The 211,955-nt window shown below is 71.1% G+C and carries 193 protein-coding genes and 2 tRNA genes (1 of these 195 cut by a window edge); 114 read left to right on the forward strand and 81 right to left on the reverse strand.

The features are described from left to right. The 4 genes in view from IE262_RS15995 to IE262_RS16010 are tightly spaced (each overlapping or abutting the next) and all read right to left on the reverse strand, a layout consistent with a single transcriptional unit that may run on beyond the window. Positions 1 to 966, reverse strand: partial view of a quinone oxidoreductase family protein gene (locus IE262_RS15995; protein WP_189874322.1) — the 5' portion only. It extends 18 nt beyond the left edge of the window; 966 of the gene's 984 nt are visible here — the first part of the coding sequence; the start codon lies at positions 964 to 966; its stop codon lies beyond the left edge, outside the window. After that, on the reverse strand, positions 963 to 1,784 hold the full coding sequence (locus IE262_RS16000) for an ABC transporter permease (RefSeq protein WP_189874324.1): 822 nt from the start codon (positions 1,782 to 1,784) through the stop codon (positions 963 to 965). The genes IE262_RS15995 and IE262_RS16000 overlap by 4 nt, the downstream gene beginning before the upstream one ends. Continuing rightward, positions 1,781 to 2,632, reverse strand: a complete 852-nt coding sequence (locus IE262_RS16005; RefSeq protein WP_189874326.1) for an ABC transporter ATP-binding protein — start codon at positions 2,630 to 2,632, stop codon at positions 1,781 to 1,783. The genes IE262_RS16000 and IE262_RS16005 overlap by 4 nt, the downstream gene beginning before the upstream one ends. Next, the gene (locus tag IE262_RS16010) at positions 2,632 to 3,639 is read right to left on the reverse strand and encodes an ABC transporter substrate-binding protein (RefSeq protein ID WP_189874328.1); all 1,008 of its coding nucleotides are present in this window, start codon (positions 3,637 to 3,639) and stop codon (positions 2,632 to 2,634) included. The genes IE262_RS16005 and IE262_RS16010 overlap by 1 nt, the downstream gene beginning before the upstream one ends. Positions 3,640 to 3,981: 342 nt before the next feature. Between IE262_RS16010 and IE262_RS16015 the strand changes: the two genes are divergently transcribed. The 7 genes from IE262_RS16015 (at position 3,982) to IE262_RS16045 (ending at position 10,567) form a co-directional block, all read left to right on the forward strand. Continuing rightward, positions 3,982 to 5,265, forward strand: a complete 1,284-nt coding sequence (locus tag IE262_RS16015) for an aromatic ring-hydroxylating oxygenase subunit alpha (RefSeq protein ID WP_229877284.1) — start codon at positions 3,982 to 3,984, stop codon at positions 5,263 to 5,265. A 115-nt stretch (positions 5,266 to 5,380) separates the two neighbouring features. Then, complete coding sequence (locus tag IE262_RS16020) at positions 5,381 to 6,733, forward strand: M20 family metallopeptidase (protein WP_189874330.1); 1,353 nt, start codon at positions 5,381 to 5,383, stop codon at positions 6,731 to 6,733. Continuing rightward, on the forward strand, positions 6,730 to 7,680 hold the full coding sequence (locus IE262_RS16025; protein WP_134037282.1) for a DODA-type extradiol aromatic ring-opening family dioxygenase: 951 nt from the start codon (positions 6,730 to 6,732) through the stop codon (positions 7,678 to 7,680). The genes IE262_RS16020 and IE262_RS16025 overlap by 4 nt, the downstream gene beginning before the upstream one ends. 53 nt (positions 7,681 to 7,733) lie before the next feature. Further along, positions 7,734 to 8,591, forward strand: a complete 858-nt coding sequence (locus IE262_RS16030; protein ID WP_134037285.1) for an alpha/beta fold hydrolase — start codon at positions 7,734 to 7,736, stop codon at positions 8,589 to 8,591. Between the two features lie 250 nt (positions 8,592 to 8,841). Then, entirely contained in the window at positions 8,842 to 9,567 is a 726-nt protein-coding gene (locus IE262_RS16035) for an IclR family transcriptional regulator (protein WP_189874332.1), read from the forward strand. Continuing rightward, positions 9,564 to 10,109: an FAS1-like dehydratase domain-containing protein gene (locus IE262_RS16040; RefSeq protein WP_189874334.1), complete on the forward strand. Its 546-nt coding sequence runs from the start codon at positions 9,564 to 9,566 to the stop codon at positions 10,107 to 10,109. Before IE262_RS16035 ends, IE262_RS16040 begins: the two co-directional genes overlap by 4 nt. Then, a complete protein-coding gene (locus IE262_RS16045; protein ID WP_134037291.1) occupies positions 10,106 to 10,567 on the forward strand; it encodes a hotdog family protein in 462 nt (153 codons plus the stop codon). Before IE262_RS16040 ends, IE262_RS16045 begins: the two co-directional genes overlap by 4 nt. On the opposite strand, the gene IE262_RS16050 is transcribed toward IE262_RS16045, so the two are convergent. Continuing rightward, on the reverse strand, positions 10,503 to 11,510 hold the full coding sequence (locus tag IE262_RS16050) for an ABC transporter substrate-binding protein (protein WP_189874336.1): 1,008 nt from the start codon (positions 11,508 to 11,510) through the stop codon (positions 10,503 to 10,505). The two genes, IE262_RS16045 and IE262_RS16050, sit on opposite strands and share 65 nt — an antisense overlap. Before the next feature lie 147 nt (positions 11,511 to 11,657). Here IE262_RS16050 and IE262_RS16055 point away from each other — a divergent pair, with 147 nt between their 5' ends. From IE262_RS16055 to IE262_RS16085, 7 genes are read left to right on the forward strand one after another with little or no spacing between them, the layout of a single operon-like run. Next, positions 11,658 to 12,683 (forward strand): NAD(P)/FAD-dependent oxidoreductase, encoded by a 1,026-nt coding sequence (locus IE262_RS16055; protein ID WP_189874338.1) that lies wholly within the window; start codon positions 11,658 to 11,660, stop codon positions 12,681 to 12,683. Between the two features lies 1 nt (position 12,684). Continuing rightward, positions 12,685 to 13,011, forward strand: a complete 327-nt coding sequence (gene fdxA, locus IE262_RS16060; RefSeq protein WP_152859486.1) for a ferredoxin — start codon at positions 12,685 to 12,687, stop codon at positions 13,009 to 13,011. Then, entirely contained in the window at positions 13,008 to 13,892 is an 885-nt protein-coding gene (gene mhpD, locus IE262_RS16065) for a 2-keto-4-pentenoate hydratase (RefSeq protein WP_189874340.1), read from the forward strand. Before fdxA ends, mhpD begins: the two co-directional genes overlap by 4 nt. After that, positions 13,889 to 14,833, forward strand: coding sequence for an acetaldehyde dehydrogenase (acetylating) (locus tag IE262_RS16070; RefSeq protein ID WP_134037306.1), 945 nt, complete (start codon positions 13,889 to 13,891; stop codon positions 14,831 to 14,833). Before mhpD ends, IE262_RS16070 begins: the two co-directional genes overlap by 4 nt. Next, positions 14,830 to 15,846, forward strand: a complete 1,017-nt coding sequence (gene dmpG, locus IE262_RS16075; RefSeq protein WP_189874342.1) for a 4-hydroxy-2-oxovalerate aldolase — start codon at positions 14,830 to 14,832, stop codon at positions 15,844 to 15,846. The genes IE262_RS16070 and dmpG overlap by 4 nt, the downstream gene beginning before the upstream one ends. Then, a complete protein-coding gene (locus IE262_RS16080; protein WP_189874344.1) occupies positions 15,843 to 16,937 on the forward strand; it encodes an LLM class flavin-dependent oxidoreductase in 1,095 nt (364 codons plus the stop codon). The genes dmpG and IE262_RS16080 overlap by 4 nt, the downstream gene beginning before the upstream one ends. Continuing rightward, positions 16,934 to 17,734: an alpha/beta fold hydrolase gene (locus IE262_RS16085; RefSeq protein ID WP_189874346.1), complete on the forward strand. Its 801-nt coding sequence runs from the start codon at positions 16,934 to 16,936 to the stop codon at positions 17,732 to 17,734. The genes IE262_RS16080 and IE262_RS16085 overlap by 4 nt, the downstream gene beginning before the upstream one ends. 41 nt (positions 17,735 to 17,775) lie before the next feature. On the opposite strand, the gene IE262_RS16090 is transcribed toward IE262_RS16085, so the two are convergent. Then, positions 17,776 to 19,353: an AbgT family transporter gene (locus IE262_RS16090; protein ID WP_134037318.1), complete on the reverse strand. Its 1,578-nt coding sequence runs from the start codon at positions 19,351 to 19,353 to the stop codon at positions 17,776 to 17,778. Next, a complete protein-coding gene (locus IE262_RS16095; protein WP_134037321.1) occupies positions 19,353 to 20,645 on the reverse strand; it encodes a metal-dependent hydrolase family protein in 1,293 nt (430 codons plus the stop codon). Before IE262_RS16095 ends, IE262_RS16090 begins: the two co-directional genes overlap by 1 nt. Positions 20,646 to 20,802: 157 nt before the next feature. On the opposite strand from IE262_RS16095, the gene IE262_RS16100 reads away from it, so the two are divergent. Then, a complete protein-coding gene (locus IE262_RS16100) occupies positions 20,803 to 21,906 on the forward strand; it encodes an Lrp/AsnC family transcriptional regulator (protein ID WP_134037324.1) in 1,104 nt (367 codons plus the stop codon). A 51-nt stretch (positions 21,907 to 21,957) separates the two neighbouring features. Here the strand turns inward: IE262_RS16100 and IE262_RS16105 are convergent, their stop codons facing one another. From IE262_RS16105 to IE262_RS16115, 3 genes are all read right to left on the reverse strand, one after another. Continuing rightward, positions 21,958 to 22,722 (reverse strand): SDR family NAD(P)-dependent oxidoreductase, encoded by a 765-nt coding sequence (locus tag IE262_RS16105; protein WP_189874348.1) that lies wholly within the window; start codon positions 22,720 to 22,722, stop codon positions 21,958 to 21,960. A 136-nt stretch (positions 22,723 to 22,858) separates the two neighbouring features. Continuing rightward, on the reverse strand, positions 22,859 to 23,386 hold the full coding sequence (locus IE262_RS16110) for an NUDIX hydrolase family protein (protein WP_134037821.1): 528 nt from the start codon (positions 23,384 to 23,386) through the stop codon (positions 22,859 to 22,861). A 147-nt stretch (positions 23,387 to 23,533) separates the two neighbouring features. Further along, on the reverse strand, positions 23,534 to 23,917 hold the full coding sequence (locus IE262_RS16115; RefSeq protein ID WP_189874350.1) for a DUF6223 family protein: 384 nt from the start codon (positions 23,915 to 23,917) through the stop codon (positions 23,534 to 23,536). Positions 23,918 to 24,165: 248 nt separating this feature from the next. On the opposite strand from IE262_RS16115, the gene IE262_RS16120 reads away from it, so the two are divergent. From IE262_RS16120 to IE262_RS16160, 9 genes are all read left to right on the forward strand, one after another. Next, positions 24,166 to 25,281, forward strand: coding sequence for a sensor histidine kinase (locus IE262_RS16120; protein ID WP_134037333.1), 1,116 nt, complete (start codon positions 24,166 to 24,168; stop codon positions 25,279 to 25,281). Beyond that, positions 25,278 to 25,940, forward strand: a complete 663-nt coding sequence (locus IE262_RS16125) for a response regulator (RefSeq protein ID WP_134037336.1) — start codon at positions 25,278 to 25,280, stop codon at positions 25,938 to 25,940. The genes IE262_RS16120 and IE262_RS16125 overlap by 4 nt, the downstream gene beginning before the upstream one ends. Before the next feature lie 114 nt (positions 25,941 to 26,054). Beyond that, positions 26,055 to 26,711, forward strand: a complete 657-nt coding sequence (locus IE262_RS16130) for a helix-turn-helix domain-containing protein (RefSeq protein ID WP_189874352.1) — start codon at positions 26,055 to 26,057, stop codon at positions 26,709 to 26,711. A gap of 44 nt (positions 26,712 to 26,755) precedes the next feature. Then, positions 26,756 to 28,090, forward strand: a complete 1,335-nt coding sequence (locus IE262_RS16135) for a M24 family metallopeptidase (RefSeq protein ID WP_189874354.1) — start codon at positions 26,756 to 26,758, stop codon at positions 28,088 to 28,090. Beyond that, complete coding sequence (locus tag IE262_RS16140; protein ID WP_189874356.1) at positions 28,090 to 29,073, forward strand: thiamine pyrophosphate-dependent dehydrogenase E1 component subunit alpha; 984 nt, start codon at positions 28,090 to 28,092, stop codon at positions 29,071 to 29,073. Before IE262_RS16135 ends, IE262_RS16140 begins: the two co-directional genes overlap by 1 nt. Then, entirely contained in the window at positions 29,061 to 30,071 is a 1,011-nt protein-coding gene (locus IE262_RS16145; protein WP_189874358.1) for an alpha-ketoacid dehydrogenase subunit beta, read from the forward strand. Before IE262_RS16140 ends, IE262_RS16145 begins: the two co-directional genes overlap by 13 nt. A gap of 85 nt (positions 30,072 to 30,156) precedes the next feature. Continuing rightward, complete coding sequence (locus IE262_RS16150) at positions 30,157 to 31,518, forward strand: amidohydrolase family protein (RefSeq protein WP_189874360.1); 1,362 nt, start codon at positions 30,157 to 30,159, stop codon at positions 31,516 to 31,518. Beyond that, entirely contained in the window at positions 31,515 to 32,435 is a 921-nt protein-coding gene (locus IE262_RS16155; RefSeq protein WP_189874362.1) for a cupin domain-containing protein, read from the forward strand. The genes IE262_RS16150 and IE262_RS16155 overlap by 4 nt, the downstream gene beginning before the upstream one ends. Next, complete coding sequence (locus IE262_RS16160; RefSeq protein ID WP_189874364.1) at positions 32,432 to 33,115, forward strand: SDR family NAD(P)-dependent oxidoreductase; 684 nt, start codon at positions 32,432 to 32,434, stop codon at positions 33,113 to 33,115. Before IE262_RS16155 ends, IE262_RS16160 begins: the two co-directional genes overlap by 4 nt. Before the next feature lie 38 nt (positions 33,116 to 33,153). Here the strand turns inward: IE262_RS16160 and IE262_RS16165 are convergent, their stop codons facing one another. From IE262_RS16165 to IE262_RS16180, 4 genes are read right to left on the reverse strand one after another with little or no spacing between them, the layout of a single operon-like run. Beyond that, positions 33,154 to 33,798, reverse strand: a complete 645-nt coding sequence (locus IE262_RS16165) for an endonuclease (RefSeq protein WP_189874366.1) — start codon at positions 33,796 to 33,798, stop codon at positions 33,154 to 33,156. Between the two features lie 31 nt (positions 33,799 to 33,829). Then, positions 33,830 to 34,168 (reverse strand): DUF3140 domain-containing protein, encoded by a 339-nt coding sequence (locus IE262_RS16170; RefSeq protein ID WP_134037363.1) that lies wholly within the window; start codon positions 34,166 to 34,168, stop codon positions 33,830 to 33,832. A 35-nt stretch (positions 34,169 to 34,203) separates the two neighbouring features. After that, positions 34,204 to 34,686 carry a Dps family protein gene (locus tag IE262_RS16175; RefSeq protein ID WP_189874368.1) on the reverse strand — a complete coding sequence of 161 codons (483 nt, stop codon included), beginning with the start codon at positions 34,684 to 34,686 and terminating at the stop codon, positions 34,204 to 34,206. Next, complete coding sequence (locus IE262_RS16180) at positions 34,683 to 34,961, reverse strand: WhiB family transcriptional regulator (RefSeq protein WP_134037369.1); 279 nt, start codon at positions 34,959 to 34,961, stop codon at positions 34,683 to 34,685. The genes IE262_RS16175 and IE262_RS16180 overlap by 4 nt, the downstream gene beginning before the upstream one ends. A gap of 234 nt (positions 34,962 to 35,195) precedes the next feature. Between IE262_RS16180 and IE262_RS16185 the strand changes: the two genes are divergently transcribed. Then, the gene (locus tag IE262_RS16185) at positions 35,196 to 36,302 is read left to right on the forward strand and encodes an NAD(P)/FAD-dependent oxidoreductase (protein WP_189874370.1); all 1,107 of its coding nucleotides are present in this window, start codon (positions 35,196 to 35,198) and stop codon (positions 36,300 to 36,302) included. A 52-nt stretch (positions 36,303 to 36,354) separates the two neighbouring features. Beyond that, the gene (locus IE262_RS16190) at positions 36,355 to 37,104 is read left to right on the forward strand and encodes a YqjF family protein (protein ID WP_189874372.1); all 750 of its coding nucleotides are present in this window, start codon (positions 36,355 to 36,357) and stop codon (positions 37,102 to 37,104) included. Between the two features lie 21 nt (positions 37,105 to 37,125). Here the strand turns inward: IE262_RS16190 and IE262_RS16195 are convergent, their stop codons facing one another. After that, complete coding sequence (locus IE262_RS16195; RefSeq protein ID WP_189874374.1) at positions 37,126 to 37,935, reverse strand: alpha/beta hydrolase; 810 nt, start codon at positions 37,933 to 37,935, stop codon at positions 37,126 to 37,128. Between the two features lie 168 nt (positions 37,936 to 38,103). Here IE262_RS16195 and IE262_RS16200 point away from each other — a divergent pair, with 168 nt between their 5' ends. After that, positions 38,104 to 38,877: a sulfite exporter TauE/SafE family protein gene (locus IE262_RS16200; protein ID WP_134037382.1), complete on the forward strand. Its 774-nt coding sequence runs from the start codon at positions 38,104 to 38,106 to the stop codon at positions 38,875 to 38,877. A gap of 21 nt (positions 38,878 to 38,898) precedes the next feature. Next, positions 38,899 to 39,687: a cobalt-precorrin-6A reductase gene (locus IE262_RS16205; protein ID WP_189874375.1), complete on the forward strand. Its 789-nt coding sequence runs from the start codon at positions 38,899 to 38,901 to the stop codon at positions 39,685 to 39,687. Positions 39,688 to 39,732: 45 nt separating this feature from the next. On the opposite strand, the gene cobF is transcribed toward IE262_RS16205, so the two are convergent. Continuing rightward, entirely contained in the window at positions 39,733 to 40,512 is a 780-nt protein-coding gene (gene cobF / locus IE262_RS16210) for a precorrin-6A synthase (deacetylating) (RefSeq protein WP_189874377.1), read from the reverse strand. Between the two features lie 89 nt (positions 40,513 to 40,601). Then, positions 40,602 to 41,165: a DUF309 domain-containing protein gene (locus IE262_RS16215; RefSeq protein WP_189874379.1), complete on the reverse strand. Its 564-nt coding sequence runs from the start codon at positions 41,163 to 41,165 to the stop codon at positions 40,602 to 40,604. Between the two features lie 100 nt (positions 41,166 to 41,265). On the opposite strand from IE262_RS16215, the gene IE262_RS16220 reads away from it, so the two are divergent. Continuing rightward, a tRNA-Pro gene (locus tag IE262_RS16220) sits at positions 41,266 to 41,339 on the forward strand. Positions 41,340 to 41,457: 118 nt separating this feature from the next. Here IE262_RS16220 and IE262_RS16225 read toward each other — a convergent pair. The 5 genes from IE262_RS16225 to IE262_RS16240 all read right to left on the reverse strand — a co-directional run bounded on the left by IE262_RS16225 (position 41,458) and on the right by IE262_RS16240 (position 47,422). Next, on the reverse strand, positions 41,458 to 42,660 hold the full coding sequence (locus IE262_RS16225) for an MFS transporter (RefSeq protein ID WP_189874381.1): 1,203 nt from the start codon (positions 42,658 to 42,660) through the stop codon (positions 41,458 to 41,460). Further along, positions 42,657 to 44,612, reverse strand: coding sequence for a primary-amine oxidase (locus tag IE262_RS16230; protein WP_189874383.1), 1,956 nt, complete (start codon positions 44,610 to 44,612; stop codon positions 42,657 to 42,659). The genes IE262_RS16225 and IE262_RS16230 overlap by 4 nt, the downstream gene beginning before the upstream one ends. 241 nt (positions 44,613 to 44,853) lie before the next feature. After that, entirely contained in the window at positions 44,854 to 44,979 is a 126-nt protein-coding gene (locus IE262_RS40190) for a hypothetical protein (protein ID WP_268249570.1), read from the reverse strand. Next, on the reverse strand, positions 44,976 to 46,247 hold the full coding sequence (gene speB / locus IE262_RS16235; protein ID WP_189874385.1) for an agmatinase: 1,272 nt from the start codon (positions 46,245 to 46,247) through the stop codon (positions 44,976 to 44,978). Before speB ends, IE262_RS40190 begins: the two co-directional genes overlap by 4 nt. After that, on the reverse strand, positions 46,244 to 47,422 hold the full coding sequence (locus IE262_RS16240; RefSeq protein ID WP_189874387.1) for an agmatinase family protein: 1,179 nt from the start codon (positions 47,420 to 47,422) through the stop codon (positions 46,244 to 46,246). Before IE262_RS16240 ends, speB begins: the two co-directional genes overlap by 4 nt. Positions 47,423 to 48,244: 822 nt before the next feature. On the opposite strand from IE262_RS16240, the gene IE262_RS16245 reads away from it, so the two are divergent. The 11 genes from IE262_RS16245 to fabI all read left to right on the forward strand — a co-directional run bounded on the left by IE262_RS16245 (position 48,245) and on the right by fabI (position 60,014). Next, on the forward strand, positions 48,245 to 50,872 hold the full coding sequence (locus IE262_RS16245) for an aldehyde dehydrogenase family protein (protein WP_229877285.1): 2,628 nt from the start codon (positions 48,245 to 48,247) through the stop codon (positions 50,870 to 50,872). Between the two features lie 38 nt (positions 50,873 to 50,910). Beyond that, positions 50,911 to 52,566: a thiamine pyrophosphate-binding protein gene (locus IE262_RS16250; RefSeq protein WP_268249571.1), complete on the forward strand. Its 1,656-nt coding sequence runs from the start codon at positions 50,911 to 50,913 to the stop codon at positions 52,564 to 52,566. A gap of 14 nt (positions 52,567 to 52,580) precedes the next feature. After that, the gene (fabF, locus tag IE262_RS16255) at positions 52,581 to 53,837 is read left to right on the forward strand and encodes a beta-ketoacyl-ACP synthase II (protein ID WP_134037411.1); all 1,257 of its coding nucleotides are present in this window, start codon (positions 52,581 to 52,583) and stop codon (positions 53,835 to 53,837) included. A gap of 204 nt (positions 53,838 to 54,041) precedes the next feature. Then, entirely contained in the window at positions 54,042 to 54,281 is a 240-nt protein-coding gene (locus IE262_RS16260) for an acyl carrier protein (protein WP_134037414.1), read from the forward strand. A gap of 322 nt (positions 54,282 to 54,603) precedes the next feature. Then, positions 54,604 to 56,112 carry an aminotransferase class I/II-fold pyridoxal phosphate-dependent enzyme gene (locus IE262_RS16265; RefSeq protein ID WP_229877287.1) on the forward strand — a complete coding sequence of 503 codons (1,509 nt, stop codon included), beginning with the start codon at positions 54,604 to 54,606 and terminating at the stop codon, positions 56,110 to 56,112. A gap of 53 nt (positions 56,113 to 56,165) precedes the next feature. Beyond that, positions 56,166 to 56,303 carry a hypothetical protein gene (locus IE262_RS16270; protein WP_189874391.1) on the forward strand — a complete coding sequence of 46 codons (138 nt, stop codon included), beginning with the start codon at positions 56,166 to 56,168 and terminating at the stop codon, positions 56,301 to 56,303. 59 nt (positions 56,304 to 56,362) lie between these two features. Next, positions 56,363 to 56,767, forward strand: coding sequence for a MaoC/PaaZ C-terminal domain-containing protein (locus IE262_RS16275; protein WP_134037828.1), 405 nt, complete (start codon positions 56,363 to 56,365; stop codon positions 56,765 to 56,767). A gap of 32 nt (positions 56,768 to 56,799) precedes the next feature. Next, positions 56,800 to 57,561: an SDR family NAD(P)-dependent oxidoreductase gene (locus IE262_RS16280; RefSeq protein WP_189874393.1), complete on the forward strand. Its 762-nt coding sequence runs from the start codon at positions 56,800 to 56,802 to the stop codon at positions 57,559 to 57,561. A 128-nt stretch (positions 57,562 to 57,689) separates the two neighbouring features. Next, on the forward strand, positions 57,690 to 58,481 hold the full coding sequence (locus IE262_RS16285) for a GNAT family N-acetyltransferase (protein WP_189874395.1): 792 nt from the start codon (positions 57,690 to 57,692) through the stop codon (positions 58,479 to 58,481). Positions 58,482 to 58,515: 34 nt separating this feature from the next. Next, complete coding sequence (gene fabG / locus IE262_RS16290; RefSeq protein ID WP_229877293.1) at positions 58,516 to 59,220, forward strand: beta-ketoacyl-ACP reductase; 705 nt, start codon at positions 58,516 to 58,518, stop codon at positions 59,218 to 59,220. A gap of 26 nt (positions 59,221 to 59,246) precedes the next feature. After that, positions 59,247 to 60,014 (forward strand): enoyl-ACP reductase FabI, encoded by a 768-nt coding sequence (gene fabI, locus IE262_RS16295; protein WP_189874399.1) that lies wholly within the window; start codon positions 59,247 to 59,249, stop codon positions 60,012 to 60,014. A gap of 51 nt (positions 60,015 to 60,065) precedes the next feature. On the opposite strand, the gene IE262_RS16300 is transcribed toward fabI, so the two are convergent. Next, a complete protein-coding gene (locus tag IE262_RS16300) occupies positions 60,066 to 60,746 on the reverse strand; it encodes a sigma-70 family RNA polymerase sigma factor (protein WP_189874401.1) in 681 nt (226 codons plus the stop codon). Between the two features lie 1,367 nt (positions 60,747 to 62,113). Here IE262_RS16300 and IE262_RS16305 point away from each other — a divergent pair. Further along, positions 62,114 to 64,003, forward strand: coding sequence for an AfsR/SARP family transcriptional regulator (locus IE262_RS16305; protein WP_189874403.1), 1,890 nt, complete (start codon positions 62,114 to 62,116; stop codon positions 64,001 to 64,003). Between the two features lie 230 nt (positions 64,004 to 64,233). On the opposite strand, the gene IE262_RS16315 is transcribed toward IE262_RS16305, so the two are convergent. After that, on the reverse strand, positions 64,234 to 64,800 hold the full coding sequence (locus tag IE262_RS16315; protein WP_189874406.1) for a TetR/AcrR family transcriptional regulator: 567 nt from the start codon (positions 64,798 to 64,800) through the stop codon (positions 64,234 to 64,236). Between the two features lie 174 nt (positions 64,801 to 64,974). Between IE262_RS16315 and IE262_RS16320 the strand changes: the two genes are divergently transcribed. Continuing rightward, positions 64,975 to 68,190: an alpha-L-rhamnosidase gene (locus IE262_RS16320; protein ID WP_189874408.1), complete on the forward strand. Its 3,216-nt coding sequence runs from the start codon at positions 64,975 to 64,977 to the stop codon at positions 68,188 to 68,190. A 32-nt stretch (positions 68,191 to 68,222) separates the two neighbouring features. On the opposite strand, the gene IE262_RS16325 is transcribed toward IE262_RS16320, so the two are convergent. Together IE262_RS16325 and IE262_RS16330 are read right to left on the reverse strand one after the other, a co-directional pair. Next, complete coding sequence (locus tag IE262_RS16325; RefSeq protein WP_189874410.1) at positions 68,223 to 70,694, reverse strand: glycoside hydrolase family 95 protein; 2,472 nt, start codon at positions 70,692 to 70,694, stop codon at positions 68,223 to 68,225. Between the two features lie 345 nt (positions 70,695 to 71,039). Beyond that, entirely contained in the window at positions 71,040 to 72,896 is a 1,857-nt protein-coding gene (locus IE262_RS16330; protein ID WP_189874412.1) for a helix-turn-helix domain-containing protein, read from the reverse strand. A 275-nt stretch (positions 72,897 to 73,171) separates the two neighbouring features. On the opposite strand from IE262_RS16330, the gene IE262_RS16335 reads away from it, so the two are divergent. From IE262_RS16335 to IE262_RS16350, 4 genes are all read left to right on the forward strand, one after another. Next, positions 73,172 to 74,929: an FAD-dependent oxidoreductase gene (locus IE262_RS16335; protein ID WP_189874414.1), complete on the forward strand. Its 1,758-nt coding sequence runs from the start codon at positions 73,172 to 73,174 to the stop codon at positions 74,927 to 74,929. A 40-nt stretch (positions 74,930 to 74,969) separates the two neighbouring features. Continuing rightward, a complete protein-coding gene (locus IE262_RS16340; RefSeq protein ID WP_189874416.1) occupies positions 74,970 to 75,851 on the forward strand; it encodes a dioxygenase family protein in 882 nt (293 codons plus the stop codon). Next, positions 75,851 to 76,915, forward strand: coding sequence for a maleylacetate reductase (locus IE262_RS16345; RefSeq protein ID WP_134037834.1), 1,065 nt, complete (start codon positions 75,851 to 75,853; stop codon positions 76,913 to 76,915). Before IE262_RS16340 ends, IE262_RS16345 begins: the two co-directional genes overlap by 1 nt. A 149-nt stretch (positions 76,916 to 77,064) precedes the next feature. Then, positions 77,065 to 77,976, forward strand: a complete 912-nt coding sequence (locus IE262_RS16350) for a YceI family protein (protein WP_134037448.1) — start codon at positions 77,065 to 77,067, stop codon at positions 77,974 to 77,976. A gap of 45 nt (positions 77,977 to 78,021) precedes the next feature. Here the strand turns inward: IE262_RS16350 and IE262_RS16355 are convergent, their stop codons facing one another. Continuing rightward, positions 78,022 to 79,707 carry a CocE/NonD family hydrolase gene (locus IE262_RS16355; protein ID WP_189874418.1) on the reverse strand — a complete coding sequence of 562 codons (1,686 nt, stop codon included), beginning with the start codon at positions 79,705 to 79,707 and terminating at the stop codon, positions 78,022 to 78,024. Positions 79,708 to 79,801: 94 nt separating this feature from the next. Between IE262_RS16355 and IE262_RS16360 the strand changes: the two genes are divergently transcribed. After that, a complete protein-coding gene (locus tag IE262_RS16360) occupies positions 79,802 to 80,518 on the forward strand; it encodes a TetR/AcrR family transcriptional regulator (RefSeq protein WP_189874420.1) in 717 nt (238 codons plus the stop codon). Between the two features lie 22 nt (positions 80,519 to 80,540). Here IE262_RS16360 and IE262_RS16365 read toward each other — a convergent pair whose 3' ends face one another. Continuing rightward, positions 80,541 to 81,779: an amidohydrolase family protein gene (locus tag IE262_RS16365; protein ID WP_189874422.1), complete on the reverse strand. Its 1,239-nt coding sequence runs from the start codon at positions 81,777 to 81,779 to the stop codon at positions 80,541 to 80,543. A gap of 5 nt (positions 81,780 to 81,784) precedes the next feature. After that, positions 81,785 to 83,188, reverse strand: coding sequence for a type I glutamate--ammonia ligase (locus IE262_RS16370; RefSeq protein ID WP_134037460.1), 1,404 nt, complete (start codon positions 83,186 to 83,188; stop codon positions 81,785 to 81,787). Between the two features lie 211 nt (positions 83,189 to 83,399). On the opposite strand from IE262_RS16370, the gene IE262_RS16375 reads away from it, so the two are divergent. The 4 genes from IE262_RS16375 to IE262_RS16390 all read left to right on the forward strand — a co-directional run bounded on the left by IE262_RS16375 (position 83,400) and on the right by IE262_RS16390 (position 88,560). Beyond that, positions 83,400 to 84,206: an NPP1 family protein gene (locus IE262_RS16375; protein ID WP_134037462.1), complete on the forward strand. Its 807-nt coding sequence runs from the start codon at positions 83,400 to 83,402 to the stop codon at positions 84,204 to 84,206. A gap of 85 nt (positions 84,207 to 84,291) precedes the next feature. After that, a tRNA-Pro gene (locus IE262_RS16380) sits at positions 84,292 to 84,365 on the forward strand. A gap of 381 nt (positions 84,366 to 84,746) precedes the next feature. Next, positions 84,747 to 86,282: an acyl-CoA dehydrogenase family protein gene (locus IE262_RS16385; RefSeq protein WP_166681662.1), complete on the forward strand. Its 1,536-nt coding sequence runs from the start codon at positions 84,747 to 84,749 to the stop codon at positions 86,280 to 86,282. A gap of 73 nt (positions 86,283 to 86,355) precedes the next feature. After that, complete coding sequence (locus tag IE262_RS16390) at positions 86,356 to 88,560, forward strand: MMPL family transporter (RefSeq protein WP_189874424.1); 2,205 nt, start codon at positions 86,356 to 86,358, stop codon at positions 88,558 to 88,560. Positions 88,561 to 88,578: 18 nt separating this feature from the next. Here the strand turns inward: IE262_RS16390 and IE262_RS16395 are convergent, their stop codons facing one another. From IE262_RS16395 to IE262_RS16415, 5 genes are all read right to left on the reverse strand, one after another. Beyond that, positions 88,579 to 88,938, reverse strand: coding sequence for a DoxX family protein (locus IE262_RS16395; RefSeq protein WP_189874426.1), 360 nt, complete (start codon positions 88,936 to 88,938; stop codon positions 88,579 to 88,581). Positions 88,939 to 89,070: 132 nt separating this feature from the next. Then, positions 89,071 to 89,712 carry a LuxR C-terminal-related transcriptional regulator gene (locus tag IE262_RS39455; protein WP_208329741.1) on the reverse strand — a complete coding sequence of 214 codons (642 nt, stop codon included), beginning with the start codon at positions 89,710 to 89,712 and terminating at the stop codon, positions 89,071 to 89,073. A gap of 474 nt (positions 89,713 to 90,186) precedes the next feature. Then, positions 90,187 to 92,406: an NADP-dependent isocitrate dehydrogenase gene (locus tag IE262_RS16405; RefSeq protein WP_189874428.1), complete on the reverse strand. Its 2,220-nt coding sequence runs from the start codon at positions 92,404 to 92,406 to the stop codon at positions 90,187 to 90,189. 975 nt (positions 92,407 to 93,381) lie between these two features. After that, the gene (locus IE262_RS16410) at positions 93,382 to 94,470 is read right to left on the reverse strand and encodes a mechanosensitive ion channel family protein (RefSeq protein WP_189874430.1); all 1,089 of its coding nucleotides are present in this window, start codon (positions 94,468 to 94,470) and stop codon (positions 93,382 to 93,384) included. 254 nt (positions 94,471 to 94,724) lie between these two features. Further along, complete coding sequence (locus IE262_RS16415; RefSeq protein WP_189874432.1) at positions 94,725 to 95,738, reverse strand: lysylphosphatidylglycerol synthase transmembrane domain-containing protein; 1,014 nt, start codon at positions 95,736 to 95,738, stop codon at positions 94,725 to 94,727. 141 nt (positions 95,739 to 95,879) lie between these two features. Between IE262_RS16415 and IE262_RS16420 the strand changes: the two genes are divergently transcribed. Then, positions 95,880 to 97,793 carry an ABC transporter ATP-binding protein gene (locus IE262_RS16420; protein WP_229877295.1) on the forward strand — a complete coding sequence of 638 codons (1,914 nt, stop codon included), beginning with the start codon at positions 95,880 to 95,882 and terminating at the stop codon, positions 97,791 to 97,793. A 107-nt stretch (positions 97,794 to 97,900) separates the two neighbouring features. Here the strand turns inward: IE262_RS16420 and ppk2 are convergent, their stop codons facing one another. Further along, positions 97,901 to 98,704, reverse strand: a complete 804-nt coding sequence (ppk2, locus tag IE262_RS16425) for a polyphosphate kinase 2 (protein WP_189874434.1) — start codon at positions 98,702 to 98,704, stop codon at positions 97,901 to 97,903. 181 nt (positions 98,705 to 98,885) lie between these two features. Here ppk2 and IE262_RS16430 point away from each other — a divergent pair, with 181 nt between their 5' ends. Continuing rightward, complete coding sequence (locus tag IE262_RS16430) at positions 98,886 to 99,899, forward strand: 2-hydroxyacid dehydrogenase (RefSeq protein ID WP_134037484.1); 1,014 nt, start codon at positions 98,886 to 98,888, stop codon at positions 99,897 to 99,899. Positions 99,900 to 99,916: 17 nt separating this feature from the next. Here IE262_RS16430 and IE262_RS16435 read toward each other — a convergent pair whose 3' ends face one another. Next, complete coding sequence (locus IE262_RS16435) at positions 99,917 to 100,630, reverse strand: CBS domain-containing protein (protein ID WP_189874585.1); 714 nt, start codon at positions 100,628 to 100,630, stop codon at positions 99,917 to 99,919. Positions 100,631 to 100,671: 41 nt separating this feature from the next. Continuing rightward, entirely contained in the window at positions 100,672 to 101,136 is a 465-nt protein-coding gene (locus IE262_RS16440) for a Crp/Fnr family transcriptional regulator (protein WP_134037487.1), read from the reverse strand. 298 nt (positions 101,137 to 101,434) lie between these two features. Between IE262_RS16440 and IE262_RS16445 the strand changes: the two genes are divergently transcribed. Beyond that, positions 101,435 to 102,292 (forward strand): universal stress protein, encoded by an 858-nt coding sequence (locus IE262_RS16445; RefSeq protein WP_189874436.1) that lies wholly within the window; start codon positions 101,435 to 101,437, stop codon positions 102,290 to 102,292. A 27-nt stretch (positions 102,293 to 102,319) separates the two neighbouring features. Here IE262_RS16445 and IE262_RS16450 read toward each other — a convergent pair whose 3' ends face one another. Beyond that, a complete protein-coding gene (locus IE262_RS16450) occupies positions 102,320 to 102,703 on the reverse strand; it encodes an STAS domain-containing protein (RefSeq protein ID WP_189874438.1) in 384 nt (127 codons plus the stop codon). Between the two features lie 162 nt (positions 102,704 to 102,865). Here IE262_RS16450 and IE262_RS16455 point away from each other — a divergent pair, with 162 nt between their 5' ends. After that, positions 102,866 to 103,936 (forward strand): zinc-dependent alcohol dehydrogenase family protein, encoded by a 1,071-nt coding sequence (locus IE262_RS16455; protein WP_189874440.1) that lies wholly within the window; start codon positions 102,866 to 102,868, stop codon positions 103,934 to 103,936. Between the two features lie 75 nt (positions 103,937 to 104,011). Here the strand turns inward: IE262_RS16455 and IE262_RS16460 are convergent, their stop codons facing one another. Beyond that, positions 104,012 to 104,524 carry a pyridoxamine 5'-phosphate oxidase family protein gene (locus tag IE262_RS16460; RefSeq protein WP_134037500.1) on the reverse strand — a complete coding sequence of 171 codons (513 nt, stop codon included), beginning with the start codon at positions 104,522 to 104,524 and terminating at the stop codon, positions 104,012 to 104,014. A gap of 112 nt (positions 104,525 to 104,636) precedes the next feature. Then, entirely contained in the window at positions 104,637 to 105,440 is an 804-nt protein-coding gene (locus IE262_RS16465) for a CBS domain-containing protein (RefSeq protein ID WP_229877288.1), read from the reverse strand. Between the two features lie 209 nt (positions 105,441 to 105,649). On the opposite strand from IE262_RS16465, the gene IE262_RS16470 reads away from it, so the two are divergent. Both IE262_RS16470 and IE262_RS16475 read left to right on the forward strand, forming a co-directional pair. Further along, entirely contained in the window at positions 105,650 to 106,342 is a 693-nt protein-coding gene (locus tag IE262_RS16470) for a response regulator (protein ID WP_189874442.1), read from the forward strand. Positions 106,343 to 106,454: 112 nt separating this feature from the next. Next, positions 106,455 to 108,179, forward strand: coding sequence for a sensor histidine kinase (locus IE262_RS16475; RefSeq protein WP_134037506.1), 1,725 nt, complete (start codon positions 106,455 to 106,457; stop codon positions 108,177 to 108,179). A 106-nt stretch (positions 108,180 to 108,285) separates the two neighbouring features. On the opposite strand, the gene rraA is transcribed toward IE262_RS16475, so the two are convergent. The 6 genes from rraA to IE262_RS16505 form a co-directional block, all read right to left on the reverse strand. After that, entirely contained in the window at positions 108,286 to 108,786 is a 501-nt protein-coding gene (gene rraA / locus IE262_RS16480; RefSeq protein ID WP_134037511.1) for a ribonuclease E activity regulator RraA, read from the reverse strand. 88 nt (positions 108,787 to 108,874) lie between these two features. Continuing rightward, positions 108,875 to 109,960, reverse strand: a complete 1,086-nt coding sequence (locus IE262_RS16485; RefSeq protein WP_189874444.1) for an isocitrate/isopropylmalate dehydrogenase family protein — start codon at positions 109,958 to 109,960, stop codon at positions 108,875 to 108,877. 75 nt (positions 109,961 to 110,035) lie between these two features. Continuing rightward, positions 110,036 to 110,890 carry a sugar phosphate isomerase/epimerase family protein gene (locus tag IE262_RS16490; RefSeq protein ID WP_229877289.1) on the reverse strand — a complete coding sequence of 285 codons (855 nt, stop codon included), beginning with the start codon at positions 110,888 to 110,890 and terminating at the stop codon, positions 110,036 to 110,038. Then, entirely contained in the window at positions 110,887 to 111,597 is a 711-nt protein-coding gene (locus tag IE262_RS16495; protein ID WP_189874446.1) for an aspartate/glutamate racemase family protein, read from the reverse strand. The genes IE262_RS16490 and IE262_RS16495 overlap by 4 nt, the downstream gene beginning before the upstream one ends. Positions 111,598 to 111,825: 228 nt before the next feature. Continuing rightward, complete coding sequence (locus IE262_RS16500) at positions 111,826 to 112,542, reverse strand: FadR/GntR family transcriptional regulator (RefSeq protein WP_189874448.1); 717 nt, start codon at positions 112,540 to 112,542, stop codon at positions 111,826 to 111,828. 338 nt (positions 112,543 to 112,880) lie between these two features. Then, on the reverse strand, positions 112,881 to 113,951 hold the full coding sequence (locus tag IE262_RS16505) for a PP2C family protein-serine/threonine phosphatase (RefSeq protein WP_308432760.1): 1,071 nt from the start codon (positions 113,949 to 113,951) through the stop codon (positions 112,881 to 112,883). Positions 113,952 to 114,217: 266 nt separating this feature from the next. Here IE262_RS16505 and panD point away from each other — a divergent pair, with 266 nt between their 5' ends. Continuing rightward, positions 114,218 to 114,637 carry an aspartate 1-decarboxylase gene (gene panD / locus IE262_RS16510; RefSeq protein WP_134037526.1) on the forward strand — a complete coding sequence of 140 codons (420 nt, stop codon included), beginning with the start codon at positions 114,218 to 114,220 and terminating at the stop codon, positions 114,635 to 114,637. A gap of 381 nt (positions 114,638 to 115,018) precedes the next feature. Here panD and gnd read toward each other — a convergent pair whose 3' ends face one another. Further along, complete coding sequence (gene gnd, locus IE262_RS16515) at positions 115,019 to 116,458, reverse strand: NADP-dependent phosphogluconate dehydrogenase (RefSeq protein ID WP_189874452.1); 1,440 nt, start codon at positions 116,456 to 116,458, stop codon at positions 115,019 to 115,021. A 310-nt stretch (positions 116,459 to 116,768) separates the two neighbouring features. Between gnd and IE262_RS16520 the strand changes: the two genes are divergently transcribed. Further along, positions 116,769 to 117,980, forward strand: coding sequence for a transglycosylase family protein (locus tag IE262_RS16520; protein WP_189874454.1), 1,212 nt, complete (start codon positions 116,769 to 116,771; stop codon positions 117,978 to 117,980). Positions 117,981 to 118,047: 67 nt separating this feature from the next. Here the strand turns inward: IE262_RS16520 and IE262_RS16525 are convergent, their stop codons facing one another. Then, positions 118,048 to 119,184 (reverse strand): DMT family transporter, encoded by a 1,137-nt coding sequence (locus IE262_RS16525; protein WP_189874456.1) that lies wholly within the window; start codon positions 119,182 to 119,184, stop codon positions 118,048 to 118,050. Between the two features lie 244 nt (positions 119,185 to 119,428). Here IE262_RS16525 and IE262_RS16530 point away from each other — a divergent pair, with 244 nt between their 5' ends. The 7 genes from IE262_RS16530 (at position 119,429) to IE262_RS16560 (ending at position 128,950) form a co-directional block, all read left to right on the forward strand. Then, positions 119,429 to 120,157 (forward strand): (2Fe-2S)-binding protein, encoded by a 729-nt coding sequence (locus IE262_RS16530; protein ID WP_229877290.1) that lies wholly within the window; start codon positions 119,429 to 119,431, stop codon positions 120,155 to 120,157. Positions 120,158 to 120,249: 92 nt separating this feature from the next. Continuing rightward, entirely contained in the window at positions 120,250 to 121,401 is a 1,152-nt protein-coding gene (gene glgA, locus IE262_RS16535) for a glycogen synthase (protein ID WP_189874458.1), read from the forward strand. 71 nt (positions 121,402 to 121,472) lie between these two features. Beyond that, entirely contained in the window at positions 121,473 to 122,693 is a 1,221-nt protein-coding gene (gene glgC / locus IE262_RS16540) for a glucose-1-phosphate adenylyltransferase (RefSeq protein ID WP_189874460.1), read from the forward strand. Between the two features lie 116 nt (positions 122,694 to 122,809). Further along, positions 122,810 to 125,431 carry a PA14 domain-containing protein gene (locus IE262_RS16545; RefSeq protein WP_189874462.1) on the forward strand — a complete coding sequence of 874 codons (2,622 nt, stop codon included), beginning with the start codon at positions 122,810 to 122,812 and terminating at the stop codon, positions 125,429 to 125,431. A 237-nt stretch (positions 125,432 to 125,668) separates the two neighbouring features. Continuing rightward, a complete protein-coding gene (locus IE262_RS16550) occupies positions 125,669 to 127,012 on the forward strand; it encodes a wax ester/triacylglycerol synthase family O-acyltransferase (RefSeq protein ID WP_189874464.1) in 1,344 nt (447 codons plus the stop codon). Positions 127,013 to 127,137: 125 nt separating this feature from the next. Beyond that, positions 127,138 to 128,640 (forward strand): SDR family NAD(P)-dependent oxidoreductase, encoded by a 1,503-nt coding sequence (locus tag IE262_RS16555; RefSeq protein ID WP_134037555.1) that lies wholly within the window; start codon positions 127,138 to 127,140, stop codon positions 128,638 to 128,640. A gap of 76 nt (positions 128,641 to 128,716) precedes the next feature. Further along, a complete protein-coding gene (locus IE262_RS16560) occupies positions 128,717 to 128,950 on the forward strand; it encodes a hypothetical protein (protein ID WP_189874466.1) in 234 nt (77 codons plus the stop codon). A gap of 17 nt (positions 128,951 to 128,967) precedes the next feature. Here IE262_RS16560 and IE262_RS16565 read toward each other — a convergent pair whose 3' ends face one another. Then, on the reverse strand, positions 128,968 to 129,774 hold the full coding sequence (locus tag IE262_RS16565) for an SDR family oxidoreductase (RefSeq protein ID WP_189874468.1): 807 nt from the start codon (positions 129,772 to 129,774) through the stop codon (positions 128,968 to 128,970). 364 nt (positions 129,775 to 130,138) lie between these two features. Between IE262_RS16565 and IE262_RS16570 the strand changes: the two genes are divergently transcribed. Both IE262_RS16570 and IE262_RS16575 read left to right on the forward strand, forming a co-directional pair. Next, positions 130,139 to 130,315, forward strand: a complete 177-nt coding sequence (locus IE262_RS16570) for a hypothetical protein (RefSeq protein WP_166681665.1) — start codon at positions 130,139 to 130,141, stop codon at positions 130,313 to 130,315. Positions 130,316 to 130,369: 54 nt separating this feature from the next. Then, positions 130,370 to 130,852, forward strand: coding sequence for a GNAT family N-acetyltransferase (locus IE262_RS16575; protein WP_134037561.1), 483 nt, complete (start codon positions 130,370 to 130,372; stop codon positions 130,850 to 130,852). 16 nt (positions 130,853 to 130,868) lie between these two features. On the opposite strand, the gene IE262_RS16580 is transcribed toward IE262_RS16575, so the two are convergent. Then, complete coding sequence (locus tag IE262_RS16580; RefSeq protein WP_134037564.1) at positions 130,869 to 132,215, reverse strand: amidase; 1,347 nt, start codon at positions 132,213 to 132,215, stop codon at positions 130,869 to 130,871. A gap of 281 nt (positions 132,216 to 132,496) precedes the next feature. Between IE262_RS16580 and IE262_RS16585 the strand changes: the two genes are divergently transcribed. Beyond that, entirely contained in the window at positions 132,497 to 134,344 is a 1,848-nt protein-coding gene (locus IE262_RS16585) for a glycoside hydrolase family 20 protein (protein WP_189874470.1), read from the forward strand. A 69-nt stretch (positions 134,345 to 134,413) separates the two neighbouring features. Then, complete coding sequence (locus IE262_RS16590; protein WP_189874472.1) at positions 134,414 to 136,036, forward strand: alpha-L-fucosidase; 1,623 nt, start codon at positions 134,414 to 134,416, stop codon at positions 136,034 to 136,036. Here the strand turns inward: IE262_RS16590 and IE262_RS16595 are convergent. Next, the gene (locus tag IE262_RS16595; RefSeq protein ID WP_189874474.1) at positions 136,026 to 136,739 is read right to left on the reverse strand and encodes a FadR/GntR family transcriptional regulator; all 714 of its coding nucleotides are present in this window, start codon (positions 136,737 to 136,739) and stop codon (positions 136,026 to 136,028) included. The two genes, IE262_RS16590 and IE262_RS16595, sit on opposite strands and share 11 nt — an antisense overlap. Positions 136,740 to 136,901: 162 nt before the next feature. Between IE262_RS16595 and IE262_RS16600 the strand changes: the two genes are divergently transcribed. From IE262_RS16600 to IE262_RS16635, 8 genes are all read left to right on the forward strand, one after another. After that, on the forward strand, positions 136,902 to 137,975 hold the full coding sequence (locus IE262_RS16600; protein ID WP_189874476.1) for a sugar ABC transporter substrate-binding protein: 1,074 nt from the start codon (positions 136,902 to 136,904) through the stop codon (positions 137,973 to 137,975). Then, on the forward strand, positions 137,972 to 139,492 hold the full coding sequence (locus IE262_RS16605) for a sugar ABC transporter ATP-binding protein (RefSeq protein ID WP_134037579.1): 1,521 nt from the start codon (positions 137,972 to 137,974) through the stop codon (positions 139,490 to 139,492). Before IE262_RS16600 ends, IE262_RS16605 begins: the two co-directional genes overlap by 4 nt. Further along, positions 139,485 to 140,519: an ABC transporter permease gene (locus IE262_RS16610; protein WP_189874478.1), complete on the forward strand. Its 1,035-nt coding sequence runs from the start codon at positions 139,485 to 139,487 to the stop codon at positions 140,517 to 140,519. The genes IE262_RS16605 and IE262_RS16610 overlap by 8 nt, the downstream gene beginning before the upstream one ends. A 68-nt stretch (positions 140,520 to 140,587) precedes the next feature. After that, positions 140,588 to 141,973 (forward strand): L-fuconate dehydratase, encoded by a 1,386-nt coding sequence (locus tag IE262_RS16615; RefSeq protein ID WP_189874480.1) that lies wholly within the window; start codon positions 140,588 to 140,590, stop codon positions 141,971 to 141,973. Next, complete coding sequence (locus tag IE262_RS16620) at positions 141,970 to 142,734, forward strand: SDR family NAD(P)-dependent oxidoreductase (protein ID WP_134037588.1); 765 nt, start codon at positions 141,970 to 141,972, stop codon at positions 142,732 to 142,734. Before IE262_RS16615 ends, IE262_RS16620 begins: the two co-directional genes overlap by 4 nt. Continuing rightward, the gene (locus tag IE262_RS16625; protein ID WP_189874482.1) at positions 142,731 to 143,759 is read left to right on the forward strand and encodes an aldo/keto reductase; all 1,029 of its coding nucleotides are present in this window, start codon (positions 142,731 to 142,733) and stop codon (positions 143,757 to 143,759) included. Before IE262_RS16620 ends, IE262_RS16625 begins: the two co-directional genes overlap by 4 nt. Further along, entirely contained in the window at positions 143,756 to 144,070 is a 315-nt protein-coding gene (locus IE262_RS16630) for an L-rhamnose mutarotase (RefSeq protein ID WP_189874484.1), read from the forward strand. The genes IE262_RS16625 and IE262_RS16630 overlap by 4 nt, the downstream gene beginning before the upstream one ends. After that, complete coding sequence (locus IE262_RS16635) at positions 144,067 to 144,918, forward strand: amidohydrolase family protein (RefSeq protein WP_189874486.1); 852 nt, start codon at positions 144,067 to 144,069, stop codon at positions 144,916 to 144,918. The genes IE262_RS16630 and IE262_RS16635 overlap by 4 nt, the downstream gene beginning before the upstream one ends. On the opposite strand, the gene IE262_RS16640 is transcribed toward IE262_RS16635, so the two are convergent. Continuing rightward, the gene (locus IE262_RS16640) at positions 144,906 to 146,342 is read right to left on the reverse strand and encodes a lipase maturation factor family protein (RefSeq protein WP_189874488.1); all 1,437 of its coding nucleotides are present in this window, start codon (positions 146,340 to 146,342) and stop codon (positions 144,906 to 144,908) included. The two genes, IE262_RS16635 and IE262_RS16640, sit on opposite strands and share 13 nt — an antisense overlap. 175 nt (positions 146,343 to 146,517) lie before the next feature. Between IE262_RS16640 and IE262_RS16645 the strand changes: the two genes are divergently transcribed. After that, positions 146,518 to 147,378, forward strand: a complete 861-nt coding sequence (locus IE262_RS16645; RefSeq protein WP_189874490.1) for an Fpg/Nei family DNA glycosylase — start codon at positions 146,518 to 146,520, stop codon at positions 147,376 to 147,378. A 37-nt stretch (positions 147,379 to 147,415) separates the two neighbouring features. On the opposite strand, the gene IE262_RS16650 is transcribed toward IE262_RS16645, so the two are convergent. The 3 genes from IE262_RS16650 to IE262_RS16660 all read right to left on the reverse strand — a co-directional run bounded on the left by IE262_RS16650 (position 147,416) and on the right by IE262_RS16660 (position 149,475). Beyond that, positions 147,416 to 148,072, reverse strand: coding sequence for a zf-HC2 domain-containing protein (locus IE262_RS16650; RefSeq protein ID WP_134037606.1), 657 nt, complete (start codon positions 148,070 to 148,072; stop codon positions 147,416 to 147,418). Between the two features lie 145 nt (positions 148,073 to 148,217). Further along, entirely contained in the window at positions 148,218 to 148,733 is a 516-nt protein-coding gene (locus IE262_RS16655) for a hypothetical protein (protein WP_189874492.1), read from the reverse strand. A gap of 196 nt (positions 148,734 to 148,929) precedes the next feature. Further along, positions 148,930 to 149,475, reverse strand: a complete 546-nt coding sequence (locus tag IE262_RS16660; RefSeq protein WP_134037612.1) for a sigma-70 family RNA polymerase sigma factor — start codon at positions 149,473 to 149,475, stop codon at positions 148,930 to 148,932. A gap of 232 nt (positions 149,476 to 149,707) precedes the next feature. Here IE262_RS16660 and IE262_RS16665 point away from each other — a divergent pair, with 232 nt between their 5' ends. After that, positions 149,708 to 150,877 carry a CapA family protein gene (locus tag IE262_RS16665; RefSeq protein WP_189874494.1) on the forward strand — a complete coding sequence of 390 codons (1,170 nt, stop codon included), beginning with the start codon at positions 149,708 to 149,710 and terminating at the stop codon, positions 150,875 to 150,877. A 46-nt stretch (positions 150,878 to 150,923) separates the two neighbouring features. Here IE262_RS16665 and IE262_RS16670 read toward each other — a convergent pair whose 3' ends face one another. Then, positions 150,924 to 151,379 carry a universal stress protein gene (locus IE262_RS16670; RefSeq protein ID WP_134037617.1) on the reverse strand — a complete coding sequence of 152 codons (456 nt, stop codon included), beginning with the start codon at positions 151,377 to 151,379 and terminating at the stop codon, positions 150,924 to 150,926. A 157-nt stretch (positions 151,380 to 151,536) separates the two neighbouring features. Between IE262_RS16670 and IE262_RS16675 the strand changes: the two genes are divergently transcribed. After that, positions 151,537 to 152,394 carry a polysaccharide deacetylase family protein gene (locus IE262_RS16675; RefSeq protein WP_134037620.1) on the forward strand — a complete coding sequence of 286 codons (858 nt, stop codon included), beginning with the start codon at positions 151,537 to 151,539 and terminating at the stop codon, positions 152,392 to 152,394. Between the two features lie 93 nt (positions 152,395 to 152,487). On the opposite strand, the gene IE262_RS16680 is transcribed toward IE262_RS16675, so the two are convergent. Continuing rightward, complete coding sequence (locus tag IE262_RS16680) at positions 152,488 to 153,153, reverse strand: class F sortase (RefSeq protein WP_189874596.1); 666 nt, start codon at positions 153,151 to 153,153, stop codon at positions 152,488 to 152,490. Positions 153,154 to 153,485: 332 nt separating this feature from the next. On the opposite strand from IE262_RS16680, the gene IE262_RS16685 reads away from it, so the two are divergent. Beyond that, on the forward strand, positions 153,486 to 153,974 hold the full coding sequence (locus IE262_RS16685; protein ID WP_134037623.1) for a hypothetical protein: 489 nt from the start codon (positions 153,486 to 153,488) through the stop codon (positions 153,972 to 153,974). Positions 153,975 to 154,183: 209 nt separating this feature from the next. Here IE262_RS16685 and IE262_RS16690 read toward each other — a convergent pair whose 3' ends face one another. Beyond that, complete coding sequence (locus tag IE262_RS16690) at positions 154,184 to 154,948, reverse strand: bestrophin-like domain (RefSeq protein WP_134037626.1); 765 nt, start codon at positions 154,946 to 154,948, stop codon at positions 154,184 to 154,186. A 16-nt stretch (positions 154,949 to 154,964) separates the two neighbouring features. Next, positions 154,965 to 155,573, reverse strand: a complete 609-nt coding sequence (locus IE262_RS16695; protein WP_166681666.1) for a hypothetical protein — start codon at positions 155,571 to 155,573, stop codon at positions 154,965 to 154,967. Between the two features lie 273 nt (positions 155,574 to 155,846). Here IE262_RS16695 and IE262_RS16700 point away from each other — a divergent pair, with 273 nt between their 5' ends. From IE262_RS16700 to IE262_RS16710, 3 genes are all read left to right on the forward strand, one after another. Next, positions 155,847 to 156,851 (forward strand): SCO0930 family lipoprotein, encoded by a 1,005-nt coding sequence (locus IE262_RS16700; RefSeq protein ID WP_189874496.1) that lies wholly within the window; start codon positions 155,847 to 155,849, stop codon positions 156,849 to 156,851. A gap of 473 nt (positions 156,852 to 157,324) precedes the next feature. After that, positions 157,325 to 158,137: an SAM-dependent methyltransferase gene (locus IE262_RS16705; protein ID WP_134037632.1), complete on the forward strand. Its 813-nt coding sequence runs from the start codon at positions 157,325 to 157,327 to the stop codon at positions 158,135 to 158,137. Beyond that, on the forward strand, positions 158,134 to 160,278 hold the full coding sequence (locus IE262_RS16710) for a putative bifunctional diguanylate cyclase/phosphodiesterase (RefSeq protein ID WP_189874498.1): 2,145 nt from the start codon (positions 158,134 to 158,136) through the stop codon (positions 160,276 to 160,278). The genes IE262_RS16705 and IE262_RS16710 overlap by 4 nt, the downstream gene beginning before the upstream one ends. A 169-nt stretch (positions 160,279 to 160,447) precedes the next feature. Here the strand turns inward: IE262_RS16710 and IE262_RS16715 are convergent, their stop codons facing one another. Beyond that, positions 160,448 to 161,344 (reverse strand): LysR family transcriptional regulator, encoded by an 897-nt coding sequence (locus tag IE262_RS16715; RefSeq protein ID WP_134037638.1) that lies wholly within the window; start codon positions 161,342 to 161,344, stop codon positions 160,448 to 160,450. 127 nt (positions 161,345 to 161,471) lie between these two features. On the opposite strand from IE262_RS16715, the gene IE262_RS16720 reads away from it, so the two are divergent. From IE262_RS16720 to IE262_RS16740, 5 genes are all read left to right on the forward strand, one after another. Further along, positions 161,472 to 162,143 carry a succinate dehydrogenase gene (locus IE262_RS16720; RefSeq protein ID WP_134037862.1) on the forward strand — a complete coding sequence of 224 codons (672 nt, stop codon included), beginning with the start codon at positions 161,472 to 161,474 and terminating at the stop codon, positions 162,141 to 162,143. A 2-nt stretch (positions 162,144 to 162,145) separates the two neighbouring features. Further along, positions 162,146 to 164,098, forward strand: coding sequence for a fumarate reductase/succinate dehydrogenase flavoprotein subunit (locus tag IE262_RS16725; RefSeq protein ID WP_134037641.1), 1,953 nt, complete (start codon positions 162,146 to 162,148; stop codon positions 164,096 to 164,098). Then, on the forward strand, positions 164,095 to 164,844 hold the full coding sequence (locus tag IE262_RS16730; RefSeq protein WP_134037643.1) for a succinate dehydrogenase/fumarate reductase iron-sulfur subunit: 750 nt from the start codon (positions 164,095 to 164,097) through the stop codon (positions 164,842 to 164,844). Before IE262_RS16725 ends, IE262_RS16730 begins: the two co-directional genes overlap by 4 nt. A gap of 326 nt (positions 164,845 to 165,170) precedes the next feature. Next, the gene (locus tag IE262_RS16735) at positions 165,171 to 165,938 is read left to right on the forward strand and encodes a GNAT family N-acetyltransferase (RefSeq protein ID WP_189874500.1); all 768 of its coding nucleotides are present in this window, start codon (positions 165,171 to 165,173) and stop codon (positions 165,936 to 165,938) included. Next, positions 165,938 to 166,741 (forward strand): lysophospholipid acyltransferase family protein, encoded by an 804-nt coding sequence (locus IE262_RS16740; RefSeq protein WP_189874502.1) that lies wholly within the window; start codon positions 165,938 to 165,940, stop codon positions 166,739 to 166,741. The genes IE262_RS16735 and IE262_RS16740 overlap by 1 nt, the downstream gene beginning before the upstream one ends. 73 nt (positions 166,742 to 166,814) lie before the next feature. Here the strand turns inward: IE262_RS16740 and IE262_RS16745 are convergent, their stop codons facing one another. Together IE262_RS16745 and IE262_RS16750 are read right to left on the reverse strand one after the other, a co-directional pair. Then, positions 166,815 to 167,189, reverse strand: coding sequence for a cupin domain-containing protein (locus IE262_RS16745; protein WP_134037865.1), 375 nt, complete (start codon positions 167,187 to 167,189; stop codon positions 166,815 to 166,817). A 173-nt stretch (positions 167,190 to 167,362) separates the two neighbouring features. Further along, entirely contained in the window at positions 167,363 to 167,638 is a 276-nt protein-coding gene (locus tag IE262_RS16750) for an Rrf2 family transcriptional regulator (RefSeq protein WP_373305060.1), read from the reverse strand. A 62-nt stretch (positions 167,639 to 167,700) separates the two neighbouring features. On the opposite strand from IE262_RS16750, the gene IE262_RS16755 reads away from it, so the two are divergent. Next, positions 167,701 to 168,432, forward strand: coding sequence for an SDR family oxidoreductase (locus IE262_RS16755; protein ID WP_189874504.1), 732 nt, complete (start codon positions 167,701 to 167,703; stop codon positions 168,430 to 168,432). Here the strand turns inward: IE262_RS16755 and IE262_RS16760 are convergent. The 3 genes from IE262_RS16760 to IE262_RS16770 all read right to left on the reverse strand — a co-directional run bounded on the left by IE262_RS16760 (position 168,411) and on the right by IE262_RS16770 (position 171,388). Then, the gene (locus IE262_RS16760; protein ID WP_134037655.1) at positions 168,411 to 169,430 is read right to left on the reverse strand and encodes an LLM class flavin-dependent oxidoreductase; all 1,020 of its coding nucleotides are present in this window, start codon (positions 169,428 to 169,430) and stop codon (positions 168,411 to 168,413) included. The two genes, IE262_RS16755 and IE262_RS16760, sit on opposite strands and share 22 nt — an antisense overlap. Before the next feature lie 66 nt (positions 169,431 to 169,496). Next, entirely contained in the window at positions 169,497 to 170,522 is a 1,026-nt protein-coding gene (locus tag IE262_RS16765; RefSeq protein WP_134037658.1) for a Gfo/Idh/MocA family oxidoreductase, read from the reverse strand. A gap of 77 nt (positions 170,523 to 170,599) precedes the next feature. Next, positions 170,600 to 171,388, reverse strand: a complete 789-nt coding sequence (locus IE262_RS16770; RefSeq protein WP_229877291.1) for a TIM barrel protein — start codon at positions 171,386 to 171,388, stop codon at positions 170,600 to 170,602. A 241-nt stretch (positions 171,389 to 171,629) separates the two neighbouring features. On the opposite strand from IE262_RS16770, the gene IE262_RS16775 reads away from it, so the two are divergent. Beyond that, a complete protein-coding gene (locus tag IE262_RS16775; RefSeq protein ID WP_189874506.1) occupies positions 171,630 to 172,679 on the forward strand; it encodes a LacI family DNA-binding transcriptional regulator in 1,050 nt (349 codons plus the stop codon). A gap of 15 nt (positions 172,680 to 172,694) precedes the next feature. On the opposite strand, the gene IE262_RS16780 is transcribed toward IE262_RS16775, so the two are convergent. Continuing rightward, positions 172,695 to 175,502 (reverse strand): beta-L-arabinofuranosidase domain-containing protein, encoded by a 2,808-nt coding sequence (locus IE262_RS16780; RefSeq protein WP_189874508.1) that lies wholly within the window; start codon positions 175,500 to 175,502, stop codon positions 172,695 to 172,697. A 315-nt stretch (positions 175,503 to 175,817) separates the two neighbouring features. On the opposite strand from IE262_RS16780, the gene IE262_RS16785 reads away from it, so the two are divergent. The 4 genes from IE262_RS16785 (at position 175,818) to IE262_RS16800 (ending at position 179,334) form a co-directional block, all read left to right on the forward strand. Then, positions 175,818 to 177,038 carry a cytochrome P450 gene (locus tag IE262_RS16785; RefSeq protein ID WP_134037667.1) on the forward strand — a complete coding sequence of 407 codons (1,221 nt, stop codon included), beginning with the start codon at positions 175,818 to 175,820 and terminating at the stop codon, positions 177,036 to 177,038. A 2-nt stretch (positions 177,039 to 177,040) separates the two neighbouring features. After that, positions 177,041 to 177,727, forward strand: coding sequence for a TetR/AcrR family transcriptional regulator (locus IE262_RS16790; RefSeq protein WP_134037670.1), 687 nt, complete (start codon positions 177,041 to 177,043; stop codon positions 177,725 to 177,727). Between the two features lie 64 nt (positions 177,728 to 177,791). Next, on the forward strand, positions 177,792 to 177,992 hold the full coding sequence (locus IE262_RS16795; protein ID WP_134037673.1) for a ferredoxin: 201 nt from the start codon (positions 177,792 to 177,794) through the stop codon (positions 177,990 to 177,992). 109 nt (positions 177,993 to 178,101) lie between these two features. Continuing rightward, a complete protein-coding gene (locus IE262_RS16800; RefSeq protein ID WP_189874511.1) occupies positions 178,102 to 179,334 on the forward strand; it encodes a cytochrome P450 in 1,233 nt (410 codons plus the stop codon). A 60-nt stretch (positions 179,335 to 179,394) separates the two neighbouring features. Here IE262_RS16800 and IE262_RS16805 read toward each other — a convergent pair whose 3' ends face one another. Next, positions 179,395 to 180,162 carry an SDR family NAD(P)-dependent oxidoreductase gene (locus tag IE262_RS16805; RefSeq protein ID WP_134037679.1) on the reverse strand — a complete coding sequence of 256 codons (768 nt, stop codon included), beginning with the start codon at positions 180,160 to 180,162 and terminating at the stop codon, positions 179,395 to 179,397. A gap of 118 nt (positions 180,163 to 180,280) precedes the next feature. Between IE262_RS16805 and IE262_RS16810 the strand changes: the two genes are divergently transcribed. From IE262_RS16810 to IE262_RS16845, 8 genes are all read left to right on the forward strand, one after another. Next, positions 180,281 to 180,793, forward strand: coding sequence for a MarR family winged helix-turn-helix transcriptional regulator (locus IE262_RS16810; RefSeq protein ID WP_189874513.1), 513 nt, complete (start codon positions 180,281 to 180,283; stop codon positions 180,791 to 180,793). A 237-nt stretch (positions 180,794 to 181,030) separates the two neighbouring features. Next, positions 181,031 to 181,753 (forward strand): response regulator transcription factor, encoded by a 723-nt coding sequence (locus IE262_RS16815; RefSeq protein ID WP_134037685.1) that lies wholly within the window; start codon positions 181,031 to 181,033, stop codon positions 181,751 to 181,753. A 375-nt stretch (positions 181,754 to 182,128) separates the two neighbouring features. Then, positions 182,129 to 183,370, forward strand: coding sequence for a cytochrome P450 (locus IE262_RS16820; RefSeq protein ID WP_189874515.1), 1,242 nt, complete (start codon positions 182,129 to 182,131; stop codon positions 183,368 to 183,370). A 60-nt stretch (positions 183,371 to 183,430) separates the two neighbouring features. Next, positions 183,431 to 183,628, forward strand: coding sequence for a ferredoxin (locus IE262_RS16825; RefSeq protein WP_134037874.1), 198 nt, complete (start codon positions 183,431 to 183,433; stop codon positions 183,626 to 183,628). Beyond that, positions 183,625 to 184,809, forward strand: a complete 1,185-nt coding sequence (locus IE262_RS16830) for an NAD(P)/FAD-dependent oxidoreductase (RefSeq protein WP_189874517.1) — start codon at positions 183,625 to 183,627, stop codon at positions 184,807 to 184,809. Before IE262_RS16825 ends, IE262_RS16830 begins: the two co-directional genes overlap by 4 nt. Next, complete coding sequence (locus tag IE262_RS16835; RefSeq protein ID WP_373305061.1) at positions 184,799 to 185,665, forward strand: SDR family oxidoreductase; 867 nt, start codon at positions 184,799 to 184,801, stop codon at positions 185,663 to 185,665. The genes IE262_RS16830 and IE262_RS16835 overlap by 11 nt, the downstream gene beginning before the upstream one ends. A gap of 117 nt (positions 185,666 to 185,782) precedes the next feature. Beyond that, on the forward strand, positions 185,783 to 187,615 hold the full coding sequence (locus IE262_RS16840) for a flavin-containing monooxygenase (protein WP_189874518.1): 1,833 nt from the start codon (positions 185,783 to 185,785) through the stop codon (positions 187,613 to 187,615). Positions 187,616 to 187,635: 20 nt separating this feature from the next. Beyond that, positions 187,636 to 189,357 (forward strand): hypothetical protein, encoded by a 1,722-nt coding sequence (locus IE262_RS16845; RefSeq protein ID WP_189874520.1) that lies wholly within the window; start codon positions 187,636 to 187,638, stop codon positions 189,355 to 189,357. 43 nt (positions 189,358 to 189,400) lie between these two features. On the opposite strand, the gene IE262_RS16850 is transcribed toward IE262_RS16845, so the two are convergent. Continuing rightward, complete coding sequence (locus IE262_RS16850) at positions 189,401 to 190,255, reverse strand: LysR family transcriptional regulator (RefSeq protein ID WP_134037700.1); 855 nt, start codon at positions 190,253 to 190,255, stop codon at positions 189,401 to 189,403. A gap of 68 nt (positions 190,256 to 190,323) precedes the next feature. Here IE262_RS16850 and IE262_RS16855 point away from each other — a divergent pair, with 68 nt between their 5' ends. The 4 genes from IE262_RS16855 (at position 190,324) to IE262_RS16870 (ending at position 194,051) form a co-directional block, all read left to right on the forward strand. Then, positions 190,324 to 191,229 carry an EamA family transporter gene (locus IE262_RS16855; RefSeq protein WP_189874522.1) on the forward strand — a complete coding sequence of 302 codons (906 nt, stop codon included), beginning with the start codon at positions 190,324 to 190,326 and terminating at the stop codon, positions 191,227 to 191,229. 64 nt (positions 191,230 to 191,293) lie between these two features. Beyond that, complete coding sequence (locus tag IE262_RS16860; protein ID WP_189874524.1) at positions 191,294 to 192,028, forward strand: response regulator transcription factor; 735 nt, start codon at positions 191,294 to 191,296, stop codon at positions 192,026 to 192,028. Continuing rightward, entirely contained in the window at positions 192,025 to 193,479 is a 1,455-nt protein-coding gene (locus tag IE262_RS16865; protein ID WP_189874526.1) for a sensor histidine kinase, read from the forward strand. Before IE262_RS16860 ends, IE262_RS16865 begins: the two co-directional genes overlap by 4 nt. Before the next feature lie 53 nt (positions 193,480 to 193,532). Beyond that, positions 193,533 to 194,051 (forward strand): MarR family winged helix-turn-helix transcriptional regulator, encoded by a 519-nt coding sequence (locus tag IE262_RS16870; RefSeq protein ID WP_134037710.1) that lies wholly within the window; start codon positions 193,533 to 193,535, stop codon positions 194,049 to 194,051. Positions 194,052 to 194,129: 78 nt separating this feature from the next. Here IE262_RS16870 and IE262_RS16875 read toward each other — a convergent pair whose 3' ends face one another. The 6 genes from IE262_RS16875 to IE262_RS39465 form a co-directional block, all read right to left on the reverse strand. Beyond that, positions 194,130 to 194,345, reverse strand: a complete 216-nt coding sequence (locus IE262_RS16875; RefSeq protein WP_134037713.1) for a dodecin — start codon at positions 194,343 to 194,345, stop codon at positions 194,130 to 194,132. 275 nt (positions 194,346 to 194,620) lie between these two features. Next, a complete protein-coding gene (egtD, locus tag IE262_RS16880) occupies positions 194,621 to 195,583 on the reverse strand; it encodes an L-histidine N(alpha)-methyltransferase (protein WP_189874528.1) in 963 nt (320 codons plus the stop codon). After that, a complete protein-coding gene (gene egtC, locus IE262_RS16885; RefSeq protein WP_189874530.1) occupies positions 195,580 to 196,455 on the reverse strand; it encodes an ergothioneine biosynthesis protein EgtC in 876 nt (291 codons plus the stop codon). Before egtC ends, egtD begins: the two co-directional genes overlap by 4 nt. Continuing rightward, positions 196,455 to 197,801, reverse strand: a complete 1,347-nt coding sequence (gene egtB, locus IE262_RS16890) for an ergothioneine biosynthesis protein EgtB (RefSeq protein ID WP_189874532.1) — start codon at positions 197,799 to 197,801, stop codon at positions 196,455 to 196,457. Before egtB ends, egtC begins: the two co-directional genes overlap by 1 nt. Next, positions 197,798 to 199,078, reverse strand: coding sequence for an ergothioneine biosynthesis glutamate--cysteine ligase EgtA (egtA, locus tag IE262_RS16895; RefSeq protein WP_134037726.1), 1,281 nt, complete (start codon positions 199,076 to 199,078; stop codon positions 197,798 to 197,800). Before egtA ends, egtB begins: the two co-directional genes overlap by 4 nt. Positions 199,079 to 199,306: 228 nt before the next feature. Further along, positions 199,307 to 199,465 carry a hypothetical protein gene (locus IE262_RS39465; RefSeq protein WP_229877298.1) on the reverse strand — a complete coding sequence of 53 codons (159 nt, stop codon included), beginning with the start codon at positions 199,463 to 199,465 and terminating at the stop codon, positions 199,307 to 199,309. A 60-nt stretch (positions 199,466 to 199,525) separates the two neighbouring features. Here IE262_RS39465 and IE262_RS16900 point away from each other — a divergent pair, with 60 nt between their 5' ends. Next, positions 199,526 to 200,320, forward strand: a complete 795-nt coding sequence (locus IE262_RS16900) for a TIGR02452 family protein (protein WP_229877297.1) — start codon at positions 199,526 to 199,528, stop codon at positions 200,318 to 200,320. On the opposite strand, the gene IE262_RS16905 is transcribed toward IE262_RS16900, so the two are convergent. The 3 genes from IE262_RS16905 to IE262_RS16915 all read right to left on the reverse strand — a co-directional run bounded on the left by IE262_RS16905 (position 200,317) and on the right by IE262_RS16915 (position 202,395). Continuing rightward, positions 200,317 to 200,763 (reverse strand): type II toxin-antitoxin system PemK/MazF family toxin, encoded by a 447-nt coding sequence (locus IE262_RS16905; protein WP_134037732.1) that lies wholly within the window; start codon positions 200,761 to 200,763, stop codon positions 200,317 to 200,319. The two genes, IE262_RS16900 and IE262_RS16905, sit on opposite strands and share 4 nt — an antisense overlap. 308 nt (positions 200,764 to 201,071) lie before the next feature. After that, a complete protein-coding gene (locus IE262_RS16910; RefSeq protein ID WP_189874536.1) occupies positions 201,072 to 202,079 on the reverse strand; it encodes an FkbM family methyltransferase in 1,008 nt (335 codons plus the stop codon). 82 nt (positions 202,080 to 202,161) lie between these two features. After that, entirely contained in the window at positions 202,162 to 202,395 is a 234-nt protein-coding gene (locus IE262_RS16915; RefSeq protein WP_134037738.1) for a hypothetical protein, read from the reverse strand. 115 nt (positions 202,396 to 202,510) lie between these two features. Here IE262_RS16915 and IE262_RS16920 point away from each other — a divergent pair, with 115 nt between their 5' ends. From IE262_RS16920 to IE262_RS16930, 3 genes are all read left to right on the forward strand, one after another. After that, positions 202,511 to 203,416 (forward strand): LysR family transcriptional regulator, encoded by a 906-nt coding sequence (locus IE262_RS16920; protein ID WP_189874538.1) that lies wholly within the window; start codon positions 202,511 to 202,513, stop codon positions 203,414 to 203,416. A 107-nt stretch (positions 203,417 to 203,523) separates the two neighbouring features. Then, positions 203,524 to 204,558: a LacI family DNA-binding transcriptional regulator gene (locus tag IE262_RS16925; RefSeq protein ID WP_189874540.1), complete on the forward strand. Its 1,035-nt coding sequence runs from the start codon at positions 203,524 to 203,526 to the stop codon at positions 204,556 to 204,558. A gap of 158 nt (positions 204,559 to 204,716) precedes the next feature. Next, complete coding sequence (locus IE262_RS16930) at positions 204,717 to 206,153, forward strand: aldehyde dehydrogenase family protein (RefSeq protein ID WP_189874542.1); 1,437 nt, start codon at positions 204,717 to 204,719, stop codon at positions 206,151 to 206,153. A 77-nt stretch (positions 206,154 to 206,230) separates the two neighbouring features. Here IE262_RS16930 and trxA read toward each other — a convergent pair whose 3' ends face one another. Then, positions 206,231 to 206,623 (reverse strand): thioredoxin, encoded by a 393-nt coding sequence (gene trxA / locus IE262_RS16935; protein WP_134037749.1) that lies wholly within the window; start codon positions 206,621 to 206,623, stop codon positions 206,231 to 206,233. Positions 206,624 to 206,751: 128 nt separating this feature from the next. Between trxA and IE262_RS16940 the strand changes: the two genes are divergently transcribed. Continuing rightward, complete coding sequence (locus IE262_RS16940; protein WP_189874544.1) at positions 206,752 to 208,203, forward strand: dihydrolipoyl dehydrogenase family protein; 1,452 nt, start codon at positions 206,752 to 206,754, stop codon at positions 208,201 to 208,203. A 10-nt stretch (positions 208,204 to 208,213) separates the two neighbouring features. Here the strand turns inward: IE262_RS16940 and IE262_RS16945 are convergent, their stop codons facing one another. Then, positions 208,214 to 208,870, reverse strand: coding sequence for a peptide deformylase (locus IE262_RS16945; RefSeq protein WP_134037755.1), 657 nt, complete (start codon positions 208,868 to 208,870; stop codon positions 208,214 to 208,216). A gap of 237 nt (positions 208,871 to 209,107) precedes the next feature. On the opposite strand from IE262_RS16945, the gene IE262_RS16950 reads away from it, so the two are divergent. Further along, a complete protein-coding gene (locus tag IE262_RS16950; protein ID WP_134037758.1) occupies positions 209,108 to 210,493 on the forward strand; it encodes a PepSY-associated TM helix domain-containing protein in 1,386 nt (461 codons plus the stop codon). A gap of 69 nt (positions 210,494 to 210,562) precedes the next feature. Here the strand turns inward: IE262_RS16950 and IE262_RS16955 are convergent, their stop codons facing one another. Together IE262_RS16955 and IE262_RS16960 are read right to left on the reverse strand one after the other, a co-directional pair. Continuing rightward, positions 210,563 to 210,910, reverse strand: coding sequence for a tetratricopeptide repeat protein (locus IE262_RS16955; RefSeq protein ID WP_134037761.1), 348 nt, complete (start codon positions 210,908 to 210,910; stop codon positions 210,563 to 210,565). 81 nt (positions 210,911 to 210,991) lie between these two features. Further along, on the reverse strand, positions 210,992 to 211,955 hold a 964-nt coding region (locus tag IE262_RS16960; protein WP_189874546.1), incomplete at its 5' end, for an ATP-binding SpoIIE family protein phosphatase.

The following is a 211,955-nucleotide window of genomic DNA, read 5'->3' on the forward strand; positions in this document are numbered from 1 at the left end:
TCCGTCCAGGTCCAGCACCACCCTCCCGACCGCCTCCCCGCTCCGCAGCCGGTCCACCGCCTGCCCCAGCCCTTCGATCCCGTGCCGCTCGATCGGCAACGTCAGCTCTCCCGAGGCCAGTTCGGTGAGCAGCCGCTCGGTGTCCGCGGCGACCTCCTTGCCGCGGGACATCAGATTGACGGGCAACAGCGCCACGTCCGCGAGCAGGAAGTCGGCGAGGTCCACGCTGAACTCGCGCCCGGCGGTGTAGCCGACCAGTGCCGCGCGCCCGCGCGGACGGACCAGCGCGAGGGCGTCGCGCAGCACCGGTCCGCCGACGGTGTCGACGATCGCGTCCACCGGCCCGCCCACCGCGTCCGGCGACAACTCCGCCGCCAGGACCGGCTTCGCCGGCGCCGGGACATGGCTCAGCTTGGCCGGGCGGCCCACCACTCCGATCACCTCGGCCCCGGCGCGCGCGGCGACCTGCACGGCCAGCGCGCCGACCGCACCCGAAGCGCCGGTCACCAGGACCCGCTCCCCGGGCCGCACCCCCGCCACCGAGTGCACCGCCAGCCACGCGGTACCTGTGGGGGAGAAATAACTGCACGCCAGCGCGGGATCGGTGCCCTCGGGCACGGGGAGTACGGCGGCGTCGGGCACCACGGCGTGCTCGGCCCAGCCGCCGTCCCGGCGCAGCCCCAGCCCCTTGCCGTTGATCCTCACCAGACTGCCCTCGGCGTGGGTGTCCGAGGCCAGGACCACCCCGCACGCCGACGTGCCCGGCACCGAGGGCAGATCCGGGAGGATGCCGAACTTCCCGTCCACGACGTTCAGATCGAGATGCGCCACCTGCGCCGCCCGCACCCGTACGAGGGTCTGGCCGGGCTCCCGTACCGGCACGGGACGCTCCACCAGCCGGGGAAGCGTGCCGAACCGCTCAAGGACCAGCGCACGGGACGTCCGCCCCTGCACACCACTGCTCATAGTTTGACTCCATAACGTCGCAGCACCCGCGAGGCCACGATGCGCAGCACGCGGTCGAAGACGAACCCGAGAATGCCCAGGGTGATGATGCCGACGAAGACCCAGTCGATGCGCCCGTAGTTGCGCGAGGTCCAGATCAGCGAACCGAGACCGACCTGGGCGGCAACGATCTCGGCGGACACGATGGTCAGGAAGCTGTTGCCCATGGCGAGCCGCGCCCCCGTGACGATGTACGGCACGGTCGACGGCAGCACGACCTGCTGGAGGATCTGCCGGCGTCCCGCGCCCAGGCTGGCGGCGGCCCGCAGCTTCGACTCGTTCACCGCCATCACCCCGGCGCTGGTGTTCAGCGTGACGATGAAGACCGCCGTGTAGAAGATCAGCACGACCTTGGACGACTCGCCGATGCCGAGCCACACCACGGCCAGCGTCACGAAGGCGACCGGCGGGATGAAGCGGAAGAACTCGATGTACGGGTCGAGAAGCCGGCGTACCAGCGGGATCTGCCCGATGAGCAGCCCGACCGGCACACCCACCAGCAGCCCGAGACCCCAGCCGATCAGGATGCGGCGACTGGAGGCGATGATCGAGTTGGTGAGCGTGCCGTCGCGTGCGAGATCGACGGCGGCGGACAGGGTCGCCTGCGGGGAGGCGACCAGGGAGGCGCCGTACGACATCGCCAGCAGCTGCCAGATCCCGACGCCGACGAGGACGGACACCACGGACAGGCCGGCCGTGCGCAGTCCCCGTACGGCGCCGTGCACGGGGCGCCGGTCGATGCGTGGTTCGGCGGTGGGCTTCGCCGTGACGACCGTCATCGCTGCTCCTCCTGGTCGAGCCCCTGCGCCAGCAGGGCCTTGCGGACCTCTTCGCCGATGTCGTCCCGCAGCGCGTGCCGCAGTTCGAGGGCGGCGGGGTCGGACTCGTCGCGCGGCCGGGGAAGGTCCACCGGGTAGACGGACTTGACCGAGGCGGCCGGGCCGGCGGTCATGACGGCGACGCGGTCGGCCAGCAGGATCGCCTCGTCGATGTCATGGGTGACGAAGACGACGGTGCAGCCCGAGGTCTGCCAGATGCGGGCCATCTCCTCCTGCATCACCTGCCGGGTCTGCGCGTCGAGCGCGCCGAACGGCTCGTCCATCAGCACCACGCGCGGTTCGTTCGCCAGCACGCGGGCGATCTGCACGCGCTGGCGCATTCCGCCGGAGAGCTGGCCCGGGAACCGGTCGGCGCAGTGCCGCAGTCCGACCAGGGCGAGGTACTCGTCGGCCAGCTGGTGCTGCTCGGTGCGGGACCTGCCGCGCATCCGGGGGCCGAACGCCACGTTCTGGCGGACGGTGAGCCAGTCGAAGAGGGCCTCGCTGCTCTGGAACACCATGCCGAGTTCGGGGTCGGGACCCGTGACGGGCGCCCCGTCGACGGTGAGGGTGCCCGAGTGCGGGTGCACGAACCCGGCGAGCGCCGACAGCAGGGTGGACTTGCCGCAGCCGCTCGGGCCGAGCAGACAGAGGAATTCACCCGCGGCGATGTCCAGCGAGATGTCGCGCACGGCGTGGAAGGATCCGAACCGGATGTCCACCCCGTCGACGGCGACGGCAGCACCGTGGGCGTCGTTCTCACGCGCCGGACCGGACGGCGGCCGGTCGGCCTCGATGGCCTTGGTCATCAGGATCCCTTCGTCTGCTGGGTGAACCATCCGGGCAGCACCGCCCCGGTCACATCCGCCTGGGACGCGACCTTCCCGGTGTCCACGTAGAACCGGGCGGTCGCGGTGTAACCCCTGAGGTCGGCGGCGGTGATGTCGCGGACGCCGAAGTCGATGTCCTCGATGGCTTGCACGGTCTGGGTGGTGGGGACCTTCGCGGCCTTCTGCGTGGCGGCCGCCGCCGCGTCCGGGTCGGTCTCGGTGGCCTTCGCCGCTTCCCGCAGGGCCTGCGCGACCTTGACCGCCGTGCCCTTGTTGCCGCTCAGCCACTTGTCGTCGGTGATGAGCCAGTGGGCGTACGACAGGCCGTAGTCGCCGGTGGTCTCCAGGACCCGTCCGCCCAGTTCGGCACCCTTGGCGGGCCAAGGCTCCCAGAGAACGTAGGCGTCGACGTCGCCCTTCTGCAAGAGCGCCGGGATCTCCGGCGGATCCGCGGTGACGAAGTCGACCGACTTCTCATCGATGCCCTTGGACTGGAGGAACCGGGTCGCCGCGAGCTCCGACAGCCCCGGTACGACGGCCATCTTCCTGATCTCCGCCGGGTCCTTGACCTTGGGGCCGAGGACCACCTTGAGATAGCGGCCGGACTCCTCGTAGACGAGCAACGACCGCAGGCCGGTGTGCTGCTGGAGCATGCCGATGGTGGTGGTGTCGGAGTTGCCGGCCAACTGCACCTGACCGGCGGCGAGGGCGTCGACGCCCTCGCCGCCCCGCCCGAACTGGACGAGCTGGACGTTCACCCCGTGCTCGGCCCACAGACCCCTGGCGTCGGCGAGGAAGAAGGGCGCGAACGAGGGGTCGATACCGACGGCGATCCGGACCGTGGGGCCGGACGCCGTGTTCTTGCCGGAACCTGCCGCGGAGTCGGTGGTGGCCGCGCGGCACGCGGTCACTGCTGTCGCGGCGATGAGAGCGAGGAGGGCGACGACACCCGCGAGGGGGTGTCTCCTGGTGACCCGTGTCTCCATGGATACCTCGGTGGGTTGACGGGAGACCGCCGGTTTCGGCCGGTCATACGGGGTGCGGCCCGTGGGCTGGCTGGGTTGGCGCGAACCGTAGACCCGGGTGACGGCGACTGGCACGGATCGCGGTCCGCTGAACGGGATGGACACGGGACCGGCCGCACGGCGGGCCGTTCATCGGCCGGGTAGCGGGGTGTGTCACCCGGGTGGGCTTGCGCGGGGACCCCGGCAGTCAGGGCCGAACCGCAGATCCGGTGCGGTCTGCTCAGCGGAACGGGTCCGTAGGCGGATCGGATGCGTCCCCCGATGCTCGGGGCATGTTCCGACGGCAGCAGGAGGTCACGCACCATGACGACGAGTGAGGGCTCGCCCGCCTCCACGAGCACCGGCCGCACCGGCCGCAGACCGGCCGGGCAGCCCGGCCGGCAGGACTGGTCGTCGTGGCCCCACTACGACGGTGCGGCGGCCGGCTTCCGCGGCTACTGGTACCCGGTCACCTGGTCCAGCCACATCACCGGCAAACCCCTCCCGTTCACGATCTGCGGTGAGAAGATCACCCTGATCCGGGACGGCGGCAAGGCGTACGCGCTGCACAACCGCTGCCCGCACCGCGGGGTGCCGCTCTCCGAGGGCAACCAGCAGTTCCCCGGCACGGTCAGCTGCCCCTACCACGGCTGGACGTTCGACCTGCCCACCGGAAAGCTGTGCGCGGTCATCACCGACGGCCCCGGATGTCGGCTCACCGGCAAGGTCGGGGTGAAGACGTACGCCGTCGAGGAGCGCCTCGGCATGGTGTGGGTGTACATCCCCGTCGCCGACGAGGACCCCCACCCGATCGACGAACAACTCCCCGAGGAACTCGTCTCCCACGGCTTCGTCATGGGGGGCCGGATCGAACCCCGCGGTGGCAACTGGCGGTTCGCCTGCGAGAACGGTTTCGACGAGGGGCACGCCAAGTATCTGCACCGCACCGCGCTGTGGCGGCTGTTCAAGCCGATGCCGACGTGGAACATCACCCGGATCGTCCCCCGGGGACGCTGGATCTTCCGGGTCCAGGACGAGGTCCACTGGGAGGCCGAGTTCCCCGGCGTGGGCCGCTGGTCCAACAAGCGCTGGTGGAAACTGCAGCCGCCCAAGGAGACCTTCAACCTCGGCAACACGGGCAAGGCGGACAAGGTCGCCCCGACGATCGAGGCCCAGGAGTTCCCCGGCTTCGCCTCCCTGGCGATGCCGGGCGTGCTGCGCATCGCCTACCCCAAGTTCATCCACTACGAGTTCTACGTCCCGGTCGACGCCGACAACCACCGTTACGTCGGTGTGATGGTCAACTTCACCGAGGGCTGGGAGACGCTCAGGTTCTACGCCAAGTACCTGGGTGCCATCCGCTGGCTGTTCCACGGGCAGTTCTCCGGCCAGGACGCCTGGATGGTCGACGTCACCGACGCCCCTCCGGAGAAGCTCTACCGCCCCGACCTCTCGCTGACCGCCTGGCGGAACCTCAGCGAGGAGGAGTACGCGAAGAAGCTGGCCGCGGCCGGGGCCCGACCCGCTCCTTCCACCGATTCCGCCGATTCCAAGATTTCCACCGCTTCCACCGATTCCGCCAACGCCGGCAACGCGAAGAAGGGCTGACCATGGGCCGCACACTGCTCACCCTGCTGGCCGGGGCCGCCATCGCCGTAGCGCTCCCCCTGGCCAAGAAGCGCTTCGAGCGTACGACGATGACCCAGGTCCACAGGATCAACCAGTGAACGACCACACGGCGTCCGGTCTGACAGGCCTCGACGACCGGCGGAGGGCCTGGGCCGAGGAGGCATGGCGGCACGTCACCGGCGACCGGCTGCGAGAGCTGATCATCGGGCTCGTCGACATCCCGAGCCCGACCGGCGACGAAGGCCCCCTCGCGGCCCATATCGCCGGCACGCTCGCCGCCTCCGGATGCTCCGCCACCGTGCAGCCGCTCGACGACCGGCAGGCCAACGCCTGGGCCCGGCTCGACGGCGACGGAACCGGCCCCGACCTCATGCTCTACGCGCCCATCGACACCCTGACCGTGGGCGAGGAGAACGAGGACCTCCCGTGGATCGGGCCGGAACTGCGGGACGACATGCGGCCGCGGGCCACCGTCTACGACGACCTGGTCACCGGACTCGGCGCCTCCAACCCCAAGGGCCACGCGGCGTGCGTGATGATGGCCGCCGAGGCCATCGCCCTCGCGGGCATCCCGCTCACCGGCGATCTCGTCGCCGCGTTCGGCGCGGGCGGCATGCCCACCAACGCCCGGCCGGGCGGCACCCGGTACAACACCGGCCAGGGCGTGGGCTGTTCGTTCCTGCTGGAGCAGGGCGTGTGGACCGACTACGCGGTGATCGCCAAACCCGGCTGGACGGTCTCCCACGACGAGGTCGGCCTCGTCTGGTTCGAGATCACCGTCCACGGCACCCACACCTACGTCGGCTCGCGGCACCGGCTCCCTTACAACAACGCCATCGCCCGTGCCGGAGAGGTGGCCCGGCACCTGGAGGAGTGGTTCGTCGAGTACGCCGACCGGCACACCGGCGGCACGGTCGCACCCCAGGGCATCGTCTCCTCCGTACACGGCGGCTGGCCCCGCATGGCGGCCGTCACCCCGGCCGTCTGCACCCTGATGGTGGACCTGCGCATCGCGCCCGACACCACACCGATGCAGGCCAGGCGGGAGTTCTCGGCCGCGCTGGACGCCCTGCGCGCCAAGGTGCCAGGCCTCGACGTCACCGCCCGGATGGTGCTGGCCATTCCCGGGACGCGCACCGACCCGCACAGCTGGGTCTGCCGCAGCGCGACAGCGGGCTGGGAGGCCTTCGAAGGGCGCGGGCACGAGGTGATCCGCGGCAACAGCGGTGCCACCGACGCCAACATCCTGCGCGGCCGTGGCATCCCCACCGTCCGGGTCGGGATGCCGAAGGTCGCCGACGCGGAGGCACCGTTCCAGATCGACTTCGCCCGCGGGATGAACACCGTCTCCGTACGGGCCATGGAGCGGCTGACGCGCCATCTGATCCGCACGGCCGTCGACACCGTCACCCGCACGCGCGCCGAGGTGGAGGGAGAGACGTCATGACGTCGACCGAGATCGTCCTGGGCGTGGGTGCCTCGCACAGCACGCTGATGAACACCCACTGGGAGGAGACCCTCCACAAGGACCGCGCCGAGCGTTTCCGCGACGCGCTGAAGGAGGCGCGCGACGAGCTCGCCGCGGCCCGCCCCGACACCGTGATCCTCGTCGGCTCCAACCACTTCCGCGGCTTCTGGCTGGACCTCATCCCCGCCTTCACCCTCGGCGTCGGTGAGTGCGTCGCCAGCGGGGAGTCCGGCACCCCGAAGGGACCGCAGCCCGTGGACGTGCCGCTCGCCCGGCATATCGCGGGCGCCCTCGTGGAGGGCGGCCGCTTCGATCCCGCGTACTCGGCCAGGCTGCAGATCGACCACGGCCAGTCGCACGCCATCCAGTACCTCCTCGACGGCCTCGACGTGGAGATCGTCCCCCTCGTCGTCAACGTGTTCGCCCCTCCGCTGCCCACCCTCGAACGCTGCGAGGAACTGGGCCGTGCGATCCGGGAGGCGGTCCTGGCGTTCCCCGGAGAACGCCGTGTCGCGGTGATCGGCTCCGGAGGGCTCTCGCACCGGCTGCCCTGGCCGGACTGGCGCGATCCGCACGGCGACGACGAGGAGTTCATGGTCGGCGCCTGGCTCAACGGCCGGGACAACTGGCAGGACTACGACGCCCGCCGCCGCGAGATCATCCGCGCCGCCGAGGCCGCGCTCAACCCCGGCTTCGACGACGAGTTCCTCTCCCTCGTCGAGAAGGGCGAGACCCACCGCATCACCCGGTTCACCACCGAGGAGCTGGAGAAGACGGCGGGCAACGGCGCACAGGAAGTACGCACGTGGCTGCTCATGGCGGCCCTGCTCGACCACGTGCCCGGCCGGCGCCTCGCCTACGAGCCGATGCCCGAGTGGCTCACCGGGATGGGCGTCGCCGTCCTGAACCCCGCTGAACCTCGCTGAACCCCGCACAGACGCACAGACGCACAGACGCACACCGGAAGTGAAAGGCAGCCATGAGTATCTGGACCGAACTGATCGGCGTCGACTACCGGCACGCCTACGTGGAGACCGGCGGCTTCCGGACCCGTGCCCTGCAGGCCGGACCCGAGGACGGCGAGCACGTGGTGTTCCTGCACGGTACGACCGGCCATCTGGAGGCCTTCGTACGGAACATCCCGGCGCATGCCGAGCGCTACCGCTGCCACGCCATCGACATGCTGGGCCACGGCTACACCGGCAAGCCGGACCGCCCCGGTGAGATCCCCGCGTACGTCGAGCACCTGATGTCCTATCTGGACGCCGTCGGCGCCGAGCGCGTCCACCTGGTCGGCGAGTCGCTGGGCGGCTGGGTCTCGTCCTGGGCCGCGAGCGAGTACCCGGACCGCGTCGCCTCCCTCCAACTGCTGTGCATGGGCGGCACGAAGATCAACCCGAAGGTGATGGAACGGCTGAAGAACTCGACGCGGGCCGCCGCGCTGGAGGACGACGTGTCCTTCACCCGCGAGCGGCTCAAGCTGCTGTGGGCTCAGTGGGACGAGGACCTCGGCGAGGAGCTGACGCAGGTCCGCTACGGCATCTACCACCACCCCGACTTCCAGGCCAACCTGCACAACCTGCTGGCCCTCCAGGAACCGGAGGCGCGTGAGCGCAATCTGCTCCGGCCGGACCGGATGGCGCGGATCAAGGCGCCGACGCTGGTGGTCTGGGGCAACAAGAACCCGCTCGGCGACGTCCCGGAGGCGGAGGCCATCGCCGCCGCCATTCCCGGCGCCCGCCTGGAGGTCTTCAACGAGTGCGGGCACTGGCCGCAGCACGAGAAGGCCGACCTGTACAACCCGCTGAGCCTGGCGTTCCTCGCCGAGGCACGGTAGCCGGGGGCCGGGCAGTGGCCCGGTCACCCCGGTCACCCCTGTCACTCCGAATTAACAGCACGACGCATGGCCTGATCGAGCCATGCATGGTTCCGTGGAGGGCCAGATTCAGCCACAGACCGCGTTCTGAGGAAGGCAACGGATTGATCGGGAGGTTCTTCACATGAGCGTCACCTCGGTTGGCCGCGCCGACGTTCCACCCCTCGTACCCGACCCACCCGACGACTCCGTCCCCTGCATCGTGTCACCGATGAACTCGGTCCTCGGCAAGGTCAGACCCATTCTGGAGGCGTTCACTCCCGAGGACGACGCTCTCTCCCTCGCCGAGCTGGTGCGCCGCACGGGCGTCGCCAAGGCCACCGTGCACCGGCTCGCGCAGGAACTCGTGGTGTGGGGGCTGCTGGAGCGGTCGGGCTGTGACTACCGGCTCGGGCTGCGGCTGTTCGAGATGGGCCAGCGGGTCCACCGGCAGCGCATCCTGCGTGAGGTGGCCCAGCCGTACATGGAGGACCTTCTGCTCGCCACCCAGGAGACCATCCACTTCGCCATCCACGACAGCCTGGACGTGGTGTACCTGGAGAAGATCTTCCCCCACCGAGGGCTGAACGAGGAGTCCCGGGTGGCGGGCCGGCTGCCGCTGTACTGCACGGCCACCGGCAAGGCGATCCTCGCCTTCTCCCCGAGCACGCTCTTCGTCGACGTGGTCAGGAACGGTCTGAAGCCGTTCACCCGGCACACGGTCACCTCACCGGGCCGGCTGCGGGCCCAGCTGGAACGGATCCGGGCGGAGGGCATCGCGACCGAGGCCGAGGAGATCCGCCTCGGGTACACGAGCATGGCCGTGCCGGTCTTCGGCAGCCGGTCCACACTCGTCGGCGCGCTCTCCATCACGGCGCCCACCTATCGCATGGATCCCACCGGGCACGCCGGCGCGCTGCGCGCCGCCGCCCTCGGGATCAGCCGGTCACTGCGGTGAGCGCGGTCCTTCAGGCGGTGCTCACCCGGGCCCGGAAACTGATCGGGCAGTGGGAGAGCGAGGACTGCGGCGTCCTCGCCGTGAAGGACTTCTGCCGCTACGCAGCGGCCCTGGGCGACCTCGACTACATCCGCACGGCCCGTGCACAGGAGGCGGCCCGGGAACCCGTCGTCGCTCCCGCCCTGTTCCTCGCCGGGACGCTGAGCTGGGAGGACGGCCCGGCTGAGGACGAGCTGAGCCCGGACGGGCTGGCCGCGCGCGACTCGCCCTGCACGGACGGCCTGCCGGTACGGCAGGTGCACGGAGGCCAGTCGGTCCGGCTGGGCCGGTCCCCGGTCTCGGGGATGCGGGTCACCGCGGCCCGGTCGCTCGTCTCGGCCGACCACCGGCACGGCCGGTCGGGTGAGTTCGTGTTGCTCGGCGTCACCACCCGATTCACCTCGCAGGACGGAGCCGAACTGATGGCGGTGGACGAGACGATCGTCGTCCTGGACGGTGTCCCGGACGACACGGTCAAGGAGCCGAAGGGGGCCGGCGTATGACGGCGACCGTCCCCGTCGCAGGGCAGCCCTGCACGCCGCGCACCTACTCCCACAGCAGGGTGCAGCTCTTCCGGTTCAGCGCCGTGTCCTGGAACTCCCACCGCATCCACTACGACGCCGGGTACGCGGCCCTGGAGGGCTTCCCGGACGTGGTGGTGCAGTCCACGCTGCACGGCGAGACCCTCAGCCGGTACGCGCTGGAGTGGGCCGGACCCGGCGCCGCCCTGGAGTCGGTGAGCTGGCGCAACCGGGCCACCGCCGTGGCCGGTGAGCGGCTCACCTGGTCCGCGACGGTGCGCACGGTCGAGCCCTGCGACGGGGGCGCCCGGGTGACGCTGGACGTCGCCGTCCACAAGGACGACGGCGTCCCCTGCGTCACCGGGCACGTCGGACTCACCTGGCGTGCTGCTCGTACCAGCCCCTCAGCAGGGTCGTCCCCAGCTCCGGCGACTTCTTGATCAGCTTCTGCTCGACCAGGAAGCCGGCGATCTTCTCGGACTCGGTGACATCCGTGTCGTCGATGCCGCGGGCGGCGAAGGTGATCTCCGGCAGCACCTTCGCCGTCTGGTCCGCGGGCAGTTTGACCTGCTGTTCGGAGGCCTTCGCCGCGGCGGCGGGATCGTCGGTGACGAGCTTGTCCGCCTCGGCGACCACCTTGAAGACCTTGCCCGCGACGTCTTCGTTGTCCTTCAGCCAGCTCTGGTCGGCCAGCAGCCACTGCACGTACTTCACCCCGAAGTCACCGATGCGCCCCGCGATGTGGCCGCCCGCCGCGTCACCCCGGGCCGCCCACGGCTCGAAGAGGACGTAGGCGTCGATCGAGCCCTGCTCCAGCATGCCCGGGATCTCGGGCGGTGAACTCTCCAGGATCTTCACGGACTTCGGGTCGATGCCGTTGTGTTTCAGGTACTGGTGCGTCGCGTAGAGGCCGAGGCCGCCGATCGACGCCATCGTCCTGATCTGCTGCGGAGAGTCGATGCCGTCGCGCAGGACGACCTTGAGGTAGCGGTCGGAGGACTGGAAGATGCCCAGGGCCCGCAGTCCGGGGTTGGCGACCATCAGTGGCAGCGCTGTGGAGTCGGCGTTGGCCGCGATCTGCGCCGTGCCCGCGGTGACCGCCTGAGAGGCCGCGGGACCGCCCTCGGTCTTCACGAGTTCGACATTGACGCCCGCCTTCTTGAACATGCCGCGCTCCACGGCGAGGTAGAAGGGCGCGTAGGAGGCGTCCACCCCGAGGGCGAGCCGGACGGTCGGCTGCCCCGCGGACGACACACCCGTCGAATCCGTGCTGCCCGCCGTACAGGCCGTGGTGAGGACCAGCGCCGCGCAGGCGGCGGTCAGAGCGAGACTCCTGGTCCCGAGGCCCCTTGTCCTGAGGCGGGACCTGTCGTTTGTGTGCATCTGCATCCTCCCAGGGCGGGGAATGGTGAGCGGGGGGTGCTGGACCGCCGACCCTCCCAGTGCCGGCCCGCCGGGCATAAGCGGAGCGTCCTGCTCACCGGAACGAACTCATTGGGCGGTACCGGAGCCCTCCCTAGCCTCCGGAGCATGAGCGTTCTTTCCGACATGCCGGTGACCGAGGACGAGTCGTCGCGCCGGATCGAGACCGACGTCCTGATCATCGGCGCCGGGCCCGCGGGCCTCTACGGCACCTACTACGCGGGTTTCCGCGGGCTTCGGGTCGCGGTCATGGACGTACTGCCCCAGTGCGGCGGCCAGATCAGCGCGATGTACCCCGAGAAACCCATCTTCGACATCGCCGGGCTCCCCTCGGTGCGCGGCCGTGACCTGGTGGACAACCTGGTCGCGCAGGCCGAACCGTACGGGCCGGTCTACCTCCTCGGCGAGCGTGCGGCCGAACTGTCCCACGACGCGGACGGCCGGCCCGTCGTCCGCAGCGACCAGGGGACCGAGGTCCACGCCGGGGCCGTGGTGATCACTGGGGGAGTGGGCACGTTCACCCCCCGGCCGCTGCCGGCGGGCGAGGCCTTCCTCGGCCGCGGCCAGATCTACTTCGTGGCGCAGCCCGCCGACCACACCGACCGGGACGTGGTGATCGTCGGCGGCGGCGACAGCGCCTTCGACTGGGCGGTGACCCTCGCCCCCGTGGCCCGGTCCGTCACGCTCGTGCACCGCACCGACCGGTTCCGCGCCCACCGCGCCACCGTGGAGAAGGCGCGCGACCTCGGCATCGAGATCCTCGCCGACTCCGAGGTGAGCGCCCTGCACGGCACCTCGCACCTGGAACACGTGGAGATCCGGCACCGGCTCGACCGGACCACCCGCCTGCTGCCCGCACAGACCGTCGTCGCGGCCCTCGGCTTCAAGGCCGACCTCGGCCCGCTCCAGCACTGGGGCCTGACGCTGCGGGCACGCCGTATCGCCGTCGACACCCGGATGGCCACCAACATCCCCCGCGTCTACGCCGCGGGCGACATCACCGACTACCCGGGCAAGGTGCGCCTCATCTCCGTCGGCTTCGGCGAGGTCGCCACCGCGGTCAACAACGCCGCCACCGTCATCGACCCGGAGGCCCAGCTGTTCCCCGGGCACTCCACCGAGAAGGAGAACTGAGATGGCCTACGTCATCGGGTCGGCCTGCGTCGACATCATGGACCGGTCCTGTGTCGAGGAATGCCCGGTCGACTGCATCTACGAAGGTGCCCGCAAGCTCTACATCAACCCCACCGAGTGCATCGACTGCGGCGCCTGCGAGATCGCCTGCCCCGAGCAGGCCATCACGGTCGACCGGAAGGCGGACCCCGGACACCGCGAGGACAACAAGCAGTTCTTCGAGGTGGTCCTGCCCGGCCGGAGCGAGCCGCTCGGGACGCCGGGCGGCGCGAGCGGAGTCGGCCGCGTCGACGCCGACTCCCCGCTGATCGCGAAGGTGGGCGCATGACGGCCCGCGAGGTACCCAGGACCGGTCCCGACGTGGCCAATACCGGTCCCGACGTGGTCAAGGCCGCTCCCGACGTGCTCAAGACCGCTCCCGACGTGGTCAAGGCCGCCGACATCCTGGCCGAGGCCACCCGCACGGGCAGGGCCTGCCCTCCCGTACGCCCCCTGCTCCCCGACGGCGACATCGACGCCGCGTACGCGGTGCAGCGCGTCAACGTCGACCGGGGGCTCGCCGCCGGACGGCGGATCGTCGGCCGCAAGATCGGGCTCACCTCCCCCGCCGTGCAGCGGCAACTCAGCGTGGACCAGCCCGACTTCGGGGCGCTCTTCGCCGACATGGCGGTCCCGGAGTCAGGTGTGGTGGCCGCCGGGCGGCTGCTCCAGCCCAAGGTGGAGGCGGAGATCGCGCTCGTCCTCGGCGCCGATCTGCCGCACGCCGAGTGCACGGTGGCCGACGTGCTGCGGGCGGTCGACTTCGCGCTGCCCGCGCTGGAGATCGTGGACAGCCGGATCGAGGGCTGGGACATCCGCCTCGTCGACACCGTCGCCGACAACGCCTCCAGCGGACTGTTCGTGCTCGGCGGCACGCCCGTGCCCCTGTCGGGCCTGGACCTGCGCGGTGTCCGGATGACGATGACCCGGGGCGGCGAGGCCGTGTCCGAGGGCACCGGCGCCGACTGCCTCGGCAGCCCGCTCAATGCCGCGGCCTGGCTCGCCTCCACGGTGGCCGGCAGGGGCGATCCCCTGCGGGCCGGAGACCTGGTGCTCACGGGGGCGCTCGGGCCCATGGCGGTCGCCGCCCCCGGTGACCGGTTCGAGGCACGGATCAGCCAACTGGGCCGGGTGGCGGTCGAGTTCGCAGCGGAAGGAGAGGGACTGTGAGTACCCGCACCAAGGTGGCCGTCATCGGCTCCGGCAACATCGGCACCGACCTCATGATCAAGGTGCTGCGGCTGTCGAAGAGCCTGGAGATGGCGGCGATGGCCGGGATCGACCCGGACTCCGACGGACTGGCGCGCGCACGGCGCCTGAAGGTCGCCACCACCCACAGGGGCGTCGAAGGGCTCGTCGAGCTGGACGAGTTCGCCGACGTCGGCATCGTCTTCGACGCGACCTCGGCGGGTGCCCACCGTCACCACGAGGAGGTACTGCGCCCGCTGGGCCGCACCCTCGTCGACCTGACCCCGGCCGCCATCGGCCCCTATGTCATCCCCCCGGTCAACGGCGACGCCCACCTGGACGCACCGAACGTCAACATGGTCACGTGCGGCGGGCAGGCCACGATCCCGATCGTCGCCGCCGTCTCGGCGGTGACCCCGGTGCACTACGGCGAGATCGTCGCCTCCATCGCCTCGCGCTCCGCCGGACCCGGCACACGGGCGAACATCGACGAGTTCACCGAGACCACCGCCCGCGCCATCGAGCAGGTCGGCGGTGCCGCCCGGGGCAAGGCGATCATCGTCCTCAACCCGGCCGAACCCCCGCTGATCATGCGGGACACCGTGCACTGCCTGGTCTCGGAGTGCGACGAGGAGGCCGTCACCGCCTCCGTCGAGACCATGGTCGGCCGGGTCCAGGCATACGTGCCCGGCTACCGGCTCAAGCAGAAGGTGCAGTTCGACCGGATCGCGGCCGACGACCCGCTCCGAGCCCTGGTCCCCGCCGCCACCGACGCGTTGAGGGTGTCGGTGTTCCTGGAGGTCGAGGGCGCCGCCCACTACCTGCCCGCCTACGCCGGAAACCTCGACATCATGACCTCGGCCGCGCTGCGTACCGCCGAACGCCTGGCCGCCCACGACACCCGGCAGGGGGCCACCGCATGACCGCCGAACTGTACGTCCAGGACGTCACCCTGCGCGACGGCATGCACGCCATCCGGCACCGCTACACCGTCGAGCAGGCCCGCACCATCGCCGCCGCCCTCGACACCGCAGGCGTCCGCGCCATCGAGATCGCCCACGGCGACGGCCTGTCCGGCTCCAGCATCACCTACGGCGTCGGCGCCCACACCGACTGGGAGTGGATCGAGGCCGTCACCGAGGCCGTGCACCGGGCCACCCCCACCACCCTGCTGCTGCCCGGCATCGGCACCCTGCACGACCTCAAGCAGGCCCACACCCTCGGCATCCGCTCGGTACGCATAGCCACCCACTGCACCGAGGCCGACATCGCCGCCCAGCACATCGCCGCCGCACGGGAGTTGGGCATGGACGTCGCCGGGTTCCTGATGATGTCCCACCTGGCCGAACCCGCCGAACTGGCCCGCCAGGCCCACCTGATGGAGTCCTACGGCGCCCACTGCGTGTACGTCACCGACTCCGGCGGCCGGCTCACCATGGACGGCGTACGCGACCGCTTCCGCGCCTACCGCGACGTCCTGTCCCCCGACACGGAGCTGGGCATCCACGCCCACCACAACCTCGGCCTCGGCGTGGCCAACAGCGTCGTCGCCGTCGAGGAGGGCGTCACCCGCATCGACGCCTCGCTGGCAGGACAGGGCGCGGGGGCGGGGAACTGCCCGCTGGAGGCGTTCGTCGCGGTCGCCGACCTGATGGGCTGGGCGCACGGCTGCGACCTGTTCCCGCTCATGGACGCCGCCGACGACCTCGTACGCCCCCTCCAGGACCGCCCCGTACGCGTCGACCGCGAGACCCTCACCCTCGGCTACGCGGGCGTGTACTCCAGCTTCCTGCGCCACGCCGAGACCGCCGCCGCCCGCTACGGCCTCGACACCCGCACCATCCTCGTCGAGGTTGGCCGGCGCGGCATGGTCGGCGGCCAGGAAGACATGATCACCGACATCGCGCTCGACCTGGTGGGGGAGGGGCGGGCATGACGACGCCAGAGACCACCCCCCTCCGGGTCGGCGTCCGCGTCCCGCCCTGCGACCGCGCGGACCGTGTGGTCGAGACCGTACGGCGAGCGGAGCGGCTCGGCTTCGACGACGTCTGGTTCCCCGATTCCCAACTGCTGTGGCGGGACGTGTTCACCACCCTGACCGCCGCCGCCCTGGGCACCGAGCGGATCGGTCTCGGCACCGCGGTCACCAACCTGGCGACCCGGCACCCGGCCGTCGTCGCCTCGGCCTCCCGCAGTGTGGCGGAACTCGCCCCCGGTCGTTTCACTCTCGGCCTCGGCGTGGGCAACAGCTCCGTCGGACCGATCGGCCTGCGGCAGACCACCTCGGCGGCGATGCGTGAGGGGCTCGGCATGCTGCGCGCCCTGCTCGACGGCCGCGAGTGGGAATTCTCGGTCTCCGAGAACACGGTCCGCTCGCGGCTGCGTGATCCACGCCCCGAGGTTCCGCTGCACCTGGCCGCGAGCGGGCCGAAGAACCTGCGGCTCGCCGGAGAGGTCGCCGACGGTGTGATCCTCCTCAGCGGGGTCTCACCGAGGACCCTTCAAGGAGCGACCGCGCGGGTGCGTGAGGGCGCCGAGGCGGCGGGCCGGAACGCCGGCACCATCCCCCTGACCGTCTCCGCGTACTGCGCGGTGACCGACGACATCGAGGCCGAGGCCCGCCGGATCAAGCCCATCTGCGCGTCGATCGCGCAGAACGGCGGTGCGCCCTTCCTCGCCCTCGCCGGAATCGACGTCCAGGTGCCCGCCACGATCGGCGGGGTCTACCCGGACCTCGTGCACGCGGAGGACTGGGACGCGGCCGTCGACATCTGCTCGGCATGGATCAGCGACGAGGCGGCCGTCCGGTTCGCCGAGGAGTTCTGCCTGTTCGGCACCGCCGAGCACATCACCGAACGGCTGCGCGCCCTGCACACCACCGGCGTCACCGGAGTGTTCCTCCAGCACGTCGGCTCCTACGACCCTCCCACCGACCTGATCGAGGCCGTCGGCACCTTGGTGCTGCCGGCGTTGCCCCGGACCACTGAGTTGTCCCGGACCACTGAAGCGAAGGCGGAGCACCGATGACGGACACCGTGCACAAGGGCTATGCCCCCAGCCCCTTCGGGCAGTTGCACTACGCGGAATGCGGCGGCGCGGGCGACGAGCCCGTGCTCATGCTCCACCAGACCCCGCGCTCGTGGACCGAGTACCTCCAGGTGCTGCCGCGCGTCGGCACCGCACGCCGCGCCATCGCCATGGACACCCTGGGCTTCGGCGCCTCCGCGAAGCCCGACGGACCCCACTCGATCGAGCGTTTCGCCGACGGCGCCGAGGCGCTGGCCGACGCACTCGGACTGGAACGCTTCCACCTCGTCGGCCACCACACGGGCGGCGTGATCGCCGTCGAACTCGCCGCGCGCCTGGGGGACCGGGTGGCGAGCCTCCTGCTCTCCGCCACACCCTTCATCGACGAGGAGAAGCGGCGCACGGCGGGGGAGCGCAAGCAGATCGACCACGTCGACCCGAAGCCCGACGGCTCGCACCTGCTGGAGCTGTGGAACCGGCGCCGCGACTTCTACGCGAGCGGGGAGGAGGCCGCCCTCACCCGGTTCATGGTCGACGCACTGACTGTCCTGGACCGGGTGGAGGAGGGCCATGTGGCGGTGCGGCAGTACGCGATGGACCAGCGGCTGCCCCGCGTCACCGCCCGCACCCTCGCCGTCTGCGCCCCCGGCGACCACTACTCCCTGCCCGCCCTGGAGAGGTTCGCCGCGGCTCTCGGCTGCGAGACCCGCGTCCTGTCCGGGGGCCACGTCCCCGTCCCCGAGCAGCTGCCCGAGGAGTTCGCCGAGGTCGTGCTGGAATGGTCCGCCCAGACCTGAACCGGGCCCGGGCGGACCGACTCCCGTCACATCAGGTTCCGTCACTTCAGGCCGATATGCGCACCGGGCCCGAGCGGCAGATCGAACCCGTAGAAGATCCCCAGGATCGCCAGCCACACCACGAGGAACGGCACCGTGAAGATCGACAGCCGGGCGATGAGCGTGCCCAGCCGCGCCTCCGGCTCATAGCGGCGCAGCAGCGCCAGGAGCAGGAAGACATACGGGTTCATCGGCGTGATGATGCCGGTGGCCGAGTCGCCGATACGGAAGGCTGCCTGGCTGAGGGCCGGGCTCATACCGAGGAGCATGAACGCCGGGACGAACACGGGCCCGACCAGCGACCACAGTGCGGACCCGGACACGATGAACAGGTTCAGACAGGCCGCCAGGAGGACGAACGCCACCAGCGCCCAGAAGCCGGTCAGGCCGATGGAGTCGAGGCCCGCCGCAGCCTTCACGGCGAGCAGGATGCCCACGTTGGACCAGTTGAACAGGGCGATGACCTGCGCGGCGACGAACATGAGGACGATGTAGCCGGCCATGTTCTTCACGGAGTCGGACATGGCCGTGACCACGCCCTCCGAGCCCGACAACGCCTTCACCGTGAAGCCGTAGGTGAGCCCCGCCAGCAGGAACGCTCCGAACAGCACCGGAACGATGCCGGTGAGCAGTGGCGAGGGCACGAGCGCCCCGCCCTCGCCACGCAGCGGGGCGCCCTCGGGCAGCCACAGGGACAGCACGGCGCCCGCGTAGAGGACGACGACGAGGGCCGTGAGCAGCAGTCCGCGGCGCTGGACCGGAGTGAGAGTGAGGTCCTGCTCGGGCTCGTCCTCGGCGGCCGTGGACGCGTCGTACGTGCCCAGGCGCGGTTCGAGGACGCGGCTGATGAGGAAGCCGCCGAGCAGGCCGAGGACGAGGCTGCTGGCCGCGGTGAAGTAGTAGTTGACGAGCAGGTGCAGATCGAGGCCCTGGGCGGCCGGCAGGACCGCGGCCGCCTGCTGGGTGATGCCGATGTACAGGGCGTCCAGCGAACCGATGGTGAACCCTGCCGCATAGCCCGCGCCGACGCACGCGAAACCGCCGATCAGCCCCGCTACGGGATGCCGTCCGGCGCTCTTGAAGACCACGGCGGCCAGCGGCGGCAGCACGATCGCGGCGACATCGCTGATCATGTGCGCCTGGCAGGCGATCACAGCCACCAGGTACGGCAGCACCGCGCGCGGCGCACGGGCCAGCGTGGCCCGCATGACGGTCTCCAGGAGCCCGGCCTTCTCCGCGACACCCACCGCCATGATCATCAGCAGCACGGCGGCGATGGGCGGGAACGTGGCGAAGTTGGTGACCAGGTTCTCCGTCAGCCAGCGCATACCCTCGCCGGTGAACAGCCCGGTGACGGCCTTCGTCTCGTCGGTGCCGGGGACAGTGACGGTCACGTCGGCCAGCGCGAGCGCGGTGGAGATGACCGCCAGGATCACGAACAGGCCGGTGAACAGGACGATCGGGTTGGGCAGTGCGTTGCCCAACCGCTCGATCACCGCGAGCACGCGGTCGATGCCGGTCGGCCGTTCGGAGTCGGGGGACTTTCTGCCGGGAGCTGGGAGGTCGGTCAGTGAGGACATCAGGGCCGCCTTCCGGTCGGTGCCGCTGGGAGCAGAAGGTCTTTCCGGACGACGCCGTCCTGGATGACACAGACGATGTTCGCGGGATCGCCGAGGACGCCGATGTCCGCGAGAGGATCGCCGTCGCAGACGACGAGGTCTCCGGTGCGGCCGGCGGCGAGGGTGCCCAACCGGTCGGCGACACCGAGGAGCTCGGCGGAGGTACGGGTTCCGGCGACGATGGCGGCCATGGGGTCCATGCCGAGGTCTACGAGGTAGCTGAGTTCCATCAGGTTCACGCCGTGCGGGCCGACGGCGGCGTCGGTGCCGAGCGCGATCCGTGCACCGTACTCGATGGCCCGGCCGATGTTCTCCTTGGTGACACCGGACCAGCGGGTCTTCTTCTGGTAGTGGTAGTCCGGCATGGTGTCCTTGTTGATGCCCGCGTACACGGTGGACAGCGTCGGCACGACGAAGGTGCCCTGCTCACCCGCCATGTCCAGGGCCCGCACGTCGAGCCCGTAGCCGTGCTCGATGCTGGTGACGCCGGCGCGGAGGGCGTTGAGGATGCCGGCGTTGCCCTGTGCGTGGGCGGCGACCGGCTTGCCGCCGTGGCGGCGGGCCTCGTCGACGACGGCCCGGATCTCCTCCTCCAGCAGGCCCTCGTCGTCGGGATCGTCGTAAGGGCTGCCCATGCCGCCGGTGGCGCAGACCTTCACCAGGTCGGCGCCGTCGCGCAGCACCCGGCGCACGGCCAGCCGGGCCGCGTCGGTGCTGTCGGCGATCTCCGACATCCCGGCGCTCAGATCGGTGCCGTCGGGCAGACGGACATCGGCATGCCCGCCGGTGTGGCTAAGGATCCGCACGGCCGTGTGCAGCCTCGGCCCCACGACCCGGCCGCTCTCGACGGCCGTACGGAAGCCCGCCGACAGACCCCCCAGGTCACGGGCGGTGGTGATGCCCGCGTCCAGGGTCTGCCGCAGCCGGGCGGCCGTGTCCAGGGTGACCAGGACGGGGTCGAGCTCCGCACGGCGGCTGGGCGGCGAGCCCTGCGCGTAGGCGAGGTGGACATGGCAGTCGAAGAAGCCGGGCAGGACGGTGCGACCGGCGGCGTCGACGACGCGGGTACCGGCCGCGTCCTCGGTCTCCGCGGGCGCCGTCGTGGCGGGACCGGCGTAGGTGATGGTTCCCTGGGCATCGATGGTGACGACAGCGTCGTCGACGGGGGCCGCGCCCGTGCCGTCGATGAGCCGGGCGTTGCGGACCCGCAGAGCGGTCCGGGGGCCCTCCTGCGTCGTGACATGCGTCGTCATGGGGGTCCTGGGGGTCATAGGGGTGCGGTCACTCCTCCGTGTCGGAAAACTCGTTGTCGGCAACAGAGGAAGGGAGTGTGGAATGCGGAAGAAAACCTGGTGTGACAGTGCAGCTTTCTCGCCGGATTCCCTCGACGCGCGCAGAGAAGCGCCGCCCATGAGAGTGCAGGAATGTGCCGCCGGTGGCCGGATCACGGCGGCAGCCGCCGACGAAGCCGCCATGGATCTCGACGAACTCGACCGGGGGATCGTCCACGCCCTGCAGATCCACCCCCGTGCCCCGTGGACGCTCGTGGGCGAGGTGCTCGGCGTCAACCCGGTGACCGCGGCGCGGCGTTGGCACCGGCTTCAGGAGGCGGGCCTGGCGTGGGTGACCGCCTACCCCCAGCTGTCCAACACACGGATCGTGGTGACCGGGGTGGTCGAGGTGGACACCGAGCCCGGCGTCGCCGAGGACGTGGCCGGCGCCCTCGCGGCGAACCCGTCGGTGGCGAACATCAAGCTGACGGCGGGCGGCCGGGACCTGGTGGCCGCCGTACAGGCCCGCAGCCTGGACGAGCTGGCCCGCTTCTCCACGCTGCTGTTCCAGCGGACACCAGGGGTACGGGCGACGCGTACGCACGTGTCGACCGGCGTCCCGACCGAGGGCAGCCGATGGCGGCTGCGCAGCCTGGACGATGCCCAGAGCGCACGTATCGAGGCGGCGGTCCCTCCTGCGTACGAGGCCGCACCCGCGGTGGAGGCCCGCGGGGACACGCTGGACGCGCACCTGCTGGCACTGCTGAGCATGGACGGGCGCATGTCGCTGCGCGACCTGTCGGCGGCGACCGGAGCGAGCCTGACCACGGTGCGCCGCCGACTGCAGTCGATGCTCGCCTCCCGGCTCGTCCTGCGCTGCGACCTGGCCCGCCCGCTCTCGGGCTGGCCCCTGTCCGCCGTGTACTTCGCCTCCGTACCGGGTCAGTACGTGGAGGAGACGAGCCGGGTGCTGTCCGGGGTCCGTGAGGTCCGCTCGTGCGCGATCACGGCGGGCCCGCACAACCTGGTCATCGACGTCTGGCTGCGCGACCTGCGGGACGTGCACGCCTTCGAGGCCCATCTGTCGCGCAAGCTGCCGCGCCTCACCGTCTCCGACCGCTCGGTGGTGCTGCGCACCGTCAAGCACATGGGGCGCCTGCTCGACCACGACGGCCGCTGCGTCGGGGTCGTACCGCTCCGGTATCCGGAGGGACCTCGGCCGGCTGTCGCACCCGTCACCTGAGCGGTCCCCTGCGGGGCGGGCCGGGGCAGGAGCCTCGGCGGCAGATCGGAATCAGACGGCGGACCAGCCGTTGTCGACGGGCAGGACGGCGCCGCTGATGTTGCTCGCGGCCGGGGAGGCGAGGAAGACGATGGCGGCGGCCTGCTCCTCGGGCTCGGCGAAACGGCCGGCGACGGCCTGGTAGGGGCGGAGCGTGGCCGCACCCCGGGTCGAGAGGTCCACGCCGTCGATGATGTGGGTCGCGGTGCCGCCGGGGGCGATGGCGTTGGCCCGTATGCCCTGCTCGCGGTACATGACGGCGAGACTCTTCACCAGGCCGACGACGCCGTGCTTGGAGGCGGTGTACGCGGCACCGGCTGCCCCGCCGCGCAGACCGGCCTCCGAGGCGGTGAACACGATGGAGCCGGCGCCCGCGGCCAGCATGTGCGGCAGGACCGCGCGGGTGAGGAGTACGGGCGCGGTCAGGTTGACGCGCAGGACGCGCTCCCACTCCGCGTCGTCGGTCTCGCCGAGGGTGGACATACGGTCCATGATCCCGGCGTTGTTCACCAGGACGTCCACGCCGCCCAGGGCCTCGACGGCCCGCCCGGCGACCGTGTCCACCACCGCCTGGTCGCTCAGATCGCCGACGACGGCCAGGGCGACGCCCCCGGACTTCCCGATGTCCTCGACGGTCGCCTCGGCACCCTCCCGGTTGAGGTCCGCGACCAGGACCTTCGCACCCTCCTCGGCGAACCTCAGGGCCGTCGCCCGGCCGATGCCGGACGCCGCTCCGGTGACCACGACACCACGTCCTTCAAGTCCCGCGCTGCTCATTGACGCTCCTTCTGCCGAGGGGGCACGACCCCGGTACCGGGGGTACGGACGAAAGGTCAGCGCTTCAGGGTGCGAAGGGGTGCTTCCGGTTGTACAGAGCGGCGTCGGCCATACCGCGTTCGCCGCCCGCCCCGGTTCAGGGCAGGCAGCCCACGTGGGCGAGGGCCTGCTTGAGGAGGACTCCCTGACCGCCCGGCATCTCGTTCTGCACCAAGGGGTCCGCGGCCTCCTGGGGGCTGAACCAGACCAGGTCGAGGGCGTCCTGACGGGGGCGGCAGTCACCGGTCACCGGCACGATGTAGGCGAGCGCCACCGCATGCTGACGGGGATCGTGGAAAGGAGTGATCCCCTGCGTCGGGAAGTACTCGGCGACGGTGAAGGGCTGGAGGGAGGCCGGGACCAGGGGCAGGGCCACCGGGCCGAGGTCCTTCTCCAGGTGGCGCAGCAGGGCGTCGCGGACCCGCTCGTGGTGCAGCACCCGGCCCGAGACGAGGGTACGGCTGACCGTCCCGTCCGGCCCGATGCGGAGCAGCAGTCCGATGCTGGTGACTTCGCCGCTGTCGTCGACTCGTACGGGCACGGCCTCGACGTACAGGATCGGCATCTGGGCGCGGGCCTGTTCGAGGTCGTCGTGGCTCAGCCAACCCGGCGTGGTTTCGGTCATGTCAGACATTGAATGATCGTACTTTCACCGCGTCCCGCTTTTCGCGCACACCGCTCCAGGTCACACATGACCCGCACCGGCTGTGCTATCGCCGTTCGGCGCGGGTTCGACAAGATCGCCCCTTCGTGCGAATCGCGTCCCCTCCGTTCAGCCGGCGCGGCGGGAGCGGGCCAGAGCCAGCGCGCCGAGGACCACGGCGGTCAGCCCCACCACCAGGGCCACGATGGCCCCGCCCAGCCCGTTGCCGGTGCCGATACCGCCGTCGGAGGTGGCCACGACCAGCCCGCCGAGGGCCAGGCCGATCAGCCCCGCCACCAGGGCCACGAGGGCACCCCTCCGCTCGGAGCCGATACCGATACGGCCGGCGGAGCGGGCCAGAACCAGCACACCGACGACCAGGCCGGCCAACCCGGCCAGCGCGGCCACGAGGGCCCCGATCCGGCCGGAGCTCATGGCGTACACGCCGGCGGCGGCCGGCTGGGCCGAGACGTACGCGACCGCCGGTGCGGCAAGCACGGATGCGACTGACATGAGGCGTTCCTTCTTCCTTCTCCCGGGACCGGATGTCCGGACTGGCCGTCCGACTGGACGTCGCCTGATGGTGTCCGCCGGACCCACCGCCGGTCATCCGGCGGGCGCGGTCAATCGTCGCTGCCGCCGCTGCCGCATCCGGCTGCCGCGGCCGCCGCAGGAGCCGCGAAGGTACCGCGTGCGCGGTAGTCGGCCGCTCATCCCCGCGCGGGATCCGCCCGCCGGCGGCATCCGGCTAAGGTGCGCGCATGAGCAGGGGGCGGATCGGTGTCGGAGAGTGGGCGGTCGCCGTCGGTGTGGCGGTGATCCTGCTGGTCACCGGGCTGTCCGGGGAGCGCTCCGCCACGAGCCTCGATCTGCTCGGCTATGCGCTGTTGGCGGTCGGGGGACTGGGGCTGGCCGCGCGCCGCCGGGCTCCGGTGGTGGTCCTGGCCGTCACCGGGCTGTGCGCGGTGGGTTACCAGGCGGCGGGCTTCGACGTGCCTGCCGTCGCCTACCTGTTCGCGGTGTACGCGGCGGTACGGGCGGGACATCGCACCGCCACGGTGGCGGCGAGCGTGACCATGCTGGTCGTTCTCCCCCTCGCCGCCCTGGCCTCGGGCCTGCACGACACGGGTGAGGCGTTCGCGAGGGCCCGAGGCGCCCTCGAACTGGCGTGGCTGATCGCCGCCGGCGCCGCGGGCGAGGCGCTGCGGCAGGCCGAGCGGCGGGCGGACGAAGCCGAGCGCACCCGGGAGGAGACCGCGCGGCGCCGCGCCGACGAGGAACGGCTGCGTATCGCACGGGAGTTGCACGACTCGCTCACCCATCAGATCTCGATCATCAAGGTGCAGTCCGAAGTCGCCGTCCACGTCGCCCGCAGGCGTGGCGAACCGGTGCCGGAGGCCCTGCTGGCGATCCAGGAGGCCGGACGTGAGGCGACCCGGGAGTTGCGCGCGACCCTGGAGGCGCTGCGTGACGACGACACGACGCCGCCGCGTGGGCTCGACCACCTCCCGGAACTGGTCGAACGGGCCCGTGCCGTCGGTCTGGACGCGACGCTGACGATCGAGGGACAACGGCGTCGCGTGCCCGCCGCGGTGGACCGCACCGTCTACCGGATCGTTCAGGAGTCGCTCACCAACATCGCCCGCCACGCGGACGCCGCCACGGCGTCGGTCCGCGTCGACTGCCGTCCGGACGCCCTCGCGATACGCGTCGACGACGACGGCAGGGCGACGCCGGACACCGCCCCGACGCCCGGCGTCGGACTGCTCGGCATGCGCGAACGCGTCACCGCTCTCGGCGGCCGGCTGCGCGCCGAACCGCGCGACGAGGGCGGCTTCACCGTCCAGGCCGAACTCCCCGTGGACCAGACGTCATGATCCGTGTCCTGCTGGTCGACGACCAGCCGCTCCTGCGCAGCGGATTCCGCGCGCTCCTCGACCTCGAAGACGACATCGAGGTGGTCGCCGAGGCCGCCGACGGGAAGGAGGGCCTGGCGCTGGCCAGAGAACACCTGCCCGACATCGCTCTCATCGACATCCAGATGCCGGTCGTCGACGGCATCGAGGCCACCCGCTGCATCGCCGCGGACCCGGCCCTGGCCGGGGTGCGCGTCGTCATCCTGACCAACTACGGTTTCGACGAGTACGTGTTCCACGCGCTGCGGGCCGGAGCCGCCGGGTTCCTCGTCAAGGACATCGTGCCGGAAGACCTCCTCCACGCCGTACGCGTCGCCGCGCGAGGCGACGCCCTGCTCGCGCCGTCGATCACCCGCAAGCTGATCGACAGGTACGTCACGCAGCCGATCGGCACCGGCACCGACACAGGACTTCAAGAGCTGACCAACCGTGAACGGGAGGCCGTCGCCCTGGTCGCGCAGGGCCTGTCCAACGACCAGATCGCCGACCGCATGGTGATCAGCCCGATGACCGCGAAGACCCACATCAACCGGGCCATGACCAAGCTCCGGGCCCGTGACCGCGCCCAACTCGTGGTCCTCGCCTACGAGTCCGGCCTCGTGGTCCCGCGCAACCGCTGACGTCCACGGCCCGGGGGAGCACAGGGGCAGTCACGCAGACCATTCGGTGGGTGCCCCGGCCCGTCCTCGTGTTCAATGGAGCTGTACGGCGTAGGCCTGCCGAGAGGAGTCGCCGTGTCCCCAGCGGTCGTGCCGCACCTCGGGGCGCGCATCCGGCAGGCACGCGTGGAGCGCGGGATGAGCCTGCGGGCGCTGGCCCGCGAGATCGGGGTGTCGGCGAGCCTCGTGTCGCAGATCGAGACCGGCAAGAGCCAGCCGTCGGTCAGCACCCTGTACGCGATCACGACCGCGCTCTCCCTGTCCGTGGAGGCGCTCTTCGACACACGGGACACCGTCCCGGCGGCTCCCCCGGCCCCCACGGCGGCGGCCTCCGCCCTGCCCCCGACCGTGCTCCACGCGCTGGCCGCCTTCGCCGCCGACCCCGGCCGCCGCATCGGGCCGCTGGTCGGAGCAGGAGAGCGGGAGACGCTGGAGCTGGACTCGGGGGTCGTATGGGAACGTCTCGGCCATGTTCCGGGCACGGACGTGGACTTCCTGCTCGTCACCTACCGACCGGGCGGCTCGTCCTCCGGCTCCGGTGGGCTGATGCGGCACGCGGGCACCGAGTACGGCTATCTGACCTCCGGTGAACTCGTCCTCACGCTCGGCTTCGAGGAGTTCACCGTGCGCCCCGGCGACGCGGTCTGCTTCGAGTCGACGACCCCGCACCGCTATCGCAACGACGGTGACGAACCCGCCGTCGGCGTCTGGTTCGTGTTCAGTACCACTTGACACTTCCTCCGTGCGGTCGTTCACTCCGGGTGGGGGTGGTCGCCATGGCGATCCGTACGTTCGGACCCAATGCCGTCGACTGGGAAGAGCGCATCGACCTGAACCGGCTGCGCACGGAGCGCCTGTCCCGGCTGCACAGCGCGCTGAACGACTCCTCGCTCGGAGCCGTGCTCAGCTTCGACTTCGCCAACATCCGCTACATGTCCGCGACCCATATCGGCACCTGGGCCATGGACAAGCTCATCCGCTTCGCACTGCTGGTGCGCGGTGGCCGGCCCATCGTGTGGGACTTCGGCTCCGCCGCCCGCCACCACCAGCTCCACAACCCCTGGCTGGACCACGGCGACGGCACGGAGGGCCCGCCGAGCGGCGCCCGCGCGGGCATCTCCACGCTCCGGGGAGCCTTCCACCCGGACGCCGGCATCGCCGAGGACGTCGCCGCCAAGATCGCCGCCGAGCTGCGCGAACACGGCCTGGCGAACGAGCCGTTGGGCGTCGACCTCGTCGAGATGCCGATCCTCATGGCACTGCGCGCCGAGGGCATCGACGTCGTCGACGGCCAGCAGGTCTTCCTCGCCGCGCGCCGCACCAAGACCCGCGACGAGATCTCCCTGCTCACCCAGGCCTGCGCGATGGTCGACGCCGCCTACGAGGAGCTGTACGGCTTCCTGCGCCCCGGCGTCCGCGAGAACGAGTGCGTCGGGCTGGTCAGCAAGGTTCTGTACGACCTGGGCAGTGAGTACGTGGAAGGGGTCAACGCGATCTCCGGGGAGCGCTGTTCACCGCACCCGCACGTCTACAGCGACCGCCTGATCCGCCCCGGCGACCCCGCCTTCTTCGACATCCTGCACAGCCACCTCGGCTACCGCACCTGCTACTACCGCACGTTCGCCGTCGGCAGCGCCTCCACCGCACAGCGCGACGCGTACGTCCGCTGCCGTGAGTACATGGACCAGGCCCTCGCCCTGGTGCGGCCGGGCGCCACCACCGCCGACATCGTCCAGGTGTGGCCGCGTGCCGAGGAGTTCGGGTTCCCCGACGAGACGGCGGCCTTCGCCCTCCAGTACGGCCACGGGGTGGGCCTGTCGATCTGGGAGAAGCCCGTCTTCAGCCGTCTCGTCTCCCTGGACCATCCCGAAGTCCTCGAAGAGGGCATGGTGTTCGCGCTGGAGACGTACTGGCCCGCCGCCGACGGCTGGTCGGCGGCGCGCATCGAGGAGGAGGTCGTCGTCACCGCCGACGGCTGCGAGGTCATCACCCGGTTCCCGGCGGAGGAACTCCTGGTCGCGGGCCGCAGGTACTGGACGGTCGGCGGCGCGCTCAACACCCGCCGCGAAACCCAGTCCCACCTCAACACCCTGGGCGACGGGGGCACCTGATGAGGACTCAGGTACGGGAACTCCTCGCGCTGTACGAGCAGATGGTCCTGGTGCGGCGGACGGAGAAGGCCGCCCACGACCTGTTCCTGTCCGGACTGGTGAAGGGCACCACGCACCTGGCCGCCGGGCACGAGGCGATCGCGGTCGGGGCGAGCGCGGCCCTGCGCGACGACGACTATGTGTTCGCCACCTACCGGGGCCACCACCACGCCCTCGCCCGCGGCGCGACGCCGCAGGAGTGCCTCGCCGAACTCATGAGCAGGGCCACCGGGCTGTGCCGGGCCAAGGGCGGCTCCATGCACCTCACGAAGGCCGCGACGGGCATGCTCGGCTCGTACGCCATCGTGGGCGCCCACCTCCCGATGGCCGTCGGCGCGGCCTGGTCGGCCCGGCTGCGGGGGACCGGCCAGGTCGCCGTGGCGTTCTTCGGGGACGGCGCCACCAACATCGGCGCCTTCCACGAGGCGCTCAACCTGGCGGCGGTGTGGAAGCTGCCGGTGCTGTTCGTCTGCGAGAACAACCTGTACATGGAGTACACGCCCATCGCCGACGTCACCGCGGTCGCGCGGCCGGCGGCCGACCGGGCGTCCGCCTACGGCATCCCGGGCGAGGTCGTCGACGGCAACGACGTCGTGCTCGTCCGGGAGGCGGTGTTCCGGCTGGCGGAGCGGGCCCGGACAGGAGACGGGCCCGCTCTGCTGGAAGCCGAGACCTACCGCCACTTCGGGCACAGCCGGGCCGACCCCGCGACGTACCGGCCGGCCGAGGAGGTCGAACGGTGGCTGGGGCGCGACCCGCTGGACATCGCACGCGGACGGCTCACCGAGCTGGGGGTGCCCGCGGGGACGCTCGCCGACGCGGACGAACGCGCACGTGACGTCGTACAGCGGGCTGTCGACGCCGCGAAGGCCGCGCCGGGCCCCGATCCGCGTGAGGCGCTGACCGACGTGTGGGCGGACGGAGGAGCGGAATGGCGGACGTGATCGACGGCCGGCCGGTCACCGAGCGGCAGATCACCTACCGGGAGGCGGTCGCCGAGGGCATCGCACGCGAGATGCGGCGGGACCCGGCGGTCGTGTGCCTCGGCGAGGACATCGGAGCCGCGGGCGGGGTGTTCAAGACGACGGTCGGGCTGCGAGAGGAGTTCGGGCCCGAGCGGGTGTGGGACACGCCCATCTCCGAACAGGCGATCGTGGGCGCCGCGATGGGGGCCGCGATGACCGGGATGCGCCCGGTGGCCGAGATCATGTTCTCCGACTTCCTCGCCTGCTGCTGGGACTACCTCGCCAACGAGATCCCCAAGGTGCGCTACATGACCGGTGGCCAGGTCACCGTGCCGCTCGTGGTGCGCACCGCGAACGGCGGCGGGCTCGGCTTCGGCGCCCAGCACTCGCAGGCCACGGAGAACTGGGCGCTCACCATCCCCGGCCTGAAGATCGCCGCACCGTCCACGCCCGCCGACGTGATCGGCATGATGGCCGCGGCGATCCGCAGCGACGACCCGGTGGTCTTCTTCGAGCACAAGGGACTCCTGGCGTCCAAGGGCGCGCCCCCGCCGCCGGAGCACGTCGTCGAGCTGGGCCGCGCCGCCGTGGTCCGCGAAGGCGGTGACGTCACGCTCGTCGCCCTCGCCTCGATGGTGCCGGTCGCGGTGCGGGCCGCCGGCATCCTGGCCGGGGAGGGCATCGAGGCGGAGGTCGTGGACCTGCGCTGTCTGGTGCCCCTGGACATGAGCACCGTACTCGCCTCACTCGCCCGCACCTCGCGGCTCGTCACCGTCGAGGAGAACCCGTACCAGGGCGGCTGGGGCGGCACGCTCGTCTCGGTCGTCGCCGACGAGGGGTTCGGCCTGCTCGACGCGCCGGTCAGGCGGGTGGCGGGGGAGTGCGTCCCGCTGCCGTTCGCCGACGCACTGGAGGAGCGGGTGATCCCCACCGTCGACAAGGTCGTGGCGACCGTCCGCGCTCTGGCAGCGTACTGACCCCCGACCGCTGCCAAGGGGCCCACGCCCCCAAAGCCGTACCCCCCACCCGCACCCCGTACCGCACACCCTGGGAGGAAGGGCGATGACCCACCGGATGCTTCTGCGCTCGGGCCACGTCGTGACGATGGACCCGGCCATCGGGGACCTGCCCCGGGGCGACGTCCTCATCGAGGACGGGAAGATCACGGCGGTCGAGCAGCGCATCGACGCCGACGTGGACGCCGAGGTCCTCGACATGACCGGGAGGATCGTGATCCCCGGCTTCGTCGACACGCACCGCCACACCTGGGAGACACCCATCCGCGGCTGTGCTCCCGACGCCACGCTGGACGACTACTTCGTCGACGTCCTCGACACGTTCGCACCCGTCTACACCCCCGAGGACGTGTACGCGGGCAACCTCGCGGGCACCCTGGAGTGCCTCAACGCGGGTATCACCACGCTCGTCGACTGGTCCCACATCAACAACACGCCCGAACACCCCGACGCCGCCCTCCAGGCCCTCACCGAGACCGGCATCCGCGCCCAGTACGCCTACGGCAGCGCCAACACCTCGCTCTCCGACTACTGGTTCGACAGCGGGATCGTGATGCCGGGCGACGACGTGCGCCGTATCCGCAGCACGTACTTCGCCTCCGACCGCGGCCTGCTGACGATGGCCCTGGCCACGCGCGGCCCCGGCTTCTGCACGAACGACGTCGTCACCGCCGAGTGGGGTCTGGCCCGCGAACTCGGCATCCCCCTCACGGTGCACGTCGCGATGGGACGGCTGGCCGGCCGCTTCGGCATGGTCAAGCAACTCCACGGCCTCGGCCTGCTCGGCCCCGACACGACCTACGTCCACTGCTGCTACCTCAGTGAGGAGGAGTGGCGGATGGTCGCCGACAGCGGCGGCACGGTCTCCGTCTCCCCCCAGGTGGAGACCCAGATGGGACACGGCTGGCCGCCTGTGATGCAGGCGATCGAGCACGGGCTGCGGCCTTCCTTGAGCATCGATGTCGTCACCACCGTGCCCGGCGACATGTTCACCCAGATCCGCGCCGCCTTCGGCGCCGAACGGGCCCGCGTCAACGCCGACTGCTGGCAGGCCAACCTGCCCGTCCCCGACACCATGTTGACGGCACGTCAGATGCTGGAGATCGCCACACTCAACGGCGCGCACGTGGCCGGCCTGGAGGACCGCACCGGCTCGCTCACCCCCGGCAAGCGGGCCGACGTGGTCGCCCTCGACGCCACCGCGCTCAACATGGCTCCGGTGCACGACGCGGCGGCCGCGGTCACCCTCAGCGCGGACGTGTCCAACGTGGACACCGTCATCGTCGACGGCGTGATCCACAAACGCGACGGCCGGCTGCTCGCCGACGTGGGCCGCGCCCGCCGCCTGGTCGAGGAGTCACGCGACCGGCTGGTGGCCGCCACGGAGGCGAGGAAGCGGCAGACATGACCAACCACCTGGTGCGACACGCCGCCGAGGCGCCCCCACTCCCGTACGACAGCGGCGGTTTCCGGCGCTGGGCCGTCATCGGCGAGGAGGACGGCAGCGTCCACACCGGCTTCGGACTGTGCGACCTGCGGCCCGACGGCGCGGTGGGCGCCCACGTCCACTCGTACGAGGAGAGCTTCCACATCCTCTCCGGGTCCGTGGTCCTCGATGTGCCCGACGGCTCGTACCTCCTCGAAGAGGGCGACTACGGGCTGCTCCCGACGGGCGTGCCGCACGCCTGGCGCGGCGCCGGGGACGCCGTCGCCCGCTGGGCCGACATGCTCGCGCCGGTGCCGCGGGCCCGCTACGGGTACGACACCCAGACGGTGCCCGCGCTGCCCGAACGCGAGCCGGTGCGGATCGACGTGCGCGACCCGCGCACCCGCTCGTACGGCCACTTCGAGCCCGCTCAGATGGACCCCGGGAAACAGTCCCAGGATCTCCTCGCCGTGTCCGCGAGCATGCGCACCGCGCTCCTCGTCTACAGCGGGATCACGGTGAAGATGATGGTGGACAGTGACCTGGGGGCGGTGGCCTCGACCATGTTCATGGTGCGGTACGCGCCCGACGGGGTCGCGGGCACGCACGACCATCCCTTCGAGGAGACGTATCTGATCCTGGAAGGGCAGGTCAACGCCATCTTCGACGGTGAGACCTACCGGCTCGGCCCGGGCGACACGGCCTGGGCGGGCGCCGGTTGTGTGCACGGCTTCTCCAACGCCGGTGACACGCCCGTGCGCTGGCTGGAGACGCAGGCGCCGCAGCCTCCGCCGCGGCATGCGTACCGGTTCACCAGGGACTGGGACTACCTGCGGGAGACGTTGGGGAACCCGGGGACGCCGGAAGCGAAGCAGGGCATGCCGGAAGGGAACTCATGAGCAGCGTGGTCGTCATCGGCGGTACGTCCGGGATCGGCCGGGAGATCGCCCGGCACCGTGCCGGGCGCGGCGACGAGGTCGTCCTCACCGGACGCGACGCGCACCGGGCCGACACCGTCGCCAAGGAGGTCGGCGCGGCCCTGGGCCTCGGCCTCGATCTGTCCAGGCCGCACGAGATCGCCGGAGCGCTCACGGAGGTGGGCCGCGTCGACCACCTGGTGCTCGTCGGAGTCTCCCGCGACGACAACCGCGTCACCGAGTACGACATCGACGCGGCCATCCACCTCGTCACCCTCAAGCTGGTCGGCTACACGGAGGTCGTGCACGCGCTGCGGCCACGGCTGCACGACGACAGCGCCATCGTGCTGTTCGGGGGCCAGGCGAAGGAGCGGCCGTACCCGGGCGCCACCACCGTGGCCACGGTCAACGCGGGCGTGACCGGCCTTGTGCACACCCTCGCCACCGAACTCGCCCCGGTCCGCGTCAACGCCGTCCACCCGGGCGTCGTCGGCGACAGCCCCTTCTGGTCGGACAAGCCCCACGAGGCCCTGATCGCCAGGACACCGACGGGCCGGCTGGCCACCATGCGGGACGTGGTCGACGCGGTGGACTTCCTCCTCGGCAACCGCTCGGTCAACGCGGTGAACCTGAGCGTGGACGGGGGCTGGCTGCTGCGCTGACGGCGCCCCCGCGGCGCACCCGTTCGCGCGGAACTTGTTCACTCGGCGCGGTGAAGACAGTCCTCGGCCGCCTTCTTGTCCAGCGCGACCCGCACCAACGCGGCGGCCAGGACGGCCGGTTCGGTGTCACCGGCCTGCCGCACCAGCTTCTCGGGATCGTCGGGGAGGTCCAGCCGGCGGGCGCCGGACAGGGCCTTCTCGTCGAGATACGGGGCCACTTCCGGCCAGACCCGCTGAACCTCCCGCAGGAAGATGGCGACGCCGGCCGGGCCCATGCCGGGCACCTCCCGCAGCAACCGGCCCAGTTCGCCCGTGTCCCCGTCGGCCTCCTTCCGCAGGCGCCGCAGGTCTCCTCCCCAACGCTCCGCCACCAGCTCCGCACCCTCGCCGAGCTGGGTGGCCGTGCGCTCGTCGTACCGCCGGTAGCCGCCACGGCCCAACGCGTCCACCCGTTCCTGCCAGGTGGCGTCCGCCATGTGGCGCGGATCGCGCATCCCGGCGTCGTACAGGGCCCGCGCGGCCTCGACGGCGACCGAGCTGCGGATACGGGCACTCAGCAGACAGGCCAGGACGAGCAGGCGGTACAGCGGCTGCGGGGTGTCCTTGAGCCGGATGCCCGCATCCTCGGCGTACGTGTGGCCCTGCGTGGCGATGAGTTCCTCGACAATCCGGTCCTGGTCCATGGTTCCTCTCCCTTCCACACTGCTGCCGTCGCTACTGCGGCGGCTTGAGCGGGTCGTGGCCCAGGGTCATCAGCCGGTGGCGGCGGTCGGTGTCCTCGGCCTCGGGCTCGCCCTCCTCGTCCTGCTGCGCGGTGACCTCGTCCACCACCTCGTACATCACGCGGATGTCGGCATCGGTGAGGTCCGTGCGCCGCTTCTGCAGGATCGCCAGGACGTGCCGCCCGGTGGGCGTACCCGCCCGTTCCGGCACCGGTTCGGTCTCCTCGTCCGCGTCGCGGACCCGCAGCCAGGCCGCCAGTTCCTGTGAGGTCATGTTCACCACGCGGTGGAACTCGTCCCACAGCGCGTCGAGTTCAAGGGCGTCGGTCATGGGTGCCCCTTTCGTGGCGCGGTCCGGTGCCGGTTTCAGCCCTCGCGCGGCCAGTCCTCGGCCTGGAACATCCAGCGCTGCTTCTCCAACTCGGCGGTGAGGGAGATCAGCAGGTCCTGGGTGACCCGGTCGGAGTGCTCGGTCGTGTCGATCCGGGTGCGCAGCCGCCCGATCGCCGTCTCCAGCGCCTCGACGAGGAGCCGTACGACCTCGGTGTCCCGCAGCCACCCGTCCTTCGGGCTCTGCAGGGCGAACCGCGTCGCGACGGTCTCCGGGCGGCCGTCGGGTGCGACGCCGAGTGCCGCCGCGCGCTCGGCGACCGTGTCGGCGTACGAACGGGCCGTGGCCACCACCTCGTCGAGCTGGAGGTGGATCGAGCGGAACCTCGGGCCCACGATGTTCCAGTGGGCCTGCTTGCCGATGAGTGAGAGCCCCAGCAGGTCCACCAAGGTGTCCTGCAGGGCCTCCCCGGTGGCCCGGAGGGCGGGCTCGGGGAGCGTGCTCGTCACTGCTGTCATGGCGCGTTACTCCTCGTCGTCTCGTACCGGGCGGTGTTCCCGGCGGGCCTGGCGGAACGGAGCAGCGCGGCGCGTTCCTCCTCGCACAGGCCGCCCCACACACCCGCCGTCTGCCCGCTGCTGAGCGCCCAGGTCAGGCACTGGCGGATCACCGGGCAGCGGGAACAGATGTGCTTGGCGGCGGCGATGTCCCTGAGAGCCGGACCCGAGGTGCCCACGGGGAAGAACAGATCGGGGTCCTCTCCTGCGCAGGCCGCACTCCACAACCACTCCATGCGGGCGCGGGTGCCCCGGAGCGGTGGGTGAAAACACGGCATTCGGCAGGGGAATGCCATGACGGTGCGCGCCCTGCCCGAGCGCACACCGGCATCCGCGCCGTCACTTCACAGAACTCACACGGAGCCCCGCCGAACCTTTAAGTCTCAAGCGTTACGCTCACAGGAGTCGAGTGGCCGGGAGCGGCCCACCCGCGGTGCCACTCGTTCCCCCACCAGGCACAGGAGAACGGCGTGCATGACGGCGACGTAGTGGTGATCGGCGGCGGCTATGCCGGCGTCCGGCTGGCGAAACGGCTGGACACAGCGGCGCGGGTCACGCTGGTGGACCGCAAGGAGGTCTTCTTCCACCGGATAGCCTCCCTGCGCGCAGGCGTGCACCGGGCGTGGACGGTGACCCCCTTCATTCCGTACGACCGGCTGCTCAGCAACGGCCGTGTGGTCGTGGGCAAGGCGGTCCGGATCGACACCGCCGCGCGGCAGGTGGTGCTGGCCACGGGGGAGCGGCTCCCGTACGACGTGGTGGTGATCGCGACCGGCGCCGACTACCCCGAACCGGCCCGCTTCGCCGGCGGCACCACCGAGGAGGCGGCCAAGGCGTTCGTCGGGCACCAGCGGAACATCGCGGGCGCCGAGCACGTCCTGGTCGTCGGCGGCGGGCCCTCCGGTGTCGAGCTCAGCGCCGAGATCCGCCTGGCCCGGCCGGACGCCCGGGTCACGCTCGCCCACTCCGGTCCGGCCCTGCTCGACTCCACGGGCAGCGCGCGAGCCGGACGCAAGGCGCGCGCCTGGCTGGAGGCGCACGACGTGGAGGTGCGGCTCGACTCCTTCATGTCCCCCGGCAACGACTTCGGCACCTACCGCGACAGCCGCGGCACCGTCATCAACGCCGACCTCTCCTTCTGGGCGACCGGCACCACCCCCAACACGCTCTGGCTGCGGCTGGCCGGGCACGGCGACTGGCTGAACGCGACCGGGCACGTGAAGGTCGACCGGACGCTCCGGGCAGGAGGGCGGCAGGACGTGTTCGCGGTCGGCGACGTGAACGACGTCAGCGAGCTCAAGCTCACCCCCGTCGCGACCGCCCAGGCGGACCTCGCCGCCTGGAACATCCGTGCCCACCTGCAGGGTTCCGGCAAGCACCGCAAGGAGCCCCGCGCCTACCGGCCGGCCCACCGCACCCCGCTCATCGTGCCCTTCGGCCCGGCCGACGGCGTGACCATGGTGCCCGTGCCCGGCGGCGAGACCGCCGTCCTCGGCGGCCGCACCACCACCGTCGCCAAGGCGAAGACCCTCATGACCCCGTACATGCGACGCCAGCTCGGGTACACCGCGGCCTGACCACGGACTCGGCGAACACCCCGCAGAGGCGGCCGTGCTACAAGGTGAGGCCATGGAGACCGAGCCGATCACTGTGTCCACCCCGCGGCCCGTGCGGCGGCCGACGCTCGTACAGGGCTGGCACGAACTGACCTTCCTGCACTGGCCGGTGGACCCCGACCGGGTGGCGGGGCTGCTGCCGCCCGGCACCCGCCCGGACACCCTCGACGGGGTCACCTACGTCGGCCTGGTCCCCTTCCTGATGCGCGACGTGGGCCTGGGGCCGGGCCCCGGCCTGCCGTACCTCGGAACGTTCTGCGAGACGAACGTACGGCTGTACTCGGTGGACGACCACGGCCGGCGCGGCGTCGTGTTCCGCTCCCTGGACGCGGCCCGGCTCCTGCCCGCCCTGGTGGGCCGGCTCGGCATACGCCTGCCCTACACGTGGTCGAGGATGCGACTGCGCCGCGAGAACGACGTGATCACCTACACCAGCCGTCGACGTCGGTCCACGGGCCGCCGCCCGGGACCGACGAGCCGCACCGTGGTCAGGACGGGCAGGCCCATAGCGCGGCCCACGGCGCTGGAACGCTTCCTCACCGCCCGTTGGGGTCTGCACGTCCCCTGGCACGGCCGGACGGTCCACCTGCCGAACGAGCACGCGCCATGGCCGCTGCACCGGGCCCAACTGCTCGACCTGGACGGGGACCTGCTCACCGCCGCCGGGCTGCCGCCCATGACGGAGCCACCGGTCAGCGTGCTCTACTCGCCGGGCGTCACCGTCCGCTTCGGCACGCCCTCCGCCGTCTCCGCCCACCGGTGACCGGCAGAAAAGCCCCCTGATTCAGCTCCCCACGACCCGATCCACGAACCCGGTCACGTCCGCCAGGACCTCGTCCTTGTTCGTCTCGTTGAACACCTCGTGCCGGGCACCGGGATAGACGCGCTCGGCCCAGTCGGAGCCCCGCAGATCCTCGATGCCCGTACGGCTCCCCGGCAGCGGCACGATCCGGTCGTCGTCGCCGTGCACCCACAGCAGGGGGAGCGGCCCGATGCCGCCGTTCTTGGAGACCGTCTCCAGGGTGCGGACGATCGCCTCCAGCGTCGGCCGCTTGAACGGGCCGTGCCACACCAGCGGATCGGCCGCGTACACGGCACCGACCTCCGGGTCCCGGGACAGCAGACCGGTGTCGATCGGCACGTCCGGCAGCTCGTCGTACGCGAGCAGCGTGCGGGGCAGCTCCCAGGTGCCGAGCACCGGCCCGGACAGCACGAGCCCGGCGAGCCCGGCACCGTACCGCTGGGCGTACCGCGCCGCGATGAGCCCGCCCATGGAGTGGCCGATCAGCACGACCGGCACTCCGGGGTACGTGGCCCGGGCCAGCTCCTCCACCGTGTGCACGTCGGTGACCACGTCCTTGAAGTCCTCGATCAGCACCCTCTCGCCCGCCGACTTCCCGTGCCCCATGTGGTCGGGCCCGAACACGGCGGCACCGTGGGCGGTGAGCACGTCGGCGACGTACTCGTACCGGCCGATGTGCTCCCCGTAGCCGTGCACGAGCAGCGCCACGTACCGCGGCCGTTCGCGTGGCCACTCAACGGCGACGACGCTTCCCCGGGTCCCGGTGAGGGTGTGTTCGCGCGCGTCGGCCATGTCTCCTCCAGCTGCGTCGGTGAAGGTTCCCGGGCGATCTTCCCAGGGAGCCGGGCGGCGGTCCACGGGGCGTGACGGACCGGGCGGCCCGATTCCGCCGCCGGCGCGGGCCATCTGGCGAGACGGTCCTGTCGCGCCGAGATGGGTGGGCATAGCATCGGTCCCCGCATGAACACGATGACGCTCTGGCACATATCCCTGCCCGAATTCGCCGCGCTCGCCTTCGCGGCCCTGCTCGTGGGCTTCTCGAAGACAGCCGTCAGCGGGGCCAACACGGTCAGCCTCGCGATCTTCGCGGCCGTCCTGCCCGCCCGGGCGTCGACCGGCGTCCTGCTGCCGGTCCTGATCGTCGGGGACGTACTCGCCGTGCTGACCTACCGGCGACACGCCCACTGGCCCACCCTCTGGCGGCTGTTCCCCGCCGTCGCCGCGGGTGTCGTCCTCGGCACGGTGTTCCTGCTGTGGGCGGACGACGGGATCGTACGGACCTCGATCGGTGTGATCCTGCTGATGATGGCCGCGGTCACGTGGTGGCGCCGCCGCACCGCCGAGAAGGAGGACGACCCCGACGGGGTGACCACGCGGGCGGGCCGCGTCAAGGCCCGCTCGTACGGTGTCCTCGGCGGCTTCACCACGATGGTCGCCAACGCGGGCGGCCCCGTGATGTCGATGTACCTCCTGTCGGCCGGCTTCCGCAAACTCGGCTTCCTGGGTACGTCCGCCTTCTTCTTCCTCATCGTCAACGTGTCCAAGGTGCCCTTCAGCGTCGGCCTCGGCCTGATCGACGGCCCCTCGCTCCTCCTCGACGCGGCCCTCGCCCTGTTCGTCCTGCCGGGAGCGCTCCTCGGCAAGTGGGCCGTGAACCGCATCAACCAGCGCCTCTTCGAGCAACTCGTCATAGCCGCGACGGTGGTGGGCGGAGCGCAGCTCCTGATCCGCTGACGGACTCGTACGCTCGGCACCATGTCGCTGCGCCCCCATCTCCGCCCGCCCGCCGGGAAGGGCCTCCACGTCCTCGTCCTGGGCGGTACCACCGAGGCACGTGAGCTCGCGGCGTCGCTCGCGACGCGCCCCGGCGTACGCGTGACCACGTCCCTCGCCGGGCGGGTGTCGCGTCCGGGGGCACAGGCCGGTGACGTGCGGATCGGGGGGTTCGGCGGAGCGGAGGGCCTGGCTGCCTGGCTGCGCGAGCACAAGGCCGACGCGGTCGTCGACGCCACGCACCCCTTCGCCGCCGCCATCACCGCGAACGCGGCGCGTGCCGCGGCGGCGACCGGCGTCCCGGCCGTCGTCCTGCGCCGCCCCGGCTGGCGCCCCGGCCCCGGCGACCGCTGGCACCCGGCGGACTCCCTCACCGAGGCCGCCGCGCTCCTGCCGTCCCTCGGCCGCCGTGTCCTCCTCACCACCGGCCGTCTGGGCCTCGCCGCCTTCGCCGGACTGAACGAGGCGCACTTCCTCGTACGGTCCGTGGAGGCCCCCGAACCGCCGCTGCCGGCCCACAGCGAGGTACTGCTGGCGCGCGGCCCGTTCACGGTCGACGGCGAGCGGGCACTGCTGCGTGAGCACCGCATCGACGTCCTCGTCACCAAGGACAGCGGGGGAGAGGCCACGGCCGCGAAGCTCGTGGCCGCCCGCGGTCTCGGCCTGCCGGTCGTCGTCGTACGGCGGCCGCCACTGCCGCCTGGGGTGTCCGCCGTACCGGACGTACCGACGGTTCTGTCCCGTCTGGGCTTCAGGCCCCAGATGTATTGACCTGGAGGCGCTGTCCTGACACGTGAGCCCCGCGGCCCCGTAGCCTCAGCCGCTCTCGCCCCGCGGACGCCTGCGCAGCAGGTACGTGTCCATGATCCAGCCCTTGCGCTCGCGGGCCTCGGCACGGAGGCGCTCGATGCGGGGGGCCGTGGTGGCGAGCGGGCCGGAGGCGAGGATCTCGTCCGGGGTGCCTATGTAGGCGCCCCAGTAGATGTCGATGTCGTCGTCCGCGTACTGCCGGAAGACCTGGTGGGCGTCGAGCATGACCACCACGTCGTCGACCCCCTCGGGGAACCCCTCGGCGAGCCGGCGCCCCGTCGTGATCTGGACGGGCCGGGCCACCCGGTTCAGCCCCGTGCGGTGGCGTGCCACCAGGGCGGACACGCTGCTGATACCGGGCACGACGTCGTACTCGAAGGCCACGGCACCACGGCCCAGGACCTCCTCCAGGATCCCGAGCGTGCTGTCGTACAGCGCGGGGTCGCCCCACACCAGGAACGCACCGCTCTCGTCCTCGCCCAGCTCCTCGGCGATGAGCCGCTCGTAGATTCCGGCGCGGGCACGGCGCCAGTCACTGACGGCGGGTGAGTACGCGGCACCGCCGGCGCTCCGGTCCCGCTCCGGGTCGCGCGCCTCGACCAGCCGGTACCTCCCCTCCGGCAGGTGCGCGTCGAGGATGTCACGGCGCAGCTGGACGAGATCCGACTTCACCTCGCCCTTGTCCAGGACGAAGAACACGTCCGTGCTCCTCAGCGCCTTGACCGCCTGCAGGGTCAGCTGGTCGGGGTCGCCCGCCCCGATGCCGATGACATGAATCTTTCGCACACCCCGAGTCTGCCGCACCCCACTGACAGTCCGGCTCCAAGCCCCCGGAGCGGGCCCCTGCGCCCCCTCCGACAGCACCGCCGATTTCCCTACGCCGCCCCGCCCCCACGCAAGCGCGGCGCCCACGCCCCGGCGTCCACCACCGCCCCGCCACGCTCCACGACCCCGGCCAACTCCCGTGCCCAACCGCCGAGTTCCGACACATCGATCCCGTACGGCCGCGGCTCCCCGGCCACGGCCGCCCACTCCTCAACCGCCCCGGCCCCTCGCCGCAGCAACCGCGCCCCACCCGTCACGTTCCCCCGGGCGGCGTGCGTGAGGCCCACCGCGAGCTGGGCGAGCCCGCGCCACAGGCCCCGTTCACCGTCCGGCCCCGACTTCCAGGCGTCCTCGAAGACCTCGTGCGCATGGAACGGCTTGCCCGCGTCGAGCAGCGCCTGAGCCTCGGCGACGGTGTCCTCGGGGCCGCGCACGACACCCTCCGGCTGGCGCTCCACACCCTCCGCGCCGTACGGCAGGGGCCGCCCCAGCCCGTCCCGCGGCCGAGCGTTCCGCGCCCGCCCCTGCGTGTCCCGGTCACGCCCCTCGACGGAACGGCCCTCTGATGTGCCATTCGTCCGCTCTGCCCCATTCGTGCTTCGCTTCCCGCTCATGAGTCGATTCTCCCGCGCCCACGTCCCCCGTCGGAGGCGGCCCCCGGCGTGCGGTAAAGTTCTCTTCGCGTGATCACGCGGGCCATCCGCGGTAGCGCATCGGGACGTGGCGCAGCTTGGTAGCGCACTTGACTGGGGGTCAAGGGGTCGCAGGTTCAAATCCTGTCGTCCCGACGGTGTGGAGGGTCTCCGCAGGTCAGAGCCTGCGTAGGCCCTCTTTTCGCGCTCCGGTTCCAGGCGTTCGAACGAGTTCCTGTGCCGATGTGGATCCAGGCCCAGCCGTCTTGACGGCTCACCATGCTCGGACGTCTCTGGAACGGCCTGGCGTTGCGTTGGTGGGCTTGTTGCCGAGAGAGTCGGGGGCGGTGATCATGGCCACCGCGATGACGCCGAGGGCGAGCACTGCCGCGGTGGGGGCCAGCCAGAGCGGGCCGGCGTTGGCGAGTACGACGCCTCCGATTCCGGCGCCGATCGCGGCACCTATGTGGTTCATCGCCCCGTTGAGGCTCAGGGCGATCACGGCTACGTCGCCGCCCGCGACGAAGACGCGGTTTTGCTGTGGGACGACCAGTGACAAGCCCACCGTCCCCAGGATGAACAAGGCGGCCAGGGTGGGCAGGAACCAGTGCTGTACGACGGCGAGGAGCCCGGAGCACAGGGCGACGACGCCGAGACCGGTGACGATCACCGCGAGCGAGGCGAAGCGGTCGGCGAACAGGCTGACGAGGCGGTTGCCCACGAAGACCCCTGTGCCGTAGACCGACAGGGCGATCAGAATGGCCGTGGCGTTGCCCGGCGAGCTGACACCGACCACTGCCGAGGCGTACGAGCCGAGGAGGTACTGCGGTGTGAGCACCAGCGCGCTGACCGTGAGCAGCGCAAGGATGCGCGGGTTCACCAGCACCGCGAGCCGGTCACGCATCGTGGTAGCCGGCAGTGTCACCGATGGCACGAACAGGCCGGCCATCACCGCCGTGACCGCGGCCAGAGCGGCGATGGTCCACAAGGTTCCGCGCCATCCCCAGAGTTGGCCGATCAGCAGCCCGAAGGGCAATCCAAGGACAGCGGCGAGGCTGACGCCCGCAGCGATCATGCCGAAGGCCCGGGATCGGCGGTCGGGCGGGGCGAGGACACCCGCGACAGCGAAGGCGTTGGCTTGGAAGGCGGCGGCGCCGAGCGCGGCGACGATCTGTCCGGTCATGACCACGCCGTAGGTGGGCCCGGCGGCTTGCAGCACCATGCCGAGCAGGAACACAACCATGCCCGTACAGATGACGACGCGGCGATCCATGCGCCCGGTGAGGGTCGCGGTGATCGGCGAGCCCACCGCGTAGGCGATACCGAACGCCGTCGTCAGCTGTCCCGCGGCCGCCACGCTCACCGAGAGATCCGAGGAGATCTCAGGCAGCAGACCGGGCAGCACGAACCCGTCGATGCCGAGCACGAACGTGCCCACGGACAGGATCGCCAGTCGCCAGGTCGGAGAAGGGCTCATGAATGCCGGAGCGCCTCGGCGTCGGTGGCGACGCCGGGGGTGTTGTGGCAGATGCTGGTGGTGTCGTGGGGCAGCGGTAGGTCCAGCGCCGGGTTCCGGTCGAAGAACCCCACCGGTCGCAGGTGCATCGAGGCCGTCGTTACCGGCATGACGGGCCAGTCCTCGGGGCGAACGACGTGGTGGGCGATGAAGGTGTGCCAGACCACGATGTCGGTGTTGCGGACGTTCTCGTTGCCGGCCGTGTAGCGGGGCAGCCCCTCACCCGGCCCGCTCTGGAACGGGTAGGCCCCGGCAGCGAACAGCTCGCCTTCCCGGTAGGGCGTCACCCAGAGGTGCTTGGTCGCGAACAGTGCCCGGCCGAGCGCGGGGCTCTCCGGGTGCAGCAGCGGCAGCACTCCGGACTGAGGAACGAGTTGGTAGCCCACCGGTCCCCCGTGGGCGTTGCGGACGCCCTCGTTCTGGACCGTCCAGGTGCGCGCGAGCGTGGCGTCGGCGACGCGTTGGGCCTCAAGCTCGCGCTCCAGGGGGGTGGTGTGCACGGTCCAGGCGTTCCCGACCGGATTGTCCGGGCCGAGGGGGGCGGGCCGGCAGTCGGACTCGACGACGGTGTTGAGGTCGCCGTCCACGGCCATGTCGAGACGCACGTTGAACGCGTGCTGGTGGTGGGGCCCGTAGACCCCGGGCGCGACGACGGTGCCTGAGGCGGGGACCTCGCCGGCGGGCACGCCGCCGGCGGAGATGATGCCGGTGAGCTTGACTTCGAACTCCACGCTGCCGTCAGTGTGGAAGTACCAGAAGAATCCGTAGTCGTAGTTGGACAGGGTCGAGAACGAGGAGACGACCAGGCGGCGGCCGCGGCGGACGTCGGTGGCGAACTGCTCGAAGTTCTCGCCGTGCCCGGTGTGCTTCCAGGCGATACCGGTGTCTTCTTCGTGGATGCAGATCGCGTTCTCGATGACGGTGGGCTTCCCGTCCCAGTCGGCGGTGACACCGTCAAGGTAGCGGATCTCGCCGAGGCAGTCGCAGCCCAGGACCAGCGAGTTCGCGAGCTTGCCCAGCCCGACCTCGCCCTCGTCGAACACCGCCTTGTTGCGGTGCAGGGGAGCGGGATCACCGTAGGGGACCCACATTTCCGAGAGAGAGGCGCGATGGATGACCGAGCGCCGGCGGCCCTGGTCGTTGTAGCTGATCTGGTGGAGTACCAGTCCCTCACGGTCGTTGAAGCCGACACGGATCGACCAGTTCTGCCACTGCAACAGGTAACCGTCCAGGGTGAAACTCGGGCCGTCGGGCTGGGTGATGTCCAGCCGGCGTACGCCCTCGCGGGTGGCCTGCTGCGGGCCGTGGCGCCCGCCGTCGTCGCCGACAGGAACCCGGGTGACGTCCTCGACCCGCAGTACCTCGGCGGTATCGAGATCCGCGGTGACCACCACCCCTTCCACCGGGCGGGCGAACGGGTTGTCGTCCTTGGTGGGGCGCACGAACGTCAGCGCCTTGGCCACGCGGCGGTGCTGGTAGTCGTCGCGCTCGTCGTTGTAACCCGGCGGCCACGGATGGACCTCTATCAGAGCGGGGTCGGTCAGGCCGCGGCGACGCATCGCGGCCAGCCAGTCCGGGTGCTCCTTGATGGCGGGGACGACGGCCTCGAAGTCCGCGCTCTGCACTCTGGGACGTTGCCCGCTCCGTTCGGCGGTGGAGGCCACCGTGTCGCGGGTCAGCGACACCAGCACCTCGCGGACCATGCGGTGCTCGCGGTCGTAGAGCACGACCAGTGCCTCCCGGTCGGGGGCGGCACCGCCGCGGGCGTAGTCCTTGAGCAGCGGCTTGCCCGGCTCGGCCAACGCGATGGACGAGAAGTGCGTCCGGTCGGTGAAGACGGGGTGTGCGCGGACGATCTCGCCGACTCGGGTGATCTCCTTGGCGGTCAGCGGGTCGAGAGGGTGCTGGCTCACGCCGTTACCTTTCCGTGTTCGGCTGCTCCAGCGTGATGACGCTGGTCAGAACGTCGAGAGTCGAGAAACACCTGACGCCCGAGGCGTCGAGCTCGGGGACGATCGGTGCGCGGTGCTGCCGGCGGGCCCGTCGGAGTGAGCGACCAGACCTCGTAGAGGGTGAACGTGATGGCCCAGGGCGGTGTTGTCCAACGGACGTCCGGGGCGGGAGGCCGGTCGATGTCGCCGAGCAGGCCCACCTTCAGGCGCCGTCGGCGGGGATCGGGGCGGGCTTGGTGGTGTTGCCCCCGCCGCAGGCAACCGGGCCCAGCAGGAGCACCGCGAGCACGGCCGTGCGACCGTGGTCCCGGCCCGGGCGGGTGGTCAACGGGGGGTGCCTCCCCGCGACGCCGGGGCCGTGTCGACCGGGCCTGACGTGCCCGGTCCCTGATGCGCCGAGGCCGGCCGAGGCGCCGGGTGCGAGGCGGCGGGCGCCGGCTGATCCGGGCCGGTGACGCCCAGGCGGCGCATCGCGGTCCCGGTCAGTGCTTCGCGGGCGGCACGGTTCGCCAGCAGGCAGGTGATCTCGCTCTTGTCGTCGAAGGGCGGGGACACCTCGACGATGTCCATGCCGACGATGCCGACCTCGGTGCAGAGCCGGCGGACCGCGCGCAGGACCTCGTTGCTGGTCAGCCCGCCCGGTTCCGGGGTGCCGGTGCCCGGGGCGTAGGCGGGGTCGGCGACGTCGATGTCCAGCGACAGGTAGAGGTGGTCGGCCTGGTCGAGGGCCTCGTCGACGGCGCGCTGCAGGACGTGGTCGAACCCGAAGCGCTCGATCTCGGCCATGAAGTGCGTGCGCATGCGCTGTTCCTTCATCCAGGCGAGGGTCTCCGGGTCGGGCCAGTAGCCCCGAAGACCGACCTGTACGAAGTTCGCGCCGGGCACCGCCCCGGACTCGATGAGCTTGCGCATGGGCGTGGCGTGGCTGGCCAGGCTCTGCGGGGCATCGGCGCTGGTGTCGGCGTGGGCGTCGAAGTGGACGATCCCGACCTTGCCGTGACCCCAGTGATCGGCGACCGCGGTGGCGCAGGGCCAGGTGATCGCGTGGTCGCCGCCCAGGATGAGAGGGATCGCGCCGGCATCGACGATGGTGCCGACGAACTTGCGGATGCCCTCGAAGGTGACAGGGGTGTTCCCGACGCTGATCGGCGCGTCGCCGTAGTCGCAGCAGTTGAGCACATCGAACGCGTCCACGCCGGTGTCCAGGCTCAGGTGAGGGCGGCCGTAGCCGCCCTTGTAGTCCGCTGAACGGATCACCCGCGGGCCGTGGTTGGTGCCGCTGCGGCCGCTGGCGGTTGAGTCCCACGGTACCCCGCACACCGCGACGTCGATCTCGCCGGCGCCGAGATCCTCGGGTGTCAGGCAGACCGGCAGCTTGGCGAAGGTCTGGATGCCCGAGTAGCCGCCCTCGTAGCGCCGGTTGACGTGGAGGGGCCCGGGTTTGCGGTCCTTGTTGTAATCGTCGACCGCCCCATGTCCTTCGAGCCCCGCCCCGAGCCGCGGTGGCTGCGCCCAGAACCCTTCGGGCCACATGGTGTGGTGGTGACCGTGCGCGTGGTCGTCGGAGTGGTCGTGGTTGTCGTGTGTGCCGGTCATGATGAGTCTCCGGGACGGTCGGCGAGGCCGTGGTCGAGGGCGTCGGGGTGGATCCAGCCGCGCTCGGTGATACCGAGACGTCGCATGGCCATCCCGGTCAGGGCGTGGTGCAGGGTGCGGTGCGCCAGCAGCGCGGTGATCTGCCCGGCGTTGTCGAACTGAGGGTTGAGCTCGACGAGTTCAATGCCGACGAGGTCGAGTTCGGCGCCGATGCGGCGGATGCTGCGCAGCAGGGCGGTGCTGCGCAGCCCGCCCGGTTCGGGGCTGCTTGTGCCGGGGGCGTACATCGGGTCGGCCACGTCGATGGAGATCGACAGGTAGTAGCCGGTGGGCGCTCCGGGAACGGTGGCCTCGGCGATCAGCTGGTCGATCACGGTCTCGATGCCGCGCTGATCGATCTCGGCGGCCAGGTGGACGCGCACCCCGTTGTCGTTCAACCAGGGCCAGAGGCCCGCGCTGGTGTCGAAGCCGCGGGCGCCGAGCTGGAACACGTGCTCGCCACGGACCACGCCCGATTCGACCGTGCGGCGTAGCGCGCTGCGGGCGCTGCCCATGTCCCAGCCCTCGACCGGCTCCATGGCGGTGTGCGCGCCCAGGTGGATGACTCCGACCGTGCCGTGGCCGAGGTGGTCGGCCACGGCCGTCAGACACGGCCAGGTGATGCCGTGGTCGCCGCCGAGCACCAGCGGGGTGGCTCCGGCCTCAAGGATGGTCGTGACGAACTTGCGTATCTCCTCGAAGGTCTCGGGGGTGTTGCCCGACGCGGTCGGGGAGTCGCCATAGTCCGCGCAGCGCAGCACTTTGAAGGGGTCCACTCGGGTGTGCAGGTCCGGCAGGGGAAACTCGGGCGTGGAGCCCATCCCGGTCGTGCGTAGCGCGACCGGGCCGCGCCGGGCGCCGCTGCGGCCGACGCCGGTGGCGTCCCAGGGGACCCCGCACGCGGCGACATCGATCTCGCCGGCCACGAGGTCCTCAGGGGTCAGGCAGACCGGGAGCCCCATATAGCTCTGCACGCCCGACCGGGCGTATTCGTGAGCCCGCTGCACATACATGGGGCCCGCGGGCCGGTCCTTGTTGTACTGGTCGACCGCGCCGTGTCCCTCGGTGCCCGTGCCGAGGTGCGGTCGGGCCGCCCGCATCGACGCGCCCCACTCGGGCTCACCCGGCTCTGTCATGCCCGGGCCGAACGCAGCTGAGTTCCGGGGCTCGACTCGCCAGAGCGTCGCGTTGCGAGAGTGGATTGCGCAACGGCCACGCCTTCGTGATCGACGCTGTTGCGCTCCGTCCAACGCGCATTGGGTACCTGCTGGCATGGGTGCACGAAGCTTGAATGAAAGTGTGTCACATCATGAACACGCACCGGTGGCAGTGCGCGGTTCATCGAGGTTGCCCCCACCGTCGGTGCCCGACCTACGGGGTCGACCTCAGTGGGCACGTAGATGAATCGTGGTGAAGTCGGCGACCCGCAAAAACTGGTCTCGTGAAGTCGGCGACCCGTAACTGGTCTCGCCGCGAGGCAGACGCGTCGTGGAGTGGCGTGGCTGCTCCATTCCGAGCGCAGATCGGCCGCGTTTCCGGTGCTCGATACCTCACCGAGTGAACCACCGAGGGAGCCGGCGCCGTGTTCTCGGTAGGAGCCGAATCGCGCGCCGACCGGCGCTGCGGCTGACGCCCGGACGCCACGACCAGTCACTTGCTTTCCCCGGGTCTTCGGGGGCCACTATGTCACCCGGGTCTCCGGGGGAAACCTGATCGGCCGACGACACCCATACCGCCGTCGCACCTTCACGTCCACACGGGACAGATATGCGGCACCATCCGGTGGTCGCATATTGATCAGCCGGAGTTCGAATGTTCTGCGGTTAAGAATCCGCTGTTCTGCGGTCAAGAATCCGCCGGTAAGCGCCGAAGGTCACCGGGAACCCCGGCGCCTGTTCGGCGATATCCATGCACAGGCACCCTGGAGGGGTCCAATGCTTCTTTTCAGGCGATTACTCATGCCTGATGGAACCACGTGGGAGACCGGCGAGATCATCACTCGCGTGCGTGCCGAGGCAGATTCTCTTGCCCGTCGGGGAATCGGGCAGGGGTCGCGGGTGATGGTGTGTGGCCCCAATTCGCCAGGCTGGGTCGTGGCGTTGCTGGCCCTGGCCCACCTGGACGCCTCGGTGGTGCTGTGCGACCACCGGGCCACGGCGGCGTACCGAGCGTCGGTCCGGGAACGCGCCCGGGTCGTGCTGGAGATCGACGGCGCGTCGGCGCAGCCCGGTTCGACCCCCGAGCCCCACAGCGTTTCCGACGAGGTGCCGGATCTCACGGCCTGGTCGCGGCGCCGGGACGCAGTCATCTCCTGGTCCTCGGGCACCACCGGCGCGCCGAAGGGCATCGTGCGCTCCGGGCGATCCATCCTGGACAACCTCGCCCGCAGTGCCGAGCGGATGGGCTACCGAACCGACGACGTCCTGCTGCCGGTCCTGCCCTACTCCCATCAGTACGGCATGTCGCTGGTGCTGTGCTGGTGGCTGGGCGGTGGCACGCTCGTGGTCTACGGCCCGTCGACGCGTCTGGACAGCGCGCTGGAGTTCGGCGCCGAGCACGGGCTCTCGATCGTCGACGCCACCCCGCCGACCTATCACAGCCTGCTCAACCTGTTCGACAGCCGGCCCGCGTTCCGGGACGCGCTGAGCGGGGTCCGCGCCTGGTGCGTCGGGGGCGCCCCGCTCGGGCAGTCGCTGGCGGCCCGCTTCCACGCCAGCACCGGCCGGCCCCTGCTCGACGGCTACGGGGCGACCGAGGTCGGCAACATCGCCCTCGCCTCCCCGTCCGACCCCGTCCGGTGCGGTCGGCCGCTGCCCGGCGTGGTCGTCGAGGTCCATGACGAAAACGGCCGGTCGCTGCCGCGCGGCCACCTCGGCGAACTGGTGGTGCGCAGCAGCGGCCTGATGACCGGTCACCTCGGCGACGACGGCGAGATCGTCCCGGTGCCCGGCCCCGTGCACCACACCGGTGACATCGGCCTGCTCGACGACCACGGCCGCGTGATCCCGGTCGGTCGCAAGCGCGCCGTGCACCGCGACGGCCACACCCTCTACCCCGACCATCTCGCCGAGCTGGCCGAGGCTGCCGGGTCCCCGACCCAGGTCGTCGCGCTGGAGGACGAGCGCCGCGGCGTCCGCCTGGTCTTCGTGGTGGCCGACGCGCAAGGCCGCGGGCACGCGCACTGGAAGCAGGCGTTCCGCGCGGTGCTCGCCCGCTACGAGCAGCCCGACCACGTCCTCGTGGTCACTGAGTTCCCTCTGAACAGCACAGGAAAGCCCGACCCCGCCGCTCTGGAGACCCTTGCCATGACAGCACTGTCCACATCCTCCGACACGGTCGATGGCGACACCTCCGCATTCCACCCCACCGAGGAACCCATCCCCATCGCCGGGCGACTCGACGCGTTGCGCGCGGTCCGCCGCTGGGTGCACGACAACGAGAACGCCGTGCTGGAGATCCTCACCGAGGTCTCACCCCACCACACGGCCGTCGCGGAGATACGGTCGTTCCTGTCCACCCTCGACGGGGCGGAGGAGGAGATCCGCCACTTCCGGCCCGGCCGCGTACCCCGCGCAGCGGTGTTCATGCCGTCGAACATCCCGCTGTACGCCTACGCGCTCTATCTGCTGGTGGCGTCCCTCTACACCGACACCGTCACCTTCCGGCCGTCCTCGCAGATCGGGAATCAGGCGCGGCGGCTGCACGCCCTGCTCGCCCCGGTGCACGGCCTGCCGATCGAGCTCTCCGAGCTGTCCCAGCGCAAGTTCGTCAGCGGGCCGGTCCGTGAGGCCGATCTCATCGTGTTCACCGGCAGCTACGCCAACGCCGAGACCGTGCGCGAAGGGCTGGCCGAGGACCAGCTGTTCCTGTTCTTCGGCCAGGGCCTCAACCCGTTCGTCGTCGCGCCCGACGCCGACTTCGAGCACGCCGTCCATGACCTCACCACCATCCGGCTCTACAACTCCGGGCAGGACTGCTACGGCCCCGACGTCGTCTTCGTGCCCCAGCAACGCTCGCGCGAGTTCGTCGACCGGCTCTCGGCCAAACTCTCCTCGCTGCGCTACGGCGCCAACTCCGATCCCGACTGCGACTACGGGCCGATGTACTACGACGCGGCCCTGAGCCAGTGCTCGGAATACCTCGTGCGGCATGCGAACCACATCCGGCACGGCGGCCGGATCGACCTGCGGGCACGGCGGGTCGAACCGACAGTCCTCGAATGGGGGTTCGACGACAAGATGCCCCTCGACGAGATGTTCGCCCCGGTGTTCAACGTCGTCACCTATCCCGACGGAAAGCGGCTGCGCGAGCGGCTGTCGAGCTCGTACGTCGGCGAGCGCGCGCTCGGCGCCATGGTGTACGGGACCGACCCGGAGACGGTCGAGGTGCTGTCCAAGCGGCACCGGGTCTGTGTCGACGAGACGCTGCTGGACGCCGAGAACGGCAACCGGCCCTTCGGGGGCCTCGGGATGATGGCGAACTATCTCTCCTTCGGCGGACAACGGCGCTCCGAACCGCTGCTCATGTCCAAGGCGGCGGCCGAGTACCTGCCCTCGGCCGACCCGGTCGCGGCGGGTCGACCCTGACCGGCGACGGGGCGCGGTACGACGGCGCGTGGTCGGCGATCGTCGACCTGCTCGTGCTGGCCGGTGTGGACACCTGCTTCGGGCTGCCCGGCGACGACATGGAGCTGCTACGCGCCCTCGACGCCGCGGGCGTGGACCTCGTGCCGTGCCGCGACCAGCGCAACGCGGTCTACATGGCGACCGGTTACGCGCTGCAGTCCGGCCGGCCCGCGGTGTGCGCGCTGGGCAAGGGCCCGGCGGTCACCCACGCCGCGACCGGCCTGCTGGAGGCGCGGGAGTCCGGAGCGCCGGTCCTGCTGCTCGCCGCGGGCACACCCGAGCGCAGCCGCGGCAGCGGCGGGTTCCAGGAGCTGGACCAGGTCGCCGCGGTGGCGCCGCTGGTCCGGTGGGCCTATCGAGTGGGCCATCCCGACCGCGTCGTCCCTGCCGCGGCGAAGGCACTCGCCCTGACCGCGGGGCCTCCGCCGGGGCCGGTCTACCTGGAGATGGCCGACGACGTCCGCACGGCGGAGGTCGTGCGGACAGGCCCGTGGCCGAGCATGCCCGAGCCGTTGGTCGACGAGTCCTTCCCCGTCACCAGCGGCCCGGCGGCGGCAGCCGTCCTCGCGAGCCGGCGCCCGGTAGTGCTGGTCGGGGGCGGGATGCGCCACCGCAACGCGAACGGGGCGGTCGAGCGTTTCGCCGAGCGCCTGGACGCGGCCCTGTTCACCACCGCGTCCGGCCGGGGCATCGTCGACGAGCGCCACCCGCTGTTCTGCGGCGTGGCCGGCCTCTACGCCTCGGCGCCCGCACGCGAGCTGTTCTCCACCTGCGACCTCGTGATCTCCCTGGCCAGCCGGCTGGAGGAGACCCTCACCGAGGGCGGCACGCCATGGCCGCCGGTACCGGTCGTGCAGGTCAACATCGACCCGGCCGGCCTGTCGGCCGAGTTCCCGGGCCCGCGCGTGCTCGGCGACGCCCGGCGCGCCGTGCTCGCGTGGTCGCGGGCGCTGGACGAGGCCCACGCGGACGGACACCGAGGACACACCGAGACGTGGGCGCGCGAGATCACCGTCGCCCGCAAGGCCATGGCCGCCGAGGCCGACGACGAGCGGGCCCGCGCGGCGGAACTGCCGGGGGTACGCATCGCCGAGCTGCTGGCCGTACTGGACGCCACGGCGAGCGGGCCCCGGGTGCTGGTGGCTGAGAACGGCCTGCAGGACATGTGGTCCTACTGCTACCCCTTCCACGCCGGCGGCGGCTCGATCGTGCCCTCCGAGCAGACCCCGCTGGGCTTCGGGGCGGCCGCGGCGATCGGGGTCAAGCGCGCCGCCCCGCACCACGAGGTGACCGCGTTCATCGGGGACGGAGCCTTCCTCGCGGCGCGCGCCGACATCGCGGCGGCGGCCGGCTCACACGGCGGTGTCCTCTACGTGGTGCTGTGCAACGGCGGGTACGGATGGCTGGACGCCCAGCGCGCCCGCCTCGGCCTCGACGCGGAACGCTACCCCTTCACGCGTCCCGGTGCGCCGCCGCCCGCGATCGACGAGGCAGGCATCCACCACAGGGTGCTGCGCGACAAGGACGCCCTGACCGACGAGGTGCGCACCGCGCGGCGGGTCTGCGCACAGGGCGGGACGGCCGTGCTCATGGTGCCGGTCGCCCCCGACGACATCCCCCCGCCCATCCTCGACGCGGAGGTGGTCCCGCAATGAACGGTGGTCCCGCAATGAGCGGCGCAGCACGCACGGTGGTCGTCACCGGATACGGCGCGGTGACCCCCCTGGGCCACACCGTCGACGACACCTGGGCCGCGATGCTGGCCGGCCGCAGCGGCATCGACATCCTGGACGGCGTCGACGTGACCGGGCTCGGGGTGCGCATCGGCGGCCAGGTCCGCGGGTTCGACCCGGCCCGCTACATGCCGGCGCCGGTCCGGCGGCGCACCGACCCCTACGCCCAGTACGCCCTCGCGGCGGCGCTGGAGGCGTGCGAGCACGCCAAGCTCGTCGTCGACGAGGAACGGGCCCCGCGGATCGCCGTCGTCATCGGCAGCGGCTACGGCCCGGTCGCGTCGCTCGGCCGCGCCGTGAACACGCTGCGCGACAAGGGCGCGCGGGCGATCAGCCCGTTCACCCCGATCACCACCGCCATCGACAGTGCCGCGGGCGAGATCAGCATGCGCCTGGGCACGCAGGGACCGAGCCGGGCCCAGAGCACGGCGTGCGCGAGCGGCTCCGACGCGGTGGGCGCCGCTGTGCGCATGATCCGCAGCGGGGACGCCGACACGGTCGTGGCCGGCGGGGCCGACGCCTGCGTCACCCCGATCGACCTCGCCGGCAGCGGCAACGCCCGCGCCCTCTCGACGCGCAACGACGACCCGGCCGCGGCCTGCCGTCCGTTCGACGCCGACCGCGACGGGTTCGTCATGAGCGAGGGCGCCGCGGTGCTGGTGCTCGAAGCGGCTGAGACCGCCGCGGCCCGGGGCGCGCCGGTGCTCGCCGAGCTCGCCGGCTACGGCGCGAGCTCCGACGCCCACCACTGGACCGCGCCACACCCGCAGGGCCGGGGCGCGCGCCTGGCGGTCGAGGCCGCGCTCCGCGACGCCGGGGTGGCGCCGGGCGAGGTGGACTACGTCAACGCCCACGGCACCGGGACCGTGCTCAACGACGCCGTCGAGATTGCGGTCCTGCGCCAGGTCCTCGGCGAGCGGGTCACCCGCATCCCGGTCAGCTCCACCAAGTCGGTGACCGGGCACATGATCGGGGCGGCCGGGGCGGTGGAGCTGGTCACCGCGATCCAGGTCCTGCGCACCGGCACCGTGCCCCCCACAGTGAACTGCCACCACCCGATCGACCCAGAGATCAACTTCGTGCCGCACGAGGCGCAGACCCGCGACGGCATGAGGGTGGCCCTGAGCAACTCCTTCGGCTTCGGCGGGCACAACGCGGCCCTCGTTGTCCGTGCGGCTCCCAGCGCGCTGTGACCCCCGACGTCCCGCACGACCGATAGGTCCCGCCCCGTACGTGCACCCGGCCCGACGGCGACACGATCGAGTCGGCGCCCCGGGGCGTGGTGATGGCCCATCACCCCACGGCTACGGCGGGCCGAGCTGTCCTACGCGGCCCAAGTGGCGATCCGTCCGTGACCGCAATTCGCATCCAGTAACTCAGGGAAGGAAACACAGCAGGTGGCGACGAACGAGGAAATCCTGGCCGATCTCGGCGAGATCATCGAGGAGATCGCTGGTGTAGCGGCGGCCGATGTGACCCCGGAGAAGTCCTTCGTGGACGACCTGGACATCGACTCGCTGTCCTTGGTGGAGATCGTGGTCCAGGCCGAGGACAAGTTCGGGGTCAAGATCCCGGACGACGAGATGGCCAACACGGTCAACGACGCGGTCCGCTACATCGCGGCCAACCAGAGCTGACCGGTGGAGCCCCGGCCCGCCCCGGGCACCGGCGCGCTGCGCTCCTGGAGCGACCCCGGCGCCTCGTGCGACACGCTCCACGTCGAGTGCACGCGCGAGGGGGACATGCTCTCCCTCGACGTCGTCGGCGGCGACGACCTCCTCGGCGCAGAACCCGTCTGCGAGCCGGCCCGGGGAATCTGCGCCCCTTGCCCGGTGCCCGAGCACTCGGCCGCGCCCGCCGCCGACTGGTGGCACGCCTCGCACGGGTGGGTCCACCCGGGCCGGCCGGCCCGCCCGCCCGGTACGTGCGGAGCACGTCGCCCCGGAGGTCACCGCACCGGTGCCGCGCACCCCGGCGGAGCACGTCCTCGCCGGGGCGGTCACCTCGGCACTGGCCGTCCCGCCTGCCGCGCCGGTGGCCATGAACGCGAGCCTCGCCGACCACGGAGGAGACCCGCTCGTGGTCCCCCGTGCGCTCGAAGCCCTCGCACGCGCCGGGCTCACCGGCCTCGTCGCCGACGAGTTCGACGGACCGGCCTCACCGGGGCACCTCGCCACGGCGCTGGAGCCCCTCCCCATCCCGTGCCCCCCGCCCAGGAGACAGCACACCATGACCAGTACGCCGCACCTCACCGACCGCCTCGCCCCATGGTCGTTCGCGGAGTTCGTCGACGCGAGCGGTTACGAGATGGTCTCCCGCCCGCCGGTGGTCGACGGCGTCGTCGGGCCCACAATCGTCCGCGACGGCCGCGAGCTGGTGAACTTCGCGAGTATCAATTTTCTCAACCTGGGACGGCGCCTCTCGCTGACCCGCGAGTTCACCGACGCAGCCCACACGTACGGCCTGACCACCGGCGGCTCCCGGATGACCCAGGGCATCTGCCGCCCGCACCAGGCGCTGGAGGAGTCCATCGCCCGGCAAACCGGCAAGGAGCGGGCCATCAGCTTCGCGACCGGGCTGCTGGCCAACGTCGGCTTCGTGCACGCCATGAGCCACTCCGCCCGGTTCGACACCACGCTGCAGGTGCACAACCGCGACACCGTCTTCGTGCTCGACCGGGACTCCCACTGGAGCATCTGGAAAGCCGTCGAGGGCCTCGGGTACGGACGCTCCGTCCACGCGTTCCGGCACAACGACGTCGCTGACCTGGCCCGCGTCCTCGACCGCGTCCGCTCGAACAAGATCGTGGTGATCATCGAGAGCGTCTACTCGGCCGACGGCTCGATGGCGCCGGTGATGGAACTGCTCGACGAGTGCGACCGCCACGGCGCGATCACCATGGTCGACGACGCGAACGGCTTCATGCTCTACGGGCCGCCCCACCGGCCCTTCGCCGCGGAGTACGCCGCGATACGGGAGCGGGCCGACTTCGTCATGGTCTCGCTGTCCAAGGCCGTCGGACTGGAAGGCGGTGCCCTCGCCGGGCCGGCGCACGCCATCGACGCGTTCGAGGTGCTCTCCGGCACCTCGATGTTCACCGCCGCCATCCAGCCACCCACCGCCCACGTCGCCGAGCGCACCATCCACGCCCTGGAGAGTGACCCGTCGATCGTCGACGACTACCTGGCGCGGGCCGACCGGTTGCGCGCCGACATGCACGAGAGGGGCGTGCCGACCACCCCGGCCGAGTCCTACATGCTCTCGGTGCCGATCGGCGACGACGACGCGGCGCTGACGATGCGCGAGTGGTTCGTCGAGGACGGCTACCTCGTGCCGGTCTTCTGCTACCCGGCGGTCCCCCGAAATCAGGCGCTGCTGCGCCTGATCCCGCACGCCGGCCACACCGAGGAGCAGATCGACGGCTTCCTGCACACCCTCGTGACCTACCGCCGGCGCCTGGGCCTCTGACGTTCTCACATCCGACCGCGCCCCCCCGACGACCGAGGATTCCCATGACCGTCATGAGCAGCAGCACCTACACAACCAACACGATCGACAAAACCGAGGCCGGCGCGCGGACCGTGCACGAGCTCGCCCCTCCGCCGGGCTGCTCGTACTGGTGGGCGCGCCCGATGGCCGTCGTTGCCGCGGTCAAGTGAGCCGGGCCGGTCTCCCCCTGGTGCTCACGACCGCGGAGCTGCCCGATCACGTGGGACGGATGCTGGGCACCAGCGAGGACCACCGGATCGACCAGGACCGCGTGGACGCATTCGCCCGGGTCACCGGGGACGACCAGTGGATCCACGTCGACCCCGAACGGGCCGGCCCCGTCGGGGGCACGATCGCCCACGGGCATCTGCTGCTGTCGCTGATCCCGGTCATGTCCACGGAGGCGTTCACCGTCACCGACGCGCTGCGGACGGTGAACCACAGTCTCGACGGCGTGCGCTTCCGCGCGCCGGTGCCCACCGGCGGCGTGGTCCGCGGCCACTTCCGCCTCACCGACGCGCGGCCCCGGGCCCGCGCCTGGTACGAGCTCGTCCTCGGGGTCGAGATCGAGCTGCTCGACGGGCCGGTGGTGTGCCGCGCCAAGCAGACCTACCTGTGCGCGCTGCGCACGTGACCGCTTCCCCGGCGGGGAGCAAGGAGGAAACCATGGACTCGACGGACACCCCGGTGGCCCTCGTCACCGGCGGCACCAGCGGGATCGGTCTGGCCACAGCTCGCCTACTGAGCGAACACGGGCACACCGTCGCGGTGTGCGGGCGTGACCAGCAGCGTCTCGACCGAGCCGCTCGCGAGCTCCCCCGTGCGCACGCCGTACGCGCCGACCTGGCCAAGTGGGAGGCCGCCGCGGCAGCGGTGGCGGAGGTGGTGTCCACCTTCGGTCGGCTCGACGTGCTGGTGAACGCGCACGGTGTGGTCGGCAAGCCCGGACCCGTGGCGGACCTGCCGGCCGCCGAATGGGATGACGTACTCGGCACGAACCTGATGGGGGCGATCGCGACGACCGTCGCCGCGGTCCCCGCGCTGCGGCGTACCCGAGGGGCCGTGGTGCACGTGGCGTCGATCAGCGCGATCCAGGCCGCCCCGCTGACGGCGCCCTACGGAGTGTCGAAGGCGGGCCTGGTCGCGTTCACCAAGCACGCCGCCGCCGACCTCGCCGAGTTCGGCATCCGGGTCAACGCGGTGCTGCCCGGGTGGGTCCGGACCCCGCCGGCAGTGGCGTACTTCGAGGAGATCGGCCGGCCCGAGGGTCCGACGGAAGGGAACTTCCTGGGGCGCGTCGCCGAGCCCGTCGAGATCGCGGAGGTGATCGCCTTCCTGGCCTCTCCGAAGGCCAGCTTCATCACCGGTGAGGCCGTCGTCGCCGACGGCGGGGACTGGATCAAGATGGCCGACGGGGAGTCGGGGTGACCCGGCCGTGAACGCGGAGGCACGCCTGGCCGGCCCTGTGTGCGGGTCGGCAGGCGTCCTTCGGTGCCTCCCCGACCTACCGGCCGCCGCCCTCCGAGACATGCGCAAGACAGCCGCAGGAGGATTGCATGGAAAACTCCAGGATCAGTACGTTACTTGGACTGCATTACGACTTCCTTCTGGGAATGTTCTGCTCCGATCGACACGTGACTCCGCTCGGGCACCTCGTTCTGAGCGATCTCATCGCAGACCCCTACTACAACTTCTTTTGTCCCCATGCCGATTTCGACCTGTCCTCTCTCGGTTCAATGAGTGAAAAATTGCCCGATCGAGGCCGGCAGCCGGCATTGTATGTGACCCCCCTCTCCTCCGTCAGGCAAGGCGAGCTTGCCGACTTCTCTCAGTACGCATGCGACTCTTGGATGCTGCGTGAGGCAAGGCCGCAGGAAAACGCCAATGACGCAACTGGCATCGAGATAGTGAGCATAACCGGCGAAATGCGGGAAGAGTTCTTATCCGCGTTTTCCTCGGCGTACTCCAGCGAAGATGCCGTGGATCTGTACGGGCCGCTGGATGAAAGCTACATCCATGCCTTGAGGCGCAGCTTCGAGGTTACTGGCTCGACGTATGAGAAATTCTATCTACTCGCGAAGGCCGGCGGGAGAGCCGTCGGTGTGACCATCCTGCTGGTGGCTGGCCCTTACGCAGGGGTCTATGCCGTTGGAACGGTGGCCGATGCACGCCGTAAAGGTGTGGGCCGCGCTCTCATGAGTGAGTGCTCACGTCTTGCGTACGCAGCCGGCGCCAAAATCCTTTTTCTTCAGACGGAAGCGGGATCCAAGGCGGAAAAGTGGTACCAAAAGCTGGGCTACAGTCACGAATTCTATGGCACCTGTTATGTATCCGCGGCGCCTCAGTGAATTTCACCGGATGGCGGGACTGGAGGAATCGAAAGTGGCACGGTCGGTATTGGTCACGGGTGGTAACCGTGGCATCGGTCTGGCGATCGCGCGGGCGTTCGCCGATCAGGGAGACAAAGTCGCGGTGACCCACCGCGGCTCGAACGCACCGGACGGAATGCTGGGCGTCACCTGCGACGTGACCGACCCGGAACAGGTCGATGCGGCGTTCGCCGAGGTCGAAGAGGCGCACGGTCCGGTCGAGATCCTGGTGTCCAACGCCGGCATCACCGACGACACTTTGCTGCTGCGGATGAGTGAGGAACAGTTCACCCGCGTGCTCGACGCCAACCTGACCGGCTCGTTCCGCGTCGCCAAGCGTGCCACCCGCTGCATGCTCCGCAAGCGCTGGGGCCGGCTGGTGTTCATCTCGTCGGTCGTGGGCCTGTCGGGCAGCGCCGGTCAGGCGAACTACGCGGCGAGCAAGGCCGGCGTCGTCGGCTTCGCCCGTTCACTCGCCCATGAACTCGGCAGCCGCAACATCACGTCGAACGTGATCAACCCCGGTTTCGTGGCCACCGAGATGACCGCGGTCCTGCCCGACGAACGCAAGCAGGAAACCCTGGGCCAGGTCCCCCTCGGCCGTTACGCGGACACCACGGAGGTCGCGGCGGCCGCCACGTTCCTCGCTTCCGACGCGGCCTCCTATATCACCGGCGCGGTGCTGCCGGTCGACGGCGGCCTTGGAATGGGCCACTGAGCCACTGCTATTCAAAGGGAGAGATTGTGACGGGTCTGCTCGACGGCAAGCGGCTGCTGATCACCGGCGTGCTCACGGGCGCCTCGATCGCCTTCCACGTGGCGCGCATCGCGCAGGAGCAGGGAGCTGAGGTGGTGCTCACCGGATTCGGCAGGCTCAGGCTGGTCGAGCGGATCGCCAAGCGTCTGCCCGCACCCGCCTCGGTGATCGAACTGGATGTCACCAACTCCGAGCACCTTGAGTCACTGTCGGGCAAGGTGTCCGAGCACGTATCCGGTTTGGACGGTGTAGTGCACTCGATCGGGTTCGCTCCGGCTTCTTGCCTCGGTAATCCATTCCTGGAGGCTCCTTGGGAGGATGTCGCCACCACCGTTCACGTTTCTGCCTATTCGTTCATGTCTTTGACGCGCGCTGTTCTTCCGCTGCTCAGTGAAGGGGCTTCGGTGGTGGGGATGGACTTCGACGCACGGCAGGCCTGGCCCGCTTACAACTGGATGGGGGTTGCCAAGGCCGGTCTGGAGTCCGTCACCCGGTACCTGGCCAAGGAGTTGGGGCCCGAGCAGATTCGGGTGAACCTTGTCGCCGCTGGTCCCGTTCGGACTGTGGCCGCCAAGTCCATTCCTGGGTCCGATGACATTGAGGAGCAGTGGGGGTCTCGGGCTCCTCTCGGGTGGAAGGTCGATGACCCTGAACCCGTTGGCAAGTCCGTTTGCGCTCTTCTTTCCGACTGGTTGCCTGCTACAACTGGGTCCATGATCTGGGCGGATGGCGGGTTTCACGCCGTGGGTATGTAGCTTTGCCGTTGGCGCCGCCTACGCCCGACCAGCCCCACGCAGGGCGGGTACCTACGTCGCGAAACCGGACTCGGTGTCGACATGGAGTACCTTCTGGAGTTGCTGAATCGCGTTATGGCATCGAGATTTCACGGTGCCGGGGGGAATGCCCAGCATGGTCGCCACATCATTCACGATGTGGCCCTGGATGTAGACCGCGACGACTGCGGCTCGGTGTTTCGGGGACAGACACGACAACATGTCATTGACGACCGCCTCTGATTCGATGGCCTCGAAGGCCCGGTGGCCATCAAGAGCGGTGTTGACGGTAGCCTGCGGCCCCTCCAGGTCCAGTTCCGTGGCCAAGTTCACCTCGGACGGTCTGGCGCGGACCCGGCGATGTCGATCGACCACGATGTTCCGGGCTACTTTCCGCAGCCATGGCGTCAACGACCGCCCAGGTTTGTGCACCTCAGGGTGCTGCCATAACCGGAGTGTGGTCTCCTGAGCCACGTCTTCCGCCGTGTGGATGTCGCCGTCAAGCAGGTGACTGACGTAATGCACGATCTCGGCGCGATGGATGAGCCATTGTTCGGCCGACAACTCGACGGTGTGCTCCGGATCGGACTCCTGGCCCTGCTCGGCGATCTCGGCTTCCCCCTGGGCATCGCATGATTTCGCAGTGAGACTGTTGCCGGCTTGGTGGTGAACGTCAGAAGACTTCTCTGCCTGTGCTGGTGGGCGCGTCGCCACGATGGCTCTCCCTTGAGTAGTGGATTCCGTGGTTGAAGCCGAGAAGATCGCGATGGTCCCGGAACGGCTGGAACTTGTCGGAAGAAGAGAAGAGCGGGGCGCCACGGAATTCCTTGTGGCCAGCCACGAACTGCCGTAGCGACTCGACCAGAAGATTGCCGAGATGTTCTTGAAGGGATGCCGTCAATGTCGCGTCGGGTCCTCGGGCAAGCTCACGCAGGACGGCGCGGCTCCACAGATGCGTACGCGGCGGTCGCACTGGTGCGAAGCGGCGTGAGGTGCGAGGCGGCGTGAGGTGCGAGGCGGAAACAGGGTAGAGGCGGCCCAGGATGTCCAGCAGCCGGCGCAGCGGCCGTGGCGACCTGCCGGCTGGGTCGTAGTGATACGGACAAGGCGCTGTTCCGCCGTCTCATACGGCAACGAGCGGCGGTTTACCACGACCGGCATACACTGGTGCAGTGGCCGGCAAGCGCGTGATCAGTCGCGTGCGTGCAGATTCTGAGGTTCGTCGGCTTCTCGCCGAACAGTTCGCCGACGTCGAACGGCCGGTTGAGCGGACCCGTGCGGCACCGGGCTGATGTCGATAGCCGGCGACCGGAACCAGGGGCGCATGAGTGCGTTCATCCGGTGTCCTTCCCACGCGGTTTTTTGCTCGGTCATGACCAGCAAGGACAACACTTCGACAATCTCACCCGTGACTTGCCGCCCGTTTGTCGCTCACTTGCCGGACGCTTGCGCGCGGTGCGCACGCCGATCAGAAGGCTGAACGACCAGGCCGGCTGATCGGCCCGCGCCATCGCGGGCGGGATCGCCGGCCGCCCTCGCCTGGCTGGATTCCGCAGGGAGGCCATCGCCCGTCAGTCGCCGCGATGACGATTGACGGGCCGCGTATCGCGTCGACCGCGGCCTGGATGCCTCCGGCGGGCTGCTGTTCGTGCTGGACGGGTCCAAGGCGCTGGAGCGCACCCTGCTCATGACCAATCCCATCGAGTCCATGATCTCTATCGCCCGCGCTACCCAGCGTAACGTCAAGAACTGGAAAGGCGCGGCGATGCCCCGCCGGGCCGCCGTCGGCGTGCGCGTCGCGAGACCAAGTTCCGTCGTATCAAGGGCTACAAGGACCTGCCGCTTCTCGTGGCCGCCCTGGCCCGACACGCCCATCCCATCAAGCCTGAAACCCTCACTACGACCGCATAACATGATCAGCGACCGTCACTCCAAGTTCCACAGCGGAAGGGCCAACTTCAGTACGGGGGGGATTGGAAAGCCGTCTGGTGGTGAAACCCGACTTGCAGGTCGTCATGCTTGGTCCCCTTGTGGTCCGCCAAAGAGGGCAGGAGCTCAGTCTCGGGCCACAGTTGCGGCGCGTGCTGCTTATCCGGCTGCTTCTGGAGAACAGTCGCTCTGTTCCCGTGGACGTACTGTGCGAAGACGTGTGGCAGGGACGGCCGCCGCCCAGCGCGGTGGCGACCTTGCACTCCCATGTGAGCAGACTGCGCGACGTCCTGGAGCCGAAACGCTCACGCCGAGCGGGCCACGAGGTCCTGGCCAGGGACTCGACGGGTTATGCCCTGCGGTTGCCCGAGGAGGTGCGCGACACCGTGCACTTCGAGCGTTTGGTGGTCGGGGCCCGACAGTTGCTGGCCGACGGCCGGGCAGCGGAGGCACGTGCGGAGGTCGACCGTGCGTTGGCGCTGTGGCGCGGCTCGGCGTTCGCGGACGTGGAACACCACCGGTTCGCGATGCGCGAGTCGGCACGGTTGAGCGAACTGCAGTTGCAGGCGGTGGAGTTACGCACGGACGCGCTGCTGAACGAGGGTGAGTACGAGCGCGCCGTTCTGGTCGCCGAAGACCTGACGGCTCGGCATCCACTGCGCGAAAGGGCCTGGAACCTCTTGCTGCGGGCGCTCTACTTATCCGGACGTCCTGCTGACGCGTTGCAGCGCTTTGCTGAAGTGCGCCGGCGTCTCGGTGAGGAGCTCGGCGTCGATCCGGGTCCGGAACTGCAGGACACGCATCAGGCGATCCTGAACCACGACATCCGGTTGCCGCATCCGCCGCCTCGCCGGTCGACTGATGCCCGGCACCAGGGCCTTGGTGAGCCGCTGCGCAAGCGTGAACCGCTGGACCTGATACCGCGGCCCGCGCAACTGCCCGCGGATCTGTCGACATTCGTGGGAAGGCCGGCTCAACTGGCACGGCTCTGGGAATCGGTTGACGAGGAACATCCAGAAACGGCAGCGCGAGCGGTGCTGATCGACGGGGTTGCCGGCAGTGGAAAGACCGCGCTCGCGGTCCACTGGGCCCATCAGGCCGCTGACACCTTTCCGGACGGGCAACTCTTCGTCAACCTGCGCGGCTACGACCAGGCCGGACGGCCACTGAGTCCGGTGGAGGTCCTGGACGACTTCCTGTGTGCGTTCGGCGTGCTGCTGGAACGCGTCCCGGCGGGTCTGGATGCGAAGATCGCCATGTTCCGCAGTCTGCTGGCGGGCCGTCGCGTGCTGGTCGTGCTGGACAACGCGCGCGACGAGAACCAGGTCAGGCCTTTGCTGCCAGGCACGCGTGGTTGCATGGTGCTGGTGACCAGCCGTACGCAGTTGCCCGGTCTGATCGTCACGAACGACGTCCGCCCGATGACGCTGGGCGTGTTCTCGTCGGAAGAAGCTCGTCAGGCAATGTCCCAACGACTCGGCGCAGACCAGATCGAGGCGCATCCCGAAGCGGTGCAGGACATTATCGACCTCTGCGGGCGGCTGCCGCTGGCCTTGGCCATCGTCGCCGCGGTTGCACAGACCCGCCCGAACTGCGTGTTGACCCACGTCGCGGATGAACTCCGCCGGACCAGGGGAATCCTGGACCTCTTCACCGGAGACGATGCCAACACCAACATACGGACGGTTTTCTCGTGGTCCTACCAGGCCCTCAGTGCCGATGCGGCGCGCCTGTTCCGCCTGCTCTCCCTGGCTCGCGGTGCCTGGATCTCCACAGCGGCCGCAGCAAGCCTCGCGGGGGTGACGATATCGACGGTGAAGCCCTTGCTGCGTGAACTGACACGCCAACACCTCCTCAGCGTGCAGTGCCCTGATCGATACGTCCTTTCGGGTCTGATCCGCGCTTATTCATCGGAACTGGCCGACAGTTATGACAGTGCTGTCGACCGCCGCGCAGCGCAGGCTCGGCTCTCCCGCTACCTGAAGACGTTTCCCCCTGTGACCGTACACCCGGAGACCGGAATGAGGTTGCAGAGGAAGTAGTGCCGGGCGGGTGGAACGATGCCTGACTTCATCACCGCCAGAACGCCTTGCCTGCTTCTGAAGTGCGAGCAGCCGTCGAGGAATTCTGCCGAACAGGCACGGGGGTGATCGGAGTGCGTGGGTGCCTCGCCAGGTGGGTGTGCTCCTGCCCGTTGCGCGCTTGGCGAGGTTGCCGACCGAGGCGACGTGGATCACGGCTTCGGAACTGGCGGGCTGCGGTGTGGTGAAAGTCAGTGGGGTTGCTCTGCCCGCCATCGGTGGGTGGAGACGCCGGAGAGCATCAGGTCGGCAACCAGGCGAGTGAAGTCGATGCGCGCGGCTCGGCCGCTTTGCACGGCCCACTGCGCGGCCGCGACCAGGCTGTAGAAAGCCTCGGAAAGCCACGCCACGGGGAGCTCGCTGGTGAACTCCCCGGAGCGTTGACCGCGCCGGAAGAGCCCATGAATCATCTGGTCGATCTCGTCCCAGGTCGGATGCATGGTGGCGGAGTCCGACTCCTGACTCTGGGTGTACAGCAGCGCCAGATAGGGGGCGACGTGCTCGGAGGCCGCTACGAGGCGGCGCACCGCGGAAGCGCAGTCCCCCTCCTCCAGATGCGCTGCCAGAACCGCCGCATGCAGTTGTTCGGCGGCCATTACCTCCAATGCCTGCAGTAGTTCGGCCCGCCCCGCGAAATGGCGGTGGAGGGTCGCCCGGCTTACCCCGACCCCCTTCGCGATCTCGTCCTGGGTGGCGTTCGGCCTCCGGCTCAGGACGTCCGCAGCTGCTCGCAGCATCGCGTCTCGATCCATGGTCATGCGACAAACGTAGCTCGCAGTACGGGAGTTGTCGGTTTGACGGCGGCCACCTGCCTGGACATGTCCGGCATCCGCTGCGCCGTCGGTTGCCCCCGCGCATGTCATTGACGTGCGTCTCATGGGCCCCTACCGTCACCGCGATGAATCGATTCACCTTCTACCCCTGGGGTCGCTGTGATCAGTAGAAGGAACATCCTCGCGGGCGCCGCGGCCACGGTGGGTGCCGTGGCCGCCGGCACCGGGCCGGCCGTGGCCGCGCCCGCAACTGCCGCTGGACATGCCGCGGGACCTGCCGGAAAGAGCGCTTTACGGGTTACCTCTCCGACCGTCGAGTACGTGCAGCGACCGCTGGGCCTCGACGCGGCCCGGCCGCGGCTGAGCTGGCCGCTGGCGGCGGCCGGACCGGGGCAGCGGCAGAGTGCCTACCACGTGCGGGTCGCCTCCAGTGCCGCCGGTCTGTCCCACCCGGATGTGTGGGACAGCGGCAAGGTCGTCTCGGAGGAATCCGTCCTCGTCCCGTACGCCGGCCCTCGACTCCAGCCCCGTACACGCTACTTCTGGTCGGTGCGGGTATGGGATGCCGACGGTGGTGTCTCGGAGTGGAGCGCGCCGTCGTGGTGGGAGACCGGCCTGATGGACGAGTCGCAGTGGTCGGCTGAGTGGATCTCCGCTCCGGCGGCCCTCACGGATGTCCCGTCCCTGGAGGGCAGTTCCTGGATCTGGTACCCGGAGGGCGACCCGGCGAGCAGCGCTCCGGCGGGCACCCGGTGGTTCCGCCGCACCGCCCGCCTGCCCGAGGACATCACCGCGGCCACCCTGGTCATCAGCGCGGACAACGTCTACGCCGTCTCCCTCAACGGCACCGAGCTGGCACGCACCGACCTGGACACGGACAACGAGGGCTGGCGTCGCCCGGCCGTCATCGACGTCCTCGACCACGTACGTCCCGGACCGAACACCCTCGCTGTCTCCGCGGCCAACGCCACGGCCGGGCCCGCCGGACTGATCTGCGTACTGGCCCTGACCACGTCCTCCGGCGAGCAGAGGATCTGCACCGACGCCTCCTGGAAGGCCACGGACCAGGAACCGGGCGGGAACTGGCGCGCACCGGACTTCGACGACAGCGCCTGGCAGGCGGCGAAGCCGGCCGCCGCGTGGGGAGCGGGGCCGTGGGGCCGGGTCGTACCGGTCGCGTTCGCCGCCCACCAGCTGCGCCATGAGTTCCGGCTGCCGGCCAAGAAGGTGAGCCGTGCCCGTCTTTACGCCACGGCGCTCGGGCTCTACGAGGCGCACCTCAACGGCCGGCGCGTGGGACGCGATCGACTCGCCCCGGGCTGGACCGACTACCGCAAGCGTGTGCAGTACCAGACCTACGACGTCACCGGCTCCGTCCGCCCGGGCGCCAACGCGCTCGGCGTCTTCCTGGCCCCCGGCTGGTACGCGGGCAACATCGCGAGTTTCGGTCCGCACCAGTACGGCGAACGCCCGGCGCTCCTGGTCCAGTTGGAGGTCGAGTACGCCGACGGGACGAGTGAACGCATCACCTCGGGGCCTCAGTGGCGGGCCACGGCGGGACCGATCGTCTCCGCCGACCTGTTGTCGGGCGAGACCTACGACGCGCGGAAGGAGACGGCCGGGTGGACCTCGCCCGGCTTCGACGACCGGTCCTGGCTCGCGGTGCGCGGCGCTGACAACGATGTCCCGGAGAAGATCGTCGCACAGGTCGACGGTCCCGTCCGTATCGCGCAGGAGCTCCGCGCCCAGGAGGTCACCGAGCCCAAACCGGGGGTCTTCGTCGTCGACCTGGGCCAGAACATGGTCGGGTCGGTACGGCTGCGCGTATCGGGCGAGGCCGGAACCACGGTGCGGTTGCGGCACGCGGAGGTCCTCAATCCCGACGGCACGATCTACACCGCGAACCTCCGGTCGGCCGCCGCGACGGACACGTACATCCTCAGGGGGCGCGGCGAGGAGATCTACGAGCCGCGTTTCACCTTCCACGGGTTCCGCTACGTCGAAGTGACGGGATTCCCCGGGAAGCCGTCGACGGGGTCCGTGACCGGGCGGGTCATGCACACCTCCGCGCCGTTCACGTTCGAGTTCGAGACCGACGTACCGATGCTCAACCAGCTGCACAGCAACATCGTCTGGGGGCAGCGCGGCAACTTCCTCTCCGTCCCGACGGACACCCCGGCCCGCGACGAAAGGCTCGGCTGGACCGGCGACATCAACGTCTTCGCACCCACCGCCGTGTACACGATGGAGTCGGCCCGCTTCCTCAGCAAGTGGCTGGTCGATCTCCGCGACGCGCAGACCCCGGACGGCGCGTTCACCGACGTGGCGCCCGCCGTCGGAGGCCTCGGCAGCGGCGTGGCGGGCTGGGGGGACGCGGGGGTCACGGTCCCCTGGGCCCTGTACGAGGCGTACGGTGACCGACAGGTGCTCCACGACGCCTGGCCGTCCGTCCGGGCCTGGCTGGGGTATCTGGAGAAGCACAGCGACGGGCTGCTGCGGCCGGCCGCCGGATACGGCGACTGGCTCAACGTGTCGGACGAGACCCCCAAGGACGTGATCGCGACCGCCTACTTCGCGCACAGCGCCGAGCTGGCGTCACGCATCGCGACAGAGCTGGGCGAGGACCCCGCGCCCTACGCCGACCTCCGGGCACGCGTACGTGAGGCGTTCCGGACGGCCTACGTCACGTCCGACGGCAGGGTGAAGGGCGACACACAGACGGCGTATGTACTCGCGCTGTCCATGGACCTGCTGCCGGACGAGCTGCGCAAGGCGGCAGCGGACCGCCTCGTGGCCCTCATCGAGGCGAAGGACTGGCACCTGTCGACCGGTTTCCTCGGCACGCCGAGGCTGCTGCCCGTCCTCACCGACACCGGTCACACCGATGTCGCCTACCGACTGCTGCACCAGCGCACCTTCCCCAGCTGGGGCTACCAGATCGACCGGGGGGCGACCACCATGTGGGAGCGCTGGGACTCCATACAGCCGGACGGCGGCTTCCAGACCCCGGCGATGAACTCCTTCAACCACTACGCCTACGGCTCGGTGGGTGAGTGGATGTACGCCAACATCGCCGGTCTCGCCCCGGGCCGGGCGGGCTACCGACGGATCGTCATCCGTCCCCGCCCGGGCGGCGACGTCACCTCCGCCGGCGCCACGTTCGCCTCCCTCTACGGTCCGGTGTCCACCCGGTGGCAACGGCGGTCCGGACGCTTCGTGCTGTCCTGCGTCGTGCCGCCCAACACCAGCGCCGAGGTGTGGATTCCCACGGACAGCCCCCGGCGCGTCCAGCACACGCGGGGGACGTTCGTGCGCGCCGAGGACGGCTGCGCGGTGTTCGAGGTCGATGCGGGAAGCCACCGCTTCAGCGCCTGACCGCGGAACGTACGAGCATGCCTCCCGCCGGGTCACTCCGAGTGTGCCGGGCGGGAGGCGCTCAGCCGGTACGTCGTCCCGGCCTCCGTACCGAAGACGATCAGCCCCGGCTCCGGTCGGCGTACCCCGACGGGGCGGCCGTGGGCGGTCACCTTCAGGTCGGTCGCGGACCGCACGACCGCCCGGTTGCCGGAGCGGGAAAGCAGGCTGCCGGTCAGCAAGGTGCCCTCGCCCCACTCCAGGTCCACTTCGAAGCCACCGCGCGCCAGCAGCCCCCGTACCCGGCCGTCCGGCAGTGCCGGAGGCAGCGCGGGCAGCAGATGCAGCTCACCCGCGTGGGACTGGAGCAGCCACTCCGAAACCCCCGCCGTCGCACCGAAGTTGCCGTCGATCTGGAAGGGCGGATGCAGATCGAAGAGGTTCGGCGCGGTGCGCTCGGGGGTGAGCAGGTCCGTCAGCAGCTTGTAGGAGCGTGCGCCGTCCTCCAGCCGGGCCCAGAAGTTGATCTTCCAGGCGAGGGACCAGCCGGTGCCCGCGTCACCGCGCTGCTCCAGCGTCCTCAGCGCCGCGGCGAACAGTTCGGGCGTACCCCGCCTGGTGATCTGGTTGCTGGGGTGCAGACCGTACAGGTGAGAGACATGCCGGTGGTTCTGCTCGGGAGCGATCGCGTCCCAGTCCTCCTGCCACTCCTGCAACTGGCCCTGGGCGCCGATCCTCATGGGCGGCAGCTTCCCGCGGGCGGTTCGCGCCTCGGCGCGCATGCCGCCTTGCCCGCCCCCGTCCCCGCCCCCGTCCTCGCCGAGCAGCTCGGATGCCTTGACGAACCCGTCGAGAAGATCACGCAGGATCTGGTTGTCCATGGTCGGCCCGGCGCAGACGGACACGTCCGCGTGATGGGCGTTCTCCGGCGAGACCGCGGGGCAGGTGACGAGGTGTCCGCCGGCCGGATCGGTGACGAGGGTGTCGAGGAAGAACCGCACCGCGCCCCGGAGCACCGGGTAGCGCCGGCGCAGCGCCTCCCTGTCACCCGTGAAGAGATAGTGCTCCCAGATACCGGTCGACAGCCAGGCTCCGCCGGTCTGCCACATGCCCCAGAACGCCCCGTCCACCGGCGCCGTGCCGCGCCAGGCGTCGGTGTTGTGGTGGGTGACCCAGCCGCCCGCCCCGTACTGCACCTCGGCGGTTCGCGCCCCGGCGACCGACAGATCCGCGAGCATGTCGAAGACCGGTTCCCAGCACTCCAGGAGGTTGGTGACGGGTGCCGGCCAGTAGTTCATCTCCGTGTTGATGTTGATGGTGTACTTCGAGTCCCAGGGCGGGCTGAGCGACTCGTTCCAGATGCCCTGGAGGGTGGCGGGCTGGGTTCCGGGCCGTGACGAGGAGATCAGCAGATAGCGCCCGTACTGGAAGTGCAGGGCGACCAGGTGGGGATCGGCGGCGGAGGCGAAGTTCGCGACCCGTTCGTCGGTGGGCAGCGCCGCCGCGCCGGTCGTGCCGAGGTCGAGTTCCACCCGCCGGAACAGGCGCTGGTAGTCGGCGACATGACGTTTCCGGAGCCGTGCGTACGGGACGTCCGAGGCGGCGTTGAGCGGAGCGGTGGCGCGGTGCGCGTGGTCGCCGGTCGGGTTCCGGTAGTCGGTGTAGCTGGTGCCGATGGAGACCAGCAGGGTGACGGAATCGGCACCGGTGACCGTGAGGGTCCCGTTCTCGCTGCTGACCGTTCCGCCGTCGGCCCGGGCACGGGCCAGGGCCCGGAACCGTACCTGCCCCGTGATGCCCTCACGGGTCTGCGACGTTCCGTCGATCGCGACGGTGATCCGGTCGGGCGACGACGCGGTCACCGTCTGGGGGCTGTCGAAGGTCGCGGTGAAGGAGACGGCTCCCGGCGTGTCCGCAGTCAGGCGCATGACAATCACCTGGTCGGGGTGGCTGGCGAAGACCTCCCGGCGGTACGTCACCCCGCCCTGTACGCAGCGGACGGAGGTGACGGCGGAGTCGAGGTCGAGCGTGCGCCGGTAGTCGCGGACCTCGCCTTCGGCGGCGAAGGCCAGGCGCAGGCTGCCGACCGTCTGGTACATCAACTCGCCTTTGGGGGTGCCGAGGAAGTCCGAGTCGATCAGGGACTGTGCCGCGGCCCACTCACCGGCGAACACCAGTCGGCGGATCTCGGGGAGGGCGGCCAGTGCGCTCGGGTTGGCAGGCTCGTACGGCCCGCCCGCCCACACCGTGTCCTCGTTCAACTGGAGTTGTTCGCGGTCGGTTCCGCCGAAGACCATGGCACCCAGCCGTCCGTTGCCGATCGGCAGTGCCTCCAGCCAGGTGGAGGCCGGCCGCGGATACCAGAGGGCGAACTCGCCGGGTTCCGCGGCGGCCCCCGACGTTCCCTCCGGCACCGTCAGGCCGGCGTCCGCCCCGTCGGCGGCCTGCGCGGCCCCGGACGACGCGACGCCCGCCACGCTCGCTCCGGCCGTGGTGGACACTGCGAGGAAATGTCTGCGATCCATGGCCATAGCGTCGACTCATGGGATGTCTTCTGTCGACAGGGGTGACGACTTTCGAAAGTTTCCCACGGCGGACCGGTCCGGCGTGGCCGCTCCATCCGCTCGTGCGGGGGCTCACCCGGAGCGCCGAGAATGTTGCTGTACTGGGTAGCCCCGAAGGGGGGGGCGGCCGCTCCGCCGACTCCGCTCTGCCTGTCCGGGCCGGGACGCTGCGCCCTCCCCGGGGCGGTGAACTGGGTGTGTCGTTTCGGGTCAGGGCAGAAAGATTGGATGAGTCGCGTCAACGCTGGGCAACGTTGCGGTCGTCAGCCGTTCCAGTTCGTCGCGGGCTCGGACTGTCCACCGGGTTCAGCCCCGGTAGCCCCGCAGCTTCCGGTACAGCGTGGCGCGGGCGATGCCCAGGGCAGCCGCCGCTCGGGCCTTGTTGCCGCCGTTGCGGCGGAGGGCCTCCAGGATGGCGGTGCGCTCGGCATGCTCCATCGGGCTGAGATGCCGGGTCGCGGGTCCCTCACGCACGGGGTCCGGCAGCTCGGCCCGTCCGACGGGACCCGTTGCGCGACGGGCCTCGGCCAACGCCCGTACGAGATGGGCGAGTTCGGTGACGTTGCCGGGCCACGGGTACTGCTCCAGGGCGTGCAGCGCGTCCAGTGTCCAGGTGAGAGGGGGCCGTCCCGGTGCGGACGTGGGAGCCAGCACCGGAAGCAACTCCCTTACGTCCTCCGGCCGTTCGCGGAGCGCGGGGAGCGTCACCGAGCGTGCGGCCAGGGTGTCCAGGAGCCGCTGGAGACACGGGCCCGGAGGCGCTCCGGGGGTGTAGGTGGCCAGCAGGGGGACACCTGGACGGGCGTCGAGCAACGAGTTGAGGGCCGCCGTGTCGGGCTGCGCGAGACGCTCGACGTGGCGGATGAGGAGTGGCCGGCCGTCCGCCAGTTCGCCGATCCCGGCGCCGAGTCCGCCTTCCGCCGCGTCCACGATCAATGGCCTCGCGACCAGCTCCCGTGCGAGCGAGGTCTTCCCGGTGCCGCGTTCGCCGACGAGCAGCAGGGGCTCCGGCGTCAGGGCCAACTCCGTCGCACGGCCGACCGCGTGTCGCCACGGCACCGACCGCCCGGCCAGCGACACGACGGCACGCGCGGCCGAGGCCACAGGCGCACGCCCCACCCGCTCAAGCACGGCGACCGCACCGATGACGGAGCCCAGGTGCGGTACGGGCGTGACGGTCGCGGAACAGTCCGCGCCGTCCGGGAGCCGGATGCGGTACGGGGCTGACGGCGCCGAGCCGGCTGACGCTCCGGGCCCGGTGGCGGGACCGGAGGCCGAGGGCGGCTCTGCCTCGTTTCCGGCTTCTGTAGCGGTGGTTGTACCCGACCCCGAGTCGTCCTCGGACTCCGGCTGTGCCGCGCGGTCCGCGGTCCGCAGCAGTGCGACCGTGCTCCGCTCCAGGGCTTCCAGTCCCTCCGGTGACAGCAGGTGCCCCGCCGCCTCGCTGACGAGCCGGTTGCGTCCGTCGAGGGCCACAACCGCACGTCCCCGCTCCCGCATGGCCCGCAGATACGCGTCCAGCAGCACACGCTCCGCCGCCCGCGACCGTGCGAGGAGCTCCGCCTCGACGGCGCTCGCCGCTGCCTCGGCGAGCGGGGCCCCGAGATGCGGTGTGCACTCGCCGCTGAGCCCGGAGGTCACGGTCACCGTGCCCAGCGCCCGACCGGTCTCCGGCGCCAGCACCGGCACACTGACCGCGGAGACGTCCTGCCACAGGTCGAGGAAGTGCTCGGGGCCGTGCACCTCGGCGCGGCGGCGGGTGCGCAGCGCGAGCGCCGCGCTGTTGTGACCGACCTCCTGCTCGGAGAGGTCACGGCGGCACGGGGCGTCCTGAGTGCTGCCGGCCGTCCACAGCACCCGTAGCCGCTCGTCGGTGAGCACGAGCGCCGCCTGCCCGGTGCCGAGCGTCGGGGCGAGGCGTTCGAGCACGGGCAGGGCCGCGGTGAGCAGGGTGGATTCAGCCGGCCGTACCGGATGCCGTGGTGCCTCGGGCGCCGAGTCGGTCACGTCGTGCCGCACGCCGAAGAACCGGGCGCGCTTCCACGCGGCGACGACGTCGTCCGGCACGTCGTCCGGCAGTTGATGCCCCCTCAGGAACAGTTCGCGGGCCCTGCGCAGCGAAGCGAGGGAGGGGCGGACGCCGGGGTGTTCTGTGCTGGTCACAACGACACTCACCGTACCGGCCGCGGTTGAACCAGCAACAACCGCCTGTGGTTACCCGTTCGGTGGTCCACACCCACCGCCCGTGTTTCCCGGTTCGCGCCCCGCACCCACCGCCTTGAACGAGCGCGCCCACCGACCCGTACCCCGTACGTGCACCGTGCCGCCCCCAGCGCCGCACTGTCTCCGACTGTCTCCAATTGAGACACCCATGCTCCCGCGCCCCCCTCCATGATCTTGAACGGTCGGCGCCTGTTCTCTGTCCCTGGAGCGTTCCCGTGCACACCGTCGAGCCCGATGTCGTGACCGACGTGCTGATCGTCGGCAGTGGCCCCGCGGGTGCCTCCGCCGCGCTCGCCCTGAGCACCTACGGCGTACCCCACATCGTCGTCACCCGCCACGCGCGTCTCGCCGACACGCCCCGGGCCCACATCACCAACCAGCGCACCATGGAAGTGCTGCGTGACCTCGGCGTCGAGCAGGAGGTCGTCGCGCAGGCCACACCGCAGCACCTGATGGGCAACACGACCTTCTGCACCAGCCTCGCCGGCGAGGAACTCGGCCGGGTCCGCTCCTGGGGCAACGACCCGCTCGTCCAGGCCGCGCACGAGCTCGCCAGCCCCACCCGCATGTGCGACATGCCCCAGCACCTCATGGAGCCGGTGCTCATGGACGCGGCCGTCGCCCGCGGCACGCGGCTGCGCTTCAGCACCGTGTACAAGTCCTTCGTCCAGGACGACGACGGTGTCACGGTCACCGTCGAGGACCGGCTGCGCGGCGACGAGTACACCATCCGCGCCAAGTACCTCATCGGTGCCGACGGCGGCCGCTCGCGGGTCGCCGAGGACGCCGGACTGCCGATGGGCGGCCAGATGGGCGTGGCCGGCAGCATCAACATCGTCTTCGACGCGGATTTGAGCGAGTACACCGCTCATCGGCCGTCCACCCTCTACTGGGTGCTCGCCCCCGGCGCCACCGTCGGCGGCATCGGCGCGGGCCTGGTGCGCTGCGTCCGGCCCTGGAACGAGTGGCTGATCGTATGGGGGTACGACGTCACCGCGGGCGCCCCCGACCTGACCACCGAGTACGCCGAGTCCGTCGTCCGGGGGCTCATCGGCGACGACGAGATCCCGGTGACCATCAAGTCGTCCTCGGCCTGGACCGTCAACGAGATGTACGCGCAGACGTACGCGAACGGCCGCGTCTTCTGCGCCGGGGACGCCACACACCGCCACCCGCCGTCCAACGGCCTCGGCTCCAATACCTCCATCCAGGACTCCTACAACCTGGCCTGGAAGCTCAGGCTCGTCCTCGACGGCACGGCGTCCCCGAAGCTGCTGGACTCCTACACCGCCGAGCGCGCCCCGATCGGCAAGCAGATCGTCACCCGCGCCAACAAGTCCATCGGCGAGACAGCCCCCGTCTTCGAGGCGCTCGACGGGCTCTCCCCGCAGACCCCCGAGCAGCTGTGGGCCAACATCGCCGCCCGCAAGGAGGACACACCGGCCGCGGAGAAGCAGCGGGCGAAGCTGCGCGAGGCCATAGCGTTCAAGGTGTACGAGTTCAACGCACACGGCGTCGATCTCAACCAGCGGTACGTCTCGGACGCGATCGTCCCCGACGGCACCCCCGACCCCGGCTTCGACCGCGACCCCGAGCTGTACCACCAGCCCACCTCCCGCCCCGGCGCCAAACTCCCGCACGCCTGGATCACCTCGGGCACGCGCACCCTGTCGACGCTCGACACCGTCGGACAGGGCCGCTTCACCCTGGTCACCGGCATCGGCGGCGCGGACTGGGCGCGGGCGGCCGACGCCCAGGACCTGGAGATCGCCACCGTCGTCATCGGGCCCGGTCAGGAGTACGAGGACCCGTACGGCGACTGGGCGCGGCTCAGCGAGGTGTCCGACGGGGGAGCCCTGCTCGTACGCCCGGACGGGTACGTCGCCTTCCGGCACGCGACGGCGGCCGCGTCCCCCGAGGACGCGGAGCGGTTGCTTACGGGCGCGGTGCGGCGGATCCTCGGACATGCCTGACGGGAACGGGCGGGACGAGCCGCGGAACCAGGGGAGCCGTATGAGGACCGCATTCACCAGCGACATCACCGGGGCGGTCGTCGACAGCCTTGAGGGCACGGCCGACCCACGGCTGCGCGAGGTGCTCGGCGCCCTCGTCCGTCATCTCCACGAGTTCGTCCGCGAGACCGAGCTCACCATGGCGGAGTGGGAGAGCGCCATCGGCTTCCTGACGGCGACCGGGCAGACGTGTACCGACACCCGGCAGGAGTTCATCCTCCTGTCGGACGTGCTCGGTGTCTCGATGCTCGTCGAGACACTGGGCGCCGACCGCGGGGTGACCGGAGGGACCGGGGCGACGGAGTCGACGGTTCTCGGTCCGTTCCACCTGACCGAGTCGCCGGTCCGGGAGCTCGGCGCCGACATCGACCTGGTCGGCGGCGGCGAACCGTGCGTGGTCAGCGGCCGGGTACGGTCCGCGGACGGCACCCCGCTGCCGGGCGCCGTCCTCGATGTCTGGCAGGCGAGCGCCGAGGGCTACTACGACGTGCAGCAGCCCGGCGTCCAGCCGCCGGGCAACGGGCGGGGACTGTTCACAGCGGACGCCGAGGGCCGCTTCTGGTTCCGTACCTGTGTGCCGAGCCCGTACCCGATCCCCACCGACGGCCCCGTGGGTGACCTGCTCCGCGCGACCGGACGGCACCCCTACCGTCCCGCTCACATCCACTTCATCGTCTCGGCCGAGGGCCACGCGCCGGTCACCACGCACATCTTCGTGGCGGGCGGCGACCACCTCGACTCGGACGCGGTGTTCGCGGTCAAGGAGAGCCTCGTCCAGGAGTTCGCCGAGAGTGACGACCCTTCCCTGGCACGGGAGTTCGGCGTTCCGAACCCGTTCCGGCACGCACATTTCGACCTTGTCCTGAACGCGGAGCCGTCGTGATGGAGTTCATCCACGAGGCCCGGCCGATGCGGGTCGTGTTCCGGTCCGGAGCCTCGGTGACCGCGGTGCCGGACGAGGCGGGCCGGCTCGGGCTGCGGCGGCTGCTGGTCGTGTGCGGTCCCCGGGGCGCGGCCACCGCACGGGCGGTGGCGGACTCCCTCGGTGACGCCTGCGCCGGGCTGCACCCCCAGGCCCGTATGCATGTGCCCGTGGAGGTGGCCGACCGTGCCGTCGAGGTGGCGCGTGCCGCGGGCGCCGACGGCTGTGTGGCCGTCGGCGGCGGCTCCGCGATCGGCCTCGGCAAGGCGATCGCCCTGCGCACCGGACTGCCCCTGATCGCCGTGCCGTCGACGTACTCCGGTTCCGAGATGACCCCGGTCTGGGGCCTGACCGAACGGGGCGTCAAGCGGACGGGCCGTGATCCGGCCGTGCTGCCCCGCAGTGTGGTGTACGACCCCGACCTCACCCTGTCGCTGCCGGTGGCTCTGTCCGTGACGAGCGGCATCAACGCGGTGGCGCACGCTGCCGAGGCGCTGTACGCGCCGGACGCCTCGCCGCTGGTGGCGCTCATGGCCGAGGAGGGCGCACGGGCGATGACCCACGCCCTTCCCGGACTGGCGGCCGACCCCGGGGACCCCCAGGCACGCGGGCGAGCCCTGTACGGGGCCTGGCTGTGCGGTGCCACGCTGGGCGCCACCACCATGGGCCTGCACCACAAGCTGTGCCATGTCCTCGGCGGTACGTTCGGTCTGCCGCACGCCGAGACGCACACCGTGGTCCTGCCGTACGTCCTGGCCCACAACGCCTCCGCCGCCCCCGAGGCCATGGCCGCCCTGGCCCGCGCCCTGGGCACCGAGGACCCCGCGCTCGCCCTGCGGAACCTCTCCGCCCGGTTCGGCGCACCCCGATCCCTCGCCGAACTCGGTCTGAGTGAGCCCGACTTGGCGGTGGCGGCAGGGCAGGCGGCGGGCCAGACGTACCCCAATCCCCGCAAGGTCACCGTGGACGGCGTGCGCGACCTGCTGAGAGCGGCGTACGAGGGGCGGGCGCCGGAGCCGTCGTGACGGCCACTGCCGCGGCCGGCCGCCCGAGCCCGCCGCCCCCGAGACCGGGACGTCTCACCGACGCTCCGACCACCTAGTCTGAACCTCTCACCGAGGTCCCGCCGATGTCCTGGCGCGACCTGAAAGACGAAAACTGAAAGGTGAACTTCATGGCCCTCGGACTGCTCCGACGGCGACTCCTGGGTGCCTCCGCAGGCGCCGCAGGCCGCACGCTTCCGGTTCCGGCCGGCGCGGGTGCCGTCGTCCGCGAGGTCCTCGACCCCGTGAACCAGCCCATGGGCGCCGCCGAAGTGACGGTGACGGAACTGCGCAGCCACCGGGTCGCGGCACGCGGCGCCACCGACCCGTACGGCTTCTTCACGGCCGTCCTGCCGCCGGGCAGCTACAGCCTGCTGATCGTGGCGGAGGGTCTGGAACCACACCGCGAGACCGTCGAGGTCGTCGCGGACAGCAGCCTGACCCCGGTGCGCGTGTGGCTCCAGACGGCCCGGCAGCTCGAACTCCCGGTCCCCGGCACCTGGCTCTTCGACCCGCCGCACACGGCGATCCGCTTCATCGCCAAGCACGTCGGCATGGCCCATGTGCACGGCCGTTTCGAACGCTTCGACGGCGGCATACAGGTCACCGAGGACGTGTCCCAGTCCCGTGTGCACGTGCGCATCGACGCGTCGAGCATCACCACGGGCAACAACACCCGGGACACGCACCTGCGCTCCGCCGACTTCCTCGATGTCGAGCGCTACCCGTACATCGACTTCACCAGTACCCGCTTCGCCTACCGCGGCGGCAGCAAGTGGACGCTGCACGGCACGCTGACCATGCACGGCGTGAGCCGGTCCGTCGCGCTGGACACGTCGTACCTGGGCATGGTCAACGGCGGATACGGCGAGGAACTGCGCTGCGCGGCCCTGGCCAGGGCGGAGCTGCACCGCGAGGACTACACCCTCAACTGGCGCACGATGCTGGCGCGCGGCATCGCGGTGGTCGGCCCGACGGTCCAACTGGAGCTGGACGTGCAGGCCATGTACCGCACCCACGACACACCGACGCCGCCGGAGTAGGCCCCACGTGGCGACACAGGCCCTGGGGCCACCCGCGTCGTCACCTCACGTGTGCGGCAGGGTCAAGGCGGAGTCCCCGTGCACCGTGATGCGCACCGGTGTGACGTCGACGGCGTCCACCGGTGACTCCCCGGTGCCGGGGTTGCGCGCGTAGCGCGGATGGGCGCCTCCGCTGATCTGCCAGCGTATGCGGTGACCCGCGGCGAACCGGTGGGCGGCGGCGCTCATCGGCACGGTGACCTCGGAGGGGGTCTCGCCGGTCGTGCGCACCGGGGCCGTCCCGTCACAGACGTTGACGGAACGGCCCTGTGCGTCCACGTCGCAGAGGCGGGTGAAGACGTCGGCGTGTCCGGTGTCGGTGGAGATGCTCAGCCGCGCGGAGACCGGGCCGATGACGTCGACGGGCTCGGTCAGCTCAGGGCCGGTGAACGTCAGGACGTCCGCCCGGGCCTCCAGGGGGCCGTTGTCGCGAGGTCCGGCGGTGGGGGAGAGCAGGGGGCCGCCGAGGGACGGGGTAGGGTCCGCCGGGTCGTAGCGGACGGAGGCCACGGGGCCGTGGTCCGTGGGGGCCTGCCGGATGAGGTGTCCGTCCGGAGCCGGAAACCATGCCGTGGTGGCGCCCGGGGGCTGCGGCCAGTCGTCGAGGTCCCGCCAGGTGTCGTCGCCGCCGACGTGCACGCGTACGGGGGTGGGGCGCAGCCCGGAGGGATCGCCGCACAGGTGCGCGCGCAGCCAGGCGAGGCTCTCGGTGAACACATCGGGCCAGCCCTGTTGCAGGGCGGAGGTGTGGGTCCAGGGACCGACGAGCAGGGCGGTCTCGCATCCCGCCTTGCGCAGTCGGCCGTACTGCTCGAAGGTCTGGTCGACCAGCGCGTCGCTCCACCCGGTGATCAGACCGGTGGGCACGCTCAGCCCCTCCGCGGCCTGCCCCAGCGACGCGCCGTGCCAGTAGGGATGTTCGGCGTCCGCATGCGCCATCACCTCGTCCAACCAGGGCACTTCGCCGCCGAGCGCCGACACGTGCGCCCCGCGCAGGGGCCGCGCGGTGGTGATCTCGCGCAGCCGGCGCTTCAGACGCAGTGTGGCTCTCACGAACGGTACGAGACCCCGGTGCTGGTACGTCATACCCGCGGCGACGGCGAGGGCGTTCTCCAACTGGAGCACACCGTTCGTGTGGAACAGGGCGTAGGGATCGTGCAGACCCACCTGCACGACCATCGCCTTCAGCTCGGGTGGCGGGTCCAGGGCCAGCGCCCACTGCACATATCCCAGATAGCTGGGACCGATCGTGCCCAGCGTGCCGGTGAACCAGGGCTGGGAGCGCAGCCAGGAGACCGTGGCCCGGCCGTCGGCGGCCTCGTTGCGCCACAGGTCGAACACACCGCCCGAGCCGCCGGTGCCGCGGCAGCTCTGCAGGACCACGTGGAAGCCCTGCTCGGCGAAGAGCACCCCGTACATCGGGGACCACGGCAGGCGCCTGCCGTAGGGCGAACGCACCAGGAGAGTGGGGAAGTCGCCCTCGGCGCGCGGGAAGTAGTGATCCGTGACCAGCGGGCTGCCGTCGGCGGCCGGAACAGTCAACTCCGGCTCCCAGCCGACCTCGTACCGCCTGGCCGGGAGACCGCGCCAGGTCGCCCGCAACAGCCGTGAGGACAGCGGCGGTTTCCCGGCGGGTGGTGTCCAGGACGGCCTGGACGCGGCGTCAGCGGCGTCGTGCGTGCGTGATGTCATGGCCCCTCCTCTATTTTCGTACACTGTACGAGAATAGAGCATGCTTGGATGACGTCGACAAGGGGCGCAGTGGCGAGGAGAGGACACGAGGACCGTGACCCGTGACGGCGGGCCCGGCGCCACGGGCGTCGACCCTCAACAGCTCTGGCTCGGCCCGGCCCAGCCGCGCAGGGGCCGCAGGCCCGCCTTCAGCCGTGAGGCGATCACGTCGGCCGCCGTCGCCCTGGCGGACGCGGAGGGGCTCGAAGCGGTCACCATGCGACGCGTCGCCGAACGGGTCGGAGCCGGAGTCATGTCGCTCTACAGCTACGCCCCCGACAAGGAGACGCTGCTGGAGCTGATGGTCGACCATGTCAGCGGCGAACTGCCGACGACGCCCGCCCCCACCGGCGACTGGCGCGCCGACCTGCGGGCCATCGCCCAGATCCAGCGTGACCTCATGCTGCGACACCCGTGGCTGCCCGCCGCCCTGTCCACCCGCCGCGTCCCCGGCCCCAACACCCTTGCCTTCCTGGAGCGCGCACTGGCCGCGCTGCGCCCCACCGGCCTCGACGGCACAGCGAGACTGGAGGCGTTCGCCCAGCTCACCGCGTTCGTGGCCGGACACGTCGCCCACGAGATCGCGCAGTCCTCTGCCGCACGCTCACCCGACCGCTCGGCGGCCGAAGCCCGCTACCTGGCCGCTGTCGCCGCGGACGGCCACCACCCGGAACTCGCCGAGGCGCTCTCCGCACCCGGCCGCCCCCTCACCCCGGAAGCCACCTTCAGCCGTTTCCTCAACCGCCTGATCGACGGCCTCGGCACGGACTGATTCCGCTCGAAGCGGAGGTGGGTCAGCCCTCGGTGAGGCCGTCCCGGGGGAGCCCGTAGACGCGGCATGCGTTGCCGCGGCCCGTCCATGTGGCGATCCGGAGCGCATCGGACAGGCCCAGTTCGTCGGCGTCCACGCGGGACTGGAGCAGGTCGGCCAGCCCTCGCCGGAAGGCCAGGGCGCCGAGGTGGAAGAACTCCGCGACGCCGTAGGCGTCCGAGCTGTGCAGCAGCTTGCGGAACGGGGCGATCTCCAGTGCCTCCTCCAGCACCGCCCGCCCGCGGGCCGGGCCGACGTGGTGCAGGGTGAGCCCGACATCGAGGTACACCTGCTCGAAGACCGCCGCCAGGTACGCGGCCTGCCGCTGGTAGGGCCAGCAGTGCAGCAGCAGCACCGGGACGGTGCCGGAGGTCAGGTGCAGCCAGTCGGTCAGGTGGGTGGGGTCCACGCGGTGCATCCGGATGTCGCTGTCCCCGAAGCCGACGTGGAGTTGGAGGGGCAGCCCCAGGTCGACGGCGGTCCACAGCAGGTGGCGCACGAGCACCGGGTCGTCCAGCCGGGGCCGCGGCTCGGGTGCCCTGCCGCCCGTTTCCCCGCCGTCTCTTCCCACGGCGCCCAGCCACCGCGCGGCCGCCGCCGTGACGTCCGCGTCCGACGGGCGGCTCGGGTCCAGGTCGAACCCCGTGCGGTAGGCGGCCACCGACTTCACCGCCACCGCGCCCCGCCGCCGGACGGCGTCCCGAACGGCCGCGGGGAACGCGGTGGCGTACTCGCCCGGCTCCACACCCTGAGCCGCCAGGGCCTCGGCGACGCTCTCCAGCCGTACGATCTCGTACGCGACCGCGTCACCGGCCACCGCCGCGAGTTCCGCCGGTGTCGTGACGCGGTCCGGGGCGTACCCGGTGTCGACGCAGAACACGTCGGTCCCCGCGGCCGTGACGAACCGCCGGTTCACCTCGCGCCAGCCCAGTTCGGCCCGTCGCGCCAGGTACTCCGCGGCGGGCGCGTGCCGTGGCAGGTCCAGTACCGGAGCGCAGTGCCGGCGGATCGCCACGCCGACAGGGGTGTCGAAGGGCGAGATTCCACTGCTGTGCCACGCGGCGCCCTCGGTGATCAGCGACTCGAACCTCTCCGCGCCCGGATCGGCGGTGACCACGCCATGGCAGTGGTGGTCCACGAGCGGCAGCCCGGCGAGGGCCTCGTGGACCGGTCCGGTGGCGGGGGAGGCGGGGGAGGCGGGACCGGTCCGGGTGCGACTCACGCCGGTCAGTACTTCCACCGGTACGCCGCCGCCACGAGTTCGTCGTCCAGTCCGGCCGCAGCCGTGGCCTCCCCCTGACGTACGGCGATCACGGCATCGGCCAGGACCGGCTCCAGGGCGGCGCGCAGCACCTCGTCCCGGCGGAACTCCTCGACGGAAGCATCCAGCGACGTCGGCAGACGGTGCACGCCCCGGGCCGCCGCTTCCTCGGCACCGAGCCGCGCCGGGTCCCCGTTGATCTCCTCGGGCAGGGACGCGGCCGACTCCAGGCCGTCGAGCCCGGCGGCGATCAGGCAACCGAGGGCGAGGTAGGGATTGGCGGCCAGGTCGACCGGCTTGACCTCCAGGTTCGCCTCCAGACTCTGGCGGCCCGTCGTGCCGGTGATGACGCGCACCGCGGTCTCACGGGTCTCGCGTCCCCAGGCGGCGAACACGCCCGCCCACTGCGAGGGCCTGAGCCGCAGATGGCTGGCCGGGGAGGGGGCGGTGACGGCCGTCAGCGCCGGGAGGTGCGCGAGCAGGCCGGCCACGAACGACTCGGCCTCGGCCGTCATGCCGTACCGCCGGTCGCCCCCGGCGTGCAGGTTCACCCCGTCGCGCCACGCGGAAAGGTGAACGTGCCCGCCGTTGCCGACACCGGCGGCGAGGACGGCCGGCGAGAACGACGCCCTGAGCCCGTGACGCCGCGACACCGCCCGGATGGTCTGCCGCACCAGCACACTGCGGTCCGCGGCGGCCACCGGGTCCAGCGCGCCCACGGAGATCTCGAACTGACCGGCCGCGTACTCGGGGTGGATCTGGTACACCTCCACGCCCTGCGCCGCGAACGCCGTCAGCAACTCCATGGTGTAGTCGCTCAGTTCGACCTGCCGGGTGGCGCTGTAGGCCGGGCCGGTGACGCCGGGGACGAACGTGTCACCGGGCGCCGTGGCCTGCCCGACGACCCACTCGACCTCGACGGCCGCCTTGAACTCGATGCCGTGACGCAGGGCCGCGTCCGTGACGATCCGGCGCAGGAAGGTGCGGCTGCACGCCGGGTGCCGCGCCCCCTCCTGAGTGATCCGGTCGACCGGGGCCCACGCCCAGCCGGGCTGGGCGGACAGGGCCACCACCTGGTCGAGATCGGGGTAGAGGCGCAGGTCGCCGTCAGGGGAGCCGAGTACGTCCGTGGACACGATGGAGTCGTTCGCGAGGAACGTGTCGAACACCGGCGACATCCCGACCCCCCAGGCCGACGCCGAGGCGAGCCGCGACACCGGGATCGTCTTCACCCGGCAGATGCCCGCGGTGTCGACGTAGGCGAGAACGACACCGTGCACACCCTTCGTGGACAGGTCCTTGGCCTGTGCCCTGGCCCGCCCCACGTCTTTCGGGCGACCGCCGGGGACTGGATCGGCCAGGGTCGTCATACGTCCTCCTCGCGTGCTCGGTGCTCCGCTCAGGGTTTCACGGCCACCGCCCCGAACTGCGGTACCACGACGGGGGAGCCAAGTCGGCACGCCAGTACGAGCACGACACCCCCGCCCTATTGGCTGACGCTTCATCGCCGTGACACCCGCTGATCTTCGATGCGTCAACGCGGTTCGCCGACACTGTTCTGGGCATGTCAATCCTGCTTGAATGCCCCCACCCCCACGGCTGAACCAGGAGGACGCAGTGAAGACGCGTGCGCGGAGTCTCCGCAGAGCAACCTTCGTTTCCGGCAGCGCTGTCGCGCTGGTGATCACCTTCGCCGGCAGCGCGCTCGCAGCCCCGCCCCGGGCCCTGCCCGCCAACGCGGACACGACCGAGCAGACATGGCAGCCGGCGTACGACTACGACACGGACGGCTGCTACTCCACGCCCGCCATCGGGCCCGACGGAACCGTCAACGGCGGCCTCAACCCGACGGGAGCGCTCAACGGCGAGTGCCGCGACGCCTCGGACCTCGACAACACCAACGGCTACTCCCGCTACAAGTGCAACAACGGCTGGTGCGCCGTCATGTACGGCCTGTACTTCGAGAAGGACCAGGCCGTGGCCGGCAGCAGCATCGGCGGCCACCGCCACGACTGGGAGCACGTCGTGGTGTGGGTGCAGAACAACCAGGCCCAGTACGTCGCCACCTCGGCCCACGGCAGCTTCAACATCTACACCCGCGACCAGATCCGCTGGGACGGCAACCACCCGAAGATCGTGTACCACAAGGACGGCATCAGCACACACGCCTTCCGCCCCGCGAACTCGAACGACGAACCGCCGGAGAACCACAAGGGCACCTGGCAGTACCCGCCGTTGGTCGGCTGGAACGGCTACCCCGCCGGTCTGCGCGACAAGTTGAGCGCGTACAACTTCGGCAGCGCCAACTTCGGCCTGAAGGACGGCAGCTTCAACTCCCACCTCGCGGCGGCCAAGCCGTCCGGCATCGCGTTCGACCCCAACGCCTGACAGCCGGGCAGCGGGACACCGCAGCCCCTTGTCCATGTGAGGTAGGCTCGTCCTGCGTGAACGCGGGAAACCCGCGGCAGCGCATCGGGACGTGGCGCAGCTTGGTAGCGCACTTGACTGGGGGTCAAGGGGTCGCAGGTTCAAATCCTGTCGTCCCGACTTGCACCATGCACGGCAGAGGCTGTTCCTGAGGAGTCAGGAACAGCCTCTTCGTCGTTCGTGGGGACCGGACGGGAACCCTGACCGGCCATGGCCCGGAGTCCAGCCCGCACGCACTCATGGTCCTCCAGGACGAGGTCGCGCGAACGACGCCCCGGTGGCCGGGACTACGCGCATTTCCGTCCGGTGGCGGAAGATTCCCTTTGCCCACGCCGGTAGCTTTTCCGTAAAGCTGCGAAGTCGCTTCAGGGAAACCGAGAAACTACCGGTGGAGAACGAATGACCGTCGAACAGGTGTTACCCCCGTCTCCCCTGAAAGGAGATCACGATTCTCTGCCCGCCGTCGCGGATACGGGCAGCGCCGCACGCGCGGAACGGCTGATGTCGTTCCTGCGTACATACGCCGAGGGGCGCGTCAATTCCGCGCTGATGGACGACCGGCGCAGTGTGACACCGGCCGCGATTCTCGATCTGGGAAAGGCCGGCCTGTTCGGACTCCAGGTCGCTCAGAAGTACGGAGGCCTGGAACTCTCCCACGCCGACGCCTACCGCGTGATAGCGCAGGCGGCGGTCATGGACACCAATCTCGCGCTCATCGCGGGCGTGCACAACGCGATCGGAGTGACGCCGATCCGCGTGTTCGGTGACGACAGGACCAAGGCGGTGGTCCTGCCGGAGATCGCCCGGGGCAGGAGCCTTGCGACCCTCGCGGTCAGCGAACCCGGCGCCGGATCGAATGTACAGGGCATCACGACGACGGCCACCGCGGTGCCCGGCGGCTACGTGGTGAACGGGCGAAAGTGCTGGATCAGCCTCGGCGCCTGGGCCGGCCATGTGAACCTGCTGGCGAAGACCACGGACGAGCAAGGGCGGCCCACGGGACTGTCGGCGTTCCTCGTGGAGGGGCACAGCGACGGTTTCGTGCCCGGCCCGGAAGCCGTCACCCTCGGCATGAAGGCGTTCCCGCAGAACCGCATCGACATCACGAACCTGCGGCTGCCCTCCGAGGCCCTGCTCGGTGCCGAAGGCCAGGGAATGGCCGTGGCCCAGAGCGCGTTCTACGGCGGACGCGGCATGCTCGGCGGGGCGTGCGTCGGTGTCATGAAGCGCTGTCTGCAACTCACCGGCCGGTTCGCCGCGCGCAGGCACGTGGCCACGGGCACGCTGCTCCACAACGGCCGCGTCCAGCAGATCCTCAGTGAGTGTGTGGCGGCGACCCGCGCGGTCGAGATCCTCGTCCACCAGGTCGCCCATGACCTCGACTCCGGTCGAGAGGTCTCGCCGGAGCTCTATTCGGCCTGCAAGATCCTGGCCACCGAGCTGGCGTTCCGGGTCGCGGACTGGTCCGTGCAACTCCTCGGCGGGCGCGGTTACCTCGACACGAACGTCATCGGACAGCTGTTCCGGGACATCAGGCTGCTGCGCATCTTCGAGGGCGCCACGGAGACACTCACGGTCTACATGGGATCCGTCATCTCCAAGGAGCCACGGAATCTCATCGAGCTCGTTTCAGGCCGATACCGAGCCGTGGGGACCATGGAACTGCTCGGAAAGACCTACGACCGCCTGGTGGCCGGACTGCCCGCATCGGACCGGGGACTGCGGGCCGCTCTCCGCGACAAGCACATCCTGGCCAGCGTCACGGGCGAGCTGGCCTGCTGGGGACTGCTGTCCGCCATGACGGAGTACACCGCGCACCGCACCGGTACGGAACTCGACCGGTACACCGCGTTCTGGGCGGGCCGGCAGCTCAATGACCGGGTCCAGCAGGCCGGGGACACGAAGCGGCAGTTCGAGGTGCTCGACGCCGCCTTCCTCTCCGAGCAGATCGCCACGTACGCGACGGAGATCGGCGACGTCCAGCAGAGCCTGGCCGGAGAGGACCGACAGCTCGACGTGCTGCTGAGCCGGCCTTGACGGACCGCCTTTCCTGTCCCCACCTCGGTAGTCCCCAAGTGAGCCGTAGTCCCCATGTGAAAGGTGCGGTGTGATGTTCGCACGGCTGGGCGGCCTGGTCGTCCGAGCGCGCTGGCTGGTGATCGCGTTGGCCGTCGGGGTCCTCACTGTCGGAGGAGTCTGGGGTACACGCGTCGTCGATTCACTGAGCGACGGGGGGTTCTACCCGGAGCACGGTCCGAGCGCCGAGGCGGACCGGCGTATCGAGAAGGAGTTCGGCAGGCAGAACGCCGACGTCGTGGTGGTCTACACCTCCGACCGGTCCACGATCGACGACGCGTCGTTCACCGACCCCGTGCGGAACAAGCTCTCCGACCTCGCGAAGCGCAGCGAGGTCGCCGACGTACGGTCCTACTTCCGCACCGGTTCTCCGGCGTTCGTCTCCCGGGACGAACGCTCCACCTTCGCGGTGATCAGTCTGGTCGGCACGGACGAGGAGACACGTGCCGACCAGTTCGAGAAGGTCAAGCACCTGCTCCCCGTATCCGGAACGACGACGCTCGTCGGCGGCCGGGAGGCGGCGCTCGCGGACTTCAACAAGAAGACGGAAGAGGGAATCCTCACCGCGGAGATCATCGCGACACCGATCCTCACGGTGCTCATGCTGATCATCTTCGGAGGTGTCGTCGCGGCCTCCATGCCGCTCGTCGTGGGTGTGCTCGCGGTTCTCGGCGGCTTCACCATCACCAGGCTGCTGACCTACGTCACCGACATCTCGGTCTTCGCCATCAATGTGATCACCATCATCGGGCTCGGCCTGGCCATCGACTACTCGCTGTTCATCGTCAGCAGATTCCGTGAAGAACTCGCGGCCGGGGTCGACGAACGGACGGCCGTCGTACGCACCATGGCCACGGCGGGACGGACCGTGGTCGTGTCCGGTGCGACGGTGCTCCTGGCCCTCGCCGGACTCCTGATCGTTCCGTTGCCGTTCCTGCACGGCATCGCCCTCGGCGGCGGCGCCGCGATCGGGGTGGCGATCGTCAGCGCGCTGGTCGTGCTGCCGGCCGTCCTGGCCGTCCTCGGCAGGCGCATCGACGCCCTGAGCATCCGCGGCGGCCGAGGACCCCGCCGCCGTGACATGAGCGAGGGCACAACCGAGGGCACGAGCGGTGGCGATGCTCTCGGAATGTGGGCGAGGATCGGCTCCGCCGTGATGCGCAGGCCCACCGCCTGGCTGGTCGGAGTCCTCGCCGTGCTGACCGTGGCGGCCACGCCCTTCCTCCACGCCACCTTCGAGACCGTGGACGAGCGGGTCCTGCCCGCGGGCACGGAAAGCCGTGTGGTCGCGGAGACGCTGAAGTCGGAATTCCCCGGCGGCGCCGACGGGACGCTCCTGCTGATGGTCGACGGAGGCGGGCGTGCCGCGGCGGACACCGTCAGTGGTGCCGTCAGGCGCATGGACCACGTGGTCTCGGTGACCCCGATCGCCACCGAGGGCCGGGCGACCCTGTTGCAGGTGAAGGCATCGGACGGGGAACAGGGGCCCGGAACTCGCGCCCTGGCCCGGGAACTTGACCGACTCGCACCACCCGACGGCACCACACTGCACGTGTCCGGGCTGGCCGCACAGGTCAACGACCAGATGGACGCCATCGCCGACGGGCTGCCCTGGCTGGCGCTCACGGTGGTCGGCGTGACGCTGGTGATGCTCTTCTTCGCCTTCGGGTCGATCCTGATGCCCATCAAGGCCGTCCTGATGAATCTGGTGTCCATCGGTGCCGCGTTCGGCGCGGTGGTGTGGAGCTTCCAGGACGGCCATCTGGCGGGAATCCTCGGGTTCACCGCGCGGCCCGTCGAAGCCAGCAATCTCGTACTGATCCTGGTGCTGCTCTTCGGGCTGGCCACCGACTACGAGGTGTTTCTGCTCTCCCGGGTGCGGGAGGAGTGGGACCTGAGCGGTGACAACACCCGGTCCGTCATGGTCGGAATGCAGCGCACCGGCGGGATCATCACGGCTGCCGCGCTCCTGCTGATCGTGGTGGTCGCGACGTTCACCACCGGAGGGGTGAGCTTCCTCAAACTCATCGGCATCGGCATGACCGTCGCCATCCTCGTGGACGCCACACTCGTCCGGATGGTCCTGGTGCCGGCCACGATGAGGATTCTCGGTGACGCCAACTGGTGGGCGCCGCGCCCCTTGCGCCGCTTCTACGCCACGTACGGGATCAGGGAGAGCGCCGAAGTCCCGGCGGCACGGGGCCAAACCGCCACTGCGTCCCGGACGACCACGGTCTGAGCGGCGAGGAGTCCCTTGTCAGGCCGCCATGTGCGCCACGTACAGCGCTGCCGTCGACGCGACGGAGACCAGTACCGCCGCGTCGACGAGCAGCGTGGGGAACGGCGCACGCGCCCTCAGCCGAGTGGCGAGCGCGCCGATCATCAACGCCAGGAGGCCGATCGACGACGTCAGCCCGAGCGGCGGGGCCAGCAGACCGAGCATCAGGCCGCTGCCACCGGCCAGTTCCAGACCACCGATGACGGGCCACAGGGCGGGCACGAGACCCAACTGGTCGCGGACCTCCAACGACTGCCGGATTCCCAGCACCTTGACGCCGCCGGTCGACAGGAACAGGAGGCCGAGTGCCGGGGCGAGCACGGTCAGCGCGACATTCATCGGTGTCCTTCGGCCGTCTCCGGGGTGTGGTCCGGGAATCATAAGCGGCCACCCCACCCGTGAGGAGCCGATGGCACGGGCCGACGGTGTGATCCCGTCGGCCCTTGGCCTCGGCCTGGGCGCCCCACGCCGTCAGGTCGGTGTCAGGACACGATGCGCGTAGACGATGAGTTGCGTCCGGTCCCGCAGGTCGAGGACGCGCAGCATCGCGGAGACGTGACTCTTCACCGTGGACCTGCTCACGCCCAGGAAACCGGCGATCTCGGAGTTGGACAACCCACGGGCCACCAGCGCCAGTACCTCCCGCTGACGGGAGGTCAGCCCCGTCTGCCCTTCCGTCCTGGCGGAGAACCATGCCGCATCGCTCGGTGCGCCGCCGTCGAGCAGGGTCTGCATCATGCTCTCCGGCAGTGCGGTTCCGCCGTCCGCGACGGTCATGATCTCGCTCACCAGACGGCGTGTGGGGCAGTTCTTGAGGATCACACCCCGAGCACCGGCCCGCAACGCCTCGTAAGCGGAGGGGCCCGTGTCCGCCATGGACATCGCCACCACATACGGAGAGACATCCGCTGCCGCGATCAGGTCGCCGACGAGTGCCGAGGTCTCCGGCGCCGAGAGGTGGTCGATGCACACGGTGATGACGTCCGCCGTGCAGGTCCGGACGGTCCTCACACATTCCTGCCGGTCGAAGAACTGCCCCACCAGCTGGATGCTCGGCTCGTTCTGGAAGAGTGAGGCCAGTCCTGCCAGGGTCAGGAAGTTGGGGTCGTACACGATCACCCGGACGGTGCTCGTGGATACGGTGGCCGCCGCTCCTCGACCCGCTTTACGGTCGAGTTCCCCGAGTCCCACAGGTTTCCTCGGGCGACCGTGAGATAATTTGGAAACCTTTGAAGTCCGGAATACGTCCGTCAACAGAAAATCCCCCGTCTCTCATTGGCCACATCCTCGGCCGTGCCGTGCGGGTCCGGAATGCCCGAGGAGTGCCGGTACCGTGCCCAACCAGGATACTGGTGAGCTGCGACCGGGGTGTTATGGCGTCGTTTCTTGTGATTGCCGTTATGTGTTGTGTCCAATTTGGTTGCTGAATTTGATTGAGTTATGTCGAGGTCGAGTTGATGTCCTGATTTCCCGGTCTGCCGCGCGGTGCGGCAGACAAGACGCCGCCCCGGCCGGAAAAGCTTCCGGCCGGGGCGGCGGGGTGCGGACCATCGGTCCGCCGATGGCGCTGGTGGTGCTGGTGGCGTGTCAGGCGAGCGAGGCCAGCGTCTCGTTCCAGGTCGCCGACGGGCGCATGACGGCCGAGGCCTTGGCCGGGTCGGGCTGGTAGTAGCCGCCGATGTCGGCCGGCCGGCCCTGGGCGGCGATCAGCTCGTCGACGATCTTCCGCTCGTTCGCGGTGAGCGTGTCGGCGAACGGGGCGAAGGCCTTGGCCAGGTCCGCGTCGTCGGTCTGCCTGGCCAGCTCCTGGGCCCAGTACAGGGACAGGTAGAAGTGGCTGCCGCGGTTGTCGATGCCACCGACGCGACGGGTCGGGGACTTGTCCTCGTTGAGGAAGGTCGCCGTGGCGCGGTCGAGGGTGTCGGCGAGGACCTGGGCGCGGGCGTTGCCGGTGAGCTTGGCGTACTGCTCGAAGGACGGTACCAGGGCGAAGAACTCACCCAGCGAGTCCCAGCGCAGGTAGTTCTCCCTGACCAGCTGCTGGACGTGCTTCGGGGCGGAGCCGCCGGCGCCCGTCTCGAAGAGGCCGCCGCCCGCCATCAGCGGGACGACCGACAGCATCTTGGCGCTGGTGCCCAGCTCCAGGATCGGGAACAGGTCGGTCAGGTAGTCGCGCAGCACGTTGCCCGTGACGGAGATGGTGTTCTCGCCGCGGCGGATGCGCTCCACGGACAGCTGGGTCGCCTCGACGGGGGACAGGATCCTGATGTCCAGGCCCTCGGTGTCGTGCTCCCGCAGGTACTGGTTGACCTTGGCGATCAGGTTGGCGTCGTGGGCGCGGGTCGCGTCCAGCCAGAAGACCGCCGGGTCGCCGGTGGCGCGGGCGCGGGTGACGGCCAGCTTCACCCAGTCCTTGATCGGGGCGTCCTTGGTCTGGCAGGCACGGAGGATGTCACCGGCCGAGACGGTCTGCTCGATGACGGCGTTGCCGGACTGGTCGACCAGGCGGACCGTGCCCGTGACCGGGATCTCGAAGGTCTTGTCGTGGCTGCCGTACTCCTCGGCCTTCTGCGCCATCAGGCCCACGTTCGGCACCGAGCCCATGGTGGCCGGGTCGTAGGCGCCGTTCTCACGGCAGTCGTCGATCACGGCCTGGTAGACGCCGGCGTAGCTGCTGTCCGGCAGGACCGCGAGGGTGTCGTGCTCCTCGCCGTCCGGGCCCCACATGTGGCCGGAGGTGCGGATCATGGCCGGCATGGAGGCGTCGACGATGACGTCGGACGGGACGTGCAGGTTGGTGATGCCCTTGTCCGAGTCGACCATCGCGAGCGCCGGGCCCTCGGCGAGTTCGGCGTCGAAGGAGGCCTTGATCTCGGCGCCCTCGGGGAGGGACTCCAGGCCCTTGAAGATGCCGCCGAGGCCGTCGTTGGGGGTCAGGCCGGCTGCGGCGAACACCTGCCCGTACTTGGCGAACGTCTTCGGGAAGAAGGCGCGCACCACGTGACCGAAGACGATCGGGTCGGAGACCTTCATCATCGTGGCCTTGAGGTGCACGGAGAACAGCACGCCCTCGGCCTTGGCCCGGGCCACCTGCGCGGTCAGGAACTCGCGCAGCGAGGCGACGCGCATCACGGAGGCGTCGACGACCTCGCCGGCCAGCACGGGTACGGACTCGCGCAGGACCGTGGTGGAACCGTCGTCACCCTTGAGCTCGATACGCAGGGTGCCGTCCTCGGAGATCACCGTGGACTTCTCGGTGGAGCGGAAGTCGTCCACGCCCATGGTGGCGACGTTCGTCCTGGACTCGGGGGTCCAGGCGCCCATGCGGTGCGGGTGGGTCTTGGCGTAGTTCTTCACCGAGGCCGGGGCGCGGCGGTCGGAGTTGCCCTCGCGCAGGACCGGGTTCACGGCGGAGCCCTTGACCTTGTCGTAGCGGGCGCGGATCTCGCGCTCCTCGTCGGTCTTCGGGTCGTCCGGGTAGTCCGGCAGTGCGTAGCCCTGGCCCTGGAGCTCGGCGACCGCGGCCTTCAGCTGCGGGATCGAGGCCGAGATGTTCGGCAGCTTGATGATGTTCGCCTCGGGGGTCTTGGCGAGCTCGCCCAGCTCCGCGAGGGCGTCCGGGATGCGCTGGCCCTCCTCCAGGTACTCCGGGAACCCGGCGATGATGCGTCCGGCCAGCGAGATGTCACGGGTCTCGACGGTGACCCCGGCCTGTGCGGCGTACGCCTGGATCACCGGCAGGAAGGAATGGGTCGCCAGGGCGGGCGCCTCGTCAGTGTGGGTGTAGATGATGGTCGAGTCAGTCACCGGGTGCTCCGCTCCACGTCTGCAACATTGCTCGACATCAAGATATCTCGTGACCGACCGGGGCTCGACAGGGGTGCGGTATCGGTTTGGGTGGGGGTGGCTGGGGGCGGTATTCGGTGGGGTGCGGGCCCCGGTTTTGTTCCGCCCCCGCCGCCCCTACCCGTCCCGTCCCCAGGGGCTCCGCCCCTTCGACCCCGCCAAGGGGGCTCCGCCCCCTGGACCCCAGCTGGGCCGAGGGGGTGTGGCCCTGGGGCCCCGGGCCGAGGGGCTGTGCCCCCCGGAACTCACCAGCCAAGGGGCTCCGCCCCTTCGACCCCGACTGAGGGGACTGCGTCCCTGCACCCCTACCAGACCGAGGGCCGTGCCCCTGGGAATCCCGGGTCGAGGGGCTGTGACCTCTGGAACTCGCGGCCGAGGGAATTGTGCCCCTTCGACCTCGGCTGCCCCCTCGGAGTCTGGGGTCGAGGGTTGTGTTCCGGGGAATCCCGGGCCCAGAGAGCTGTGGCCTCCTGGAACTCGCGGCCGAGGAGGCACCGCCCCTTCGACCGCGGCCGTGGGGACTGCGTTCCCTGGACCTCTCGGCCGTGGGGACTGCGCTCTCTTCGACCCCGCCGAGGGGACTGCGCTCCCTGGACCCCTCGGCCGAGAGGACAGCGCTCTCTCTTCGACCCCGGCCGAGGGGCTGCACGCCTGGAAGGCCCGGGTCGAGAGGCTGTGCCTCCTGGAAACCCACCAGCCGAGGGGCTGCGCGTGCCTCGGGGCCGGCGTCAGGTCGTGGGTCCGTCCGGCACGAACGCCGCGCCCAGCGGCCCCCGGCTATGGGGCTGCGCCCTGGGCCTCCCTTCGGGGCTGGGCCCCTGCCTCGGTTTTGGGGGGCCTCCGCTCCTCAAACGCCGGAGGGGCTGGCTTGTGCGGGCGGCGCCGGACGGCGTGCGGGGACCCCATCGGCCAATCGGGCCCAACCGGGCTCAACCCCTACGGGACCACCTCGGTCACCTCGGCCGCCATGGCCTCCCGCTGGTGGGGAATCCCCGCCACGCCCGGCTGGAACATGACCGTGCGCCGCGGTGACGGTATGCGGATGCCCTCCGTCTGGTACCGCTTGTGCAGCCGCTTGATGAACTCGTGCTTGATCCGGTACTGGTCGCTGAACTCACCCACGCCCAGGATGACCGTCATGCCGATGCGCGAGTCCCCGAAGGTGTGGAAGCGGACCGCGGGCTCGTGGTCGGGCACCGCCCCGGTGATCTCGGCCATCACCTCGGCCACGACCTCCTCGGTCACCCGCTCCACGTGCTCCAGGTCGCTGTCGTACCCGACACCCACCTGGACGAGGAGGGTCATCTGCTGCTCGGGCCGGTTGAAGTTGGTCATGTTCGTCCCGGCCAGCTGGCCGTTGGGGATGATGACCAGGTTGTTGGAGAGCTCCCTGATCGTCGTCTGACGCCAGTTGATGTCGGTGACATAGCCCTCCTCGCCGCTGCTCAGCCGGATGTAGTCACCGGGCTGCACCGTCTTCGAGGCCAGGATGTGGATACCCGCGAAGAGGTTGGCGAGGGTGTCCTGCAGCGCCAGCGCCACCGCGAGACCGCCGACACCCAGTGCGGTGACCAGCGGGGCTATGGGAATGCCCAGCGTCTGGAGAATCACGAGGAAGCCGATCGCGAGGACCACGACCCGCGTGATGTTGACGAAGATCGTGGCCGATCCCGCGACGCCGGTACGGGACTGGGTGAGGGTGCGCACCAGCCCGGCGATCAGACGACCCGAGGTGATCGTCACCACGAAGATCAGCAGCACGGTCAGGGCCTGGTTGACGTTGTGCCCGACCGTGCTGGTCAGCGGCAGCAGAACCGCCGCGGCGGCCGCACCTCCGACGATCGCACCCCAGGGCACCAGTGTCCGCAGCGCGTCGACGATGACGTCGTCACCGTTCCAGCGCGTGCGTGTCGCGTGCCTGCCGAGCCAGCGCAGCAGCATGCGCAGCACGAACGCCAGCAAGAGGCCCGCGGCCAGGGCCACTGAGGCCATCACGAGATCGTCGAGTGTGAGTTCCCGGTTCATCGGTCGCCTCCCGAAGGACGCTGCGAACGGCCCGCGGGCCGGATGTGATGTCTCGTCACCTTGCCACCTGCTCTGATTCCGGTCTGCACGATCACGCCCGGACGTGTGTACGACGTCGGGCATGACCGCTCATCCTGCCGCATGCGGGTGGCCACCCGTCAGCGGACTTGTCTTAACTCGCCACCGACGTCGTTGAGTTGTATGGGGGCGTTGTACGGTGTCGTGGCCCACGCCCGGCGGGACTCCGCCTCCGCTCAGATCACCTTCAGCCGGACCAGCGCCCCCAGGGTCAGCGCCCCCGGCAGCAGCGGCAGCCACACCGTGATGATCCGGAACGCCAGCACCACCGCCGTCGCCACGGCCGCCGGGCCGCCCGCCGCCACCAGCGCGATCACCAGCGCCGCCTCCACCGAGCCGATGCCACCGGGCGTCGGGATGAGCGCGACCGCGACCGTGGCGGCGAGATACGCGACGACCATGTGGGTCACGGGCACGTCGAGGCCCAACGCCAGCCCCACGGTGGTCAGTACGGCCGCCTGGAGCAGAGGGAACGAGAACGAACCGCCCCACAGGGCGAGCACACGGGCCGGACGGGTGTGCACCGAACGGGCCTCGGTGAGCGCCGTACGCAGGAAGGACAGTGCCGCCGTACGCACCCGCCGTACGGCGGCCAGAACCACCACCGCCACGCCCAGCACCACTCCGGCCGCCAGCATCAGCGGGCCGGCCGCCGTGTCGGGGAGCAGGGCGCCGAGCCGGAGCGCGCCGGGGAACGCGACCAGCAGGGCCAGCAGCAGGCCCACACGGGCGACCGACTCGGCCAGCAGGTACAGCGCGAGCGCGGCGGAGGAACGGGCGAGGGGCACCCCGCACACCGTCATGAAACGCAGGTTGACCGCCGTCGCGCCCAGACCGGTGGGCAACAGGTGGTTGGCCGCGCCCGCCGCGAACTGCGTCGCGAGCAGGCGCCGCACGGGCAGCCGTTCGACGAGCGCCCCCTGCCGGGTGACCGCCGCCGCGACCCAGGTGAGGCAGGTCACGCCGCCGGCCGCCACGAGCCACGGCCACTGGGCGTTGCCCAGGTGCCCGAACCCCTCCAGGAGCACATCGTGGTGGCGCACGGCGACCACCAGGACAAGCGCGAGCGGAACCAGGCAGAGGATCTGGCGGAGGGGGAGGCGGCGGCGAACGGGAATGCGGCGGATGGGGATACGCGAGGCGCGGCCGGAAAGTCCGGAGCGGCCCTGGGGGAGTCGTACCGCGGTCACGTCCGAAGAGGTTTCCCGCCGCGCACCAACGGGCGGTTGCGGGCGCGGGGACGGCGGCTGACGCTCAGGACAAGGAGAGACGGCAGACGCAACCTCCTTGACCTCAAGAATGCTTGAGGTCCTAACCTCTGGTCCATGAGCATGGAGACCACCGCCTGGACCCAACTGCACAGCGTCATGAACGCGCAGGAGCGCAGACCCGTCGCCCGCGCGACGCTGCGCCGCATCGCCGCCTTCGCCCGCCCGCACCGCAAGCGCATCGCACAGTTCGTCCTGCTGAGCGTGGTGACAGCGTTCCTCGCCGTCGCCACGCCGGTGCTCGCGGGGCGCGTCGTGGACGCCATCGTGTCCGGCCACGACGAGGCCGTCGTCGTGCGCCTGGCCGTGCTCATCGCCCTTATCGCGCTCGCCGAAGCCGCCTTCGGCCTGCTCGGCCGCTGGCTGTCGGCGACCCTCGGCGAGAGCCTCATCCTCGATCTTCGGACGGCTGTGTTCGATCATGTGCAGCGCATGCCCGTCGCGTTCTTCACACGCACCCGTACGGGAGCGCTCGTCAGTCGTCTCAACAACGACGTGATCGGTGCGCAACGGGCGTTCAGCAACACCCTGTCCGGAGTGGTGAGCAACCTCGTGACGCTCCTGCTCACCCTCGCCGTGATGCTCACCCTGTCCTGGCAGGTCACACTGCTCTCCCTGGTTCTGCTGCCGGTGTTCGTGGTGCCCGCCCGGCGCATGGGCCGCCGCATGGCCGGACTCCAGCGGGAGGCGGCGAACCTCAACGCGGCCATGGGCACCCGGATGACCGAGCGCTTCTCGGCACCCGGCGCCACCCTCGTCAAGCTCTTCGGGCGCCCCGGCGACGAGTCCGCGGAGTTCGCGGCGCGGGCCCGGCGGGTACGGGACATCGGGGTCCGGACCGCCATGGCGCAGTCGGCGTTCATCACGGCCCTCACCCTGGTGTCGGCCCTGGCGCTCGCCCTGGTGTACGGCCTCGGCGGCTGGCTCGCGCTGCACGACACCCTGGAACCGGGCGCGGTGGTCTCCCTCGCCCTCCTGCTGACCCGCCTCTACGCGCCACTCACCGCGCTCGCCGGGGCGCGCGTCGAGATCATGAGCGCCCTGGTGAGCTTCGAGCGCGTCTTCGAAGTGCTGGACCTGAAGCCGCTCATCGAGGAGAAGCCGGACGCTCGGGCGGTCCCCGACGGCCCGGTGGCCGTGGAGTTCGAGAACGTCCGCTTCGGCTACCCGTCCGCCGACAAGGTCTCCCTCGCCTCGCTGGAGGAGGTCGCCTCCCTCGACACCCGCGGCGGCGCCGAGGTCCTGCACGGAGTCTCCTTCCGCGCCGAACCCGGTCAGACCGTCGCACTCGTCGGCTCGTCCGGCGCGGGCAAGTCGACCATCGCGGGGCTCCTGCCCCGGCTGTACGACACCGACGACGGCACCGTCCGCATCGGCGGCGTGGACGTCCGCGACCTGACCGCCGCATCGCTGCGCCAGACCCTCGGCATGGTCACCCAGGACGGCCACCTGTTCCACGACTCGGTACGCGCCAACCTGCTGCTCGCCCGGCCCGACGCCACGGACGACGAGGTGTGGGACGTCCTGAGCCGTGCCCGCCTCGACACCCTCGTGCGCTCCCTGCCCGACGGCCTGGACACGGTCGTCGGCGAACGCGGCTACCGGCTCTCCGGCGGCGAACGCCAGCGCATGACCATCGCCCGCCTGCTGCTCGCCCGCCAGCGTGTCGTCATCCTCGACGAGGCGACCGCCCACCTCGACAACACCTCCGAAGCGGCCGTCCAGGAAGCCCTCGCCGAAGCCCTGGAGGGCCGGACGGCCGTGGTCATCGCCCACCGCCTGTCGACGGTACGGGCCGCCGACCTGATCCTGGTGGTCGAGGCCGGCCGGATCGTGGAACGCGGCACGCATGAGGAACTCCTGGCCACGGGCGGACGCTACGCGGATTTGTACCGTACGCAGTTCGAGAAGCACGTGGTGGAGGCCGGGGCCGCCGGTGTGACGGGGATCGATCCCGCCGAGGAGCCGGCGGCGTAGGGACAGGGAGGAGCCGGCGGCGTAGGCAGGGACCTCCGGCTCGGCCGTGTCGCCGCGGGCCGCCGGCGCCGCCCCCGCGGTGACCGGGCCACCGCGGGCGACACGGTTCAGAGGGTCGCCGCGTGATCGGGGACGTACGTCTGCAGATCGCGCGGCGTCCGTTCGTAGCCGGTCGACGGTGGGCGCGCCGGCAGGTCCAGCACCGTCGGCGGCACCTCGTGATAGGGCACGGTGCTCAGCAGGTGCGCGATCATGTTCAGCCGGGCCCGCCGCTTGTCGTCGCTCTCCACGACGTACCACGGTGCCTCCGCGATGTCGGTGTGCACCATCATCTCGTCCTTGGCCCGGGAGTACGCCTCCCAGCGGCTGATCGACTCCAGGTCCATGGGCGAGAGCTTCCAGCGCTTCGTCGGATCCTCCAGCCGCCGCCGGAACCGCGCCTCCTGCACGTCGTCACTCACGGAGAACCAGTACTTCCGCAGCAGGATCCCGTCCTCCACCAGCATCCGCTCGAAGATCGGGCACTGGCGCAGGAACAACTGGTGCTCCTCCTTGGTGCAGAAGCCCATCACGTGCTCCACCCCGGCGCGGTTGTACCAGCTGCGGTCGAACAGCACGATCTCGCCGCCGGCGGGCAGCTGCTCGACGTACCGCTGGAAGTACCACTGGGTGCGCTCGCGCTCGGTCGGCTTGGGCAGGGCCACGGTCCGGGCCACCCGCGGGTTGAGGTACTCGGTGACCCGCTTGATCGTGCCGCCCTTGCCCGCCGCGTCCCGTCCCTCGAAGATGACGACGAGCCGGGCTCCCTCCGCCCGTACCCACCCCTGCAGCTTCGCCAACTCCGTCTGCAGGCGTCGCAGTTCCCGCTCGTACACCGTGCGCGGCACCTTCGCCGCCTCTGTGCCGGCCATGCCGCCTCCAAGGTCGAACGCCCCAACAGCACCGTAACCCGGGCACCGGCATGGAGCGCCGTCCCTGGTCGTGGTGCGCACCCCCAGAGGGCCTAATGGTGGGCCCCGTCGCCGCTGTCGCCCTGCCCCTGGCGTCCTACGGTGGAGAGGTGACCACCCGCCCCGAGGGAGGAGAGCGCGCGTGGAGATCGTCGCGTACGGCGTCCTCAAGGACGAGGAACCACTGTTGCGGGCGGTGTTCGACCGGGCGTTCCGGGGCCGTCATGAGCTGCGCTGCCTGGAGCTGTTCCTGAACCGGGACACCGCACCGACCGCCGCCGGACACGAGGTCGTGCTCTGCGGTGCCAACGACACGCTGGACGCGGAGGTCCTGCGCACGCTGGCCGGAGGCGGCACACGGATGCTCGCCCAGCGGGCCACCGGCTTCAACAACATCGACCTGACGGCGGCCGAGGCACTGGGGCTGACGGTGGCCAGGGTGGCGTCCTACTCGCCGTACTCGGTCGCCGAGTTCGCATGGGCCCTGGCGCTCGCCGTCGACCGCCGGATCGTCCGCGCAGCCGGACGGACCCGGGAGTTCGACTTCCGGCTCGACGGACTGATGGGCCGCGACCTGCACGGCCGGACCGCGGGGGTGGTCGGCACCGGCAGGATCGGAACCGCGTTCGCCCGGATCGCCCACGGCTTCGGCATGCGGCTGCTGGGCTGGGACGTCACCGAGAACCCCGACTGCCTGGCCCTCGGCATGCGGTACGTCGAACACGAGTGGCTGCTCGCCGAGGCGGACGTGGTCAGTCTGCACGTCCCGCTCCTGTCGAACACCCACCACCTGGTCGACGCCGAGGCCCTGGCGCTGATGAAGGACGACGCCATCCTGATCAACACCAGCCGCGGCGGCCTGGTCGACACCGACGCCCTGCTGGAGACACTGCGCGCGGGGCGTCTCGGAGGCGTCGGCCTGGACGTGTACGAGGAGGAGGCGGGACTGTTCTTCCTCGACAAGTCCCTGGAGGTCATGACCGACGAACGCCTGGCACGGCTCATGACCTTCAACAACGTGCTGGTCACCTCACACCAGGCGTACTTCACCCGGGACGCCGTCGAGCAGATCGTCGAGACCACCGCCCGCAACGTCGAGGACTACGTCGCGGGCCGCACCGGGGACAACACCCTCGTCCCGCCCCCGCAGAGCTGAGGCGGGCCCCGGCACGCTCAGCCCTCCCGGGTGGTGGCCACCCGGGAGGTGCCCTGCTCCGAGAAGTCGAACTCCACGTCCACGACACCCTCGACGGCCCGGACCAGACGTGCGGCCACCGGGAGGAGGGCTGGGTCACGCACCCGTCCGCTGAGCCTGACGACGCCGTCCTCCACCGTGACGCGAACGGCCGACGCCGGCTCCGGGAAGAGGTACGCCACCACCTCCCGGCGGACCTCCTCGGCGATCTCCTCGCCGTCGCGCAGGAACACCTTGAGCAGGTCGCCGCGGCTGACCACGCCCTGCAGCAGGCCCACGTCGTCGACCACGGGAAGCCGTTTGACCTTGGCGTGCGCCATGGTCCGTGCGGCCTGGGCGAGCGTCGCGTCCGCGTGGACGGTCAGGGCGGGAGAGGTCATCAGCTCCCCGGCGGTCACCGCACCGGCCTTCTCCAGGTCGGCCGGGTGCCGCAGCCGCCCGGCCGGGGTGCGCCCGGCCGGGCGAGACCGGTACCGGGGGAGGTCGAGGTCGCTGTCGCGGAACTCCTCCTTGGGCAGCAGATCGGCCTCGGAGACGACCCCGACGACGCGGCCCTCGCCCTCCAGGACGGGCAGGGCGCTGACCCGCCAGTCCCGCATCATCCGCACGATCTCCTTGAAGCCGGCCTCGCGGCCGATGGCGGCGACGGTGTGGGTCATCACATCGCTGACGATGTGCGGGGTGTCGTGCATCATGCCTCCCTGGACGCTGTCGTTTCCGGCTCGCCGGGTGGTCACAGGTGGCTGCCGCTGCCGTAGGGGGCGTACAGGTCCAGGAGCCGGGTGCGCGCCGAACGCAGACGGTGGGCGAGGATGTCGCCCACCCACCGGGCGACGCTCGCGCCGAGCGCGGGGTCCTCCTCGCACATCAGGCGGACCGCGGTGGCGTCGAACTCGTAGGCGCGCACCGGGGTGGTCGTCTCGGCGCCCAGGTGCCAGGTGTGCGGCCCGAACAGCCAGGACCAGCCGACGAGTTCGTTGTGCCGGAGGTTCTCGATGACGACCGCGCGACGACCGGGCACCCGCATGTCGAGAGCGATGGTGCCCGTACGAATGATCCAGAACCGGTCGGCACGGCCCCCTTCCTCGAAGAGGCGGGCGCCCAGGGGGAACGACACCTCGCGGGCGATGCGCATCAGCCGGTCCCGGTGCTCGGCCGGCAGGGCCTGCAGCATGCCTGGGGTTGCGGGAGCGGTCATGGCCTGCCTCCAGTACGGGCGGACGAACCAACCTGACACGTCCAGCGTCTGCCCTGCCCCGGGCCGGGCCCAAGGGCCACCCGGCCCCATGGCGGGGCCGGGCGGTACCACGGCGGAGCCCTCCCAGCGCGCGGTGCCCCGTGCGGGAGCCGGAGCCGGAGCCGGGCCCCAAGGCCCCAGCGGAAGGGCCTGAACGGCCCCAGCGGAGAAACCCGTCTCCCCACGATGCTCGTACCAGAGGAGCAGGGGAGCAGGAGACCAGAGGAGCGAACAGGGCCGGACGGAGGAGGTACGCAGCATGCTTCGGCAGGTCACCGTGGGAGTCGACGGTTCCGCCGAGAGCCTCGCCGCCGCGCACTGGGCGGCCCGGGAAGCCCTGCGCCGGGGAGCCTCGCTGAGGCTCGTGCACGCGTGGCAGCGGCACCCCCGCCCGGCACCCGTACCCGCGGGCACCAGTGAGCGCGACCGGGCCGAGCAGACCCTCGACCGGGCGGTCGCCAGTGTCCGTGCCGCACATCCCGGGCTGCGGATCGTCGCCGCGCTGGTGCCCGGCTCCGCGGTCGACGCCCTGCTCACGGCGGCCGCCGAGGGGGAACTGCTGGTGCTCGGATCGCGAGGGCTCAGCGGTGGCGCGGGGTTCGCGGTCGGCTCCGTCTCCCAGCGGGTCGTCGCCGGGGCGCCGCACCCCGTGGTGCTCGTCCGCGCGGGCGTGGCGTCCGCCGACGAACACCTTCCGGTGTCCGACGGTGTCTCCCCCGAGGAGATACCCGAGACCCCGTACCGCGATGTCGTCCTCGGACTGGACACCCCGCGCCCCGGCGACGAGCTGATCGAGTTCGCCTTCGAGGCCGCCCGGCACCGCGCTGCCGGACTGCGCGTGGTCCACGCCTTCAGCGTTCCCTCCGCCGAGGGGGCCGGCCCGCGCACGGATCCGCTGCGCCCATGGCGCGAGAAGTTCCCCGGGGTCCCCGTCACCGAGACCGTATCCGGCGAAGGACAGGCGGCCACCGCGCTGATCCGCGCGTCGTCGCGAGCCTCCCTCGTGGTCGTGGGACGCCGGACCCGGGGCAGCCGGCTCGGCACGCGCATCGAGCCCGTCACGCACGCGGTACTGCACCATGCCGGCTGCCCGGTCGCGGTGGTACCGCACGCCTGAACCGGCCGCCCCCTGGCCGGGCTCCGGTCAGGTGGGGAGGGCGGCCTCATCGGTGCGTGAGCCGAGGGCCTCGGACAGGTGGCCGTACACCTCGAAGACACCGCTCAGGTAGGTGCCGCGCAGGATGCGCAGGAAACAGGCGCTGTCCGTGACCAGCCGCAACCGGCCGTCCCGGGCCCTGGTGCGGTTCCGGGCCCGGCACAGGAGACCGACGCCCGTGCAGTCGATGAAGGTCACGGGGCGCAGGTCGAGCACGACGTCCGGGTGCGGACCCGCGGTCAGGGCGTCGAGGCGTGCCGCGACGGCCGGCGCCGTGAGGATGTCGATCTCGCCACGCAGCACCACGACGGTCGTGCCGCCGACGGTGCGCTCGCTCTGGCACGGCGCGTGCCCGGTGTGCTCTTCGGCCATGAGTCCAGGAGATCCGGCGCGGCCGGGAACGCGTAAGGGCCGGTCGGTCCCCGCTGCCCGGGCGTCCGGGACCGACCGGCCCCAGGCGGACGTCCCAGGACCTGGGCACTATGGAGGTGGGGAGCCCACTCATCGCGCCGACCGAGGAAGGTGGGAAGGGTCATGAAGGGCTTCGTCTTCCACGGCCCGGGGCAGTCCGCCTGGCAGGACGTTCCGGATCCCGCCGTCAAGGAGGCCACCGACGCGATCGTGCGCGTCGACGTCGTCACCATCTGCGGAACGGACCTGCACATCCTCAAAGGCAACGTGCCCGAGGTCCGGCCCGGCACGGTGCTGGGGCACGAGGCGGTCGGCGAGGTCGTCGAAACGGGCCGCGACGTGCACACCGTGCAACCGGGGGACCGGGTCCTGGTCTCCTGCATCACCGCCTGCGGTCGCTGCCGCTTCTGCTGGGAGCGGACCTACGGCCAGTGCCGCGGTGGCGGGGGCTGGATCCTCGGCCACGTGATCGACGGGACACAGGCCGAGTACGTCCGCGTCCCGTATGCCGACCTGTCCGTTCACGCACTGTCCGGTGCGGTGGACAGCAAGGACGCCGTGCTGCTCGCGGACATCTTCCCCACCGGCTACGAGGTGGGCGTGCTCAACGGGCGGGTGCACCCCGGAGACACCGTCGCCGTCGTCGGGGCCGGTCCCATCGGGCTCGCGGCCATCGCCACGGGCCAGCTGTACGCCCCGGAACGCATCATCGCCGTGGATCTGGCCCCCGCCCGGCTGGACGCGGCCAAGGGGCTCGGCGCCGACGCCGTGGCCGATGCCCGCGAAGCCCCGGAGCAGCTGGTCGCGGACCTCACCGACGGGCTGGGCGCCGACGTGGTCATCGAGGCGGTCGGCGCGCCGGAGGCCTTCGAGCTGTGCACACGCATGGTGCGGCCCGGCGGGCACGTGGCCAACGTCGGCGTACACGGCAGGCCCGCGAGCCTGCACCTCGAAGACCTGTGGTCCAAGAACGTGACCATCACCACGGGCCTGGTCGACACCTACTCCACGCCCACCCTGCTGCGGATGGCGGCCGCCGGCCGGCTGCCCACCTCGTCGCTGGTCACCCACACCTTCCCGCTGGACCGGATGGAAGAGGCGTACGACGTCTTCGCCCGCGCCGCCGACACCGGCGCCCTCAAGGTGGTGCTCGGCGAGCCGCAGCACGACGTCGTCGCCGTCCGGGCGGCCTGACCGTAACAAGTCCTGATAAGTCCTGACCGTAATGAGCCTGACCGTAACGAGGGGGGAGTTCCGGGCCGCCGTCCGCTACCGGGAGGCGCCACCGGGAAGCGCCGACGGCTGATCGGTCACGGCGAGCCGGATGCCGGTGACGAGGTCGGGGCGGATACGGACGGCGTAGTCCATGGTCTGCTTCACCCAGGGGTGGAGCAGGTCCTGGTAGCGGGCCAGCTCCTGAGGGTCGGTCACCAGGTGGGCGTAGCCGGTGACGACGACGCTCCAGCCGAGGTGGGTGTCCGGGTCGATGGCGTCGGCCTCGTACGCCACGACCACGCCCGGGCCGTCGGTCTGCCGCGCGTACGAGGTCAGGGCGGCGCCCTCGTGGGTGCGGATGACGATGTCGCCGTCGTCCAGGACGTGGTTGACCGGGCGGATGGTCGGCAGCGCGTGCAGGGTGAAGACGATCCTGCCCAGGGACACGCTGCCCAGCAGCCGTAGGGCCTCGTCGCTGTCGAGTTCGATGCTCTGGCGCGGCCCGGCGGCGAAGGGCGGGGCGTTGTCGATGGTCATGGCGGGCTTCCGCGGGGGTTCGTCGCTCATGGTTTCGTGTCACCGGCCGGAACACCGGAGCCGAACGGCCCGGCGCCGTGCACCTCAGGCCATTGGAACGGCACCGGAGCTCCTCGCACCAGGGCCGTTCGGCCCTGGCCCGTCACCGCTCGGGCAGCCAGTAGTGGCCGATCCGGTGCGAGGGGTGCTTCTCGGGCGGGTGGATGTCGTCGACGCGGTAGGTCAGGCTGTTGACCACACCGACGACACCCTCGACCCGCCACGCCGACCGGACCACGACAGGGATGTCGCTACGGCGCTCCAGGCGCCCTTCCAAGGTGACCACGCCGTCCCGGACGCGGACGACGACCGGCCGCGGCGGCAGATTCGGGGGCCCGGCCATGAGGCCCGCCCCGGCCAGGACGTCCTCGGTCACCTGCCGCCGGATCTCCTCGTCCGTGCGGAGGAAGACGCGCAGCAGGTCACGGCGGGTGGCGATGCCGATGAGGCGGTCCTCCTCGTCCACGACGGGAAGGAGTTCGATGCCATGACGCTCCATCATCCGTGCGGCGTCCGGGACGAGCTGCTCCGGATGCACGGTGATCGCGGGCGCCGACATCAGTTCCGCCGCGGTGGTGGCGCCTGCCCGTTCGGCGGTGGCCTGCCCCGACCGCCGCAGGCGCGGCAGCCGGAGCCGGCCGCCCCTGCCCGTGTTGCCCCTGCCCGTGTTGCCCCGGCCGGTGGTGCCCCGGCCGGTGTTGCCCCGGCCCGTGTCGGCGCGGGCCACCTGTCCGTGCACGAGGTCGGTCCCGGAGATCACCCCCACCACCCTGTCGTCGTGATCGACGACCGGCAGCCCGCTGATCCGGTGACGGTCCAGCAGCCGCACCACGTCCTTGAACGGTGTCCCGCACTGCGCCTGGACGACCTCGCTGGTCATCACTTCGCCGATGGTGTGGGTCTTCACGGCGCTTCCTCCTTCACGGGTGCGGACACTTCCGCCCCGAGCACTTCCAGCCTCCCGCCCGACCACCCGAGGCACATGGGCCGGTCCGGGCAAGGAGGGGCCGAACGGCCCTGGCCGTTCGACCCCCGGGCGACAAGGATCGAGGAAGATCGAGAAGGTTCGAGCAGCTGCACACGGCGCACGACACAGCGCACGACAAGGAGCATCCGATGGCGGACGGCGAGCGGCACGGCGGCGACCACCCGATCCGGGTCTTCCTGCTGGACGACCACGAGGTGGTACGGCGCGGGGTGCACGATCTGCTGAACGACGAGCCGGACATCACCGTGGTCGGCGAGGCAGCCACCGTCGAGCAGGCCCTGGTGCGTGTTCCCGCGCTGCGTCCCGACGTGGCGGTGCTCGACGTGCGCCTGCCCGACGGCGACGGAGTCACCGTGTGCCGCGAGCTGCGCTCCCGCATGCCCGACCTGGCCTGTCTGATGCTGACCTCGTTCGACGACGAAGAAGCCCTGCTGGACTCCATCATGGCGGGGGCGTCCGGGTACGTCCTGAAGCAGATCCGGGGCTCGGACCTGGTGTCCGCCGTCCGCACCGTGGCCGCCGGCCAGTCCCTGCTCGACCCCAGCGCCACCACCAGGCTGATGGCACGGTTGCGCGGCGAACAGACCAGGGAACCGGAGCCCGACGGCCTGCCCGGTCTGACGGCGCGGGAGCGGGAGATCCTCGCCCTGATCGGTGAGGGGCTGACCAACCGCCAGATCGGCCGACGCCTCTACCTCGCCGAGAAGACCGTCAAGAACCACATCTCCCGGCTGCTGGCCAAACTCGGCGTGGAGCGGCGCATCCAGGCAGCCGTCATCGCCACCCAGGCCCAGGACCGGCTGCGGCGCGAACGCCACTGAAGCCCCGCCTCGGGGATGATGCGCCGCGCCGCCACCGCGCTGGGCGGTTACCGTGGCACATGACCGCGACGGCCGGTCGTCGTCGGTGTCCGAAGGTCCTGGAGGATCACCGGTGGGAGGCTCCGAGGAGTCCCGCGAGGCCCGCGTACGGCTGCCCCAGCTGAAGCTGGACGAGCTGCTGGAGGAACTGCAGGCCCGTCTCGACGCGGCCCGCGGCACCCGCGACCGGGTGCACAGCCTGCTGGAGGCGGTCCTCTCGGTCGGCCGGGAGCTGGACCTGGAACAGGCGCTGCACAGCATTGTGGAGGCCGCCGCCGTGCTGGTGGACGCCGAGTACGCCGCCCTGGGCGTGATCGGACCGGACGGCAAGCGGCTGTCGGCCTTCCACACGGTCGGTGTCGACGAGGAACAGATCGCCAGGATCGGCCACTACCCGGAGGGCCACGGCATCCTGGGAGAACTGATCCGGCATCCGGAGCCGCTGCGGCTCGTGAAACTCTCCGAGCACCCCTCCTCGTACGGCTTCCCGCCCCACCACCCGCCGATGGACACCTTCCTCGGTGTGCCCATCCGCGTGCGTGACCAGGTCTTCGGCAACCTGTACCTCACCGAGAAACGCGGCGGGGCGCGGTTCGACGAGGAGGACGAGTCGGTGCTGTCGACCCTGGCCGTGGCGGCCGGTGTGGCGATCGACAACGCCCGGCTGTACGAGGAGTCCCGGCTGCGCGAGCGCTGGCTGCGGGCGAGCGCGGAGATCACCCACCGGCTGATGTCCGGCAGCGGCAGCGGCGAGGTGCTGCGGCTGGTCGCCGAGCGTGCCAGGGAGATCACCGCCGCCGAACTCGCCGTGGTCGTGGTGCCGATGGAGAACACCGACGCGCTCACGGTGGAACTGGCCATCGGGGAGGGGGCCACGGCACATCGGGGGCTCGTCCTGCCCGCGGACGACGGCCTGCTGGGCCGGGCCTTCGCCGGGGCCGCCCCCGTCATGAGCTCCGACATCGCCCGGGACGAACGCGCCTCGTCCGGGGCACAGCGCTTCACCGGCCTCGGCCCGGCCGTGGCCGTCCCCATCGGCACGGGCGGCGGCGTACGAGGGATCGTCCTTCTCGTCCGCGAGGCGGGCCAGACGGAGTTCACCGAGAAGGAGACCGAGCCGCTGCAGGGGTTCGCCGCGCAGGCCGCGGTGGCGATGGAGCTGGCGGAACACCGCAAGGACGCCGAGCGGATCGCCGTACTCCAGGACCGTGACCGGATCGCCCGGGACCTCCACGACCTGGCGATCCAACGGCTGTTCGCGGCCGGTATGACGCTGCAGAGCGCGGGCCGCTTCATCGAGCACTCGGAGGCGTCGGAGCGCGTCGCGCGAGCGGTGGACGACCTGGACGAGACCATCAAGATCATCAGGTCGACGATCTTCGGGCTGCGTGCGCGTGAGGGCGCCGCCGGACCGGGTCTTCGGGCGCGCGTGGTGCGTGTGGCCGGTGAGGCCGCGCCGGTACTGGGTTTCGCGCCCAGCCTCCGGATGGAGGGCCTGCTGGACACCCAGGTCACGAAGGAGACCGCCGACCATGTGGTCGCGGTGCTCTCCGAGGCTCTGACCAACGTCGCCCGCCACGCCCACGCCGACCGGGCCGAGGTCGTGCTGGAGACCGATGGCCGGGAGCTGCGTCTGACGGTCTCCGACAACGGTGTGGGCATCCCGCCCGGCGGCCGGCGCAGCGGCCTGCACAACATGGCCGAGCGGGCCGCGCAGCTGGGGGGCCGGCTGGAGCTGACCAGCCCTGCCGGTGGGGGCGGCAGGGTGGTGTGGCGGGTGCCGGTGGGGGAGCGGTAGGTCTGCGCTGCGGGTGTGTCCTGTACAAGGGCGTACTGAGTGAACAGGGGAGTTGCTGATCAGAGTGACCGGTGACCAGAGCGACCGGTGATCAGGGTCGCCGTGGTCAGGGGAGCTCGGTGTGCGGCGGGAGGAGCGCGATGCCGTCGTCGTCGGCGTGGAGGAGGTCACCGGGGCTGAAGGTGATGCCGCCGAAGGTGACCGGGACATCGATGGCGCCGGTGGCGTTCTTGGCGCTCTTGCGGGGGATGGTGCCGAGGGCCTTGATGCCGAGCCGGAGCCCGGCGAGGGCGGCGCTGTCGCGCACGGCCCCGTGCAGGACGAGGCCGGCCCAGCCGTTGTCCTGTGCGGCCGTGGCGATGAGGTCGCCGACCAGGGCGGTGCGCAGGGAGCCCTGTCCGTCCACCACGAGGACGCTGCCGTTTCCGGGCGTGCGCAGCAGGTCGCGGAGCAGACCGTTGTCCTCGTGGCAGGAGACGGTGCGCACCGGCCCGGCGAAGCCGCGGTGTGCGCCGAACTGGCGGAACTGCAGGTCGCAGACGCGCAGATCGGTGCCGTGAAGGTCGACGAGGTCGGCGGTGGGGACGGGGCTGACTGATGCGGTCACGTGAGGTGCCTTTCGCTGAAGGGGTGAGCGAAGCCCAGGGCTCGGGGAGGGCCCGCCCCGGACCCGGTAAGTCAGTTCCGGCGGTGGGTCATTTCTGATCGGCGGCGGTGATGGCCTTGACGACGGCGGCGGTGAACTCGGTGGTGGAGGCGTTGCCTCCGAGGTCGCGGGTGGCGGTGCCACCGGCGATGGCGTCGGCCACACCCGCCTCGATGATCTTCGCGGCGGCGGCCGGCGCCTCGTCGCCGTGTTGGGCACCGAGCCACTCGAACAGCATCGCGCCGGAGAGGATCATGGCGACCGGGTTGGCGGTGTTCTGCCCGGCGATGTCGGGGGCGGAACCGTGGGACGCCTGGGCCATCGCGGTGGTCGCGGAGGCGTTGATGGACGGCGCGGTGCCCAGCGAGCCGGAGATCTCGCCCGCGAGGTCGGAGAGGATGTCGCCGAACATGTTCTCGGTGACGATGACGTCGAAGTCCTGGGCGCGGCGCACCAGGTGCACGGTCATGGCGTCGATGTGGAAGTCGTCCACCATGACGTCGGGATAGTCCTGGGCGACTTCCTGGCACACGGTGCGGAACATGCCGGTGGTGAGCTTGAGGACGTTGGCCTTGTGGACGATGGTGAGCTTCTTGCGGCGTGAGCGAGCCAGGTCGAAGGCGACGCGCGCCACACGGTCGGTGGCCTCGCGGGTGATGATGCCCATCATGATCGCCGTATCGGGGGTGGGCATGAACTCGCCCGTGCCGGCGAAGGTGTTGCGGTCGGCGTAGAAGCCTTCGGTGTTCTCCCGGACGATGACCAGGTCGGCGCTGTCGCAGACGGCCTTCGCACCGGGGAAGCTCTTGGCGGGGCGGATGTTGGCGAACAGCTGGAAGTGCTTGCGCAGGGTGCCCGAGGGGTTGAGGGCGGACCTGTGCGGTTCGGGGTAGCTGACGGAGTCGTGCGGGCCGAGGTACCAGCCGTCCAGGCCGGCCAGGGCCTGCTTGGTCTCGTCGGGAACCGGAGTGCCGTGCGACTCGATCGCGGCGGCGCCCAGAGGCAGGGGCACCCAGTCGACGGAGACACCGGCGGCCCGGGCGGCGACGGCGGCGATCTCGACGGCGGAGGGGACGATCTCGGGGCCGATACCGTCGCCCTCCAGGACGCCGAGGCGGTAGGTGGTGGTGCTCATGGTGCGGGTTCCTCTCTGAAGCACGATCGGTTCTGGAGACCGACTGGGGACCAACCGGTCCCGTGTGGGGGCGGGTCAGGGCGACAGCGGTTGCTGTGCCACGGTGGCGGCGGCATCGGCCAGGGCGGCCCAGGACCGGGCGGCGGCCTTGGGACTGTCGCCGTCCTGGGTGTGTTCGAGCGTCAGCCACCCGGTGAAGCCGCCCCTGCGCAGGGCTCGCAGCAGAGCGGGCAGTCGGTGGTCGCCGACGGTGAGCGGGCCCCGGGTGCCGGGTGCCGCGAGCTGGAGACAGCTGGTCAGGAGAGTGTGGTCCGTGGCGGCCTCGACGGAATCGATGCCTTCGGCTTCGAGGTGATGGGTGTCCAGCACCAGTCCGGCCGGTACACCGAGCGCGGTCATGACGGCGAGGGCTTGCTCGGGCGTGTGCCACAGGGACGTGTTGCCGCGTGACTGCGGCTCGATCAGCAGGCGGCTGCCGACGGAGGCCGCTTCTTCCGCCAGCTGCCGCACAGCGCGTTCGGCCCAGGCCCGCTGGACATCCTCCAGCCCCGGCAGGAAGGTGCCGCGGGTCTGGCCGAGGGTGAGCGGAACACCGAGGGCCCCGGCGAGGCGGGCCGCGCCCCGCAGCCGGTCGAATGCGTGACGCCGTACGTCCGGTGAGGGGTCCGTCAGCGTCAGATGGTCCTGCGCGGCGACGGGACCGGTACCGACACCGAGGATCTCCGTCCCGCTGCTCTCGGCGGTCCGCAGCAGGGCGTCCGCGTCCCGCGCGGTGGTGTCACGGACCTGGACTTCGACACCGTCGTAGCCGAGTTCGGCCAGCTGCCGGACAGCTTCGGCGAAGGGTGCGTCGAAGCCGAGCGGCATGGGCGTGCGGCAGTCGTCGCTGGAGACGGTGTAGGCCAGCGGCCAGGGCCGCGGCGCGGTCACGGCGCGGCCGCCGATACGGGAGCCGTCTGCCCCGCACCGGGGAGGAGCAGCCCGCGCAGCTCACGGGCGGCAGCGCCGGCACCGTCAAACACCGGGACGTCCAGCAGTTCGGCCAGCGCCTCGCGCGCCGGGGCCAGGGAGTACTGAGCCAGCAGCACCGCGTCGGCGTCGGCGGCGCCGCCGGATGTCAGGGCATCGGCCAGGTGACGGGCGGTCACTTCCGGTGTGCCCCCGCCGGCCGCGGCTTCGCTCAGTGCGGTCACGATGTCGACCGGCCGGTCGGGCCTGACCGTCGGGACGAGCGCTTCGAGCTGGGCCTGGGCCGCCGGAGCGGCGGGCGGAGTGGAGGCGACGACGGCGATGCGCTCGAACGGCCCGGCCAGGGCGGCCTTGAACAGCGCCTCGTCGGACTTCAGGACGGGCACGTCCCACAAGCTGCGGGCCGTGTCCACCACTTCCCCGTAGGAAGAGCAGGTCAGCAGCAGGCCGTCGGCACCGCCCTCCATCACGTGACCGATCAGGCGAAGCATGCGCCGGCGCAGCACGTCCGTGAGACCGCCGGCGTCGCGGGCGTCGTCCAGAAGACGGTCGTCCAGCACGTTCCACACCGTGGCCTGTGGGAACTCTCGCGCGAACGCCTCCTGGGCGACGCGGGCTCCGGTCGGCACGGCATGGATCATGGCGACCAGGGGGTGGGCTTCGATCACCGGTCTCTTTCCTCTTCCGATAGGCGGGGACCGGGAGGGGGTCCCTGCCCCGGGCCGACTCCGGCCGACGCGGGAACGCCGATGACGCCAAGGACGCCCGAGGCCGCCAAGGGCGCCCAACGCCAAGAACGTCCAGATCGCCAAAGACGCGGAGCAAGCACGGGAGGGGTTGCAGCAACCTTTCGGTGCGTTGCCGCGCCGCCACTGTAGAAGCACCACATCAACCGGTCAACCGGTTGACCTCACCTCCAACGCCTCCATCAGTCGCCGGGACGCACCGTCCATGTGCCGGGCCATCGCCGCGCGGGCGGCCTCCGCGTCACCCTGCGCGACCGCTTCGAAGATGGGCACGTGGTCGTCGTAGGCCACCTCGCGGGGCCGGACCGCGCCTGTGCGCTGTACCCAGCCGCGCTGGATCGTCGCCCGCATGCCCTTGAGGATGTCCCGCAGGACCGTGTTGCCGGCCAGCTCTCCCAGTGCCGCGTGGAAGGCCGTGTCCGCCTCGGGAAAGTCCTCCTCCGGGCACTCCCGCATGGCGGCCAGTCGGGCGCGCAGCAGTTCGACGCCTGCCTCGTCGCGGGCCTGTGCGGCCAGTCCGGCGATGGTGACCTCAAGTTCCGCGCGGGCCTGCACCATGTCCTGGGCGACCTGGCCGCCGAACACCAGGCCCAGCTCGAACAGGCGGTAGAGCACGTCGGAGTCGGCGCCGCGGAAGTACGTCCCGCTGGACTGGCGGATCTCCAGCAGGCCGAGGAAGCCCAGCGACTTGATCGCCTCGCGCACGGTGGGACGGTTCACTCCGAGCATCTCGGTCAACTGCCGCTCGGAGGGGATGCGGTCGCCGGGCCGCACCTCGCCGGACATCAGATAGTCGATCAGGCGGCGGGAGACCTCGGAGGCCAGCGGCTCCCGTGGCTCGACCGTGATCTTGGCCAGTTCGGCCATCGCATTCCTCACTTCGGTATGGACGTGTTGGCTGGATTCTAGTTACTCACCGGACATCCGGTAGACCGGTTGGCCGACGTCGGTGGCGAGCCTCCTTGGTCTCGTGTAACGGTGCTCGGCGTTCCTGCCCATCTACCGGCGCCTGGGCGCGAATCCCCTCATCGTCGCCACGATCGCCGCGATGTTGCTGGGCACGGCGCCCCAGCGGCGGCAACCTGGTCCGCGTCGAGCCGCCAGGTCGATGACAGTGCCGCGTTGTTGGTGGAGATGCCGGCAAAGAGCCGCCACCGGCCCGGGGTGCCGACAGCTCTGTCCGAAGGGGTGCTGGCTTACACGGCCTAAGGAGTCCCGGGCCGCATGGCGTCGGGGGCTGCGGGGGCCCGCTCGATCAGGATCATCGCCGCGTCGTCGGCCAGATGCCCGTCGGCGTGCCGGATCAGCGCCAGGCGCAGCCGGTCCAGGTACTCCGCCGGGGTGGCCGCATCCAGCGTCTCCAGGGTCTCCAGCAGCGGGAAGAACTCATGGGTGCGATTGCGCGCCTCCAGCACGCCGTCGGTGTGCAGCAGCAGCCGCTCGCCCGTCGCGAACGGAAAGGTCTCCGTGGAGACGGGCGGGCCGGTGAGGAACTCCTCCAGGCCGAGCGGGGGCAGCGGGCGGGAGGGGGAGAGGGGCCGTACGGCGCCGTGGTGGACGACCAACGGCGGTGGATGGCCGCGGTTGATCAGCTGGATCGTCGCGTCGTCCGGCACCTGCGCCAGCAACACGGTGACGAACTGCTCGTCCGGATCCTCCCAGTTCCGCGGGTCGGTCCGGCTCATCAGCGCGTACTCCCGCTGCAGTGCGGCCGCACAGCGGTGCATGACCTCCGCCAGGTCGGGCTCGTAGTGCACGGCTTCGCGGAAGGCGCCCAGCACCGCGGCGGCAGACCGCACGGCCGCGAGCCCCTTGCCCCTGACGTCCCCGACGATCAGGCGCACCCCGAACCGGGTGGTCATGGCTTCGTAAAGGTCGCCGCCGATCTGTGCCCCCCGCTCCGCCGCCAGGTAGGAACTGGCGGCCATGACAGTGCCCATACGGGCGGGCAGCGGCCGTAGCACCACGTTCTGGGACACCTCGGCGATGCGCCGCACCTGCGTCAGCTCACGCGTCCTGCGGACCCGCACGGCACTGCTCACCATGCTCGCCATCGTCACCACCAGCAGCGCGGCCAGGTTGGTGTAGACCTGCTCGGTGCCCCAGGCGTGGTTCTTGGTCGCGGTGGCCGAGCTCACCAGGAAGGCGAGCGCGGCTACGGTGGCCGTGCCGCGTGGCCCCATGGTCACCGCGGCCAGCGCCGGCGCCGGGGACAGCAGAGCGCCCGTATATACCGCGTGCGCAGGTGAGAACTCGATCGTGACCACAGCCGCCATGACCACGAAGGGCAGGCACCGCGCGACGGTGAAGAAGCTGCGGCTGGGGCCGCCAGCTCCTCGGTCCGCTGAAGAGCGGAGAAATCCCATAATTCGCTACTTTAATCTGATTGGAGCAAAATGCCGGTAATTTTGATGTTCGTGGAGGGTGAATGCTGCGATGAGCGAGGTGGTCGCCTGCCTGGAAAAGCGACTCGTGTAGGGTGTGGAAACAGCCCTTGACCTGCAAGAACGCAGGCAGGGAGCCTACTCGTGGGAGTGCATCGATGTTGCGTACCATGTTCAAGTCCAAGATCCACCGAGCCACTGTCACCCAGGCCGACCTGCACTACGTGGGATCCGTGACGATCGACGCCGATCTCCTCGACGCGGCCGATCTCCTCCCGGGAGAGCTCGTGCACATCGTCGACATCACCAACGGCGCCCGCCTGGAGACGTATGTCATCGAGGGCGAGCGCGGCTCGGGAGTCATCGGTATCAACGGGGCCGCGGCCCACCTCGTCCACCCCGGAGACCTGGTGATCATCATCAGCTACGCCCAGGTCTCCGACGCCGAGGCGCGGACCCTGAAGCCCCGGGTCGTGCACGTGGACCGTGACAATCGCATCGTGGCGCTGGGCACGGACCCGTCCGCACCGGTTCCGGGCTCGGACCAGGAGCGCAGCCCCCAGGCCGCCACGGTCTGAACCGAGCGGAGGTGACTGTCCGTCCACCAGCCGGGTACTCGTGGGGCAAGTCCAGAGCCGACGCATCGCATGGCTGGAGGACGCCATGACGCACCCGCACCCCGACCCGGCGAGGCCTGGGCCGACTCCCGGACCGGGGCCCGACCACCCAGAGCCGTTCCCTGAGCCGGGCCCCAAGCCCGGCCCTCCCGACCCGCACCCGGAACCGCGCCCCTCCCCGGAGCCTTCCCCGTCTCCCATCCCGAAGCCCCCGGGCCCGGAGCCGGTACCGGAGCCCGAACCGGGTCCACCGCTTTCCTGAACCGTTTGGCTGAGCAGCCCGATGGCCCGGCGGGGCCAACACCCCGCCGGCCATCTCAAGCCCTACGGCGACTCCGGCGCCTACGCCTCGACCTCCGACCGGTCCCCGCCCCACAACGTGTGGAACGAGCCCGCCCGGTCCGTCCTGCGGTACGTGTGCGCCCCGAAGAAGTCCCGCTGCCCCTGGGTCAGTGCGGCGGGCAGCCGCTCCGCGCGCAGCGCGTCGTAGTACGCGAGTGCCGCCGCGAAGCCCGGCGTCGGCACACCCTGCCGGGTCGCCGCGACGAGCACCTCGCGCCAGTCGTCCTGCGCGGCCGCGATCTCCTGCGCGAACGTCTCGTCCGACAGCAGACTCGGCAGATCCGGCCGGGCGTCGTACGCGGCACGGATACGGTCCAGGAAGGCCGCGCGGATGATGCAGCCGCCGCGCCAGATGGAGGCGACCTTGCCGAGGTCGATGTTCCAGTCGTACTCCTCGGTGGCCGCGGTGATCTCGTGGAAGCCCTGCGTGTACGACACGATCTTCGACGCGTACAGCGCCTGCTCCACCCGGTCCGCGAAGGCGCCCGCCTCGGACGCGCTCAGCGCCGTGGGCTTCGGACCGACGAGTCCGGATGAGGCCTCGCGCAGCGCGGTGTGCCCCGAGAGCGAGCGCGCGAACACCGCCTCCGCGATCCCGGACACCGGCACGCCGAGGTCCAGCGCGATCTGCACGGTCCAGCGGCCCGTGCCCTTCTGCTCGGCCTGGTCCTGGACGACGTCCACGAACGGCTTGCCCGTCGCCGCGTCCACATGGGCCAGCACCTCGGCCGTGATCTCGATCAGGTACGAGTCGAGACGGCCGGTGTTCCACGTGCGGAAGATCTCGGCGATCTGCGCGGGGGTGTAGCCCGCCACGTCGCGCAGCAGCTGGTACGCCTCGCCGATCAGCTGCATGTCCGCGTACTCGATGCCGTTGTGCACCATCTTCACGAAGTGACCGGCGCCGTCCGGGCCCACGTGCGTCACACAGGGCGCCCCGTCCGCCGCCTTCGCGGAGATCTTCTCCAGCATGGGACCGAGCGAGTCGTACGACTCGGCCGGGCCGCCCGGCATGATGCTCGGCCCGTTCAGCGCGCCCTCCTCACCGCCGGAGATGCCCGCACCCACGAAGTGGATGCCCTGCTCGCGCAGTGCGGCCTCGCGGCGGCGGGTGTCGGCGAAGTGGGCGTTGCCCCCGTCGATGATCATGTCGCCGGGTTCCAGGAGCGGGGCGAACTCCTCGATCACCGCGTCCGTCGGGCCACCCGCCTTCACCATCACGACCAGGCGTCGCGGACGCTCCAGCGCCGCCACGAAGTCCTTGGCGGTCTCGGCCGCGATGAAGTCGCCCTCATGCCCGTGGTCCTTCACCAGCGCGTGCGTGCGCGACGCGGTGCGGTTGTGCACGGCGACCGTGTAACCGTTGCGCGCGAAGTTGCGGGCGAGGTTGCTCCCCATGACCGCGAGACCCGTGACGCCGATCTGGGCTGTTGTGCTCATACGGTTGGCTCCTAAAGGATCCTGGTATCGGTGGTGCTGGTAGGTCCTGATATCGGTCGTGCCGTTCGTGCCCGTCAGTATCGCCTCTCGGGCCGTCCCTTGTGCCATCCTGACGTGCTGTGGCGCCGATCCCACCGCGCGGCCTGACGCGCATGATTACGCAGACAAGGCCCCACCTTCCTCAACGGCCCGCCGAACCCATGTCACTTACCCGCCAGTTGGCGCGACAGAGCGGCTGATTGCCGTCTTGTCGTGGCCTGTTCCCCGCCCTTACTTTTGCGGCCTCTGGCATATGTGAGGGGGCATCTCGATGGCCGTACGCGGTCGGCACCGCCGGTACCAGCCGAACAGGATCAACCGGGCCTCACTCACCGTCACAGCGAGTGGCGCAGGCATGGCGATCCCCCTCATCGGCGCCGGCGTCGCGGACGCCGCCGACGTGACCACCTGGAACAAGGTCGCGGCCTGCGAGTCCACCAACAACTGGAGCGTCAACACCGGCAACGGCTACTACGGTGGGCTGCAGTTCAGCCAGTCGACCTGGGAGGCGTACGGCGGCACGGCCTACGCGGCCCGCGCCGACCTGGCCACCAAGGACCAGCAGATCGCCATCGCCGAGAAGGTCCTGGGGGGCCAGGGACCCGGAGCCTGGCCGGTGTGCTCGGCGCGCGCGGGCCTCACCCGGGGCGGCGACACGCCGGACATCAAACCCGCGAGCGCGTCGACCTCGACCGCGGGACAGCACAAGCGCACGATCCGCGACGTCACCCCGCAGACCACGCCCCAGTCCCGGGCGGGCAGCACGGAGATGTACACCGTCGTACGCGGCGACACGCTTTCCGAGATCGCCGACGCCCGCGAGGTCCGCGGCGGCTGGCAGAAGCTGTACGCGGGCAACCGCAAGACCATCGGAGGCGACCCCGACCTGATCGTTCCGGGTCAGCGGCTGAACCTGCGTGCCGACGCGCCCGGCGGGAACTCCGCGCCGCAGAGGGCGTCTTCCGGCCACGGCAAGACCACCGAGGACAAGAGACCGGAGAAGACCGAGAGCAAGAGGGCGCAGAAGACCGAGAACAAGAAGCCGGAGAAGCGCGAGAAGGCCGAGAAGAAGGCGTCCGTCTCCTTCGTCGCCCCCGTGGACGCCTCCTCGGGCACCCCCTACCGCGCCGCGGGCTCCTCCTGGTCGAAGGGCTACCACACGGGCCTCGACTTCCCCGTGCCCACCGGCACCACCGTGAAGTCGGTGGCCGCGGGTGAGGTCGTCAGCTCCGGCTGGGGCGGCTCGTTCGGCTACCAGGTGGTGATCCGGCACACCGACGGCCGCTACACCCAGTACGCCCATCTGTCGGCGATCTCCGTGAAGTCCGGACAGAACGTGAGCGCGGGTCAGCGGATCGGCCGCTCCGGGTCCACCGGCAACAGCACGGGCCCGCACCTGCACTTCGAGGTGCGGACGGGACCCACGTTCGGCAGCGACGTCGATCCGGTCGCCTATCTGAGGGCCGGAGGGGTCCGCATCTGACCGTCTGCCCTCGGCCGACGGACAGCAGGTCGACGGACAGCCGGGCGACGGACAGCCGGGCGACGGCTCAGGACGTGACCCGGCTGCGTGGCCGCCGGTCGAGGACCGGTACCGGCACGCACGGGACGCCGTAGAAGGGGCCGTACGAGTGCGGTGGCTCGTCGGACCGGCCCCGTCCGTCGCCGGCCTCCTCCTGCGGCACCTGCGCGGGGGCCGGTATCAGGACCTCCCGCACCTCGTCGTGCACCGGGGCGCCGGGCTGCTCGGGCAGCGCCATGGTCAGCAGTTCCCCGACGGAGTCCGGCCCGGCCGGAACACCGAGCCGCGCCACGTCGGTTCCGGCCGGCACAGCGGGGTCCGCCGGCTCGGGCAGGGTGTCCGCGAGCCGCTCCGTGGTCAGCAGGATCAGGCCACCCGCCGCGACGACACCGCAGCCCAGCGCCAGCACGGTGCCCGTCGTGCCGTAGCGGAAGCTCTCGCCGAACATCGTGATGCCGACCGCGGCCGCCACCACCGGGTTCACCACGGTCAGCGTGGCGAGCGGTGCCGCGAGGCCGGCGCCCCGGTAGGAGGCCTGCGACAGCAGCATGCCGGCCGTCGCGAGGACGCCTATCACCGCAAGTGTCGGCACATCGGTGAGGGAGACACCGCCGGTCCAGTCGACCGCGACCATCTTCGTGAACACCGACGACATGCCGAACGCGGCACCCGCCGCGACCGCGAGGAGGATGCCGCGGACCGCCGGGTGGCGGTGCGCCGCACGCGCCGCCACCATCAGCGTCACCACCGCGCCGCCCGTGGCCAGGGCCACCACCACGCGCTGAGTGCCGTCCAGGGACTGCGTATCCGACGCGCCGACCAGCGCCAGCAGACCCGCCAGACCGACCGTGGCCATGACCGCGCCCCGCCACGCCGTCGCCCCGGCCCTGCGGCCCACGAAGAGCGCGGCCATCGGCAGCGCGAACACGATGGTCAGCGCGCCCAGCGGCTGCACCAGGCTCAGCGGGCCGTAGGCCAGCGCGATCACGTGGAGCAGTGCACCGAGGCCGTTCAGCGCGACGGCCGCCCACCAACCCGCCCTGCGCAGCGGAGCGTAAGGCTCGCCGGGAGAGGACACCGCGACCCGCTCCTGCACGATCGCCCCGCCCGCGTAGGCCACGGCGGAGACGAAGGACAGCAGCACGGACAACGCGAGGGCGCTCATGAGCTGCTCCTCGGCGAGCGGCGGGGGCTCTCGGCCCGGCGCGGCGAACGGTCGGCTTCCATGGTTACAACGATGCCTCGCGAAGGCGTTCACGTCGTCGTCCCTGAGCACTCATTGCGTCCTACTGCCGATGGAGTAGGACGGCCCGTCCGTCATCCCCCAGACGGGTGGCCGCGTGCTCCGTCCTGACGAACAACACCCCTCCCGGCGAATCCCCTCAGGGGCCCTGGTACCACTGCTCCTCGTGGCTCTCGACACCGACCTCACCGCGCTCCGGGCCCTCGGCGGCTTCTTCGTGCTGCGCACCGGAGAACCGCCGTACGGCCCGCTGCCCACCCTCGCCCAGGCGTACACGGCACGGCACACCGAGGCAGAGGGGGACCCTCGCGCGGCCTTCGCGGACCCCGTGGGCTTCCGTGTCCGCAAGGTCGCGGACAGCGTTCGAGCGCCCGAGACACGCGTCGCGGTCTCCCTCGCGCACCAGGGACTCGTGGCCCGGCTGTGGGCGGTCGCCCTGGGATCCGCCGCCCTGTACGACCAGGTGCCCGACCTCGCTCCAGAACTCCTGCGCTGGGACCCGGACGGCGCCGCCCCGGACGAGCTGTGGCTGACCGAGGTGCGCGCCCTGCCGGCCGACGCGATCGGCGAGGTCGTCCGGGAGGGGCATCTCGCCCCGCTGGCGGCCGCCCTGCGCGAGCGGTTCCGCATGTCGGAGCGGCTGCTGTGGGGCAACGCGGGCTCCGCGCTCATGGGCGCCGTACGCCAGCTCGAACGCTGGGCGGCCGCGGGCGGGCGCCCGGAGGTACGGGACCGGGCCCGCGGGCTCGCCGCGGACCTCTTCGCACACCCCGGCCTGTCGGACACCCTCGACCCCGTCACCCTGCGGCGCCGCAGCTGCTGCCTCTACTACCGCGTGCCCGGCGGCGGACTGTGCGGCGACTGCTGCTTCGACCGCCCGCCGTCCCGCGACTGAACGCGGGACGCCCGAGGAGAAACGCGGTCTTCCCCAGCCGCCACATCTGGGTGACCATGTGGGAACCAACCGCTGCGACAGGGGGTTTTCGGGTGCGAGTCGGCCTGCTGACCCGGGAGTACCCGCCGGACGTGTACGGCGGGGCGGGGGTCCATGTCGAGTTCCTCGCCCGGGAGTTGAGGTCGCTCACCGACCTGGAGGTGCACTGCTGGGGCGAGGGCGCCGCGGGCGGAGTCGTCCGCCACCGCCCCTGGCCCGCGCTCGACGGCGCCAATGACGCGCTGCGGACCTTCTCCGTGGACCTGTCCGTCGCGGCCGCGCTCGAAGGCCGCGACCTGGTCCATTCGCACACGTGGTACGCGAACCTCGCCGGCCACCTCGGCAAGCTGCTGTACGGCATCCCGCATGTGATGACCGCCCACTCGCTGGAGCCGCTGCGCCCCTGGAAGGCCGAGCAACTCGGCGGCGGATACGCGCTGTCCAGCTGGGCCGAGCGCACCGCCATCGAGGCCGCCGACGCCGTGATCGCCGTGTCCGGCGCCATGCGCGAGGACATCCTCGCCAGCTACCCGACGCTGCGCCCGGACCGGGTCCGCGTCGTGCACAACGGCATCGACACCTCCCTCTACCAGCCCGACCACGGCCGCGACGTCCTTGACCGGATCGGCCTCGACACCGGCCGCCCCTACGTCCTGTTCGTCGGCCGGATCACCCGCCAGAAGGGCGTGCCCTCTCTCCTGCGCGCGGTACGCGACATCGATCCCGCCGCACAGGTGGTGCTGTGCGCGGGCGCCCCCGACACCCCGGAGATCGACCAGGAGTTCCGCGCCCTGTTCCAGGAGCTCAGCGCCGTGCGCGAGGGCGTGCACTGGATCCCGCGGATGCTGCCGCGCGCGGAGGTCGTCCAACTCCTCACGCATGCCTCGGTGTTCGTGTGCCCCTCGGTGTACGAGCCGCTGGGCATCGTCAACCTGGAGGCGATGGCGTGCGGGACGGCCGTCGTCGCCTCCCGCGTCGGGGGCATCCCCGAGGTCGTCGAGGACGGCGTGACGGGGCTGCTCGTGCCGACGGGGGAGGACTTCGAGGCACAGCTCACGCGCGCCCTGGACGTGTTGCTCGCCGACCCGGAGACCGCCGCGCGCCTGGGCGCGGCCGGACGGGAGCGTGCGGTACGGGAGTTCGGCTGGGACGCGGTGGCCCGGCGCACTGTCCACCTCTACGAGGAAGTCCTCAAACAGGCGTGACAGCGACAGGGTGACAGAGACAGGCAGAGTGCAGAGCACAGCGGCACAACCGGGCGTAGAGGGGCGGCGGCATGCGACGCGGTGGACCTTCGGTGCTGGGAATCGTACTCGCGGGCGGCGAGGGCAAACGGCTGATGCCTCTGACCGCCGACCGTGCGAAACCCGCGGTGACCTTCGGCGGCACCTACCGCCTCGTCGACTTCGTCCTGTCCAACCTCGTCAACGCGGACATCCTGCGGATCTGTGTGCTGACGCAGTACAAGTCGCACTCGCTGGACCGGCACATCACCACGACGTGGCGGATGTCGAGCCTGCTCGGCAACTACGTCACACCGGTCCCGGCGCAGCAGCGGCTCGGCCCGCGCTGGTACCTCGGCAGCGCGGACGCCATCCTGCAGTCCCTGAACCTGGTCCATGACGAACGGCCCGACTACGTCGCGGTGTTCGGCGCCGACCACGTCTACCGCATGGACCCGTGGCAGATGCTGCAGCAGCACATCGAGGGCGGTGCGGGCGTCACCGTCGCGGGGATACGGGTGCCGCGCGCCGAGTCGTCGTCGTTCGGTGTGATCACGCCCGGCTCCGACGGGCAGACCGTCGAACGCTTCCTGGAGAAGCCCGCCGACCCGCCGGGCCTGGCGGACGATCCCGAGCGCGTGTTCGCTTCCATGGGGAACTACATCTTCACCACCAAGGCCCTCGTGGAGTCCCTCCAGCGGGACGCCGAGGACCAGAACTCCGTGCACGACATGGGCGGTTCGATCCTGCCCCAGCTCACCGGCCGCGGCGAGGCCCAGCTGTACGACTTCAGCGCCAACCACGTGCCCGGCGAGACCAGCCGCGACCGGGGCTACTGGCGCGACGTCGGCACCCTCGACGCGTACTACGACGCCCACATGGACCTCATCGCCGAGCGCCCCGCCTTCAACCTCTACAACCGCAGCTGGCCCATCTACACCCACTCGGGCCAGCTGTCCCCGGCCCGCTTCAACGCGGGCGGCATGGCCGGCGAGTCGATCATCAGCGCAGGCTGCCTGATCCGCGGGCAGGTGACGCGGTCGGTGCTCTCACCCGGTGTGGTGGTCGACCCCGGCGCCGTCGTCCAGGGCTCGGTGCTGCACGACAACGTCCACATCGGGCGGGGCGCGGTCGTGCGCGGCGCGGTCCTCGACAAGGGCGTCCAGGTGCCGCCGGGCGCGACGATCGGCGTCAACCCCGAGCGGGACGCCGAGTTGTACACGGTCTCCAAGAGCGGCGTGATCGCGCTGGGCAAGGGACAGACGGTGTCGTAGTTCCTGGACGGGAAACGGAATCCGTGTTGTCATGCCAACTGCCGTACGTGACAACGTTGTACCGCTGAGAACTGAGCAGCGAGCCGCCACCCATCCTCACCTCTCAAGGAGGATCCGTGCGCATCAGACGACTCAGAGACCGACTCACGTTCCCGCTCGTGTTACTGCTCGCGGTCGCCCTCGGATTCGCGGGACTCACCGCCGCACCGACCGCGACCGCCGCCGGGGACCCCGCCGAGGTCCACGGTCTGAAGGGCGAGTACTACACGCACTCCGCCCCGGGCGCCTTCGACTTCGACGCGCTGAAGGCCACCCGCTTCGAACCGAACCTCGACTTCGACAACCTGGAGCCGCGCCTGGCCGCCACCGCCGGACAGTCGGACGACGTCAGCGTCCGCTGGACCGGAAAGATCGTTCCGGAGAAGACCGGACCGCACACCTTCTCGATCATCGCCGACAACGGCTTCCGGCTCTGGATCGACGGAAAGATCGCCATCGACCACTGGGTCGACGACTGGGACCGCGAACAGACGGCCGAGCCCATCGAGCTGACCGCCGGCCGGGCCTACGACATCAGGATCGAGTACTTCGAGCACTACGGCGGCTCCAACTTCCACCTGCGCTGGACCCCGCCGGACAGCAGCAAGGTGGCCGTCCCGCAGTCCGCGTTCCGCCTGCCCGACGGCTTCGACTACGACGGCGCCGTCGCCGCCACGGTCCTGAGCGACGGCCGCACGATGAAGCTGGACTTCGCCCAGGACCTCGCCGCACCTCCGGCCGCCTTCACCGACCACCTCACCGCGGTGATCGGCGGCGCCGAGTGGCCCCTGGGGGCCGCAAGGCCGGACCCCGCCGACCCGAAGGCCCTGCTCGTCGCCCTCAAGGAGCCCGTGGTCGGCAACAAGACGGGCACCGCACGCGGGGCCACCGACCTCCACTACGACGGCCGGGGCGGGCTCACCAGCGCCGACGGCAACGTTGTCAAGGAGTTCTGGAGCAGCGGCCCCAACCGCTCCACCTACGAACTGCGCACCCGCTGGGCCGACGAGGTGGGACCGGACAACGCCCTCCCGGAGTACCCCCGGCCCCAGCTGACGCGCGACGCCTGGCAGAACCTCAACGGGCGCTGGCAGTTCGAGGCGGCCGAGGCGGGCCAGCAGCCGCCCCTCGGCCGGACCCTCAAGGAGCGGATCCTCGTCCCGTACCCGGTGGAGTCCCAGCTCTCCGGCATCCAGCGGCACGAGGACCGTATGTGGTACCGCCGCACCTTCACGGTTCCCCGTGACTGGCACATCGGCTCCGGCAAGCGGCTGCGGCTGAACTTCGGTGCCGTGGACTGGCGGTCCGAGGTGTACGTCAACGGCACCAAGGTCGCCGAACACAAGGGCGGTTACGACAAGTTCAGCGCCGACATCACCGACGCGCTGAAGCCCGGCCGCACCCAGGAACTCATCGTCGGCGTCTACGACCCGACCGACGCCGCGAACGGCGAGAACCCGCCGCTCGGCAAGCAGCGCCTGGACCCGAGCGGCATCTGGTACACCCCGTCGTCCGGCATCTGGCAGACGGTGTGGATGGAGCCGGTCGCACCCGACCACGTCGACTCCCTCAGGCTCGTACCGGACGCGGCGAGCGGGCGGCTCACCGTCGAGGCCAAGGGGGTGCGTGACGGCGTACCCGTCACGGCGACGGCGTACGACCGCGGGCGCAAGGTGGCCACGGCGAGCGGCCGCACCGGCACCCCGCTGACCCTGACCATCCGTGACCCGCGCCTGTGGTCGCCCGACGACCCCTTCCTGTACGACCTGAAGGTGAGCGTGGGCGCCGACCGGGTCGGCAGTTACTTCGGCATGCGGTCCGTCGCCGTCGAAAAGGTGAACGGCACCCCGCGCACCCTCCTCAACGGCGAACCCGTCTTCATGATGGCCACGCTCGACCAGGGCTTCTGGCCCGACGGCCTGCACACCGCCCCGACCGACGAGGCGCTCGCGTACGACCTGAAGGCGCACAAGGAGCTCGGTTTCAACGCCGTGCGCAAGCACATCAAGGTCGAGCCCGACCGCTGGTTCTACTGGGCCGACCGGCTGGGGCTGCTGGTCTGGCAGGACATGCCCGCGATGACCGCGGGGGTGATTCCGAGTGCGGCGGCCCGTGCCGAGTACGAGCGCGAGATGAAGGAGATGATCGACGAGCACATCAGCAGCCCGTCGGTCGTCATGTGGGTCACCTTCAACGAGGGCTGGGGCCAGTACGACGTGGGCCGTATCGCCGAGCAGGCGAAGGCCTGGGACCCGACGCGGCTGGTCAACGGCCAGTCGGGCCTCAACCTCGGGGCCGACGGCGGCACCGGCGACATCATGGACGAGCACGGCTACCCGAGCCCCGCGCTCCCGCCCCGCCCCGACGGGGAACGGGCACTCGTCAGCGGCGAGTACGGCGGCCTCGGCCTGGCGGTCCCCGGGCACGCCTGGTCCGTCCAGCAGTCGTACGTCGACGTCGACCCGGCGACCTACACCGAGGACTACCTCACGAAGCTCGACGAGGTGCGCGCGCTGGCCTGCCGGGGCAGCAACGGTGCCGTCTACACCCAGATCACGGACGTCGAGGGCGAGCTGAACGGCTTCCTGACGTACGACCGTGCGGTCATGAAGCCGGATGTCGGGCGACTGAAGGCCGCGCACGAGGCCCTGATCCGCGACGCGTCGCGCGCCGCTCCGACGGGGTGCCCGGCGCGCTGACGGCCGGCGAGTGACACGCGCCCCTGCACGGATGGCCCGCGCCCGTACGGGTGGGGTGTGTTTGCACGGGTGACGTCACCTGTCCTCGTACGACCACAAGCGCCTCATGAGTCCCGCCCCTTTCGGAGGGGCGGGACTTAATCTGCTGTTAACTGTGCGTAGCTTGATCGTACTTGACCGTAATCGCTTGTCGGCGTTTGACTACTGGCTTCACCCTTCATCGACGCGAGGCAAGCGATGACTTCTGACGTGCTCGCACCACTCGACCTGGCTTTCTGGAACATCGAGTCCGCGCAGCACCCGATGCACCTCGGTGCCCTCGGGGTCTTCGCGGCCCACTCGCCCACCGCCGGCGTCCACGCGGCCGATCTGCTCGCGGCCCGCGCCGCCGCCGTGCCGGGGCTGCGTATGCGCATCCGGGACGTATGGCGGCCCCTCGCGTTCGCACCCACCTTCCCGACCGCCTTCGGCGGGGCCGTCCGCGAGCCCACCCAGGACTTCGACCCCCTGGACCACGTCAGGCTGCACGCCCCGACCACGGACTTCCACACGGTGGCGGGCACCCTCATGGAGCGCCCGCTGCAGCGTGACAGGCCGCCCTGGGAAGCCCATGTGCTGCCCGGTGAGGACGGCACCTCGTTCGCCGTGCTCTTCAAGTTCCACCACGCCCTGGCCGACGGCCTGCGCGCCCTGACGCTCGCCGCCGCCGTCCTGGACCCGACGGACATGCCCGCGCCCCGGCCCCGGCCCGACCCGCCCCCGCGCGGACTCCTCCCCGATGTGCGCAGACTGCCGGGGCTCCTGCGCGGCGTCCTCTCCGACGTGGGCCGCGCGCTCGACATCGGAGCCTCCGTCGCCCGCTCCACCCTGGAAGTACGCCCCTGCCCCGCGCTCGCCTCGCGGTCCAGCGGCACCCGCCGTACCGCCGGTGTGGTGCTGGACCTCGACGAGGTGCACATCGTGCGCAAGGCGGTCGGCGGCACCGTCAACGACGTCCTGATCGCGATCGTCGCGGGCGCCCTGCGCCGCTGGCTGGACGAGCGCGGCGACGGCAGTGAGGGCGTGGCGCCCCGCGCCCTGATCCCCGTCTCCAACCGCCGCCCGCGCACCGCGCACCCACAGGGCAACCGGCTCTCGGGCTACCTGATACGGCTCCCCGTGGACGAACCGGATCCGCTCGGCCGCCTCGGCGCGGTCCGCACCGCCATGGACCGCAACAAGGACGCGGGCCCCAACCGGGGCGCGGGCGCCGTCGCGCTGCTCGCCGACCACGTGCCGCCGCTCGGCCACCGGCTCGGCGGGCCGCTGGTCAGCCAGGCGGCCCGGCTCTGGTTCGACATCCTCGTCACCAGCGTGCCGCTGCCCGGCCTCGGCCTGAGGCTCGGCGGGCACGCGCTCACCGAGGTCTATCCGTTCGCGCCGCTGGCCGGCGGCCAGTCCCTGGCGGTCGCGGTCTCGACCTACCGCGGCCGCGTCCACTACGGGCTCGTGGCCGACGCCGAGGCCGTGCCGGACCTCGACCGGTTCGCCGAGGCCGTCTCCGCCGAGGTGGAGACACTGCTCGACGCCTGCGCTCCATGACCCGCCCCCGCTTCCGGTGACCGGAACGGGTTTGGTCACCCGGCCCGGCGCTCCGTACAATTCCGCGTTCGACAGCGAGCGCGGAAGGAGCGCCGCGACGGGTGACCCAAGGAACGGCAGCGGCGATGACGGTGACAGAGGACGGCCCGGCGACTGTGGACGAGGCGACCGCGTTCTCGTACGGCCCCGGCATCGACCCGGAGCGGCTGGCCGTGTGCCTCAGCGTGCTGGAAGAGCTCGACAAGCTGGAGATCGACCACCCGGACGCGATCGCCGTGCGCCGGGCCACCGCGGGCATCTACCGCACGGTCAAGCAGCGCCGCCGCCAGGAGCGCCGGGCCGCCAAGACCGCCCACGACAAGGCGGTCACCGAGGCCACCGCCACCGGCTCCGCCCAGCGCATCGATGACGAGACCGAGGGCATCCTGCCGTCGTCCGTCACCGACGAGGGGCAGATCGCGGGGATACTCCAGCGACCTCGTTCCTGCTACACCTGCAAGACCCGGTACGTGGAAGTCGACTACTTCTACCACCAGCTCTGTCCCGACTGCGCCCGCGTGAACCGCGCCAAGCGCGACGCCCGCGCCGACCTCACCGGCAGGCGCGCCCTGCTCACCGGCGGTCGCGCCAAGATCGGCATGTACATCGCGCTCAGGCTGCTGCGCGACGGCGCGCACACCACGATCACCACGCGCTTCCCGAAGGACGCCATCCGTCGCTTCAAGGCCATGGACGACTCGGCGGACTGGATGCACCGCCTGGAGGTCGTCGGCATCGACCTGCGCGACCCGGCGCAGGTCGTGGCCCTCGCCGACCAGGTCGCCGAGGCAGGCCCGCTCGACATCCTCGTCAACAACGCGACGCAGACCGTGCGCCGCCTGCCCTCCGCCTACGCCGCCCTGGTTGAGGGCGAGAGCGCCCCGCTGCCCGCCGGGGAGCTCCCAGCCCACCACGTCATCGGCGCCTTCAACTCCGGCGCGGTCGACGGCCTGGCCGCCCTGCCCCTCGGTACCAGCGGCCTCGACGCGCAGAAGGTCGCCGACCTCGCCCTGGTCGCGGGCAACGCCAGCGTCGAGCGGCACCTCGACGGCACCGCCATCGACGCGGGCGGCCTGGTCCCCGACGTCGTGGACACCAACACCTGGGTGCAGACGATCGAGCAGATCTCCCCGGTGGAACTCCTTGAGACGCAGTTGTGCAACTACACGGCGCCGTTCATCCTGATCAGCAAGCTCCGCCCGGCCATGGCCGAGGCCGCCAGGAGAGCGACGAGCGGACGCGCGTACGTCGTGAACGTCTCCGCGATGGAGGGCGTCTTCGGCCGCGGATACAAGGGCGCGGGGCACCCGAACACCAACGCGGCCAAGGCCGCGATGAACATGGTGACGCGGACCAGCGGCCAGGAGATGTTCCAGACCGACGGCATCCTGATGACCTCGGTCGACACCGGCTGGATCACCGACGAGCGCCCCCACTACGACAAGCTGCGCCTCGCCGAGGCCGGCTTCCACGCGCCGCTCGACCTGGTGGACGGCGCGGCCCGGGTCTACGATCCGATTGTGCGCGGTGAGCAGGGCGAGGACCTGTACGGCGTCTTCCTCAAGGACTACGCGCCCGGTAAGTGGTGAGCCGCCGCCTGTGACGTGCCGTCGGCACGCACCGGGGTACCCGGCCCTCACGAGGACGACCGCGCCGGGAGTTGCCATGAACAATTCACACGGAATCGATCCGCGAAGCCACGACGATCCGCGCAACGTGTATCCGACCGACGAGGAGTTCTACGCGAGGGACCGTCCGGACCACCCCGAACTGCCGGAGGACCGGCCCCGCGGTGGTGGCCCCACGGAAACGGTGAGGCACCCCTGGACCTGGGGGACGATCCTGCTCGTCGCCTGCATCATCCTGCTGGTCCTCGTGGGCATCGCCCTGTTCCCGTGAGGGAGGGGCAGTCCTCGTCATCCGCGAGGTGGCGCCTGTGACCGCAGGCGGTCGTGGACGGCGTACCCGGAGGAGGTGTGCGCCGCCCTGACCCGCGTTCCGCCGTCCACCAGCAGATCCGCCCCCGTCACCCACTCCGCCGCGTCCGAGGCCAGCCACACGACGGCCCGCGCTATGTCCTCGGGCGCGCCCAGGCGGCCCAGCGGGAGTCCCGTGGCGAGCTCCTCCTCCGCGCCCTCCCACACGAACCGCGCCATCTCGGTGCGGACGAGCCCGGGGGAGACGGAATTGACCCGCACCGTGGGCGCCAGCTCGCCGGCGAGCTGCCGGGTGAGGTGCAGCAGGGCCGCCTTGCTGGTGCCGTAGGCGCCGACGTGGGGCCCGACATGCCCCGCGCCCTCCGTGCAGACGTTCACCACGGCACCTCCGTGCTCGCCCATCCAGGCCCGCCACGCATGCTGCACCAGCCGCAGCGGCGCCTCGACGTTGACGGCGAAGGCATCGCGCAGACGGTCGGGATCGACGTCCAGGAGCGGCCCGTACGGCTCGTTCGTGCCCGCGTTGTTGACGACGAGGTCGATCCGGCCGAACTCCCGCAGCGTCAGCTCGGCCAGCGCCCTCAGATGCGCCGGGTCGGCCACCGACCCCGCGAGCCCGATGCCGCCGAGCGCGGCGGCGGCCCGTGCCACACTCTCCGGATCACGTGCCGTGACACAGACACGCGCACCGGCCGCCACCAGCGCCTCGGCGACGGCGAGCCCGATCCCGCGCGAGGCCCCGGTGACGATCGCGGCCCGGCCCTGGAGTCCGTAGGGAGAGGTCATCCGCGTACCGTCTCATGACGGGCCGTCAGTTCACAGACGGATGGTGAAGGCGCGGCGCTCCTCGTGCCGTTCCGTCGTCGGCCGGACACGGAACGATTCAGGGCAGTTCCCTCTGTTTCCGGCCCCATCGAGCGGGCACCCGCTCAAATGGTTACCCTGTAGCGGACGGACAGTCTTATATGGGTTCCACCCACACCCGGTCCGTCCCGGGACAAGCCGGTCACAACGGCATGTTCTCACCACAACTCGACAGGCGCCACCGCGTCCGAACCATTTCTGAAGCCGACCCAAGCGGGCGTCCAGCGCACGGCAGTACGGTGAGCCGGCCCGTCCCGAGGGTGACCCGACACATAAGGAGTGCGCGGTGACACCGGAGAAGAGCAATCGCGATCAGCGGCCCAAGGATCGTGCGGAGCGCGGAGGCCGCCGGCCCCAGAAGCAGCTCGGCAGCCTCGACGTCTGGGCCAGGTCCGCACCGATCCGCCTCGCGGGGTACGAGGACGACCTCGCGGAGCCCCACATCCTCCCCAGCGTGGACTGATCGGGCAGGACCCGCCGCGATCGCCGGTGGCATGGGCGTGCCACACTCGCGCCCATGCTGATCAGAGAAGCCACGCCCGGGGACTGGCCGCGCATCTGGCCCTTCTGGCACCGCATCGTCGCCGCCGGCGAGAGCTACACCTGGGACCGGGACACCTCCGAAGAAGCCGCTCGCGCCCTGTGGATGGCGCCTGCCAAGCGTGTGTACGTCGCCGAGGACGCCACCGGAGCCGTCGTCGGCTCCGCCTATCTCACGCCCAACTACGGCGGTCCCGCGGCCGGCGTGGCCAACGCGGGCTTCATGGTGGATCCCGGCCAGGGCGGGCGCGGCATCGGGCGCGCCCTCGCCGAGCACGTCCTCGCCGCGGCGAAGGCCGAGGGTTACCGGGGCATGGTGTTCAACGCCGTCGTCGAGACCAACCCGGCCGTGCGGCTGTGGACGTCGCTGGGCTTCACCGTTCTCGGCACCGTGCCGGACGCGTACGACCATCCCCGGCACGGGCGGGTCGGGCTGCACGTCATGTACCGGGCCCTGTGACCGGACGCTTGCGTCCTCAGCCGAGCGGCGCCGTGCGCTGCCAAGGGCGCAGTTCCGCCAACTGGCCCGCCAGTGCGAGGAGTTCGAGTTCGCTGCCCGGGCGGCCCACGAGCTGGACCGCGCACGGCGCACCGCCCGGCAGCGTGCCGAACGGCACGGACATCGCCGGCCAGCCGGTCAGGTTCCACGGCGGCGTCAACGGCGAGTAGGCGGTGTTGGCCAGCAGGTTGCGCAGCCAGCCGCGCTCGTGCCAGGGCGCGGCGGCGGGACCGCGCCGGGCCAGCGCCGGGGTGAGCAGCACGTCGTGCTCGGCGAAGAACGGCTCCATACGGCGACGCAGCCGGTCGCGGCGGTCGCCCTCCCGGACGCTCCGGACGAAGCGGCGGCCCACGGCCGCGTGGACGCGGGTGCGGCGGGCGAGGTCCCGTGGATCGAGCCCCCGGGCGTCGACCGACGTTCCCGCCGTCCAGTGCGCCAGGGACGCCGTGCCCAGCCACAGCGGGTACGGCGGATCGGCGCGCCGCACCCGGTGCCCCGCCCCGGCCAGCAGCTTCGCCGCCTCACGGGCCGCGGACGTGTACGGGCGGCTGACGGTCACGCCGGGCAGCGGGCTGCGCACGGAGACCGCGATCCGGCGGGGCTCGGCCCCGGACGGACGGGCCGCGTCGGGCGCGTCCGCCAGCACCGAGAACATCAGCCGGGCGTCCTCGGCCGTGGTCGCGAGCGGCCCGTTCTCGGACATGCCGAACCAGTCGCCGTCACCGATGCCCGCCGGGACCACCCCGCGGCCCGGCTTCAGGGCGATCAGCCCGCAGTTGGCGGCCGGGATGCGCAGTGAGCCCATCCCGTCGTTGCCGAGCGCGACCGGCACCATACCGGCGGCGACCGCCGCCGCGCTGCCGCCCGACGAACCGCCCGCCGTACGCGTGGTGTCCCACGGGTTGCGCACGATGCCGTACACCCCCTCCGAGGTGCCGAAGACGCACAGCTCGGGCACGTTCGTGAGGCCCACGACCACGGCGCCCGCGGCACGCAGCCGGGCCACCGTGACGTGGTCCTGCCCGGCCGGTGTGTCCGGGGTCGCGGCGCTGCCGACGCGGGTCGACTCGCCCCGTACGGCGAGGTTGTCCTTGACCGCCACGGGCACCCCGGCGAGGGGCAGTTCGGGCAGGTCGCCACGGGCGCCCACCTCGTCCGCCTCGGCCAGGGCCGCCTGCGCCCGTACCGTACGGAACGCTCCGACGCGGGCGTCGAGCAGCTCGATCCGCGCGAGGTGCTCCGCCACGACCTCGCGGGGTGTGATCCGCCTCTCCCGTACGGCGGCGGCGATCTCGGCGGCGGTCCGGCCGGCCCAGCTGGTCACGGGCGCTCCCTGTGCGTGAGGCATGGACGTACTCGCCGGTAGCCGACGGGTACGAGGAGCACTGTGCCCTGCCGGAGGCGCCACGTCGAGCGTCCCGTTTCTCGACCTTCGGCGCCCCGTTCGATGAGTGCGGTGAGTTCCGATGAGTTCCCATGAGTTCTTCGACATCTGCCGAGGAAATGTTTCAACACCCGTATGCGCACGCCCCATTGACAGCAGAGGGAGCGCCCTCCAAGGATCAGACATCCGATGACTGCGAACTGCCTGTGAGGTGGTGCGGTATGGCGTGGTCCAGATTGGCCGGTGCCGTGGCGGGGCTGGTCCTGCTCGCGGCGCCCGTTCCGGCGGCGGCGCAGGCCCAGGAGGCGGGGCCGCCGCCCGTCACGGTGCCCGCACTGTCCAACTGGGCGCCTGGAGAGGGAAGTTACGCGTTCGGGCGCAGTACCCGCATCGTCGTCCGTGACCAGGAGTCACGCGAGGTCGCGGACACCCTCGCCGACGATCTGCGAGAGGCCGGCCGCGGCACCGTACCCGTCGTCGGGGACGTCACGCCACGGACCGGAGACATCGTTGTCGACATCGACCCCTCCGCGGCCCGGCTCGGCAGCGAGGGGTACGAACTCCGTGCGGGCACCAGCCTGTCGATCACCGGCAGGACGGACACCGGCGCCTTCTACGGCACCCGGACCCTGCTCCAGCTCCTCGCCCAGGGCGACCGCGTGCCCGCCGGAAGCACCGTCGACGTGCCCGAGTACGAGGAACGCGGCGTCGGCGTCTGCGCCTGCTACGTCAACATCTCCACGGAGTGGCTGGAGAACCTGGTGCGCGACATGGCGTACCAGAAGCTCAACCAGCTCCTCCTCGAACTGAAGGTGAAGAGCGACGCCCACCCCGAGGCCAACACCTGGGGCTACTACACCAAGGACCAGATCCGCCGCCTCGTCGCCCTCGGCGAGAAGTACCACGTGGAGATCATCCCGGAGATCAACTCCCCGGGCCACATGGACCCCTGGATCGAGAACCGCCCCGACCTGCAGCTCACCGACTCCGACGGTGTCAAGCAGCCCTCCCGGCTCGACGTCACCCAGCAGGCCGCCTTCGACTACTACACGAGCCTGATGGACGAGTACGCCGAGGTCTTCCCGGCCACCTCCTGGCACATGGGCGCCGACGAGTACATGCTCGGCTCCGACTTCGCCAAGTACCCGCAGGTCCTCGCCTACGCACGCCAGAAGTACGGTGCGAACGCCACCCCGCAGGACGCGTTCATCGACTTCGTCAACCGCGTCCAGGCCCATGCCGCCGCACAGGGCAAGAAGCTGCGTATCTGGAACGACGGGCTCACCGGCGCCAACACCGTGCCGGTCACCGCGGGCACGACGGTCGAGCACTGGCTGAACGTGGCGGTGAAGCCCAGTCGGATCCTCGCGCAGGGCTATCCGTTGATGAACGCCTCCTACTCCCTCTACCTGGTGCGCGGCGGCTTCCACACGGACACCAAGGGCCTGTACGACCAGGGCTGGGACCCGCGCAGCTTCGAGGGCGAGAAGCTCGCCTCGCGCACCGGCGTCACCGGGGCGAAGATCAGCCTGTGGCCGGACAACGGACGCGGCGAGACCGAGAACGAGGTCGCCGTCGCCCTGGACCCGGCGCTGAGGCACATCGCCCAGGCCACCTGGGGAGCGCCCCGCCCGGACCCCACCTACACGGAGTTCACGGCCCGCGCCCGAGCCTTGGGCCACGCCCCCGGATGGCGTGACCTGACCCGCGTACCGCTCGCCGACGGGACGTACACCTTCCGCAGTGACGGCGTGACGCGTGACCTCCAGGTCGCACGCACCCCCGACGGTTATGTGACCCTGAAGTCCGTCACGAGCGGCAGGTGCCTGGAGACACGCAGCGGGAAGCTGACCCTCAACGTGCCGCTGGAACCGGGCAGTTCGGTCACCGAGGAGACCTGCGCCGCCTCGAACACCCTGCAGCGCTGGGTGCCCGTGCCCGCGCCCGGAGGCCACCGGCTCGTCAACGCGATCACCCGCATGGCCGTGCACGTCACGGACGACGGACGCCTCGTCCAGTACCCGCCGGACCAGCGCCCGCCCGCCGTGTGGCAGGTGACCGCCCACTGACGGGACGGCCTCACCAGGACCTGTCCGAGTGACCCGGAGCATCCCGCCCGACCCGAGGAGCACACGCGCATGGCCATCTCCCGAAGAGCCTTCGTCACGGCGGCCGCGACGCTCGCCGACTCCACCGGAACCTCCCTCGCCCTCACGACACCCGCGGCAGCGGCCGAGACGGCCCCCTTCGCCGACGGGCCCCCGTACCGCATCCCCGTCAGCCCCGACGACACGGCGGACGAACTCGTCCGCAAGGCGTCCGAGGTCCGGCCCACCGCACGGCAGATCGCCTGGCAGCGGCTGGAACGCACCGCCTTCCTGCACTTCGGCGTGAACACCTTCACCGGTCTCGAATGGGGCACCGGAGACGAGGACCCCGACGTCTTCCAGCCGACCGGGCTCGACACCGACCAGTGGGCCCGCGCCCTGCGCGACGGCGGTTTCAAGCTCGCCATCCTCACCGTCAAGCACCACGACGGTTTCGTGCTCTACCCCTCCCGCTACACCGGTCACACGGTGGCGTCGAGCAGTTGGCAGGGCGGACAGGGCGACGTGCTGCGCTCGTTCGCCGACTCGATGCGCCGCCACGGCATCAAGGTCGGTGTGTACATCTCGCCGGCCGACGAGAACCAGTACCTGCACGGCGTGTACGCCAACGGCAGCGCCCGCTCCCAGCGCACCATCCCCACCCCGGTCGCGGGGGACGACCGCCCGGACGACGGGCCCACCTTCACGCTCCCGGCCACCGACTACGGCGCCCATATGCTCGACCAGCTCTACGAGGTCCTCACCGAGTACGGGCCCGTCGACGAGGTGTGGTTCGACGGCGCCCAGGGGCGCATCCCGCCGGACAAGGTCGAGACGTACGACTGGGACAGCTGGTACACGCTGATCCGGAGCCTCGCACCGGACGCCACCATCGCCGTGTCCGGCCCCGATGTGCGCTGGGTCGGCAACGAGGGCGGGTTCGCCCGGGAGAACGAGTGGAGTGTCGTACCCGTCCAGGAGAAGGACAACGGGCGCATGGACTTCGCGCTCTCGTACGACGCGCCCGACATGGGCGGCCGGGACGCCCTGGTCGCCGCGCGGCCCGTGGCCGACCACCTGCAGTGGTGGCCGGCCGAGGCCGATGTGTCCATCCGGGACGGCTGGTTCTACCACGCCGACCAACAGCCCAAGTCCGTCCAGCAGTTGACCGACATCTACTTCGGCTCGGTGGGACGCAACGCCGTACTGCTGCTGAACGTGCCGCCGGACAAGGCCGGTCTGCTCCCGGCCTCCGACGTCACCCGGCTGCGGGAGTTCCGTGAGCGGATCGACCGAGAGCTGCCGGAGGACCTGGCCCTCGGGGCACAGGTCACTACCTCGCCGGGCACGGTCACCGTGGACCTCGGCGCGGCACGCGAGGTGGACCGTGTCCGGCTCGCGGAGGACATCCGGTACGGGCAACAGGTCGAGGACTTCGTCGTCGAGGCCGAACGAGGCGGCGCCTGGACACGGGTCGCCGGGGCCGGGACGATCGGCGCCAGCCGGATCCTGCTGCTGAGCGCGCCCGTACGGGCCCGCCGGTGGCGGGTGCGGGTGACACGGTCCCGACAGGCCGCGAGGATCGGGGAGTTCGGGCTGTACCGTTCGCGGCTCCAGGCGGCGGCCGGATCACCGTATGGCCGACTGCGTGGGCCGTGGCGCGCTAGTCCTTGAGCTGGGTGCGCAGCCACTGCTCCACCTCGCCCACGTGCGCGGCGGCGGCCGCTCGTGCCGCCTCCGGGTCGTGGGCGAGCAGGGCGCGGTGGATGGCGGCGTGCTCGCTGCGGGTGCGGGCGAAGGCGCCCTCCTCCTGGTAGCCGCGCCAGACCCGGGCGCGGAAGGTGCGGGAGGACAGACCCTCCAGGATCGCGGCCATCGTCTCGTTGCCCGCGGCGGCCGCGATCTCACGGTGGAAGGCGAGGTCGTGGGCGATGATCTCCTCGGGGTCGTCCGTGCCGTTCATCGCGGTCAGGTGCTTCTCGACCTCCGCGAGCTGGTCCTCCGTGATGCGCGCGGCGGCCAGCGCGGTCGCCGTCGACTCCAGGATGCGGCGCACCTCCAGCAGCTCGACCAGACGGGGACCACGGGACAGGTCGGCGACCACGCCGAAGGTCTCCAGCAGGTCCCCGGCCTCCAGCTGGGTGACGTAGATGCCGGACCCGTGCCGTGCCTCCAGCACCCCGAGCACCGTGAGCGCCCGGATCGCCTCCCGCATCGAGCTGCGCGACATGCCGAGCTGGGCCGCGAGGTCCCGCTCGGTGGGCAGCCGCTGCCCCGGCTCCAGGCGGCCCTCGGCGATCATCGCCTTGATCCGCTCGATGGCGCGCTGCGTCACCGTGGCCTTCTGCGGAGCGGCCTCGCTCGGGGTCTCGTTCACGCCACTCCTCCTGTTGTCGGTGCGCCGCAGTCTAACCAGGCAGGTGGTCGGACCACTACATCCAGAAAGCGGGAAATCCTGGTGCCGGAGGGTGTTGTGAAGGGGAAGTGGTCTGATAAATATGCGTGCACCTGCTGGAACCGCTCGACGAGGAGCTGAGAGATGGCCGGCACAAACCCACGGAACGGGCAGACAGGGGCACGGAAGGTACGCGCGGCGGTCGCCGCGTCCTGTGCCGCCCTCGTGCTCGCGGCGTGCGGCAGCACCAAGGACGACGTCTCCTCCGGCGGGGAGGGCGGCGGCGACGGCAAGGTCGGGGTGATCCTGCCCCTGCTGACCTCGCCGTTCTGGCAGTCGTACAACGACTACGTGCCCAAGATGGCCAAGACCGAGGGCGTCGACGCGCTCAAGACGGTCAACTCCAACAGCGACCCGTCCCAGCAGATCACCGACATCAACAACGCCCTCAACCAAGGGGCCAAGGGCCTCGTCGTCGCTCCCCTCGACAGCGCCGCCATCGTCGCGGGGCTCGACCAGGCCGAGCGCAAGGGCGTCCCGGTGGTCGCCGTGGACGTGGCGCCCGACAAGGGCAAGGTCGCGATGGTCGTCCGCGCCAACAACGTCGCGTACGGCGAGAAGGCCTGCGAGTACCTCGGCAAGCAGATTCCGTCCGGCAAGGTCGTGCAGATCATGGGCGACCTCGCCTCGGTCAACGGCCGCGACCGCTCCGAGGCGTTCCGGGCCTGTGTGAAGAAGAACTTCCCCCGGCTGAAGGTGCTGGAGATCCCCGCCAAGTGGGAGTCCGACACCGCGGCCTCCAAGCTGGACACGCTCCTCAACGCCAACCCCGACATCAAGGGCATCTACATGCAGGCCGGCGGTGTGTACCTCGCGCCGACCCTGCAGACCCTGAAGTCCAAGGGGATGCTGAAGAAGGCCGGCCAGGACGGCCACATCACGATCGTCTCGAACGACGGCATCCCGCAGGAGTTCGACGCCATCCGCAAGGGCGAGATCGACGCCACCGTCTCGCAGCCCGCCGACGCCTACGCGAAGTACGGCATGTACTACATCAAGGCCGCGATGGAGGGGAAGACGTTCAAGCCCGGCCCGACCGACCATGGCTCCACGATCGTCAAGCTGCCCAGCGGCATCCTTGAGGACCAGCTGCCCGCGCCACTGGTGACCAAGGACAACGTCGACGACCCCGAGCTCTGGGGCAACACGGTCAAATGAGCGCTGCCACCGCCACCCCCCTGGTAGAGGCCACGGGCATCGTCAAGCGTTACGGGCCCACCGTCGCCCTGCAGGACGGCCGGCTGACCGTCCTGCCCGGCGAGTCCCACGCCCTCGTCGGCCGCAACGGCGCGGGCAAGTCCACCCTCGTCACCGTCCTCACCGGACTCCAGGCGCCCGACGCGGGCACCGTCCGCTTCGACGGTGAGCCGGCACCCCCGCTCGGCGACCGGGCGGCCTGGCGCTCCAAGGTGGCCTGCGTCTACCAGAGGCCCACCGTGGTCCCCGAGCTGACGGTCGCCGAGAACCTCTTCCTCAACCGCCAGCCCGACAGCCGGCGCGGCTTCTTCAGCTGGCGCCGCCTGCACACGGAGGCCACCGCGGTCCTCGACACCTGGGACGTGCACGTCGACCCCGGCGCCCGTACCGCCGACCTCAAGGTCGAGGACCGGCAGATGGTGGAGATCGCCCGGGCCCTGAGCCAGGGCGCCCGCTTCATCATCCTCGACGAACCCACCGCCCAACTCGACAACCGCGAGATCGAGCGCCTCTTCGAGAGGATGCGCGCACTCCAGGAGTCCGGCGTCACCTTCCTGTTCATCTCCCACCACCTCCAGGAGGTGTACGAGGTCTGCCAGGCGGTGACCGTGCTGCGGGACGCCCGCTGGATCACCACCGCACCCGTGGCCGAACTCCCGCGCGCCGCGCTGGTGGAGGCGATGGCGGGGGAGGCGGTCGCCGAACGCCAGGCGGCCGCGGCGGAGGCCGTGGTGGAACAGGACGGCGTCGACGCGCCCGTCGTCCTCGACGTGCGGGACCTGACCTCGGACACGTACCGGGACGTCGCCCTGACCGTCCGCCGCGGTGAGGTCGTCGGGCTCGCCGGCTCCAGCGGCAGCGGAAAGATCGCGCTCGCCGAGACCTTCGCCGGACTGCACACCCCGACGTCCGGAACCGCCCTGCTGGACGGCACACCGCTCCCCTTCGGCGACGTCCGGGCCACCCTGAAGGCCGGCGTCGGCTGCGTACCCCGCGACCGGCACGGCCAGGGGCTCGTCTTCGGCATGACCATCGGCGACAACGCCACGATGAGCGTCCTGGACCGGCTCGGGCGGTACGGGCTCGTCGGCACCGCCCGCAAGCGCGGTGTCGCCACCGAGCTGATCGAGCGCCTCGACATCCATGCCGAGGGCCCCGACCAGCCCGTCTCGGACCTCTCCGGCGGCAACGCCCAGAAGGTCGTGATGGCCCGCGCCCTCGCCTCCGATCCCCGTCTGCTGGTGCTCATCAACCCCACCGCGGGCGTGGACGTGAAGTCCAAGGAGTCCCTGCTCTCGCGGGTGGACAGCGCCCGCGAGGACGGCACCGCCGTGCTCGTCGTCTCCGACGAACTCGACGACCTGCGCCGCTGCGACCGCGTCCTCGTCCTCTTCCACGGCCGGGTCGTCGCCGAGCACCGGGCGGGCTGGCACGACCACGAGCTGATCGCCTCCATCGAAGGAGTGGACCATGGCTGACACGAAGGCCCCGTCGGCCTCTGCACCCACCCCCGTGAAAGCGCCCGACAGCAAGACCCTCAAGAGCGTGCTGCTGAACCGCGCCCGCGAACTCGCGCTGCTCCCCGCTCTGTTGCTGCTGGTGGTGATCGGCGCCTTTGTCAACGACTCGTTCCTCACCGAACGTACGCTGGTCTCCATCCTCGCGTCCTCCGCCGCGCTCGCGATGGTGGTGCTGGCCGAGGCGCTGGTGCTGATCATCGGCAAGATCGACCTGTCGCTGGAGTCGGTGGTCGGTATCGCGCCCGCCGTCGGCGCGCTGCTGGTGCTGCCCGTCGCAACGTCGGGCTGGGGCACCGAATGGCCCGCCGCCCTTGCCCTGCTGGCGATCCTCGTCGTGGGCGGGGCGATCGGCGCGTTCAACGGCTTACTCGTGGTGAAGCTCAAGCTGAACGCCTTCATCGTCAGCCTCGCCATGCTGATCGTGCTGCGCGGTCTGCTGGTCGGCTCGACCAAGGGCAAGACGCTGTTCGACATGCCCGACGCGTTCTTCTCACTGGCCACCACCACGTTCCTGCGCATCCCGATGTCGGTGTGGCTGGCCGCGATCTCCTTCGGCATCGCCGGACTGGTCCTCAGGTACCACCGGATCGGCCGCTCGCTGTACGCCATCGGAGGCAACACGGAAGCCGCCCGCGCCGCCGGCATCCGGGTCGACCGGGTGGTTTTCGGGGTGTACGTCGTCGCCGGCGTCCTCGCCGCGGTCGGCGGGATCATGACGACCGGCTACGTCGGCGCGATCAGCGCCAACCAGGGCAACAACATGATCTTCACGGTGATGGCGGCGGCGGTCATCGGCGGCATCAGCCTCGACGGTGGCAAGGGCACCATGTTCGGCGCCCTCACCGGCGTCCTGCTTCTCGGTGTCGTACAGACCCTGCTGCAACTTGCCCAGGTGCCGTCCTTCTGGATCCAGGCAATCTACGGAGGCATCATCCTCATCGCTCTCATGATCGCCCGCGTCACCACGGGCCGCGCCCAGGACTGACCAGCCGACTCCTCGTCACCGAGTTACCGAGTTACCGAGTTACCGAGTTACCGACCGAAAGGCCTTCCGTGTCCCCGACCCCCGGCACCCCCTCCTGCGTCACCGCGGTCGACACCTACGACATCCGCTTCCCGACCTCGCGTGAGCTCGACGGCTCCGACGCGATGAACCCGGACCCCGACTACTCGGCCGCGTACGTCGTGCTGCGCACCGACGCGACCGACGCGACCGACGCGTCCGCCGGTCTGGAGGGGCACGGCTTCACCTTCACCATCGGGCGGGGCAATGATGTCCAGGTCGCCGCGATCGACGCCCTGCGGAGCCATGTGGTCGGACGGTCCGTCGACGAGCTGTGCGACGACCCCGGCTCCCTGTTCCGGGACCTGATCGGCGACAGCCAGCTGCGCTGGCTCGGGCCCGAGAAGGGCGTGATGCACATGGCCATCGGCGCGGTCGTCAACGCGGTGTGGGACCTGGCCGCCAAACGCGCCCGCAAACCCCTGTGGCAGCTGCTCGCCGATGCCGAACCCGAGTGGCTGGTCCGCCAGATCGACTTCCGCTACCTCACGGACGCGCTCACCCCGGGCGAGGCGCTGGAGCTGCTGCGACAAGGGAAGGAAGGCGCCGAGGACCGGACGGCCCGGCTGCTCGCACAGGGCTACCCCGGCTACACCACCTCCCCGGGCTGGCTCGGCTACAGCGACGAGAAGCTCACCCGGCTGGCCGCCCAGGCCGTCGCCGACGGGTTCCGGCAGATCAAACTGAAGGTGGGCGCGGACCTCGCCGACGACGTACGGCGCTGCCGCGTCGCCCGTTCCGTCGTCGGTCCGGACATCCGTATGGCCATCGACGCCAACCAGCGGTGGAACGTCGACGAGGCGATCCAGTGGGTGTCGGCGCTCGCCGAGTTCGAGCCGTACTGGATCGAGGAGCCGACCAGCCCCGACGACGTGCTCGCCCACGCGGCGATCCGCAAGGCCGTCGCCCCCGTCAAGGTCGCCACCGGCGAACACGTCCAGAACCGCATCGTCTTCAAGCAGCTCCTCCAGGCGGGCTCACTCGACGTCCTCCAGATCGACGCGGCCCGCGTCGGCGGCGTCAACGAGAACCTGGCGATCCTGCTGCTCGCGGCCAAGTTCGGGGTACCCGTCTGCCCGCACGCGGGCGGGGTCGGGCTGTGCGAGCTCGTCCAGCACCTGGCGATGTTCGACTACGTGGCGCTCACCGGCACCACCGAGAACCGGGTCATCGAGTACGTCGACCATCTGCACGAGCACTTCATCGACCCGGTGGTGATCCGCGAGGGTCACTACACGGCACCCACCGCGCCGGGCTTCTCCGCCACCATGCGGCCGGAGTCCATCGCGCAGTACACGTTCCCGGGTGGCACCTTCTGGGCGGCCGACCTTGAGACGCAGCAGCTTGAGACACAGAAGAAGGGACAGGCGGCATGAGTGACTTCGAGGGTCTCAGGGCGCTGGTGACGGGCGGTGCCTCCGGTATCGGCCGGGCGACCGCCGAACTCCTCGCCGCCCGCGGCGCCCGGGTCGCCGTCCTGGACCTCGACCCCTCCTCGGTCGAGGAGCCCCTGCTCGGTTACCGGGCCGACGTCACCGACGACACGTCCGTACGCGAGGCCGTGGCCGCGGCGGTCGCCGGCCTCGGTGGACACGGCGTGCTGGACGTACTGGTCAACAACGCGGGCATCGGCGCCCAGGGGACGGTCGAGGACAACGACGACGAACAGTGGCACCGCGTCCTCGACGTCAACGTCGTCGGCATGGCCCGCGTGACCCGCGCCGCCCTGCCCCACCTGCGCCAGTCGGCGCACGCCGCCATCGTGAACACCTGCTCCATCGCCGCCACCGCCGGTCTGCCCCAGCGTGCCCTCTACTCCGCGTCGAAGGGCGCCGTCCTCTCCCTCACCCTCGCCATGGCCGCCGACCACGTCCGCGAGGGCATCCGTGTGAACTGCGTGAACCCGGGCACGGTCGACACCCCGTGGGTCGGCCGCCTGCTGGACGCCGCCGCCGACCCCGCCGCCGAACGGGCCGCCCTCGAAGCCCGCCAGCCCACCGGCCGCCTCGTCTCGTCAGCAGAGGTCGCGGGCGCCATCGCCTACCTGGCGAGCCCGCTGTCCGGCGCCACCACCGGGATGGCGCTCGCGGTGGACGGCGGCATGCAGGGGCTGCGGCTGCGGCCGGTGGGCCAGTGAACACGCTCGGCCGGAGCGGCGTCGAGGTCACCGCCCTGTCCTTCGGCGCCGCGGGGATCGGCAACCTGTACAGGGAGGTCAGCGACGAGCAGGCGGACGCGGCTCTCGGCGCCGCCTGGTCGGCCGGCATCCGGTACTTCGACACCGCGCCGCACTACGGCCTCGGACTGTCGGAGCGGCGCGTGGGCGCGTTCCTGCGGGAGCGGCCGCGCGATACGTACGTGATCTCCACCAAGGTGGGCCGCCGCCTGGAACCCGCCGACGGGCACGGCGACGACCTGGCCCACGGCTTCGCCGTACCCGCCACCCACCGGCGCGTGTGGGACTTCAGCGCCGACGGCGTACGCCGGGGCCTGGAGGACAGCCTGGAGCGGCTCGGTCTCGACCGTGTGGACGTCGTCTACCTCCACGACCCGGACGACCACGCCGAACAGGCCTTCCGCGAGGGCTACCCCGCACTGGAACGACTGCGCTCCGAGGGCGTCGTCGGGGCGATCGGCGCGGGCATGAACCAGTCGGCCATGCTGACCCGTTTCGTGCGGGACACCGACGTCGACGTGGTGCTCTGCGCGGGCCGGTACACCCTCCTCGAACAGGGCGCGCTGGCCGACCTGCTGCCCGCGGCCGAGGAGCACGGGACGTCCGTGGTCGTCGGCGGTGCCTTCAACTCCGGCCTGCTGGCCGATCCGAAGCCCGGAGCCACCTACAACTACGCGTCCGCTCCGCAGGAGTTGGTGGCGCGTGCCCTGCGACTGAAGGACATCGCCGAACGGCACGGCACGACGCTGCGTGCGGCCGCGCTCGCCTTCCCCGCCGCGCATCCGGCCGTAGCGAGCGTCCTCGTCGGCGCCCGCTCGGCGGACGAGGCCCGCGACGGCGCGGAGCAGTTCGCGGCCCTCGTGCCCGCGGACTTCTGGCGGGAACTGGTCGCCGAGGGACTGCTGCCGAAGGACGCACCCGTACCACCAGTACCCCGAGTACCACCGGTACCACCTGTCCCCGCGTCCGGAGAGGAGACGTCGTGAGAGTCGCCCTGCACACCAAGGTCCGCGCCGACCGCACAGAGGAGTACGAGGCCGCGCACCGCGAGGTCCCGAAGGAGCTCACCGACGCGATCCGCGGGGCGGGAGCCACCTCCTGGACGATCTGGCGCAGCGGCACCGACCTCTTCCACGTCCTGGAGTGCGAGGACTACGCACGCCTGCTCGCCGAACTGGAGAAGCTGCCGGTCAACATCGCGTGGCAGGCCCGGATGGCCGAGCTGCTCGACGTCGTCCACGACTACTCCAGTGAGGGCGCGGACGCCGGACTGCCCGTCGTGTGGGAGCTGCCGTGACCGTGGACGCGCACCACCACGTGTGGGACCTCTCCGTACGCGACCAGGAGTGGATCAGAGGTACCGAACTCCAGCCGCTGCGCCGCGACTTCACCATGGCGGACTTCGAACCCGAGGCCCGCGCCCTGCACATCGACCGCAGCGTCCTCGTGCAGACGGTCACCGTCGCCGAGGAGACCCCGGAGTTCCTGGCGCTCGCCGAACGGCACGAGCTGATCGCGGGAGTGGTCGGCTGGACGGACCTGACGAGCCCCCGCGTCGCCGACGAACTCGCCCGGCTGCGCGAACTCCCCGGCGGACACCACCTGAAGGCCATCCGCCACCAGGTCCAGGGCGAGCCCGCCCCCGAGTGGCTGCTCCGCCCGGACGTGCGCCGGGGACTCGAAGCGGTCGCCGCGGCGGGCCTCGTGTACGACCTGGTGGTGCTGCCTCATCAGCTCCCGGCCTGCGTAAAGGCGGCTGCCGCCCTGCCCGGCCTCACCTTCGTCCTCGACCATCTGGGCAAACCACCCATCGCCTCAGGAGAACTCCAGCCCTGGGCGTCCGACGTCCACGCGCTCGCGGAACTCCCCAACACGGTGTGCAAGCTGTCGGGGATGGTGACGGAGACGGATCCGGGGAGATGGCGTTCGGGCTGGCCGGCGGGGGAGCTGCGTCCGTACGCCGACACGGTGCTGGACGCCTTCGGCCCCGCCAGGCTGATGTTCGGCTCCGACTGGCCGGTGTGCACCCTGGCGGCGACGTACGCCGAAGTCACCCATGGCACGGGCGTGTTGGCGTCCGGCCTGAGCCCGGACGAGAAGCAGGACCTCTTCGAGGGCACCGCCACGCGCGTCTACGGCCTCTGACCGCGTACGACATCCGCACGGGCCAGCCGGGTCGGCGGCAGGTACTCGCGAACATACGTCCGATCCCAGCACGCGCCCGTCTCCCGCAGCTCCCGCCACGTCGTGAAGCGGTAGCGGAAGAGGCGGGCGCGAATGTAGCGGGGCGGGGTGTCCGGCGGGAACGGTGAGCGGCGCAGCAGCTTCAGCGTGTCGCGGTCGTTCTCCAGCAGCCGTTCCACCAGCCCGCCGAACCAGGCACCGGCGTACACGGGGGAGAGCGCGGCGAACCACATCAGCCAGTCGAGCCGGAGGTGGTACGGCGCGAACTGGCGCGGCCAGTGCCGTGGATCGCCGGGCTTGCCCCTGAACTCGTACTCCTGCCACTCGCAACCCTCCCGCGCCGGCTCGTCCGCGGTGCCCTCGACCACGACCTCGTACCGGACGCGGCTCACGCTGCCGAAGGCGCCGTACGTGTTGACCAGGTGGAACGGGTCGAAGGACCGGTTCATGACCTGGCCGCGGGAGATCATGTTGCGGACCGGGTGGTAGCTCAGGCCCACCACCAGCGCGGTCGCGGCGATCACGACGACCTCGTACCAGAGTGGTGCTCCGGGCACGCCGGCCGGTGCGGTGCCGCCGTAGTCCACGGCGGACAGGGCGAGCACGATGGTGATCCAGTTCAGCCAGGAGAAGTTGCCCGACAGAACCAGCCACAGCTGGGTCAGGATCATCAGGGACGCGGCGGCCGTCGCGATCGGCTGCGGGGTGAACAGCAGGACGGGCACGACGAGTTGGGTGAAGTGGTTCGCGGCCACCTCCACCCGGTGCAGCGGCTTGGGGAGGTGGTGGAAGAACCAGCTCAGCGGGCCCGGCATCGGTTGCGTCTCGTGGTGGTAGTCCAGGCACGTCAGCTTCCGCCAGCACGCGTCGCCGCGCAGCTTGATCAGCCCGGCGCCGAACTCCAGGCGGAACAGCACCCAGCGCAGCAGGAAGAGCACGAGGACCGGCGGGGCGACCTCGTCGTTGCCGAGGAAGACGGCGAGGAAGCCCACCTCCAGCAGCAGCGACTCCCAGCCGAACGAGTACCAGGTCTGGCCGACGTTGACGATCGACAGGTACATCACCCAGGGCACGAGCCACAGCACCATCGCCCCCCACAGCGGGAGCAGCGAGTCCAGCCCCGCGACCAGCGCCACGGATACGGCGCAGCCCGTCCAGGCCCAGGCCGCGAAGAAGCGGTCCGAGTAGTGGACATGGAACACGCCGGGTGCCTGACGGAACGTGACCCGCCGCAGGAACACGGGCACCGGCAGCATGCCGCGCTCGCCGATCAGCGCGCGGAACTGGAGGGCCGCGGTGAGGAAGCCGGCCAGATACACGACGGCCAGTGCCCGTTGGAAGACCAACCGGCTCATCCAGTAGTCGGGGGCGGTGAACCACTCCACGCTCAGTGCTCCCGGAGTACGAGCCAAACAGGTTCACTACTGACAATAGTGAACGAATACCTGACGTGAGGCGGAAGAGCGCGGCGCCCGCTGCCCGCTGGATGGTCAGGGCCATGACACGCACGTCTTTCGCGCCCCGTGTGGCGGCGCCCGGCCCGGATGGCACTCTGGACGTATGCCGGAACTGCCCGAGGTCGAAGCGCTGCGGGACTTCCTGGCCGAGCATCTCGTCGGCCACGAGGTCGTCAGGGTGCTGCCCGTCGCGATCAGCGTCCTCAAGACGTACGACCCTCCCGTCAGCGCCTTCGAGGGCCGTGAGGTGACCTCGGTGCACCGCTACGGCAAGTTCCTCGGCATCGAGGCGGACGGCCTGCACCTCGTGACCCACCTGGCCCGCGCGGGCTGGCTCCAGTGGCGGGACCGCCTCCCCGACGGCACGCCCCGTCCGGGCAAGGGCCCCCTCGCGCTCCGGGTCGCCCTGGAGACCGGCGAGGGGTTCGACCTCACGGAGGCAGGCACCCAGAAACGGCTCGCGGTGTACGTCGTACGGGACCCGCGGGAGGTCCCCGGCGTGGCCCGCCTCGGCCCGGATCCGCTGGCCGCCGACTTCGACGAGGCGCGCTTCACGGAGCTGCTCGCGGGGGAGCGGCGCCAGATCAAGGGCGTGCTGCGCGACCAGAGCGTGATCGCGGGTGTGGGGAACGCGTACAGCGACGAGATCCTGCACGCCGCGAAGATGTCCCCGTTCAAGCCGGCCTCCTCACTCGGACCCGCGGAGATCGGTCACCTGTACGAGGCGCTGCGCACTACGCTCACCGAAGCCGTCGAGCGCTCCCGCGGGCTGGCCGCGGGCCGTCTGAAGGCCGAGAAGAAGACGGGGCTGCGTGTCCACGGCCGCACCGGCGAACCCTGCCCGGTCTGCGGCGACACGATTCGCGAGGTCTCCTTCAGCGACTCCTCGCTGCAGTACTGCCCGACCTGTCAGACGGGCGGCAAGCCGCTGGCGGACCGGCGGCTGTCGCGGCTGCTCAAATAGGGGACCCCTGGAGCGGCGGCCCGGCCGGTCAGACCCCTCAGCGCCACGGCGACTCCAGCGAAACCAGCCGCTCGCCCTTCGCCGTGCGTACCTCGAACCGGGTGATGTCCTTGCGCGGCATGGCGGCGCCGCCATGCATGTCGGAGGGTTCGGCGGTGTCCCTGGGCGCCGTCCAGCCCGTGATCGTCTGTTCGGAGCCGTCCTCGCCGATCGCCACGAGCTGACACGCGCGACCCCCGGACGGGTCCTTGACCCGCACGTCGATCTGGCTGCCCCAGAGCTTGTCCTGGGCGCGGATCTCGGCCCACACACCCGTCTCCGCGTCGGTCGCCGCGACGGTGTTCACCCCCTCGTCGGGCCCCGCGAAGACCGCGACGGCGGGTCCGCCCACGGCGAACACCACACAGGCGGCGACCGCGAACAGCCAGCGCCGGCGCCCGGCCCGGTGCCGGGCGGCCACCTCCTCCAGCAGCCGGTCGATCAGCCGCGGGCCGGGACCCGCGAAGGGGTGCACCGCACGCGGTGTCGCCTGCCGGTACAGCATCAGCTGGCGGGCGGCGGGCCTGAACTCGGTGACCTGTACCGCGCACCGGGGGCACTCGCGGAGATGGTCCTCGAACTGGAAGGCATCCATCTCGTCGAGCACGCCCAACGCATAGGCGCCGACGTCTTGATGACGATCCTGGGACCACATGGCGAATTCCTTGAGCCGATGATGCGGTGGGGGTTGCTTCTTGCTACCACCGGTACGCACCGGACCGGGGAATCACTCAAGACGCCGGATCACGGAATGGCAACCGAGACGTTCGGAGCCGACGGGTCCGCGGATTGGTCCAGGATTAAAAAAGATGGATCGCCAGGTGCCCGAGGGGCAGACCGAGCCGCCAGGCCGGCGTCCACACCTTCGGGCCGTCGTCCTCACCGATCACCGGACCGCCGCCCGGCACCGCGTCCAGATCGGGGGCGAGCAACTCCGTCTCCTCCAGCCAGCGCCAGGCCGCGGCGGCCAGGTCCAGGTCCGGGGACGGCCCGCCCGACTCGATGGCCTCGCCGGCCAGTCGTGCCATGCGCTCGCGCACCCACTCCTGCCACGGCTGGTCGTACGCGGTCAGCGACAGCCAGGTCTCCAGCTGGGAGACGACCCGGATCCCGGACAGCTCACCACCGGTGTCCGCGAGGAAGATGGTGAGCGCGAGGGCGTCCCGTCCCGCGCGGAACTCGAAGGACGTCGGTGGCATCAGGTCGCCGGTCCTGAGCAGTTCGTCCGCGATGTACTCGGCGTACAACCACGCCATGGGGACGGTCAGTTCACCGCCACCGGTGCCGTCCGTGCTCTCCTGCCCTCTGTGCAGCATCCCTTCCTGCCTTCCTCCGGTGCGTGCGCGTCGCCCGAATCCGGGTCCTGGAATCTGGGGATCACCGTCGGCCCGGAGGGCGGACGGTGCGAACCCGGCGGGAGGACCCCCATCCGGAACACGGATGAAGACAGCTGATTGCTCAACCGCGGTCCTCAGCAAGGCGCTTTACGGAGGCTTTGCTCTGGGGCGGGTTTCACCGCAGTTCAGTCGCGTACCCCGGAAGCACCCGGCGCAGGGCGCGCAGCGCGTAGTACGCCCGGGACTTCACGGTACCGGGCGGAATCCCGAGGGCTTCGGCGGCCTCCGCCACACTCGCCCCTTGGAAATACACCTGCACCAGGACTTCACGGTGCTCGGGAGTGAGTGTTTTCACAGCCCGCCGTACGTCGAGGGCGGCGGCCGACCGCTCGGCGTGATCGGCGCTCACACGCGCGTTCTCCAGCACGGCGTCTCCCACCTCGGCGGGCCTGGCCTGGCGGGCCCGGCGCGCGTCGATGGCAAGCCGGCGCCCGACGGTGAGCAACCAGGGGCGCACGGAGGTGAAATCGTCCGCGCGGAGCGCTTCGGGGTGCTGCCAGGCGCGTACGAACGTCTCCTGCACCAGGTCCTCGGCGCGCTGCCGGTCCCCGTCGGACAGTCGCAGCATGAGGGCGAAGAGGGGCCGGCCGTGCTCCCGCTGCAATGCGGCCAGCTCGTGCTCGGCGGTCGTCCCGTTCGTGATCGTGGTTCCGGCCGTCATGGCCGTATGGGAACGCGGGACGCCCCGCGGGGACAGAGGGCGGTCACGGGTGTGCGACGGGCGGTCGAACCTGTCGGCGAACGGTGCGACGAACGGTCCGTTCCGGCACACGCCGGGGCCCGGCCGGGCACACCGGACGGGCTAAGGGTGGCCGGGACCGAGTGGTCCCGTATGCGGATTCGTGTTGCTTTATAAGTCAATACGATCAATACCTCAGAAACGGGGCGAATCGATGACGACACGCACGCAGCAGACGACTCTTGCCCTCGCGTTCATCCTTCTGGCGGGCCTCACCGCATGCCAGGCCGACCAGGACCCGTCGAAGCGGAAACAGGGCCATGCCTCCGCCTCCGCCTCCGCCGAAAAGGCCCGCAGCTTCACGCTCGTCGCCTCCGGAGACGTCCTGCCGCACGCCTCGATCATTCGCCAGGCCGGCGCGGACGCGCGCGGCGCGGGCTACGACTTCCGCCCCATGCTCGCGGGCGTCAAACCCGTCGTGTCCCGGGCGGACCTCGCGATCTGCCACATGGAGACCGTCTACGGCGCGAACGGCGACTACACCGGCTACCCCAGCTTCAAGTCCCCGCCCGAGGTGGCCGAAGCTCTTGCCGACGCCGGTTATGACGGCTGCTCCACCGCCTCCAACCACACGCTCGACGCCGGCGCCGCCGGCATCCAGCGCACCCTCGACGCGCTCGACCGCGCGGGAGTACGGCACGCGGGCTCGGCCCGGACGGCTCAGGAGGCGGGCGGCATCACCATGCTGCGCGCCCCGGGCGGGGCCCAGGTCGCCCACCTCGCGTACACGTACGGCACGAACGGCGTCCCGTTCCCGAAGGACCAGCCCTGGGCCGTCAACCTCATCGACTCCGACCGGATCCTCGCCGACGCCCGGACCGCCCGGCGGCAGGGTGCCGACGTGGTCGTCGCCTCCCTGCACTGGGGCTCCGAATGGCAGGACGCCCCCGATGCGCAGCAGATCGACCTGGCCCAGCGGCTCACCGCGGCCCGCACCGCCGGCCGCCCCGACATCGACCTCATCATCGGCACCCACGCGCATGTCCCGCAGGCGTACGAGAAGGTCAACGGCACCTGGGTCGTCTACGGCATGGGCGACCAGATCGCCGGCGCCATGGTCAACCACCAGGGCGCCCAGGACTCGCGCGGCAACGAGAGCTCCATCGCACGCTTCACCTTCGCCCCACCGGCCCGTAAGGGTGCCCGCTGGGAGGTGAAGAAGGCCGAGTACATCCCGCAGTGGTTCGACGTGGGACCCGGCCGCGTCGTCAATCTCAACGAGGCCATCGCACAGGGAGCGGACGGCGCCCCCGTACGCGACCGCATTCGCCAGGTGGTCCTGAGCCGGGGCGCCGCCGAGGGCGGGCTGGTCATGGGACAGTGACCGGACAACTGGACACGGGCGGTGCGATGCGCCGTGACGACACGGCCTAAGGCACGACCGTGACGGGCCAGCGCCCCGCCTTCACCAGCCGGATCGCCACGGAACCGATGATCCGGTGCCCCGCCTGCTCGGAGGCGCCCACCACGACGGCGTCCGCCTTCAGGTCGTCAGCCGCCTTCACGAGCCCGTTGTACGGGTCGCCACGCAAGGTGTGGAACTCCCAGCGCACATCGAAGAGGCCCCTGACCCGCTCGGTGGCCCGGCGGATCTCCGCGATGAGGCCCTCGGCGATCTCGTCGGTCGTCTGCGCGGCCGGCACACCGAGCGCGGCCCCCGCCGCCATCACCGGCTGGACGTACACCACGGCGAGCAGGGCGTGCTGCCGTCGGGCCAGACCGGCCGCGTACGCCGCCGCCCGGAACGACGAGTCGGAGCCGTCCACCCCGACGACGATCACCCTGGGCCCGTCCGTGCCCCGCTCGAAGCGGTGCTGCTCTGTCACGGTCGCGAGGCTATCGAATCCTCCGGTCCCGAGTCCCGCGGGGGATCGCTCGAACGGCTGCACGGACACCGAACACACTGCTCCCACCGGGTGTTTTCCTACAGCCATACCGGTGTCCTTGGGGTGAGTCGGCCGGGAAAACGGCGACGGATAAGTCATGACGAACGATCACATGTTTACGCGCCGTCGCATGCTGATGGCCGGGGCCGCCGTCGTGGGCGCGTCCGGTACCGCCGGTGTGGCCGCTCTGCTCGGCGGGGAGACGGCCCCGGGCCCCGGCCCCACCCCCGTACCCGGACGGAGCCCGGTCGCGGGTTCGCAGACGCGGGGCAGCGTCAAACCCTCCGCTTACCGGTTGCAGCCCATCACGGGGTACGGGCCGCCACCGCGCGCCCGCACCCGGACCCTCGTCCGGCGCGAACCCTTCCTGCGCGTGTCCGGGCTGGGCCGCGCCATGGTGCTGACCTTCGACGACGGCCCCGACCGCCGCTACACCCCCGACATCCTGCGCACCCTGCGCAAATACGACGTCCACGCCATGTTCTTCGTCTGCGGCGTGATGGCCGCGGCCAACAAGGACCTGCTGCGGCAGCTGGCCGACGAAGGGCATGTCGTGGGCAACCACACCTGGTCCCACCCGCTGCTGCCCGGCATGTCGCGCTCCGCGATCCGCTCCCAGATGGAACGCACCAGCGAGGTCGTCGAAGAGGCGATCGGTGAGGCGCCCCGATGGTTCCGCGCGCCCTACGGCGCCTGGAACGGCACGGTCTTCCGGATCGGCGCCGAGTTGGGCATGGAGCCGCTGGGCTGGACGCTCGACACGCTGGACTGGACGCGCCCGGGCACCGGCACCATCGCCGCCCGGGTCGAGCGCCACGCCGGCCCGGGCGTCGTGGTCCTCTCCCACGACGCGGGCGGCAACCGCTCCCAGAGCGTACGGGCGCTGCGCAGCTATCTGCCGGAGTTGCTGGACGCGGGCTATCACATCACCGTCCCGCGACGGAAACGGGCCTAGTGTGTGCGTGCCCTCGGCGCACCGGGTGTAGACCCTTTTTGGGTCTACACCCGGTGCGCCGAGGGTCAAAAAGAAAAAGAGAGGTCGGGGCGCTCAGCGCACCTCGACCATGCGGGCGAACACCACGACGTTCCCGTCGTAACCGTTCTGCTTGGAGAAACCGCCGCCGCACGTGATGACCCGGATTTCCGGTACGCCGCTGTTCCCGTAGACGCGGTCCCCGGGGAAGTTGTTCTTCTCGAACACCTCGACGCCGTAGATCTCGAAGACGGCCGTCTTCCCGTCGTTGCGCAGGACCTCGATCCGGTACCCCTTGTGGAGCGCCCCGAGTCCGTAGAACACGGCGGGGCCGTGCTGGTTGTCGACGTGGCCCACGAGGACGGCCGTGCCGTTCTCACCCGGGGACACCGCGCCGGTGAACCAGCCGGCGAGGTTCGGGTCGTCGGGCGGCGGCGCGTCGACCCATCCCTGCAGGTCCAGGCCGACGGGCATCACGGGGGCGTCGACCTGGATCGCCGGGATCCTGATCCGGCTGACCGCGGAGTACGGCAGTGCCGGCGGCGCGTTGCCGAACAGGCCCTGGGGGGTGGCGCCCGTGTCGGCGGCCGCTGCCGACGCCGGCTGTGGCGGACCCGCGTCGAACTCCCCGGAGCCATTCCGGATAAGGGCGAGGCCGGTCAGCAGAACAAGCGCTATCACACCCCACGGGGCGCGCTTCCTCCGCCGCTCCTCCTCTTCGGCCAGCTCGGACGAAGACATGCGCCATCCCCTCTCGCCCCGGCCGTTGTCGCGTCCGTCACGCATGGCACAACGCTAAGCGCAAGAGCGGAACTCGGCGACGGGACAGGTACGAAAGGGTGGCGGGTGCCCACAGGGCGTGAGCCATTCGGGTCGCCGTTCTCAGGAATTTTCTGAACGTCAATGACCTGCGGCGATATCCGATTGTGGATCATTTCCCGGCGTGTGCTCTCACCAGGACGGACCATCCCGAAATGCGGGGCCACGCACGGCAACTGAGGGTCTGACTAGGAGGCGCTTTCCAGCCGATCGACCGGGGAACGGGTCCCGGGGCGCCTTCCCCGGAGGATCACATGCGTACTACTCGTGCCCTGGCGGCGTCCGCCGCCGCGGTGGCCGTCCTCGGGCTCGCCGCGCCTACGGCCGCCGCGTGGAACGACCCGACCTCGGTCACGGCCCAGCCCAGCGTCATCGCCCGCGGCGGCCAGCTGGTCATCACCGTCAAGGGTGAGGCCTGCACCATGCAGAACAGCACCGTGAGTTCAAGCGCCTTCCCGACGACGAGGCTGAGGTCGATGGGTGGCGACACGTCGACCGCCACCGTGACCGTCAGTTCGAACGCCAACCCCGGTGCGCAGAGCGTCACCACCAACTGCGCCGGGCGGCAGAGGACCTTCAACAACGTCTTCACCGTCCTCGGCGGGGTCCGCGGCGGTATCGGCGGCAGCAGCACCTCCGGAGCGACCCCGGCCGACATCGCGATCGGCGGCGGACTGGTCGCCGCCGCGCTGATCGGAGGTGGGGTGTTCTGGATGCGCCGCCGTTCCGAGAGCAAGATCTGAGCCACGAGCGTGGGCAGAGACGGAGACGAGAGGAGACCGGCAGAGAGTGACATGTGGGTCTGAGCGCCGCTTCCCCGGAGACCGGATCGCCCTCGGAGACCGAATCGCACATCGACAGCCCTTCCCCCCGGACCCGCTCGGGTACCGGGGCGAAGGCTGTGCGGCGACGGTGGGGTCCGCGTGACCGGTCTCGCCGCCGCCCTGGAACGTCAGCCGCGCGCGTGGGGGAACAGCTTGAGCAGCGGCTCCGTCGACGCCGCGAGCCCCCGGGCGTACGGCGCGTCGAAGTCCCAGACCAGGAACAGCAGGAAGGCGATGAGCGCGGAGAACAGACCGGCGAGGATCAGCTCGCGTGGGGTGCGCCGGATCTGCAGGGCGAACACCATGCCGATGGTCACGACGGCACCGGTGATGAGCCCGAACCACACGACGCCCGGCATGGTCGCGCCCGTAGAGTCGGCGCGGGCGTTGCGCGCGGCGTCGGCGGCGGCCACCTCGTCCACGAGCGGCTGGTAGGCCTGCGCCTCGAAGTCCGAACGGGGCTCGTAGTCGGTGACGTCGTGGCGGATGCGGTCGAAGAGACGGGCGCCGCGCTCGGTCATCTCACCGCTGTCGGCCATCGACTTCCACTCCTTGGTCACGACATGGTTCACATAGGTGTGGACGTCGTCCCGGATGCGGTCGCGCACGTCCGCCGGGTAGACGCGCACCCGTTCCGTGATCTCGTGCAGGGCCTGCGCCTCCGTCTGCACATGGTCCTCGGCGACGCTGCGGGCCTCCCAGACACCGGCCATGGCCAGACCCAGCACGATGGCGTACACGACGCCGATCATCATCGTGATGTACTCGATCACGTCGGGGGTCTCGGACGGGTCGTCGTCCTCGGGCGCCGTGTAATGCCGTACGACGGTCACGATGAGCACGACGAGGCACGCGGCCGCCATCGCGAGGGTGAGAACAAGCCATTCCGACAAGAGGTTCCTCCAGGAGTCAGCGCGGACGCAGCGCGGCGGCGGCGAACAGCGCGGGCACGGTGACGAGCAGGGCGAGCGAGACGAGGGAGGGGCCCTCGCGCTTCGTCTGCCCACGCGGGGACGGCCGGTAGGGCGGATAGCTCACCGGGGGCGGCGACGGCTTGGGCCGTGCCTCCCGTGGGGGTTCCGGGGGCTTCGGTGCTGCCGGGGCGGGAGGCCGGGCCGGTGACGGCGGGGGAGGTGCGGGCCTGGGCGCCAGCGTGGGGGCCGGAGTGGGCCGCGGCTTCGGCTCCGGCTCGGGTGGCGTCGGGGTGGGTGGCGGGGTCGGGGTGGGCTTCGGCGGGTGCGGTGTCGGCGTGGGAGCGGGTGTCGGGGTGGGTGTGGGCGTCGACGTGGGGGGACACGACGGTGCCGGGATGGGCGTCGTCTTCGCCGGGCCCGCGCCGCGCGTATCCCCGCCCGCGACCGCCACGGCGGTCAGCCCGCCGTCCGGGCCGGCAGAGGCGTACGCGCAGGCGGTGGCGACCGCTGTTCCGCTCGGGCTTACGACGACGAGCCAGGTCAGTGTGAGCAGGGCCAACAACCGTATGGCGAGGGCGGATCGAGTCCGCTGGGGTCCGTGCACGACGGAGATCATCGGCGCTGATGCGCCCGCGCACGCCCGAGCGCCGGGTGATTGCCCCGAACGGGGGACAAACAGGCGGGACGGACTGGATCGGCCGTACGAAACCCGCATCCCCGGAAGGAGGTGCGGACGCTCCCTCCGCAGGCCCCGTCATGGATTCCGGAAAGAAATTTGAGAAGTGGTTGAACACACATGCCACTTCCCTCCGTACCTAGGGCCAGCGAGCGGCGCGGCAGGGCGCCGCAACACCCAAAGGATCACGGGGAGTTGACGATGAAGACCTCCTGGCGGAACGCCTCACTCGTAGCGACAGCTGCGTTCGTGCTGGCGCTCACGACGGCGTGCGGTCAGGAAAACGGCGGCGCGTCGAGCCAGAACGTGGGCGCCACCCAGCCGGCCGGCGGTATCGACCTGGGCGCCGGTGGTTCCGCCGCCGGCTCCGGCGCCGGAGCCGGTGCGAAGGAACAGGAAGGCGCCGCGCCGCAGGGCGCCGCCGGCAAACTGGCCGTGCTGGACAGCCAGCAGTACGGAAAGGTCCTCACCGACAGCGCCGGCTTCGCCCTCTACCGCTTCGACAAGGACACGGCCGAACCCCCGAAGACGACGTGCGAGGGCGAGTGCGCCACCACCTGGCCGCCCGTCCCGGCCTCCGGCGCCACCGCGGCCGAGGGTGTCGACAAGTCGCTGATCGGCGAGGTGTCCCGCCCCGACGGCACCAAGCAGCTGACGATCGGCGGCTGGCCCATGTACCGGTACGCCAAGGACACCAAGGCCGGTGACGTCAAGGGCGAGGGCGTGGGCGGCGCCTGGTTCGCCTCGGCCCCCGACGGCAAGAAGGCGGCCGGCGGCGGTGCCGGCAAGGGCGACAAGGGCTCCGGCTCCGCCGAGGCGATCGGGGACCTGCCCGGTCTGTCGACGCGCAACGACCCCGAACTCGGCGAGGTCGTCGTCGACAAGAACGGCATGACGGTCTACCGCTTCGAGAAGGACACGCCGTGGCCGATGAAGTCGGCCTGCACCGGGGCGTGCCTGGAGAAGTGGCCGGTCGTCGAGCCGGTCGACGCCGCCGACACCAAGGGCATCGACAACAAGAACGACGGCCGCCGGGGCTACGTCGTCCTGAACCGTCCGGACGGGCTCAAGCAGCAGAGCATCGACTGCTGGCCGCTCTACACCTTCGCGGGTGACAAGAAGCCGGGTGACACCAACGGCCAGGGTGTCGGCGGCACCTGGTACGCCATCTCCCCGGAGGGCAAGGCGCTCGGCAAGCCGAAGTAGACGGTCAGCGCCCAGGGCCCCAGGTCCGGCGCGGCCGAGCCGGCTCTCCAGGAATGTTCCCCTCACCGTAGTCGGCCGAAGGGAGGTGTTCGAGAGTCAGAAGTTCCGGTTGCACAGCCAGGCACAATCCCCGGTCCGCCCCCTCCGCACCGCACGGAGGGGGCGGACCACTTGGCATGCCCGGGTTCCGGTCAGGACAGCCCCGGGGCGGCCGGACCTCTTCGGCGCCCCGCGCGTCGGTGCCGTGACTCCGCGCGCCTCCCCCCCCTGCACGCTCAGGACCGCGGCGCGTTCCTTCCGGGAACCCCTTCGGGGGGTGCCCCTTCGCGGGGTGACAATTCGGCACTTGCCGGAGGCAGTCCCCCGGAACGGACGGTCAATTTCCGTTTCAGGTCGCTCCTTTGGCGGGCGATCAGTAGCCTCAACTCGAACACTGGATCGCCTACGCCACCCCTGACGCGTTGGAGTGATAGATGGAGCGTCCCTCCTGGGCTCCGCGGAGCATCGACATCACGGTGCCGTCCGTGGCCCGCGTCTACGACTACTACCTGGGCGGTTCGCACAACTTCGAGGTCGACCGGGAAGCGGCCCGCAAGGCCATGGCGTTCCTGCCGGGCCTGCCCAAGATCATGCAGGCCAACCGGGCGTTCATGCGCCGCGCCGTGCGGTACGCGGCCGGCGAGGGCATCACCCGGTTCCTGGACATCGGTTCCGGCATCCCCACCTTCGGCAGCGTCCACGAGGTCGCCCGGGAGGCCCACCCCGGTGCGCGCGTCGTGTACGTCGACCACGACCCGGTGGCCGTCGCGCACAGCCAGGCCGTGCTGGAGGGCGACGAGGACGCCGACGTGGTCGCGGCCGACTTCCGCAAGCCCCGGGACATCCTCGAAAGCCCCCAGGTGGAGCGCCTCATCGACCGGAACCGGCCAGTCGCGCTGCTCCTCGTTGCCATACTGCACTTCGTGGAGGACGCGGACGACCCGTACGGAGCGGTGGCCGAACTGCGCGACGCGCTCGCGCCGGGCAGCCTGCTCGTGCTCTCGCACGCCGCGTTCGAGGGAGTCCCGCTGCCGCCCGCGCGGGCCGGGGGAGTGATCGACGTGTACAAGGACATCCGCAGCCCGCTGATCATGCGCTCGCGCGACGAGATCGCGCGGTTCTTCGAGGGGTACGACATGGTGGAACCCGGACTGGTGCCGATGGCGAACTGGAGGCCCGACACGGCACCCGAGGACGAGGATCCGTATTCCTTCTCCGGATTCGCCGGCGTGGGGCGTGCGGCGTGACCGCGGAGCCGGACGGGCCGGAGGACAGACTGCGCCGGTTCGCGACGATCTGGAGCCGCGCGGTCTTCCCGGCGACCTCCACCTCGCTCACCCGGGTGGAGTTCGAGGAGCGACTCCTGCCGCTCGCACGACGGCTGAGCGAGGCGCTGCGGGCCAGGGACTTCGACGCGGACGCCGGCCAGGAGGTCGGCGCCGCGCTGGTCGACGCGCACTGCACCGACCCCGACGCCCTCAGCCACGCGCTCCACTGTGTGGACGCCTACCTGGTGCTGTACTGCGGCGAGAACGGCCCCCAGGAGGACCTGCGCGCCCGTTCCTCCCGGTTGCAGCACGCCATGGCCGCCGGGTACGCGCAGGCGCTGCGGGAACGGACGCTGGCCGAGCAGGAGGCCATCGCCCAGGCCGCCCTCAACGCCCAGGGCGCGGTCGCCCAGGCGCTGCACGAGAGCGAGGCCCGCTTCCGCGCCGTCTTCGAGGGCGCCGCCATCGGCATCGCCATCTCCGACCTGGAGGGCACCATCCTCCAGGTCAACGGCGCGCTGCTGCGCATGTTCGGCGGCTCCGAGCACACGGTGCGCGAACGCAACGCCCGGGACTGGACCCACCCCGATGACGCGCCCCAGGTCTGCCGGCTCTACGAGGAACTGGTCCGGGGAGAGCGCGAGCACTACCACACCGAGAAGGCGTTCTACCGACCTGACGGAACGGTTCTGTGGACCAATCTCACGGTCTCCCTCCTCCGTGACGCGGACGGTCACCCCCGCTTCCAGCTGGCGCTCATGGAGGACACCACGGAGCGCCGTCTGCTCAACCTCCGCCTGCGGTACGAGGCCACGCACGACGCACTGACCGGACTGCCCAACAGGACGCTCTTCTTCGAACGTCTGGAGAAGGCGCTCTCGGCGGGCGACGGCCAGCGCTTCGGCCTCTGCTATCTCGACCTCGACGGCTTCAAGACCATCAACGACAGCCTGGGGCACGCGGCCGGCGACCGGCTCCTCGTGGAGGTCGCCGACCGGTTGCAGTCCTGCGCGACCGCGCCCGGCGAGATGGTCGCCCGGCTCGGCGGCGACGAGTTCGTGGCGCTGACCACCGGGCCCGAGACCCAGCGCGAGGTCGACGACCTCGCCGACCGCATCATGAACGCCCTCGTCACCCCGGTCCGAATCGAGGGCCGTGAACTCCTCGTACGCGGCAGTATCGGCATCGTCGAGGGCCCGGCGGGAGAGCGAGGCCCGGCGGAAGTGCTGCGCAGCGCGGACATCACCATGTACCGGGCCAAGTCGGCGGGCGGCAACCGCTACGAGGTGGCCGACGCGGAGGCCGACGCGCGGGCCATCACCCGCCACGGTCTGACCACCGCCCTGCCCATGGCCCTCGACCGGAGCGAGTTCTTCATCGAGTACCAGCCCCTGGTCCACCTTGAGGACGGCACGGTACGCGGCGCCGAGGCCCTCGTCCGCTGGCTGCATCCGCAGCACGGTGTCCTGGGGCCGGATCGTTTCATCCCGCTCGCCGAGCGCACCGGGCTGATCGTGCCGCTGGGCCGCTGGGTGCTGGAGCAGTCCGTCCGCCAGGCCCGTGAGTGGCAGGAACGGCACAGGGACAAGCTGGGCGCGGGCCCCCTCCGCGTCAACGTCAATCTCTCGCCCTGCCAGCTCACTCACCCCGGCCTCGTCCAGGACACGGTGGACATCCTGGAGCGCGCGGGCCTCGAACCGGACACCTTGTGCCTGGAGGTGACGGAGTCGGCGTTGATCGGTGCCGACGACGAGGTCCTCAAACCCCTGCGCCGACTGGCCGAGATGGGTGTCGACATCGCCCTGGACGACTTCGGCACGGGCTACTCCAACCTGGCCAACCTGCGTCGCCTCCCGGTGAGCGTCCTCAAGCTGGATCGTTCCTTCACGCAGGGCATGCAGCAGTTCCCGGCGGATCCGGTCGACCTGCGGATCGTCGAGGGCATCGTGTCCCTCGCCCACAGCCTCGACCTCACGGTCACGGTGGAGGGCGTGGAAACGGGTGCCCAGGCCGAGCAGCTCCGCATACTCGGCTGCGACACGGCCCAGGGCTGGTACTACGCCCGCCCGGGACCACCGGAGCGCCTGCACGACCTGGCCCTGGTGGACGCGACGGGCTGACCGCCGGGGGCCGGCCCCCGGACCCCCGCTCCTCAGACGCCGGAGGGGCTGAACACCAGCCCGTCCGGCGTTTGAGGACGAGGCCGTTCAGGCCGATGCGGGGGTCTGGGGGCGGCAGCCCCCAGGGGACGGGAATGGGCAGGGGCGGCGGGGGCGAGGATCCCGTTCCTCACGGCAGGGATGCCGTGGAGAGCACCATCCGCTGCAACTCCCGCGCGGCCCGAGGCGGAGCCACATCGCTCCGATGGGCCAGCGCGATCGTCCGGTACAGCCCCGGCCGCGCCAACGGCGTCACCCGCAGCCCCCGCCCCGACCGCGTGGCCACCATCCGCGGCACCACGGCCACCCCCAGCCCGGCCCGCACGAACCCCAGCACCGCGTCCATCTCCCCGCCCTCGACAGCGAAGTCGGGCTCGAAGCCCTCCGCACGGCACGCGGCGACCGTCAGCTCGCGCAGGTCGTACCCGTGGCGGAACATCACCAGCCGCTCACCCTCCAGGTCGGAGATCCGCACCGTACGCCGCCCCCGCCCGGGCGCCTGGGCCTCCGGCGACGACACCACCACCAGGTCCTCGCGCAGCACCTCCACCGTGGTCAGCGCGGGCGAAGGGCTGGGCAGGGGCAGGACGACCAGCGCCAGATCCAGTGAACCCCGCGCGAGTTCCCGTACGAGATCGTGCGAGCCGCTCTCCTCGATCAGCAGCCGGATCCCGGGATAGCGGTCGTGGAAGGCGCGCAGCACGTCCGGCAGCAGGCCGGTGCACAGGCTCGGGGTCGCGCCGAGCCGCACCCGCCCGCGCCGCAGCTGGGCCAGCTCGGCCACCTCCTGCCGGGCGGTGTCCGCGTCCGCCAGGATCCGCCGGGCCAGCGGCAGCAGGGCCTCGCCCGCGTCGGTCAGCGTGATGTTGCCGCGCGCCCGCCGGAACAGATCGGCCCCCAGCTCCCGCTCCAGCGCCCGGATCTGCTGGGACAGCGAGGGCTGGGCGACATGCACGAGCTCCGCGGCCCGGGTGAAGTGCCGGGTCTCGGCGACGGCCACGAAGTACTGGAGCTGTTGAAACTGCACCCTCCCACCCTAGGGCGATAGGCCCTCTCTATCGAAACGAGCCATACCATGTCTTGGACCGATCGCCTGCCCCCGCTCTAGCGTCGTGTGCATGGCTCTGGCAACGCGCACGGACCGACGGCCGTCCATGGCGCGCACGGTGTGGGACAGCTCCGTCGGCAAGAAGACCGTCATGGCGGTCAGCGGCCTGATCATGCTGCTCTACCTGGTCGCCCACATGATCGGCAATCTGAAGATCTACTTCGGGGCGGAGGAGTTCAACCGCTACGCGCACTGGCTGCGGACCGTCGGCGAACCCTTCATGCACTACGAGTGGACGCTGTGGCTCATCCGCGTCGTGCTCGTCGTCGCGGTCGTCGCCCACGCCGTCTCCGCGTACCAGCTCAGCCGCCGCGACATCAAGGCGCGCCCCGACAAGTACGTGCACAAGAAGCCGCGGGCGAGCTACGCCACGCGCACCATGCGCTGGGGCGGGGTGATCCTCGGCCTGTTCATCGTCTGGCACATCCTGGACCTGACGACCGGCACCGTGCACCCGGGCGGCTTCCAGGAGGGCCGCCCGTACCAGAACGTCCTGGACACCTTCTCCACCTGGTACGGCAACGTCATCTACATCGTCGCGATGCTCGCGCTCGGCCTGCACATCCGGCACGGCTTCTGGAGCGCGGCCCAGACCCTCGGCGCGGGCAGCCGCACCCGCGACCGTGCCCTCAAGACCGTGGCCAACATCCTCGCCCTGCTGCTCACGGCCGGTTTCATCGCCGTACCCGTGGGCGTCATGACCGGAGTGGTGAGCTGAACATGAGTGCTGAGTACGTGGATTACGCGACCGGAGAGCCGGTCGTCGACACCAAGGCCCCGTCCGGGCCCGTCCACGAGCGCTGGGACAAGCGCCGTTTCGAGGCCAAGCTGGTCAACCCCGCCAACCGCCGCAAGCACACGGTGATCGTCGTCGGCACCGGCCTCGCCGGAGGCTCCGCGGGCGCCACCCTCGCCGAACAGGGCTACCACGTCGTGCAGTTCTGCTACCAGGACTCCCCGCGCCGCGCCCACTCGATCGCCGCGCAGGGCGGCATCAACGCGGCGAAGAACTACCGCAACGACGGTGACTCCATCCACCGGCTGTTCTACGACACCGTCAAGGGCGGCGACTTCCGGGCGCGCGAGTCCAACGTCCACCGGCTGGCGCAGATCTCCGTCGAGATCATCGACCAGTGCGTAGCGCAGGGCGTGCCGTTCGCGCGTGAGTACGGCGGTCTGCTCGACACCCGTTCCTTCGGCGGTGTCCAGGTGTCGCGGACCTTCTACGCCCGCGGCCAGACGGGACAGCAGCTGCTGCTGGGCGCGTACCAGGCGCTGAGCCGGCAGATCGCCGCCGGGAACGTGGAGATGCATCCTCGCACCGAGATGCTCGACCTGATCGTGATCGACGGGCGGGCGCGCGGGATCGTGGCCCGGGACCTCGTCACCGGGAAGATCGACACGTACGTCGCGGACGCCGTCGTCCTGGCGAGCGGCGGCTACGGCAACGTCTTCTACCTGTCGACGAACGCCATGAACTCCAACGCCACCGCGATCTGGCGGGCGCACCGCCGCGGCGCGTACTTCGCCAACCCGTGCTTCACCCAGATCCACCCCACCTGCATCCCGCGCACCGGCGACCACCAGTCCAAGCTGACGCTGATGAGCGAGTCGCTCCGCAACGACGGACGCATCTGGGTGCCGAAGGCCAAGGGCGACCGGCGCCCCCCGAACGAGATCCCCGAGGACGAGCGCGACTACTACCTGGAGCGCGTCTACCCGTCCTTCGGCAACCTCGTCCCCCGCGACATCGCCTCCCGCGCGGCGAAGAACGTCTGCGACGAGGGCAGGGGGGTCGGTCCCGGCGGGCAGGGCGTGTACCTGGACTTCGCCGACGCCATCAGGCGCATGGGCCGTCAGGCCGTCGAGGCCAAGTACGGCAACCTCTTCGACATGTACCAGCGGATCACCGACGAGGATCCCTACGAGGTACCGATGCGGATCTACCCCGCCGTGCACTACACGATGGGCGGACTGTGGGTGGACTACGACCTACAGACCACCATCCCCGGCCTGTTCGCGATCGGCGAGGCCAACTTCTCCGACCACGGCGCGAACCGACTCGGCGCCTCCGCGCTGATGCAGGGGCTCGCCGACGGCTACTTCGTGCTCCCGTCGACCATCAACGACTACCTGGCGCGCAACCCGCACCACGAGGCCGTCACGGCCGGCCACCCCGTCGTCCAGGAGGTGCTCGCCGAGACGGAGGACCGCCTCAACCTGCTGCTGTCCGTCGACGGCGACCGCACCCCCGACTCCTTCCACCGCGAGGTCGGCGAGCTGATGTGGGAGTTCTGCGGCATGGCCCGCACCGACACGGGGCTGCGCAAGGCACTCGAACGCATCCCGCAGATCCGCGAGGAGTTCTGGCGCCGCATCAAGGTGCCCGGCACCGGTGAGGAGTTCAACCAGTCGCTGGAGAAGGCCAACCGCGTCGTCGACTACCTCGAACTCGCCGAGCTGATGTGCCTCGACGCGCTGCACCGCACCGAGTCCTGCGGCGGCCACTTCCGTGAGGAGTCCCAGACGGCCGACGGCGAGGCCGCCCGCAAGGACGACGAGTTCGCGTACGCGGCCGCCTGGGAGTTCACCGGCACGGGCACGGCGCCCACCCTGCACAAGGAAGACCTCGTCTTCGAGTACGTCCACCCCACCCAGCGGAGCTACGCATGAAGCTCACCCTGCGCGTCTGGCGGCAGAAGAACGCCGACGCCGACGGAGCGATGTCCACGTACGAGGTGGACGGCATCTCGTCCGACATGTCCTTCCTGGAGATGCTGGACACCCTCAACGAGGAACTCATCCTCAAGGGCGAGGACCCCGTCGCCTTCGACCACGACTGCCGCGAGGGCATCTGCGGCGCGTGCAGTCTGGTGATCAACGGTGAGGCGCACGGGCCCGAGCGCACGACCACCTGCCAGCTGCACATGCGGTCCTTCAAGGACGGCGACACGATCGACATCGAGCCCTGGAGGGCGTCGGCGTTCCCGGTGATCAAGGACCTGGTGGTGGACCGGTCGGCCCTCGACCGGATCATCCAGGCCGGCGGGTACATCACCGCGCCGACCGGTGCCGCGCCCGAGGCCCATGCGACACCGGTGCCGAAGCCGGACGCGGACTTCGCGTTCGAGCACGCGGAGTGCATCGGGTGCGGGGCGTGTGTGGCGGCGTGTCCCAACGGGGCGGCCATGTTGTTCACCTCGGCGAAGGTCAATCACCTGAATGTGCTGCCGCAGGGGGCTCCCGAGCGGGAGACGCGGGTCCTGGACATGGTGGCGCAGATGGATGACGAGGGGTTCGGGGGGTGCACGTTGACGGGGGAGTGCGCCACGGCGTGTCCCAAGGGGATTCCCTTGGTCTCTATCACCAGCATGAACAAGGAGTGGCTGCGAGCGGCTCGGAAGGCGGCCAAGCGGTAGCGCCGTAGGGGTGTTGTTGATTTCGGGCTGCGGGTGCGTTGTGGCTTGTCGCGCAGTTCCCCGCGCCCCTGAAGGGGCGCTGCCGCCCCCCTGTACGTTCGCCGGCCAGGTGCGGACGGGCGGGGCCGGGAGTGGTGCTCCCCGGCCCCGCCAAGCTCTGTGGTGCCGCCGTCCCCTGGCATTCAACAACCCCACACCCCGCCTCTCTGCGAAGGTTACGCGCCGGTCAGTTGGCGTCGGGAAAACAGGAGCGAGCACGCCGTAGCCAACCGGCGGCCCGCTCAGCTCCCGCCGTACACCGGCCCGTCCCCAGGAGAGAGCCAGCCATGACCGGCGTATCCACGCTCGACAGCCCGCCGCAGGCGGCCGCGCCCACCCGCTACATCGTCACCCTCGCCCGCGACGAGGCCGACGTCCGGGCCGCCCAGCGGCTCCGCCACGACGTCTTCGCCGGCGAGATGGGCGCGCTGCTGTCCACCCCGCAACCCGGCCTCGACGCCTTCGACGCGTACTGCGACCACCTGCTCGTCCGCGACACCGTCACCGGCCAGGTCGTCGGCACCTACCGGCTGCTGCCGCCCGAGCGGGCCGCGGTCGCCGGGCGGCTGTACTCGGAGGGCGAGTTCGACCTCGCGCCGCTGGGCGCGATCCGCTCCGGGCTCGTCGAGGTCGGCCGCTCCTGCGTGCACCCCGACCACCGCGACGGCACGGTCATAGGCCTGATCTGGGCCGGGATCGCCCGGTACATGGTCCAGGGCGGCCACGAGTGGCTGGCCGGCTGCTGCTCCCTCCCGCTCGCCGACGGCGGCACGCTCGCCGCGGCCACGTGGGACCGGGTGCGGGCCAAGCACCTCGCGCCCGAGGAGTACCGGGTGCGGCCCCTGCTGCCCTGGGACCCGGACGGCGTGGCCCGGCCCGAGCAGCGCACCGAGCTTCCCCCGCTCCTGCGCGGCTACCTCCGCCTCGGCGCCTGGGTGTGCGGTGAGCCCGCGCACGACCCGGACTTCGGCGTCGCCGACCTCTACGTGCTGCTGCCCATGAGCCGGGTCAACCCGCGCTATCTGCGGCACTTCCTGTCGCTCGTACCGGCCTGATGAGCGTCTGGCTGCCCAGCGCGCCGTGCACTCCGGGGGCGTGTGTGGAGCCGACGGGACCCGCCGCGACCCTGCCCCGGGCGGTGCTGCGGCTGACAGCGGTAACGGCCCTCCTGCTCGGGGGAATCATGCTGTTGCCGCTCGGCCGAAGGATCCCGGCCGGACCGGTGCGGTGGTGGTGCCGGGCGATCGTGCGGGCCGCGGGGGTCCGGGTCCGCGTCGTCGGCCCCACCGCGCCCGCCGGGGGAGTGCTCCTCGTCGCCAACCACATCTCCTGGCTGGACATCCCGCTGCTCGCCGCCGTGCGTCCGGCCCGCATGCTCGCCAAGACCGAGATCCGGCAGTGGCCCGTGGCGGGCCCGCTGGTGGCGCGGAGCGGCGTCCTGTTCATCGAACGGGACCGGCTGCGGGCGCTCCCGGACACGGTCGCCCGCATCGCCGGTGCCCTGCGCGCCGGCGCCGCGGTCACGGCCTTCCCCGAGGGCAGCACCTGGTGCGGACGCGCCCGGGGCACCTTCCGCCGCGCCGTCTTCCAGGCCGCCCTCGACGCGGGTGTCCCCGTTCAGCCCGTGCGGATCCACTACCGCCGCAGCGACGGCGCCGCCAGCACGGTCCCCGCCTTCGTCGGCGAGGACACCCTGCTCGCCTCCCTGTGGCGGGTGGCGACAGCCCGCGGTCTGGTGGCCGAGGTCGAGGTAAGGGACGTGATCCCGCCGGGCAGCCACCACGACCGCCGCTCACTGGCCCGTGCCGCCGAACTGTCCGCGGGGCCGGGAGTGCACCGGGAGCCCCACCGCACGTGAAGGAGGGGCCCGGTCCGTTGGATCGGGCCCCTGCGACGGCCTGGCCTGCGGCTTCCTGTATCGACCCCGCGGGTCAGCCCGCGGAGGGACGCGGGGCACGGAGGTGGGCCCGCTTCCTCAGTTCGTCCTCGTCGACGAACGTGAACATCTCCTGACCTGGCGCGCACAGCATGAACACGACGAACTTGCTCGGCGCGTCCGACAGGGCGTTGCCGTCCTGGTAGTGGACCACGTCGCCGCCCGGCTCCCAGAACGTCTCACCGGCCTGCACCACGCGCTCCGGTTCACCCTCAAGCTCGAAGCGGACCGCGCCCTCGATCACATAACCGAAAGCCGGCCCCGAGTGGCGGTGCGGAGCAGCCCCGGGGTGACCGGGGGGCCACTCGACGAGGACGGTCATCCCCGACGCGCCCTCGGGGACGAAGGGCGGCTTGACGTCCGCCAGCATCCTGGGTCCGGACGCTGCCTGGCTCTCCTGCTCGGCCGTCACGTCCACTGATTCCTTCTCCGACACTGCGCCACACCTCCGTCGGCCTGCCCGGAACGGACGATCTCGTGTCGGCCACCGCCTTCTGGGCCGGTGCCGGTCTCTCGTTGGGCGGTGACCCTGTTCGGTCAAGCCTAGGCCCGCGCCCCGTGCTTCGCAGGGTGCGCTTCCCCCGTCAGCTGGCGGCTGCGGTCAACCAGGTGCCGACACCGGCCAGGGCGCCCGCCCCGGAGTCGGACTCCACGTCGGCGGCCAGGTCGGCGATGGTGACAGCACGCAGGGCCTCCCACGTAGCCGCCCGACTTTCCCTGCACTGATCGCACGAGTCCGGCCCGTGAGAGGGGCTGGAGCTGCTTGGCGAGGTAGGTGGGCGAAATGTCGTGCAGCTCCGCGAGCCGTGCGGCAGGCACGGGCTGACCGGGGTACCCGGGCTAATGGCGCTTATCGGACAGCTGGAAATCAAGGAGATGCCATGAAGATCGCAGTTGTCGGAGGAACCGGACTGATCGGGTCGCAGGTCGTGAAGAACCTGAGGGCAGCCGGGCACGAGGCCGTGCCGCACTCTCTGTCCACGGGCCTCGACATCATCTCGGGCCAGGGCCTGGAGGATGCCGTCGCAGGCGCTGACGTCGTCGTCAACCTGACCAACTCCCCGACGTTCGACGAGGCCTCGATCGAGTTCTTCCGCACGTCCATGAACAACCTCCTGGCCGCGGCCGAGAAGGGCGGCGTCGGCCACTTCGTCGTGCTCTCCATCGTCGGTGTGGACCAGGTGCCCCAACTGGACTACTACCGCGCCAAGACGCTCCAGGAGGAGATCCTCACCGCAGGCCCCGTCCCGTACTCCATCGTCCGCGCCACGCAGTTCATGGAGTTCATGGACGCGGTGATCTCGGAGACGGCCGAGGGCGACACGGTCCGCCTGCCGCGCACGCCGATCCAGCCGATCGCGGCGGCGGAAGTCGCCGCCACCGTCGCCGAAGTCGCCGTCGGCGCGCCACTGAACGGCATCGTCAACATCGCCGGGCCCGACGTCTACGCCCTCGACGAACTCGGCCGGGTCACCCTCACGGCCAGGGGCGACGGACGTTCGGTCGTCACCGATGACAGCGCCGGCATGTTCGCGGCCGTCCCGGGCGACTTCCTCATCGCCCACGGCGACGCCCGCATCGCCCCGACCCACTACACGGACTGGCTCGCCTGAGTGGACGCGATGATCCGGGCAAGCCGCCGGTAGGAGTCCAGCAGGGCCTCACGGTCGTACGTGCTCGTGGTGACGAGGAGCTCCTGCGCGCCCGTCTCCTTCAGCACCGTCTCCAGTTCGTGGGCGACCTGGTCCTCGGTACCGGCGATATGGCCGGTGAGGCCGGACTCGTAGAAGCCGCGCTCCCTGTCGGTCATCGTGCGGTTCTCGACGTCCCCGGCCGGCGGCAGCGGAGGAAACGTGCCGTGCGTGCGCGCGTACGCCATCGACCAGGCCTCCGGGAGCAGCAGACGCCGGGCCTCCTCGGGCGTGGCGGCCACCGCGACCGTGCCGGAGATCACGACGTACGGGTCCCGCGCCCAGGGGGAGGGCCGGAAGGCCGCCCGGTAGTGGTCGATGCCGCGCTGCATCTTCTCCCGGTTCCTCAGGTCGCCGATCACCATCGGCAGGCCCGCACGGGCGGCGATGGCGGCGCCCTCGCCCATCGCGAGGACGAACGGCGGCACGGTCAGTCCCTCCGCCGGGCGCGCGTGCGCACGGGTGGGGGACGTGCCGCGGAACCAGCCGAGCAGCTCGTCGAGCTGCCCGGCGAAGTCGTCCGCGTCCGACCTGTCCCTCCCCAGAGCCCTCCGTACCCCGTCGGTGAAGCCGACGGACCGGCCCAGGCCCATGTCGATCCGCCCCGGGAAGAGGGACTCCAGGACCCCGAACTGCTCGGCCACGACGAACGGCTGGTGGTTGGGCAGCATCACGCCCCCGGTGCCCACCCGGATACGTCGCGTGGCCGCCGCGACGGCCGCCGCCAGTACGGTGGGCGCGGAACCGGCGACTCCGGGCACACCGTGGTGCTCCGACACCCAGATCCGGTGATACCCCAGCTCCTCCAGCTCCCGCGCCAGCCCGACCGTGTCCCGCAACGCCTCGGCGGCCTCGTGCCCCTCACGGGTGCGGGAGCGGTCGAGGACCGAGAACCGGGTCTGCGCGATGCTTGAGCTCACATCGAGTTCAACGCCTGGAGCGCACCGGGATTCCCGGGCGGGCCGGATGCCGGGTCAGTGGTCGCGTCACTCGTTCTTGAGCTCGTCCACCCGGACGGGGCCGCCCGTCGTGACCGACTGGATGGCGGCGAGGGCGATCGACAGGGCGGCGCGGGCGTCCTCACCGGTGACGGCCGGGGCGCGGCCGGTGCGCACGCTGTCGGTGAAGTCGGCCAGTTCGGCGACGTACGCGTCGTGGAACAGGTCCTGGTCGTAGGTGACACAGTCGGCGGCGACGCCGTCCGCGCCGTACGAGGTGAGGTGGCTGCGCCGGATGTCGCCCATGGTGAGCATGCCGGCCGAGCCGAAGACCTCGCCGCGCACGTCGTAGCCGTACACCGCCTGGAAGTTGGCCTCGGCGGTGGCGAGGGCGCCGTTGTCGAAGCGGAGGGTGACCACGGCGGTGTCGAGCAGGCCGCGGTCCTTGAAGTCGGGGCGGACCAGGGCGTCGGCCCAGGCGAAGACCTCGACCGGTTCGGCGCCCGGATTGAGGAAGCGCAGGGTGTCGAAGTCGTGGATCAGGGTCTCCAGGAAGATCGTCCACGGCGGGATCGGCGCCGGGTCGTGCAGCTTCGGGTCGCGGGTGAGCGAGCGCAGCAGCTGCGGGGTGCCGATCCCGCCCGCGGCGATCTTGTCGTGGGCGGCCCGGAAGCCGGTGTCGTAGCGGCGGTTGAAGCCCACCTGGAGCGCAACACCCGCCTCGCGGGCCGCGGCGATGGCGCGGTCGGCCTCCGCGAGCGTGACGGCCATGGGCTTCTCGCAGTACACCGCCTTGCCCGCGCGGGCCGCCGCCTCCACGAGACCGGCGTGGGTACGGGCCGGGGTGGCGATCACCACGGCGTCCACCCGCGGGTCGGCGAACAGGTCCCCGATCTCGGTGTACGTCGTCGAACAGCCGAGCCGGTCACCGAGGCGCTGAGCGGCACCCGGAGCCGGGTCGGCCAGGGCGGCGAGCCGCACGCCGGGGAGGCGGTGAGCGAGGGTCTCGGCGTGGAATGAGCCCATCCGTCCGGCGCCGATGAGACCGACGGCGAGGGGCTGGTGGGTGGTCATGCGGGTGCTCCGTACGTGGCTGGGAAATACGTGGCTGGGAAATACGTGGGTGGGAGACCGGTGGATGTCGCTGTGGGTCAGGCGGGGGTGAAGGCGGTGCGGAAGCGCTCCAGCGCGCGTTCGCTGTCCTGGGAGGCCCAGGCCTCCATGGCGACCGTGCCCTCGTAGCCGAGTGCGGTGAGGGCGCGGGCGACGGCCGGGTAGTTGATCTCGCCGGTGCCGGGCTCGCACCGGCCCGGTACGTCGGCCACCTGGATCTCTCCGATCAGACCCGGCCCGTGGGCCCGGCGGACCAGCTCGATCAGGTTTCCCTCGCCGATCTGCGCGTGGTACAGGTCCAGGTTCATGCGCAGGCCGGGGCGGTCCACGGCGGCGACCAGGGCCAGCGTGTCGGCGGCCTTCGCGAACGGCACCCCCGGGTGGTCCACGGCCGTGTTCAGGTTCTCCAGGGTGAAGGTGACGCCGGCGCTCTCGCCCAGCTCGGCGACACGGGTGAGCGTCCGGTGGGCCGCGATCCACATCGGGCCCGTGGGCTCGCCCGGCACCGGCACCACCGGCAGGCCATCGCCGTCCAGACCGGTGCCGTGCAGGTTCAGCCGGGGACAGCCGAGCCGCTGGGCCGCCTTGACCGACTCCTCGGCGGTGCGCAGGAGTTCGGCCGTGCCGTCCTCGTCGGTGAGGCTGCCGCGGAGGTAGCCGGTCATGGACGAGAAGATCGCCCCGGAGCGTCCCAGCGCGGTCAGGTCGTGCCGGGTCCAGTCCCAGATCTCGACCTCGAAACCGGCGTCGTGGATGCGCCGGGCCCGCTCGTCGACGGGCAGGTCCCGGAAGACCATCTCGGCGCAGACCGCCAGTGTGTACGTCACGACGTTGCCTCTCTCTGGGACTCACCCGGGAAATCACCCGCTCCGGAACGTCACTGGACGTCACTAGAACGTTCTAGAGCCCGAGCAGCAGTACGCCACTCGCCGGACGTCCTGTCAAGCCTTCGTGGAGCCTGATGACTGGAACGTTGCAGTAATCCCGACCAGCGTGTTCCCCGCCCCCGACTCGTCTACGATCGACGGCTGGAGGAGAGAGACCGAGTACCGAGCGGGGAGGCAGACGGTGCCACGGACCCCCGGAACCCCGGAGGGGAAGCGCCCCACGCTCGCCGACGTGGCGGCGCGGGCGGGCGTGTCCGTCGCGCTGGTCTCCATCGTGATGCGCGGAGCCAAGGGCGCCGGCGCCGCCACCCGGGAACGGGTCCTGGAAGCGGCGCGCGAGATCGGCTACCGGCCCGACGCCCGCGCGCGGCTGCTGCGCAGCAACCGCTCACGGCTGCTCGGCGTGCAGTTCGGCCTGCAACAGCCCTTCCACACCGACCTGGTGGAGGGCCTCTACGCCGCCGCCGAGCCCGTTGGCTACCAGATCGCCCTCAGTGCCGTCGCCCCCAGCCGCGGCGAGCGCCACGCCGTGGAGGCCCTGCTCGGCGACCGCTGCGAGGCGCTGATCCTGCTCGGCCCGCAGGCTCCCGCGGCACGCCTCGCGGAGCTGGCGGCTCAGCTGCCGGTGGTGTCCGTGGCCCGGCGGCTGCGTCCGGCCGTGCCCGGAGTGGACGTGATCCGCACCGACGACGACGAGGGCGCCCGCCGGGCCGTCGACCACCTCGTCGCTCTCGGGCACCGTGACATCGTCCACATCGACGGGGGCAGGGCGCCCGGTGCCGCCGACCGGCGCCGCGGCTACCGCACCGCCATGAACCGCCACGGCCTCGCCGACCGTGCCCGTGTCCTGCCCGGCGGCCTGACCGAGGAGGACGGCGCCGCGGCCGCGCGCACCCTCCTCGGCGACGACCCCCGGCCCACCGCCGTCGTCGCCTTCAACGACCGCTGCGCCACGGGAGTCCTCGACGCCTTCCTGCGCGCCCGCGTCCCCGTCCCCGACGAGATCTCCGTGGTCGGCTTCGACGACAGCCACCTCGCCCGTCTCGCGCACATCGACCTCACCACCGTCGGCCAGGACATCCGCCGCCTCGCCGACCTGGCGGTGGGCCGCGCCGTCGCACGGCTGGAGGGCGAGCCGACACCCGACGGCGAGTCCTCCGGCAAGGAGACGGTCATCGCACCCCACCTCGTCACACGCAGCACCACGGCGCCCCCGCGCAACACGCCCTAGGCGGCGTCGCTGCGGTCAGTCCACGTACGTCGCGTTCTGCGCCGTGGCGGTCACCTTCTGTCCGTCGCTCTGGGAGAGCAGGCCCGCCGACACCCACGAGTTCACCGTCGACCGCACCCGTGTCACCAGCGCGCCCTTGGTGGCGAACGGCGCCCCCGCCCAGATCTCGTCCAGCAGCGTCGTACCGTCGGACCGCGCCGGATTGGCGACCTGGGAGTCGGTGTTCCCGAAGACGACCCTGGGCTCGGAGCGCCGGACGTACGCGTGCGTCGGGTCCTCGGTGCCCTCGTGGAAGGGGGCGAACTCGGTACCGTTCAGCGTGTAGTGCAGCGGCTTGCCCGACACGGGGGTCAGCGAGGGCAACAGGTCACCGGAGAGGGCCGCGTTGCCGTACAGCCCCACCTGGAGGTAGCTGGTGCTCGTGTTGCGGCCGACCAGGTTGACCGGGCCGTAGAACAGCGTCTGCAGGGACGGGTCGTCGAGCGCCTTCTCGACCCGCAGCCGGAACGGGATGGTGACGCGCACGGTGTCGCCGCTGCGCCAGGTCCGGGAGGGGACGGTGAAGTAGCTGCCCGGGGCCGGAGTGCCGCCGACCGCGCTGCCGTTGACGGTCACCCGGAAGCCGCTCGTCGCCCACGACGGCACGCGCAGTTTCAGCTCGAAGGCCGCGCTGCCCCCGCCGACGGTGAGCGTGGAGCCCTGTTCCCTCGGGTAGTCCGTGGTCTGTGTGACGGTGACGCCCTTCTCGGACCAGGTCAGGGTGGAGGGGCTGTAGAGGTTGACGTACAGCGCGCTGCTGTCGGCCTTCCTGAAGTACACCGAGTCCTGGTACTTCGTGGCACTCTCCATGCCGGTGCCCTCGCAGCAGGTCGTGCCCTGCTTGGGGGTGTAGTCGCGCACATGACCGGGCTTCAGGCCGATGAAATACGTGACGAGCGGCTTCTCCGCGTCCGCCTTGTCCTGCTTGGAGCCGAGGACCTGGTTGTAGAGGCCCCGCTCGTAGTAGTCCATGTACGCCGGGTCCTGGTCGTGGAGGAACAGCATCCGGCTCAGCTTGAGCAGGTTGTACGTGCAGCAGGACTCGGCGTTGGTGTCGCCGATCGTGCCGGCGATGACCCCGCGGGCCTTCCAGAACTCAGCCGTGCTCGTCCCGCCGATGCCGTACATGCGGTGCGGGACGACCATGCCCCAGAAGTTCTTCGCGGCGGTGAGGTAACGGGTCTCGCCCGTCGCGTCGTACAACCGGACGTAGCCCGTGAAGATCGGGATGTGCTGGTTGGCGTGCAGGCCGTCGAGCGTGTCGGTGTTCGCGGCGCAGGCGTCGATGAGCCTGTCGAGATCGAACAGCCTGGCCAGCGCGAGGTGTTCGGCCTTGCCGGTGATCGCGTGCAGGTCGACGATCGTCTCGACGATGCCGCCGAACTCACCGCTGGAGAAGATGCCCCACATCCGCTGCCGGGTGGCGTCGGGCAGCTTGGACAGCCGGGAGTGCATCCAGTCGCACATGCCGGACGCGAGGTCCAGCGCCCGGTCGTCGTCCGTGGCGAGGTAGGCGTCCAGCAGACCCTTGAGGATCTTGTGCGCGGTGTAGTACGGCGCCCACACCTTGGTGTAGTCGCCGCTGGTCATCGACTCCAACTCGATGAACTGGGTCTCGGGGTACGCGGCGAGGAACCCGGGATGGCTCGGCCCGCCCCAGGTGCGGCGCAGGGTGGCGGTGAGGCCCCGGCCGGAGGAGTCCGCGAAGCTGCCGCCGGTGGTCTCGGAGAAGTCGTACGATGCCAGGTCGCCCCGGCCGGCCGGGGCCGCGGAGGCCGGGCCGTTCTGCAGTGCCGTGATCTCGGCGGCGGTCAGGGCTCGCGACCAGACGTTGAACTCGTCGAAGGCGCCCGCGAACACCGGGTCGGCCAAGAAGTTGGAGCGGCCGAGCCAGTTGTTCCTCAGAGTGCCCAGCGCCGCCGGATCGAGGGTCATCGACGTGTTCCGGGCGACGGCCGCGCCGTTGACGTACAGCGTGCCGGTGCCGCCGCCGATCGTCACCGCCAGGTGGCTCCACCGGTCGAGCGGGAGCGCGGCGGTGCCGTCGAGGGCCTGCTCGCCGCCGGGGCCGCCGGTCGTGATGGCGAAGCGCGGTACGCCACCGCCGTTGCGGGCGGCCAGGTAGAGGTAGCGGCTGTTGTTGTCGCCGAAGTCGAAGACCCGGGCCCAGTTGGCGTCATGCGTGGGCTTCACCCAGGCCGACAGGGTGATCGCCGGGGCACCGCCGAGCACCGCGGCCGGCAGGTCGACGTACTGGTACGAGCCCCGGACGTTCTCCAGGGCGGCGCCGAACCGCCCGGTCACGCTGAGTACGCGCGGGTCGCGGCGCAGCGCCGCCCGCACCTCGGTGAGAGCGCCGACCATGGTCCGGATCTTGTCGGCGTACGCCTGGTCCCCGGTGGACGCGTAGGACTGCGACAGCATGGTGAGGAAATGGCCGGTGTAGTGGCCGCGCAGATTGCCGTTGGCCTCGCCGTCCAGCCCCTCCCAGCCGCCGGGGGCGACGGCGCCGCCCGTGGAGAGCCCGGCGCCCGCGCGGAAGACCTGGAGCAGCCGGTTCACGTCGTAACCGCGCCCGTGGTCGAGCATCAGCCGGCGCTTGGCGGCGAAGAGGCCCTGGCCCAGCTCGACGTCCTTCAGCTCGAACGGCCGCAGGGTCCAGGCGGACGGCGCAGGCACCGTGGCCGGGGCTGCCCGGCCGGTGGCTGCGAACGTCATCGCCGGTGCCGCCGTGCCGAGCAGCGCGGCCTGAAGGAGGATTCGTCTGGGGAGGGCGGGTGCCATGCGTTCCTCGTCTCTGCGCGGGGGTGGGGACGGGTGGTGCCGGGCGGGCCCGCAGTCTGTTCGAAATGCCGTACGTCGTACGGAAGCTCGACCAGAGGATAGGTTTGGGGCGCGATCACGTCAACGTTTCCGGCGAGTTCTGTTCCGGTTGATTCGGCGTACCGCGGGATCTCGGCGTGCGATATCCAGAGCGACGGGGGGCGGTGCCGCGCCGCCGTGGCTGGAACTCGGCGCGTTTTAAATCAATTGCTTGACTTGGGTGAGGGGGTGGGATTGCCTGGGCCGGCAGCGACCACCGGATCACAGGAGGACGCGATGAGCCCGAGCGACGGCGACCAGCCGCCCAGCTATCCCATGACCGGGGCGACGGCCCTGGCCGCCCCCGAGGAATGGGCCGAACTGCGTCGGCGGTGCCCCGTCGCGCGGGTGACCCTGCCCAGCGGGGACGAGGCCTCGCTGCTGACGCGCTACGAGGACGTCAGACAGGTGCTGGCCGACGGGCGCTTCAGCCGCCGGCTGAACGCCGAGGGCGCGGCGCGGTTCTCGGACAGCGACTCGGGCGGCGTGTTCAACAGCGAGCTGTCCACTGCGCTCCCGCAGAGCGGTGAGGAGCACCAGCGGTGGCGCCGGATGGTGAGCAAGTGGTTCACCGCCAAGCGCATGGCCGCCCTGCGCCCCAGGATCGAGACCATGGCCGAACAGCTCATCGACGGCATGCTGGAACACGGCCGTCCCGCTGACCTCAAGGCGCACCTGGCCTTCCCGCTGCCGGTGTGGGTGATCTGCGACCTGCTCGGCGTCCCCGACTCCGACCGCGACCGGTTCTCGTACTGGTCCGACACCATGCTCAACCTGACCCGCTACCGGCAGGACGAAGTCGACGCGGCCCAGGCCGAGTTCACGGACTACATGGCCGATCACGTGGCCGCGAGGCGGAAGGCCCCGGGCGACGACCTGCTCGGCGAACTCACCACCGCCACCGCGCCCGACGGCTACCGGCTCAGCGACCGCGAACTCGTGGCCACCGGCCAGGGCCTGCTGGTCGCCGGGCACGAGACCACCGCGAACATGATCGGAAAGATGGTGGCCATGCTGCTGGCCGACCGGCGGCGCTGGGAGAGCCTGCTGGCCGACCCCTCCCTGGTCAGGTCCGCGGTGGAGGAGGCCCTGCGCTTCGACGCCAACGCCGGCGTCGGCATGCCCCGGTACATCGGCGAGGACATCGAGGTCTCCGGCACGGTCCTGCCGGCCGGCACGACGGTGGTGTGCAGCATGGCCGCCGCCAACCGGGACGAGACCGCCTTCGACGGCGCCGAGGAGATGACGCTCGGCCGCAGCCCGAACCCCCATCTGGCGTTCGGCGTCGGCCCGCACTCCTGCCTCGGCCAGGCACTGGCGCGCACGGAACTGCAGACCACCCTCGACGTGCTGGTGCGCAGGCTCCCCGCGCTGGACCTCGCCGTTCCGGCCGAGGACCTGCGGCGGCTTGAGGGGCTGGCCGTCGGAGGGTTGAGCGAAGTCCCGGTGCGGTGGTGACCATGGCGGACAGGACGGTGGGAGCGGACAGGACGGTACGGGTGGACAGGACGGTACGGGCGGAGCGGGCCGGTGTCACGCGGGAGCTCATCCTCACCGCGGCGGAGCGGCTGTTCGCCGAACACGGTGTGTACGCCGTGTCGAACCGTCAGGTCAGCGAGGCCGCAGGCCAGGGCAACAACGCGGCGGTCGGCTACCACTTCGGTACCAAGGCCGACCTGGTCCGCGCCGTCGCCCGAAGACATGCCGAGCAGATCGAGGAGATCCGGGCGCGGCTGCTGACCGCGACCGGCGACTCCAGCGATGTACGGGACTGGGTGGACTGCCTGGTGCGGCCGATCCCCGAGCACCTGGCCGCCCTCGGCAGCCCCACATGGTACGCGCGGTTCTGCGCCCAGGTCATGACGGACCCGGCGCTCCACCGGATCCTCATCGAGGAGTCTCTCGCCTCCGCGTCCCTGCGGCAGATCGTCGGCGAGGTGAACCGGCGGCTGCCCGGCCTGCCTCCCGAGGTCCACGCCGAGCGCGCTGCCATGGCCCGTCAGCTCATCGTGCACATGTGCGCCGAACGCGAACGGGCCCTCGCCGAGGGCACGCCCACGCCCCGGGCCAGCTGGCGGGACACCGCTACCGGTCTCGTCGACGCCGTCCTCGGACTGTGGCTGGCACCGGTGACGCACCGCCCATGACGACGCCCGGGGCCCGCGAGCTCCGGAGTCCCTGGGTCCCACCCCGCGGACAGGGAGAAGCGACATGAAAGTAACCGCCGACCAGAACACCTGCTGTGGCGCCGGCCAGTGCGTGCTGCTCGCACCGGAGGTGTTCGACCAGCGCGAGGAGGACGGCATCGTCGTCCTGCTCGACGAGAAACCTCCGGAGCACCTGCGAGCGGCGGTCCGCGAGGCCGCCGACATGTGCCCCGCCGGTGCCATCGCCGTGCACGAGGACACCTGACCCGTCCCGGGTGCACGCTCCGAACTCTCCGATCTCTCCGAACTTTTCCTGTCCCATGCCCCCCACCACACGTCACGAGCCCGCAGGGGCTCAAGGAATGGGTGAACCGATGACCATCACGTCGAACCCGGCGGAAGACCGCGCGGCCGACTCCGGGATCCTTCCGTTTCCGATGGACCGGGCGGCGGGCTGCCCGTTCGATCCGCCGCCCCGGCTCCAGGCCCAGCAGCAGGAGAAGCCACTCGTCAGGGTCCGTCTCTGGGACGGCAGCACGCCCTGGCTGGTCACCCGGCACGCCGACCAGCGCGCCCTGCTGGGCGACCCCCGGGTCAGCGCCGACATCACGCGGCCCGGCTACCCGAGGTCCGCCCCCAGCAACGGCCGGAACAACATCAGCTTCATCCTCATGGACGATCCCGAACACGCCCGGCTCCGCCGGATGGTGACGGGATCGTTCGCCGTCAAGCGGGTGCAGGCGATGCGCCCGGCCGTGCAGAGGATCGTGGACGACCAGATCGACGACATGCTGGCCGGCCCCAACCCGGTCGATCTGGTCCAGGCGTTCGCGCTGCCCGTTCCCTCACTGGTCATCTGCGAACTGCTCGGAGTGCCGTACGACGACCACGACTTCTTCCAGCGCAACAGCAGTGCCCTGGTCAAACAGAGCCTGTCCGTAGAAGAGCGGACGGCCGCCCACGGCGCGCTCCTCGGCTACCTCGACGACCTGATGGGCGAGAAGCTGGCCCGCCCCGCCGACGATCTGCTGTCGAGCCTGGCGACCCGCGTCAAGGACGGTGAGCTGTCCCGCGAGGAGGCGGCCCAGATGGGCGTGCTCCTGCTCCTGGCGGGGCACGAGACCACGGCCAACATGATCGCCCTCGGCACGGTGGCCCTGCTGGAACACCCCGACCAGCTCGCGCTGCTGCGCGACGCGGACGACCCGAAGGTGATCGCCGCGGCCGTGGAGGAACTGCTGCGCTACCTCAACGTCACGCACAGCGGGCGGCGCCGGGTGGCGCTTGAGGACATCGAGATCGCCGGGGAGGTGATCCGCGCGGGCGAAGGGATCGTCCTCCCCAACGAGATCGCCAACCGGGACCCCGAGGTCTTCACCGACCCGGACCACCTCGACCTGGAACGCGACGCCCGCCGCCATGTGGCCTTCGGCTTCGGGGTGCACCAGTGCCTCGGCCAGCCGCTGGCCCGGCTGGAGCTCCAGGTCGTCTACAGCACCCTCTACCGGCGCGTCCCCACGCTGCGGCTGGCCACCGAAGTGGAGAAGCTCCCCTACAAACACGACGGTGCGGTCTACGGCGTCTACGAACTGCCGGTGGCCTGGTGACCGCTCCATGAGGAGGGTCCCGCCGCGGACCTGGGCCGACGGCGGGACCCTCGGAGTGCGTCAGACGGCGGCCCAGCCGTCGTCGACGGGCAGGATGGCGCCGTTGACGAACGCGGCGGCGTCGGAGGCGAGGAAGACGATCGCGGCGGCCTGCTCCTCGGCGGTGCCCAGCCTGCCGATGTTGGCGCCGATGAACTGACCCACGACCGCGGGCCCGTGGGCCTCGTTGTCGGCGTCGACCTGAATGCCGGTCATGGTGGGGCCGGGGGCGATGGCGTTGGCGCGGATTCCCTGCTTGCGGTACATGACGGCGAGGTTCTTCACCAGGCCGATCACACCGTGCTTGGAGGCGGTGTACGCGGCACCGGCGGCGCTGCCCCGCAGCCCCGCCTCGGAGGCGGTGAAGACGATGGAGCCGCGCTCCGCGGCCAGCATGTGCGGCAGGGCGGCCCTGGTCAGCAGGAACGGAGCGGTCAGGTTGATCCTGATGACGCGCTCCCACTCGGCGTCGTCGACGTCCGCGAGGGCGGACATGCGGTCCATGATCCCGGCGTTGTTCACCAGGACGTCCAGCCCGCCGAAGGCCGCGACGGCGCGCTCGACGACCGCGTCCACCACCGCCTGGTCGCTCAGGTCACCGATGACAGCGAGAGCGGTGCCCCCGGCGCTCTCGATCGACTTGACGGTTTCCTCGGCGCCCTCCGGGTTCAGGTCCGCGACGAGGACCTTCGCGCCCTCCTCGGCGAACCGCAGGGCCGCGGCCCGGCCGATGCCGCCTCCGGCGCCGGTGACGACGACACTGCGGCCCTGAAGCCCGGTGCTGTTCATGCTGTCTCCTCGTATCGACCCGCTTGTTAGTTGAGTCAGGCAAGCACAAGCGAGTTATTTGAGTCAAGCAATCGTAAGCTGTTGCTTGACTTAGGCAAATGTCAGTAAGGTGATGCCCATGCCCACACCACCGCCGGCAGATGCCGCCGCGCCGGAAGTGACCGACATCGAGCGCGCCCTTACGCGCGTCGCCCGTCTGACCGGCCGGGCCCGGCAGCACGAGCGCCTCATGGCCTCGGCCGGGGTGCCGCTGGACCGGGCCGCCGTGACGGTGCTGCGCCAGATCGCCGACTCCGAGCCGCTGCGGCCGGGGGAGTTGGCCGGCCGGCTGGTGGTCGAGGCGTCCCATGTCACCCGGCAGGTCCAGCAACTCCAGAGGGCCGGCTACGTCACGCGTGTCGCCGACCGCGACGACCGCCGTGCCCGGCGCATCGAGCTCACTCCGGCCGGGCGGTCCGCCGTCGACCGCATACAGGAGGTGTGCCGCCGTGGCATGCGGAGGTCGCTGGCCGACTGGTCGCCGGAAGAGCTTCGTGACCTCGCGGCCCTCCTCCACCGCCTGGTCGACGACTTCCTGGCCCACGTCGAATCGGCCGCGGCCGAAGCGCGGGCCCTGGCCGCGCCCGCCTGACGCCGGGGTATCGCACGTGCGAGCGGCTGCCCCCAAGGTCCTTCTGATGGATCTCCGCGATGTCGCGGCGTCCGGCACGCTCCCCCACTGCCTCAAGGGCGTGGGGGGTACCCCCACCCGCCGCACGAGCTCGCCCTTCCGCCCCCTCACGCCCCCAAGGGGCCTTCAGTGACGCCCGCGTGTGCCGGCCGCCGCCCTCCCGGTGCGTGGCACGAGCCCTGGACGAATGGTCTTTCCATGTACGGCAGCATCAGTGAGAAACCCTCGGTCGCTCGTGGAGAGGGCCAGCACGTTCTGATCGTCGCCGACGATCCGGGCACGTCCGAACTGCTCTCGACGACGCTGGAACTGGCGGGCTATCGGACCGGCACGACGACGACGGTGGGCGAGGTGGTGGCACAACTGGCCGAGGGGCCCGTCGACCTCGTGATCCTCGACACGACGCTGCCGGACCTGGAGGGGTTCGACGAGGGACGCCGCCCCGTGATCGCCCACCGCCCGCCGGTGCTCCTCCTGACCGCCTACGACGAACTGGGCAAGATCCTCCCGGAACTCGGGCTGGGGGAGCTGGACTACGTCACCAAACCCCTGCGGATCGCCGAAGTCCTGGCGCGCGTCCGGGTGTTACTGCGCGGCAGGGTGCTCTCACGGCGGGAGGGCGTGCTGGACTACGGCGATCTGGTGCTGGACGACGTCACCTGCCAGGCGCGGCGCGGACAGCGGGTGCTGGACCTCACGCCCGCGGAGTTCCGGCTGCTGCGCCATCTGCTGGGCAACGCCCACAAGGTGCTGTCGAAGGAGCAGATCGCCCGGTACGTCTGGGGCGAGTACCGAGGCGACAACGCGATCGAGCAGCTCGTCTCCCGGCTGCGGCGCAAGGTGAACCAGGGCGGTCCGGCGCTGATCCACACCCGCCGTGGATTCGGCTACTGGCTGGGCCGTCCGGGAGGCAGGGCGTGAGGTGAGCCTTCTGTGCCGTTTTCGCTCAGCAAACGCACCCGTGCAGGCGCGGCCTGCGCTGCGCTCCTCGGTGTCCCGGGACGGGGAGTGGGGTGGTCTCGTGGAGGTCCTTCCGTCCGGTCGCGGCGCCTGCTCGGGCGCACCGTGGTGCCGTATGAACTGCTCCGGCAGGCCAGCTGGTTGGGTGCCCGTGTCCTGTTCTGCCGGTGCTCTCGGTGCGGCGGTGAGGCGTTCGGGCGTGATCCGGGTCACGTCAGCTTTCTGTCAGGAAACTGTCCGGGAGGCGTCAGACCACTCTGTTTGCATGTGCTCATCGAGGCCTCGACTTCACCCGGCGCTCCGCTCGGACCGGAGCCCCCACCCCCGAGGAGAGACATGGCCGACGCCCTGGCCGGCGCCACGCCCGACGCGGCCCCGGCGGTCCCCGAGTATCCGATGCCCCGGGACATGGGCTGCCCGCTCGCCCCGCCGCCGGCCCTGGGACCCCTGCGGGACGGTAAACCCGTCACCAAGGTCCGCATCTGGAACGGCAGCACGCCCTGGCTGATCACCCGTCACGCCGACCAGCGGGCCCTGCTCACCGACCCCCGCGTCAGCAACGACGACCACGAGCCCGACTTCCCCCACGTCAACGCCCACCGGGCCGCGATCGCACCGCACACACCGAAGCTCATCACCAACACCGACGCCCCGGAGCACACCCGGCTGCGCCGGTCGGTCAACGCCCCGTTCCTCGTCAAGCGGATCGAGGCCATGCGGCCCGCCATCCAGAAGACCGTCGACGGCCTGATCGACACCATGCTCGCCGGGCCCAACCCCGCCGACCTGCTCACCGCGTTGGCGCTGCCCCTGCCCTCCCTGGTCATCGCCGACCTGCTCGGCGTGCCGTACAAGGACCACGGGTTCTTCCAGGAGAACAGCAACCGCGCCCTCGACAGCTCCCTCACCGCGGAGGAGGCGTCGGCCGCGAGCCGGGCGCTGGGCCAGTACATGGACACGTTGTTCCGGGAGAAGCTCGACACCCCGGGTGACGACGTGCTGTCCGAGATGGCCGGGCGGGTCAAGTCCGGTGAGATGGCCCACCAGGAGGCCGTCAACATGGGCGTCGCCATGCTGATCGCCGGTCACGAGACCACCGCCACGATGATCAGCCTCGGCACCCTCGCCCTGCTGCGGCACCCCGACCAGCTCGCGCTGCTGCGCGAGAGCGACGACCCGAAGTTCATCGCGGGCGCGGTGGAGGAACTGCTGCGCTACCTGTCCATCGTCCACTCGGGGCTGCGCCGGGTCGCCAAGGAGGACATCCAGATCGGCGACCAGGTCATCCGCAAGGGCGACGGCATCCTCTTCGACCTGCACTCCGCCAACTGGGACCCGCAGGCGTTCCCCGCGAGCGAGCGACTGGACCTGAGCCGTCCCGCGCGTCAGCACAACGCGTTCGGCTACGGGCCCCACCAGTGCCTCGGCCAGAACCTGGCACGCCTGGAGCTCCAGGTCGTCTACGGCACGCTCTACAAGCGCGTTCCCACGCTGAGCCTGGCCGCTCCGATAGAACAACTGCCGTTCAACCACACGGGTACCACCTACGGCGTCAAGTGCCTTCCCGTCCGCTGGTGACGTACCCCCAGGTACCCCTCACAGAAAACCGACCCCCCACAGATGACTGAGGAGCAGACCATGCGGGTGGAACTGGACGAGCCGAAATGCGTGGCGTCGGGACAGTGCGTCATGGCATCCCCTGAGGTGTTCGACCAGCGGGACGAGGACGGCGTCGCGATCCTGCTGGAGGAGAGGCCCGGCGAGGAACTCCTCGACGGGGTGCGGGAGGCCGTGGCCATCTGCCCCGCGGCGGCCATCCGGCTGGTGGAGGAGTGAACCGCGTCGTCGTCGTGGGCGCCTCGGCCGCCGGACTCGCGGCGGTCGAGACGCTGCGCCGCGAGGGCTACGACGGCACGCTCACCCTCGTCGGTGACGAACCGCACGCCCCGTACGACCGACCGCCGCTGTCCAAACAGCTCCTGGCCGGCGAGTGGAGCCCCGACCGGCTGGCGCTGCGCCACTCGGCCGACCTCGACACCCTCGATCTCGACCTGCGCCTCGGCGTCGCCGCGACCGGGCTGGACGTGCCGGGCCGTACGGTGCGTCTGGCGGACGGTGCGACGGTGCCGTACGACGGTCTGGTGGTCGCCACCGGGGTGCGCCCCCGCCGGCTGCCCGGTGAAGGCGCCCATGTGCTGCGCACCCTTGACGACGCCGTCGCCCTGCGGGACCGGCTGGAGCCCGGGGTCCGGGTGGTCGTCGTCGGCGCCGGGTTCCTCGGGGCCGAGGCCGCCGCCGTGGCGTCGCGGCTCGGCGCCGAGGTGACCCTGCTGGAACCGGCGCCGGTGCCGCTCGCCCACGCGATCGGCGACGAGATCGGGCAGGTGCTGTCGCGGGCCCATCTGGACCACGGGGTGAACCTGCGCACCGGAGTCACCGTGACCGCGGTGACCGAGGACGGGGTACGGCTCGCGGACGGTGAACGCGTCGACGCCGACGAGGTGCTGGTCGCCATCGGCTCGCTGCCGAACACCGAGTGGCTCGCCGACAGCGGCCTGTCGACCGGAGACGGGCTGAACTGCGACGAGTACTGCGAGGCCGCACAGCACGTGTACGCCGCCGGTGACGTCGCCCGCTGGTACAACCCGCTGTTCGGGGTGCCCATGCGGATCGAGCACCGCACCAACGCCGCCGAACAGGGCATGGCCGCCGCCCGCAACCTCCTGCGGCCCGAGGCCCGTAAACCGTTCGCGCCGGTGCCGTACTTCTGGTCCGACCAGTACGACATGAAGATCCAGGCGTACGGCTACCTGCGCGGGCACGACGAAGTGGCGGTGGTGGACGGGGACTTGGAGACGCGCCGGTTCGTGGCCGCCTACCGCACCGGCGACCGCCTCACCGGCACCCTCGCCGTCGGTATGCCGCCCAAGGCGATCCGTTCGTGGCGCCAGGCCATCGCGACCGGCGCGACCTGGCGTGAGGCCGTGCCCACGGGAGACACCGGCGATGACCGCTGACATCAAGGAGGCCGCCATGGCGGATCGCCTCACTGACGAGCGCCGCGACGTGGTCGTGGTCACGGGCGCGGGAGGTATGGGTACGGCCATCGCGCGCCGCCTGGGCAGCGGGCGGACCCTGTTCCTCGCCGAGTCCTCGCGCGGACACCTCGACCGGGCCGTGGCCGCGCTCACCTCCGAGGGCTACGCCGTGCACGGGGTGCTGACCGACGTGTCCGACCGTGCGTCGGTCGAGAAGCTCGCGCAGGAGGCCGCCGGCGCGGGCCGCCTCTGCGCCGTCGTGCACACCGCGGGCGTCTCCCCGGCGACCGCGTCGGCGAGGACGATCATCGAGGTCAACCTCCTCGGCACGGTCCATGTGATCGACGCGTTCGAGAAGGTGGCCACGCGCGGCACCTCGCTCGTCGTGATCTCCAGCATGGCGGGCCACTACGCCTCGCTGAGCCGGGACGACGAGGCCGCGCTCGCCACGGCCGAGGCGGAGGACCTCCTCGGGCTCGCCGCCGTCGCCGCCGTCGGAGACGACGCGGGCACCGCCTACATGGTGTCCAAGCGCGCCAACCACGTACGGGTGGAAGCGGCCGCGCTCGCCTGGAACCAGCGCGGGGCGACGGTCAACACCGTCAGCCCCGGGGTGATCTCCACCGCGATGTCGCAGGCCGAGGCCGAGTCGCCCAGCGGCGCACACATGCTCAGGATGCTCGACGACTGCGGCGCCGGCCGCACCGGCACACCGGGAGAGATCGCCGAGGCCGTCGCCTTCCTCACCGGTCCCCAGGCGCGGTTCATCACCGGCACCGATCTCCTCGTCGACGGCGGGCAGGCCGCCTGGGTACGCCGGCACATGCGGCACTGAACCATCACGCCGACCCGGCGCCGCCCGCGCTCGTGCCCGGCGTCCGGTCAGCCGCATTCCCATGATCAACCGAGGACTCCGGACACAAGAGAACCGGACACAAGAGAAGAGGACAGCATGTCCACCCCCCGCACTCCGTCCGCCGACACCCCCCTCACTCCCGAGGAGTTGGGCTTCGACCCGGACGCCCTGCGCGAGAAGTACCGCGCCGAGCGCGACCGCCGGATCCGCCCCGACGGCAACCGGCAGTACCAGCGCACCACCGGCGGCGAGTTCGGCTCCTACGCCGACGACCCGTACACCGAGTTCGCCGAGCGGGAGCCGCTGCACGACCGCGTCGAGGTGATCGTCATCGGGGGCGGTTTCGGCGGCCTCCTCGCCGGCGCGCGGCTGCGCCAGGCCGGAGTCGAGTCGATACGGGTCATCGAACAGGCCGGGGACTTCGGCGGCACCTGGTACTGGAATCGGTACCCGGGCATCCACTGCGACATCGAGTCGTACGTCTATCTGCCGCTGCTCGAAGAGGTCGGCTACGTCCCGAAGTGGAAGTACGCGCCCGGCGAGGAGATCCGGCAGCACGCGATGGCGATCGGCCGGCACTTCGGCCTCTACCGGGACGCCTGCTTCCAGACCCAGGTGACCGGACTGCGCTGGGACGACACCGAGTTGGAGTGGATGGTCACCACCGACCGCGGCGACGAGATGCGGGCGCGCCACGTGGTGATCTCCAGCGGCACGCTCAGCCAGCCGAAACTGCCCGGCATCCCGGGCATCGAGACCTTCAAGGGGCACACGTTCCACACCAGCCGCTGGGACTACGACTACACCGGCGGTGATTCGGGCGGCGGCCTGACGGGGCTCGCCGACAAGCGCGTCGCCCTCATCGGCACCGGCGCCACCGCCATCCAGGTCGTGCCGCACCTCGGGGCCGACGCGCAGCACGTGTACGTGTTCCAGCGCACGCCGTCCTCGGTCGACGTACGCGGCCAGCGCCCCACGGACCCGCAGTGGGCCAAGGCGCTGGAGCCGGGCTGGCAGAAGCGGCGGATGGAGAACTTCCTCAAGGTCGTCACCGGCATCCGGGTGGACGAGGACCTGGTGGACGACTCGTGGACCAGCAGCGCCCGGCTGCAGGAGAAGCTGATCCCGACCAACGCGTACGCGGACGTCCCCTCCGAGGAGCGGGAGCGGCTGTACGAGATCGCCGACTTCCAGAAGATGAACGAGATCCGGGCCCGCGTGGACGCGACGGTCGAGGACCCGCGGACCGCCGAGCTCCTCAAGCCCTGGTACCGCTACATGTGCAAGCGGCCCACGTTCAGCGACACCTACCTGCAGACCTTCAACCGGCCGAACGTCACCCTGGTCGACACGACCGACAGCCACGGCGTCGAGGAGATCACCGAGAACGCCGTCGTGGTCGGCGGGGTGGAGTACGAGGTCGACTGCGTCATCTTCGCGACCGGCTTCGAGGTCGGCGTCTCCGGCATCCTGTCCGGGCGGCTGCCGGTGCACGGCCGGGGCGGCGTCAACCTGCTGCAGTCGTGGATGACCGGGGGCCCGAAGACGCTGCACGGGTTCTTCAGCCACGGGTTCCCGAACCTGTTCCAGCTCGGCCCGCTGCAGAACGCCTCCGCCGTGAACTACGTGCACATCCTCGACGAGCAGGCCACGCACGTCGCCGAGGTCGTCGCCGAGGCGCGCAGGCGGCGGGTCCGGTACGTCGAGCCGACCGCCGAGGCCGAGGACGCTTGGGTGGCCACGATCCGTGAGAAGGCCGCCGACCTGCACAAGTTCCAGGCCGAGTGCACTCCCGGCTACTACAACAACGAGGGCATGCCGAGGGAGCGCAGCGAGTCGTACGGCGACGGCCCGGTCGCCTTCCACGAACTGCTGCGGCGCTGGCGGGCCGACGGCGGTATGCGTGACGTCCTGGTCGATGCCGAGTGAGGCGGCGGGGACGCGAGACGATGCCAGAGACAACGGCAGAGACAAGGGCAGGGGCAACGGCAGCGCCGTGCCCCAGCCGGTTCGACGAGACCGGCGGCAGGCGGCCCGTCAGCACCCACTGGGAAGCGCGGCGGCTCAACCCGCCCAACCGGCTGTGGGGTTCCAACGGGATCGCCTTCGGCCCCGACGGGCGGCTGTACGTCGCCCAGTTCCTCGCGGGGCAGATCAGCGCCGTGGATCCCGCCACCGGGGACGTCGAGGTGGTCGTACCGATGGACAGCCCGGTCCAGTCGCCGGACGACCTGGCCTTCGGGGCGGACGGTTCGATGTACATCTCCGACCTGGTGCCCGGCCGGGTGTGGCGGCGCAGCCCGCGCGGTGAGTACACCCTCGTCTCCGGGGAGGTGGTGAACCCGAACGGCATCACATGCGTCGGCGACCGGCTCTTCGTCAACGAGATGAAGCCGGGCGGCCGGCTGCTGGAGCTGTTCCCGGACGGTGGTGACCCGGTGGTCCTCACCGAGGGACTGGCCCTCGGCAACGCGATGCAGCTCGGCCCGGACGGCCACCTGTACTACCCGCACATGATGAGCGGACAGAACCCGTTGCTGACCGGGCAGGTCTGGCGGATCCCCCCGGACGGCGGCGCACCCGAACTGGTCGCGGACGATGTGCACCAGCCGGTCGCGGTCCGCTTCGACCAGGGGGGTGTCCTGCACGTGCTGTCGCGCGGCGTGGAGGGCATCGTGACCCGCGTCGACCTGCACGGCAGCGGGTCCCGCACCCTCGTGACCAGCGGCGTGGTGGGACTGGACAACGCGGCGTTCGACGCGGAGAACCGGATGTTCGTCTCCAGCTACTCCAGCGGCGGCGTCACCGAGATGCACCCCGACGGCCGGATCCGCGAGATCGTGCCCCGCGGGCTCGACGGCCCCTACGGGGTGACGATCGACCTCGGCGGCACGGTCTACGCGGCCGACCACTACCGGCTGGCGACCCCCGCGGTCACCCACGAGGGCGAGCCGGACGACAGCCCGGACGGCACCGGGCCGGGCGGTGTGACCACGCACAACCTGCTGCACTTCCACCACGGCCTCACCGCCGACGGCGAACTGCTGCACTTCACCTCGCAGTACGGCACCGTCCAGACCTACGACCCCGAGAGCGGAACCACGCGGGAACGGGCGGCCGGGCTTCAACGGCCCCTGGGCATCGCGGTGGCACCGGACGGCCGGCTCGTCGTCGCCGAGACGGACGCCGGCCGGGTCGTGGCCGTCGACGACGGCGACACCGTCACCGTGCTCGCCGAGGGGCTCGACCACCCGGTGGACGTGGCCTTCGACGGGTCGGGCCGCTGTTACGTGAGCGAGGAGCGGCTCGGGGCGGTGCTCAGCATCGAGGAGGGCGGCAGGACGGCGGTCGTCGCGGACGGCCTCGCCGCACCACAGGGCCTCGCCGTCCTGGGCGACGAACTGTTCACGGTGGAGACCGGTCACCGCAGCCTCCGGGCGATCTCCCTGAGTACGGGGGAGAGCCGGACCGAGGCGGAGGACCTGCCGGTCGGGCCGCCTCCGGGCGTCGTACCCCGCACCGGGCCCGCGCTGTTCGCCGACGGCATGCCCGGTGTGGCGGTCCGCTTCGCCGGCCTCGCCGCCACCCCGGACGGAGGTCTGCTGCTCTCGGCCAACGGCGAGGGCACGGTGCTGCGGCTGACCAGGACCGAGGCCGCCACGGCGACCTGACAGCGCCTCGCCGGAAGCACGGTGATCAACCTACGGCCGGGGCTCACGCGGCGCGATAGAGGTCCGTGAGCAGTTCGATCGCGGACTGGGTGGCGGGATGCGGGTCGTCCCGCCACCAGCCGAGCAGCACGGGGATCGGCTCGGCGTCGCGCACCGGCCGGTAGACGACGCCGGGCCGGGGGTACTGGTGGGCGGTCGACTCGGCGGTGATCCCGATGCAGCGGCCGGTGGAGATGACGGTGAGCCAGTCGTCGACGTCGTGCGACTCCTCGGTCGCCGGGCGCGCGCCGGGCGGCCACAGTTCCTCGGTCGTGGTGCCGGTCCTGCGGTCGACGAGCAGGGTGTGCCCGCCGAGGTCGCCGAGCCGGACGGCGCGGCGGCGGGCCAGCGGGTCGTCGGCGGCCAACGCGCACAGCCGCCGTTCCAGGCCCACGACGACCGATCCGAACCGGCGCCCGTCCAGTGGCCTGCGGACCACGGCGAGCTCGCAGGCCCCCTCCGCCAGCCCGGCCGTCGCGGAGTTGACGCGCACGAGCTGGAGGTCCGTCTCCGGGTGCGCGGCACGCCAGCGGCGCTGGAAGGCCAGTGTGTGACGGCCGACGGCCGACCACGCGTACCCGATCCGCAGCCGGGTGTGGCCCGACGTGGCCTCCCGCACCAGGTCGTCCACCTCACCGAGCACCCGACGGGCGTGCGCCAGCACGCGCAGTCCGGTCGCCGTCGGGTTCACCTCGCGGGAGGTCCGCCGCAGCAGCCGTACCCCGAGGGCCCGTTCCAGCGAGGCCAGCGTGCGGGAGACGGCGGCCTGGGACACGCCGAGCGCGATGGCCGCGTCCGTGAAGGTGCCCTCCTCCACGATCGCGACGAGACAGCGCAGCTGCCGCAGTTCCACATCCATGACCCCAGCGTATGGATGGAGCAGCGCATGCATTTTCCGTAAGCGGCGAGGGCGGCCACGATCGGGACATGGATGCAGAAGCGGCAGGCCCGGTGACACCCACCCACGCGACCGACGCCGCGGCCCAGGAACCGGAAAGCGACCGGCAGCGACTCGCCGGTGTGGTGACCATGGTCGCCAGCGGTCTGTCCAACCAGGTCGGCGCCGCGACCGGGGCCCTCGCCTTCCCCGTGCTCGGCCCGGTCGGTGTCGTCGCGGCACGCCAGTACGTCGCCGCCGTCGTCCTCGCGGCCGTCGGCCGCCCCCGGCTGCGCGCCTTCACCTGGTGGCAGTGGCGTCCAGTGCTGCTGCTGGCCCTGGTGTTCGGCACAATGAACCTGTCCCTCTACAGCGCCATCGACCGCGTCGGCCTGGGCCTGGCGGTGACCCTGGAGTTCCTGGGCCCGCTCACCATCGCCCTGGCCGGCGCCCGGCGCCGTCTGGACGCGTGCTGCGCGGTGGTCGCGGGCGCGGGAGTCGTCACCCTCATGCGTCCCCAGCCCTCGGCCGACTACGTGGGGATGGGGCTCGGCCTGCTGGCCGCCGTCTGCTGGGCGTCGTACATCCTGCTCAACCGCACCGTCGGCCGGAGGATCCCCGGAGCGCAGGGGCCGGCTGCCGCCGCCGGAGTCTCCGCGCTGATGTTCCTGCCGGTCGGCGCCGTCGTCGTGGTCCAGCACCCGCCCACGGCCGGGTCCGTCGTGTACGCCGTCGCCGCCGGTGTCCTCTCCTCCGCCGTGCCGTGCCTCGCGGACCTGTTCACCCTGCGCCGGGTCCCGGCCCGTGCCTTCGGGCTCTTCATGAGCGTCAACCCGGTCCTCGCGGCCGCTGTCGGCTGGGTGGTGCTCGGGCAGGGCCTGGGCGGGGCGGAGTGGGCGAGCATCACGGCGATCGTCGCCGCGAACGCGGTCAGCGTCCTGACGTCGCGCCTCTGACCACGGTGTGCGAGTTCTTGGCGAGGTGTTCCCGGCGGTCCAACCCGGGGGCAACCATGGCCTCATGGCGGACGTGAAGCAGTATGAGCACGTGGAAAGAGTGCGACTCCTCGTGGTGGACGACGACCCGCCCATCGCCGACCTGGTGGCGACCGTCGCCCGCTACGAGGGCTGGGACGCGGTCACGGCGAACTCCGGCGAGGAGGCGCTGCGTCGCGCCGCCGCGTTCGATCCGGACATCGTGGTGCTCGACCTGATGCTCCCCGACCTGGACGGCTTCGGTGTGCTCGACCGGCTGCGGGACTCCGGGGCCATGGTGCCCGTGGTGTTCCTGACCGCGCGGGACGGAGTCGCCGACCGGGTGGCGGGCCTCACCCGGGGCGGCGACGACTACCTGGTGAAACCGTTCGCGGTGGAGGAGCTCATGGCCCGGCTGCGCACCGTGCTGCGCCGCAGCGCCGGCCCCGGCTTCCAGCGGTCCCCGCTCCAGGTGGCGGACCTGACGTTGGACGAGGACACCCGTGAGGTCCGGCGCGGCGACAGGCTGCTCACGCTCACCCCCACCGAGTACGAGGTGCTCCGCTATCTGATGCGCAGGTCGCCCACCGTACTCACCAAGGCGCAGATCCTCGACCACGTCTGGGAGTACGGATTCGGAGGACGCTCCAACGTGGTGGAGCTGGTGGTCAGCCGGCTGCGCCGCAAGCTCGACCACACCGGCAACACCGCTGACGACGGGCCGCCGCTCATCCACACCGTCCGTGGCGTGGGCTATGTGGTGCGGCAGGTCACCGAGTGATCGACCGGCTGAAGCGGACCTACCGCAGGATGCCCCTGGGCACCCGGCTGGCGCTGGGCCTGGGGGTGCTCTCACTGGCCGTGTTCGCCGTCGTCGGGACGGCCCTCACGACGTATATGCGGGACTATCTGTCGGCCCAGCTCAACGAGCAGCTGAAACTCGCTCAGATCGCCCAGTCCAAGAGCATCGCGGACCACGGCACCCTCCAGGGAAAGAAGTACTACCGCTGGTACTACGCCGTGTACGACGTGTCGGACGGCATACCCGTCCTGCGCGGGCCCGAGGACCCCGCCGACATACCCGTGGACGTCGACGACCTCACCACGGTGGCCCGGGCCCAGATCGCCGCGGACACGGAGGTCATCCGCACCGAGTCCCTCAAGGGTGACGGCCTGTACCGGCTGCGGGCCTGCGAGGTGGAACCCGGGGTGGTGCTCGTCAGCGCCGCGCCCATGAAGGACATCGAGGACACTGTCGGGCGGCTGATCACGGTCCAGGTGATCACCTTCGCGCTGGCGCTGCTGGCACTCGTGGTGCTGGGGCGGTCCCTGCTGCGGCGCGGTCTGAAACCGATCGGCGACATGGCGCGCACGGCCCGCGGCATCACCTCGCACGACCTGACGACGGACTCGGCGCGGCTGCCGGTGCGCGCGGACGGCGGGAAGGGCGGCCCCGAGGTCGAGGAACTGCGCACCGCGTTCAACACGATGCTGGAGCACATCGACGACGCGCTCGCCGTGCGCACCGAGGCCGAGCAGCGCCTGCGCCGTTTCGTCGCGGACGCCTCGCACGAACTGCGCACGCCCCTGATGTCGGTGCGCGGCTACGCCGACCTGTTCCAGTACGCGGCGGCCAACGCCCCCGAGGAGCGGGACAGGCACCTGGCCCGGCTGCGCGCCGAGGCCGCCCGGATGGGGGTCCTGCTGGACGACCTGCTGCTGCTCGCCCGGCTGGACGCCGCCGAGGCCGAGACGCCGCTGCGGCCGGAGGACGCCGATCTGGTCGCACTGGTCCGCCAGGCCGCGGACGTGTTCCGCGCGGGCCGTCCGGACCACCCGCTGACCGTGACGGCGGCCCCCGGTCCCGTACGGCTCCGCGTCGACCCCCTGCGGATCCGGCAGGTGCTGGACAACCTGCTCACCAACGCGGCCGTGCATACCCCTGCCGGTACGAAGGTGGCCCTGGCAGTGGCCGTGGAGGAGTCCGGCACCGCCGGCCCGGCGGCCGTGGTCACGGTCACCGACTCCGGGCCGGGCATCCCGGCCGCCGACCGGGACCGGGTCTTCGACCGCTTCTACCGGGTCGACAAGGCCCGCAGCCGCGACCACGGCGGCAGCGGACTCGGCCTTTCGGTCGCCCGCTCCCTCGTCGCGGCCCACGGCGGCACGATCGACCTGATCAGCGAGCCCGGCTCGACGACCTTCACCCTCAGGCTGCCGACGCAGGCGTGAACACCGGCCCGAGAATTTACTTGAGTAAGGCAACAAGCTGGTAAAGTTGCCGTATGGCCACACCACCGCTCCCCAGCGTCCCCGCCTCGCCGGAAGTGATCGAGATCGAGCGCGCTCTCACCCGCATCACCTATCTGAGCACCCGTACCCGACAGCACGAACGCCTGATGGCCCTGGCGGGAGTGCCGCTCGACCGGGCCGCCGTCGCGTTGCTGCGGCAGATGGCCGACTCCGAGCCGCTGCGTCCGGGGGAGCTCGCCAACCGGCTGGGCGTGGAGGCCTCGCACGTCACCCGCCAGGTGCAGCAGTTGCAGAAGTCCGGCTACGTGGACCGCATCCCCGACCCCGACGACCGCCGCGCCCAGCGCATCAAGCTCACCAGGACCGGCCAGGAAGCCGTCGACCGCATCCGCGACGCCGGTGCCCGCGGCATGCAACTGGCCCTGGACGACTGGTCGCCCGAGGAACTGCGCCAGCTCGCCTCCCTCTTCCACCGCATGGTCGACGACTTCCTGCGCCACGGCGAGGAGCTCATCGAGCAGGAGAAGGCCGCCTCGGCGAACCTGGCCTGAACACGCCTGGGGGGGCGGCGCCCGCTCACGCCGTCCCCCGCACGAGGACCAGTGCGCGCCAGGCCCCCCACCGTGCGGTCAGCCCGTGTCCTCCAGCCGGAAGCCGACCTTCAGACCGACCTGGAAGTGCTCGATCTCGCCGTTCTCGATGTTGCCCCTGATCTGCGTGACCTCGAACCAGTCCAGCAGGCGCAGGGTCTGTGAGGCACGCGAGAGGGCGTTGCGGACGGCCTGGTCGACCCCCTCCGGGGAGCTGCCGACGATTTCGGTGACGCGGTAGGTGTGGTCGGACATACGGTGCTCCTCTCCGCTGTGGCCGGTGTGCCACGCGTCACTCCACGGTGCCGCAGAGCGCGGCGCCCCGCGAGGCGTCCGCGGCAACCGGCTCAGGGGCTCAGGGGTCCTTGCACTATGCCCGCCCGGGTCGCGCGGCCTGGCACCGCACCTCGCCGCGTTGCCGAAACGCCCAGGTAGCTCTGCTACCAGGGCGCTCCGGCGCCTTGCGATGCACGGCACCAGACCACGCGACCTTCGGACGCTCACAGTGCAAGGACCCCTAAGCCCCGTCGTCACCGCGCCATGCTCAACGACAGCGCGAACCTGGCCTCCCGGTCCGTCCACCAGTGGGTCAACTTCAGCCCGGCGGCGGCGAGTTCACCGCGCACTCCGTCCTCGCGGAACTTCGCCGAGACCTCGGTGCGCAGATCCTCCCCGGCCGCGAAGTCCACGGCGAGGTCGACCGCCGGGATCTTCACGGTCTGTGCCCGCCGCGACCGCAGTCTCATCTCGATCCACTCGTTCTCCGCGTCCCACAGGGCGACGTGGCCGAAGGCGTCGAGGTCGAAGTCCGCGCCGAGCTCGCGGTTCACGACCGTCAGCACGTTCTTGTTGAACTCGGCGGTCACCCCGGCCGCGTCGTCGTACGCGGCCACGAGCACCGACGCGTCCTTGACCAGGTCCGTGCCGAGCAGCAGCGCGTCGCCGGGCGACATCAGGGCACGTACGGAGTCAAGAAAGCCGGCGCGTTCGGCGGGCAGCAGATTGCCGACGGTGCCGCCCAGAAAGGCCACAAGCCGCGGCACGGGCGTGTCCGGCAGCGTGAGCGCGGCGGTGAAGTCGGCGATCAGCGCGTGCACATGGAGGCCGGACCGCTCGGCGATCAGCGCCTCGCCCGCCTGCCGCAGCGCGCTCTCACTGACGTCGACGGGCACGTATGTGTGCAGGTCCGGCATGGCGTCGAGGAGGTGCCGCGTCTTGTCCGAGGAGCCGGACCCCAGCTCTACGAGGGTGCGGGCGCCGGTCGCGGCGGCGATCTCCGGTGCGCGGGCCAGCAGGATCTCGCGCTCGGCCCGCGTCGGGTAGTACTCGGGCAGTTCGGTGATCTGCTCGAACAGGTCGCTGCCGTGGGCGTCGTAGAACCACTTCGGCGGCAGTGTCCTGGGGGTGTGGGTAAGGCCGCGCAGGACATCGGAGCGCAGGGCCGCGTCCGTGGCGTCCTCGGGCAGGGTGCGGGTCAGTGGGAACGGGCTCACGCGATGGGCTCCTTGGGTGGTGCGGCTGCCTTGTCGTCGGATGCCGAGTGGCGACGGGGAACAGGCGTGTCGGTGGTGTCAGAGGAGTCCGCGGTGGGGTCAGTGGTGTGCGTCGCCTTGTCGTCCGGGTCCTTCAGCGAGGTGAGCAGGACGTCCGTACGGCTCGCCGTGAGCAGCGTGCGGTCGGGTACCTCCTGCCAGTGCGGGTCGTCGTCGTACGGCTCGGACGCGACGACCGTGCGGCGGCCGGGCTCGGACAGGTACCAGAGGGTGTCGCCCCAGGCCGTGGCGGCGATCGTGTCGCCGTTGGTGAGCAGCAGACTGAGCCGGGAACCGGGTGCCGCGCGGGCAACCTCCAGGACGGTGCCGGCGAGCGCCTGCCCCTCCTCGTCCCCGCCACGCAGCCGGTTCAGTACCAGCGCCCAGACGAACGCGGAGTCCGAGCGGGCCTCCAGCGACAGCAGCTCCGCCGGGGGCAGGGACCGTACGAGGGACGCGAGGGAGTGCGGCCAGCCGGCGACGGCCCCGTTGTGGCTGAACAGCCAGGTCCCCGAGGCGAACGGCGCCGCCGCGGCCTCCCCGTCCGCCCCCGGCAGGGTCGCGTCCCGCACGGCGGCCAGCAGCGCGGTGGTCCGCACGATCCGGGCCAGGTCCGCGAAGTTCTGGTCGCCCCAGATCGGCCCGGCCCGCCGGTAGCGTCCGGGCACCGGGTCGCCCTGCGCGTACCAGCCGACGCCGAAACCGTCGGCGTTGACCGTCCCGTACCGCTGCCGCCGCGGCGCCCACGACTGCCGGTACAGGCTGTGCGGCGGGTCCACGAGGAGCCCGCCGAGCGGCTCCTCGGGACCCAGGAACGCCAGGTGGCGGCACATCAGCCGAGCTCCGGGGAGGCGTCCCGCGCCGTGCGGAAACCGGAGAAGATCTGCCGCCGGATCGGATAGTCCCAGTTGCGGAACGTCCCCCGGCACGCCACCGCGTCCACGGCGAACGAACCACCGCGCAGCACCTTGTACTCGGGGCCGAAGAACACCTCCGAGTACTCCTTGTACGGGAACGCCGTGAACCCCGGATGGGGCAGGAAGTCGCTCGACGTCCACTCCCACACGTCCCCGATCAGCTGCCGCACCCCGAGCGGCGACGCGCCCGCCGGATAGCTGCCCGCCGGTGCGGGGCGCAGATGGCGCTGGCCGAGGTTGGCGTGGGCATCCGTGGGGTCGTCGTCGCCCCACGGATAGCGTGTCGAGCGGCCGGTGGCCGGGTCGTGGCGGGCCGCCTTCTCCCACTCGGCCTCCGTGGGCAGCCGGCGCCCCGCCCAGCGGGCGTACGCGTCGGCCTCGTACCAGGACACGTGCAGGACGGGCTCGTCCGGCGGCATGACCTCGGTGACGCCGAAGCGCCGCCGCAGCCACTGCCCGCCGTCGCGACGCCAGAACAGGGGCGCCGAGATGCCGTGCGCCTTGATGTGGCTCCAGCCCCGAGGCGCCCACCAGCGCTCGTCGTCGTACCCACCGTCCTCGATGAACGCCTGGTAGGCGCCGTTCGTCACCGGTGTGGTGTCGATGTGGAACGGCGGGACCAGGCGCCGGTGCGCGGGCCGCTCGTTGTCCAGCGCCCAGGGCTCGGTCGAGGTGCCCATCATGAACGGGCCGCCGGGCACCAGGACCTCGGAGGGTCCCGTGAACAGCGGCACCGGCTCCGGATCCGGCGCGGTCAGGGCCGCGCCGCCCTTGCGGAGCTGGTGGGTGATCAGCATCGTCTCGTCGTGCTGCTGCTCGTGCTGGGCGATCATCCCGAACGCGAAACCCGCCTCGGTGAGCCGGGTGCCGTGGAACGCGGTGCTCTCCAGCACGTCCAGCGCCCGGCCCCGTACCTCGGCCGCGTACTGACGGGCCTCGGCGGGCGGCAGCAGCGGCAGGGAGGGCCGCTCCGCCCGCGGGTGCTCGAACGCGTCGTACAGCCCGTCGATCTCGGGCCGCATCGCCTCACGCCCCGCGACGGTCCGCAGCAGCCACAGCTCCTCCTGGTTGCCGATGTGCGCCAGGTCCCACACCAGCGGGGACATCAGCGGTGAGTGCTGGGCGGTCAGCTCGGGGTCCTCGACGCAGGAGGTGAGCAGCGCGGTGCGGTCGCGCGCCGTGGTCAGCGCCTGAAGCGCACGCTCGCGCAGTGTCTCGGGGTCGGTCGTCCCGGTCGTCTCGGTGGTCTCGGGGACGGTCATGTGCGGATGTCCTTCCCGTGGACGTGGAGCAGGCTGAGCAGATCGTCGGCGGGGCAGCGGCCCCGGGCCACATAGCGGTCGGTGAACGCGGCGACGGCCGCGCACACCTCGGTGCTCGCCCCCAGCCGGGGCAGCGCCCCGGCGGCCGCCTCGAAGCAGACGACCGCCGCCTCGTGCAGTTCGGGGTCGGCGAGACCCGACCGGGCGGCCGTGATCCACAGCGGATTGCACGGAGCGGGCAGCGACCCCGCCCGCTCGGCGAGCGGTTTGACGGTCCGGTAGGCGACCTCCGCCGCCTCCGGGTCCTCGAACAGGGCGGCCGTCACCGCGAGCGGCACCATCCACCCGTCCTCTCCGGGCTGGGCGTCGATCATGCGCAGTTCGAGGTGACCGCGGGGCCGTACGGGTGGGAAGAGGGTCGTCAGGTGGTAGTCGAGATCCGCACGACCGGGCGGATCCGCAGCCCGGGTCCAGTCCCGGAAACTCATGTCCTCCGGGACGCCCCAGGGGCCCTCGTCGGCCCGGACGCACATCACCGGCGCGTCCAGCACATGCCGCGCCCAGGCCGCCCGCGGATCACCGTTCAGCCGGGGAGCGCTGGTCCGGCCGGGGTCCATCGCCGCCCACAGGGACTGCCGCGTGGAACGCCAGCCGGTGGCGCGGCCACCGGCGACCGGGGAGTGGGCGAACGCCGCCAGCAGGACCGCGCCCAACTGGTGCGCCAGCCACCAGCGCCGCCCGTAGCCCAGCGGGCCCGGCTCCTCGTACCCGGCGTCCAGACATATCTGGACGGACGCGGTGGAGCACATCATGGCCCGGCCCTCGGGCCCGTAGCGGTCGAGGCACTGCTCCATCGCGTCGTAGCGGGGCTCGTGAAGGTAGCGGCGGGGAGGTTTCCAGGGATCGTGGCCGAAGCCGCTGAGGGCGAGGTCCGCCTCGCGCAGTACGGCGCGGACGGCGGTCAGGTCGGCGGACACGGACCCGATGAGTTCCGTCAGGGAGGTGGCGGGCGCCGAGCTGAGCTCCAGCTGGCCGCCGGGTTCGACGGTGAGCGCCGAGGAGAGGGGCAGGGTCCGCAGGGCGGCGTAGGCCGCTGAGAGACGTTCGGGTGAGGCCGGGAGCCGCGGGTCGCGCAGCTCGTGGACGAGCCATTCCAGTTCGACACCGAGGGTGCGGGGCGGCCCGGTCTTGAAGCAGATGCCACGGACCAGCGCCTCGACCTCGGCCTCGGTGACGACGGGGCGTTGCCCCGCACAGTCACCAGCTGAATCGGACATGTCGGATCCTCCTGAGGTTCCACCCTGCCGTCGGTCCGGTGCCGGAGCGGCCCGGACCGGCCAGGTTCGGTCCCACCCAAGACCCTCACGCCGGTTCGCACAAGGGCGCACATCGTATGTTTCCGTGCCCGAAAACCTCTCCTTCAAGGGGCTCGACGACGTGTTTTCGCAGCCTTCACGGCCCGTCCCGGACCAGGAAACTCCGTTGCGGCACAGGACCAGCATCGCTCAGGATTCCTGCATGAGCACGGCGGGGGAGACGACTGGGGGGACGCTCATGGCGCGCACGGGGGTGGCGCCATGAGCGCGCGACTGCGCGGCGAGCGAGCCGAAGGGGCGCGCCGGTGTGGAGAGGTCGAGCGCGCGGAGGCCCGAAGGGCTGAGCACGGTCGGGCTCTCCACACCGGCTGTAGCGCCCCGGAGGCGAGCCGAGCCTTAAGACGCAGCCTGGCACGGGACACGGAGGAGATCGTCGCCAGGGGCGTGTACCGCACGGCCGGCGGGCGCGAGGTGTCCATCGCCGGGGCCGTCGCGGCGGCGCGTGCCGGAACGCGGCTGTTCGGCCCGGACCCGGTGGAGACGCCGCGGGTCGCCCCCGCCCCCACGCGGATCGAGGTCACCGGGGAGAGCAGCCTGGAGGCCGCGCGGCGGCTGGTCCGCGACAGCACCCCGCCGGTCGCCGTGCTGAACTTCGCCTCCGCCCGAAACCCCGGCGGCGGCTTCCTCAACGGCGCGCAGGCCCAGGAGGAGGCCCTGTGCCGGGCCTCCGCGCTGTACACGTGCGTCCGGGAGGTGCGCGCGTTCTACGACCACCATCGCGCCCACCGTGACCCGTTCTACACGGACCGTGTCATCCACTCACCGGCCGTACCCGTCTTCCGTGACGACCGGGGACGGCTCCTGGACGAGCCGTACACCGCCGGATTCCTGACCGCCGCCGCGCCGAACGCGTCGGTCGTACGGCGTACGGCGCCGGAGCGAGCCCCCGAACTGCCGCGGGCCCTCGCCGTCCGCGCCGCACGGGTACTGGAGACGGCCGCGGCGTGCGGCCACCGCCGGCTGGTGCTGGGGGCGTGGGGCTGCGGGGTGTTCGGGAACGATCCGGGGACGGTGGCCGGGGCGTTCAGGGAACTGCTGGTCGGAGGGCCTTTCGAGGGCGGCTTCGAGCACGTGGTCTTCGGCGTGCTGGACCGCACACGGGGTGCGGTGGTCCGGGGTGCCTTCGAGCGGGCGTTCGTTTAAACCCACCCGTACCGCTCCCGCAACCTGTGCACCACGGAGTTGAACCGCATCCGGTCCAGCGCGCACGCCTCCCTCCGCATCCCCGACTCATGCAGCCGCAGCACCCGGTCCACGTCCACCCACGACTCCCGCCCCGACCGGTCCCACGGCCCGCTGCCGATCGGCACCCATTCGCGGTCGCCGTCGCGCCGCTTGCTGGACAGCTGTACGGCGAGCAGGGTGCCCGAGGGCTCGCGGGCGACCACCAGCACGGGCCGGTCCTTGCCCCGCCCGTCGTTCTCCTCGAACGGCACCCACGTCCACACGATCTCCCCGGGGTCGGGGTCGCCGTCGTGCGCGGGCGAGTACTCGGTGCGCACGCGGCCCACCCCGCGGGGGTCGGCCTCGGTGGTGGCGGAGGGGCCGTAGCGGCCGGGGACGTCTTCAGAGGTAAAGGCTGTCACGCGGCACACGTTAGGCCTCAGGCTCATCCCGGTACGCGTCGGCCCCCTTACGGCTAAAAGCCGGGCCGCGGTGGCCGTGCGGCAGGCGTGGCTGCGGAGGCTCTTGGGCGACTGATCTCGCCCCCGCCGCCCCTACCCGTCCCATCTCCAGGGGCTCCGCCCCTTGGACCCCGCCAAGGGGGCTCCGCCCCCTGGACCCCCGCTCCTCAAACGCCGGAGGGGCTGGAATGTGGGGCCCGGCTGAGAGGCGGCCCGCGAGACGAGGCCCACGTAACGCCGGACCTGGGGCGGGCCGGAGGCAGTCCCGCTCAGCTCGTCGAGGGCGCCGCGTCCGCGCGCATCATCACGCAGTCGAACTCGACCACGCGCCCCGTGGTCTCCTCCCGCGTGACCGGATACATACCGGTGATCCCGAACCCGCCGGCCTCGTACGTGGCGATCGCCTCGCCCATCTCCGGGCTGCCCTCGTACAACCGCAGTGCGGCGACCTCCGACTGAAGACCCACGAAGTCCGCGATCCGTTCCCCGGCGCCCGCGAAGACCTCCAGGTCGTAGCCCTGCGTGTCCATCTTGAGGTAGGGCCGGGGGTCGGCGATGCCTTTCAGGGACTGTTCGATCACCCCGTCCAGCCGCCGGATCTCGATCTCCTCGGTCTGCGTCTTCGCGAACCGCTTGTAGCGGCCACGGCCGTAGTCGCTCGGCGGCAGCAGCGAGTTCATCGAGTTCCAGCCGGTGTGGATGGACCGCGAGGTCTCCTCGCGCCCCAGGGCGTAGTGGTGCACCTGCCACTCGGGGTCGTCCCGCGCGGCCCGTTCCAGGCGGGCGAAGGCGTCCGCGGTGGGCTCGAAGGAGACGATCCGGCCGGTGTAACCGAACCGGCGCAGCCGCTTGGCGTACTGGCCGGCGTTGGCCCCCACGTCGAACACGCAGTTCACCCCGTAGGCGGCCAGCATCCCTGCCACGTGCTGCGCGCACAGGTACGCTCCGGCCGCCAGCTGGAACCGGCGCTCGTCCGCCCCCGTGTTCTCCGTCATCAGCAGATGCGCCCCGGTGTCGCCGAGCGGGACATCGGTCCACTCGCCGGACGGCTCCGGGGCCTTGCGGGCCTTCTTGTCGAGGACCACCCACACGCCCTTGCCCGCGCGGGCCACCGAGTACCGGTCGGCGCCCCTGGCCAGCAGGTCCGCGCCCGGCTGCAGCGGGATACGGGTGGGAGCGCCGCGCCGGGAGACCACCGCGGTTCCCGGGCCGAGATCGGTCACCCGCACACCCAGCCGCGGTATCGCCCTCAGCAGTCTTCGGTACATCGTCTCCATCCGCCCACCCTCGCAGAGATGGCGCGAATCGGAAGCACGCTTGAGCGATTTCACACCAAGCGTCCCTCGGCGGCCGGGGCGGTCAGCGACCGGCCGGGCCGCACGGTTCGCGCACCGCGTCCGGAGCGGCGGGCCGGCTCCGGGAGACGACGCGCATACCGCGCTCGTCGACGATCCGGACCTGGACCGAGCCGCACCCGCAGCGAATCCACACGGTGTGCCCCGTGGCCGTGGCGTGCCGGGACACGACCTGGAACGGCTCGGCACGGTCGGGCCAGCCGCAGTGCGGGCAGGCACTGGACGTTGTGCTGGTCATGGCGACTCCTCAGTACGGCGGGAAGGGTTGACCGTCGCGACACAGCCAGGGTGAGCCGAAGCCGTCGTACAAGTCCAGGTTGACTTTCTGGACTCCACTGTGAACCGTAGCCTTCATGATTGACCTGCGCCGACTGCACGTCCTGAGGGCGGTCGCCCACTACGGCACGGTCACCGCGGCCGCCCGCGCCCTGCACTTCACCCCGTCCGCCGCCTCCCAGCAGATCCGTCAGCTCGCCCGCGACCTGGGCGTCGACCTGCTGGAACCGCAGGGCCGCGGCGTCCGGCTCACCTCGGCGGCACAGAGCCTGCTCGCGCACGCGGACGCCATCCAGGCCCGCTGGGAGCAGGCCGAACTGGACCTGCGCGCCGATCACGGGGCCCCGTCCGGCATCCTGCGCACGAGCGGATTCCCCGTCGCCGTCTCGGTGCTCCTGGCGCCGACGGCGGCCCGCCTGCGCGCCCTGTACCCGCGTCTGTCCGTACGGATCCAGGAGACGGAAGTGCCGAGGAGCTTCGACCTGCTCTTCGAGGGGCAGACCGACCTGGCGGTCGTCGAGGCGACCCCGCAGAACCCGCCCCTCGCCGACGCGCGCTTCGACCAACAGCCGCTCCTGGACGACCCGTTCGACCTGGTCGTCCCCGCGGACCATCCCCTCGCGGGACACGAGCGCGTCGACCTCTCGGAGGCGGCGCACGAGGACTGGATCGCCCCGGTGCCCGAGAGCCCCTGCCGCCCCCACGTGATGTCGGCGTGCGGCGGCGCCGGCTTCAGCCCGAACGTCGTGCACCACGCGCTGGACTGGAACGTCTGCGCCCACCTCGTCGCCCACCGGCTCGGCGTCGCCCTCATCCCGCGCCTCGCCCAGCTGACCCCTCACCTGCCCATCACCCGCGTCGGCTGCACCGGCAACCCGCACCGCAAACTCCTCACCTGCACGAGGGGCGGCGGCGCCCAACGCCCCGCCGTGGCCGCGGCGTTGCAGGAATTGCGTAAGGTGGCTCCCACAGCGGTGGCGTGAAACACCCGGTGAGGGGTGGCTCCCCGCGAACCTGCCCTCTGCCCTGCTGCCGCCCCGACTTCCTCTGCCCGAACGCCCGTCACAGCTTCTGTAAAGATGCGTACGTCATGGTCCCCATACCGAAACAGCCCGCTCCGCCGCCGCCCGCACAACGATCTGTGCCGACGAGTGCCGATGTGGCGCGCCTTGCGGGTGTCTCACGCGCGACCGTCAGTTACGTCCTCAACAACACCAGCGCCGTCCGGATCAGCGAGCCCACACGCCGCCGTGTCCACGAGGCCGCCAGGGAACTCGGGTACGTGCCGCACGCGGCCGCCCGCAGCCTGCGCGCCGGTCACAGCCGCATGGTCCTCATGCCCGCTCCGCACGTACCGGCGAACCCGCTGTACAGCCAGTTCATCAATGAGATCCAGTGGGCGCTCAGCCGCCTCGACTACACCGTCGTCCAGTACGGCAGCATCGGCCTCCACGGCGACGAGGCCGCCCGCGCATGGGCCGAGCTGCGCCCGGTCGCGGTGATCGTGCCCGGCGCCGGACTCGGCCCGAAGGGGGTCGCCGTCCTCAAACGGTCCGGCGCCCGGGCCGTCGTCACCATGGGACCCGAGCCCGTCGAGGGCGCGCACGGGATGCTCCTGGACCACGCCGAGCTCGGGCGCAGCGCGGGAGCCCACCTCGTGGCCGAGGGCCGCCGCCGCATCGGTGTCGTGGTGCCCGAGGAGCGCGGCCTGAGCATCTTCTCCGGCCCCAGACTCACCGGCGTGCGGCAGGCGGTCCAGGGCACCGACGCCACGGTGACCGAACTGCCGCTCGCGTACGAGGAGAAGGCCGCGGCCGAGCTCGCGGCGCGTTGGCGCTCCCTGGGACTGGACGCCGTGTTCGCGTACAACGACGAGTACGCGATGCTGCTGATGCGCGCCCTCCAGGACGAGGGCATCGCCGTGCCCGGGGAGACGGCCGTGATCGGCGCCGACGATCTCGTGCTCGGCCGGCTGCTGCGGCCCCGTCTGAGCACCGTCCACATGGAACTGCCGGCCGGGCGGGACCTCGCGGAGCTGGTGGACCGGGCCGTCCGCGAGCCCGACGGGAAACCCGAGACGCACCAGGTACTCGGGTTCCGGGTGGTGCGCCGGGAATCGAGCTGACCCGCCGGGGTACCCGACTCGTGTGATGCCGGAGCGTAGGATTCGCGCAACTCCTGGTCGGATTGCTGGAGTTGTGTGTCGGTCAGGTGGGGCAGGCGGCACGTTGAGGGGGACGTCTTCCTCCCGCCCGGTGATCAGCGAACGATCGGAGTGCCGTCATGCCGCTGCTCGACCCGAAGACCTGGCAGTCCCGCACCCTGTCGGGCGGTGAGTACGCCGTCACCGAGCCCGCGACCGGCGAGACGCTCGCCACCGTCACGTCGGCCTCCGCCGACGACGTGGCGACGGCCACCGGGCAGGCCCGTGCGGCGCAGGCCGCGTGGGCCCGCACCCCGCACTTCGTCCGCGCCGGGGTGTTGCGCAGGGCGGGCGATCTGTTCACCGCGCACGCGGAGGAACTGCGCGACTGGATCGTGCGGGAGTCCGGCTCCGTCCCGGGCAAGGCGGAGTTCGAACTGCACGTCGCGGCGCAGGAGTGCTACGAGGCAGCCGCGCTGGCCTCACGCCCGACCGGCCAGATGCTGCCCTCCGAGGCACCCCGGCTGTCGTACACGCGGCGGGTCCCGGTCGGCGTCGTCGGCGTGATCTCCCCGTTCAACGCCCCGCTGATCCTGTCCATCCGCTCCGTCGCCCCGGCCCTCGCCCTCGGCAACGGCGTCGTCCTGAAGCCGGACCCGCGCACCGCCGTCTGCGGCGGGCTCTGCCTGGCCGCCGTCCTCGCGGAGGCCGGACTGCCCGAGGGGCTGCTGCATGTGCTGCCCGGCGGCCCGCAGACCGGCCAGGCGCTGGTCGCCGACCCGCTCGTGCCCGTCATCTCCTTCACCGGGTCGACGGCCGCCGGACGCGCGGTCGGTGAGGCGGCGGGACGGCATCTCAAGCGGGCGCACCTGGAGTTGGGAGGCAACTCCGCGCTCATCGTGCTGGAGGACGCCGACATCGACGCGGTGATCTCCACGGCCGCGTGGGGATCGTTCTTCCACCAGGGGCAGATCTGCATGACGACGGGCCGCCACCTCGTCCACGCCTCCCTGTACGAGGAATACGTCGAGCGGCTCGCGGCGAAGGCCGACTCGCTCGCCGTCGGAGATCCCTACCGCGAGCAGGTCCACCTCGGTCCCGTCATCGACGACTCCCAGCTCACCAAGATCAGAAGCCTGGTGGAGTCCAGCACGGCAGGCGGCGCCAGGCTCGTGGCGGGCGGCACGCACGAGCGGCTGTTCTACCGGCCGACCGTCCTCGCCGGGGTCGACGACTCCACCCCCGCCTACGCCGAGGAGGTCTTCGGCCCCGTCGCGCCCGTACGGCCCTTCAAGGACGCCGACGACGCCGCCGCTCTCGCCGACGACGGCCCGTACGGTCTGTCGCTGGGCATCGTCACCCGCGACACGGCGCGCGGCCTCGACCTGGCCGAGCGCATCCCTACCGGTATCGCCCACATCAACGACCAGACCGTCAACGACGAGGCCGTCGCGCCGTTCGGCGGGATCGCCGCCTCCGGCACCGGCGCCCGCTTCGGCGGCGAGGCCAATCTGGAGGCCTTCACCGAACTGCGCTGGACGACGGTGCGCGGGGACGTGGCTGCGTACCCCTTCTAGGGAGCACTCGCTTCTGGGAGCCCCCGGTTCTGGGAGCACCTGGGACCGGGGGCCCACCGGCCCGCGGCCGACGGGATCTACCGCACCTGGCCGTCGCCCTCGGCCTTGGCCTGCTGCTCGGCGACCGACTTGCGGACCTCGTCCATGTCCAGGTTCCGGGCCTGGCCGATGACGTCTGTCAGGGCAGCCTCGGGCAGGGCGCCCGGCTGCGCGAACACGGCGACCCGGTCACGGACGATCATCAGCGTCGGAATCGACTGGATGCCGAAGGCCTGGGCCAGCTCCGGCTGCGCCTCGGTGTCCACCTTCCCGAACACCAGATCCGGGTTCTCCTCCGCCGCCTTCTCGTAGACCGGTGCGAACTGACGGCACGGCCCGCACCAGGACGCCCAGAAGTCGATCAGGACGAAGTCGTTGTCCGTGACCGTCTGGTCGAAGTTCTCCTTGGTGAGCTCCACGGTGCTGCTCATCGCGTGTATCCCTCTCCTGGAAATCGGGGCTCTGGGGCAAGCCGCTGTCGGTAACGCCGCCCCGCGGTGGCGTATTCCGCGCGCGTACCCGTGTGGCCACCGCGCACACCACCCACCAGACTGACCCCATGACGGACACGGAATCCGCAGAAGACTCTGCACCTCTCACATACGACGTCGTGGTGCTCGGCGCCGGGCCGGTGGGCGAGAACGTCGCCGACCGTACCCGCGCGGCCGGCCTGTCCACCGCGGTCGTCGAGAACGAACTCGTCGGCGGCGAGTGCTCGTACTGGGCGTGCATGCCCAGCAAGGCCCTGCTGCGCCCGGTCATCGCCCGCGCCGACGCCCGCCGCGTACCCGGCCTGCGGCACCTGGTGCAGGGCCCCCTCGACGCGGCCGCGGTCCTCGCCCACCGCGACTACGAGACCTCGCAGTGGAAGGACGACGGCCAGGTCCGGTGGCTGGAGAGCATCGGCGCCGTGCTCCACCGGGGGCACGGACGCCTCGACGGCCCCCGCCGGGTCACCGTCGAAGGCCCGGACGGCACGCGCCAGGTGCTGGCGGCCCGGCACGCCGTCGCCGTGTGCACCGGCAGCCGCGCCCTTCTGCCCGGCTTGCCGGGGCTGGACCGGGTACGGCCGTGGACGAGCCGCGAGGCGACCAGCGCGCAGGCCGTGCCCGATCGGCTGGTCGTGATCGGCGGCGGCGTCGTGGCCGTGGAGATGGCCACGGCCTGGCAGGCCCTCGGCTCCCGGGTCACCGTCCTCGTCCGCGGCAAGGGCCTGCTGCCCCGCATGGAGCCCTTCGCGGGGGAACTGGTCGCCGAGGCGCTCACGGAGGCCGGCGTCGAGGTGCGCACCGGTACGTCGGCCGAGTCGGTCACCCGCGAGAACGGAACCGTCGTGGTGCGCACCGACGCCGGGGACCGCGTCGAGGCCGACGAGATCCTCTTCGCCACCGGGCGCGCTCCGCGCACGGACGACATCGGCCTCGACACGATCGGCCTGGAGCCGGGCTCCTGGCTGCCGGTGGACGACAGCCTCCGCGTCACGGGAAGCGAATGGCTGTACGCGGTCGGCGACGTCAACCACCGTGCGCTCCTCACCCACCAGGGCAAGTACCAGGCGCGTATCGCGGGCGCCGCCATCGCCGCCCGCGCGGCCGGTGTCCCGCTCCTGGAGACCGACCCCTGGGGCGCCCACGCCGCCACCGCGGACCACGCCGCCGTACCCCAGGTGGTGTTCACCGACCCGGAGGCCGCGGCCGTGGGTCTCTCGCTCGCCGAGGCCGAACAGGCCGGTCACCGGGTCCGCGCCGTGGACGTCGACATCGCCTCGGCCGCGGGAGCCGGCCTCTACGCCGACGGCTACCGTGGCCGCGCCCGCATGGTCGTCGACCTGGACGAGGACATCCTGCGCGGCGTCACCTTCGTCGGCCCCGGCGTCGGCGAACTGATCCACTCGGCGTCGATCGCGGTCGCCGGACGGGTCCCGGTCAGCCGCCTCTGGCACGCGGTCCCGTCGTACCCGACGATCAGCGAGGTCTGGCTGCGGCTGCTGGAGGCGTTCCGGGACACGTGAGCCGGGACCGTCAGCCGGGCAGCGGAAAACCGAGTGATTCCGCCGCCCGGTGCGGTACGGGCTCGTTCCAGAGATCGGCCACGGCCTGGTTCGAGGACAGGGAGCGCAGTTCGGCGCGGTCGAGATAGAGCGTGCCGTCCAGGTGGTCCGTCTCGTGCTGGACGATGCGGGCGGGCCAGCCGGAGAACTCCTCGTCCACCGCACGCCCGTGCTCGTCCAGCCCCGTGAGCCGGACCCGGGCGTGCCGGGCCACGACGGCCTGCCAGCCCGGCACGCTCAGGCAGCCCTCGAAGAACGCGGCGCGCTCGGCGCCCACGGCCTCGTACTCCGGGTTGACCAGGACACGGAAGGGCTGCGGTACCCGGCCGCGCGCGAGCCGCACCTCCTCGGGCACCGGCGCCGGGTCCTCGATGACGGCGATCCGCAGGCCCACCCCGACCTGCGGCGCGGCGAGCCCGACACCGGGTGCGGCGTGCATGGTCGCGCGCAGGGCGACGACGAAGCGGACCAGGAGCGCCGGGTCCAGCTGGCCGTCGAAGGGCTCGGCGGGCCGCCGCAGCACCGGGTCTCCCGCGGCGACGATCGGCAACGGGCCCTCGTGGGAGAGGAGTTCCTCGACCCGGTCACGGATCCGGCGGGAGGTCGGACGGTCGCTCTGTGATGCCATCGCGCCAGCATGCCAAGCGGCGTCGCGCGATGCGGGTCGGACAGTCCGGAAGAGGTACGGACCACACCGCGCTCCAGACATCACCGCGCCACCCGCCACACCGCGCTACAGGCCGCACCGCGGAAGCGCCCAGCCTCGATGTGATCCATGCCACGTGCGCGTCCAGGAACTCGGCGCCCCCTCGCCCCGACTACTGGACCACAACGACGTCCCCTTCCTCCCCGGAGTAGCCCGCCGATGTCCACTGCTCCCTCGACCGAGACGGGCGAGTCCCAGGAACCCGTCACCGCCCCCCGACCCCGCCCGGCCGTCACGCTCAGACCGCTCGTCCTGCGGCTGCACTTCTACGCCGGTCTCCTGGTCGCCCCGTTCCTGCTGGTCGCCGCGCTGACCGGCCTCCTGTACGCGGCCTCGTTCCAGGCCGAGAAGATCGTGTACGCGGACGAGCTGACCGTCCCCGTCGGTGATCGCAAGCTGCCGGTGTCCGAGCAGGTCGCCGCCGCCCGCACGGCGCACCCCGAAGGCAGGATCTCCGCCGTACGCGTGTCGCCGGAGGACGACGCCACGACCCGGGTGCTGCTGTCCGGCGTCCCCGGCGTGGAGGACACCCACACACTCGCGGTGTTCGTCGACCCGTACACCGCCGAGGTGCGCGGGTCGCTCGAACAGTACGGATCGACGGGCGCCCTGCCCCTGCGCACATGGATCGACGAGTTCCACCGCGATCTGCGCCTCGGGGAGAGCGGCCGTCTCTACAGCGAACTCGCGGCCAGCTGGCTGTGGGTGATCTCGGCCGGCGGGCTCGCGCTGTGGTTCGGCCGCCGACGGGCGCAGCGCAAGGTGCGCGGCACCAGCGGCCGGCGCCGCACCCTCGGCCTGCACGGCACCGTCGGCGCGTGGGCGGCCGCCGGGTTCTTCTTCCTCTCCGCGACGGGCCTGACCTGGTCCGCGTACGCCGGGGCCAACGTCGAAACCCTGCGCACCGCGCTCGGTCAGGCGACCCCGGCGATATCGACGAGCGCGGGCGACCACGCGGGCCACGGTGACGGCGCGACCCCGTCCGGCAGGGCAGCCGAGGGCGACCTCGACAAGATCCTCGCCACGGCACGCGCCGAGGGGCTCGGCGACCCGGTGGAGATCGTGCCGCCCGCCGACGCGTCCTCCGTGTACGTCGTGCAGCAGATCCAGCGCAGCTGGCCGACGAAGCAGGACGCGGTGGCCGTGGACCCGGCGACGAACGAGGTCACGGACACCGTCCGGTTCGCGGACTTCCCCGTACTCGCCAAGCTCAGCCGCTGGGGCATCGACGCCCACACCGGCGTCCTGTTCGGCCTGGTCAACCAGCTCGCCCTGATGGCCCTGGCGCTCTCGCTGATCCTCCTCATCCTCTGGGGCTACCGCATGTGGTGGCAGCGCGGCCGCGGCTCGGCCTTCGGCCGCCCCATCCCGCGCGGCGCCTGGCAGCAGGTGCCTCCGCAGATCCTGGTCCCCGCGATGGCGGCCGTCGCCGTCCTCGGCTATTTCGTCCCGCTCCTGGGCATCCCGCTCGCGGCTTTCATCGCGGTGGACGTCGTGCTCGGCGAGATCGCGTACCGGCGGGGCAGGCGGACGTACACGCAGTAGCGCGACGTGCGCGTACGCGACGGCGGGCTCCCCTCAGGGGTGAGCCCGCCGTCCGGTCGGAGCGCTCTGTCAGAGCTGCTCGAAGTCGCCGCCGAGGGCGGAGGCGATCCGCAGGTGCGACTCCGCCTCCTCGTGCCGCCCCTGCCGCTCCAGCGTGCGCCCCAGCATCAGCCGGGCGTAGTGCTCCACCGGATCGCGCTCGACGATCACGCGCAACTCGGCCTCCGCACGGCGCAGCTGGGCCGAGTGGTAGTACGCGCGTGCCAGCAGCAGCCGCGGGCCGGTCTGCTCCGGCACCTCGTCGACCAGCGCGCCGAGGGTCCGCGCCGCGGCGGCGTAGTCCTTGGCCTCGAAGAACATCCGCGCCCGCTCCCAGCGCTCCGCGGCCGTCCCGTGGTCGTAATACGTCGTGTCCACTCGTGACCTCCTTCGCGGCGTACAACCCGAAGAGGCGGTTGAACATTCCACTACTTGGTCGCGTCTCGGCGCCGGCGTGGGCTACTGGGCCCGGCGCTCGAAGGACAGCGCGTCCAGGTCTCCCGCGAAATCCTCGGCGTTCAGGAACAGCAGGTCCTGCGCATCGGACGGCCGGTCCAGGCGGCCGTCCGGGCCGAGCAGTGTCTGTTCGGTCCAGATGCACTTCCCGTGCGGCGTGTACCGCGCACCCCAGCGCTGGCAGAGTGCCGTGATCAGCTGTAGCCCGCGCCCGCCCTCGTCGGTGTCCGTGGCGCGGCGGATGCGGGGCATGGTGAGGCTGCCGTCGAAGACCTCGCAGATCAGTCTGGCGTCGTGCAGCAGACGCAGGCCGACCGGGCCCTTGGCGTGGCGTACGACGTTGCCGACCATTTCGCTGGCCAGCAGTTCCGTGGTGGGGGTCAGTTCGTCCAGGCCCCAGGCGGAGAGCTGCTCGCGGACGTGGCGGCGGGCCAGGCCGGCCGCCTTCGGGTCATTGGGCAGTGGCCAGGAGGCCATCCTGTCCTCGGTCAGGGCGTGGAGGCGGGCGACGAGGAGCGCCGCGTCGTCGGCCGCCTGGTGCTCGCCGGAGAGCAGCCCGGCCGTGAGGGTGTCGCACAGAGTCTCCAGGTCCACGTCGACGCCCTCTTCGTGGGCGGCGCGCAGCAGTCGGGCAAGGGCCGACATCCCCTCGTCGACCTCCCGTTTGGCCGACTCGACGAGGCCGTCGGTGTAGAGCACGAGCAGGCTTCCCTCGGGCACCGCCAACTCGACCGTCTCGAACGGCGGCTTCGCCGCGCCCAGCGGCGGATCGGTGGCCAGTTCCGGGAAGTGCACGGTGCCGTCGGGGTGCACCAGGGCCGGGGGCGGGTGCCCGGCGCGGGCGAGGGAGCAGACCTGGGTGGTGGAGTCGTAGAGCGCGTACAGGCAGGTGACGTACGAGTCCTCGCTCATGTCGCCGACGATGTCGTTGAGGTGTCCCATGATTTCGTCGGGCGGCAGTTCGAGG

Origin of the sequence: Streptomyces bluensis (assembly GCF_014650715.1) — a bacterium.
Taxonomy (GTDB): Bacteria; Actinomycetota; Actinomycetes; order Streptomycetales; family Streptomycetaceae; genus Streptomyces; species Streptomyces bluensis.

Excerpts from the sequence above, each read along its gene's own strand:
- IE262_RS16000 (WP_189874324.1), bottom strand. The coding sequence starts at position 1,784 with ATGACGGTCGTCACGGCGAAGCCCACCGCCGAACCACGCATCGACCGG.
- IE262_RS16005 (WP_189874326.1), bottom strand. The coding sequence starts at position 2,632 with ATGACCAAGGCCATCGAGGCCGACCGGCCGCCGTCCGGTCCGGCGCGT.
- IE262_RS16010 (WP_189874328.1), bottom strand. The coding sequence starts at position 3,639 with ATGGAGACACGGGTCACCAGGAGACACCCCCTCGCGGGTGTCGTCGCC.
- IE262_RS16015 (WP_229877284.1), top strand. The coding sequence starts at position 3,982 with ATGACGACGAGTGAGGGCTCGCCCGCCTCCACGAGCACCGGCCGCACC.
- IE262_RS16025 (WP_134037282.1), top strand. The coding sequence starts at position 6,730 with ATGACGTCGACCGAGATCGTCCTGGGCGTGGGTGCCTCGCACAGCACG.
- IE262_RS16030 (WP_134037285.1), top strand. The coding sequence starts at position 7,734 with ATGAGTATCTGGACCGAACTGATCGGCGTCGACTACCGGCACGCCTAC.
- IE262_RS16035 (WP_189874332.1), top strand. The coding sequence starts at position 8,842 with ATGAACTCGGTCCTCGGCAAGGTCAGACCCATTCTGGAGGCGTTCACT.
- IE262_RS16045 (WP_134037291.1), top strand. The coding sequence starts at position 10,106 with ATGACGGCGACCGTCCCCGTCGCAGGGCAGCCCTGCACGCCGCGCACC.
- IE262_RS16050 (WP_189874336.1), bottom strand. The coding sequence starts at position 11,510 with ATGCACACAAACGACAGGTCCCGCCTCAGGACAAGGGGCCTCGGGACC.
- IE262_RS16055 (WP_189874338.1), top strand. The coding sequence starts at position 11,658 with ATGAGCGTTCTTTCCGACATGCCGGTGACCGAGGACGAGTCGTCGCGC.
- fdxA (WP_152859486.1), top strand. The coding sequence starts at position 12,685 with ATGGCCTACGTCATCGGGTCGGCCTGCGTCGACATCATGGACCGGTCC.
- mhpD (WP_189874340.1), top strand. The coding sequence starts at position 13,008 with ATGACGGCCCGCGAGGTACCCAGGACCGGTCCCGACGTGGCCAATACC.
- dmpG (WP_189874342.1), top strand. The coding sequence starts at position 14,830 with ATGACCGCCGAACTGTACGTCCAGGACGTCACCCTGCGCGACGGCATG.
- IE262_RS16080 (WP_189874344.1), top strand. The coding sequence starts at position 15,843 with ATGACGACGCCAGAGACCACCCCCCTCCGGGTCGGCGTCCGCGTCCCG.
- IE262_RS16085 (WP_189874346.1), top strand. The coding sequence starts at position 16,934 with ATGACGGACACCGTGCACAAGGGCTATGCCCCCAGCCCCTTCGGGCAG.
- IE262_RS16090 (WP_134037318.1), bottom strand. The coding sequence starts at position 19,353 with ATGTCCTCACTGACCGACCTCCCAGCTCCCGGCAGAAAGTCCCCCGAC.
- IE262_RS16095 (WP_134037321.1), bottom strand. The coding sequence starts at position 20,645 with ATGACGACGCATGTCACGACGCAGGAGGGCCCCCGGACCGCTCTGCGG.
- IE262_RS16100 (WP_134037324.1), top strand. The coding sequence starts at position 20,803 with ATGAGAGTGCAGGAATGTGCCGCCGGTGGCCGGATCACGGCGGCAGCC.
- IE262_RS16105 (WP_189874348.1), bottom strand. The coding sequence starts at position 22,722 with ATGAGCAGCGCGGGACTTGAAGGACGTGGTGTCGTGGTCACCGGAGCG.
- IE262_RS16110 (WP_134037821.1), bottom strand. The coding sequence starts at position 23,386 with ATGACCGAAACCACGCCGGGTTGGCTGAGCCACGACGACCTCGAACAG.
- IE262_RS16115 (WP_189874350.1), bottom strand. The coding sequence starts at position 23,917 with ATGTCAGTCGCATCCGTGCTTGCCGCACCGGCGGTCGCGTACGTCTCG.
- IE262_RS16120 (WP_134037333.1), top strand. The coding sequence starts at position 24,166 with ATGAGCAGGGGGCGGATCGGTGTCGGAGAGTGGGCGGTCGCCGTCGGT.
- IE262_RS16125 (WP_134037336.1), top strand. The coding sequence starts at position 25,278 with ATGATCCGTGTCCTGCTGGTCGACGACCAGCCGCTCCTGCGCAGCGGA.
- IE262_RS16135 (WP_189874354.1), top strand. The coding sequence starts at position 26,756 with ATGGCGATCCGTACGTTCGGACCCAATGCCGTCGACTGGGAAGAGCGC.
- IE262_RS16140 (WP_189874356.1), top strand. The coding sequence starts at position 28,090 with ATGAGGACTCAGGTACGGGAACTCCTCGCGCTGTACGAGCAGATGGTC.
- IE262_RS16145 (WP_189874358.1), top strand. The coding sequence starts at position 29,061 with ATGGCGGACGTGATCGACGGCCGGCCGGTCACCGAGCGGCAGATCACC.
- IE262_RS16150 (WP_189874360.1), top strand. The coding sequence starts at position 30,157 with ATGACCCACCGGATGCTTCTGCGCTCGGGCCACGTCGTGACGATGGAC.
- IE262_RS16155 (WP_189874362.1), top strand. The coding sequence starts at position 31,515 with ATGACCAACCACCTGGTGCGACACGCCGCCGAGGCGCCCCCACTCCCG.
- IE262_RS16160 (WP_189874364.1), top strand. The coding sequence starts at position 32,432 with ATGAGCAGCGTGGTCGTCATCGGCGGTACGTCCGGGATCGGCCGGGAG.
- IE262_RS16165 (WP_189874366.1), bottom strand. The coding sequence starts at position 33,798 with ATGGACCAGGACCGGATTGTCGAGGAACTCATCGCCACGCAGGGCCAC.
- IE262_RS16170 (WP_134037363.1), bottom strand. The coding sequence starts at position 34,168 with ATGACCGACGCCCTTGAACTCGACGCGCTGTGGGACGAGTTCCACCGC.
- IE262_RS16175 (WP_189874368.1), bottom strand. The coding sequence starts at position 34,686 with ATGACAGCAGTGACGAGCACGCTCCCCGAGCCCGCCCTCCGGGCCACC.
- IE262_RS16180 (WP_134037369.1), bottom strand. The coding sequence starts at position 34,961 with ATGGAGTGGTTGTGGAGTGCGGCCTGCGCAGGAGAGGACCCCGATCTG.
- IE262_RS16190 (WP_189874372.1), top strand. The coding sequence starts at position 36,355 with ATGGAGACCGAGCCGATCACTGTGTCCACCCCGCGGCCCGTGCGGCGG.
- IE262_RS16195 (WP_189874374.1), bottom strand. The coding sequence starts at position 37,935 with ATGGCCGACGCGCGCGAACACACCCTCACCGGGACCCGGGGAAGCGTC.
- IE262_RS16200 (WP_134037382.1), top strand. The coding sequence starts at position 38,104 with ATGAACACGATGACGCTCTGGCACATATCCCTGCCCGAATTCGCCGCG.
- IE262_RS16205 (WP_189874375.1), top strand. The coding sequence starts at position 38,899 with ATGTCGCTGCGCCCCCATCTCCGCCCGCCCGCCGGGAAGGGCCTCCAC.
- IE262_RS16215 (WP_189874379.1), bottom strand. The coding sequence starts at position 41,165 with ATGAGCGGGAAGCGAAGCACGAATGGGGCAGAGCGGACGAATGGCACA.
- IE262_RS16225 (WP_189874381.1), bottom strand. The coding sequence starts at position 42,660 with ATGAGCCCTTCTCCGACCTGGCGACTGGCGATCCTGTCCGTGGGCACG.
- speB (WP_189874385.1), bottom strand. The coding sequence starts at position 46,247 with ATGACCGGCACACACGACAACCACGACCACTCCGACGACCACGCGCAC.
- IE262_RS16240 (WP_189874387.1), bottom strand. The coding sequence starts at position 47,422 with ATGACAGAGCCGGGTGAGCCCGAGTGGGGCGCGTCGATGCGGGCGGCC.
- IE262_RS16245 (WP_229877285.1), top strand. The coding sequence starts at position 48,245 with ATGCCTGATGGAACCACGTGGGAGACCGGCGAGATCATCACTCGCGTG.
- fabF (WP_134037411.1), top strand. The coding sequence starts at position 52,581 with ATGAGCGGCGCAGCACGCACGGTGGTCGTCACCGGATACGGCGCGGTG.
- IE262_RS16270 (WP_189874391.1), top strand. The coding sequence starts at position 56,166 with ATGAGCAGCAGCACCTACACAACCAACACGATCGACAAAACCGAGGCC.
- IE262_RS16275 (WP_134037828.1), top strand. The coding sequence starts at position 56,363 with ATGCTGGGCACCAGCGAGGACCACCGGATCGACCAGGACCGCGTGGAC.
- IE262_RS16280 (WP_189874393.1), top strand. The coding sequence starts at position 56,800 with ATGGACTCGACGGACACCCCGGTGGCCCTCGTCACCGGCGGCACCAGC.
- IE262_RS16285 (WP_189874395.1), top strand. The coding sequence starts at position 57,690 with ATGGAAAACTCCAGGATCAGTACGTTACTTGGACTGCATTACGACTTC.
- IE262_RS16315 (WP_189874406.1), bottom strand. The coding sequence starts at position 64,800 with ATGACCATGGATCGAGACGCGATGCTGCGAGCAGCTGCGGACGTCCTG.
- IE262_RS16325 (WP_189874410.1), bottom strand. The coding sequence starts at position 70,694 with ATGGATCGCAGACATTTCCTCGCAGTGTCCACCACGGCCGGAGCGAGC.
- IE262_RS16340 (WP_189874416.1), top strand. The coding sequence starts at position 74,970 with ATGAGGACCGCATTCACCAGCGACATCACCGGGGCGGTCGTCGACAGC.
- IE262_RS16345 (WP_134037834.1), top strand. The coding sequence starts at position 75,851 with ATGGAGTTCATCCACGAGGCCCGGCCGATGCGGGTCGTGTTCCGGTCC.
- IE262_RS16350 (WP_134037448.1), top strand. The coding sequence starts at position 77,065 with ATGGCCCTCGGACTGCTCCGACGGCGACTCCTGGGTGCCTCCGCAGGC.
- IE262_RS16355 (WP_189874418.1), bottom strand. The coding sequence starts at position 79,707 with ATGACATCACGCACGCACGACGCCGCTGACGCCGCGTCCAGGCCGTCC.
- IE262_RS16370 (WP_134037460.1), bottom strand. The coding sequence starts at position 83,188 with ATGACGACCCTGGCCGATCCAGTCCCCGGCGGTCGCCCGAAAGACGTG.
- IE262_RS16375 (WP_134037462.1), top strand. The coding sequence starts at position 83,400 with ATGCCCCCACCCCCACGGCTGAACCAGGAGGACGCAGTGAAGACGCGT.
- IE262_RS16385 (WP_166681662.1), top strand. The coding sequence starts at position 84,747 with ATGTCGTTCCTGCGTACATACGCCGAGGGGCGCGTCAATTCCGCGCTG.
- IE262_RS16390 (WP_189874424.1), top strand. The coding sequence starts at position 86,356 with ATGTTCGCACGGCTGGGCGGCCTGGTCGTCCGAGCGCGCTGGCTGGTG.
- IE262_RS16395 (WP_189874426.1), bottom strand. The coding sequence starts at position 88,938 with ATGAATGTCGCGCTGACCGTGCTCGCCCCGGCACTCGGCCTCCTGTTC.
- IE262_RS16410 (WP_189874430.1), bottom strand. The coding sequence starts at position 94,470 with ATGAACCGGGAACTCACACTCGACGATCTCGTGATGGCCTCAGTGGCC.
- IE262_RS16420 (WP_229877295.1), top strand. The coding sequence starts at position 95,880 with ATGGAGACCACCGCCTGGACCCAACTGCACAGCGTCATGAACGCGCAG.
- ppk2 (WP_189874434.1), bottom strand. The coding sequence starts at position 98,704 with ATGGCCGGCACAGAGGCGGCGAAGGTGCCGCGCACGGTGTACGAGCGG.
- IE262_RS16435 (WP_189874585.1), bottom strand. The coding sequence starts at position 100,630 with ATGCACGACACCCCGCACATCGTCAGCGATGTGATGACCCACACCGTC.
- IE262_RS16440 (WP_134037487.1), bottom strand. The coding sequence starts at position 101,136 with ATGACCGCTCCCGCAACCCCAGGCATGCTGCAGGCCCTGCCGGCCGAG.
- IE262_RS16445 (WP_189874436.1), top strand. The coding sequence starts at position 101,435 with ATGCTTCGGCAGGTCACCGTGGGAGTCGACGGTTCCGCCGAGAGCCTC.
- IE262_RS16450 (WP_189874438.1), bottom strand. The coding sequence starts at position 102,703 with ATGGCCGAAGAGCACACCGGGCACGCGCCGTGCCAGAGCGAGCGCACC.
- IE262_RS16455 (WP_189874440.1), top strand. The coding sequence starts at position 102,866 with ATGAAGGGCTTCGTCTTCCACGGCCCGGGGCAGTCCGCCTGGCAGGAC.
- IE262_RS16460 (WP_134037500.1), bottom strand. The coding sequence starts at position 104,524 with ATGAGCGACGAACCCCCGCGGAAGCCCGCCATGACCATCGACAACGCC.
- IE262_RS16470 (WP_189874442.1), top strand. The coding sequence starts at position 105,650 with ATGGCGGACGGCGAGCGGCACGGCGGCGACCACCCGATCCGGGTCTTC.
- IE262_RS16485 (WP_189874444.1), bottom strand. The coding sequence starts at position 109,960 with ATGAGCACCACCACCTACCGCCTCGGCGTCCTGGAGGGCGACGGTATC.
- IE262_RS16500 (WP_189874448.1), bottom strand. The coding sequence starts at position 112,542 with ATGGCCGAACTGGCCAAGATCACGGTCGAGCCACGGGAGCCGCTGGCC.
- IE262_RS16505 (WP_308432760.1), bottom strand. The coding sequence starts at position 113,951 with ATGGCGGCTGTGGTCACGATCGAGTTCTCACCTGCGCACGCGGTATAT.
- panD (WP_134037526.1), top strand. The coding sequence starts at position 114,218 with ATGTTGCGTACCATGTTCAAGTCCAAGATCCACCGAGCCACTGTCACC.
- gnd (WP_189874452.1), bottom strand. The coding sequence starts at position 116,458 with ATGAGCACAACAGCCCAGATCGGCGTCACGGGTCTCGCGGTCATGGGG.
- IE262_RS16520 (WP_189874454.1), top strand. The coding sequence starts at position 116,769 with ATGGCCGTACGCGGTCGGCACCGCCGGTACCAGCCGAACAGGATCAAC.
- IE262_RS16525 (WP_189874456.1), bottom strand. The coding sequence starts at position 119,184 with ATGAGCGCCCTCGCGTTGTCCGTGCTGCTGTCCTTCGTCTCCGCCGTG.
- glgC (WP_189874460.1), top strand. The coding sequence starts at position 121,473 with ATGCGACGCGGTGGACCTTCGGTGCTGGGAATCGTACTCGCGGGCGGC.
- IE262_RS16550 (WP_189874464.1), top strand. The coding sequence starts at position 125,669 with ATGACTTCTGACGTGCTCGCACCACTCGACCTGGCTTTCTGGAACATC.
- IE262_RS16555 (WP_134037555.1), top strand. The coding sequence starts at position 127,138 with ATGACGGTGACAGAGGACGGCCCGGCGACTGTGGACGAGGCGACCGCG.
- IE262_RS16560 (WP_189874466.1), top strand. The coding sequence starts at position 128,717 with ATGAACAATTCACACGGAATCGATCCGCGAAGCCACGACGATCCGCGC.
- IE262_RS16565 (WP_189874468.1), bottom strand. The coding sequence starts at position 129,774 with ATGACCTCTCCCTACGGACTCCAGGGCCGGGCCGCGATCGTCACCGGG.
- IE262_RS16575 (WP_134037561.1), top strand. The coding sequence starts at position 130,370 with ATGCTGATCAGAGAAGCCACGCCCGGGGACTGGCCGCGCATCTGGCCC.
- IE262_RS16585 (WP_189874470.1), top strand. The coding sequence starts at position 132,497 with ATGGCGTGGTCCAGATTGGCCGGTGCCGTGGCGGGGCTGGTCCTGCTC.
- IE262_RS16590 (WP_189874472.1), top strand. The coding sequence starts at position 134,414 with ATGGCCATCTCCCGAAGAGCCTTCGTCACGGCGGCCGCGACGCTCGCC.
- IE262_RS16600 (WP_189874476.1), top strand. The coding sequence starts at position 136,902 with ATGGCCGGCACAAACCCACGGAACGGGCAGACAGGGGCACGGAAGGTA.
- IE262_RS16605 (WP_134037579.1), top strand. The coding sequence starts at position 137,972 with ATGAGCGCTGCCACCGCCACCCCCCTGGTAGAGGCCACGGGCATCGTC.
- IE262_RS16610 (WP_189874478.1), top strand. The coding sequence starts at position 139,485 with ATGGCTGACACGAAGGCCCCGTCGGCCTCTGCACCCACCCCCGTGAAA.
- IE262_RS16620 (WP_134037588.1), top strand. The coding sequence starts at position 141,970 with ATGAGTGACTTCGAGGGTCTCAGGGCGCTGGTGACGGGCGGTGCCTCC.
- IE262_RS16645 (WP_189874490.1), top strand. The coding sequence starts at position 146,518 with ATGCCGGAACTGCCCGAGGTCGAAGCGCTGCGGGACTTCCTGGCCGAG.
- IE262_RS16650 (WP_134037606.1), bottom strand. The coding sequence starts at position 148,072 with ATGTGGTCCCAGGATCGTCATCAAGACGTCGGCGCCTATGCGTTGGGC.
- IE262_RS16655 (WP_189874492.1), bottom strand. The coding sequence starts at position 148,733 with ATGCTGCACAGAGGGCAGGAGAGCACGGACGGCACCGGTGGCGGTGAA.
- IE262_RS16660 (WP_134037612.1), bottom strand. The coding sequence starts at position 149,475 with ATGACGGCCGGAACCACGATCACGAACGGGACGACCGCCGAGCACGAG.
- IE262_RS16665 (WP_189874494.1), top strand. The coding sequence starts at position 149,708 with ATGACGACACGCACGCAGCAGACGACTCTTGCCCTCGCGTTCATCCTT.
- IE262_RS16675 (WP_134037620.1), top strand. The coding sequence starts at position 151,537 with ATGACGAACGATCACATGTTTACGCGCCGTCGCATGCTGATGGCCGGG.
- IE262_RS16680 (WP_189874596.1), bottom strand. The coding sequence starts at position 153,153 with ATGTCTTCGTCCGAGCTGGCCGAAGAGGAGGAGCGGCGGAGGAAGCGC.
- IE262_RS16685 (WP_134037623.1), top strand. The coding sequence starts at position 153,486 with ATGCGTACTACTCGTGCCCTGGCGGCGTCCGCCGCCGCGGTGGCCGTC.
- IE262_RS16700 (WP_189874496.1), top strand. The coding sequence starts at position 155,847 with ATGAAGACCTCCTGGCGGAACGCCTCACTCGTAGCGACAGCTGCGTTC.
- IE262_RS16705 (WP_134037632.1), top strand. The coding sequence starts at position 157,325 with ATGGAGCGTCCCTCCTGGGCTCCGCGGAGCATCGACATCACGGTGCCG.
- IE262_RS16720 (WP_134037862.1), top strand. The coding sequence starts at position 161,472 with ATGGCGCGCACGGTGTGGGACAGCTCCGTCGGCAAGAAGACCGTCATG.
- IE262_RS16725 (WP_134037641.1), top strand. The coding sequence starts at position 162,146 with ATGAGTGCTGAGTACGTGGATTACGCGACCGGAGAGCCGGTCGTCGAC.
- IE262_RS16730 (WP_134037643.1), top strand. The coding sequence starts at position 164,095 with ATGAAGCTCACCCTGCGCGTCTGGCGGCAGAAGAACGCCGACGCCGAC.
- IE262_RS16735 (WP_189874500.1), top strand. The coding sequence starts at position 165,171 with ATGACCGGCGTATCCACGCTCGACAGCCCGCCGCAGGCGGCCGCGCCC.
- IE262_RS16740 (WP_189874502.1), top strand. The coding sequence starts at position 165,938 with ATGAGCGTCTGGCTGCCCAGCGCGCCGTGCACTCCGGGGGCGTGTGTG.
- IE262_RS16745 (WP_134037865.1), bottom strand. The coding sequence starts at position 167,189 with ATGCTGGCGGACGTCAAGCCGCCCTTCGTCCCCGAGGGCGCGTCGGGG.
- IE262_RS16755 (WP_189874504.1), top strand. The coding sequence starts at position 167,701 with ATGAAGATCGCAGTTGTCGGAGGAACCGGACTGATCGGGTCGCAGGTC.
- IE262_RS16765 (WP_134037658.1), bottom strand. The coding sequence starts at position 170,522 with ATGACCACCCACCAGCCCCTCGCCGTCGGTCTCATCGGCGCCGGACGG.
- IE262_RS16780 (WP_189874508.1), bottom strand. The coding sequence starts at position 175,502 with ATGGCACCCGCCCTCCCCAGACGAATCCTCCTTCAGGCCGCGCTGCTC.
- IE262_RS16785 (WP_134037667.1), top strand. The coding sequence starts at position 175,818 with ATGAGCCCGAGCGACGGCGACCAGCCGCCCAGCTATCCCATGACCGGG.
- IE262_RS16790 (WP_134037670.1), top strand. The coding sequence starts at position 177,041 with ATGGCGGACAGGACGGTGGGAGCGGACAGGACGGTACGGGTGGACAGG.
- IE262_RS16795 (WP_134037673.1), top strand. The coding sequence starts at position 177,792 with ATGAAAGTAACCGCCGACCAGAACACCTGCTGTGGCGCCGGCCAGTGC.
- IE262_RS16800 (WP_189874511.1), top strand. The coding sequence starts at position 178,102 with ATGACCATCACGTCGAACCCGGCGGAAGACCGCGCGGCCGACTCCGGG.
- IE262_RS16805 (WP_134037679.1), bottom strand. The coding sequence starts at position 180,162 with ATGAACAGCACCGGGCTTCAGGGCCGCAGTGTCGTCGTCACCGGCGCC.
- IE262_RS16810 (WP_189874513.1), top strand. The coding sequence starts at position 180,281 with ATGCCCACACCACCGCCGGCAGATGCCGCCGCGCCGGAAGTGACCGAC.
- IE262_RS16815 (WP_134037685.1), top strand. The coding sequence starts at position 181,031 with ATGTACGGCAGCATCAGTGAGAAACCCTCGGTCGCTCGTGGAGAGGGC.
- IE262_RS16820 (WP_189874515.1), top strand. The coding sequence starts at position 182,129 with ATGGCCGACGCCCTGGCCGGCGCCACGCCCGACGCGGCCCCGGCGGTC.
- IE262_RS16825 (WP_134037874.1), top strand. The coding sequence starts at position 183,431 with ATGCGGGTGGAACTGGACGAGCCGAAATGCGTGGCGTCGGGACAGTGC.
- IE262_RS16835 (WP_373305061.1), top strand. The coding sequence starts at position 184,799 with ATGACCGCTGACATCAAGGAGGCCGCCATGGCGGATCGCCTCACTGAC.
- IE262_RS16840 (WP_189874518.1), top strand. The coding sequence starts at position 185,783 with ATGTCCACCCCCCGCACTCCGTCCGCCGACACCCCCCTCACTCCCGAG.
- IE262_RS16845 (WP_189874520.1), top strand. The coding sequence starts at position 187,636 with ATGCCAGAGACAACGGCAGAGACAAGGGCAGGGGCAACGGCAGCGCCG.
- IE262_RS16850 (WP_134037700.1), bottom strand. The coding sequence starts at position 190,255 with ATGGATGTGGAACTGCGGCAGCTGCGCTGTCTCGTCGCGATCGTGGAG.
- IE262_RS16855 (WP_189874522.1), top strand. The coding sequence starts at position 190,324 with ATGGATGCAGAAGCGGCAGGCCCGGTGACACCCACCCACGCGACCGAC.
- IE262_RS16860 (WP_189874524.1), top strand. The coding sequence starts at position 191,294 with ATGGCGGACGTGAAGCAGTATGAGCACGTGGAAAGAGTGCGACTCCTC.
- IE262_RS16870 (WP_134037710.1), top strand. The coding sequence starts at position 193,533 with ATGGCCACACCACCGCTCCCCAGCGTCCCCGCCTCGCCGGAAGTGATC.
- IE262_RS16875 (WP_134037713.1), bottom strand. The coding sequence starts at position 194,345 with ATGTCCGACCACACCTACCGCGTCACCGAAATCGTCGGCAGCTCCCCG.
- egtC (WP_189874530.1), bottom strand. The coding sequence starts at position 196,455 with ATGTGCCGCCACCTGGCGTTCCTGGGTCCCGAGGAGCCGCTCGGCGGG.
- egtB (WP_189874532.1), bottom strand. The coding sequence starts at position 197,801 with ATGACCGTCCCCGAGACCACCGAGACGACCGGGACGACCGACCCCGAG.
- egtA (WP_134037726.1), bottom strand. The coding sequence starts at position 199,078 with ATGTCCGATTCAGCTGGTGACTGTGCGGGGCAACGCCCCGTCGTCACC.
- IE262_RS16910 (WP_189874536.1), bottom strand. The coding sequence starts at position 202,079 with ATGGAGACGATGTACCGAAGACTGCTGAGGGCGATACCGCGGCTGGGT.
- IE262_RS16915 (WP_134037738.1), bottom strand. The coding sequence starts at position 202,395 with ATGACCAGCACAACGTCCAGTGCCTGCCCGCACTGCGGCTGGCCCGAC.
- IE262_RS16920 (WP_189874538.1), top strand. The coding sequence starts at position 202,511 with ATGATTGACCTGCGCCGACTGCACGTCCTGAGGGCGGTCGCCCACTAC.
- IE262_RS16925 (WP_189874540.1), top strand. The coding sequence starts at position 203,524 with ATGGTCCCCATACCGAAACAGCCCGCTCCGCCGCCGCCCGCACAACGA.
- IE262_RS16930 (WP_189874542.1), top strand. The coding sequence starts at position 204,717 with ATGCCGCTGCTCGACCCGAAGACCTGGCAGTCCCGCACCCTGTCGGGC.
- trxA (WP_134037749.1), bottom strand. The coding sequence starts at position 206,623 with ATGAGCAGCACCGTGGAGCTCACCAAGGAGAACTTCGACCAGACGGTC.
- IE262_RS16940 (WP_189874544.1), top strand. The coding sequence starts at position 206,752 with ATGACGGACACGGAATCCGCAGAAGACTCTGCACCTCTCACATACGAC.
- IE262_RS16945 (WP_134037755.1), bottom strand. The coding sequence starts at position 208,870 with ATGGCATCACAGAGCGACCGTCCGACCTCCCGCCGGATCCGTGACCGG.
- IE262_RS16950 (WP_134037758.1), top strand. The coding sequence starts at position 209,108 with ATGTCCACTGCTCCCTCGACCGAGACGGGCGAGTCCCAGGAACCCGTC.